This is a genomic window from Pseudomonas sp. YL2 (genome assembly GCF_023063025.1).
Classification (GTDB): Bacteria; Pseudomonadota; Gammaproteobacteria; order Pseudomonadales; family Pseudomonadaceae; genus Aquipseudomonas; species Aquipseudomonas putida_A.
In genome coordinates this window covers 115,344-343,702 of the sequence record NZ_JAJSLU010000001.1, presented here as the reverse complement: position 1 = coordinate 343,702, position 228,359 = coordinate 115,344, and the positions used below count along the sequence as shown (strand labels likewise).

Sequence of the window (228,359 nt, the reverse complement as noted above, 5' to 3'; positions counted from 1 at the left end):
GCCTCCATCCATGCTTCTTCCAGTTCGGCTTCGCGCACTTTCAGCTTGGCCTGCTCTGCCAGCAGATCACGCAACTCGTTCTTGCGCGCCGGCTCGTAGATGTCGCTGTCACCGAGGCTGGCATCGACCTTGGCGAGTTTTTCGTGGAGCTTGCCCAGTTCGGCTTCGAGCTTGTCGGCCTCGCGCTTGTGCGGTGCCAGTTGCTGACGCAATGCAGCAGCGGCCTGGCGCTGGGCCTTTTTGTCGGTCTTGTCCGGGTTCACCGGGGTGTTGCTGACCGGCGCATTGCGTTGACGGTATTCCACCAGCCAGCGCGCGTAGTCTTCGAGGTCGCCATCGAACTCTTCTACCTTGCCGTCCGCGACCAGGTAGAAGTTGTCGGTGGTGCTCTTGAGCAAGTGCCGATCGTGAGACACCACCAATACCGCGCCGCTGAATTCCTGCAGCGCCATGGTCAGCGCCAGGCGCATTTCCAGGTCGAGGTGGTTGGTCGGTTCGTCGAGCAGCAACAGATTCGGCCGTTCCCAGGCGATCAATGCCAGCGCCAGACGCGCTTTCTCGCCACCGGAGAAATTCAGCACTGGCTCGTCAATGCGTGCGCCACGGAAATCGAAACCGCCGAGGAAGTCGCGCAGGGTCTGCTCGCGTTCGGTCGGCGCCAGACGCTGCAAGTGCAGCAGCGGGCTGGCCTTGGCATCCAGCGAGTCGAGCTGATGCTGGGCGAAATAGCCAACCACGGTGTTTTCGCCACGGGTCAGGCGCCCGGCCAGCGGTTCAAGCTCGCCGGCGAGGTTCTTGATCAGGGTCGATTTACCGGCACCGTTCGGCCCGAGCAGACCGATCCGCGCACCCGGGGTCAGTTGCAGCTTGACCTTCTCCAGGATGGTTTTGTCGCCGTAACCCAGGCGCGCATCGGACAGGTCGATCAGTGGACTGGAGATCTTGGTCGATTCGCGGAACACGAAGTCGAACGGTGAATCGACGTGGGCCGCCGACAGCTCTTCCATGCGCTCCAGGGCCTTGATCCGGCTCTGCGCCTGACGGGCCTTGGTGGCCTGGGCCTTGAAGCGGGCGATGTAGCTTTCCATGTGCGCACGTTGCGCCTGCTGCTTCTCGTAGGCCTGTTGCTGCTGGGCCAGACGTTCGGCACGGGCGCGTTCGAACGCGGTGTAGCCGCCACGGTACAGGGTCAGTTTGCGCTGATCGACATGCGCCACGTGATCGACCACTTCATCGAGGAAGTCGCGGTCGTGGGAAATCAACAGCAAGGTGCCCGGATAGCTTTTCAGCCACTCTTCGAGCCAGATGATCGCGTCGAGATCCAGGTGGTTGGTCGGTTCGTCGAGCAGCAACAGGTCCGACGGACACATCAAGGCCTGCGCCAGGTTCAGACGCATCCGCCAGCCACCGGAGAAATCTCCTACCTGACGATCCATCTGCTCGTTGGTGAAACCGAGACCGGCCAGCAACTTGCGTGCCCGCGCATCGGCGGTATAGCCGTCGGCGCTGTCGAGTTCGGCGTGCAGGCGGGCCAGAGCCGTGCCATCGTGGGCCGCTTCGGCGGCGGCGAGGTCACGTTGCACTTCGCGTAGACGCAGGTCGCCATCGAGCACATAGTCGACCGCCAGGCGTTCGAGCGTGTCGACCTCCTGGCGCATGTGCGCGATCCGCCAGTCGGCCGGCAGCAGGCAATCGCCCGAGTCCGGGTGCAACTCGCCGCGCAGCAAGGCAAACAGGCTGGATTTGCCGGCACCGTTGGCACCGATGAGGCCGGCTTTGTGGCCGGCGTGCAGGGTCAGCTCGGCGTCTTCTAGCAGACGTTGCGGGCCACGCTGTAAAGTCAGGTTCTGAAGTCGGATCATAATGGCGGCGGAGTCTACCAGCTTCGCTCACAACTGGCGCGAGTAGCACGATGTCCTCTGACCTGTGGAGCTTTTCCCTTGCCATCTACGCCCGACCGGGCGTGGAACCTGCTTGCCTGCAACTGCAAACGGCGGGGGCCAATGTCTGCCTGCTGCTGTGCGGTTTATGGCTGGAGCGGCGCGGCGCGGCCTGCAACGAACAGCGCGTGCAGCAGCTGAAAACGCTGGTGGGGCCGTGGGATGTGGAGGTGGTGCAGCCACTGCGTGCGTTGCGTACTCAGTGGAAAACCCTGGCCGAGGAAGATCCGGTGCTCAAGGGGCTGCGAGCACAAATGAAGGCGCTGGAGCTGGAAGCCGAACGGCATCTGCTGTGGCAACTGGAACAGGTTGCGCAGGATTGGCCGCGCGATGACGCATCAGCGTCGGGGGAGTGGCTGGAGAGTCTGACGGGATCGGCCGCCAGCCCGAACCGCGACGCGCTGCAAGTGCTGCGCGTCGCGGCAACCGGCACTTAGGAGGCGCTGGTCGGGTTGCTGCTGGCGCTCGACGCGGCGGCTGGCGTTGGCGCAGTCGTGGTGGTCGAGGTGGAAGCGGCTGGAGCAGGCGCGGCGGCGGCCGGCGCCGGAGCGGCTGGCTTGGCGGCAGGTGCAGTCGCCGGCTTGGCGGCAGCTGGTTTGGCAACGGCCGGTTTTTTCGCGGCAGGTTTGGCAGCTGGCTTGGCGGCTGGTTTAGCGGCTGGCTTTGCGGCTACTGGTTTGGCGGCAGGCTTGGCTGCAGCGGTCGCAGGTTTTGCTGCTGCAGGTTTGGCAGCGGTTTTAGCAGCAGGCTTGGCCGCTGGTTTGGCAGCAACCTTGGCAGCAGGTTTTGCCGCGACTGGTTTGGCCGCAGTCTTGACTGCCGGTTTTGCCGCAGCGGTTTTCGCGGCAGGTTTGGCAGCCGGTTTTACCGCTACTTTGGCAGCTGGTTTAGCAGCAGCGGTTTTTGCCGGAGCGACTTTGCGCGCAGCAGGTTTTGCTGCTGGCTTGGCAGCCGGTTTGGCCGCTGCAGGTTTGGCAGCGGCAGTACGTGCGGCCGGTTTCGCAGCGCTCGCCGCAGCCGGTTTTTTCACTGCGGTTTTTGCAGCAGGTTTGGCGGCGGTTTTAGCCGGTGCCTTGGCTGCAGGTTTTGCCGCTGGTTTGGCCGCAGCAGTTTTCGCCGGGGCTTTCGCCGCAGCAGGTTTGGCTGGCGCTTTTTTCGCAGGCGCTGCTGCTGGTTTGGCGGCGCGGGAGGACAGCGCTTTGCCGGCGGCCTCTTGCACCCGGCCGACACCTTGGGCCAGTTTCAGGCTTTCCTGGGCATCGCGCTTGAGTTGCAGAATGTAGCCGCGAGTGTCGGACTGACGATCCTTCAGCGCATCGAGCAGGTCTTCGAGTTCTTTGACGGCAGCCTTGGCCTTGTTCTGCGCCTTGGCTTTACCGGCAGCAGCGGCGTCCTGCAATTTGGTGCGGGATTTGTGCAGTTTTTCTTGCGCCTTGCCGCGTTGCTTTTCCAGTTTGGCGAGCAGTTTTTCAGCATCAGCCAAGGCTTGGGAGCAAGCGTTTTCCAAATGCTCGAGCAGGCTGCCCGAGAGTTGTTGGAGTAAGTGCAACGGAGTGTTTACAGGCTTCTTGGTGGCCGACATGGTTTACCTCCTGGCTGACGTGAGTGCGGCTCATACTAGACCTCTGCAGTTACCGCCGCTAGGTCATCTTGACAGTAACGAAACCGTTGCGTTGCAACGAAGCGAAAATGTTCTTCAACAAGTCAAAAGCAGTTCACCGTTGCAGACGTTCGCGCTGGCATAATCCACCGCAATTCAGGACGGAGAGTGCCCATGTCGCGCTACCTTTTTTTATCCCTCTGGATGATTTTTTCCGTGGCCCACGCCGACGAAAAAACCACCGCGAACGATGCTCACGATCTGGCTTACAGCCTCGGCGCCAGCCTCGGTGAGCGGCTGCGCCAAGAGGTGCCGCAACTGCAGATTCAGGCACTGGTCGATGGTTTGCAGCAGGCCTATCAAGGCAAGCCATTGGCACTGAGCGAAGCACGGATCGAGCAGATCCTCGCCGATCATGAATCGCAAAACGCCGAGCACTCATCGCTGCCGTCGAGCGACGCCGCGATGGAAAACGAACAACGTTTTCTCACCGCCGAAAAAGCCAAACCGGGCGTGAAGGAACTGGCCGACGGCATCCTGCTGACCGAGCTGACACCGGGCACCGGTGCCAAGGCCGGCCCCGATGGAAAAGTCCAGGTGCTGTATGTCGGTCGGCTGCCGGATGGCACGGTGTTCGATCAGAACACCCAGCCGCAATGGTTCAGCCTCGACAGCGTAATTGCCGGGTGGCGTACCGCACTGCAGAACATGCCGGTTGGCGCGAAGTGGCGGCTGGTGATTCCATCGGATCAAGCCTACGGCGCCGACGGGGCTGGAGTTTTGATCGCGCCGTTTACCCCGCTGGTGTTTGAGGCGGAGCTGCGGGGCGCAACGAGCTGATCGCAGCCGATTCGCAGGCACAAAAAAACGCGGTGCGCTTCCGGCGCACCGCGTTTTTTTTATACCTGCGAGAAACCTGTCAGGCCTGAACCGGATCTTCCTGCTTGTGTGCCGTGTGCAGCACTTCAATCAGGCAGTCTTCCAGTTCGAAGCGTTCGTGCAGCAGGCCACCCAGCTCCTTGAACTTCTCGGCGACGCATTTGCCTTCATCGCAGAGGTCATTGAACGCGAGGAGTTTTTCGGTGATAACGTCGATGCGCGGATAGAGGGTTTCGGCAAGTTCGAGGCCGCGCTTGTCGTTGAAGGCCTTGGCTTCACCGGTCAGCTGTTCGTAGATCTCGAAGTGCCCGGCCGAGACGTAATCGACCAGCACGCCGCAGAATTCAAGCAAGGGTTTACGGTTCTCGGACAGAGCCTGTGGTTTGTCACCCAACTTGTCGTAGGCACTGATCAGATCTTCACGCTCTTGCAACCAGCGGTCGATCAGCAGATGAACTCCACCCCAGCGTTCCTGAGCATTCTGACAACTTTCGAGCATGGCGATCTCTCTTCCCTTGTGGGTCATGCTGCTCTACACCCGCGCCCCTCTTCTGGCTGTTATCGCTTGGGGGCCGACCGGGCAGAGCGTCATCGAGCAACATAAATCCAATGACACGTGCGGGCCAGATTATGCCCGCACGCCTATGGCTTCAAGGTACGCAGGAGATAAAGTTCATACAAGTGTTTAATCCCTGACCAGCGTGCGGTGCGACGCTTCGCCGCTGAGCGGTCGCTGCAGAGCGCTCCAGACCAGCCGCAGCAATTGATAGACCGCCAGGATCGACATCGCCACAAAGAACAGCAGGCTCCATTCCGGGATGCTCAAATCGAACAGCGTCCAGGAAATTTCTGCGCAATCTACACCGCCCCTAAGCATCCGCAACGTTGCACACAACCACGGCAGGTTGCTGAACAACGCTTCGGCATCAGGCGCGCACCTCGTCATCTGCATCAACGGGTCACTCTGCAACAACACCTGTCGCCAGGCCGCCGTCGTCCCGCCCAGGCTCAGGCCAAGCGCGGCGACCCAGTACAGCGACAGGCCGACACGCCGTGGGCCGTGGACCGCCGCCAACCCGCAACAGAACGTCAGCAACGCCATGAAAAACCTTTGCGCCAGGCACAGGCTGCAGGGCGTCAGCCCGACCGCATACTCGAGATAATAGGAAGCTCCCAGGGCCATGGCCCCTGCAGTGAAAGCCGTGAAAAACAAGGAGCGTGAACAGGCCAACGACATGGCTTTTCCGTAACAGTGGAGACAGGCAGTTACGGTAGAGGAAAGCTTGTCAGCCTTTCAAGGCGGGGCCTTGGCGACAGTTCACCAGAAGTGTAGGGAAAACCCGACAGGTGCGAGAGGAATAGGTGTAGTCCGTTGTAGGACTTTGCCCAAGACGCCCGCCACAGGTAATTTTTCGCTCACTGAACGTTAACGAGGGAGCATGCTCCCTCGCGATATCAGGCGTGAACCGGCACCGGCAACGGCGCGGCCAGCAGACGCTCATCCAGCAATCCGAGACCTTCCTGGAACAGCTGGTTACTGCGCTCGGTGTCACCCAGTTGCGCAAGCAGACGCGCCAGCTCGGCGCAGGCTTCAGGGTTACGCTGCACTCGCAGACTGCTTTCCAGATAATCCCGTGCCTTGCCCCACAAGCTGGCTTGCAGACAGAGACGACCGAGGGTCAGCAACAGGCTCGGGTCAGCAGGATGTTCCTTGAGCCAACCTTCGGCGGTCTGCAACTGGCGCGCCGGATCGCTGCCGCGCACCAGGCCATACAGACGCGCGAGATGGCTGTCGTACTTGCGCTTGAGGGCACTGCGCAGGATTTCTTCAGCTTCGACCTGAGCACCCAACTGACGCAATTGCTCGGCGTATGCCAGCACCAGCGCCGGCTCCTGACGCTGCGCGGAGGTCAACTGCTCCCAGGCACGGGTGAGTGACTGCAGACCGACCTTGCCGTCCTCGTCCCGATGCGCTGCCAGAGACAGGTTGTTGCCCCAGGCACGCCGCTCCAGTTCAGCCAGTTCGGCCGCAGGCAAAGCCTTGTCCTTGCGCAGCTCCGGCAACAGGCGAATCACCGCCGACCAGTCGCCGCGCTGCTGATGCAGACGCTGCAACTGTCGCAAGGTCTGCACGTTATGCGGATGTCGCTCGTGCATCGCCTGCAGGGTCACCAAGGCGCCGTCGGTATCACCACGATCGGTCTGCAACTGCGCATGACTCAAGGCAATCGCCAATTCGGCCTGCGGCTGGCGCTCCAGCGCACGTTCAAGCAGGTGATCACACTCTTCGTACTTGCCTTGTTCGTTGGCCGCGCGTGCCGCGCCGAGGTAATACAACAGCGGCTGGCGCTCGGCCTCGGCGGCGCGAGACAGATGACGTTGCGCGCTGGCCCAGCGACCTTCGGCCAGATCCAGCTGCCCGTGTTCGATGGCCACCTGCACCCGCCGGCTGCGGTTGCGGCGCGACCACGGATTGACCACGCCACTGGAGGCCATGACCAGCTCGACCAAGGCCTTGATGCCCCAGATCAGCAGCCACAACACCGCGATCAGGCCCAGCGTGGCCCACAGACTGGCCTCGTAGCGGAAGCTCTTGTAGGCAATCAACACGTACCCGGAGTGCTCGGCAATCGCCAGGCCCAGTGCCGCCGTCGCCGCGATCACCAGAAACACGATCACATACAGGCGTTTCATGGCGTGGCCTCCTGCGCGGTGTTGGCGGCAGGTTTGGCGAACGGTTTGACCGACTCCTCAGCGTTGACGTTACGTCGCTCCAGATAAGCCTGCACCGCACTCAGCGTGCCGGTCAGGTCCGGCGTCTTGACCGTGACCGGTTGCTTGCTCAACTCGACAACCTGTTCGAGCATGATTTTGCTCTGCGGATTGTCCGGGTTGAAATTGCCCGTGAGCACGTCCCGCGCTTCGGTCATTGCCTGGGTGTAGACCGGTGCCTGGCCATTGAGCGCCGCCCATTGCGCTTGCTCCAGCGCGAGGCTCAGGGCCAGGCGCACCTGGCTCAGACTTTGCCCGGCCAGCAGCGGCTTCACGTTCTTGTCGGCATTGAAATCGATGCGGATATAACGCGACACCTGATCCCACCACTGCGCCCAGCGACTGGCACCATCGCCATCAGCGGTCAGGCCCAGCAGCGATTCGCCGCGATCCTTGTACTCCGGCGCCAGCTCGGTCAGTTCGATGACCTGATCACGCAAGGCACCAATGCGCAGGAACAAACCGGTGCGATCCGGCTGCTCGGTGCTGCGCAGGGCGACGAGGGTTTTCGCCACTTGCTCACGGGCGGCGAACGAGCCGGGATCGTTCTGCTCACGCAGAATTTCGTCGGCACCCTGCACCAGCGCCTGGGCGCTGCTGATGTCCTGCAAGGCCGACAGACGCAGGCTGGCCAGACGCAGCAGATGCTCGGCCTCGGCCAGACGCCAGTCCTTGCGGCTGGCGCCGAGAACGGTTTCCAGACGCTGGTTGAGGCGCTGCTGATCCCCCTGCAGTTGCGTCACCAGACGCTGGCGCTCGGCGAGTTCATCGGCACCGGGCAGTTGCGCGAGGCGCTCGGTCAGGCGCTGTTCGTTGAGCTTGAGGCTCTGTGCCTGATCGTTCAGTGCCTGCACCTGGCCTGACTGTTGTGCGGTGTTGCTCTGCAGGTGACGCACCTGCCAGACACCCCAGCCACCGATCGCCACGCCGGCAGCGCCGAGCAACAGGGCGACAATGGCCAGTCCGTTGCCTCGGCGCGGCTCTTTGGCCGGCGGTGGAGTTTCAACCTGGGCATCAATCACAGGCTGGACATCATCTTTAGGCAAGGCTGTTTCGCTCACGTATCCATCCTTTGCATTAGAGAACGGGCACGGGATGCTCCCGTAACGCCGTCAGCAAAGCCGCGGCACTCGCGCCGCGGCAATCCACAACTGTTCGGGCCCCGGCGGCACGTGCCAGCTCGGCGACCCTTGGGCTTGGCACAAACAACGGCAACTGCGCAATTGACGGCCAGGCATCGCCGGCCATCTGGCGCAAGTGCTCGAAACCCTGTCCACTGCTGACCACCAGCCCGTTCAAGCGTTCCGCTGCAATCCGCTGCGGCAGCTCTTGCGGCGGGTAGGCTGGCAGGTCACGCCGATACAACTCCAGATACTCGACACTAGCACCAAGCGCGCGCAGGCGCTCGGCGAGCAGCTCGCGGCCACCCTCGCCACGCAGGATCAGCACCTGCGCGCCGGGCTCGGTGACCGCCTCGCGCAGACGCGGCAATTGCAGCAGGGCTTCACTGTCATCGCCGTCGGCGGGACAGTGCACATCGAGACCGTGATCGCGAAGAATCTGCGCAGTCGCCGCACCGACGCTGAACCACGGCATCGACAGCGACTGAAGCCCATGAGCGTCTAGCAGATCAAGCGCAATCCGCGCCGCCGGCTTGCTGACCACGATGACCGCGCTGCAACCCGGCAGTTGCGCCAGCGCCTGACGTATCTTGTCAGAGACCGGCAGCGGCGCGATGTCCAGAAGCGGCAGGCAACTGCTGGAAATCCCCTGCCCGGCCAACACCGCGGCCAGCGCCGCACAGTCATCCGCAGGGCGCGTCAGCAGCAGGCGCCAGCCAGTCACTCGTGACCTGCCTCGCCATACACCGCTTTGAGAATGTCGTCGGCACCCTGGCTGAGCAAGTCTTCGGCAACCTTCACCCCTAGCGTCTCGGCATCGGCACGCGGCGCGCGCGCCTCGGCGCTGAGCAGCTTGCCACCGCTCGGTTCGCCCACCAGACCACGCAACCACAACTGCTCACCTTCAAGCACGGCGTAGCAGGCGATCGGCACCTGGCAGCCGCCATTCAGGTGTTTGTTGAGGGCACGTTCAGCGGTCACGCGCGAAGCGGTGTCGGCGTGATGCAACGGTGCGAGCAAGGCGTGGATTTGCGTGTCGGCGCTGCGGCATTCGATGCCGACGGCGCCCTGACCACCGGCCGGCAGGCTGTCATCGACGCTGATGGCCGAGGTGATGCGGTCTTCAAAACCGAGACGGATCAGCCCGGCCGCCGCGAGGATGATCGCGTCGTACTCGCCGGCATCGAGCTTGGCCAGACGGGTATTGACGTTACCGCGCAGGAAGCGGATTTCCAGATCAGGACGACGGGTCAGCAGTTGCGCCTGACGCCGCAGGCTGGAGGTGCCGACGATGGCGCCGGCAGGCAGCGCATCGAGGCTGGCGTAGGTATTGGAAACGAAAGCATCGCGCGGGTCTTCGCGTTCGCAGATACAGAACAGGCCAAGGCCTTCGGGGAAGTCCATCGGCACGTCTTTCATCGAATGCACGGCGATGTCGGCTTCGTTTTCCAGCAGCGCGGTTTCCAGCTCCTTGACGAACAGGCCCTTGCCGCCGATTTTCGACAGCGGCGAGTCGAGCAGCTTGTCGCCGCGACTGACCATGGGCACCAGCGTCACCAGCAGACCCGGATGGGCCGCTTCCAGACGGGCTTTGACATATTCGGCCTGCCAGAGGGCCAGCGCACTTTTACGGGTGGCGATGCGGATTTCGCGAGAGGACATGGATCAATCCGTACTGAATAGATACGGCGGATAATAACAGCTCAGCCAAATCCACTTTGACTTGAATCAGAAACGGCGTGGCCTCCCTGGCCTGCAATGCCCGGTAGAAGAAAGTGCAACCGCGCGCGAAGGCCGCGTCAGAGGCCCTGCATCATCTTGCGCACACCGGCCACATGTCGACGACTGACGATCAGCGCATCACCATTGAGGCCTTTGAGGAACAGCTGGAAATGCCCCAGCGGCGTGCGTTGCAGACGTTCGATGCGGTCACGGGCGACCAACGCGTTGCGGTGGATACGCACAAAACGCTCGCCGAATTCGTCTTCGAGGGCTTTCAGCGGCTCATCCAGCAGCACCTCGCCGCTTTCATGGCGCAGGGTCACGTATTTGTGATCGGCAATGAAATAGACCACCTGATCCAGCGGGATCAGCTCGATGCCTTTGCGGGTGCGGGCGCTGATGTGACTGCGCGGGCCATTACCGCTTTCGGCGGCGGGACGTGTCAGGGCCGAGAGTTGCGCCCGGTTGGGACGTTCAGCCCGTTTCAGGGCGTCATGCAGATGTTCGGTTCGCACGGGTTTCACCACATAGCCCACGGCGCTGGCCTGCAGGGCTTCCACGGCAAATTCATCGGGGCCGGTGCAAAACACCACGGCCGGTGGCGTTTCGCGTTCGCACAGACGGGCAGCGACCTGCAGGCCATCGAGGCCCGGCATGCGGATATCGAGCAGCACGATATCCGGCTTGTGGCTGTCGATCAGCGCCAACGCCTCTTCGCCATTCGTGGCGCTGGGCTCCAGGACTGTATAACCCTCGAGCTCGCTTACCATTCGGCTTAGGCGCTCGCGAGCCAGTGGTTCGTCATCAACGATCAGGACATTCATATTGCGCTGGATTCCTGCGTGAGTCTCGCACAAGGATAGCGTAGACAGGTGAAGTGACGTCCGTCACCGCGATCCACGCTAAGACTAGCCCGAGCGCCAAAAAGTGCCGTACGTCGGCCAGCAATATTTGCCAGTGTCCGGGTCGTACTGCTCAAAGCCCGCTGTTTCCTGCGTTTTTCACGGGATATGCCAAAGGACAAAACCACCCACCCCCTCTTCTTATAGTCGGCGTCCAGACCTTTGTACGATCCGCAGTCGCGCCGACCCTTATGTCCAACTGTAGACGCTTGCCGGGCCGATATTGCTCAATCGAAAAATATCCTTGCGCAAATCCCCTGCAGACAGCGCCGACTATGAATGAGCAGATGAGAAAAAAACGTATCGACCGGTGTCAGCGACAGGATTGGCAACCCTGTTATTATCCGCGCCAGCGTTTCACGCCTTCTTTCTTCAAGCCGATACGAGCGAATTCATGAGCACTGACAAGACCAATCAGTCCTGGGGCGGCCGCTTCAGTGAACCCGTCGACGCCTTCGTCGCCCGCTTCACCGCCTCCGTCACCTTCGACCAGCGCCTGTATCGCCACGACATCATGGGCTCGATCGCCCACGCCACCATGCTGGCCAAGGTCGGCGTGCTGACCGATGCCGAGCGCGACAGCATCATCGACGGCCTGAAGACCATTCAGGGCGAAATCGAAGCCGGCCAGTTCGACTGGCGCGTCGACCTTGAAGACGTGCACATGAACATCGAAGCACGCCTGACCGATCGCATCGGCATCACCGGCAAGAAACTGCACACCGGGCGCAGCCGCAACGACCAGGTCGCCACCGACATCCGTCTGTGGCTGCGTGACGAGATCGACCTGATCCTGGCCGAAATCACCCGCTTGCAAAAAGGTCTGCTGGAGCAGGCCGAGCGCGAAGCCGCCAGCATCATGCCCGGCTTCACTCACCTGCAAACTGCTCAGCCAGTGACCTTCGGCCACCACATGCTGGCGTGGTTCGAAATGCTCAGCCGCGACTACGAGCGTCTGGTCGACTGCCGCAAGCGCACCAACCGCATGCCACTGGGCAGCGCCGCGCTGGCCGGCACCACCTACCCGATCGATCGCGAATACACCGCGCAACTGCTGGGCTTCGACGCCGTGGGCGGCAACTCGCTGGACAACGTTTCCGATCGCGATTTCGCCATCGAATTCTGCTCGGCCGCGAGCATCGCGATGATGCACCTGTCGCGCTTCTCCGAAGAGCTGGTGCTGTGGACCAGCGCGCAGTTCCAGTTCATCGATCTGCCGGATCGGTTCTGCACCGGCAGCTCGATCATGCCGCAAAAGAAAAACCCGGACGTACCGGAACTGGTTCGCGGCAAGACTGGCCGCGTGTTCGGCGCATTGATGGGCCTGCTGACCCTGATGAAAGGCCAGCCTCTGGCCTACAACAAGGACAACCAGGAAGACAAAGAGCCGCTGTTCGACGCCGCCGACACCCTGCGCGATTCGCTGCGGGCGTTTGCCGACATGATCCCGGCGATCAAACCGAAACACGCGATCATGCGTGAAGCGGCGCTGCGTGGTTTCTCCACCGCCACCGACTTGGCGGACTACCTGGTACGCCGTGGCCTGCCGTTCCGTGACTGCCATGAAATCGTCGGTCACGCGGTGAAATATGGCGTAGACACTGGCAAGGATCTGGCCGAGATGAGCCTGGAGGAACTGCGTCAGTTCAGCGACCAGATCGAGCAGGACGTGTTCGCCGTGCTGACCCTGGAAGGCTCGGTGAATGCCCGTGACCATATCGGCGGGACTGCGCCAGCGCAGGTCAAGGCAGCGGTGGTTCGCGGTCAGGCCCTCATCGCCAGCCGCTAAAGGTCAAAAGCTTCGCGAGCAAGCCCGCTCCCACAGTCTGGATTTGTTAATACAGTCCAAATGTGGGAGCGGGCTTGCTCGCGAATGCTGACTTCAGAACACTGCAAGATCTACTTCTTCGCTGCGATCATCGCCAAAAACGCCGGCATCGCCAATTCTTTGTCCGCCGCAATCTTCCGCACATGCGGATTCTGCTCAAGCCGCTCCAACAGCGCCTTGGCTTTCGGCATCTCTGCCAGCAAATCGATCCCGAACAGTTTCTGCCCGACCGCACACGCCAGCGGCACGCTGTACAGGAAATACAAATCCGCGATGCTCAAACTGTCGCCCGCCACGTACGGGGCGAATTTGCCGTGGCGGCCCAGCGCCGCGAAACCGAGCAACAGCTCGGCTTTGGTTTTCTCCTTGATCGCCTCCGGCACCGGCAAGCCGAAGAACGCTTCGCCATAGCAGGCGCGGCCCGGCAGTTCGATGTACAGCTCGATTTCCTTGGCGATCGCCAGCACCTGCGCCCGCTCGAATGGATCGCTCGGCAGCAGCGGCGTGCCCTTCTGGGTCTGCTCGAGGTATTCAAGGATGATCGCGGTTTCGTTGATGAAACCCGCCTCGACGCCCAGCACCGGCACTTTGCCGCGTGGACTGATCGCCAATGATTCAGGCGTCGGCGTCGGGTAGAAGGTGACTTCTTCGAACGCCAGGCCCTTTTCCAGCAGCGCCAGCTTGACCATGTTGTAGTAGTTGCTGACAGCGAATCCGTAGAGCTTGAACATCACATAGCCTCCAGGCCGTGCGGGGTGGGCAGTCACTGTTTATAGATCGCCGAGCTCGATCCCGCCAGCAGCATCACGCCGCTGAATGCGGGTAAACTGGCGCCTTTCCTTGAGGAGCCTGCCATGAGCGAGCCGACTGACATCGACAATGATGAAGAAGAGTTCACCGAATCGACGCTGATCGAAGCGATCGAGAACCAGATCGAAAGCGACAACCCTCCAGCGTCCAAGGCAACCTTCAACAAGCTGACGCTGGTCGGTTACGAGCGTGATGACATCCTGAATCTGATGGCCCACGTGCTGGCCTACGAAATCGACGCGATGCTCGACGAAGACCGCGCGTTCAATACCGAGTGGTATGAAACCGCGCTGCGTGCATTGCCTGAGCTGCCACCCGAAAAACAGTAACTGCACAATTCCCCTGTGGGAGCGGGCTTGCTCGCGAAGACGGTGGATCAATCGACGAACAGGGCGACTGACCCAACGCCTTCGCGAGCAAGCCCGCTCCCACAAGGTTTGTAACGTATCCATCCAGCCATCTCTCCGGCCCCTACTACACTGGAATTCGCCTCAAGACAAAATCCCTGATCTGAGCACTGGACATGCCGCACAAGCGGGTTCACCTTAGGGGCGCTGTCGTCCAATTCCTAGAAAGTCTGGAGTCCTTATGTCGCTTACCCCTGAGTTGGTTGCCGAACTGGAAGTCCTCGCACTCTTCAACCTGGACAGTTCCCAGGAAGGTTTGAAAATTCATCAGACCGCTGCCCCGAAACATATCGCCGCCGCCAAACGCCTCTTCGAGAAAGAACTCACCGACCAGCCTGATGGCGGGTATCTGACCAGCCTGGGTCGCGATGCCGCGCAAAATGTGCAAACCGTGCTGACCATTCTGAGAGAGCAGGCAACCGCCTGATTTTTCCCGTCTTCGCCCACGGGAACTCCTGCCACGGGATTTCCGCGGGCCCGCTTGATCGCTCATCGCTAAAAATCTGACGTCAAAAACAAATTCAGCTTAAAAGTCCAGCTGCGCAAAGGCTAAACTGCCTCCCATTCCGAGACCCTCTTCGTCCGAGCCTGCGAGCCGGTTTGAGCTGACATGACGCGCACCCATGAAATCCGCCCCGACCTGGACGAAGGCATCGACCGCAAGGTGCTCAGCCAGCTGCGCGCGCGCTTTCTCAAGCTCAATGAGGGTCGCCTTGGCCGGGCGCTCGAAGGTCTGTCGAGCCGCCAGCAAGGCGTACTGACCCTGCTGCCACTGTTCTTCCACGTCAATCACCCGCTGTTGCCGGGCTATGTTTCCGGCAGCACCCCAGCCGGGCTGTCCAACTATGAACCGGACGCCAGCGCCCTCACCGAAGCGCAGCGCCTGACCCGTTCGTTCTCCTACAAGCCGCGCCATGGCAGCAACCCGCCTCGGCCGATTCACGGACTGTTTCTGATGGGCAGCCTCGGCACCCTGGCCCAGGCCGATCAGAGCGACATGGACGTGTGGGTCTGCCATGCGCCGGACCTGAGCGACAACGAACTCGCCGAGCTGCGCAAAAAATGCCAGCTCCTCGAAGCCTGGGCCGCGACCCAAGGCGCCGAAGCGCACTTCTTTCTGATCGACCCGGTACGCTTCGTCAAAGGCGAACGCGACACCCAGCTCAGCTCCGAAAACTGCGGCAGCACGCAGCACTATCTGTTGCTGGACGAGTTTTATCGCACCGCGATCTGGCTGGCCGGGCGCACACCGATCTGGTGGCTGGTGCCGGTCTACGAAGAACGCGCTTACGACCTGTACACCCACACTCTGCTGTCCAAGCGTTTCATTCGCGCCGACGAGACGCTTGATCTCGGGCATCTGGCGACAATTCCGCCGGGCGAGTTCATCGGTGCCGGCCTGTGGCAGTTGTTCAAGGGCATCGAGTCGCCCTACAAGTCAGTGCTAAAGCTGTTGCTGACCGAGGTCTACGCCAGCGAACACCCGCAAGTGCAGTGTCTGAGCCTGCGCTACAAGCAGGCCGTGTTCGCCAATCAGCTGGATCTGGATGAGCTGGATCCGTACATGGTGGTGTACCGACGCATCGAGGAATACCTCTGCGCCCGCAACGAGCCGGAGCGTCTGGAGCTGGTGCGGCGCGCGCTGTACCTCAAGGTCAACCGCAAGCTCACCGGCAACAGCCGCACCCAAAGCTGGCAGCGTTCGCTGCTGGAGCGCCTGGCGCACGAATGGCATTGGGATCAGCGGCAACTGGCCTTGCTCGACAGCCGCAGCCAGTGGAAAGTCCGCCAGGTCAGCGCCGAACGCCGCGCCCTGGTCAATGAGCTGAATTACAGCTACCGCTTCCTGACCCAGTTCGCCCGCAGCGAACAGACCGTCAGCCTGATCAACAAGCGCGACCTGAACGTGCTCGGTCGTCGCCTGTACGCCGCGTTCGAGCGCAAGGCCGACAAGGTCGAATTCATCAATCCCGGCATCGCCCCGGATCTGGCCGAAGACACCCTGACGCTGGTGCAATCGCCGAACAAAAAAGAGCCCGGGCAAACCCAGTGGGGTTTGTACAACGGTAGCCTGAACGCGCTGGAGTGGGAGCACTTCGCGCCGATCAAGCGCAGCCGCGAGTTGCTCGAACTGCTGACCTGGTGCCATCGCAACGGCGTAATCGATAGCAGTACGCGCCTGGCGCTGCACCCCGGCACTAGCGATATGAGCGAGTTCGAGTTGTTCAACCTGCTCGGCAGCCTGCAGCAGTGCATCGCCCTGCCCCTGCCGACCGTTGCCGAAGAACGACTGCTGCGCGCTGCGGTGCCGAGCGAAGTGCTGATGCTGGTCAACGTCGGTATCGATCCGCTCAAGCATCACCGCGACCTGAATATCCTGATGACCACCGAGCGCACCGACTCACTGAGTTACGCCGGGGTGCGCGAAAACCTTGTGCTGACCCTCGATCAGGTCACACTCAACAGCTGGAATGAAGTGCTGGTCAACCGTTTCGACGGCCCCCACGCGCTGCTCGATTGCCTGCGCGACTACCTCAACAATCTGCCGCGCGGCGCGCAGCAGCCGTCATTGAAGGTGCGCTGCTTCTGCCACAACCGCGCGCAGTTCATTGCCCGGCGCGTGGAAGAAGTCATCGACACCGCGCAGACCCTGCTGCTCAGCGAGCTCAATCACCGCTACCTGATTCAGGTGCAACAGCACTATCACGTGCTGGAGCTGGTGCCGGGCCAGGTCAACCATGTCGCACTCGCCACACTGCCGGCGCTGCTCGATTATCTGGGCGAAGAACAGCCGCGCTACAGCCCGCTGCACCTGGACCCGATGGCGCTGGAGGATCACGACCTCGCGTTGATCCTGCCGATGGGTCAGCCGGAATCGATTCAGGTGTTCTACCGGATCAGCGAACAACAGGCCGAGCTGTACGTGCTGGATGAGTTCAACGCGCTGTGGCAACAGCATCTGCCGTATCACGATGAACAGAGCCTGCTGGTACCGCTGCAGCGCTTCCTGCAATCGATCCAGTACCGACGCGAAGCGCTGTTGCCGATGGATGGCAGCCCGGCGGTCGGCCTCGACACCTTGTATTACCAGCTATTGCCTTCCGGCCCCGGGCGGGCGCGCCGGGTCGAACCACGACCGGCGCCGCAGACACCGGTCAACAAACCGTTCTACGACGTGCAGGCGATCGTCGGCAAAGCCGCACCGGGCGAGGTGCAGGTCACCTTGTATTGCAATCAACGGGAATTCAGCGAGCTGGAATATGGCGACCAGCTGTTCCACGTGGTCGCCCGGGAGATCGTCGAGCAGCGCCGCGAGACCGAGCGCTATCGCTGCTACATCACCGACCTGGACCTCTCGGGCCTGCTCGGTGATGGTCAGAGTTCAAGCAATTTGTATCTGCGCTACAAGGCCGACCTGGAGCGCGCCCTGAACGAGGCGCTCGAACAGGTCTGAGGCGGGTTACTCCGGAAAATCTCCACCCTTGATCGGTTGCGATTCGACCTCGAGCAAAATCAGTTTCAGGGTTTTGCCACCTGGAGCCGGCCAGTCGATGTGCTGACCAACCTTCAGGCCCAGTAGCGCGCTGCCGACCGGTGCGAGGATCGAGATCTTGCCTTCGTCGGCGTTAGCGTCCTTGGGATAGACCAATGTCAGGTGATAGTCCTTGCCACTGCCCTCTTCGCGGCAGTGCACACGGGAATTCATCGTCACGACATCGGCGGGCACTTCATCGTGGCCGACCAGTGTATCGGCGCGGTCCAGTTCGGTTTGCAGCGCGATCACGCCCGGCGCAGCCTGGTCTTTCTCATTCAGGTTGTCGATCAAGCGCTCCAGACGTTGCACGTCCAGACGGGTAAGAGTGATGGAAGGTGCGGTCATGATCCGGGCAGACTCCTTTCTTCTGCACACAAAAAAAGCAAAACCCCGCCAAAAAAGACGGGGTTTTCACCAGGCCTCGATGGGTTGAGGCGTGTTCGGACACTATCACAGCTCAAAAAATATACAAGTCACCCACTTTTGATCTGGCAAGAACACCTGTGGCGAGGGGATTTATCCCCGATGGGTCGCGCAGCGGCCCCAAGCTTCTGAGACTGCTGCGCAGTCTATCGGGGATAAATCCCCTCACCACAAGGTCGAGTCAAGTCAGGGCTTTTCGTGCGGCAGCCTGCTGGCAGATGATCCGGCGGCGTTGATCGTCTGCCGAGCGCCATTCGCGAATATCCTCGACATGGCGGAAGCAGCCGAGACAAACCTTCTGTTCATCCAGCCGGCACACGCCGCTGCACGGCGAAGGCACGGCCGGGCTGATGTTGCTGTAAAGCGGCTTTGGCGGACGAACAGATGCGCTATCAGTCACGAAATCACAGACCTTCGAAGTCAAATTCGACGCCGGCCTGCTGCTTGACGATGCGTTCGAGCATTTCGCCCAATTGCTCTTCGCTCTTGTCGCACATCCAGCGCTCGCTCTCTTCGTCGTAGTCGAAGTGGAAACCGCCGGACACCGCCGCCAGCCACAGCTGACGCAGGGGTTCCTGACGACTGAAGATCAGTTGCGAGCCGTTTTCAAACTTCACAGTCAGCACACCGGCCGAGCTCTCCAGGTCGATATCCAGGTCGCTTTCATCAAAGATGTCTTCCAGTTTTTCCTGGGTTTCATCGACCAGATCATGGAAACGCGCTTCGGACAAACTCATTGTGGCAACCTCAAAAATGTCGGCTCAGGCTCAAGCGCCGCAAGATACGGACGCTTCCGGCCGATTGCAAAGATTAACGACCAGGCACCTGCCGGCACATCCAACACAACACTTGTGGGAGCGGGCTTGCTCGCGAAGGGGCCGGCACATCCAGCATTTTTCTCGACTGGACCGACGCCTTCGCGGGCAAGCCCGCTCCCACACGGGTTTGTGTGTATTCACAGAGCCCCGCCGGACGGGAACCCCCTCGCATAGGCAAGCTGCCGGGTGGCCGGTATACTCCGGCGCAATTAACGCATTTTCAAGGATTTCGCCATGAAGCGCCTGATCTCTTCCCTTGCTGCGCTCGTCGCGGTTGCCTGCCTCGTTTCGGCCTGTGGTCAAAAAGGCCCGCTGTACCTGCCGGATGACGATCAGGACCCGGCCGAGCAAGCCCAGTCTTCGCAAAAGCAGCCGTCCAAAGCACACAAGCACGACGTTTACCAATAAGGGATCGCCATGGACGCTTTTAACTACCGTGGCGGGGAGCTGTTCGCGGAAGGTGTGGCGCTGTCCGCCATCGCCGACCGCTTCGGCACGCCCACCTATGTTTATTCGCGCGCGCACATCGAAGCCCAGTATCTGGCCTACGCCGACGCGCTGGCCGGCATGCCGCACCTGGTCTGCTACGCCGTCAAAGCCAACTCCAACCTCGGGGTTCTGAATGTCCTGGCCCGTCTCGGCGCCGGTTTCGACATCGTTTCCCGTGGCGAGCTGGAACGTGTACTCGCCGCTGGCGGCAGCGCCGACAAGATCGTGTTCTCCGGCGTCGGCAAGACCCGTGACGACATGCGTCGCGCGCTGGAAGTCGGCGTGCACTGCTTCAACGTCGAATCCACCGACGAACTCGAGCGCCTGCAAGTCGTGGCTGCCGAGCTGGGTGTTCGCGCCCCGGTCTCGCTGCGCGTGAACCCGGACGTCGACGCCGGCACCCACCCGTACATTTCCACCGGTCTCAAAGAGAACAAGTTCGGCATCGCCATTGCCGACGCCGAAGACGTGTACGTGCGTGCCGCGCACCTGCCGAACCTCGAAGTGATCGGTGTCGACTGCCACATCGGCTCGCAACTGACCACCCTGCCGCCGTTCCTCGATGCCCTCGATCGCTTGCTGGATCTGGTCGACCGCCTCGGCGATTGCGGCATCCACCTGCGCCACATCGATCTCGGTGGTGGCCTGGGCGTGCGGTATCGCGATGAAGAGCCGCCGCTGGCCGGCGACTACATCAAGGCCGTGCGCGAGCGTCTGAACGGTCGTGACCTGGCGCTGGTGTTCGAACCGGGCCGCTTCATCGTCGCCAACGCCGGCGTGCTGCTGACCCAGGTCGAGTACCTCAAGCACACCGAACACAAGGATTTCGCCATCGTCGACGCGGCGATGAACGACCTGATCCGCCCGGCGCTGTATCAGGCCTGGATGGACGTCACCGCGGTCAAACCGCGTGACTCCGCTGCGCGCAAATACGACATCGTCGGCCCGATCTGCGAAACCGGCGATTTCCTCGCCAAGGATCGTGAGCTCGCGCTGGAAGAAGGCGACCTGCTGGCCGTGCATTCGGCCGGGGCCTACGGCTTCGTGATGAGTTCCAACTACAACACCCGTGGCCGTGCCGCTGAAGTGTTGGTAGACGGTGATCAGGTTTTTGAAGTGCGCCGCCGCGAAACCGTGGCCGAGCTGTTTGCCGGCGAAAGCCTGCTGCCGGAGTAACCCATGCTGCTGCGTTTTACCAAAATGCACGGCCTGGGCAATGACTTCATGGTTCTCGACCTGGTCAGCCAGCACGCGCATATTCAGCCCAAGCACGCCAAGCAATGGGGCGACCGGCACACCGGTATCGGTTTCGACCAATTGCTGATCGTCGAAGCGCCGAGCAATCCGGACGTGGATTTCCGTTACCGGATCTTCAACTCCGATGGCTCGGAAGTGGAACAGTGCGGCAACGGTGCACGCTGCTTCGCCCGCTTCGTTCTGGACAAGCGTCTGACGGCCAAGCGGCAGATTCGCGTCGAGACCAAGGGCGGCATCATCGAGCTGGACGTGCGTAACGACGGCCAGATCGGGGTGAACATGGGTGCGCCGCGTCTGGTGCCGGCGGACATTCCGTTCGACGCACCGGCGCAGGCCAGCAGCTATCAGCTGGAAGTCGACGGCACCACGGTCGAACTGGCCGCTGTGTCAATGGGCAACCCCCATGCGGTGCTGCGCGTACAGGACATCAACAATGCACCGGTGCATGAACTGGGGCCGAAAATCGAACACCACCCGCGCTTCCCGGCGCGGGTCAACGTCGGTTTCATCCAGGTCATCGACCGCAACCGCGCGCAGTTGCGCGTCTGGGAACGCGGGGCCGGGGAAACCCAGGCCTGCGGCACCGGCGCTTGTGCCGCTGCAGTTGCGGCCATCAGCCAGGGGTGGATGGATTCGCCGCTGTTGATCGACCTGCCCGGCGGGCGTCTGTCCATTGAATGGGCAGGCCCTGGCCACCCGGTGCTGATGACCGGCCCGGCAGTGCGTGTATACGAAGGACAAGTGCGTCTTTGAGTGAGCAGAAGCCATGACCGATAAGCCTCAGGTACCCGCCCGACAGTCCGACGAATCCGCGTCCGAGAGCCTGGAGGCGGCAGCGGTTGCCGCATACCTGGAGGCTCATCCGGACTTCTTCGTCGAGCACGAAGAACTGCTGCCCGCCATGCGCATTCCCCACCAGCGCGGTGACACCGTTTCGCTGGTCGAGCGGCAGATGAGCATCCTGCGCGACCGCAACATCGAGATGCGCCACCGCCTCTCGCAGTTGATGGACGTCGCCCGCGACAACGACCGGCTGTTCGACAAGACCCGCCGCCTGATCCTGTCGCTGATGGACGCGGCCAGTCTGGAAGACGTGGTGATCAGCGTCGAAGACAGCCTGCGCCAGGACTTTCAGGTGCCCTTTGTCAGCCTGATCCTGCTCGGCGACAACCCGGCACCGGTTGGCCGCTGGGTGACACATGCCGACGCGCAAACCGCGATCGGCGGGCTGCTCACCGAAGGCAAGAGCGTCAGCGGCACTCTGCGCGAACATGAGCTGGACTTCCTGTTCGGCGAAGAACAGCGCAAGCAGATCGGCTCCACCGCGGTAGTCGCGGTCAGCCATCAAGGTATCCACGGCATTCTGGCGATCGCCAGCCGTGATCCGCAGCACTACAAGAGTTCGGTGGGTACGCTGTTCCTCAGCTACATCGCTGAAGTCATGGGTCGCGTGCTGCCACGGGTCAACAGCCCCCTGCGCTCGGTACGCTGAGCATGGAACGACAACTGGACGCTTACTGCGAACACCTGCGCAGTGAGCGACAGGTGTCGCCGCACACCCTGTCGGCCTACCGCCGCGACCTCGATAAAGTCCTCGGCTGGTGCCTCAAGCAGAACATTGGCAGTTGGGCGGCGCTGGATATTCAGCGTCTGCGCAGCCTGATCGCCCGCCTGCATGCGCAGGGTCAGTCGTCACGCAGTCTCGCCCGATTGCTTTCAGCGGTGCGCGGGCTCTATCACTATCTGAATCGCGAAGGTCTGTGCGACCACGACCCGGCGACCGGTCTGGCGCCGCCGAAAGGCGAACGGCGCTTGCCGAAAACCCTCGACACCGACCGTGCATTGCAACTGCTGGAAGGTGCGGTCGAGGACGACTTTCTTGCCCGTCGCGATCAGGCGATTCTCGAATTGTTCTATTCCTCGGGCCTGCGCCTGTCCGAGCTGACCGGGCTCAATCTCGATCAGCTGGATCTGGCCGACGGCATGGTTCAAGTGCTCGGCAAGGGCAGCAAGACCCGCCTGCTGCCGGTCGGCAAAAAGGCGCGCGAAGCACTGGAGCAATGGCTGCCGCTGCGGGCCATGACCAACCCGGCCGACGACACCGTATTCGTCAGCCAACAAGGTCGGCGCCTCGGCCCACGGGCGATTCAGGTGCGAGTAAAACTGGCCGGCGAGCGCGAACTGGGGCAGAACCTGCACCCGCACATGCTGCGGCATTCCTTTGCCAGCCACTTGCTGGAATCCTCGCAGGACCTGCGCGCGGTGCAGGAACTGCTCGGCCACTCGGACATCAAGACCACGCAGATCTACACCCACCTGGACTTCCAGCACCTGGCGGCGGTCTACGACAGCGCCCACCCACGGGCCAAACGCAGCAAAGGCGACGATTCATGAACATCCAGTTGATCACCTTCGACCTCGACGACACCCTGTGGGACACCGCCCCGGTGATCGTCAGCGCCGAAGCGGTATTGCGCCAATGGCTGAGCGAACACGCGCCGAATCTGGGCGCAGTGCCGGTGGAGCATTTGTGGGGGATTCGTGAGCGGGTACTGGCCAGCGAACCGGGCCTCAAGCACCGCATCAGTGCGTTGCGTCGGCGGGTGCTGTTCCACGCACTGGAGGAAGCCGGGTACGCCCACGGCGAAGCTGCGGATCTGGCCGACAAAAGCTTTGAAGTATTCCTGCATGCGCGTCATCAGATCGAGGTGTTCCCGGAGGTCGAACCGACTTTGGAAATCCTCGCCAACCATTACGCACTCGGCGTGGTCACCAACGGCAACGCCGACGTGCGTCGGCTGGGCCTGGCGGATTACTTCAAGTTTGCCTTGTGCGCCGAAGATATCGGTATCACCAAGCCGGATGTGCGGCTGTTTCACGAGGCGTTGCAGCGTGGTGGCGCCACAGCCGAAACCGCCGTACATATCGGCGATCATCCGGGCGATGACATTGCCGGGGCGCAACAAGCGGGCATGCGTGCCGTCTGGTTCAACCCGACGGGCAAGGTTTGGGAAGCCGAGCGACTGCCGGATGCTGAAATCCGCAGCCTGACCGATTTGCCAGCAGTGCTCGCCCGCTGGAATGCCCTCTCGAACTGATCCACTATCCCCTGTGGGAGCGGGCTTGCTCGCGAAGAGGCCGTGTCAGTCGACATACAATTTGAATGACACACCGCCTTCGCGAGCAAGCCCGCTCCCACAGGGGGTTGCGTGTATCCATGACCTCTTTGTTTCAGGCATGAAAAAGCCCGCAGCGACGGCGGGCTTTTTCAGTAAGCAGGTAGCACGCCTCAGATAGGGCGGCTGCCGTACTTGTTGTCCGGCTTCTTGGGCGGATCGGCGACCACGTTGGCCTCCACTTCCTGCACCTTGCCGCCGCGCGCAAGGAATTCTTCCATGGCCTTGGCCAGGGCGTCGCGCTCCTTGTTCTTGGCTTCGATGCTCGGCAACTCGTCGACCGACACCGCAGCCTTGGCTTTGCCTTTGGCAGCCGGGGCCGGCGTATCGTCACCGCCATCGTCTTCAGCAACGTCTTCCGCTGCTGCTTCCAGACCGTCCTCGGCCTCGTCTTCGTCGCCTACTTCGAGGTCGTCGTTTTCCAGATCATCGTCGCTCATGTTCTACCTCATGACTTGCGAAAAGCAGATTAGTTATAGACCAGCTTTGGCGACTGTCGAAAGTCGCCGGAAAAAAATCGGTAACCGCGGGTGACCAACGGTTTACGCCCCTTCACCGTGCAGGGTGGCGAGGACTTTACGGGCACCGCCATGATCACGGTGCTCGCCCAGATAAACACCTTGCCAGGTGCCCAGTGCCAGTCGCCCTGCCGAAACCGGCAGACTGATCTGACAGCCAAGTACGCTGGCCTTGAAGTGCGCCGGGAGGTCGTCCAGGCCTTCGTCGTTATGCTCATAGCCGTCTGTTCCTTGTGGGATCAGACGATTGAAAAATCGTTCGAAGTCGCGACGGACCGCCGGATCGGCGTTCTCGTTGATGGTCAACGACGCCGAGGTGTGCTGCAGCCACAAATGCAACAGACCGACCCGGCACGCCTTGAGTTCAGGCAGGCCGGCGAGTAACTCGTCCGTTACCAGATGAAAGCCCCGGGGCCGTGCCCGCAGGGTTATCAGAGTCTGTTGCCACATACAGTTCTCCGCACGTTCGGGGCGCATTCTAGCGCGCTCTGGGAAAAAACAAAGGCCCTAATATTCCTGCAATGATGTAAGCGATTGGCCGCAGAAACATGCCCGCCGTAAACACGACCAAAGCCGTACGAAAAATCCTTTCAGCCTTCCTTTCAATGACAAATTCCAGACAAAAAAATGCCCGGCGAACCGGGCAAGTTTTTTAATGCGCGTACTTACAGGTTGTAGCCGCGTTCGTTGTGTTGTGCCAGATCCAGACCCACCGACTCTTCTTCCTCAGTCACGCGCAGCCCCATCACGGCGTCCAGGACCTTGAGGATGATGAAGGTGACGATCGCGGTGTAGATCACCGTGAAGCCGACACCTTTGCACTGAATCCACACTTGAGCGGCGATGTCGGTGACGGTGCCGAAGCCACCCAGCGACGGTGCAGCGAATACACCGGTGAGGATCGCACCGAGGATACCGCCGATACCGTGTACGCCGAACGCGTCCAGAGAGTCGTCATAGCCGAGTTTGCGTTTCAGCGTGGTGGCGCAGAAGAAGCACACCACGCCTGCCGCCAGACCGATCACCAGTGCGCCCATCGGGCCAACGGTGCCCGCAGCCGGAGTGATCGCCACCAGACCGGCAACCACACCCGAAGCAATGCCCAGTGCGCTTGGTTTGCCGTGAGTGATCCACTCCGCGAACATCCAGCCCAGAGCCGCTGCAGCGGTTGCAATCTGAGTGACCAGCATCGCCATGCCGGCGGTGCCGTTGGCGGCTGCGGCCGAACCGGCGTTGAAGCCGAACCAGCCAACCCACAACATCGCTGCACCCATCAGGGTGTAACCGAGGTTGTGCGGTGCCATCGGGGTGGTCGGGAAACCTTTGCGCTTGCCCAATACCAGGCAGGCAATCAGACCGGCCACACCGGCGTTGATGTGCACCACGGTGCCGCCCGCGAAGTCGAGTACGCCCCAGTCCCACATCAGGCCGCCGTTACCGGACCAGACCATGTGCGCAATCGGTGCGTAGACGAGGGTGAACCAGATGCCCATGAAAATCAGCATCGCGGAGAATTTCATCCGCTCGGCGAACGCACCGACAATCAGCGCCGGGGTGATGATCGCGAAGGTCATCTGGAAGGTGATGAACACCGCCTCGGGGAACAGCGCCGCAGGGCCGGTAAGGCTCGAAGGCGTGACACCGGCGAGGAACGCCTTGCCCATGCCGCCGAAGAACGAGTTGAAGTTGACGACGCCCTGCTCCATGCCGGTGGTGTCGAACGCAATGCTGTAGCCATAAATGACCCACAGGATGCTGATCAGACCGGTAATGGCGAAGCACTGCATCATCACGGAAAGAATGTTTTTCGAGCGAACCATGCCGCCGTAAAACAGCGCCAGGCCCGGGATGGTCATGAACAGCACGAGGGCTGTCGAGGTGAGCATCCAGGCGGTGTCGCCGGAATTGAGGACCGGGGCCGCCACTTCGTCTGCCGCCATTGCAAGGCCGGGCATTACGATGGACAACAGGGCTCCTAGCCCTGCGAATTTACGCAGAGTCATATTGTTTTCTCCTGGGGCGTTGGGGTTTGTGGCGGCTTAAATCGCGTCGGTATCGGTTTCGCCGGTACGGATGCGGATCGCCTGTTCCAGATTGACCACGAAGATCTTGCCGTCACCGATCTTGCCGGTGTTGGCCGCCTTGGTGATCGCCTCGATCACCCGATCCAGATCCTTGTCGTCGATGGCCACGTCGATTTTCACCTTGGGCAGAAAATCGACCACATATTCCGCGCCGCGATACAGCTCGGTGTGACCCTTCTGCCGGCCGAAGCCTTTGACTTCAGTAACGGTAATGCCCTGCACGCCGATTTCGGACAGCGACTCGCGCACGTCGTCCAACTTGAACGGCTTGATGATGGCAGTGACTAGCTTCATGAAACTCTCTCCCGAATTGGTGGACTTGCCCCAGGAAAACAAACCCGACTCAAGTCTAAGCGCAGTGCCTGGCTTTGTAACGCATCGTCGGCCTTACCTGCCCGACTGACGCCAGCTAACCGCTGCCGGCGAAACTCCCCGTCCCGCCTGCCGCACTGCATTCGTCACAGCGACTGCATCAGTGCATGGGTCACTACCGACTAAGCAGAAAGCTTGCCATCTCGCCAAATTCCTCTGATTTCAAGCCCTTGGCCGCTGCCACAGGCGCCCGTGCAAAAAAGCCCCGACGGTTACGCACAACAACGGTGCGTTGCCGTCCGTCCGCCTGCGCGAAAAGCGTGCATCCGTGCCTGCGTCAATGACTATAGACACTGCGTGATACACTGCCCGCCACTGTTTACAGGACACATTCCATGCTCGCGCCCAAAGACTTCCTCGACGCCCTGAGCGGCACCGCCTCCCGCCTGTTCAGCGGCGACACCCCGCTGCCGAAAGCCGAAATCGAAAGCCAGTTCAAGATGCTGCTGCAGAGTGCGTTCAGCAAACTCGATTTGGTGAGCCGTGAAGAGTTTGATAGTCAGATGGTTGTACTGGCCCGCACTCGTGCCCGCCTCGAGAGCCTCGAAGCGAAAGTTGCCGAGATGGAAGCGAAGCTGACACCGCCCGCTGAATAATCCGCTCCCCCTGTAGGAGCTGCCGAAGGCTGCGATCTTTTGATCTTCAGCCTTTCAATCCTCTCGGCAACGTCCTACAACCTGCACCACCGCCGTCCGATTGCGCCGAAAAGCCCAGGTTTCTAAGCTCACCCCGATGCTGAATGTTCAGCACCGGGTTTGGCGACCTGGACAGCTTAAGGCGCACGACAACCATGATGGCGGCTACATTTACCGCCACATCGTTTCATGGCGGTTGTGCGTGGGAGACCTTCGGGTCTGCCGGGTTCCTTTTGCTCCGGTTCGCCAACCCGCGTACAACTGCCACCCAATCGTTTGGCGACGATTGAGGGCAGCCCCTTAAGCAAGAGGAACTGCTCAATGAATCAAGAAGAGACTTATCTGACCCCGCACATCTTCACCCGCCACAAACTCCCCCTCCACGCCCTCCTCATCCAGAACCAACCCTGGTTCTGCGCCCGAGACCTGAGCCGCCTGCTGCACATCTACCTCAACGAACGCATGCTGCGAAAACTCGACCCCGACCAATACCAAACCCGCAAAACCTTGATCCACAACCAGATCGAAAACACCCTGCTGATCAGCGAATCCGGCATCTACGCCCTCCTCGTCTACCACTACTGCCCCGAATACCGAGCGCTACGCGAATGGCTCACCCACCAGGTCATCCCCACCCTGCGCGACGCCCAACACCCCACCACAAGCGAACGCCCACACCTGAGCCTGCTCAGTTGGCCGGATATGTCATTGAGTTTGTTGCACTGGAATAACCAGCCGTGGATTCGGTTGCAGGATGTGCCGTTGATGATGGTGGAACGGGAACAAACCAAGCGCCCAATGACGGGGCCATGGTGGAAAAGGGCTTCACGGATGCTGCAATCGCTATAAACCCGCATGCCGGAGCTGGGCCCTGCGTAAATCGTAATTCGATTGGAGATTCATCCAGAACTCAGGCGTAGTGTTGAGATGAGTGGCAAGGCTGATTGCCAGATCGGCGCAGATCCTGAGCTGGCATTTCACAAGCTTTTCGATCTCACTTTCGGGCCAGTTCGTGGGCATGGCCAGACCCATGACGGTCATGCCCAACGGCTCCATGAATTCCTTATTCAGAACCTCGCCGGATGAATCGGGCGCATACCATTGCGGTCCATTTTTCGCCTCCAGAAGCTGCATTGAACGGCCAACCTGGAGCATCCGACTCCGCGATACAAGACCGTCGAAACCCTTTCGCCGGCGTCCTACAACTATTAGGGCATGGCCCTACAAAAATCAGCGTCTGCGCCTGATTCCGTGAGTTCTTGGCTGTGATTAGGCTGGTGGCTTTCGCCTGCGCTGGTCGATCCTATTCGTCGAGTTCCAGGCGATACACATTGATCGCCAGACACTCTGGTTCTGGATCCCTCTTGTCTCATTTGCTCAAGCTCAAAGAAAACACGCTGGTTCAGCATCCAGATGGTGGTTACATCTTTGGCACGATCCCCGATATGCCAAAATTCGGCTTGCCAGGCGGGAAGATTTATCTGCGTGTAGGTATTCACCGTCGAGCGAATAGTGGTTTTGGCGTAGTGCACATTTGGGAAGCCCATAGTGCCGATTTGCTCAAGCATGGTTGCCAGACTGCCGATGGGGTAGCAGCGATTGTTGCGAAAATGATCGTCCCGGGAGCACAAATCTATTGTGAGTTCAAAGAACAGCGATGTGGAAACAGGGTCGCGGTACTGAGGACATCTATGGGAACACTGATTCTTGAACCGCGACACGAGCGCGCCACAGGATTTGGTTACTTCGTGGTGACTTGGTACCCGCAAAAACGTGCACATGGCACGTTAGTGGGGCAGATACCACGAGCACCACCAAATCAGAAATAAAAAAGGCGTCCGATGGACGCCTTTCAAGTATTTTTTGAGGAGTAGTCGCAGCGATTCTTTAGCTCCTGGCTTTACGGCCTTGGGTTCAGAATCCGACAGGCTAGCCCGTCGTCACTACTTCAGAGAAACCAGCTTTCTCTGCTGCCAAAAATGCGGGGGAGCTTTTGCTGGTGCCCAGTCCCGACGAATGCGCAGTTGCAGTCCTCGAACGGGATGATCCGTCAATGCCGGTCGAGAGTCAACGGTCCAATTCAGGCAAGCAATGACAGCCCATCGGATCTTGATACGTCTTGTAAACCTCTATTTCAGCACTGAAACCCGGCTCAACTAACCTTCAAAAACCCGCAGGAAGCGGCCCCTCGATTCAACTCAAGGAACGACCATGTCCCTCTCCATCGTCCACAGTCGCGCCCAGATAGGCGTGGATGCTCCCGCCGTCACCGTCGAAGTCCATCTGGCCAACGGTCTGCCGTCGCTGACCATGGTCGGTCTGCCCGAGGCGGCGGTGAAGGAGAGCAAGGACCGGGTGCGCAGCGCGATCATCAATTCCGGGCTGCAGTTTCCGGCGCGGCGGATCACCTTGAATCTGGCGCCGGCGGACTTGCCCAAGGATGGCGGGCGCTTTGATCTGGCGATTGCCCTGGGGATTCTGTCGGCGAGTGTGCAGGTGCCGTGTCTGACGCTGGATGAGGTGGAATGCCTTGGTGAACTGGCGTTGTCCGGCGCTGTGCGGCCGGTGCGCGGGGTGTTGCCGGCGGCACTGGCGGCGCGCAAGGCCGGGCGGGCACTGGTGGTGCCGCGGGCGAATGCCGAGGAGGCTTGCCTGGCGTCGGGGTTGAAAGTGTTTGCGGTGGATCATCTGCTCGAGGCAGTGGCGCATTTCAACGGGCATACGCCGGTCGAGCCTTATGTCTCGGACGGGCTGATCCATGCGGCGAAACCTTATCCCGACCTCAATGAGGTGCAAGGACAGATGGCCGCGAAACGGGCGCTGCTGATTGCGGCGGCGGGCGCGCATAACCTGTTGTTCAGTGGGCCGCCGGGAACGGGCAAGACCTTGTTGGCGAGTCGCTTGCCGGGCCTGCTGCCGCCACTCTCCGAATGCGAGGCGCTGGAAGTGGCGGCGATTCAATCGGTCGCCAGCGGCGTGCCACTGACCCATTGGCCACAACGGCCCTTTCGCCAGCCGCACCACTCGGCCTCCGGGCCGGCACTGGTCGGTGGCAGCTCGAAACCGCAACCCGGCGAGATCACCCTCGCCCACCACGGCGTACTGTTTCTCGATGAGCTGCCGGAGTTCGATCGCAAGGTACTGGAGGTGCTGCGCGAGCCGCTGGAATCCGGGCATATCGTGATTGCCCGAGCCAAGGATCGCGTGCGTTTTCCGGCGCGCTTCCAGTTGGTGGCGGCGATGAATCCCTGCCCTTGTGGATATCTTGGCGAGCCGAGCGGCAAGTGCTCTTGTACACCGGACATGGTGCAGCGCTACCGCAACAAGCTATCGGGGCCGTTGCTGGATCGGATCGATCTGCACCTGACGGTGGCGCGGGAAGCGACGGCGTTGAATCCGGCAGTGAAGCCAGGCGAGGACAGCGCCAGTGCGGCAGCCGTGGTGGCCGAGGCACGCGAACGCCAGCAAAAGCGTCAGCGTTGTGCCAATGCGTTCCTCGATCTGCCAGGCCTGAAGCGGCACTGCCAGTTATCCACAGCCGATGAGAAATGGCTGGAGTCAGCCTGCGAACGGCTGACCTTGTCACTGCGCTCAGCCCATCGTTTGCTCAAGGTCGCCAGAACCCTGGCAGACCTTGAGCAAGTCGATGCAATCAGCCGTGAGCATCTGGCCGAGGCGCTGCAGTACCGTCCGGCGACGCCTTAATGCTCGGTCAGATCCACCAGCGGCGTCTGCCGCACTTCGGTTTCACGCCCGGCCTGGATTTCGCTCACGTGCTTCAACGCATTATCCACAGCGCCTTTGTCTGCCAGCAGGCTGTAGCTGATCTGAAACTGTTGGCTGGCCTTTGGCGCAATGGTCGGCACCAGGTTCAGCGGACGCTGATAGCGGCGGTTGTAGGAAAAGCTGGTGCCTGGCTCAAGGCCCGTGACATAGCCCTGCCCTTGGGTGTCGGTGTTTTTCCACAGGGAAAACACTGGCAGCTGTTGAGTATTGAAGCCAACAGAAACACCGAGGCTGCCAGCCTTGTTGTGCAAAACAGTCAGGGTTTCGCCTTTGGCGTCGGCGTAGGGCACGACGTTATAGACGGTTTCGTCGTAGTCCTTGGTTGGACCGCGATAAGTCTGCCAGTCCGCCAACTCGGCTTTGGCCTTGTCGTTGAACGGCGAGACCTGTTTCACCGGCGCCGCGAACCGTGCACCCTGCTCGAGGAACGGCGTGCTGAAGTTGCTGTGATACAGCGCCTGGTATTCCTTCGGATAATCGCCGTTGTTGGTCAGCGTATCGTTGAGGGCGAAATGCGCAGTGCCCGGCTCGGTGACCAGTTCGGTAACGACCGAGAAGTCGACTTTCTTGAAGGCCTGTTCCTTCAGTTCACCGCGCAGACTGATGGTGTAGGGTGGTTTTTCATCGATGTGCAGCGTGACAGTGCTGGCCGGAATGTTCGCGGCGCGGCCGTGCAGGGTCAGCATCTCGCCATTGTCGATGCCCGGATGGCCGACCCATTCGTAACCGCAGCGGGTTACCAGCTCGTTGAAGCCTTCCAGCCAGCCCAGGCCACCGCGTCCATTGAGTTCGATGAAGGCCGGGTTGACCACTTCCTTGACCGGCGAATCCCAACCCATGCGCACGTTGCCGACAGACGCCTGCAGGACATTCATGCCACGGGTCGGCACCACCGAGAGTTTCATCGTGCCGTTATCGATATTGACGATGCTGACACCTTCCTGTCGTCCGCCGTGCAAGGTTCGCAGACTCACGGAGAAAGGCTTGGCGGTTTTCAACCCGAGCTGCTCACTGGTAATGCTCCAGTTTTGCGCGGGCTTGTTGGTATCGAGGAGTACGTAATCCCAGGCCATGGCGTGGGAAGCAGCAGAGAGTGCGCCGAATGCAACGGCGAGTTTGAACGGGGTCATGGCAGCAGCCTTTATTGGAGTTGTGCCATTTTTATAGCGCTGCGGAAACGTTTCAGCAAGAAAAGATGAGAGACATATAGGATGATTTGCCATGGATCGGCGGCGTTGCATTCGCGAGCAGGCTCGCTCCCACAGAGTATTCGGGTGCTCAAACGATTTATGAGCTACCCCGGAAACTGTGGGAGCGAGCCTGCTCGCGAAAGCGATATCAAGGCTGTATTAACGGAAGCGATCAACCTCGGAACGCAGATCCGCCGCCAGCTTTTCAAGCTCTTTGGCGGTGACCGCGAGGTTCGACACCACCTCACGCTGCTCACTGTTGGCCAGCGCAATGCTCTGCAAATTGCTGCTCAACAATGTCGCGGTGCTGCTCTGCTCCTGAGTCGCGGTGGTAATCGCGGCGAACTGCTGCCCTGCCGAACGGCTCTGCTCATCGATCCGCGCCAGCGCCGATGCCACGTTGGCGTTGCGCGACAGGCCTTCCTGCATCAGCAGGTTGCCCTGCTCCATGGTGCTGATGGCGTTGCCGGTTTCCTGCTGGATGCTGTGAATCATCCCGGAGATTTCATCAGTGGCCTGACGGGTGCGCGACGCCAGGTTACGCACCTCATCGGCGACCACGGCAAAACCACGGCCCTGTTCACCGGCACGGGCCGCTTCGATGGCCGCGTTGAGCGCCAGCAGGTTGGTCTGTTCGGCAATCGAGGTGATCACACTGACAATGCCGCCGATTTCCTGGGAACGCTGGCCAAGGGTGTTGATCACGGTAGCCGTGGTGTTCAACGCACCAGCGATTTGCTCAAGCGACGAAGACGCTTCGTCCATGGAAGTACGACCGATCTGCGTCTGCTGAGCGTTTTCCTGGGCCAGACGCTGGGTGGCCCCCATGTTGTCGGCGATGTTCAGCGAGGTGGCGCTGAACTCTTCCACCGCGCCGGCCATGCTGGTGATTTCGCCGGACTGCTGTTCCATGCCTTCGTACGCACCGCCGGACAAACCGGACAGCGCCTGGGCGCGGCTGTTGACCTCTTCCGAGGAGCGGCGGATGTGTTCGACCATCGTCGATAGCGCCTGGCTCATCTGGTTGAACGCACGGGACAACTGTCCGATCTCGTCGTTGCTCGACACGCTCAGGCGCACGCTCAGATCACCTGCGCCCAGCGCTTCGGCCTGACGCACCAGATCACTCAGCGGCGCCAGTTTGCTGCGCAGCAACCACACCACCGAACCCACCGCCAACAGCATCGCCAGCAGGCTGCCGATGGCCAGTTGCGTGCCGACGCTCCAGGTCACCGCGCGAATCTCGGCTTTCGGCATGCTCGCCACTACCGCCCACGGCCCACCGTCGAACGGTACCGAAACACTGTAGAAATCTTCGTTCTTGTCGCCCCAGAACTGACCTTTGCCAGGGGTCTTGGCCAGAGCGCCAATCACCGTAACCGCCTGATCCAGCGCCTGGACACCCGCCGGGGCCACCAACCATTTGTTCTGCTCATCCAGCAGCGCCAGCGAACCGGTCTGGCCGATGCGGAAGCGTTTGAGGTTGTCGAACTGGGCGTTCTGCGCGTCGGTGTAGTCAAAACCAACGAACAACACCGCAATCACCTTGCCGCTGCTGTCGCGCACCGGGGTGTATTGGGTCATGTAGGAGCGATCAAACAGCAACGCGCGGCCGACGTAGCCTTGCCCGGCCATCAACTTCGCATAAGCCGGGTGCGCATGATCGAGCAAAGTGCCGATAGCGCGCGTGCCGTCCTGTTTGGTCAGCGAGGTGCTGACCCGCACGAAGTCTTCGCCGCTACGCACGAACAGCGTGGCAACGCCGGCGGTCATCTGCTTGAACTCGTCGACTTCCTTGAAGTTGTTGTTCAACACTTCGCTGCCCAGGTGCAGGCCCGGGGTCTGGGTGCCGGCGACGTTCACCGGTTCATCCGGGTGAATGCTCAGGCCCGCGCTGAAGCGCTTCTCGAACAGCCCGCTCAGGCGCTGGGTGCTTTCGCGCAGCGTGCCGTGGAAAGTGCTCAACTGGTCGGCCAGCAGCCGCGCCTCACTGGCGAGGTGCTCTTCACGGGTGGCGAGGTTGGCGGAATCCAGCGAACGCAGGGCGAACACCGTACTGCCGCTGATGACGATCGCCAGTATCACGGCGAGCGCGAGGCCCAGCTGCGAGGCGATCCGAGCGCGAGGTTGAGACATGGACAGCTCCTGGCCGAACTTGCCGATCCTCCTTGATCGCAGCTCGGATAATTTTCTAATGGGGGTGAATCGTGGATACCTGCACGGCGGTTCCACATGCACGTATTCGGCGGTAAAGCCGAATACTTGAGCGAACAGCAGGGTTATGGCACAAGGCCGGCATTGCGGCGGCTCTAACGTTTCAGCTCAAGCGCTTGACCACCGGCAGCGCCATGGCCCGCACTTCGCCTTGCAGGAAGTCGCTGAGACGGCGCAAACGTTCACCTCCCGGACGGGTTTTTGGCCATACCAGGTAATAATTCAGTCCGCTGGCGACCGCGGTCGGCCATGGCAGGCTCAGTCTTCCTTGCGCCACATCTTCGGCGACCATCAGCAGATCGCCCATCGACACCCCATAGCCTCGCGCCGCGGCGATCATCCCAAGTTCGAGGGTATCGAACACCTGTCCGCCCTTGAGCGAAACCTGATCGGACAGCCCCATATGTTCCAGCCAACTGCGCCAGTCGCGCCGATCCGGGGTCGGGTGCAGCAGTTCGGTGGAGGCCAGACGCTCGACATCCCACGGCTGATCATTCAGCAGGTTCGGTGCACCCACCGGTATCAGCTCTTCGGGAAACAGCAGGCTGGCCTCCCAGTCCGGCGGGAAGTGCCCATCGCTCAGCAGCACCGCGCAGTCGAAGGGTTCGTTGTTGAAGTCCACCGAATCCACGTCCATCCACGCACTGGTCAGCTGTACCTCATTGCCCGGTTGTAGATGGCGAAAGCGGCTGAGTCGCGCCAGCAGCCAGCGCATGGTCAGGGTCGAGGGCGCTTTCATGCGCAGGATGTCGTCTTCGGCGCGCAAGGTGTTGCAGGCGCGCTCCAGCGCCGCGAAACCATCGCGAATGCCGGGCAGCAGCAGCCGCGCCGACTCGGTGAGTTGCAGGTTGCGTCCGCTGCGGTGAAACAGCTTGCAGGCGAAATGCTCTTCCAGCGTCTTGATGTGCCGGCTGACTGCACTCTGGGTGATCGACAACTCCTCGGCCGCGCGGGTGAACGAGCTTTGCCGCGCCGCCGCTTCGAATGCGCGCAGGGCATACAAGGGTGGAAGACGACGGGACATACACAAAGCTCCTTTGGCGGCATCCGGCCAACCCGGCGAGTTCTTCTCATGATGAGTTTTAATCATGCCACCCATCCTTTTTATCCTTTTGTGCAAACCCTGCCAAGCGCCGAGAATCGACGGTCTCTTGTTCCCTCTGATTGATGGGTGGTGATGACCATGCAGCATCCTGTGCGTACCGAACTCTGGGCCATCCTGCGGCTGGCGGGGCCGTTGATTGCTTCGCAGTTGGCGCACATGCTGATGGTGCTGACCGACACCCTGATGATGGCGCGCCTCAGCCCCGAAGCCCTGGCCGGCGGCGGACTGGGGGCAGCGAGTTATTCATTCGTGTCGATTTTCTGCATCGGCGTGATTGCAGCGGTCGGCACGCTGGTGGCGATCCGTCAGGGTGCCGGCGACATCATCGGCGCGACCCGCCTGACTCAGGCCGGGTTGTGGCTGGCGTGGCTGATGGCGCTGGGCGCCGGGTTGCTGCTGTGGAATCTGAAACCGGTGTTGCTGCTGTTCGGCCAGACCGAAACCAACGTCAACGCTGCTGGACAATTTTTGATCGCCCTGCCCTTCGCCCTGCCCGGCTACCTGAGCTTCATGGCCCTGCGCGGCTTTACCAGTGCGATCGGCCGGGCAACCCCGGTGATGGTCATCAGCCTCGGCGGCACCGTGGCCAATTTCCTGCTCAATTACGCGCTGATCACCGGCATGTTCGGCCTGCCGAAACTGGGGTTGACCGGCATCGGTCTGGTCACGGCAATCGTTGCCAACTGCATGGCGCTGGCCCTCGCCTGGCACATTCGCCGGCACCCGGCCTACGACGCCTACCCATTGCGCGCCGGCCTGTCACGGCCAAATCGTCAGTATCTGAAAGAACTGTGGCGCCTCGGCCTGCCGATTGGCGGCACCTACGCGGTGGAAGTCGGACTGTTTGCCTTCGCGGCGCTGTGCATGGGCACCATGGGCAGCACGCAACTCGGCGCACACCAGATCGCTCTGCAGATCGTTTCGGTGGCGTTCATGGTGCCGGCGGGGATGTCCTACGCGATCACCATGCGCGTCGGCCAGCACTACGGCGCCGGGCAACTGAGCGATGCGCGAATGTCTGGCCGGGTCGGCATCGTTTTTGGTGCGGTGGTGATGCTGGGTTTTGCGATGGTGTTCTGGCTGCTGCCGAATCAACTTGTCGGGCTGTTCCTCAATCACAACGACCCGGCGTTTGCCGAAGTCATTCGTCTGGCGGTGAGCCTGTTGGCGGTGGCGGCATGGTTCGAATTGTTTGACGGCACGCAGACCATCGCCATGGGCTGCATCCGCGGGCTCAAGGATGCGAAAACCACGTTTCTGGTCGGCCTCGCTTGTTATTGGTTGATTGGCGCACCGGCGGCGTGGTGGATGGCGTTCCATTTGAACTGGGGGCCGACTGGCGTCTGGTGGGGTCTGGCGCTGGGCCTGGCCTGCGCGGCAGTGAGCCTGACCCTGGCGTTTGAATGGAAGATGAAGCGGATGATTCAGCGCGAACCTCTGTCATCAAACCAGTACACAGTCGCTCAGGCAGACTGAGATTCCCTTGTGGGAGCGGGCTTGCTCGCGAAAGCGGTGGGTCAGGCAGCCTATGCTTTGACTGACACGACGCCTTCGCGAGCAAGCCCGCTCCCACAGGGATTCATGCCTAACCCGGAGATTGCGTTCAGCTCACGATTTCGAGGGCTGGCTGCTGGCTAGAGCCGAAGGTCAGGTATTCAACCAGCTCTGCCAACGGCAACGGCCGGCTGATCAGATAACCCTGCACCTGATCACAGCCAAACCCGCGCAATAACTCCAGTTGCTCAGGGGTTTCCACCCCCTCGGCCACCACTTCCAGATGCAGGTTATGCGCGAGGTTGATCATCGCGTGCACCAGTTTGCGGTTCTCTTCGCGCTGCTCCATGCCGCCGACAAAGCTTTTGTCGATCTTCAGCAAGGTGATCGGCAGGCTGTTGAGGTGCACGAACGACGAGAAACCGGTGCCAAAGTCATCCAGTGAGAAACGCACGCCGAGACGGCCGAGGGCGTCCATGGTCTGTTTGACCAGATCGCTGCGGCGCATGACGGCGGTTTCGGTGAGTTCAAATTCCAGCCACTGCGCCTCGACCCCACGCTCGGCAATCAGCCGACTGAGCGTCGGCAGCAACTGGCTGTCCTGAAACTGGCGGAACGACAGGTTGATCGCCATGTGCAGCGCCGGCAGCCCGCGCTCGCGCAGTGCCTGCATGTCGCGCAACGCGCGGGAAATCACCCAGTAGCCCAGCGGCACGATCAGACCGCTCTGCTCGGCCAGCGGCACGAATTCGCTCGGTGGCAGCAGACCGCGCTCGCCATGGCGCCAGCGCACCAGGGCTTCGAGGCCGACGATCTGCCCGTCTGCAAGATTCAGCCGTGGCTGGTAGTGCAACTCCAGCTCATCGCGGCGCAAGGCCCGGCGCAGCTCACTTTCGAGGTCGGCCATGCTCCGTGCGTTGCGGTTGATGCGTTCGTTGAAGATATGGAAGGTGCAGCCCTGCGTGCTCTTGGCCTGCTGCATGGCAATGTGCGCGTGCCACATCAGTGGGTCGGCACCACCCTGTGCACGGGCATGGGCGATGCCGAGGCTGGAGCCGATCAACAGGCTTTCGCCATCGACCCAATACGGTTCGGCCAGGGCTTCGGTAATGCGTTCGGCCATCCACTCGGCGCGTTGCGGCGCGCGGCGGGTGTCGATCAGCAAGGCAAACTCGTCGCTGCCCAGCCGCGCCAGTTGATCCCCGGCCTCAAGCTGACTTTTCAGCCGCGCGACGACTTGCAGGATCAAGCGATCGCCGGCCTGATGACCGAGGGCGTCGTTGGCGTGACGGAAGTTGTCGAGATCGAGATGCCCGAGGGCCAGACCACGGCCGTCGTTTTCCGCCAGGCGCGCCGCGAGCAGGGTCTGGAAGCCCTGGCGGTTGGCGATGCCGGTCAGAGGATCCTGTTCGGCCAGGCGTTGCAGGGTGTTTTCGAGGACGCCGCGTTCACGCACATGGCGCAGACAACGGCGCAGCATGCCGGCGTCGAGGGCGTCGAACACCAGCCAGTCGCTGACACCCACCGGCGCGGTGACCGGCTCGTGATCCAGCAGCAACACCGTCGGCAGGCTGCAACGACCCGGGGCCGGCTGCAACGCGGGGACGGTCAACAGCACCGCGTGGCGATTGTCTTCGAACAGACTGCTGACCGACTCCCAGCTCGGTGCGCTGATCAGCACCGCCGCGCTCCCCATCGGAGCCAGACACTCGCGCAATAACGCTGTCCACGCTGGCTCTTCGGCCAGTAGCAGCAAACGCAAGGGTTCGACAGGCGTAGACAAGCTAGCTCCCTAGACTCTGCAATGATGTGGGCGGGGCATTATGCCGTTGCGATGTTCAATGACAACGATTATCAGAACGTTATTTTGTGTCACGAATGAGAACATTAGCCGCAAAATCACCGTGTATCCTCCGCGAAAGTAACAAAACCGGCAAATTTGAATCGCGTGGTACGTCACAAGTCGGACAGAGCAGCACAAATCGCTGAGCCTGTTAAAATGCCGGCCCATTTCGTCAACGACTCCCGAATTTTCGTATGTCCCGACTCAATCCCCGGCAGCAAGAAGCCGTGAACTACGTCGGCGGCCCTCTATTGGTGCTCGCCGGCGCTGGCTCCGGCAAGACCAGCGTGATTACCCGCAAGATCGCGCACCTGATCCAGAACTGTGGCATCCGCGCCCAGTACATCGTCGCCATGACCTTTACCAACAAGGCTGCGCGCGAGATGAAGGAGCGGGTCGGCACCCTGCTGCGTGCCGGCGAAGGCCGCGGCCTGACGGTCTGCACCTTCCACAACCTGGGCCTGAACATTATCCGCAAGGAGCATGCGCGGCTGGGCTACAAACCCGGCTTCTCGATCTTTGACGAGACCGACGTCAAAGCCCTGATGACCGACATCATGCAGAAGGAATACGCAGGCGACGACGGCGTCGACGAGATCAAGAACATGATCGGCGCCTGGAAAAACGATCTGATCCTGCCGGCCCAGGCGCTGGAAAACGCGCGCAATCCGAAAGAACAGACCGCTGCCATCGTCTACACCCACTACCAGCGCACGCTCAAGGCGTTCAACGCGGTGGACTTCGACGACCTGATCCTGCTGCCGGTAAAGCTCTTCGAAGAGCACGCCGATATTCTCGAAAAGTGGCAGAACAAGGTGCGCTACCTGCTGGTCGACGAATACCAGGACACCAACGCCAGCCAGTACCTGCTGGTGAAGATGCTGATCGGCAAGCGTAACCAGTTCACCGTGGTGGGCGACGACGACCAGTCGATCTATGCCTGGCGTGGTGCACGGCCGGAAAACCTGATGCTGCTCAAGGATGACTACCCGTCGCTGAAAGTGGTGATGCTCGAGCAGAACTACCGCTCCACCAGCCGCATCCTGCGCTGCGCCAACGTGCTGATCTCGAACAACCCGCACGAATTCGAAAAACAGCTGTGGAGTGAGATGGGTCACGGCGACGAGATTCGCGTGATCCGCTGCCGCAACGAGGACGCCGAAGCCGAGCGCGTGGCCATGGAAATCCTCAGCCTGCACTTGCGTACCGACCGCCCGTACAGCGATTTCGCGATCCTCTATCGCGGCAACTACCAGGCCAAGCTGATCGAACTGAAGTTGCAGCACCACCAGGTGCCGTACCGCCTGAGCGGCGGCAACAGCTTCTTTGGCCGTCAGGAAGTGAAGGACCTGATGGCCTACTTCCGCCTGATCGTGAACCCGGACGACGACAACGCCTTCCTGCGCGTGATCAACGTGCCGCGCCGGGAAATCGGCTCGACCACCCTGGAAAAACTCGGCAACTACGCCACCGAACGCAAGATCTCGATGTACGCCGCGACCGACGAAATCGGCCTGGGCGAGCATCTGGACAGCCGCTTCACCGATCGCCTGTCGCGCTTCAAGCGCTTCATGGACAAGGTGCGCGAGCAGTGTGCCGGCGAAGACCCGATCTCGGCGCTGCGCAGCATGGTCATGGACATCGACTATGAGAACTGGCTGCGCACCAACAGCTCCAGCGACAAGGCTGCCGACTACCGGATGAGCAACGTCTGGTTCTTGATCGAGGCGTTGAAAAACACCCTCGAGAAGGACGAAGAAGGTGAGATGACCGTCGAGGACGCCATCGGCAAACTGGTCCTGCGCGACATGCTCGAGCGTCAGCAGGAAGAAGAGGACGGCGCCGAAGGCGTGCAGATGATGACCCTTCATGCCTCCAAGGGCCTGGAATTCCCTTACGTGTTCATCATGGGCATGGAAGAGGAAATCCTCCCGCACCGCTCCAGCATCGAAGCCGACACCATCGAAGAGGAACGCCGCCTGGCCTACGTGGGCATCACCCGCGCGCGCCAGACCCTGGCCTTCACCTTCGCCGCCAAGCGCAAACAGTACGGCGAGATCATCGATTGTGCGCCCAGCCGCTTCCTTGATGAGCTGCCGCCGGACGACCTGGCGTGGGAAGGCAACGACGACACACCGACCGAAGTCAAAGCCGTGCGCGGCAATAGCGCATTGGCTGATATACGCGCGATGTTAAAGCGCTAGAATTGACCACTTTTTTAAAGCTTAGGGCGCACAGGCGCTGAACGAGGACAGCTTCATGGAAGCATTGCAGCAGAAAATCCGCGAACAAGGCATCGTGCTTTCCGACCAGGTCCTGAAGGTCGACGCCTTCCTGAACCACCAGATCGACCCGGCCCTGATGAAGCTGATCGGCGACGAATTCGCCACGCTGTTCAAGGATTCGGGCATCACCAAGATCGTCACCATCGAAGCCTCGGGCATTGCCCCGGCGATCATGACCGGTCTGAACCTCGGCGTGCCGGTGATCTTCGCCCGCAAGCAACAGTCTCTGACCCTGACCGAAAACCTGCTGTCGGCGACCGTTTACTCGTTCACCAAGAAGACCGAAAGCACCGTGGCCATCTCGCCGCGTCATCTGACCAGCAGCGACCGCGTGCTGATCATCGACGACTTCCTGGCCAACGGTAAGGCTTCGCAGGCGCTGATCTCGATCATCAAACAGGCTGGCGCCACCGTCGCCGGTCTGGGCATCGTGATCGAGAAGTCGTTCCAGGGCGGCCGTGCCGAGCTGGATTCCCAGGGCTATCGCGTTGAATCGCTGGCCCGCGTGAAATCGCTGAAGGATGGCGTCGTTACCTTCATCGAATAAACCACACCGCATTACCCCCTGTGGGAGCGGGCTTGCTCGCGAAGGCGTCGTGTCAGTCGACATATTCTTCGACTGATACACCGCCTTCGCGAGCAAGCCCGCTCCCACAGTGGTTTTTGGGGTGAGCCGTCACTGCGCGGTGGCCTTCAGGCCGGTGAGCAGCAGACGCTGGAACAGCTCTTCTTTCAGGCCTTCCGGGTTGGTCAGTTGCATACGTTCAAGGTGTTCGGGGAACGTCGAAGCCTCCGGCGCATCTAGCGCAGCCTTGCCCAGCTCCAATATCTCACTCAGCTTGAACTTGCTCTTCAGCCAGTTCAGCGCCCGCAGCAGATCCCGCTCGATCGCGGTGAAATCACAACCCAGCGGATACTCGGGAAACAGATTCGGATGCTTCGCGGCGATCGCCTGCAAGCGTTGCGGGGTGTTGTCGACAAAGCGCGGATCGAGGCGGAAATCCTTCGGCAGTTTGCCAACCTTCTGTGCCTGCTCGATCAACCCCGGTTGGAAGCGTGAATCGCTGATATTGAGCAACGACTCGATCACCACCGCATCGGACTTGCCTCGCAGATCGGCAATGCCGTATTCGGTGACCACGATGTCGCGCAGGTGCCGTGGAATCGTGCAATGGCCGTACTCCCAGACGATGTTCGAGCTGACCTCGCCGCCGGACTCGCGCCAGCTGCGCAGGATCAGAATCGAGCGCGCATCGTGCAGCGCGTGGCCCTGGGCGACAAAGTTGTATTGCCCGCCGACGCCGCTGAGCACCCGCCCGTCTTCCAGTTGATCGGCCACACCGGCGCCCAACAGCGTCATGGTGAACACGGTGTTGATGAATCGCGCATCAAGGCGCTGCAAGCGCTTGAGCTCTTCCTGCCCGTACAGCTCGTTGATGTAGCTGATGCGGGTCATGTTGAATTCGAGGCACTTGCTCTGCGGCAACTCACGCAGGCGCTCGTAGAAACTGCGCGGGCCGAGGAAGAAGCCGCCGTGCACCGAGATGCCATCGGTCTGCGCCGACTCATCGAGGGTGCCGGCGTTGGCCTGCTCCTGAGTGTGCACGTCGGGGTAGACCTTGCGCCGGATGATCCCGGCATCGGCCAGCACCAGCAGGCCGTTGACGAACATTTCGCTGCAGCCATACAGGCCTTTGGCGAATGGCGCAGTGCCGCCCTCGCGCTCGATCAACTGCGCCCACTGGCTGAGATTGATGTCATTAAGCAGGGCTTGGTAACCGGCGTTGTCTGCCTGCCGCGCAAGCAGTGCGGCGGTCAGTGCATCGCCCATCGAGCCGATGCCGATCTGCAAGGTGCCGCCGTCGCGCACCAGCGTACTGGCGTGCAGGCCGATGAAATGATCCTGAAAGCCCACCGGCATGTTCGGCGTGGAAAACAGCGTGCTGCTGTCCTTCGCGTCGATCAGCAGGTCGAAGGTATCGATATCGACTTCGGCATCGCCGGGCAAGTACGGCAGATCGGTGTGCACTTGACCGACCAGCAAAATGGTCTCCCCGGCGTCGCGACGTTTGGCGATCATTGGCAACAGGTCGAGGGTGATGTCCGGGTTGCAGCTCAGGCTCAGACGATCGGGATGTTCGCTGCTGCTGGCGAGCAATTGCGCCACCAGATTGAGGCCGGCGGCATTGATGTCGCGGGCGGCGTGGCTGTAGTTGCTGCTGACGTAATCCTGCTGGGCCGGCGCGCTGTTGAGCAGGCTGCCGGGCTGCATGAAGAACTGTTCGATACGGATGTTGGCGGGCAGGCTGTCACGCTGCAGATCGGCGAGGAAATCGAATTCGGGGTAATCGCCGAACACGCGCTCGACGAAGGGTTCGATGAAGCGCTTCTGCAGACCGTCGCCCAGCGTCGGCCGCCCCAGGCACAGCGCGGTGTACATTGTCAGTTGTCGCTCGGGCAGATCCTTGATCCGCCGGTACAGCGCGTTGACGAAGTGATTGGGCTTGCCCAGCCCCAGCGGCATGCCCATATGGATATGCGCCGGCAGACGTGCAAGCACCTCGTCCACTGCCTGTTCGATCGAACACAACTGCACCATCTGAAGCCTCCTGCCCGTTCCGTGAATAGAGGTAGACCGAGCTTGCCTCGACTTTGCTGCAAAGGACAGCGAAGCCGTGAATCGCAGGCACAAAAAAACCGTCCGGAGACGGTTTTTTTCGTCAGAAGCGCGGCTTATTTCAGACCGGACATCTTCTGGATCGCACCTTTCAACTCGTCGTCCGAGCAATCGGCACAGGTGCCTTTTGGCGGCATGGAATTGATGCCGGAGATGGCTTTTGCGAGCAGGCCGTCAACGCCACCTTCCTTCTTGGAGCGCTCGCCCCAGGCAGCCGCGTCGCCGATTTTTGGTGCGCCCAGCAGACCCGTGCCGTGGCAAGCGTTGCAATGTTTTGCAATCACTTCATCCGGCGTCTTCGCCCCACCACCGCCGCCAGCGGAGGCAGCGACTTCCATCCCTTTGCATTCCTGCCCCTGAACGCACACCTGGCCGACCGGCTCGAGGCGCTTGGCAATATCGTCATTCGTCGCAGCTTGAGCGCTGACAGCCCAGAGGGCCAGTAGGGTTGCTGGTGCGGCCAGCATTTTCATAATTAGGTTCACGCGTTCACCCTCAATGGTGGCTATTCACGCCTGCGGCCACGGTTCGCAGGCGGGCGCAAGTATAGCGGGTAGCCCGCCACACTGAAACAACCCCATAGTCGAAGGGGTTATACCGCGCGGTGGAAAAACTCTGCGGGCACCTTCGCCGTTATGGCCTGGCGCCTCTATCGTTAAAAATTTGCCGGCGTGGCTGCGCTGATTAGTCGCGCAGGCGCGTCGAACGGATTACGGAAACGATGCGGCTTGGTACTTTCAAAATAGTAGCTGTCGCCGGCTTCGAGAATAAAAGTTTCGAGGCCCACCACCAATTCCAGACGACCTTCCACCAGGATCCCGGTTTCTTCGCCTTCATGGGTGAGCATTTCTTCACCGGTATCGGCGCCCGGCGGGTAAATTTCGTTGAGGAACGCGATGGCCCGGCTCGGGTGCGCGCGGCCGACCAGTTTCATGGTCACGGCGCCGTCGGAGATGTCGATCAGCTCGTTGGCCTTGTAGACGATCTGGGTCGGCACTTCCTGCAGGATTTCTTCGGAAAAGAACTCGACCATGGACATGGGAATCCCGCCCAGAACCTTCCTCAGCGAACTGATCGAAGGGCTGACGCTGTTCTTTTCGATCATCGAAATGGTGCTGTTGGTGACGCCCGCACGTTTTGCGAGTTCACGCTGGGAAAGCCCTTTGAGCTTGCGGATCGATTGCAGTCGTTCACCGACGTCCAAGGCGGGAGCCTCCTGATGTTGTAAGAATATTGAGCGTTATCATGGCGACAGCGTTCAGTATTTACAACACTTGGCCCCCGCAGTGGCCTCAACCCTCGGAATAGAGCCTTGGCACGCGACGCAGGTTGCAGAAGATCTGGTAGGGAATGGTGTCCGCCCACTGCGCCACTTCGCTGGCGAGGATGTTTTTGCCCCACAGTTCGACGGTCGAACCGAGGTCCGCTTCCGGCACATCGGTGAGGTCGATGCAGAGCATGTCCATCGATACGCGGCCAAGCAGCCGGCTGCGTTTGCCGGCCACCAGCACCGGCGTGCCGGTCGGGGCATGACGCGGGTAGCCATCGGCATAGCCCATGGCAACCACACCGATGCGCATCGGCTTGTCGGTGATGAATTTGGCGCCATAGCCGATCGGCTCGCCGGCGGGCAGTTCGCGCACGCAGATGACTTTCGATTCGAGGGTCATCACCGGTTGCAGACGCTCGGCCACGGCGTTGGCTTCTTCGAACGGGGTCGCGCCGTAGAGCATGATGCCCGGGCGCACCCAGTCACTGTGGATCTGCGGCCAACCGAGCACGGCCGGCGAGTTGCGCAGGCTGACTTCGGCAGCCAGACCCTGACGCGCCGCTTCGAACACCGCGACCTGATCGGCGCTGCTCTGCTCATGCAGTTCATCGGCGCGGGCGAAGTGGCTCATCAGCACGATTTTCGCCACTTTGCCGCTGGCCAGCAGGCGCTGGTAGGCCGCCGCGTAGTCCTTCGGATGCAGGCCGACGCGGTGCATGCCGGAATCGAGCTTGAGCCACACGGTGATCGGTTTGCTCAATGCCGTCTGCTCGATGGCTTCGAGTTGCCACAGCGAATGCACCACGGTCCAGAAATCATGCTCGACGATCAGCGCCAACTCATCAGCTTCGAAGATGCCTTCGAGCAACAACACCGGGGCCTTGATGCCGGCCGCGCGCAGCTCCAGCGCTTCTTCGATGCAGGCAACGGCAAACCCGTCGGCCTCGGCTTCCAGCGCCTGGGCGCAACGCACCGCACCATGACCATAGGCATCAGCCTTGATCACCGCCAGCGCCTTGGCGCCGGTGACTTCGCGGGCAATTCGGTAGTTGTGTCGCAGGGCTTCTAGGTCGATCAGGGCACGGGCAGGACGCATGGCGGCAGACTTCTAGGCGGTCATGGAAATAAAAACCGGCGCCGACTGACGACGTGAACCGCCAACAGCGCCGGGAGAGGGATCTTTGAATCGGTTACGGCAACGCGGCGACGATGGAAATCTCGACCAGGATGTTCGGCTTGGCCATCTTCGCTTCGACGGTGGCGCGGGCCGGCGCGGCGCCTTTGGGCAGCCACTGATCCCACACCGAGTTCATCCCGGCAAAGTGCGCCGCGATGTCATTCAGGTAGATCGTTGCCGACAGCAGATGCTGCTTGTCAGTACCGGACAGATCCAGCAAACGCTCGATATTGGCGAGCACCTCGCGGGTCTGCTGTTCGACCCCGGCGTCGAAGTCGTCGCCGACCTGTCCGGCCAGATACACGGTGCCGTTGTGGGTGACGATCTGACTCATGCGCTCATTGGTGAGCTGGCGCTGGATTGCCATGTTTTGCGGACTCCTGAGGCTTGTTGCCGTAACGGGAAATATCGAGGCCTTCGGCGCTGATCTGCGGCTTTTTCTTCGCCATCAGATCGGCCAGCAAACGACCGGAACCGCACGCCATGGTCCAACCCAGGGTGCCGTGACCGGTGTTGAGGAACAGGTTCTTGAACGGCGTGGCGCCCACGATCGGCGTGCCGTCCGGGGTGGTCGGACGCAGACCGGTCCAGAAGCACGCCTCGGCCAGATTGCCGCCCTGAGGATAAAGGTCGTTGACGATCATCTCCAGGGTTTCACGCCGACGCGGGTTCAGCGACAGGTCAAAACCGGCGATTTCCGCCATGCCGCCGACGCGGATGCGGTTATCGAAACGGGTGATCGCGACCTTGTAGGTCTCGTCGAGAATGGTCGAGGTCGGGGCCATGGCCGGGTTGGTGATCGGCACGGTCAGCGAGTAACCCTTGAGCGGATACACCGGCGCCTTGATGCCCAGCGGCTTGAGCAGTTGCGGTGAGTAGCTGCCGAGGGCCAGCACGTAGCGGTCGGCGGTTTCCAGCTTGCCGTCGATCCATACACCGTTGATGCGATCACCGGCGTAGTCGAGGCGCTGGATGTCCTGGCCGAAGCGGAATTCCACACCAAGTTTCACGGCCATTTCCGCCAGGCGCGTAGTGAACATCTGGCAGTCGCCGGTCTGGTCGTTCGGCAGACGCAGAGCACCGGCGAGGATGTCGGTGACATTGGCCAGGGCCGGCTCGACACGGGCAATGCCGGCGCGGTCGAGGACTTCAAACGGCACGCCGGACTCTTTCAGCACGGCGATGTCTTTAGCGGCGCCATCGAGCTGTGCCTGAGTGCGGAATAGCTGGGTGGTACCGAGGCTGCGGCCTTCGTAAGCGATGCCGGTTTCGGCGCGCAGTTCATCGAGGCAGTCGCGACTGTACTCGGACAGACGCACCATGCGCTCCTTGTTCACTGCGTAACGGCTGGCGGTGCAGTTGCGCAGCATCTGCGCCATCCACAGGTACTGGTCGATGTCGGCGGTGGCCTTGATCGCCAGCGGCGCGTGGCGCTGCAGCAACCACTTGATGGCCTTGAGCGGCACACCCGGCGCAGCCCATGGCGAGGCATAACCCGGCGACACCTGGCCGGCGTTGGCGAAACTGGTCTCCATGGCCACGGCTGGCTGCCGGTCGACCACCACCACTTCAAACCCGGCACGGGCCAGATAGTAAGCACTGGCGGTACCGATAACGCCGCTACCCAAGACCATTACGCGCATTTTTGTATCCCTCATCGCGGCAGGGCCGCGTACGTCTGTTGTTAGAGCAATGATGCGCGCAGTGTAAAAAAGAATGGCCAGTGCATTTCACTATATAAGCGCCTATATTTGGCGACAATTCTCGGCAAAAACCCTTTTCACGGAGGCGCATTCCCTATGCGTACCAACACTCAGACCAAACGTGAGCTGGACAAGATCGACCGCAACATCTTGCGGATCCTGCAGGCGGACGGGCGCATATCGTTTACCGAACTCGGGGAAAAGGTCGGCCTGTCCACCACACCGTGCACGGAGCGAGTGCGGCGGCTGGAGCGCGAAGGGATCATCATGGGCTACAACGCCCGCCTGAATCCGCAGCACTTGAAGGGTAGCCTGCTGGTGTTCGTCGAGATCAGCCTCGACTACAAATCCGGCGACACCTTCGAAGAGTTCCGCCGCGCGGTGCTGAAACTGCCGCACGTGCTGGAATGCCATTTGGTGTCAGGGGATTTCGACTATCTGGTGAAGGCGCGGATTTCCGAGATGGCCTCGTACCGCAAGCTGCTCGGCGACATTCTGTTGAAGCTTCCGCATGTGCGTGAGTCCAAAAGCTATATCGTGATGGAAGAGGTGAAAGAGAGCCTGAGCCTGCCGATTCCAGACTGAAGATTGGCATCGCTCCATTCGCGAGCAGGCTCGCTCCCACAGGGGAATGCATTTCAAATGTGGGAGCGAGCCTGCTCGCGAAGGCGTCAGCTCGGTTCCGAGTGAACCCGTTAAACCAACACCTGCCGATTCGCCGCCATGTATTCGAAGATCTGCTTTTCAACCCGTGGATGAATCAACTCCACCGGCCCCCGCCCGTTCGGGCATGGCAGGGTTTTGGTGGTACCGAACAAGCGGCAAATCAGCGGCCGCTCGCCATACACCGTGCAGCCATTCGGCCCCAGGTGTACACAGTTCAGTTCTTCCATCGCCGCATCCTGCTCGGCGCGGGTCTTGCGCGGCAGGCGTGACATTTCTTCCGGCGAGGTGGTCACCGGCCCGCAGCAGTCATGGCAGCCTGGCACACACTCGAACGTGGGGATCTGCTGACGCAGGTCGCGAATGGTCTGGCGGTTGCAACTCATCGAAACGGTAATCCACATGAAATAGGCGGCAATTGTGCCGCAAAAGCCGAGATCCACACAGCAACGGCCGACCAGTGTTGCCGGTCTTCGGCCGTGCGGCTTATGCTCCGTCAAATTTTCTCGACACCCAGCCGTTGGATGATGCCCATGAATGCCCGCGCCCGAACCTTCGCGAGCCAACCCCACGTTGCCTCTTACTATGCCGCCAGCAGCCTGCCGCAGCCTGACCATCCGGCGCTGCAAGGCGAGCTGAGCGCAGACGTGTGCGTGGTCGGCGGCGGCTTCTCCGGGTTGAACACCGCGCTGGAACTGGCCGAGCGCGGCCTCAGTGTGGTGTTGCTGGAAGCGCACCGCATCGGCTGGGGCGCCAGCGGCCGCAACGGCGGGCAGTTGATTCGCGGGGTCGGCCACGGCCTCGATCAGTTCAGCAACGTCATCGGCGCTAACGGCGTTCGCCAGATGAAACTGATGGGCCTGGAAGCGGTGGAAATCGTCCGCCAGCGCGTCGAACGGTTCCAGATCCCGTGCGATCTGACCTGGGGCTACTGCGACCTCGCCAACAAACCGGCCGATCTTGAGGGCTTTGCCGAAGACGCCGAAGAGCTGCGCAGCCTTGGCTATCGCTACGAAACCCGTCTGCTGCAAGCCGATGAAATGCACACCGTGGTCGGCTCCAAACGTTACGTCGGCGGCTTGATCGACATGGGTTCCGGGCATCTGCACCCACTGAACCTGGCGCTGGGCGAAGCCGCTGCTGCGCAACAAATGGGCGTCAAACTGTTTGAACAGTCGGGCGTCACGCGCATCGACTACGGCCCGGAAGTTCGCGTCCACACAGCTCAAGGCTCGGTGCGGGCGAAGACTCTGGTGCTGGGCTGCAACGCTTACCTCAACGACCTCAATCCGCAACTCAGCGGCAAAGTGCTCCCGGCCGGCAGTTACATCATCGCGACCGAACCGCTTTCCACAGAACTGGCGCACAGCCTGCTACCGCAAAACATGGCCGTCTGCGACCAGCGCGTGGCGCTGGACTACTATCGGCTCTCGGCCGATCGGCGCCTGCTGTTCGGCGGTGCCTGCCACTATTCCGGGCGCGACCCGAAGGACATCGGCGCCTACATGCAGCCGAAGATGCTCGAAGTGTTTCCGCAACTGGCGGGCGTGAAGATCGACTATCAATGGGGCGGCATGATCGGCATCGGCGCCAACCGTCTGCCACAGATCGGCAGGCTCAATGATCAACCGAACGTGTATTACGCCCAGGCCTATTCCGGGCACGGAGTGAATGCCACGCACTTGGCGGGCAAGCTGCTCGCCGAGGCGATCAGCGGGCAGCACAGCGGTGGCTTTGATCTGTTTGCCAAGGTGCCGCACATCACCTTCCCCGGCGGCAAGCATTTGCGCTCGCCGTTGCTGGCGTTGGGGATGTTGTGGCATCGGATTAAAGAGTTGGCCTGACGGATATGTGGCGCCTTTGCCGACGCCTTCGCGAGCAGGCTCGCTCCCACACTTGGAATGCATTTCCCTGTAGGAGCGAGCCTGCTCGCGAATGGTCCTCACGATCACTGAAGGTTCAGATCCGCCAGAACGGCTTCAACCCCTCCTCCTGCGCCTGCTCCCGGGTCAACCCGATATCCTTGAGCTGCTCCGGCGTCAGATTCAACAGCGCCTTGCGCGTGTGCAGACGATGCCAGAACAGGCCCCAGCGACTCAGGCCGGACGGCGCGTTACGCATGGCGCTATTCCATGCACTGTCCTCCTGCCCTGCCGCCAGTTCCTGACTGCGTAACGTCAGCCGCACATCGCTCAAGCCGTTCATTTTTGTTGCTCCTGTTTACTTGGGTAGCCAGAGATTCCATGATGCGCGGGTCGGAAAAAGCATTACAGATTCAACGCATCTGTATTAACTCCATACAGATTTGCCGTTTCTGCGTCTGAATCACCGATTTTTGCCGCATCTGTACTGGTTTAACGAATCACCTGCATCGAGGCAGTGCCATGACCCTGTATGTGAACCTCGCCGAACTGCTCGGCACCCGCATCGAACAAGGCTTCTACCGTCCTGGCGATCGCCTGCCTTCGGTGCGCGCCTTGAGCGTAGAACACGGGGTCAGCCTGAGCACGGTGCAACAGGCCTATCGCATGCTCGAAGACAGCGGTCTGGCGACACCGAAACCCAAGTCCGGCTACTTCGTGCCGGTGGGTCGCGAGCTGCCGGAACTGCCCGCAGTCGGGCGTCCGGCGCAGCGACCGGTGGAGATTTCACAATGGGATCAGGTGCTGGAGCTGATTCGCGCGGTGCCGCGCAAGGACGTGGTGCAACTGGGTCGCGGCATGCCCGACGTGACCACGCCCACCATGAAACCGCTGCTGCGCGGACTGGCGCGGATCAGCCGCCGCCAGGACATGCCCGGTCTGTATTACGACAACATCCACGGCACCCTCGAACTGCGCGAACAGATCGCCCGGCTGATGCTCGATTCCGGCTGTCAGTTGAGCGCCAGCGACCTGGTGATCACCACCGGTTGCCACGAAGCGCTGTCCACCAGCATCCACGCCATTTGCGAGCCGGGCGATATCGTCGCGGTGGATTCGCCAAGTTTTCACGGTGCCATGCAAACCCTCAAAGGGCTGGGCATGAAAGCTCTGGAGATCCCCACCGATCCGCTGACCGGCATCAGCCTCGAAGCGCTGGAACTGGCGCTGGAGCAGTGGCCGATCAAGGTCATCCAGATCACCCCCAACTGCAACAACCCGCTCGGCTACATCATGCCGGAGTCACGCAAACGCGCGTTGCTGACGCTGGCGCAGCGTTTCGACGTGGCGATCATCGAGGACGACGTGTATGGCGAACTGGCCTACACCTACCCGCGTCCACGCACGATCAAGTCCTTCGACGAGGACGGTCGCGTGCTGCTGTGCAGTTCGTTTTCCAAGACCCTGGCCCCGGGCCTGCGCATCGGCTGGGTCGCGCCGGGCCGTTATCTGGAGCGGGTGCTGCACATGAAATACATCAGCACCGGTTCCACCGCACCGCAGCCGCAGATCGCCATCGCCGAATTTCTCAAGGGCGGCCATTTCGAACCGCACTTGCGGCGGATGCGCAGCCAATACCAACGCAATCGTGACGCGATGATCGACTGGGTTACTCGCTACTTCCCGGTCGGGACCCGCGCCAGTCGTCCACAGGGCAGCTTCATGTTGTGGGTCGAATTGCCGGAGGGTTTCGATACGCTGAAACTCAATCGCGCGCTGCACGATCAGGGCGTACAGATTGCCGTCGGCAGCATCTTTTCCGCCTCGGGCAAGTACCGCAATTGTCTGCGGATGAACTACGCGGCGAAACCGACACCACAGATCGAAGAGGCGGTTCGCAAGGTTGGCGCGGCGGCGATCAAACTGCTGGCCGAAGCCTGATCATTCCAGCTGAAACGTACCGAATCCCTCAAATCGCTGAAGGTCGGCGACACGACTTGAGGCATCACTGACGCGCGCTTCGATTTCCAGCTCCACCTCCAGATGGCGTCCGGCGGCGATACTGCCTGCGCGCCATGCGGTGATGCGATCGCCAGGCTGCAACAGGCCCGCCTCGCCATCATCGCGCTGCCATTGCACCGGCGCGCCATCCAGACGCGCCGCCACAATGCGTATCTGCAACCGTCCCGGTGTCCAGCGGTAATGCAGCGCATCGCTGCTCGGAGCAGCAAAGTTCCACCTGATGGCGCGCGCAGCCGGACATTGAATCCGTAGATGAACCGTGCGCACACCAAAACTGCCGTCATTGCCCAATGGCCGGGCGAGCAACTCCGCCCGCGTCGAAACGCCGTAGTCCACAGTGCTCGGTGAGAGCGTCATCTGGCAGGCCTCGCTGGCCATGACCGAGGTCGATGCCAACGATGCCAGCGTGATCAGGACAATCCATCGATGCATGCGCAATAACTCGGTCATGTAAGGTTCAAAGGCTGACAGAGCGCGTCGACGGGCTCGATCAATGCTTGCTCGTCCGGCGCTTCAGCCAGATTGAATTGCAGGTCGCAGTGCGCGCTATCCGACAGTTGCACCCGCAGCGACTGACCGGGTTTGATGTCCGGTAGAAAGATCGCCCCGGCCTCAAGCACCGTGGTCACGTATTCGCCTTGCCCGTTGTGTACGGCGAGTCCACTGGGCAGCCATTGCCGGTCAAGCGTCCTGGCCTTCAACAGCACACGCCGCACGCGGGTGATGGAAAAATCCATATGCTGAACCGAGCCACGCCCGGCCTCGACCTCCTGATAACCGTCGAGCACCTCGACGTTGCGCGGCAAACTCAACGGATCGACTTCCAGCCGGGCTGTGGAATAGGCCGGCAAACTGGCCACCACCGCCCGGCCCAATCCATCCGTCCACACCGGGCCTTGCGGCGTGTACAGCTTCAGACCCGCACGGTCGCCAGCCTTGAGCACGGCAAAGGTCTCGCGCAGTGGATACGGCGACAGCGTGACACCGTCGCGATGCAGCGCCATGCCGCCGCGCAGCCCCAGGTCGAATTCGCTTGCCCCGGCTCGCTGGTTCAGGCCCAGATCCAGACTGGTGTAATGCGCCAGTGCGTTGACCCGCAAACCCAGCGATGGCGCCGCAGCTTCACGCTGTTCGGCACTGGCGCTATAGGCCAGGGTTTCACTGAGCACTTCACTCATCGACACGCCACGGCGCATCCCGGATCGTGGATCGCTGCGCAGGTAACTGCGAGCCCTGCGCTGATCGCCCAATGGCATCGCCGCCGTCAGATAGACCGAGGTGCCCCGGTGCCTCGCGTCGGCATCGCCGATCCCCCGCTCCAGACTCAACGACAGGCTGATGCGCGCGGGCAGTGTCTGCGACCAGGACAATCCCAGGCGCATGTCGGGTGGCTCGTCCTCGCTGGTGTAGCGCGACCAGGTCATGCCGAATGCCCCCCAGCGCTCGACAGTACCGTTGAGCGAAAATGTCCAGTGATCTCGCCCGGGGGCGTCGGCCCGTCCCTGCTGCTGGCTCCAGCCGGTGTCCGACAGGCTGCGAAAGCCCTTGCCACGGTGCACCGCAACCACACTGGTGGACAGATTCGGCGACAACACGGCACTGACGGTCATTTGCACCTCATGACCTGCAATGCCTGTGTCTCGATCGCTGGACAACACCTGGCGCACACCGGTGCTCAGATTGCCTGGCCATTGACGCTGCAGCCCCCAGCCTGCCGACAGATAATCCGCCCCACCGAGGAGCCCGCCGCTCACGCGCAACGCTCGTGACAGACTCCACTCTCGGCCAAGGGTGGCAAACGACGGCGCCTGACGATCATCCGAACCCTGGCGTCGCACCGTGCCCAGCGCCAGATTGAAGCCGTCGGCGCGATCGGATTGTGGATCCTGCAGGCTGGCTGCCGGGACGCGAAAACGCCGCACTTGCCCTTCCTGCTCGTGCACGCTGACTTCGAGGTCGAGCTGGTTGCTCAACAACGGCAGCGCGCGCAAGGTGAAGGGGCCGCCGGGAACCAGCGTGGTGTAGATCAGCACGCCGTTCTGCCGGACTTCGATTCGCGATGGCGACCAGGCAATGCCCTCGACCTCGCCACGTGCACCCTCCTGTGCCGCGCGCATTTGCGCGAACGCACCTTCCGGCAGAATCTGCACTCCGTTGAAAGATTCGCCGGCGAACAATGGCGACTGCAGGTTCAACTGGCCGATCTGCACGTTGGCTTCGTAGTCTTCCAGGGTGCGCGTGCCGTAGGCATACAGATGCTCGAAGCGAGTGCTATCGGGCAATTGCGTATAGGACTGGCGACTGCGCAAGACCCAGTTGCCGGCATTCAGGCCGAACTCCGAACCCAGTCTGCGAAAGTCACTACGTTGCCCCTCGTGCTGGCTGCCCATGACCAATACATCGTAATTGAACACGCCCCCCACTCCGCCATTGGCGAAGCTGCGTGGCTGGAATTGCGGCAACGCCAACAGATCCGTCGGCAGCAGCAGGTCGATCTGTTCCTTGCCGGGATGCAATGCAACGGTGGCCGCTGGCAGACCTTCACCCAGCGTCAGGCACTGCTGCGGTTGCGCGCGGGTCAAAGCCGCTTGCGCGCGCACGCCAGCAGCCTTGAGCAAGGCCGGTTGCAGGCACGGCTCGCCCTGTTCATTGAATGTCACGAACACCCGCCCCCGTGGCTGTCCATTGACCTCAAGCGCGACCAGCCATGTGCCTTGGGAGAAACGCGGTGCCTGGCGAAAGTACTCAGCCAATGCGGGGTCGAGCCCGCGCTCGCGAAGCACCTGCGCATCGAATTCCACCCCTTCACTGGCCATCGTCATGCCGATCGCATTCGCCATCAGCAGTGCCAGTCCCTGACGGGCACACGCGCGCATCAGTGCGTAACCGGGGCATCAAAGTGATCGACCGCAAAGCCATATGTGGTCGCCGGAAAGATCCGCACTGCCATGGTTCGCACTGTCACGTTCAACGGCGACCCGACAGACAGGCGCTCCCCTGGCAGGATCCAGGTACGCGGCAGATCCACCGCCTGCGTGCCCGGCAGCGGAACAATCGCTTTGGCCAGGCGCACCACGTAAGGACTGGGATTACTGACCAGCAAACCTTCAGCCGTGGCTGACCAGCTCAGGCGTTTCCATGGCTCGCGCTCCACTGGCAGACCGGCAGGGCGCAGGATCACCGGCAGGTTTTGCCGAACCCCCAGATTGACCCGGGCACCGTCGACACCCGCCACAGGATTGATCCCCTCAAAAATCACCCGTTTCAGACGCTCGGTCTGCAATGGTTCGGCGCTCTGCAACATGAACCGTACCTGCTGCACCGCACCAGGCTCGACACGGGCAATCGGCGGACTGAACAGCAACAGCTGTTGATCGTGCGGCTCGATATTTTCGACCGTGGTGTGCAGCAGGGCCGGACGCGTTTCGGTGTTTCGCACATTCATCGTCGCTTCACCGACACCCTCATCCACCACCAGCACAGGGGTTTGCGGCACCATTCCGGCAGCGTGAACCCCGGGCATCAAAATCAAGACGAGCAGGCACAGTGGCAACGCCCGCAAGCCTGGGCGGCACATTGAAATCGGCATCGGTATTGCTCCGCAGGGGGCAGCGCACCCGGCAAAGGGCGCGCTGAATGAACCTGAAAGAACCCGGTAATGGCCGGGTTCTGACGATCAGAGGTAGAACATCTCGAAGGTCACCGAGCCATCGAGCGGGATCTCGCTGGTGATCGGCAGCGCGTTGCTCGGGCCGATGATCGGCAACAGGCTCATCGGAAACCCGTGGTGACGGGCCGCGACCGGGCCAGCTGCCACGCCGGAACCCCATGAGTAGAGCGCCGGGGCATTGCCCACCAGCGGCGAAGCAGGCAGTTGCCACGCCGGTGCTGCCAGAGTGCGTGTCATCAGAGTCTGCGGCGCACCGTCGGCTTCCGGACGACCGTGACGCAGCGCAAATCCGCCGATACGGATGCCGTTGATTTCACCCAGGCCGTAGAACAAAGCCGGATCGTTATTACCGGCACCATCGTTGATGCCCGGCAATTTGGTGGCTGTACGATTGTCTCTGACCGACACCTCGACCGATGCCTCTGCATCACAGTTGATGTGCAGCGAAATGTCGTGGGTCGGCAGCAGCGTCTGCGTGGTCTTGTTCAGGGTAGCTGCGGATATCTTGCGCAAATCTACCGTGCCGCCACCGGCAAATGCGGGGATGCACGACGTCGGAATAATGGTTCCGACCACACTCAGGTCTACGCTCTCGGCGACCACCAGGGTGGGTAATACTGCAGCCGCGACGGCTACCATCCATGTTGTTTTTTTCATCAGTCCCTACTTCATCGGTTATTGATCAATGGCAGTTGTTGAGCGCATTGCCTTCACAAGACGCTGAACACCGGGGCGATGATTTCGTTTTTTGCAGGAATCGTATGTAGGAATAGGCACCGACCAAGAGCTGAAAAAACAACAAAACAAATAGTCCAAAACCACAGGCGAACTCATTCCTACTTTTGAACGACTAATTGTTTACACAGTGTGGCGAGGATCCGCCGGAAACGGTCTTGGAAATCCTCTGCGTGCCATACTCCATCACCCCCTGCCTCCAGCCGAGAAACCAACGTGCAACCCGGAAAAAAATTGCTCGCTGTCTGTGTGTTGTGTTCGTTGGCCAGTGGTTGCGCCACCCTCGATGCGCCGCGCGAACCCAGCCAGGCGTTGCCGGCCGCGGGCTCCGCATTCGGTCGCTCGATTCAGACCCAGGCAGCGCCCTGGCAGGGCCGTTCCGGCTTCCGCTTGCTGTCCAACAGCACAGAAGCCTTCACCGCCCGCGCCGAGCTGATTCGCAATGCGCAAACCAGCCTCGACTTGCAGTACTACATCGTCCATGACGGCGTCAGCACGCGGATGCTGGTGGAGGAACTGCTCAAGGCCGCCGACCGCGGCGTGCGCGTGCGCATCCTGCTCGACGACACCACCAGCGACGGCCTCGACACGATCATCGCCACGCTGGCGGCGCATCCACAGATCCAGATCCGCCTGTTCAATCCGCTGCACCTGGGCCGCAGCACCGGCGTGACCCGCGCCGCCGGACGCCTGTTCAACCTGTCGCTGCAACACCGGCGCATGCACAACAAACTGTTCCTGGCGGACAACAGCGTGGCCATCGTTGGCGGGCGCAATCTGGGCGACGAGTATTTCGATGCCGAGCCGAATCTGAATTTCACCGACATCGACATGCTCAGTGTCGGCCCGGTGGCAGAGCAGCTCGGGCACAGTTTCGACCAGTACTGGAATAGCGCGCTGAGCAAGCCGATCGACGAATTCCTCTCCAGTAAACCAAGCGCCAAAGACCTGCAGAACACCCGCACGCGTCTGGAAGAGTCGCTGGAGGAAACCCGTAAACAGAATCACGCGCTGTATCAACAGTTGATGACGTTCAAGACCGCGCCACGCATGGACATCTGGCGCAAGGAACTGATCTGGGCCTGGAACCAGGCGCTGTGGGATGCGCCGAGCAAAGTGCTGGCCAAGGACGAACCGGACCCGCAACTGCTGCTGACCACGCAACTGGCGCCGGAGCTGCGCGGCGTCAGCAAAGAGCTGATCATGATCTCGGCGTACTTTGTGCCCGGCCAGCCGGGGCTGGTGTACCTGACCGGGCGCGCCGACGCCGGGGTCTCGGTGAGCCTGCTGACCAACTCGCTGGAAGCCACCGATGTGCCGGCGGTGCACGGCGGTTATGCGCCGTATCGCAAGGCGTTGCTGGAACACGGGGTGAAACTGTATGAGCTGCGCCGTCAGCCTGGGGATAACTATGGCAGCGGCCCACATCTGTTCTACAGCAAGTCTTTCCGTGGTTCGGATTCCAGCCTGCACAGCAAGGCGATGATTTTCGATCGGCAGAAAGCGTTCATCGGCTCGTTCAACTTCGATCCGCGCTCAGTGCTGTGGAACACCGAAGTCGGGGTGCTGGTGGACAGCCCGGAACTGGCCGAACACGTGCGCGAACTGGCGCTGCAAGGCATGGCGCCGGCTCTGAGCTATCAGGCGAAATTGCAGGATGGGAAGATTGTCTGGGTGACCGAGGACAATGGTCAGATGCACACGCTGACCCAGGAACCAGGCAGCTGGTGGCGGCGCTTCAATGCGTGGTTCAGCACCACTGTCGGTCTTGAGCGGATGTTGTAATCGCATTTGTATGCGCTCCCACAGGGAAGTATTCAAGCAGTCTGTGGTTCGGTGCCGAATGCACCTTGGCGCATCAGCAGAATCACCAATCCAAACGCCCCCGCCGCCATCAACAACGGCAACGCATGCCCGCTGATCCACTGACTGCCCGCCCCCGCCAGCAACGGCCCGATCAGACAGCCGACACCCCACAGCTGCGCAATGTGCGCATTGGCCCGCACCAGCGCATCGTCGCGATAACGCTCGCCGATCAGAATCAGTGACAAGGTGAACAGGCCACCGGCACTGGCGCCGAACAACACCCACAACGGCCAGATCAGCAGCGTTTCGATCAACAGCGGAATCGCCAGACTCGACAGCATCAGGATCACTGCGCAACCGGCGAACAACGTGCGCCGCGACAGGTAATCCGCCAGCGCGCCGATCGGCAGTTGCAACAGCGCATCGCCGACCACCACCGTGCTGACCATCGCCAACGCAATCTCGGCGGTGAAGCCCTGTTGCAGGCAATACACCGGCAACAGCGTGAGGATCATCGCTTCGAACGCGGCGAACAGTGACACCGCCCAGGCAATCGCCGGCAGCTCCCGGGCAAACCCCCACAGATCGCTGAACGTAACGCTGCTGGATTCACTGCTCGGCGCACCACTGCGGCCCATCAACAGCAATGGCGAGACTGTCAGCAGCCCGACACCGACCCAGAAACCATAATCATGCTCAGTGCCTAGCGCACCCAGCAGCAGCGGACCAGACAGTTGGCTCAGCGCATAGCTGCTGCCATACAGAGCGACCAGACGACCGCGCCAGTGTTCGACGACCAGTTGATTGATCCAGCTCTCGCCGAGGATGAATACGATGGTCAGGATCACCCCGATCATCAGGCGCAGCACCAGCCAGACCGGATAACTCGGCAACAGCGCGAGCAAGCCGATCGACAACGCCCCGGCCCACAGGCACAGGCGCATCAGGTTGGCGGTGCCGAGACGTGCCGCCAGATGACTGGAAATCTTCGCCCCCAGCAATACGCCAATCGCCGGCATCGCCGCCATCACGCCGATGGCGAAAGAGCCGTAACCCCAGCTCTCCAGACGCAACGACACCAGCGGCATGCTGACCCCCAGGGCCAGGCCGACACTCAAGACAGACGCCAACACGGCGAAATACGTCGCCCAACGCATGGTCCACGCTCCTGTGGATATTCTTATGTGCGCCACAAAATCACTGTGGGAGCGGGCTTGCTCGCGAAAACAATTTCACATTCAGCAGATGTGCTGACTGATACACCGCTTTCGCGAGCAAGCCCGCTCCCACAGGGGATCTCCGTAAGTTCGAAAGCCTGAACGAATCAGGCTCCCGCTAACGGCTTACAGCTTGATCCACGTCGCCTTCAGCTCGGTGTATTTGTCGAACGCGTGCAGCGACTTGTCGCGACCGTTGCCCGACTGCTTGAAGCCGCCGAACGGTGCGGTCATGTCGCCGCCGTCGTACTGGTTGACCCACACGCTGCCGGCGCGTAGCGCCTTGGCGGTCAGGTGCGCCTTGGAGATGTCCTGAGTCCATACCGCAGCGGCCAGACCATACGGCGTGTCGTTGGCGATCTGGATCGCTTCTTCGGCGGTATCGAAGGCGATGACCGACAGCACCGGGCCGAAAATCTCTTCCTGAGCGATCTTCATCGCGTTGCTCACACCGTCGAAAATCGTCGGCTCGACGTAAGTGCCACCGGTTTCCTGGAGGATGCGCTTGCCGCCCGCCACCAGTTTGGCGCCGTCGGTGTGACCGGATTCGATGTACGACAGCACGGTGTTCATCTGCTGGGTATCGACCAGCGCACCGACATTGGTTGCCGGGTCCAGCGGATTGCCCGGCTTCCAGGCTTTCAGCGCCTCGATCACCATTGGCAGGAATTTGTCCTTGATCGAACGCTCGACCAGCAGACGCGAACCGGCGGTGCAGACTTCGCCCTGGTTGAAGGCGATGGCGCTGGCGGCGGATTCGGCAGCGGCTTGCAGGTCCGGCGCATCGGCGAAGACGATATTCGGGCTCTTGCCGCCGGCTTCCAGCCACACGCGCTTCATGTTCGATTCGCCGGAGTAGATCATCAGTTGCTTGGCGATCTTGGTCGAACCGGTGAACACCAGCGTGTCGACGTCATTGTGCAGCGCCAGCGCCTTGCCGACGGTGTGACCATAGCCCGGCAGCACGTTGAGCACGCCTTTCGGGATACCGGCCTCAACCGCCAGCGCAGCGATGCGGATGGCGGTCAGCGGGGATTTTTCCGACGGTTTGAGGATCACCGAGTTACCGGTCGACAGCGCCGGGCCGAGTTTCCAGCAAGCCATCATCAGCGGGAAGTTCCACGGCACGATGGCGCCGACAACGCCCACCGGCTCGCGGGTCACCAGACCCAGTTGATCGTGCGGCGTGGCGGCGACTTCGTCGTAGATCTTGTCGATCGCCTCACCGCTCCAGCTCAGCGCTTGCGCCGCGCCCGGCACGTCGATGTACAGCGAATCGCTGATCGGTTTGCCCATATCGAGGGTTTCGAGCAGCGCCAGCTCTTCAGCGTGCTGCTTGAGCAAGCTGGCGAAACGAATCATGGTGGCTTTGCGTTTGGTCGGCGCCAGGCGCGACCACACGCCGGAATTGAAGGTGGCGCGGGCGTTTTCCACGGCGCGCTGGGCGTCGGCGGCGTCACAGCTGGCGATCTTGCCCAGCAGACGGCCATCGACCGGGCTGATGCACTCGAAAGTCTCGCCGGAGACGGCGTCGGTGTATTCACCGTTGAGGTAGGCGCGGCCTTCGATCTTCAGGTCGCGAGCACGTTGTTCCCAATCGGCACGAGTCAGGGTGGTCATTCGAGTGTCCTCCTCTTGTTGAATAGAGCGCCGCGTTCTTCGCGGACGTCTTCAGGAATGCTGCCCGGCCAGCCTGCTTTTCGGCCCAAGGCACCCGCCACCCTAAACCAGCGGCCGGGGTTGTTTCAATATATTTGACATAAGCGCGCCATACGCCCTTGCGGTGTTCATTTTAATAAACATAGACTTTGGCCCTTTCAAGCCACCGCGCCGTCATCACGGGAGAAAACAACAATGAACATCCAGAACGTCGTCGATATCAGCCTGACCAGCAGCGAAGCCGAACGCTATCACCCGGACCCGGCCAAAGTGCTCAAGGGCGACCCAGAGCAAGCGGTGTTCAATCAGTACGACAGCCCTTGTGGGCAAATGGGTGTTGGCGTGTGGGAAGGTGCGGTCGGGCAGTGGACGGTGAACTACACCGAACATGAATACTGCGAAATCCTGCAAGGGGTTTCGGTGCTGCTTGACAGCGATGGCAATGCCAAGACCTTGCGTGTTGGCGACCGCTTTGTGATTCCGGCCGGTTTCCGTGGTACCTGGGAAGTGCTGGAGGCTTGCCGCAAGATCTATGTGATCTTTGAACAGAAGGCCTGAGTCTTTCGCTGATATTACCGGCCCCTTCGCGAGCAGGCTCGCTCCCACATTCGACCGCATTCCATTGTGGGAGCGAGCCTGCTCGCGAAAGCGTCGCAACAGTCAGCACAAAACTCAAGGCAACAAAAAAGGCCCGCATCTCACGATACGGGCCTTTTTCGTAAGTCGGGAAAAATCAATTACTTGATTTTACCTTCCTTGTAGATCACGTGCTTGCGAACAACCGGATCATATTTCTTGATCTCGATTTTGTCCGGGGTAGTACGCTTGTTCTTGTCGGTAGTGTAGAAGTGACCAGTACCGGCGCTCGAGATCAAACGAATCAATTCACGCATGATTAGCTCCCTTAAATCTTGCCATCGCGGCGAAGTTCGGCGAGCACGACACTGATGCCACGCTTGTCGATGATGCGCATGCCTTTGGCAGATACGCGCAGACGCACAAAACGTTTCTCTTCTTCAACCCAGAAGCGGTGATGCTGCAGGTTCGGCAGGAAACGACGACGGGTTTTGTTGTTTGCGTGGGAAATGTTATTCCCGGTTACCGGACCCTTACCGGTAACTTGACATACTCTCGACATGCCTCAGCCCTCTAAAACCACATGCCCAACCCGGCATGGGTTGGCCGCTTAATCTCTCAGTCATTTGGCGCCAGGCGCCGCGTTTCTTTAGAGGTCTTACCGGCTACACCTACAGTGAAGGAACCGGGCCCCTAGAAAAGAGCGCTGCTTTATACCAGAAAGACCGGGGTGCAACAACAATGGATGTGCAATCGACCGGTAAAAAGGCGCATTTTCCGCCTGCAGACGCTTTGGATAAAGGCTGAGGCGAGTTTTGACCACTCGTCGCAGAAAACCGCTCTAATAGACGTTTTCGACTTTTCCTCGTGCACCGTGGTCTGAAAAACGTCACTGGGCTGCCCCAAAAATACAAAAAGGGGATAGTCATTTGCAATCCAGCCCTCTAGGGTAACCCTTTTCCAGACTGCACCTGCAGATGGCCTTCGATCTGTAAAGGAAGCCGACCATGCGCCTCGCTGCCCTACCCCTGTTGCTCGCCCCGCTTCTGCTGAGCCCCCTGGCCCAGGCTGCCGCCCTGAGCGTTTGCACCGAGGCCAGCCCTGAAGGGTTCGACGTGGTGCAATACAACTCGCTGACCACCACCAATGCCTCGGCCGATGTGCTGATGAATCGCCTGGTCGACTTCGACACCGCCAGCGGCAAAGTCGTGCCGAGCCTGGCCGACAGCTGGGAAGTCAGCACCGACGGCCTGACTTATGTGTTCAAGCTGCACCCGCAGGTGAAGTTTCACAGCACTGACTATTTCAAGCCGACCCGTACCCTGAGCGCCGAAGACGTCAAATTCAGCTTCGACCGCATGCTCGATCCAGCCAACCCATGGCACAAAGTGGCGCAAAGCGGCTTCCCGCACGCCCAGTCCATGCAGTTGCCGGCGCTGATCAAGAAGATCGACGCGCTTGACCCGCTGACCGTGCGCTTTACCCTCGACCACCCGGACTCGACGTTCCTCGCGACCCTGAGCATGGGCTTCGCCTCCATCTATTCCGCCGAGTACGCCGACAAGTTGCTCAAGGCCGACGCGACCGACAAGCTCAACAGCCAGCCGATCGGCACCGGTCCGTTCGTGTTCACGCGCTTCCAGAAAGACGCCTCTGTGCGCTACAAGGCCAACCCGGACTATTTCGGCGGCAAGCCGGCGGTCGACCCGCTGATCTTCGCCATCACCCCGGACGCCAACGTGCGCCTGCAAAAGCTGCGGCGCAACGAGTGCCAGATCGCCCTGTCGCCAAAACCGCTGGACGTGAAGGCTGCGCAGGAAGAGCCGACGCTGAAAGTAGAAAAGACTGACGCGTTCATGACCGCTTTCGTCGGCATCAACAGCCAGCATCCACCGCTGGACAAGCCGGAAGTGCGCCAGGCGATCAACCTCGCCTTCGACAAGGCCAACTACGTCAAAGCCGTGTTCGAAGACACCGCCGAACCCGCCAATGGTCCTTACCCGCCGAACACCTGGAGCTACGCGAAGAACCTGCCGGGCTATCCGCACGACGTGGCCAAAGCCAAGGCGCTGCTGGCCAAGGCCGGACTCAAGGACGGCTTCCAGACCACCATCTGGACGCGTCCGTCCGGCAGTCTGCTTAACCCGAATCCGAGTCTGGGCGCGCAATTGCTGCAATCGGATCTGGCGGAAATCGGCATTCAGGCGGAAATCCGCGTGATCGAGTGGGGCGAACTGATTCGCCGCGCCAAGGCTGGCGAGCATGACCTGCTGTTCATGGGCTGGGCCGGCGACAACGGCGACCCGGATAACTTCCTCACGCCGCAGTTTTCCTGCGCGGCGGTCAAATCCGGCACCAACTTCGCCCGCTACTGCAATGCCGACCTGGACAAGTTGATCAGCGCCGGCAAGACCACCAGTGAGCAAGGCGTGCGCACCAAACTGTACGAACAGGCACAGGCGCAGATTCAGCAGCAGGCGCTGTGGTTGCCGCTGGCACACCCGACCGCTTATGCACTGACGCGCAAGGATGTGCAGGGTTACTCGGTGAGCCCGTTCGGGCGGCAGGACTACTCCAAGGTCAATATTAGATAATAATATAACTGTATTAAGCTCCATAGCTGCAATCGTGGAGCTTGACTAAACAAAGTAGTACCACCCACCTAAATTCCTCATTGGGCTTGAGTTGCATGAAATCAAAACAAAAATTACGCTCCCAGCCAGAGACAAGCACCCAACCGACCACATAAACGATATAAAATAAAACTCTAGAAAACAAATCACTACTCTTGAGCATTCACTCAGAATAAAATAATTTTTAAGCTTTATAAAGACGCACTTATCTTCCCCCACGCCCGACCAGCAACAAAACCACCCTCCACAACAGCTTCACACTAATCTCGCGAGTAAGATTAAACCAACCCATATGCTCTAACTTAAAAACCTCTCCGAAAAATAATAAAATTAATTCTGCATGGAAAAAAATCAACTCCAATGCTAAAATCAAAAAGTCAAACATAGCAAAAAGAACATAAACCATGTAGAATCCGCAATTATCGCAATTTCACTACAGACAGCTTTAAAGAAATTTTGCTAATACCTGGAGGGATGGCAAATGTTAAACACGCATCGGACTCTACTGACCACACTGCAAAGTCGTCAGAAAAGTCATGATGAAAAATCGCACCAAGATATCTTGGCAGAAAATATGTATGTGCGATTGAAACACATGTCCTTACACTTCTACAAATATACGCTGAAAGCTTATGATGCAAAAGCAGAACTCAACACGACCACTCTCAAAGCAACACTTATTGATTCTATTATAATCTGCTTAGCTTCAGCCAATTCGCTGAAGATTTATCTCGATGACTTCTTAGAGATCAAAACTCTAAACATTTCTGACTTATGCAAAAGACTTTCATGCAAACAAGAGCATGAAAATATAGCTTATATTTTTGACGGGATTTTTTATAGCCTACTTTCTCATGGCGCCAAGATGGCAAAAGTTATGGAGTCTACGGATCACATGGAGGCAGGGAATCCTCGAGTAGAAATGTCAAAACTGATACCTGCTCTCACCATTGACCTACTAAAATATATCGACCCCCTTGACATTAATCTAGAGCAAGAAATTGAAAAGCGCTTCGAACTAATAGAAAATTCATTTATTTTGTAGAGAGAGCATAAATTGGCATTTTGGAGCGGGGAAAAATTAGAAGGCGAGCTTCCAAAGCTTATAACACCATTCAAAAAAGAGAATCTCGACTGTGCATCTTACAGGCTGTCTGCAGGCGAACAAGCGTTCGTAACTACGGCAGAATTAGAGTCCCAGAGCTCAAATGTCAACCTTATCAAGAGCTTAGGCCACGGCTCAGACAACGGTGCAATCAGAATTTGTCCCGGGCAGTTTGCGTTTCTGCTTACAGAAGAAGATGTAACCGTTCCAGACAATGCAATAGCAATGATTTCTATCCGCGCAGGATATAAATTTAAAGGGCTAATAAACGTTTCCGGTTTCCATGTGGACCCGGGCTGGGTGGGCAAGCTAATTTTTAGCGTATACAATGCCGGCCCCAAAGTGATAATTATTCGCAGGGGTGAACCACTTTTTCTAATCGTTTACGCTGATCTAGACAGAGTTTCTCAGAAAACATATAGCGGGTCCGCAAAACACCAAAAAGAGATCAGTACAAAATTAGTTGAGGATCTAACAAGCGTCGTATTCAACCCTCAAGCTCTGAAAAATCGCGTGGATGAGATAAATGAAAAACTAAATACTGCCGAAAATTCTCGCAAACACACAAATACTTGGACTACAGTTGCCATAGGCTTATGGGCAATATTTGTTGCTGCATTCGTCGCAGTCCCTAGTTTTATGCCTGGATTTACCGGGGCACTTATAGCCAACGCTTTAAACTCAGCCGGCTATAAATTAGTTGCAGCAAGTGTTCCTCCGCAACCCAACACCCTCCCCCCGCTCTATACCGTCCCTGCTGACGATTTAAAAGAAAAATCTTACAACGATGCTCCAGCGCTTGTCCCTCCTAAAAAACAAACGCATTACACCGAAGTCCATCCTGCACACACGAACAAAAATTCAACATCGCCAAGCACAAAAAATATTACCACACCGACAAAACCAAACTAAAAATCGAACGAATATGTTAAACCAAATCGATTTATTCTCACCAGCCATTATCAAAGATGCAATTTTCTCCGAGAACAGAGAGCACAGGTATTTTCTATCCAGAGTTTGGGATGGCACTTTAAAAAAAATAGCATTCATTGGTTTAAACCCATCTACCGCAGACGAAAGCTTAGATGACCCAACCATACGAAGATGTGTTGGCTTCGCAAAATCGTGGGGAGGTGGAAGTTTATACATGATAAATCTATTTGCGTTTAGATCAACCAACCCAAAGGGCTTGCTTACAGCATCTGATCCAGTAGGCAGCGAGAACGATCACTGGATTTCGCAGATAGTTAACGAGTCAGATATAGTCGTAGCCGCATGGGGAAACCATGGCAACTTTAATAGCCGAGACAGGCAAGTTCTTGGACTGACAAACAAAAAAATTTACGCTCTATCAATAACCAATAAAAACATGCCAGGACACCCCCTCTATCTACCAAAGAACTCGATACTTCTTCCTTTTAACTAAATCTAGCAGACGAGCGTTTTAGAGATAGAACCTAATCACATGCCCTTGAGTAGCTATAGGGGCCAACCCTACCCAATACTCGGAAACAAAAAAAACGCTTGAAGTTCAAGCGCTTACGTTGCTGCGCCAATGACATTTCAAACACTCCTACGCGGAACGAATAGAATCCAGAGCTTCCTGATTTTAAACTGCACCCTGGATAAATTCTCTGCGAGCGAACCAGTTGCCGCATCACAATCTGGCTCACCCGAAGACTTTTTCCGCAACCGGAAAATTTCTAGCAACGGCCCGAATTATAACTTTGACGCCATGATCGCTCAGGCCCCTATTTAAGTTAGTTTGGACTACATCCAGCCAAGTTCCGCCATCGACAACGGCTCACCGTCGCCAATTATGAAATGGTCCAAAACCCGCACATCAATCAGCTCCAATGCTTTTTGCAAACGCTTGGTCAATAGCCGATCAGCATGACTCGGATCGGTATTGCCCGATGGATGGTTGTGGCAAAAGATGATTGCAGCAGCGTTGTGCACCAGTGAGCGTTTGACGACTTCCCGAGGATGCACACTTGTGTTGTCGATGGTTCCGCGAAATAGCGCCTCAAAGGTCAATACCTGATGTTTAGAATCGAGAAACAGGCAACCGAACACTTCGTGAGGTTCGTGACGCAGCATTGACGTCAGATAATCTCGGACTGCTTTCGGGTTTTCCAACGCTGTTTTTTTACACCGTTCGGCTAGATGGCGTCGGCTCATTTCCTGGGCAGCCTGCAACTGTGCAAATTTTGCTGGCCCTAGGCCCACATGTTTGCTAAATGCTTCCAGATCGGCTTCAAGCAACAAACGCAGACTGCCAAACTGATTCAACAGATGCCGTGCCAGATCAACTGCACTTTTCCCCGGCACGCCGGTTCGCAGGAAAATCGCCAGCAGTTCCGCATCCGAAAGGCTCGCAGAGCCCTGTTCCAACAACCTTTCCCGCGGCCTTTCCGCCGCCGGCCAATCGCGAATACTCATACACCTTCCTTGTCTGTGGGCACCGCTGTTCCGTAGCGGTCGCTGTGATATCGTAGCCCATCTTTTTTGCGGGCGAATTCACCCTGGGGAGGGGGTTTCGCCACGTATGTCACCCACGAAATGTAAAGGCAGACCTATGCAGCGGCTGTATCGGAAACGCATCGTTCTGGGCGTCGGCGGCGGCATTGCGGCCTACAAGAGCGCCGATCTGGTTCGTCGCCTGATCGACCAGGGCGCTGAAGTGCGCGTGGTCATGACCCATGGCGGCGCCGAGTTCATCACCCCGCTGACCATGCAGGCCCTGTCCGGGCACCCGGTTCACCTCGACTTGCTCGACCCGGCCGCCGAAGCGGCGATGGGCCACATCGAATTGGCCAAATGGGCCGATCTGGTGCTGATCGCCCCAGCCACTGCCGACCTGATTGCGCGTCTGGCCCAAGGCATCGCCAACGATCTGCTGACCACCCTGGTGCTGGCCACCGACGCCGTGGTGGCCGTCGCGCCAGCAATGAATCAGGCGATGTGGCGCGATCCGGCAACCCAAGCCAACCTGAAAATCCTTGAAAGCCGTGGCCTGAAGACTTTCGGCCCGGCCTCTGGCAGCCAGGCCTGCGGCGACGTCGGCATGGGCCGGATGATGGAAGCCACCGATCTGGCGCAGTGCGCGGCGGACTGCTTCCAGCGTCAGGCGCTGACCGGCAAGCACGTGGTGATCACCGCCGGCCCGACCCAGGAAAACATCGACCCGGTGCGCTACATCACCAACCACAGCTCCGGGAAAATGGGCTTCGCTCTGGCCGAAGCCGCGGTGGAAGCCGGCGCCCGCGTGACCCTGATCAGTGGCCCGGTGCACCTGCCGACGCCGGATCGCGTCACGCGCATCGATGTGGTCAGTGCCCGCGACATGCTTGCAGCGTGCGAATCGGCCATCCCGTGTGATGTGTTCATCGCCTCGGCAGCGGTGGCGGACTACCGTCCGGAAGTGGTTGCCCCGCAAAAACTCAAGAAAGACCCTACAAGCGGCGACGGCTTCGTCCTGCAAATGGTGCGTAACCCGGACATCTTGGCCACCATCGCGACCCGTCCCGACCGTCCGTTCAGTGTCGGCTTCGCCGCCGAGACCGAACACCTGCTCGACTATGCTGCACGCAAGCTGAAAGACAAGAATCTCGATCTGATCGTCGCCAACGACGTCGCCAACCCGAGCATCGGTTTCAACAGCGAAGAAAACGCCTGCAGCGTGATCGACCGTGAGCTTCATGCCACTGTTTTCGCCCAGACCAGCAAGAGCAAGATCGCTCGCCAACTGGTCACTTTTATCGCCGAACGTCTGAACCAGGTTTAATTTACATGCACGCTTTGCAAGCCAAGATCCTCGACCCACGCATCGGTAGCGAATTCCCGCTGCCGCAATACGCCACCCCGGGCTCCGCCGGCCTCGACCTGCGCGCCATGCTGGAACAGGACATCGTAATCAAGCCGGGTGAAACCGTGCTGATCCCTACCGGTCTGTCGGTCTACATAGGCGACCCGAACCTCGCCGCGCTGATCCTGCCGCGCTCGGGCATGGGCCATAAGCACGGCATCGTGCTCGGCAACCTCGTTGGCCTGATCGACTCGGATTACCAGGGCCCGTTGATGGTGTCCTGCTGGAACCGTGGCCAGAGCGACTTCACCATGACCGTCGGCGAGCGTCTGGCGCAACTGGTGTTGGTGCCGGTGGTGCAGGCGCATTTCGAAATGGTTGAAGAGTTCGTCGAAACCGAACGCGGCGCGGGCGGATTTGGCCATACCGGCACTAAATGATCCACGGGTAATTTCTGTGGCGAGGGAGCTTGCTCCCGCTGGGCTGCGCAGCAGACCCGAAATCTTGTGGGCGCAGCGCCCCCAAGCGGGAGCAAGCTCCCTCGCCACAAAATTTGTGCAGCAGGTTTTAGCACCGAAAATCAAGGTTTTGCCGGCTGCAGGCCACGCCAGCCTAGGCGTCATGGCCCTTTCACACCACGAACTCTCTGTGGAAAACGCCGTCATACCCTTCAGTTTGAGCCTGCCGCCGAGTGAATCGTCGGTCTGTCCCGCCACTTTCGAGATGGAGCATTTGTGCAGATGAGCACCCCCGCCAAGATCGCCCCGAAGCTACCCGACAGCATCTTCCGCGCCTATGACATTCGCGGCACTGTGCCGGAATTCCTCAATGCCGAAACCGCCTACTGGATCGGCCGCGCCATCGGCTCGCAGAGCCTGGCCCAAGGTGAACCGAATGTTTCCGTCGGTCGCGACGGTCGCCTGTCCGGCCCGGAGCTGGTTGCCGAGCTGATCCGCGGCATCGCCGAGAGCGGCTGCCATGTCAGCGATGTCGGCTTGGTCCCGACCCCGGCGCTGTACTACGCGGCCAACGTGCTCGCGGGTAAATCCGGGGTGATGCTCACCGGCAGCCACAACCCGTCGAACTACAACGGCTTCAAGATCGTGATCGCCGGCGACACCCTCGCCAACGAGCAGATCCAGGTGCTGCACGAGCGCATCAAGACCAATGACCTGACCAGCGGTCAGGGCAGCGTGACCCAGGTCGAAATCCTCGACCGCTACACCACCGAAATCGTCCAGGACGTCAAACTGGCCCGACGTCTGAAAGTCGTGGTCGACTGCGGCAACGGCGCGGCCGGCGTGATTGCCCCGCAACTGATCGAAGCGCTGAACTGCGAAGTCATCCCGCTGTTCTGCGAAGTCGACGGCAACTTCCCCAACCACCACCCGGATCCGGGCAAGCCCGAGAACCTCGTCGACCTGATCGCCAAGGTCAAGGAAACCAATGCCGACCTCGGTCTGGCCTTCGACGGCGATGGCGACCGCGTCGGCGTGGTGACCAACACCGGCAGCATCGTCTACCCGGACCGCCTGCTGATGCTGTTCGCCCGCGACGTGGTGGCGCGCAATCCGGACGCGGAAATCATCTTCGACGTCAAATGCACCCGCCGCCTGGTGCCGCTGATCAAGGAGTACGGTGGTCGTCCGCTAATGTGGAAGACTGGCCATTCGTTGATCAAAAAGAAAATGAAACAATCCGGTGCTCTATTGGCCGGTGAGATGAGCGGGCACATCTTCTTCAAGGAACGCTGGTTCGGTTTCGACGACGGTATCTACAGCGCCGCACGGCTGCTGGAGATCCTCAGCAAGGAAAAATCCACCGCCGAAGAGCTGTTTGCGACCTTCCCGAACGATATTTCTACGCCGGAAATCAATATCCATGTGACCGAAGAGAGCAAATTCAGCATCATTGATGCACTGCACGACGCACAGTGGGGCGCAGGCGCCGACCTGACCACCATCGACGGCGTGCGAGTCGATTACGCCAAAGGCTGGGGCCTGGTGCGCGCCTCCAACACCACACCGGTGCTGGTGCTGCGCTTCGAGGCCGATGACGAGGCTGAATTGCAGCGCATCAAGGATGTGTTCCACGCCCAATTGAAACGCGTTGCACCTGATCTCCAACTACCGTTCTGATTCACCCGGAGCCCTGAATGACCCTCGAACGCGAAGCCGCCGCCCACACCGCCCAGGTTCTGTCCGAAGCGTTGCCTTACATCCGACGTTATGTCGGCAAGACCCTGGTGATCAAATACGGCGGCAACGCGATGGAAAGCGAGGAGCTGAAAACCGGCTTCGCCCGCGACATCGTCTTGATGAAAGCCGTAGGCATCAACCCGGTGGTGGTTCACGGCGGCGGCCCGCAGATCGGTGATCTGCTCAAGCGTCTGTCGATCGAAAGCCACTTCGTCGATGGCATGCGTGTCACCGACGCCGCGACCATGGACGTGGTGGAAATGGTCCTCGGCGGTCAGGTCAACAAAAGCATCGTCAACCTGATCAACCGTCACGGCGGCAGCGCCATCGGCCTGACCGGTAAAGACGCCGGGCTGATTCGTGCGAAGAAACTGACCGTCACCCGCCAGACCCCGGAGATGACCCAGCCGGAAATCATCGACATCGGTCAGGTGGGCGAAGTGGTCGGGATCAACACCGAGCTGCTGAACCTGCTGGTCAAAGGCAACTTCATCCCGGTGATCGCGCCGATCGGCGTCGGTGAGAACGGCGAGTCGTACAACATCAACGCCGACCTCGTGGCCGGTAAAGTCGCCGAGGCGCTGAAAGCCGAGAAGCTGATGCTGCTGACCAACATCGCCGGCCTGATGGACAAGTCTGGCACCGTGTTGACCGGCCTGAGCACTCAGCAGGTCGACGACCTGATCGCCGACGGCACCATCTACGGCGGCATGCTGCCGAAGATCCGCTGCGCACTGGAAGCGGTTCAGGGCGGTGTTGGCAGCTCGCTGATCATCGACGGTCGCGTACCGAACGCGATCCTGCTGGAAATCTTTACCGACACCGGTGTGGGCACGCTGATCAGCAATCGCAAGCGTCACTGATCGCTGAAACGCAAAAGATCGCCGCCTGCGGCAGCTCCTGCAAAAGCAAATTTCGTGCGTATGAAATTTCTGTAGGAGCTGACGAAGTCTGCGATCTTTTTTATGCCTGCAAGAAGCGTCTGACTCCACTCAGCGAAACGTCCGACATCTCCTCAGAACAAATCGCCCTAGGATCTTCCCTGAACCCACAGGAGATCTTCCCCATGCAAAAAGACCGCGTACCGTACGGCAGCGATGTTTCCGCAGGCACCTATGAATGTGCAGACTGCGGACGCGAGTATTCCAATCAGTCGAAAACTTCACTGCCGCCCTGCCCTGACTACCAACCCGGCACTCATGTGCTCAATGGCTGGAACATCCTGACGGGCCAAGGCGACGCTGCTGCCGATCCCTATCCGGGCCAGCCTTCCAAATAACCAAGGGAGACGAGCCATGCAGATATCTTTCAATATCGACGCGGACGCTTTCGAGCAGGAACAAAAGGAACCGGTCAAAAAGACCCTGCGTATCGGCGACGCGGAAATTGCCAACGCCCTTCAGCGCATCGCCAAGGCCAGTCTGACCGAATACCTGAAAATGCTGGTCGAGGGCGGAATGCCCAGCCGGGCCGACGAGGCCAAGCAGGATCGCCTGCTGTACCTGATTCAAAGCTACTTCGGACAGACTTTACCGACGGAATCGCAAATCTCGACGATCTTTCAGCTGACTCAAAGCCAAAGCAAGACCCTGCTGAAAAACACCGTGTCGCGCTTTCGCAATCAGCTCGACGACATCCTGCAGCACAGCATGCGGGCAGTCGTGGCATCTGCAGAGTATGCGCAAACCGTGTATCTGGTGGTCATCAGCTCGGACGTGATTCGTGATGAGCTGAACATGCTGATCACCCAGAATGAGCCGACGTTCAAACCCATCACCAAACGCAAAGGCAGCGCCGGGCAGTTCGAGATCAGTGAGGACTCTCACGATTTGCTGTGCGCAACGCTGGGCCTCAATGCCGTTCAGTGACATCGTCGCGGTCAGTGGCTTGCTGCTGACCTTGACCACCTTCATGTTCAATCTGGCTTGGCCGACGCTCCATGAGGCGTTGGCGCTGGATGAATACCAAACAGGTCCGCAGATCAAAAAACGCAGCCGCGAGAAGATCAAGAATGCTGTCTATTGGCGTGCGCTGCCGCTGACCGGCGCCTTTGCAGCGCTGTTTTACGTCAACCTGCCAGCCGCCGTGGGCATTATCGGCAGCAGCACACTGGATCTATGGGATTTTGAGGTTGATCGCACGCTATACGTGATGGTGGTTGTAGCGTTGCTGGCATTCGCGCTGATCAACGCGGGATTGACCCTGAAACTGCTGAAGAAATGGCGAAACTTACGTTAACCGTAAACAAAAAGACCCCGTTCATCCTGAATGAACGGGGTCTTCTTATCACCGAACATCCCCTGTGGGAGCGGGCTTGCTCGCGAATGCGTGGTATCAGTCGACATCAATGTTGAATGAACAACTGCATTCGCGAGCAAGCCCGCTCCCACAAAGGCTGACCGCAGTCAGACGCCGAACTGGGCGCGGTACGCTTCCACGGCTGGCAAATGCTGCTTGAGCTGCGGGTCGTCGGCGAGGAATTCCAGCACCTGGTTCAGCGAAACGATGCTGATCACCGGAATACCGAAGTCACGCTCGACTTCCTGGATCGCCGACAATTCACCGTTGCCACGCTCCTGACGGTTCAGGGCAATCAGCACGCCGGCGGCCTTGGCGCCGTCCTGGGACGCGATGATCTGCATCACTTCGCGGATCGCGGTGCCGGCAGTGATCACGTCGTCGATGATCAGCACGTCACCGGTCAGCGGCGCGCCGACCAGGCTGCCGCCTTCGCCGTGGGCCTTGGCTTCCTTGCGGTTGAAGCACCATGGCAGGTCACGGTTGTGGTGTTCGGCCAACGCGACAGCGGTGGTGGCTGCCAGCGGGATGCCTTTGTAGGCCGGGCCAAACAATACGTCGAAAGGAATGCCGCTTTCGGCGATGGCTGCCGCGTAGAAACGCCCCAGCTGCGCCAGGGCCGAACCCGAGTTGAACAGGCCGGCATTGAAGAAGTAAGGACTGGTGCGCCCGGACTTCAGGGTGAACTCACCGAAGCGCAAAACGCCGCGATCGATGGCAAAACGAATGAAATCGCGCTGATACGCTTGCATGAAAAAAACCCCAAATACCACGGATTTAGCTAATTAGCTTGACGCCGTGTATCATACACGCACGCGATTTTTGGGGCCATTTATGCGGATCATCAGTGTGAACGTCAATGGTATTCAGGCTGCAGTCGAGCGTGGTTTGCTCAGTTGGCTGCAAGCACAGAATGCCGACGTCATCTGCCTGCAGGACACCCGTGCCTCCGCCTTTGAACTGGATGACCCAGCCTTCCAACTGGATGGCTACTTCCTTTATGCCTGCGATGCTGAAGTCCCTGCCCAAGGTGGCGTGGCTTTGTATTCGCGGTTGCAACCGAAGGCTGTCATCAGCGGTCTCGGTTTCGAGACGGCCGACCGCTACGGGCGCTACCTGCAAGCAGATTTCGACAAAGTCAGTATTGCCACCTTGCTGCTCCCTTCGGGGATGAACGGCGATGAGGACTTGAACCAGAAGTTCAAGCTCATGGACGACTTCGGCAAGTACCTGGACAAGCAGCGGCGTAAACGTCGCGAGTACATTTATTGTGGCTCGCTGTACGTTGCGCAGCAGAAGCTCGACATCAAGAACTGGCGCGACAGCCAGCAATCCCCGGGCTTCCTGGCGCCAGAACGCGCCTGGATGGACGAGATTGTCGGCAACATGGGCTACGTCGATGCCCTGCGCGAAGTCAGCCGCGAAGGCGACCAATACAGCTGGTGGCCGGACAACGAGCAGGCCGAGATGCTGAATCTGGGCTGGCGCTTCGACTACCAGCTGCTGACCCCGGGCTTGCGCCGTTTCGTACGCAGCGCGCGCTTGCCACGTCAGCCACGGTTCTCGCAGCACGCGCCGCTGATCGTCGACTACGACTGGACGCTGACCATATAAGCGTCGATCCGTCGTTAAAAAATGCCCGTATCGCGAGATACGGGCATTTTTTATGCCGCGCTTGAAGCCGTCCTGACCTCAGACGGCGACAAAAAACGGCAAGGCCAGGTAAAGCTTGATGACGATCACGTTGATGATGTCGATGAAGAATGCACCGACCATCGGCACCACCAGAAACGCAATCTGCGAAGGCCCGAAACGCTGCGTCACCGCCTGCATGTTGGCAATGGCGGTTGGCGTTGCGCCCAAGCCAAAACCGCAATGCCCCGCCGCCAGGACCGCCGCGTCGTAGTTACTGCCCATCACTCTGAATGTCACAAAAATCGCAAACAGCGCCATGACCAACGTTTGCGCAGCCAGGATGATGAATATCGGCAGTGCCAACGCTGCCAGATCCCAGAGTTTGAGAGACATCAAGGCAATTGCCAGAAACAGCGACAGGCTGACATTGCCCAGCACCGACACTTCACGCTCGAATACCTGATACAGGCCCAGCGCCGATAGCCCGTTACGTAGCATCACCCCCACAAACAAAACGCAGACAAACGTTGGCAACTCGAATGCGGTTCCGTGCAGAAAGCCATTCAGAAGATTGCCAGCCAATAAACTGACCGCAATCAATGCCAGTGTCTCGATAAACGAAAAGGGCGTAATCGAGCGCTCTTTGTTCGGCTGCTCAAAACCCTTTGGCATCCGTGGCATTTCTTGAAACTGGCAACCGGGCACTTCAACGCGCTTGATGAGCAGGCGAGCCACCGGCCCACCAATCAAACCACCCAGAACCAGGCCGAAGGTCGCCGACGCAATTGCAAGCTCGGAGGCCGAAGCGAGGCCGTACTTTTCACTGAATACCGTGCCCCACGCCGCCCCCGTACCGTGACCGCCCGCAAGCGTGATCGAACCCGTCAGGAGCCCCATCAACGGATCAAGACCCAACGTTTTGGCAAGGCCAATGCCCAAAGCGTTCTGAACCACCAGAAGCCCGGTAACCGCCAGTAGAAATATGCCGACTACGCGACCACCCTTTTTCAGGCTGGCAAAGTCTGCGCTCAAACCGATTGTGGCAAAGAACGCCAACATCAACGGCGTCTGCAGTGAAGTATCGAATCTGATTTCTATATCAAAAGTTCGCAATATCAATAAACCCAGCGCAACCACCAGTCCACCGGCGACGGGTTCAGGAATATTGTAATTACGCAGAAATCCGACTCGTGCAATAAGTCCGCGCCCCAGTAATAGCACCAGAGAGGCGGCCACGAGCGTTCCATAAAAATCGAGCTGGATCATTGGGGATATTCTTGGCTATTTATTCATCAGGCGCACTTTTACCCGCGCACGCCTATTGAATCGGCTGATTGTCTCAACACTGATTGATGTGGAATTCAAGGGCCTTTGATGGCTTGAATATATCGAGATATTTCTGAAGCAATGTTGCGCGGAGCAACCTTAACAATCGACAAGTCCTGTTGCCAAGGACTGAGATCGCGTTAAAGCATTGCAGTTGTGACTAAAAGTGTAGGCGTTAGATATATAAAAAATATCCACTACCGCTTGTCGCAGATAGAACTGCTCCTACACGAAAGAGTAATTATTCGAGTTGCAAAAAACAAAAATGCCCTGACAAGTCAGGGCATTTAAATAAAAACTTGCGAGTCACGGAGGCTTTGCATTGATCGTTATTTGATCAATCGCCAAGTAAACGGATAACGGTAGGGAAAGCCTTCGTTCGCCTTCACCCCGGCAATGATCGTCAACACCAGCGCCCCGATGGCCAGCAGGCCCAGCAAGAAGAAGCCGATGATCAACACCATCAGCAGCAGACAGATCGCGGCGGCAATCGCCACGGTGATCTGAAAATTCAGCGCCTCCTTGCCCTGAGCGTCGATGAACGGATCGGTCTCGCGCTTCATCTGCCACAGGATCAGCGGCCCGATCAGGTTGCCGAACGGAATCCAGATCCCCAGCAAGGCGGACAAGTGACAAAACATCGCCCATTGGCGAACCTCCTGGCTCGGCTTGGGCAGCAACTCTTGCTCATCACTCATCACGTCCTCCTTGCGGGTTGCGAACCTGCTCAGTCGGCCAGTGCAGCCTTTTGCAGTTCGAAGATTTCGTTCATGCCTTTCTTCGCCAGTTCCAGCATGGCGTTCAGATCTTCAGGCTGGAACGGCGCGCCTTCGGCGGTGCCCTGGACTTCGATGAAGCCACCGGTGCTGGTCATCACCACGTTGAGGTCGGTCTCGGCGGCGGAATCTTCAAGATAGTCCAGATCCAGCACTGGCTCGCCCTGATACATGCCGACCGATACCGCGCCGATCATTTGCTTGAGCGGGTCGCCGCCTTTCAGGCCGCCGCGCTTCTTGATCACTTTCAGTGCATCGACCAGTGCCACCATGGCGCCGGTGATAGAGGCGGTGCGGGTGCCGCCGTCAGCCTGGATCACGTCGCAGTCGACGTACAGGGTCACGTCGCCCAGCTTGGACATGTCCAGCGCAGCGCGCAGGGAACGACCGATCAGACGCTGGATTTCCAGAGTGCGGCCGCCCTGCTTGCCACGGCTCGCTTCACGCTGGTTACGCTCGCCAGTGGCGCGCGGCAGCATGCCGTACTCGGCGGTCAACCAGCCCTGGCCCTGGCCTTTGAGGAAACGCGGCACGCCGTTTTCGACGCTGACGGTGCAGATGACCTTGGTATCACCGAATTCGACCAGTACGGATCCCTCGGCGTGTTTGGTGTAGTTGCGGGTAATGCGGATCGAGCGAAGCTGATCGGCAGCGCGACCACTTGGACGTTTCATAGGGAATACCTGTACTGGGGACGGAAAACTGCCGAGCATTATAGAGCGCTGCACCGCGACTGGGCACGGGTTAAAAATTCCGGCCGTCGACCCAGGGCCCTGAAACGCGCATAACCGACGGCCTGCAGCCCTTTGTCACACCGTGTGTTTGGGCGCATCCGCCGCACTGCGCTACAATCCTGCGCCTTTGCTGCCAGTCGGCTTAAATTCATTGATATCGAGCCTGCGGAACATCCCTTCTGCGCCGATCTGCATTGCGAGGTCACCGCCATGGTGCACAGCATGACCGCCTTCGCCCGCGTCGAGAAAGCCGGCGTCCAGGGCACCCTGAGCTGGGAGCTGCGCTCGGTCAACAGCCGCTATCTGGAACCGCACTTGCGCCTGCCGGAGTCGTTCCGCGACCTCGAGGGCGCCGTGCGTGAAGCCCTGCGTCAGGGCCTGTCGCGGGGCAAACTGGAATGCACCCTGCGCTTCACCGAAGAAAGCACCGGCAAGCCGTTGCAAGTCGACCGCGAGCGCGCCGCGCAACTGGTCGCCGCCGCCGAAACCGTTGCCGGCCTGATCAAGAACCCGGCAGCACTCAACCCGCTGGAAGTGCTGGCCTGGCCCGGCGTGCTGGTGGCCGACGCGACTGATCCACAGGCGCTGAACGCCGATGCGTTGGCGCTGTTCAATCAAGGTCTCAAGGAACTCAAGGCCGGCCGCGAGCGCGAAGGCGCGGAGCTGGCACGCCTGATCAACGAGCGCCTGACTTCCATTGAAGAGGACGTCGTGACCTTGCGTGAGCTGGTGCCGCAGATGCTCGCCACCCAACGTCAGAAAGTCCTCGATCGCTTCACCGACATGAAAGCCGAACTGGACCCGCAGCGTCTGGAACAGGAAATGGTCATCCTCGCGCAAAAGAGCGATGTGGCCGAAGAACTGGATCGCTTGAGCACCCACATCATCGAAGTGCGCCGGGTGCTCAAGTCCGGCGGTGCCGCCGGTCGGCGCCTGGATTTCCTGATGCAGGAACTCAACCGCGAAGCCAACACACTGGGCTCCAAGGCCTTCGACCCGCGCAGCACCCAGGCCGCCGTCAACCTCAAGGTGTTGATCGAGCAGATGCGCGAACAAGTGCAGAATATTGAGTAAGGCAACAGACATGACCCACAGCACCGGCACCCTGTACATCATTTCCGCGCCATCGGGCGCAGGCAAGAGCAGCCTGGTCAAGGCTTTGACCGATGCCAATCCGGAGATCCGCGTCTCGATCTCCCACACCACCCGCGCCATGCGTCCGGGTGAAGTGGACGGCGTGAACTATCACTTCGTGACTCGCGAAGAGTTCGTGAAGATGGGCGAGCACGGCGATTTCCTCGAACGCGCCGAAGTCTTCGGCAACTTCTATGGCACCTCGCAAAGCCGTCTGCAGCAAACGCTGGACGAAGGTCACGATCTGATTCTGGAAATCGACTGGCAAGGCGCCGAACAAGTGCGCAAGCTGATGCCGCAGGCACGCTCGATTTTCATCCTGCCGCCGTCGTTGCAGGCCTTGCACCAGCGTCTGACCAACCGCGGCCAGGACAGTGACGAGATCATTGACGGGCGGATGCGTGAAGCCGTCAGCGAGATGAGCCACTATGTCGAGTACGACTATCTGATCATCAACGACGATTTCGCCCATGCACTGGACGATCTGAAGGCGATTTTCCGCGCCAATCAGCTGCAACAGAAACGCCAGCAGGTACGTTTCGGCAAATTACTGGCCGAACTGCTCGGTTAATCAGCACTTCCCAAAACCGCTGCAAGCGCTTTACATTGGTGCTTGCAGCGCGTTGAAGGGTCTGGTCAAAAAATCAGCGCTTCCCTAATCGCTGGTGATTTTTTAAACTGCTCAGTCCGCTCGCCCAACCGGGCAGCGCGCATATTGCATTCGCTCCGAGGAATACCATGGCCCGCGTAACCGTTGAAGACTGCCTAGAACACGTGGAAAACCGCTTTGAGCTGGTCATGCTCTCTACCAAGCGTGCCCGTCAACTGGCCACCGGCGGCAAAGAGCCACTGGTCCAGTGGGAAAACGACAAGCCGACCGTTGTCGCCCTGCGTGAAATCGCAGAAGGCCTGATGAGCTACGAGTTCATCGCCGAGCAGGAAATCGTCCACGAAGACCCGGTCTTCGCTGCGTTCGAGGACGAGTCCAACGAGGCCGTCTAAGCCTATGCCTGGTCGACGTAGCACGGCGCGGGAACACAGCCTACGGCAGGAGTCATCATGCCGAGCATAGACGCCCTCGCCGATCGCTTATCGACCTACCTCGGCAATGACCAGGTCAACCTGGTCCGCCGAGCGTATTTCTACGCCGAACAAGCCCATGACGGTCAGCGCCGTCGCAGCGGCGAGGCGTACGTCACGCACCCTCTTGCGGTGGCGAATATTCTTGCCGACATGCACATGGACCATCAGAGCCTGATGGCCGCGATGCTGCATGATGTGATCGAAGACACCGGTATCGCCAAAGAAGCGCTGCAAGCGCAGTTTGGTGAAACCGTGGCCGAACTGGTCGACGGGGTCAGCAAACTGACCCAGATGAACTTCGAGACCAAGGCCGAAGCCCAGGCCGAAAACTTCCAGAAAATGGCCATGGCCATGGCGCGCGACATTCGCGTGATCCTGGTCAAACTCGCCGACCGCCTGCACAACATGCGCACGCTGGAAGTGCTGTCCGGGGAAAAGCGCCGCCGAATCGCCAAGGAAACCCTCGAAATCTACGCGCCCATCGCCAACCGGCTGGGCATGCACGCCATTCGTATCGAATTCGAAGACCTCGGCTTCAAGGCGATGCACCCGATGCGTTCCGCGCGGATCTACCAGGCGGTCAAGCGCGCCCGGGGCAACCGCAAGGAAATCGTCAACAAGATCGAAGAGTCCCTCGGCCACTGCCTCGCGATCGACGGCATCCAGGGCGAAGTCAGCGGTCGCCAGAAACACCTCTACGGCATCTACAAGAAAATGCGCGGCAAGCGTCGGGCCTTCAACGAGATCATGGACGTCTATGCGTTCCGGATCATCGTCGACAAGGTTGATACCTGCTACCGCGTGCTGGGTGCTGTGCATAATTTGTACAAACCGTTGCCGGGGCGCTTCAAGGATTACATCGCGATTCCCAAGGCCAACGGCTATCAGTCGCTGCACACCACGCTGTTCGGCATGCACGGCGTACCGATCGAGATCCAGATCCGCACCCGTGAAATGGAAGAGATGGCCAACAACGGCATCGCCGCCCACTGGCTGTACAAATCCAGCGGTGACGAACAGCCGAAAGGCACCCATGCCCGCGCCCGCCAGTGGGTCAAAGGTGTGCTGGAAATGCAGCAACGCGCCGGCAACTCGCTGGAATTCATCGAGAGCGTGAAGATCGACCTGTTCCCGGACGAGGTCTACGTGTTCACGCCCAAAGGCCGGATCATGGAGCTGCCCAAAGGCTCCACGGCGGTCGACTTTGCCTACGCGGTGCACACCGACGTCGGCAACAGCTGCATCGCCTGCCGGATCAACCGCCGTCTCGCACCGCTGTCCGAACCGCTGCAAAGCGGCTCCACGGTCGAGATCGTCAGCGCCCCTGGCGCGCGGCCGAACCCGGCGTGGCTCAACTTCGTGGTCACCGGCAAGGCCCGTACGCACATCCGCCATGCACTGAAACTGCAACGTCGCTCCGAGTCCATCAGCCTCGGCGAACGCCTGCTGAACAAGGTGCTCAACGGTTTCGACAGCTCACTGGAGAAGATCCCGGCCGAGCGCGTCAAGGCGATGCTCACCGAATACCGCCTCGAACTGATTGAAGATTTGCTCGAAGACATTGGCCTGGGCAACCGCATGGCCTATGTCGTGGCACGCCGTCTGCTCGGCGAAGGCGAACAGCTGCCAAGCCCGGAAGGCCCGCTGGCGATTCGCGGTACCGAAGGTCTGGTGCTCAGTTACGCCAAATGCTGCACGCCGATCCCGGGCGACCCGATTGTCGGGCACCTGTCGGCGGGCAAAGGCATGGTCGTGCACCTGGACAACTGCCGCAACATCAGCGAAATCAGGCACAACCCGGAAAAATGCATCCAGCTTTCGTGGGCCAAGGATGTCACCGGCGAATTCAACGTCGAGCTGCGCGTCGAGCTGGAACACCAGCGCGGCCTGATCGCCCTGCTGGCCAGCAGCGTCAACGCGGCCGACGGCAATATCGAGAAAATCAGCATGGACGAGCGCGATGGCCGCATCAGCGTCGTCCAGCTGGTGGTCAGCGTCCACGACCGTGTGCACCTGGCCCGCGTGATCAAGAAACTGCGCGCCCTGACCGGGGTCATCCGCATCACCCGCATGCGTGCCTAATTCACACCTAACAAGGAGTCATACATGACCAAGACCGTAATCACCAGCGACAAGGCCCCAGCCGCCATCGGTACCTACTCCCAGGCGATCAAGGCCGGCAACACTGTCTACATGTCGGGCCAGATTCCTCTGGACCCAAAGACCATGGAACTGGTTGAAGGCTTCGAAGCCCAGACCGTCCAGGTGTTCGAGAACCTCAAAGCCGTGGCTGAAGCCGCTGGCGGTTCGTTCAAGAATATCGTCAAGCTGAACATCTTCCTCACCGACCTGAGCCACTTCGCCAAGGTCAACGAGATCATGGGCAAATACTTCGACCAGCCTTACCCGGCCCGCGCCGCCATCGGCGTTGCTGCCCTGCCGAAGGGTTCGCAAGTCGAAATGGATGCCATCCTGGTCATCGAGTAATGCGCACGGTGCAGCCTTCAAACGCTGCGCCGACTGCTCTGCGGTAAAGAAAAGGTTTTGAAAGGATTCCACCATGCGCAAAGCGCTTGCTCTCTCGCTGCTCGCCATCTTCCTCGGCGGCTGTGCCAGCGACCCCGCCGACCGTGACATCAGCGGCACCTGGATCAACCAGGTGGCGATCGACGCTGCTGCCAAGGGCGGCCCCCTGCGCGAAGCGCTTCAGGCCTATGGCCCGAACCTGGAGTGGGACGTCAACACCAAGGCCGGTCAGGCCCGCTACACCAACGGTTTCGAGAACGTCGAAGGACGGCTGCAGGGCGAACAGTCCGGCGCCTGGAAAGTCGACTTCTATGGCAGCTCAGGCAGCGAGCTGAAGCGCGACGGCGGACGGATGAAACAAGCCGCCACCGAGAACGAGCCGGATCAGTTGTTCGACCGCGCACAAATCCCCGTGCCGGAAGGCGCACCGATTGGCGCCAGTTTCGAACGCGCACTGTATTCGGCCTATCTGGGCGGCAGCTGGAAGATTGCCAGCGGCGACGGCGAAGGCAACACCGTGCAGTTCCAGGCCGATGGCCAGGTCTCCGGCCTGCCCGGCGCCGACCGCTATGCCCTGTGCCTGGCAGGCGACTGCGCCTCGATGAACAGCGACCACGACAGCATGTGGCTGCAACTCAACGGCCAGGGCAACAACTGGATCTTTGCCCGCAAAGGCAAGGCGCTGGAGATTTTCCAGGCGGTGAACAGCGCACTGGCGGATGAAATGCCGCAGTTCACCCCGGGTGAGCGCAAGTGGTTGCTTGAGAAGCAGTAACCACACCTGAGGGCAACACATAGCCCTGTAGGAGTGAGCCTGCTCGCGATGACGGTTTAACAGCCAACATAAGTGTTGAATGTTATGGCCACATCGCGAGCAGGCTCACTCCTACAATTGTTTTTGGGTGTCTGGAAGTCAGCATTTACCTTCAAGAATCGCCGCATAGCCTTCACGGTAACTCGGATACTTCGGCGTCCAGCCCAGCGCCTTCGCCCGGGCATTGCTGCAGCGCTTGCTGCCGGTGCGGCGTACGCTGGCGTCTTCCGCCCAATCGGTGACACCCAGATACTCGCGCAACCAGGCGACCACTTCGGCCAGCGGTGCCGGCGCATCGTCCACACCGATATAAACATCCTGCAACGGCGTGCCCTGATGAGCTGCCTGCAGCAGAAACGCCATCAGCCCCGCCGCGTCATCAGCATGAATGCGATTGCCGTACAGCGGCGGCTCAACCGCCACCCGATAACCGCGGCGCACCTGGGTCAACAGCCATTCACGTCCCGGGCCATAAATACCGGTCAGGCGCACGATGCTCGCCGGGATACCGCTTTTCAGCGCCACTTGCTCAGCCTCAAGCATCACTCGCCCGGAATAGCCGCTGGCGACGGTCGCTGAATGTTCGTCGACCCACTCCCCTTCCTGCTGGCCGTACACGCTGCTGCTGGACACGAACAGCAGTCGCTCAGGCACCTGGCCAAAGTCATTCAGCCAGCTCAGCACATTCTGCAAACCCTGTACGTAGGCAGCGCGATAACCGGCTTCATCGTGATCGGTCGCCGCCGCGCAATACACCAGATAATCCACCGCCCCGAATGGCCAGTTTTCCGGGCAGTCTTCCTTGAACAGGTCACCCGCCACGCCGATGACACCATCCGGCAAACGCGAAATATCACGGCGCAGACCATGCACCTCCCAGCCGGCGGCCAACAATTGCGTAGCCAGACGACTGCCGACGTCACCACAACCGGCAATCAAAACAGAAGGCGCGGACATCAAAAAACTCCCAAACGAAAGGAACAGACTAGCCCTCGCAAAGGACGAACGGCTAGCAATCGTGGAAAAAAAGATACTCTATTACTTCTGTTAACAAGAATTACTTGCAATAATGCACCCCACTTTTGTTCTCGGCCTCACGAGGCCTGGAAGAGCATCACCGTTTTTCTACCTCAGGTCCGGCCAGCATGACACGTAATCAATTCCCCGCTTCGCCAACCACACGACCTCGCGCCTGGAGCGCGGTGGCGGCCCTGCTGCTCAGCCTGATGCTGGCGCCGACCGCTGCTTTCGCTGACGCACAAGCGCCAGCCGCTCCGGCTGCCACCGAACAGCACGCGCCTGCTACCGCCGCGCCAGCCGCCACCGACCCGGTACAGGCTGTAGACGCCAGCGCAGCAGACGCGCCTGAAGTGCTCGAACCTGACAACAGCCTGGGCATGGCCCACGACCTGTCGCCATGGGGCATGTACCAGAACGCCGACATCATCGTGAAAATCGTGATGATCGGTCTGGCCATCGCTTCCATCATCACCTGGACCATCTGGATCGCCAAAGGCTTCGAGCTGATGGGCGCCAAGCGTCGTCTGCGCGGTGAAATCGCTGCGCTGAAAAAAGCCGCTACCCTCAAGGAAGCCAGCGCCACTGCGGCGAAGGAAGGCACCCTCGCCAACCTGCTGGTGCACGACGCGCTCGAAGAGATGCGCCTGTCGGTCAACAGCCGCGAGAAAGAAGGCATCAAGGAGCGCGTCAGCTTCCGTCTTGAGCGCCTCGTCGCAGCCTGTGGCCGCAACATGAGCAGCGGCACCGGCGTCCTCGCCACCATCGGTTCCACCGCGCCGTTCGTCGGCCTGTTCGGTACCGTGTGGGGCATCATGAACAGCTTCATCGGCATCGCCAAGACCCAGACCACCAACCTCGCCGTCGTGGCGCCGGGCATCGCCGAAGCGCTGCTGGCCACCGCGCTGGGTCTGGTTGCTGCGATTCCTGCGGTGGTGATCTACAACGTGTTCGCCCGCTCCATCGCCGGCTACAAGGCGCAGGTGTCCGACGCTTCGGCGCAGGTCCTGTTGCTGGTCAGCCGTGACCTCGATCACCAGCCTGAGCGCAGCAGCTCACAACCACACATGGTGAAAGTGGGGTAATCGGCCATGGGCCTGCATTTGAAAGAAGGCGCAGACGACGATCTGGCCGAGAACCACGAAATCAACGTCACGCCGTTCATCGACGTGATGCTGGTGCTGTTGATCATCTTCATGGTGGCCGCGCCGCTGGCTACGGTGGACATCAAAGTCGACCTGCCGGCCTCGACCGCCAAACCGGCGCCGCGGCCAGAGAAACCGGTGTTCCTCAGCGTTAAAGCTGATCAGCGCCTGTACATCGGCGACGATGAAGTGAAAGCCGAAACCCTTGGCGCCGTGCTCGACGCCAAGACCAAGGGCAAGAAAGACACCACCATCTTCTTCCAGGCCGACAAGGGCGTGGACTACGGCGACCTGATGAGCGTGATGGATAAATTGCGCTCGGCCGGTTACCTGAAGGTCGGTCTGGTGGGCCTTGAGAGCGCAGCCAAGAAATGATCACGACGCGCCATAAGCTGACGCGTTACAGCGGTAGCCTGGCCGTGGTGCTGGGCGTTCACGCGCTGGCCATCGCGCTGGCGCTGAACTGGACCGCCCGCCCGCCCATCGAACTGCCGCCGCAGGCAATGATGGTCGAGCTGGCACCGGTTCCGACCCCGCCACCGCCTGCTCCGCCGAAAGTCGTCACACCGCCGCAGCCACCGGCTCCGGTCGAAGAGTTGCCGATTCCGAAACTGGCTGAAGCACCCAAGGCCGAGATTGCCGTACCGAAGCCCAAACCCAAGCCAAAGCCGAAACCGCAGCCGCCCAAACCGGTGGAGAAAAAACCGGAGCCGGTGAAGGAAAAACCTTCCGAGGAAAAACCGGCGGAGACACAGCCGACCCAGGCCCCGACGGAGAAATCCGCCCAGCCGGCACCGGGACCGTCGCCCGCACAAATGGCCGCCAAGGCCAGCTGGCAAAACACCCTGCTCGCGCACTTGGGCAAGTACAAGAAGTACCCGGCCAGTGCGCAGGCTCGCGGCAAGGAAGGCTTGAACCGTCTGCGTTTCGTCGTCAACGCTGAAGGCAATGTGTTGTCGTTCGAACTGGTGGGCCGCTCAGGCAACGCCGATCTGGACCGGGCCACCCTGGAAATGATCCGCCGCGCACAACCGCTGCCCAAGCCACCGGCCGACATGCTCAACAACGGCTCGATCGAAATTGTCGCGCCGTTTGTGTACTCGCTGGATAAACGCCGCTGATCCATTGTGGGAGCGGGCTTGCTCGCGAAAGCGTCGTGTCAGTCGACATCCATGGATCTGACACACCGCATTCGCGAGCAAGCCCGCTCCCACAGGGTCGACAGTGGGATCGAAAAGGCACCGAAAGGTGCCTTTTGCCTATCTGGCAACGGCAAACTCACATTGCCCGGTGTCGCATTCCTCACTCAGTCTGATAACGTGCGTCTATCGATTGCAGCCGTTATGCTTGGCCCGCAACTTCATGGACGCTTGCTATGACCCTCACAGAATTACGCTACATCGTTACCCTCGCCCAAGAGCAGCACTTCGGCCACGCCGCCGAGCGTTGCCACGTCAGCCAGCCGACCCTGTCGGTGGGCGTGAAAAAACTTGAAGACGAACTCGGTGTGCTGATTTTCGAGCGCAGCAAAAGCGCCGTGCGCCTGACCCCGGTCGGCGAAGGCATCGTCGCCCAGGCGCAGAAAGTCCTGGAGCAGGCGCAAGGCATCCGTGAACTGGCCCAGGCCGGCAAGAATCAGCTGACCGCGCCGCTGAAAGTCGGCGCGATCTACACCGTCGGGCCGTACCTGTTCCCGCACCTGATTCCACAACTGCACCGGGTCGCCCCGCAGATGCCGTTGTACATCGAAGAAAACTTCACCCACGTGCTGCGCGACAAACTGCGCAACGGCGAGCTCGACGCGATCATCATCGCCCTGCCGTTCAACGAAGCCGACGTGCTGACCCTGCCGCTGTACGACGAGCCGTTCTACGTCTTGATGCCAGCCCAGCACCCGTGGACGCAAAAAGAATCCATCGACCCGGGCCTGCTCAACGACAAGAGCCTGCTCCTGCTCGGCGAAGGCCACTGCTTCCGCGATCAGGTGCTTGAGGCCTGCCCGACCCTGACCAAGGGCAACGATGGCGCCAAGCACACCACAGTGGAATCCAGCTCGCTGGAGACCATTCGCCACATGGTCGCCTCCGGCCTGGGGATCTCGATCCTGCCGTTGTCGGCGGTGGACAGCCATCACTACGCCCCGGGCGTGATCGAAGTACGCCCGCTGTCGGCGCCGGTGCCATTCCGCACCGTGGCGATTGCCTGGCGCGCGAGCTTCCCGCGGCCGAAAGCCATCGAGATCCTCGCCGACTCTGTTCGCCTGTGCTCGGTGGCCAAGCCCGCCGCACCGGTCACGGCCGGTTAAGCCAAGGTCATGACCGAGCTGTCGCAAGTGTCGGTGACGGCACTCAAGGGTGTCGGCGAAGCCATGGCCGAGAAACTGGCCAAGGTCGGCCTGGAGAATCTCCAGGACGTGCTGTTTCACCTGCCGCTGCGTTATCAGGATCGCACCCGCGTGGTGCCGATCGGCCACTTGCGACCGGGCCAGGACGCGGTGGTCGAAGGCACCGTTAGCGGTGCCGACGTGGTCATGGGCCGGCGGCGCAGCCTCGTCGTGCGCATGCAGGACGGCACCGGCGGCCTGAGCCTGCGCTTCTACCATTTCAGCAATGCACAGAAAGAAGGCCTCAAGCGCGGCACGCGGATTCGCTGCTACGGCGAAGTCCGGCCCGGCGCTTCGGGGCTGGAAATCTACCACCCGGAATACCGCGCCATCACCGGTGACGAACCGCCGCCGGTGGACGAAACCCTGACCCCGGTTTACCCGCTCACCGAAGGCCTGACCCAACAGCGCCTGCGCCAGTTGTGCATGCAGACCCTGACGCTGCTCAAGCCAAACACCCTGCCAGACTGGCTGCCGACCGAACTGGCCCGCGACTACCAACTGGCGCCGCTGGCCGACGCGATCCGCTACCTGCACAACCCGCCCGCCGATGCCGATGTCGATGAGCTGGCCCTCGGTCATCACTGGGCCCAGCATCGGCTGGCCTTCGAGGAGCTGCTGACCCATCAACTGTCGCAACAGCGTCTGCGCGAAAGCATGCGTTCCCTGCGCGCGCCGGCGATGCCGAAGGCGAAAAAACTGCCACCGAAATACCTGGCCAACCTCGGCTTCAACCCGACCGGCGCGCAACAACGCGTGGGCAACGAAATCGCCTACGACCTCAGCCAGCACGAACCGATGCTGCGGCTGATTCAGGGCGATGTTGGCGCGGGCAAAACCGTGGTCGCCGCCCTCGCGGCACTGCAAGCGCTGGAGGCCGGTTATCAGGTCGCGCTGATGGCGCCGACCGAGATCCTCGCCGAGCAACACTTCATCACCTTCAAGCGCTGGCTCGAACCGCTGGGCATCGACGTCGCGTGGCTGGCCGGCAAGCTCAAGGGCAAGAATCGCGTCACCGCGCTGGAACAGATCGCCAGCGGCACGCCGATGGTGGTCGGCACTCACGCGCTGTTTCAGGATGAAGTGCAGTTCAAGAACCTGGCACTGGTGATCATCGACGAACAACACCGCTTCGGCGTGCAGCAGCGTCTGGCGCTGCGGCAGAAAGGCGTCGGCGGGCGCATGTGTCCGCACCAACTGATCATGACTGCCACGCCGATCCCGCGCACGCTGGCGATGAGCGCCTACGCCGACCTCGACACCTCGATTCTCGACGAACTGCCGCCCGGTCGCACCCCGGTCAACACCGTGCTGGTCACCGACACCCGCCGCGTCGAAGTCATCGAACGGGTGCGCAGCGCCTGCGCCGAAGGGCGTCAGGCCTATTGGGTGTGCACCCTGATCGAAGAGTCGGAAGAGCTGACCTGTCAGGCCGCCGAAACCACCTTCGAAGACCTCACCGCCGCCCTCGGCGAGCTGAAAGTCGGGCTGATCCACGGGCGCATGAAGCCCGCCGAAAAAGCGGCGGTCATGGCCGAATTCAAGGCCGGCAACCTGCAACTGCTGGTTGCCACCACGGTGATCGAAGTCGGCGTCGACGTGCCCAACGCCAGCCTGATGATCATCGAAAACCCCGAGCGCCTCGGCCTCGCGCAGTTGCATCAGTTGCGCGGTCGCGTTGGTCGGGGCAGCGCAGTCAGCCATTGCGTGCTGCTCTACCATCCTCCGTTGTCGCAGATCGGCCGTCAGCGTCTGGGCATCATGCGCGAGACCAACGACGGTTTCGTCATCGCCGAAAAAGACCTCGAACTGCGCGGCCCCGGCGAAATGCTCGGCACCCGTCAGACCGGCCTGCTGCAATTCAAAGTCGCCGACCTGATGCGCGACGCCGATCTGCTGCCCGCCGTGCGCGATGCTGCGCAAGCGCTGCTGGAACGCTGGCCGACTCACGTCAGCCCATTGCTCGACCGTTGGTTGCGCCACGGGCAGCAATACGGCCAAGTGTGAGCACCGTCGCAGTTTGTGCAGGATCGTTCCTACAGAGCTGGTTATACTCCTGCCATTGTTTCAAAAACGGATACAGACCATGACTGACGCAGCTCTCGCCCCTGAACTTCCGCACGCGCCGTCTGTAATTCGGCTGCTGCTCGGCAAGCTGGGGATCGCCTACGAAGAAGTGCTCGACCACCACGGCCTCAATGCTTCGCGCAAGGTACAAGCCGTGTTGCTGGACGATGCCGTCGGCGCGCTGATGGTGCTGTTTCCGCAGAGCCAGTTGCTCGACCTCAACCGCCTCGCCGAACTCACTGGCCGACGCCTGACCGCCGTGTCCACCGAGCGCCTGGAAAAGATGCTCGGCAAACACAGCCTGAGCCTGCTGCCGGGCCTGCCGGCACTGACCAGCTCGCCGTGCCTCTACGAAGAAAGCCTGCTGCGTGAACCGAAGCTGCTGATCAACTCCGGCGAGCCGGGCCTGCTGCTGGAAATCACCAGCGAAGCCTTCAAGAGCATGCTGACCAAGGCCAGCGCCGCCAATTTCGGCGAAGCCCTGAGCAGCATCCGTCCGAACCTTGATCGCCCGGACGATGACCGCGAGGAAATCACCCAGGCCGTGCAGGCATTCACCGCACGCCGGATCCAGCAGCGTCTGGAAGCGACCATCGAAATTCCGCCGCTGGCTGAGACCGCGCAAAAAATCATCAAGCTGCGCGTCGACCCCAACGCCACCATCGACGACATCACCGGCGTGGTCGAAACCGACCCGGCGCTGGCTGCACAAGTGGTGAGCTGGGCGGCGTCGCCGTACTACGCTTCGCCGGGCAAGATCCGCTCGGTGGAAGACGCGATCGTTCGCGTACTGGGCTTCGATCTGGTGATCAACCTGGCGCTGGGTCTGGCCCTCGGCAAGACCCTGAGCCTGCCGAAAGACCACCCGCAACACACCACGCCGTACTGGCAGCAGTCGATCTACACCGCCGCCGTCATCGAAGGCCTGACCCGCGCCATGCCGCGCGCCCAGCGCCCGGAAGCCGGCCTGACCTATCTGGCCGGTCTGCTGCACAACTTTGGCTACCTGCTGCTGGCCCACGTGTTCCCGCCGCACTTCTCGCTGATCTGCCGCCACCTGGAGGTCAACCCGCACCTGTGCCACAGCTACATCGAGCAGCACCTGTTGGGCATCAGCCGCGAACAGATCGGCTCGTGGCTGATGCGCTACTGGGACATGCCCGATGAACTGGCCACCGCCCTGCGCTTCCAGCACGACCCAAGCTACGACGGCGCCTACGCCGAATACCCGAACCTCGTCTGCCTGGCCGTGCGCCTGCTGCGCGGTCGCGGGATTGGCTCCGGCCCGGATGAAGACATTCCGGATGCGTTGCTGGAGCGTGTTGGCCTGACTCGCGACAAGGCCAATGATGTGGTCAGCAAAGTGCTTGAGGCGGAAGTGCTGTTGCGTGAACTGGCTTCGCAATTCAGCCAGGCCTGAAACGCATCGCGGGCAAGTCTTGCTTCTGCAGAACAAGCCTGGCCCGCGACGCAAACTCACTATCAAGCCAGATAACGCAGCACATAACCCGGTTAAGGCGGGGTGCCAAACGCTGTATAAGCGCAAACAACGATCCGGCGGTCGTCCGTTACTGTGCACCCTCTGAATATATCAACCCCGTTTTCATGGTTAAAGACTGCCCATCCTTTGCCCACGAATGCCGTATCAAGAGAGCCGTTCAGGTTATAGCGCGCAGTGACGACGGAACTCTTTTCATCAAGAAACGCCGCCCCTCCCTGTCCACTGACAACCAGCTTGCCATCGGTCTGCCAAACGCAGCGCTCCCAGGCAACTCCGTGCTCCGTGAAACGGGAAAACAGTGGTTTGCCGTTGTTGAAAACAAGATTGAAACTGCCGCTCGAGTTCAGCGCGACAATCAGCCCATCACGACGCGACTCACGACTTGCGGCTCCCGCCGCTAACAGGCCCCCGTCTGGTTTTAACACCATCGAAACAAGGTCAAGCCATTGGCTACTGTCGGTGATGGTTACGAGACCATTCTTGTTGTCGCCATAGCTCGCATCGACCTTGCCATGCTGGTCGTAGCGAATCACATAAGCGTCAGGCGACTCATCGGAAGTCGCTCTGCTGAAATCACCGCAGACCAGCACTTTTCCATCGGGCTGAACAGCCAAACCTGAAGCGTAATTCCAGCGATGAGTGACATCAGGAAGCTCCACCAGCACAAAGCCTTTCTCATTGAAAGTCTTGTCCAGCGAGCCATCCGCATCAAGTCTTAAAACAAGCCCTCTCAAATAGTCAAAAGCGAAAAAGACAGTACTGCTAAGAACAATCTTTCCATCGAACAGCCCTACACCAAGCATTCCAAAGCCACCCGCCTCTGCGGATGACTTCTCAATGTTTTTGTCGTCATGGCGACGGGTGAGAAAATTTGCATCCGGATGGCTGCGTGATTCGATGAGGTCGTACACATTGACAGTGACCATGCCGTCCTTTTCAGGACCGAAGGACGTGTCCATCTGGCCATCAGCCAATTGACGAACGACCGCGAGATCAACGGAACCGTTCGAGTGTTCCACCGTCCCCGTGACCAGCCATCCACCGTTGTCGAGGAGGCGCAAATGACGCGCAGAAAAAACAGCGCCTGCCCGAGAAGGAATCTCGACAATCCCCTGTTTCCCAAAAGTTGAATCTAATGTGCCGTCCTCTAACAACCTTGCAACTTTGGGCAGGGACTTCTCCAAGGATGAAGCGCTGAATAGCAATAGCATTTTCTTGTCAGGTAACGAGGCAACCGATTCAGGGAACCTGCCCACAACGCCTTCAAAAGGCAGTTCAAGCTTGCCGCCTGACGCAAAAGCAGGATCGAGCCCTTCGCTTGCCGTTGTTTTTTCAATATCACTCATGATCGCACTCCTTGTGATTTGCCAATGCTGCCCACCAATCGACACCGCTGACAGTGGAGCACCAATCAGAAATGGGCACACCTGTCAGACCTGACAGGTGCGCAAAGGATTTAAGGAGTGCTATAGAGGACTTGCGAGCTAATCAGTAGAGCGCAAGCTTCGAGGGCGAGGCGTTGTTGCTACGGGATTTTGTGCTGGACCAGGATCGGGTTATCGGCGTTGGAATCTCTGCGGGCGAGGTTCGATGAGTCCGACTCGTTCACTGGCCCCCCAATCAGGCCTTGGGCTTGGCCTTCCTCGGCTTCAAATACTTCATCAACCCCTGAAACCACATCACCAGCGCCGGGTTGCCTTTGAGCTGAATCGACTTGTCCTGAATCCCCTGCATAAACGCCAACTGCTTGTTCTTCGCCTGCATCGTGGCAAAGGCATAACCCGCATCCTTGAACGCAATCGCAAACGCCGGCTCCGCCACCACCCCAGACTTGCTGGTGATGCGCTGATTCTTCACCACGAAATGCCGCGCCACTTTCCCGTCCAGCGTCTGCAACTGAAACACCAGATCCTTGTCACCCAACTGCTGCTGGAACGCAGGATTTGTCCGGCTGGCCTTACCCATCAACAAACCCATCATCCACAGAAGAAAACGAAATTTCATGCGCACAGCCTCAAAAGAAAAATGAACGGCCGGGGCAGTGTAAGGGATTCAGACGATAACGCCACTATCTGCCTCTAATGGAAGATGATGCAGCCCATTTCCCGCACGATGACCGCCAAGTCACAACTCGGCACCCACCGTCCTACACCTGTTGAAACACATTCCTGTAGGAGCTGCCGAAGGCTGCGATCTTTTGATCTTTCAGCCTGCAAACCTATGGGAAATTTCCTTCAAAGCGTGGTGTTGTGCGTGAACTAGGCAGAATGAGGGTTCATCGATAGCCTCAATAGGTCACCACGAATTGGTGATACGGACGTGCAAGTCCGGCGGGAGTCCACATTGGTTATGGCAATTCGCCGAGCGTTTTCCTATGCTCGCGGATCGTTATGGCTGCTGTGTATGGGAGGCCTTAGGGTCTGCCGGGTGACTCCACCGGTCTTGCACACCTATGCACAGCTGCCACCACTTTCGAAGTGCGAGCGAAACGGTGTCGGCTCCTGAAACTGGAGTAAGACCGAATGATCAAACCAACACCCAATCCCCCCGAAACCCCAGACATATCGCCCTACGAATCACTGGAGTCCAAGAAATTCCACGAAGCCGCCGAACGCGCCCTCGACCACCACTTCAAACCGCGCACCGAATCCCAACCCAAACGCGAAACCGGCCTCTTCAGCCTCACCCCCGGCACCGACGCCGAAGCCCTCATGGCCAACGCCTCCGAAGACCTCCTGTCCATCAGCGCCATCGCCTGCGACCTCGCCGACGACCTCCACGGCTCCCGTCGCTCGGTCGCGCTGGCCCTGAGCAGAATGGCGGATGGGGTGCGATTGATGGTGGAAGGGACGCTTGATCATATTGAAGTGCGGAACCTGGCAGCCAAGTCGTAGCGGGATTTGCGGATGAAAAAAGGGGACTTTAAGTCCCCTTTCTCAAGTACGTGAGTCACCACTGACAGCCTGTTTCAGGCAAAGCATTCATGTTGCTATCGTGTTCGAATATGTACTTCTTTCCGGACTTACGGTTTGTGTAAACGATTCCGTAAACGAAGGGATCCTGGCTCGCCATTACATAATCACCAGTCACAAGGCCTCCCGACACCTCCTCCCACTTCGTCGTGATTTCGGGGGGCCGATTAGGGTTCGGAAACTCTTCTTCCGAGCCTCCATAGACGAGAGTAGGCGCCTCTTTCGACTTACTGTACCTAACGCTCGCAACTTGCCATTTGGCGCTCGAGTCGTGATACGTCCGCAATTCAAAATTGCTGCTCTTACCCTCTTGTGAACGGAAGCAATAGATCTCCGTTTTGACCTCGCTGTGAGCCACAAGAGGAAAGAGGAACGACAACGCAACAGATAACATCCGGATTGATTTCAAACCGATCATTCCTTCAACGGTTCAGAGGTAACTGAAAGCGCATCCGCACGCTGCAATTCGCGAAATCCTCACGGAACAAACGCTCGCTCATTTCGCAGTGCCCATCCGCATATTGCTTCCAAAGCGGATCATCGAACTCATCCCCTCCCAGTCGCTCAATGGCGGCCGCTAAATTTCTCTCACGATCCTTCCCCACAATCGCAGATGCCGCTTTGTAAAAGCCATCTAGCGGTAAGCCCGTCTGCAGAGCAACCAACTCCCCCAACCGAGCATTGGTTGTTTGCACGAGACACGCGAGCCTTTCGATGGGTGCCTCTGCACCGGGCAAAGCCGACTGATAGATATCCTCGCAAAACGACTCTTTGAAACGCACCCATTTCTTCTGCACATCGGTCAGCTGATTCTTGTCAGCAGGCGCCAAACTGACCAAAACTTTCTTATATTGCTCATTCAACACTGCATCGACTTTCTCGAAAGTCTGCTGACCACAAATGATCAAATCGGGATTGGAAAAACTGTCGGGATTACAGACTTCCTGGGCATGCGCAGGAATCAGCAAAGCAGCAAAAGAAACACCCGCGACCAGCCTACAGAGCGCCTTGAGTTTGATCATGACCCGGATACTCCGCCACTGCGCTCAGCTACCCGAGCAGGAATTTTCAAAGCCTTTCCCGCGTCCGACATACGCGACGCATATTGCTTGTACGCCGATACCGCTCGCTCTTTATCGTTCATAGCCCAATAGCTATCTGCGAGATTCAGGTAAGCCACCGTCCGCGCTGGGTTGTGTGCAATCACCGCATTCAACAGCTCAATGGACTCTGCGTAGTAACCCGCTTCGCCGAGTAAAAAACCTAAGTCGTTGGACCAGCCGGGACGCTGCGGGTAGTAGTACTTTGCGACGATATAGCTATCGGGGGGACAAGTGTCATGCGAGCCACCGCCCATCAACACGTAGCTCATCGTATCCTTGAGGGAAAACTCATCACCCTTTCTATAGGCTGCCAGCGCCATATCCAGAAGATCAGCCGAATCGACGGTCATCAATTTCTTAACACCCTCAATACGACCAACACGAGCAACCTGCAACTTCTGCAGCACTTCACGCCCATCGAAAGAAGCGAGAGTGATTGGGCCCAATGTCTGCACCGGCAACTCCACTACGCTGACGAGCGATCGATCACATGAGTCGTTATTCGCCACTTCTAGCAGAGCTTTCAGCTCAAACTGCTTCGAGCTTCTATTGAAGGCGAACAACAGGTTGAAGTTATAAACCGCGTTGTCTTCCTCACTGGTTACCAGCGCTATGTAATCCCCAGCCTCAACGAACGGCTGCTTGACGACAGCTTCCTCAGCCTGCGGATCAATGACAGTCATGACGCCAGGGCGACCTTTGAGTACATGGACGCTGAAGACACCCTGAAGCGCAGACGAGTACTGACTCTTGATCAGAGGCAGCGCCTTCGACGTATCGAGCAAGATGTTCTCATCACGTGCCTGTACCGGCGCAATCAACAACCGGTTGGAGACCTCGTCCGCTTCGCCCGCCAGCACAAAGACGTTTTGCCGAGATTCATCGCCTAATAAGTTTTCCGGGATTTCCTTGAGAACTTGGGGCGCAGCAAGCGCGGGAGAACCCGGTACAGCGACACAACAAGTTAGAGCGCAGAGAACGCTCTGCAATACGCGTTTCACTTTCTTCAATCCTTGATTCAATCAAATGATGTCCAAATACGCCCAATAGATCTTGCCCGTTTAAGCACCGGGCTCAAACGAACCGCATTTCAGTTCTTTGATTTGCTCATTCTGAATCGGAATCACACAGGCAAGGCGCCTCTCTCCAAGTCCACGAAGCTCCGTCAAACTGAGCGTCACGTGCAACCCATCTTCGGCAAACGCATGATCCTCAAACCCGGCATCGGCATAGTCCGTCCAAAATGCCTTGCCTTCGAGACTGCAGAACCGCTTGGAGGACAGCACTCTCCAACCGCCATTGGGCGCCAATATCTGGACTGTCAGGCAAGGGCTGCCAAAGGTGCTGACATAGCGCGCGACGACATCCCCAAATCGATGGGCGTCGGTTCTGGACACTTTGTTGAGATCGACCACATTACCCGGCTCATCAGCGACGATCGTGTCCAGATAAGCCGCACGTTCCAGACTCATTCTGGCCACGCAGTTGTTGATAGTCGTGACATGCGCTGCCACCCCAGGCTCGATTTCCGTGGCTTCAAGCGGGCATGTGGTGTCGCGTAGCTTGATCCAGGCGCGCTGGGATTCTCTGGCCATGGCGACCAGCGCCTTACCCTGCTCAGGGTCGCGCCGCTGTTGAGCCTCAAACCGTCCCAGCAGTTTCTTGTAGCTGGCATTGAGTTGCGTGTCGGCTTCCTTGCGGGCTGCCTCCACACACCGATCGACCTGGGCGCTAACGGTGATTTCTTTGCAGTCGTCCTCGGCCATCGCAAAAGAGGCAAACAGGCATCCAAAGGACAACGCGATAAAACGCACAAACATGTTCAGTTTTTCATTCCCTGAATTGCGGATCGCTCAACTACGCGTCGAGGTATTTTCTGCGTTTTGCCGTCGGCGCTCATCGCGTCGCGGTACTGGCTGTAATAGCGCTGCGCTTCGTCTTTGCGATCAAGGCGCCAGAGCGAGTCGGCTATGTTCAACATCAGTACCGTGCGTTTACCAACTGCCTCAACGCCGCGATAAAACTTCAGCGCCAGCTTATCGTTACCGCCCTCGGCCAAGTAGAAAGCCAAGTCGTTAAAAGCTTGAACATTGCGCGCCGGTGGGTGACAAGCCATATAGGACTCTGGACTTATAGTGCGAAGATTGAATGCGAGTTCTTCCACGCGAGATTGCGGCATCTCAATATTTGAGACCTGCTTCAATAAGTCCTTTGGAGACGGCGTCTGCATGACGAGGTCAGGCGCATCCTCTTCCCCAGAATCCACCGATTGCCCTCCCACTTGCCGTCGCAAAACCTGGCTACGTGCTGACTGAGCACGCAACCGGTCTCCATTGAAATGACCCCGCAACCAGTTTCCTCTGTGGAGATTTCTTCACCCTCTTGGCCAATGACAACGCCATACAGAGTCTGAAGGAGGAGCAATGTTTTCTTGTCAGGGCTTAGCCAGACCTGATGCGTTTCAGTGCCCACCTCGGGTACGTAGAGGGGAAACGTTTTTCCATTGGCGGTAAACGAGGCGACCGCCGACTCTGGAGCAGGCCTGCCCCATGTCTTGTCCTTCAGCGTCACTAAATGCTCGCCAACCCCCACGATCTGAATATTTTCAGACAAGGCATTGGCTGAAGCTGACAGGCTCATGACAATCCTCAACCACTTAAGGCTGCCCGCGAGAGGACGGTTCATCCACTCACTCCTCATCCATCGGCGACGATTCCACGTCGGTCATGCTCAGCAGCCGAAATTCATTGTTCACAAATTCGTAGTAACGGTCCCGGTTACCACTTTCCAACGCATTTCCCTGCGCATCTTCTTCGCCGTCGAGCGTGATGCCGGAGACGATGATCAAGCGGCTGTCGGGCTGGTAAACCATGCCGAACGTGCCGCCGTCGTAAGCATTCGGCAGACCGCCAACCACCTCACCGGTCTGGGCGTCCAGCACCTCACCGCAAATGGCACTTCCGCCACAACCGAGTCTGTGCAGGATGTAATGGCCGGCGAAGTTGACCTTGCCTTGCAGGGCTTGTGCCCGCGCTTGGTCCATCATTGGGCTGCTGTTTTCTTGCGGCACCAGCTTATGGTTGGGGCCGGTGAAAACTGGCGTGACGGTGTAATCCTTGAAAGTTGGGTCGGCAGCGAATGCCATGGCGGTTGAAATTACCAAGAGACTGCCCGCTACCAGTGACAGCCAGTTCATACGCAACAATAGTGTTTTCACTTCCTATCCTTCGAATTGATCAATTGCAACTCACCATCTCGATACAACACCTCACACCCCACCCACGCAGGGTCCACCTGCGGCATTACCGCCGACGGCTTGCGCAATTCCCGCAACAACGTCGAGCCATGGGACAACCGCCCGCCCATACGCGCAATCACCGCTCGTGCTGCTTGATAGTGCGCATGACGGCCAGGGTCTAGGGTGTCTTCGAGCAAGATGTCCTCGCCGAGAATGCCTTGCACTTGTCCCGGATAAATCATGAACCCGGTGGCCTGCTCCGCACCTTCGCGACCGTCCTGCCAAAAGCTGCCATCGCGGGTGCGCACATTGGGGTGCGGTGCAAACCAATGTTCGCGGTCCGCCAGTGGCATGGCGTGATGAAGCCGGAAGAAGATGCGCATCAGGTTGTCGCGATACCACTCGCGCACTTGCAGGTAGTAGCCACGCAAGCCCGGCAGGCCGCTCAAATGGGCGAGACGGATCAGACCTGGCCATTGCGGGAATGGCTGTAGCGGCAGATCGCTCGACGCAGGTCGAGGGGTGGCCGGATCGGTTTCCCATGGCAGTCGATGAGGACTGTTTTCCAGATTGTCGTACGCGGTCGGCGGGCGGCCCAGCCAATCGCCGCCGCTGCTGGCCAGTGCCGTGGCGATGCACAGATTGCCTTGCACCACGAACACGTAGAACCGGGTGAACCAGTCCGCCAATTGCTGACCATCGGCAGCTTGGGCGACGAGTTCGGCCAGTTCCCGATCGAAGCGCTGCAAGCCGTTTTCAAGATTCAGCAAATGGCCGCGAGCCTTGCGTTGCATACGTAAAAACAGCGGCAAAGAACGCAGCATCTTCAGCGGTTGCCACGGCAGATGCGGCGTCGCTCCGCCAACTTCACCGGCGTAGTTAGCGGCGCTGATGCCCCAGTCGGCCAACCGGGCAAGAAACAGATCATTGTTGATGTAGGAAGCACCGCCGAACACAGCAGTGAATGGCTCGTTGTCCTGCAAAACTCGCGCATCCCAGCGCGCCATGATCGCCGGGATACTCGCTGCCGCGCGGCGCTGGGCGTACTCGACCAGCACGCTCGGTTGCGGCGGCAGGATCTCGGCGATGTTGGCGGCGGTCAGGTGCCGGCGCCAGCCATAATCGCTGATCGGCCGGTATTGCAGCAGCCATAGTTGCGAGCCGTCCCAGGCCCATTCGACGTCGCCGGGCACGTAGTGGAACACGCGCAACACGTCTTGCAGAAAGCGCCACAGCAGGTCTTCGGTCAAGCCGTGGGACGGCGTGAACGTGCCGCTGCGCCAGGCATCCCCAAGCCGCGAAAGCGTTGCTCGTGAGGGGCTGACGTGACCGTCGGCCAGCGATTCGAGATGACCTTCAACCCATTCGAGTTCTACCGAGAGATGTCGCACGAAAGCGATCCCGGACAATACCGGGGTGATGAAGCGCTGGACCACCACTTCCTCGACACCTTCAGCAGTCAATTCGGCGATGCGTTTCGGCACATTGGCGGTCGGCTCGCGCAGATAGGTTGTGCTCAAACCGGCATTTGCCGAATCGGCCTGATCCTCGCCATAACTGGAGGAGCGCACCGCCCAGGTCACGTCGGGTTGGGCAGCGAGAAATGCTGGCAGACGCGGATCATTGCAATCGTTGAGCGTCAGCGCCGCCGGCACCGCTTGCCGCGCCAGTTCAGCCAGGCGCAAACGCCCGCCCTTGGTGTGCGCGACAAACCCGCGCTCGCCCGACTCCAGCCACTGTGCGAACTGCGCGGGCGAGTCGATCCATGGGTAATGACCCCAACCGGGTTTGAGGCTGATAGTCAGATCAGCGCGAGCGAGAATCGTCGACCACGCCGCCGCTTGCTCGATGCCGAGCACAGCGTCCTGATCGCCCCAGACCAGCTCGACCGGATCGGTGATCCACTCCAGCAGTGGCAGCGCGGTGTCGGCGCGAATCAGGTCCCAATGCGGTACGAACGCACGGCAACGCGCATAGCCGGCGCCCATGCGCTGGTACTGCGCGGGCGTCCAGGTCTGGTTGGAAAACTTGCGCGCGAACAGCGTCGGTTTGTTCGAGAGCAACCAGTGAATGGTCTTGCGAATCGGCAGCGGCGACATCAGTGCAGGCAACCGCCGCTGCCACAGAAACGCACCGACCGGCGCCAACAAAACGCTGCGGGAAAAGTGCCCCGGCCGACGTTGCAACGCATGCAACACCAGCAACGCATTGACCCCGACCGCCATGATCGCGCTGCCCTGCTGTGTCATCGCCAGCAAGGTCTGCGCGTAGTCCGCCAGATCCTCGCAGGGCGGCTGCGGGTTGGCGCCGAAGCCCGGCAGCTCCAGCGGCACCACCTCGTAACGCTGAAAATGCGGCAGCGCGTCATCCCACCAATCGGCGGCGCTGCCGTTGCCGGCCAACAGGTACATCAGGGGCTTGCTCATGGGCGATCCTCAGGCCAGATCGCGCAGCGCGGCGTCAAGAGTCGGATAGCGGAACGTGTAGCCCGCCTCGCTCAAACGCTGCGGCACCACACGCTGACCGTCGAAGAACAATTGCGCCATCTCCCCCGCCAGCGCACGAACTGGCGCGGCGGGAATGTGGAACCACACCGGACGCTTGAGGACCTTGCCGGCCTGCTCGGCGAACGCTGCCTGACTGACCGTTTCCGGCGCCACCATGTTGTAGGTGCCGCGCAGACTGTCGTCATTGAAAGCCCTTGCGATCACCTGAAGCACATCGTCGCGGTGCACCCAGCTCATGATCTGCCGACCATCGCCCATGCGCCCGCCGAAGCCCAGGCGGAACGGCATTAGCAACGGTGTCAGCGCACCACCCGGGCCGAACACCACGCCGAGACGCAGCACCACCTGACGCACTCCAAACTCGGTGGCCGGTTGCGCGGCGGCTTCCCAACGCGCACAGAGTTCGGCCATGAAACCGTCGCCCTTGCTGGCGTGTTCATCGAGGCTTTCGCTGGCATCGCGCACGCCGTAGAAGCCGATGGCCGAAGCTTGAATCCACAGCTTTGGTTTTTGCTCGGTGTTCTTCAACCAAGTCATCAACGCTTCGGAGGTGCCGACTCGGCTGGCGAGCAGTTGCGCCTGACGCTTGGGACTCCAGCGTGGGCCGGCGACGGGTGCTCCGGCGAGATTGATCACTACGTCGAAGGCTTCGTCGCGGCTGAGTTCGCCGAGCGAATGCATACAGCGGACGCGGCCGTTGAACAAGGTGGCGGCGCTCAACGGATCACGCGTTAGAACGCTAATTGAATGACCGGCGTCGAGTAACTGGTGGACTAAAGCTTCACCTATAAACCCTGTGCCGCCGGTGATCAGTGCGCGTTTGAAAGCGCTGCCAACAAACGGGTTGGATGTGCTCGGAGTCTTTACTGAAGGGGATTTTCGGCGGTCATGGCGATATAGCCAAACCAGCGGTGGCAACAACACCAGCAACGCAAAACCGTCGAGCCACAGGTGCGACCAGACCTGCCGTTGCGCTGAAAGCCACATGTCCTGCGGCGCCCATAACAGGATGCCCGCGATCAACCAACCCCAGACTGCCGGGGCTTTCAAGCGATTGCCCAAGTGCACCAGAGCGAGCATGTACAGCGAATAGCTTTGCAGCGTCGCGCCGAAAAGCGCGAGCCACCAGACTTGTTGTTCGTGGCCGGCCGCAGGCACCGCATCGGCGCCCCAGAATGCGAGTTCGAGGGTGTGCAAATAGCCGTCGAGTAAACCGGAGTGACCGGCCCGAGTCAGGGTGAGGCCGGCGAGAATGTGCACGATTGCGGCGGCGTATAGCCAGAGTACTAACGCGGGGCGAAGGGAGATCGAGGGGGCTGGCATTCCGTGTCCTGAGCGCATTCCTTGGGGGTGAGGAGTTTAAAGGAAAATCGCGGTCGTCAGATGCTCAAGTATTAAACGTTTTAGCGTGAGGGATTCAGGCTCAACGCGTGCGAAAGCGCATCAAACATGCCCCCAAAACTCAGATGCAGCGACTAGCCTTGATCGGCGCGGTGCCTGACGATCCCAATCGCCCCACTTGAAGAGACCCAACTGATTACCTTTGTCAGCCGCCATTTGATAACAGGCTAACGCCCGAGACATATCCTTCGTTCTAAGCTCGCCACAACAAACCATTTCACTGTGTTCTTCCTTGAGTCATTCAGGCTTTGCGTTTGGAGAACCGGGTGACGCATTGCTTGGGTATGTTCATTTCCCAGTAGGTGCTGAGCAACGCTTTACGCTTTTTGTCGACGCGCAAATTAACGAAACCATCGCCGCAATCCGGCTGCAATTCTTCGAAGGTGCCGGTTCTGGCTTGGTAAATGAACACCCGGTAGTAGTCGTAAGTACCCATGCCGTCATCAAGCTGCCAGATCGCGAAATCCTGTGCGCCGTCGAAATTGAAATCGTCGAACTGCATGTGGAGTTCGTTTACGGCTTCAAAATCGACCGTCCGCGACTCGTTATGCGTTTCGCCTTTAACCGCGACGTTCAGCGTGGAGCCTTTGAGAACCAGCGTTGCTTCAACGCCTTGGGTTGGGCTGAACGTAGCGGTTTCGGCTAGCGACGGGATCGTCCACAGCAGGCCCAGCAGTGATAACGCTAAAGTTTTGAAATGCATGTACTCGCCCTATTCCCACTTGCATCCGGACTCCGGAGAGGAGTCGATGCTGGTATTGATTCCGAAGCTGTATACCTTGCCGTTGGACTGCTTTGTGTAAGACATCGAGACGATCTGCGAGCCTTGTGTCATCAACTCATAAGTGCCCGTGACCTCGCCGTTGATGACTTCGGACCAAGTTCTGGTGTGCTGCCAAGGCGCGTCCGGATCGAGGATTTCATTCTGAGAATCCGTCAACACAATGGAAATAGGCTCGCTGGATTTGGCGTACTTCACAAAACCACCGGACCATTTGCTGGCTTCGTCATAGTAGGTACGGAGTTCGAACTTTACCGGGCTCGATTGGGATAGTTCGAAGCAAAGTGATTCGGTGGTGACTGCGCTTTGAGCGCCTAAAGGAAATAGCGCAAAAAAGAGAAAGAAAAGTTTATGCATGTTCATCCAAGTCGTCGCTTTCGCGCGAATGCTCTGGCTTGTCCGTTTCAACGTCTGCTCTTGTCCGGTGCCAAAGCCAATTGGCGAGCACGCTCTATCGTCGCGCGAATTAGGCAGGCATCGGACCACTCACCGAAAACAGATTTATGCGATTTCGGGTCGGCCTGGCACTCCGCATCTCGAAATTTCATCCAGGCTCTTTGAGTTTCCCTCAGTGCTTTCTGACCGCTTTCGTCCAGCCGACTCATACGATCCCGATATACAGAGTTCAACAATGCATCCGCGTCAGGAACCATCAGATCAAGAACACCATTTCCCGAGGGAAACCACTCAACGTCCGCCAATGCCTGTTCGCTTTCATTGTTCCAATTGTAGAGGCCGTTTTCTTCGATCTTCATTGTGGCGGATCGCTGATGGTGATTCGTCGGATCACTCTCGCTGACCTCCGAGCGATAAACAATTTCCAAATAGATAGGGTCGGTTGTTCGCTGAGGATCATTCAATAGCGTTTGCCGAACAATGGCCCGTTGCTTTTTGCTCTCAGTGATCTCTATCGAAAAGCACGGATCCGGCCCAGGACGTTCTGCGGACGCCTTCCTCTCCAGGCATTGATTACGAACCGCCATGGAAGGGCTATCCGAACCGCCACCCACATCAACGACTCTGACAAGCAACCGGACTTCCGGATCCTTGGAAAAGTCGGCCTGAAGGATGGTGGCAATCATCGTGCCCTCAGCCATGACCACAGGCGACAGTATTGAAAGTAAAATAATGAGACTGAATCTGAAAATCTGCATTCCTTGGCGTCCGTAAAAAAGTCAGTGACCCGTTCAATTCTGAACGGGTTTGCGACAGAAAATAGAGTCAGAACCGACAAACGGGCCAGATCTATTTAAGTTCTCAACCAAATTCAAAGCAGTCGAGCGCAAAAAATAAATCCGGCTCCTTTACCAGAACAGATCCATTAAAGCCCCGTAGCAAACGTCCCATCAAACAATAAAGTTTCCAAGGCCTAGTCATGACCCGTGAGCCTTAACAGAAGGAGAGTAGTCTGCAACTTCTTCTATTACTGCGTTGTAGCACGCTGCCTAACCCGATCAGGAACCTTGGCTTGCTTGCCATTCTCGCTCATGAGATCGGTATATACCTTATAGTTCTTTCCTGCGGATGCTTTATCACCCGCCTCCCAATAAGCATCTGCGAGATTAAGATAGGCAACTGTCCGCTTCGGATTTTCTGAAATAACTTTTTTCAAGAGCCAAATTGCGTCGGTATTGAAGCCTGCTTGCTGCCAAAAAAATGCTACGTCATTGAAAACTTGTTGGCTGGCAGAAGAGTAACCATACTCACCAATGTAGCGTTCAATAAAATCACGTTTCGGAAAGCTAGAAAATCTTGCTTTATCCTTATAAAGGCGCGACGTGGCGTTTTTGAACTCGACCAAAAGTTCTTCTTTTATATTTTTCTCAACACCAGAGACCATTTCTATCTTACTCAGACATTCAGCGCTTTCACATTTCTGCGCTTCATCATGTTCAAGCACTGAATAGCAATATGGTTGTGGTTGCCCCGCAGAGCTAGGACCTTTCTGTAGATACACCAGACTTTCACCACTTGCATTAATTGGTTGGCAATAAGGAACCACACCGAAAGCGTCAGGTACTCCGGATTTATTCTTGCCAATATCCACGCCACTTACGATCTTGCTCGCATCAAGTGTTTGCACTTTTCCGTCAGCACTCAAAATCCAGAAGGTGTTTTCCTGAGAGCTACAGTCACATTCACAGCTCAATATATAACTCTGGCTCCTGATATCTAACTTCGCCTTTGGAACGCCATCAGAACCACAGAAGTTCTCCGAAATAGCCACTGAACAAACATTGGTATCAGGATCGCACGCCAGCTTTTTTCCTTCACTCCACGCTGGAGACGAAAGCAAAATCAAAGTAATAAACCAACGGAATTTAAAGCTCACAGATGTCACCCTCAACGATCATTCCGAAATTGCCGTTTTCTTTAGTGGCGGTGTTACCACTCATTGTAGCGGTATATTTTTGTCCCTGAATAATCCCCATCCGGCGACTGAACGCGTCTGCCCTGTAGGCCGTCGAAGCTTTTTCGGCTCGCTTCTTACAAACAAAAATAAGTAACTCTTTTTGGGTTGTAATGTTAGCGCTAGGAAATTCATCTCTAATAAGTTGTTCCGCCTTCGCAAGATGGTTTTGCTGAACACACAGGTCGTATAGCGCACAATAAGTCCGCAACTGAATCTTAACCATCAGATTCGGCGCTAACTCTCGCATCAGCTTGATACAAGACGCTATATTATCATTATATTTCGCCGCACAATTCAGCTGAATTTTCTGAAACGCCTCAACTTCACCAAGTTTCTTGAAAGCCGACTTCCACCCTGCATTATTGTTAGCAATTACTCCCAACGCCCAATTTTTCTGGGCAGCGGTATCGGCTGAATTCAACGAATTTATCAGTGTCTGAAAATTCATGTTAGAGCCAAAACATCCATCAAACGTGGTTTGATCTGCTGCACGCATTTCCAGTAGAACCGGTCCCAACGTGCCTTGCCCGAAGTTCCACTGAATAACACCGAAAGACATACCTTGACCATCGAAGTTACCCGCCAGTGCCTCATAATCCAGCTCGCTCTTTCCTTCGTATCCAGAGGAAACCAATAGGGCGATTTCTTTGGCCTTGTTGAGTGGGATACAAGCAGCCGACAGCGCGTTCGCTACAAATGCAATCGAATGAAAATGCCATATCAAATCGGTACTGATGGCAGCCTTTTCTTTCAGATCATCCCAAAACACATAGCTGCTGATCCTCTCCTTTTCATGCTGCAGTGTTTTCGGTGCATGCTTGAGCTCAGTATCAAGCCGACTCCATTTGGGAGCATCTGCTTTCGCTTTCCACTCGGTCGGATGATGGGCCACCAGCCTGGACCACTGCGACCGCGTATCGGGGTTTTTCAAGGCCTCGGCCAGCTCAGCCGGATCGACATCCCCGCTTTCGTCTTTATCAATCTTCGTAAGCATGTCCTGAAAAAACACGGGCATGTCATTAGGATCAAGAAAACCGTCCGCTGTCGCATTGGTTTCTTCGACGATCTGAAACCCCAGCTTTTCCCAATCATGCTGAGTGATGATTTGTGCACCGGCTTTCTTGACTAGGCCGTTGACCGCCTGAGCATTGTCAGTAACGGTCACATCGTAGTAATCGTCGGCGCCCACTTTGACGATTGGAGTCTTGTTCAAATCAACCGCATGTTCCGCTTTCAGTACCGTACTGCCTGTAGCAGGTGCTTTTTTCTTCAGCTCACTTTCGGTCGGCAAATACAGGTATTGCTTGCCGATCTTCAGCCCAGCCGTATTCTTGAGGAAGTCTTTTACGTCTGCTTCAGCAGTGAATATCTCGACGTGCACTTGATACTTACTCGCTACACCGCCATCTTCGCCGGTCAGGTTTTCAGTCAATCCCAGGTAGCCAATCGGATCTCCAGCCTTGATTCCAATGCTTGCGGACTCCACAGAGTCAAAGCTGCTCGGGATTACATCCCAAGCAACAAAGTCGTTTTCCACAATTGCCCAGAAGCTGGGAGGAAGGTTCCCATCCCCAGCCAAGCTACCGCTGCTCGTACATTTCGCCATTCGACGAATTGTCCCTGCAACATTGAGGTTCAGTACCTCTTTGCTTTCAAATTCCACCGAACTTTGAGGGTTAAGTTGCAGCGAGCCAATCTTATCACCGGCATTCTGACCATTTTGAGCAGAGATAGGACCCTGATAAAGATCCAATCTTGTCAACGCGGTTCCTTTCACCTTACCTTGCCAATATTTTGGCTTTAAACGCTCCGGGATCGGGTCTGCCAGCCATATACGTGCGGGTTTGGAGTTTTTGTAGGGTTCTCCGTCTTTCAAGTATGCGAACCAAACCTCTTTGCCAGTCTCGCGAACTTTGTGGCCGCTTTTTTTCACGCTACCTGACAGGATTTTCCCTTTTGCGTAGGTAACTGTGCCTAGGGCCTTTTGATCCAGTATTTCAAGTTTGGTCCCCGCAACGAGCTTGCCGACGTTCTGAACGCTACTGGATTCAGGGAAATCGTCGTAAGCGTTGAAGTCACTTACCTTCATGGTCACCTGAGGCTTCGGAGTTTCTTCCTCAGTCAGCGGATAACGCTTGAAGGGCAGAAGGTGCATGTACAAGCTGTAGAAATTCAGCTTATTTTGCTTGCCTTTATTCGGTCCGTCTTCTGGGTTCGGCGCAGATTTGTACTCATGTCGCACCAAACAAAACGAGTTGGAATACTTCAGTTTTTTCTCATTTTCACCGAACGTAGACTCCAAATAATCTTCGTTAAGTCGGTAGGCCACGACTTCACCGTCGGCCATACACCGAATTGGTTCGTTCAAGATGCACTGAGGAGCGCTGGCATTGCTGATGTGAATGCCGCCATGCCAGAACTTGTTGCTGCCTAGCAAGTAGTGGCCAGCAGTTTCAGCCTCGAGGGCTTTGTAAACCTCCTCAGCATCAGCGAACTGTTTACCGTCAGCTTTTCTGAACGGATATTGAAAGTTCATCAGAGGGGCGGGGCCTGCCGGTGCAGGTGCTGCCGACGGCGCGGGAGCTGGCGTGGCACCTGTCCGATATTCCTCCTTAGCTCTCAGAAATTTTGTTGGAACAGGCCAGTAGTAAGCAGGCGGGTTAGTTCCAAAGAATGCTTCTGAAGGTCCGTTAGTGGTCTGAGCACCAAAAATTTTTCCTTGACGCGTCGCCGCGTTGTACTCCATGACAATGCCAGTATGAAACAGACGACGACTACCTCCCGTTAGAGGAAGTATGTCAATCCAAAGAGCAATGTCCCCTTTCTTGACCTCTGTCGGCGGCACTACGGTGTAAAAGCGAGAGGAGGCGTTCATAGCTCTCGTCTCCTCATACTCAATCTGGTAGCCCGCGCCAGTGAGCAGAAGGTTCACCATATGTGAACAATCGATCAGTTTTTTTCCCGCCGCGTTGGTTTGAGTGCCATTACCTCCCATCAGGTAGACGTAATCACCGCCGGTGTACTGGTTTCTTAAATCGAGTGGTTCGGTCATTTCTGCATCCTGCAAATTAATAGCAATAGCTGGTCTTGGTAGAAGCAGCAGCGTCTTGCGCGTGTAAACGTTTCAGATTTCCGGCAGCGGTGTCGTTACCCTTGTCAGCGGCGAGGCGATAGCAGGCAAGCGCTCTGGACATGTCTTTGGTAACGAGCCTTCCTTCTTCAAACGAGTAACCCAAGTAATTCATCGCATCGACCGAACCCATTGATGCAGCGCGAATAAGCTCTTTTTCGGCTTGCTCTGGATGTCGGCAAGGCCCTTCGGGTACAGGGTTGTTCCCGTAGCAATAGAAAGTCGAAAGAGAGGCTGCACCGTCGGCAAGCGTTGTCGCGGCAGCCTTGAAAAGCGCCTCGACTTTTTCCGTTTCCAACTGTGGTGCCATTCCAGAAAGACTCAGACCCGCAGCACTCAAACTTGCTTGTGGGTCTCCAGAAGCAGCAGCGCACTCATAGTTTTCCAGCGCAGCCACAAACAGTTCACCGGTTAGCCGATACTGCTCTAACCCACCTAACCCAGCGAAGGCTTGCGCGCGCTGATAACAAAAATTCTCGGAGGTGTTCATGGTCGGCGTACTCGCCACTACGAGATTTTTCTCACTAATCGACCAATCCTCAACACCCTCCAAAACCCAACACGCCTGGTGAGAAAAGTTAAAGATCTTGATGTTGCTGTTACCTGCACGCTTATCAACAACGTTAAAGTGACTGTCGTCAACCGCTTCGACTTCGACACCTTCTGTCTTACCTGTGGCTACGGGCGCCATCAGTGGAAAGGCCAATGTTGAGCTTTTGACTCCCGTCGTTTGCGGCTCAAAATTTCCACTCTCCCCAGCAGGTTTCAAAACCAGCGACTTCACCGTCATCGCAGTCAACCGCTGCTGAGTTTCAGCATTCGCAGAGAACGCCGGCAGGAATTGGGAAAAGTCCTCAGACGGACACTCATCCGCATAAGCGCTGCCATTGAACAGGCTCAGCAGCGAGACGGTGAAAGCCGCTACGGCGAAACCATTCCTCTTCTTCAACAAACCATTCATGTCGATCACTCAGAAAACACAAAAAAAGCCTTCGGCTTAACCTTCTCAGGTACCGCATTCCCCAACGCCTGATCCATCAAACTCCCCGCCTTATCCTTATCCGCCGCCCCCGGCAGCACCGGCGGTTTGATCCCGATGCCAGTGCCCGCTCCCGGCGAGCCACCCGCATTGATCTTCACCACCGGCCCAACCACGGTCACACCACCACCATCGAGCTTGATGAAACTGCCGCCGCCGAGAATCGTCAGCTCCGTCCCCGCCTCAATAACAATCTTGTCCCCAGCCTTGAGGTGAATCTCTTTCCCCACGCTGGTGAGCTGCGCCGTACCCAGCTTCACATGCTGGTTCTGCCCAACCGTCAGATGATCATCCAGCTTCGCTTCGATCTTGCGGTCGCTGATGGTGGTGCGGTGTTCTTCAGCCTTCAGCTCGGTGTAGGTGTTCTTCACCACGGTGTCGTGACGTTCATTCCCGACCCGAATCTTCTGGTCGTGCTCGATGTTCTCGTCCCAATCGCGCTGGGCGTGGATGTAGATCTGCTCCGCACCTTTCTTGTCTTCAATGCGCAGTTCGTTGTACCCACCGCCACCCGGGGAGCTGAGGGTTTTGAACACGCTGCGAGTCTTGTTCTCCGGCAGGGCGTACGGCACCGGGTTTTCCTTGTGGTACAGGCAGCCGGTGACGAGGGGTTGGTCGGGGTCGCCTTCGAGGAAGGTGACGAGGACTTCCATGCCGATGCGCGGAATGCTGATCGCGCCGTAGCGGTCGCCGGCCCAGGAGCTGGAGACGCGCAGCCAGCAGCTGGTTTTGTCGTCGGCCAAGCCTTCGCGGTCCCAGTGGAACTGGACTTTGATGCGGCCGTATTGGTCGCAGTGGATTTCTTCGCCTTTGGGGCCGGTGACCATGGCGGTCTGGCTGCCGAGCACGCGCGGTTTCGGGTGTTCGAGGGCCGGGCGGTAGAACACGTCCCACGGGGTGGCGAGGAAGGTGTTGCGGTAGCCCTGGTGGAAGTCGTCCTTGTTGTCGGTGGTGTCGCTGGTCACGCCTTCTTCGAGGACTTGCGGCTGTTTGCCTTCGTGGAAGATTTCGGTGAGCAGCCACAGGTCGTTCCACTCGCTGCGCGGGTGGTCGGACATGGCCATGAAGTGACCGCTGACCAGTTTGGTCTGGTCGCCGCGACCTTCGGCCTGGCGGTAGTCGGCGCGATGGCGTTCGAGGGCGCGCTGGCTGAGGAACTTGCCGCGCGCGCGGTCGATGAAGCGGCCCGGGTAGTCGTAGTCTTCGAGATCCGGTTCAGTGCTCTCGCCATCCGGTTTGTAAGCCGCTTCCATCTGCAGGCGCGGTTTTTCGAAGTCGTAGTCGCGGCGCGTGGTGCGGCTGGTGCGGGTTTCCAGGCGCAGTTTGAAGCCTTTGATCACCGGTTCTTCGGCGACCATGCCGCTGCCCTGTATGTAAGCAGTCGGCTGGCCGAGGTCGGGAAAGACGGTCTGGTCGTCACCGAACACCAGCAGGTGAGCCTTTTCGCTGTGCTGGAAGTGGTAGTGAATACCCTCCTCTTCGCACAGGCGCTGGACGAAGTGCAGGTCGGTTTCGTCGTACTGCACGCAGTAGTCGCGATCCGGGCAAGGCTGGCTCAGCTGGAAGCTGTAGGCGTTGCCCTTGATCCCGTGTTCGTCGAGGATCAGCGCGATGATTTTCGGCGCCGACATCTGCTGGTAGATGCGCTGGTTGGTGCGGTGATGCAGGTATTGCAGTTGCGGCACCAGCGAGACCTTGTAGCGGGTCAGGCGCTTGCCGGCATCGCCCTGGGCGACGCGGTAGATCTGGCCGTGGATGCCCGAGCCCTGTGGATCGAATGCGAGGAACGCCTGCTTGTGCAGGAGCTTTTCCAGGTCCAGATCGGGGTTTTCGCTGACCAGTTCGAGGTCGAAACGAAACGGCTGGCTGATGCCTTCGGTGCCGGTGAACGACAGCACTTGCAGGTCGCCCACGTAGTCTTCGACCTTGAGGCTGAAGTGGGTTTCGTTAGCTGGGTTGAACATAAAGCGCTCCCTGTTCGAATGTCGTCCGTTACGCCCGAAGTCGCAACCGTTGCAGCCAGGACGAAGTGGCGCCCAAGGCGTCACGCAATTGATCGGCAGTGATGGTGCGTTCTGCCGCATTGAAGCTCAGCGCGGTTCGCAGCGCTGGCCAGCCGTGTTTCGGTAAGTTCGCCGGGGCTTGCAGCTCGCGCTCCAGGTGCTCGTCGCGGGCCTGGGTCGAGGGCAAGCGGCGGAACGGGTGTTTGCCGCTCGCCAGTTCATAGATCACGCAAGCCACGCCGTACACGTCCGCGCTGGCCGACAACGGTTGGCCCTCAAGCAGTTCGGGGGCGGCGTAGCCCGGGGTCCAGGCGTTGAAGCGCTCGCGGCTCAGGTGCGGCAGGCCGGGCAACACGCCCTCGTCTGCCTGGCCGAGACCGAAGTCGAACAGGCGCAGGCCGTCTTCGCTGAGCATGACATTGCTCGGTTTCATGTCACCGTGCAGCACGCCGCGACGGTGGGCGTAGGCCAGCGTGTCGAGCAGCGGCAACGCGATGTCGCGCGTTTCTTTCCACGGCAGGCCGAGAGGCCGCTCGCAGAGCAATTTGTCCAGGGTCAGGCCACGCATGTATTCCATGGTGATGAAGGCCCGCTGGCAGTCGGTATCGACTTCAAAAGTGTGCGCACGCACGACGTTGTCGTGGCGCAGGCGTCGGGTCAGGGCGAACTCGCTGTAAAGCAAGGCACTGGCGTCCGGCGATTCGGCAAATTCTTCGCTGAGGATTTTCAGCGCAATGTAAGGGTCGGGATCGCCGAACTGCTCGTGCAGCAGATCTCGCGCCCGGTAGACCGCGCCCATGCCGCCCGCCCCGAGCAGACGCTCGAGGTGGTAGCGGCCGGCGAGTACGTCCGGCAGTGCACCGATGCTGGCCTTGGTCGGCGCCAGCAACGGCTCGGCGTTGTTTGCCTTGGCGAAGGCGAAGTAGGTCAGGTTGCTGGCCTGCTCTTCGCTCATCAGCAAGTCATCGACTGAGGATTCGATTTCAGTCATTGGCGGATCACCACGGCAGTCAGGTTGTCCCGGGCGGCGCCCCGCAGGGCGCCGTCGAACAGACGTTCCAGCGCCACATGCGGCGCGCTGAGGCTGAGGGCGTTGCCGAGGGCATCGCTGCTCAGGCCCTGATACAAACCATCGCTGCACAGCAAAAACGCATCGCCCGGATAGACCTCGAGTTCGAGGACATCCAGGGTCAGCTGTTCGGCCGCACCGACGGCTCGGGTCAAGGCCTGAGCCGCCGGGTGCGCTGCCGCCTGTTCGACGCTCATCTGTTGCTCGTCGATCAGTTGCTGCTGCAGCGAATGGTCCTTGGACAGCTGATACAGCCGCTGCCCGCGCCACATGTAACAACGGCTATCGCCGGCCCAGATGCAGGCCGCGCGATTGCCTTCCACCAGCAGCGCCACGACGGTGCTGCCCATGATGCTGTCGTGGCGTCCGGCGGTGACCGTCAACTCCTGCCCCAAACGCCGATTCAACCAGTGCAGGCACTGGCGGATGGCTTTGAGGCGCTCGTCGAAGTCCTCGTGTTGCGGCAATTCAGCCAGGCTGGCGACGATCAACTGGCTGGCGATGTCGCCACCCTGATGACCGCCCATGCCGTCCGCGACCACCCACAGCCCCTGCTGTGGCGAGTCGAGGAAGGCATCTTCGTTGCGCGCCCGCACCTTGCCCGGGTCGGTACGCGCCGCGCTGCGCCAGGGACTGGCCACCAGCATCAGAGCTGCACCGGCATACGGAAGGTACGCAGCACGCCCATGTCGAACGGGTTCGGCGTGCGCTGGCTGGTCAGCAGGTAGTTGGCACGCAGGCCACCCACGTCGGCTTTCAGCACCAGCACGTCGCGACCGGTCAGGTACTCGGTCTGCATCAGGTCGAACAGACGGAACAGCGACCATGGGCCGGAGTTCTTCTCGATACCGATCGGACGCCCGGCCATCTTGTCCATCACCAGGCTGGTGCGACCGTCTTCAGCGTCGGTCGGCCACTTGAACGTCATTGGCAGGATCGGACCGTGGCGGTACTCCATGGTCTTGTCGCCGAACTTGAACTCGGAACGGCTCACCGCCGGATCGAGGGTGTACGGCTCCAGTTTGAACTGCACGGTCGGCTCGGCCGGGTTGATCGAGAAGAAGCTCTGGCGAATGGTCAGGGCTGCTGCCATCTGGTCGAGGTACATCTTCGACACCGGCAGGCTGTGACCGTCGACGCTGCGCATCCGGTAGTTGCCCGGATCACCGCTGACGAACGGACGCATGTAGCTGTCGAAGAAGCGATCGACGGTGCCTTGAGCGCGGAAGAACTCGCGGAAGTCGCTGATCGCCACGTCGCTGGTGCTGCTGGCGCTGAACGGATAACGCTTGCTGATGGTTTTGCCATACACGCTGTACAGCTCGTTCTGATAACGGCCGTTCAGGTATTGGTAAGCATCGTTGAGCACCAAGCGCCACGAGTCTTCGGCCAGCACGTTGAACCACACGCTCAGCGGACGCGGCAGGCGACCCGAGGCCGCACGCAGGTTGGTCAGCGCATCACGCTGGCCGCTCATGCGGGTTTTCGCCATTTCGAACGCGGCTTGTTCCGGCGTGCTGGAACGGGCCAGACCGGACAGTTGCAGTTGCAGGTCGTTGAGCGCGCTGATGGCCGGGGTGAGGTCTGCGGCCGGGCCGTTGTTGTCATCCAGCAAACGATGCAGCGGCTCGAAGCGACGTTGCAGCGACTTCTTCGCGGTGTCCGGGAGGCTCTTCGCCACGGCCATCGCCGAAGCCTTGTCCGCCACGGCAGACGCCAGTTTGCCGACCTTGCCCAGTTTGCCCTTCTGCCCTGCCAGTGCATCGGCGGCATCACCGGCTTCGTCCACCGGATCGGCAGCAGCCGGGAAGCGCGTGTTCTCGCGCACTTCAGTGAGCAACGCCAGCACCGGCGAGTTGGCCGACGTCAGGCCCGCCAGTTGCTCGGCGCCTTCACCGGCGTCGCTGATCGGCGGCAAGGCCACCTGGCCAACGGCCTCGCTCCAGTAGTTGGCGTAGTCGCGGAAGTACAGCTGCTCCAGTTCGACCATCAGGCGACGCAAGTCCATGTCGCTGATGCCCGCGCCTTCGCCCAGCACCCAGTTGTCACGCAGGATGTCGGTGACCAGCGCCGAACCCTGCACCGAGAAGTACTGCTGATAACCCTGCTGGGTGTAGAAGCCCGGGATCACGTATTCGGTGCCGATGAACAGCGAGCCCTGCGGGCCGAGGTGTTGGCTGAAACGGTATTCCGGCAGGTTGCGCGCCTGCTCGCGGAGCATGCGGTAGACCACGGTGGCCAGCGATTCGGCGCGCAGCACCTGACGAGCCTGAGTCACCAGTTGATCGTTCAGCGGGTAGATGAACGGCTGCTTCAGCAGGCGCTCAAGGTGGGTGTTCAGACCATTCTGCACCGCGGTGTTGCCGGTGTAGCGCTGCGACCAGTCAGTGGCGACCCAGTCCTTGAGCCACACGGCGTCACGACGGTCTTTCATGTTCAGCATCAGGTACGCACGCAGGCTGTTGAGCAGCTTGTCGCGGTCCTTCATGTTGGCGCGGATCTGCCCTTCGAGCATCGTCGCGACCCGTGGCAGCAACTGCGCTTCGAGCTCATGCTCGTAGGCTTGCTTGACCACCGGGTTGACGTCTTCGCCCTGATACAGGCCGCCACGCTCGTGGTACGAGACGTCGCCCTTCTTCGGGAACACCTGAGTCGCGGTGTAGCTGGTGTCGAGGGTTTTCAACACGCCCATCGCGTCATCACGCGGGGTCAGCGCCGAACGCTGCTGAGTCCAGTTCTGCGCCAGCGTGCGCAGGTTTTCCAGACGCTCATAGTTGGCCGAGAAACCACCGGCCCAGAGCATGCCGAACAGCGCCAATGCCGCCAGTGCGCCAACGTACAACGCACGCTGACCCCAATGGATGCGGCTGCGCTCACGCTTGTCGAGGCCGGCCAGATCCGACTCGGGGAAAATCACCCGGCTGAACAGATGATGGATGAAACGCGAACGGCCGCTGCGCAGGGTCGGCAGCACGCCGGCATTCATGCCGAGGTTGGCGCCGATGCCGGCGGTAGTCGCGTCCATTTCCTGCGTCAGGTGCGGAGCACTGGTCAGGTAGAAACCCCGCAGCAGCGACGCGCGCTGATACCGGTTGCCAGTGAACGCCATGTCGACGAACAGGCACAGGCGCTCGCCGATCTGCCCCAGTTGATGCGGGAAGTCGAGGATGCGGCCACGGCGCTGGGTATCGCGCTCGGAGTGCATGCGCATGATCACCTGATTGTTCAGGCGCCGCAGCAACTCTTCGAATTCGCCGCGCAGTACCGCGACGTCGGTACCAACCTGATCCTTGCGGAAACTGGTACCCAGCACCTGATCACTTTCTTCGCGGGTCAGTTGATCGAAGAACTCGTCAAAACCGAGCAGCTTGTCCGCCTTGCTCAGTACCAGATACACCGGCACGTCGACGTGCAGTTTCTGATAGACGTCTTGCAGACGACCGCGCACCTGGCGCGCCAGGGTGTCGATGTCCTGCTCGCTGCCACCGATCAGCGATTCCACCGGAATGGTTACCAGCACACCGTTCAACGGACGCCCGCGACGACGCTTGCGCAGCAGTTCGAGCAAGGTGGTCCAGGCATTGCCGTCGACTTCCGCGTCCGGCTGGGTGGTGTAGCGCCCGGCGGTGTCGATCAGCACACCGTGATCGGCGAAGTACCAGTCGCAATGCCGGGTGCCGAGGGTGTCACGGGTCAGCTTGCGGTCGATCTTGTTGATCGGGAATTCCAGCCCGGAGAAGTCCAGCAGGCTGGTCTTGCCGGAGGCCTGCGGACCGATCAGCAGGTACCACGGCAAGTCGTTGCGCCAGCGTTCGCTGCGGCCGCGATACAGGCTCGAGGTCTTCAGGGTTTTCAGCGCGTCCTTGAAGCGCGCCTTCAACTCTTTCTGCTCTTCTTCGATCAGCTCGTCACGACGGATGCGATCCTGGCCATCTTCGGTTTCTTCGACGGCTTTCTTGCGGATGCCCGCGCGCCAGCTGACGAAGACCATGGTCAGGCCCCAGATCAGGAACAACACGGCGATGGTCAGCAGACGCGAGGTCGCGCTTTCCCAGAACTTGTAGTCATCCACCGCCAACAATGGGCCGACGAACCACACCAGCAGTGCCACGAACAGCACCAGCAGCAGGGTCCAGACCCAGGTCTGGCGCAGGAAGGCGCCGACTTTCTTGAAAAACTTTTTCATCACACGTCCCTGTTTACGGCTGCGACTGCGGTTGCACCGCGGCCGGATCAAGCGGCTGATAAGGTTGCAGAACGGTGTCGCGCTGCTCGCCCAGGACCCAGGCGAAGCCCGAATACATCACCACCAGGCAGACCAACGTGAACAGCACCACCATCCAAGCCGGCACGATGCGCACCAGGTTGCGGCGCTGGTCGTTGAGGCCTTCCCAGTGCGGCGACAATTCACGCGGCACGTCGCCACGCAACTGACGGATCTGCCGGTACAGGGCGTCGCGGATGCCTTCGAGTTCGAGCATGCCACGGGCCTGCACGCGGTACTTGCCCTCGAAACCGAGGGACAGGCACAGGTACATCAGCTCAAGCATCGGCAGGTGCTTGACCGGGTTCTTCGACAGCCGATCAAGCAGCTGAAAGAACTTCTCGCCACCGAACGTCTCGTTGTGGAAGCTGCTGAGCAGGCTCATCTGCGACCACTCGCTTTCGTTGCCCCACGGTGTGGTCACGACGGCCTCGTCGACCACGGTGCAGAGCACGTAACGCGCGGCCATCACCTGGCTGCTTTCGGCGCCGTTGTGCAACGCGCGCACTTCAAACAGCTTGAGCCCGGCGGTCAGGCGCTCGTTGAGCGCGTAGAGGTCTTCGCGGGTTTCGCTGTGCTTGAGGCGTACCACTTCCGAGAGCAGTTCGGACGACGCCGCCACCAGCGAATTGAGGCTGATGTTGAACGCCTCCGCCGGGCGCAGGCGCGCGGCGTAGATCATCCGTTCTTCCAGTTGCTCGAAGCGCGGCGGCGCGGCGAAGTCGGTCAGCGGACTGGCTGCCGGTCCGTGGCCCTGACGATCGAGCAGGACGGTTTTGTCGTCCTGGTTGTAATCCGTTTCCTTGATCATGGCGGTCAGTTCCTGATGGCCCAGAATTTCAGTTCAAGCTCGGCGAATTCGCCGGACACGTGGAACGCGAAGCCGCCGGAGCGCTCGAGTTGCGCCAGGTCTTCGGAACTGAGTTCGAGGATGAAGTAGGTTTTGTTCGAGTGGAACGCGATCTGCCGCGGGGCCACCGGCAACGGTTTGACCTTGATCCCCGGCAGGTGCAGGTTGACCAGTTGGCGGATACGCTCCACCGGGCCGACCTTGAGGTGCGCCGGCAAGCGGTGGCGCAGTTCTTCGGAGTCGCAGTTGGCACTTGCCGCCAGCACGAACGACGCCGAGCCGAGCAGTTTGTGGTCGTGCAACGGCGACACGATGATGCCGTACTGACGCGCTTGCAGGATCAGTTCGATAGCGTGCTGTTCGAGCACCATCGACAGCACCTGACGAATCGCTTCCATCAGTTTGCGGAAGCTCGCGCCCTGATCGGCGTGGGAATAGCGGCTGTCCAGACGCGGGCGCTTGCTGTCGCTGGAGAAGGTCGCCAGATCGCCAAGCATGGTCAGCAGCGTGCGATACAACTCTTCCGGGTGCACCTGCTCCAGACCGAGGTAATGGCGCAGCAGCAGTTCGGTACGGTTGATCAGTTGCAGCATCATGAAGTCGCCGACTTCCGCGCCACCGACCTTGCCGTTGGAGCGAATCCGCTCGGCAATCGTGTCGCCCCGGTGGTTGAGCATGCTGATGACTTCTTTGAGGCACGACAGCAGATAGCTGGACGCATGGGCCTGGATGTAGGTCGGCACGAAATCCGGATCGAGGCTGATCACGCCATCAGGCGTGGTGTCGAGTACGTCGCAGATTTTCAGCTTCACGTAGGCCTGATCGCTCTGCTGCTCGCCGAGCAACAGTTTGAAATCCGGGCGGCCACAGCTGACCTGGCTGGCAGAATCATCGCCGGCGTTGGAGTCGGCCACTTCGGCGTCGTACGCGGTGTAACGTGCGAGCACGTCGGACTGCTCCGGACGGCGCGCCTCGATGTGGTTACCGGTGACCAACGGCAGCGCCAGGTAAATCGGCGTGTTGCCGGTGTTCGGCGGCACGTCCAGCGCCAGCGGCTCGGTGTTGCCGCCGAGCTCGAACAGGCTGCCGTCCGGCAGGATCCCCGAGGCGGCACTGATCACCAGTTTGCCCATGTTGAGGAACTGCAGGTCGATCTCCAGATTGAGGAAACCCCAGGTGTAGCCACCCAGCAACTGGGTGCGGGTTTTCATCTGGTGATCGTAGTAACGATCGTTGTGCTGGAAGTGCTGCGGCCGCAGCAACATGCCTTCCTGCCAAATGACTTTATGGGTATTCATGTTCAGTCATCCGCCTTGGCGAGCGCTTCATGGGTGTTGCGGATACCGGCCTGATCGAGGGTCAGATCGGCCTCGGTCAGCTCCAGCGGGGTGACCTGAACGGTGTAGCGCCACTTGGTTTCCGGCAGATCGCGGTAGGCGGCGAGAACGCCGACGTAGCGGCTGCCCTCCTCCACGCTGAGTTTCATTTCCACGGTTTCACCCGGGCGCAGTTCGAGTTCTTCGCTGGCCACCAGATCCGGGTTGAGGGATTCCTTGGCGCGCTCGTAGAGGCTGAAGAAATCAGCGTTCTCGAAAGTCACCGGGTGCTTGAGTTCGAACAGGCGCACGACGATCGGCGAAGGACGGCCGTTGAGGTCCGGGTTGAGCTGATCGCTGCCGGTCAGTTTCAGGTTGATCTTGGTCACTTTCGAGTACGGCGACAGCGACGAGCAACCGGCGAGCAGCACCAGCACGGTGAGCGCAGTCAGCGTCTTGAAAAAAGCGGTCGAGCGGCGAGACATGCGCATCATCCTTGGTGGTCGGTGTGGAGGGTGGAGATCAGGCGGATCTGTTCTTCGTAGGCCTGGGCGAAATCGCGGGCCAGCAGACGCTCGCTCCAGTCATCGTCCTGACGCAGGGCCTGGTGGTAGCGGCCGAACGCTCTCCAGCGTCCGCCCGAGGTGGCGATCAACGGCTTGTTGTCGCGCTCGAAACGCAGGGTCAACTGCTCTGGCGAGAAGTGCTCCAGCGTGCCGCGCACGGCGGCGCGGCTGGCGGTGAGCAGCGCGACCTGATGCGCTTGCAGATCGCGGAATGCACGGGAGATCGCCTGCTCGGCCGGCAGGTGCCCTGGCTTGTGCGGCTGCAACAGAATCTCCAGCGCTTCGCTCGGATCGACGGCGAATTTCAGCGGGTTCTTGTTGGTGCCTTGCACGGTGGTCTGGGCCAGACGCAGTTCGTTCTTCAGCTCCGAACGAGTGCGCAGGCTCTGCTGCAAACCGCCGATGCTCTGGCGCAGCAGACGCGCGGCATTCAGCGCCAAGGCTTCGCGGGCGTCGTGATCCAGTCCTTTGAGATCCACGCCTAGTGCCGCGCCGAAATGCTCCCAGAATCCTTCGCTCTGCCGCTCGACGACCTTCGGGGCCGGAGCAGGCTCGGGTTCAACCGGGGCGACCAGTTCGGGCACCATCAGGCTTTCCATGTCGATACGTGCATAGTCGGCACGCTGACGGGAGTCCTCGGGCTTGGCGGTCGGTGCCAACAGTTCGTCGATCTCCGAATAGACGCGCTCTTGCTGTTCGATCGCGTTCAGCGGATCAAGATCGAGGAAGGCGTCGTCCGGAATGATGCTGCCGGCGGCACGCGGACGACCGACTTCACCGTCGAAGGTCGCCGGGTCACGCACCAGCCGCGCACGAATCTCGAAGTCACCGAGCACGTAGGTGCTGCCGTGCTCGATGCGCACCGGTTCGCCCTTGTGCAGGCGTGCGCCGCTGCCGCCGTCCTGGACGCCGTTGCTGCTGGTGTCGGTGAGGAAAAACGTGCCCTCGCGGTAGCTGACAATCGCGTGGTGATTGGACAGATGCCGCTTGCGGTCAGGAATGATCCAGTCGCAGTCCTCGCCCCGCCCGATCACGCCGCCGGCCTGTTTGAAGGTCTTCTGGCACAACTCGGTGGGCACGAACTGCTTGGTGTTCAGCATTTCGAAAACCAGTTCCATGTTTGATGCTCCTTGCGGTCACTTGCCGCGATTGACCGCTTGCGGATCACCCAACGGGCGATAGTCGTTGTCGTTGAATTTGTAATTGCCGCTACAGCCGCCAAGGCCGCATAGAACGACGAGGGTCAGCAGGACAGCGTGCCAGTGACGAACAGACATCAGAGGGTCTCCAGGGGTAGACAAAGCACAAAGCGCCGACCCTTGCGGGCGGCGCTGAAATTAATTCTTTGGGTAGTCTCGAAGGCTCTACATCGGGGCCTTCGAGCCATCACAAGGGATATACCGATCCTCTGTGGCGAGGGAGCTTGCTCCCGCCGGGCTGCGAAGCGGCCCCGAAACCAGACGCTGCGCTGCATCAGGGAAACCGGGCTCTGCGGGTCGCGACTGCTGCGCAGCCGAGCGGGAGCAAGCTCCCTCGCCACAGGTAATCTGCAAGCCCCAAGCAAATCATTGGCCACAGGAATACGGCTCGACGCAGCGATCAATTTCACGTCAACCATCGAAGTCACCCAAATTGATATTCAACCGCCCGAGGCGGTACAGCAGGGTGCGGCGTGGCAGGCCCAGTTCGCGGGCGGCGAGGGTCTGGTTGCCGTCGTTCTTGCGCAGGCAGTCGAGCAACAACGTGCGTTCGACTTTTTCCAGGCGTTCGCGCAGATTCAGGCCGGTGTGGTCTTCGGGCATCGGTTCCATGCGCAGGGAGAAATGCTCGGCCAGCAACTCGCCGCCCTCGCACAACAGCACCGCGCGTTCGACCAGTGCCTTGAGTTCGCGCACGTTGCCGGGGAAGGTGTAACCGGACAGGTGCTCCAGCGCCGCGCTCGACCAGCGCACCGGGTCGCGCTGTAAATACGCGCAGGTCTTCTCGGCGAAGTGCTGAGCCAGTTCGAGGATGTCGCCTTCGCGCTGACGCAGGGCCGGCAGCTCGATCGGGAATTGTGCGAGGCGGTAATACAAGTCCTCGCGGAATTTGCCTTCGCTGACCAGCGTCGACAGATCGCGGTGGGTCGCGGCGATGATGCGCACATCGATCTTGTGCGTGTCGTTGGAACCCAGCGGGCGAATCTCGCCCTCCTGCAACACCCGCAGAATCTTCGCTTGCAGCGACAGCGGCATGTCACCGATCTCGTCGAGCAACAGCGTGCCGCCGTTGGCCGCATCGAACAGCCCCGCGCGGTCACGGTCAGCACCGGTGAAAGCACCTTTGCGATAGCCGAACAGTTCGCTTTCCAGCAGGTTTTCCGGGACGGCCGCGCAGTTCTGCACGATGAACGCCTGAGAGCGGCGCGGGCCGCAATCGTGAATCGCTCGGGCCACGACTTCCTTGCCGGTGCCGGTCTCGCCGCGCAGCAGCACGGTGTACGGGCTGTGCAGGACTTTGCTGATCAACGAATGGGTCTGGCGCATGGCGGCGCTTTTGCCGATCAGGCCATAGCCGTTGATGCTCGGCAGACTGCGCGCCACCGTGGCCGATTCGGCCGGCGGCTGGCGCAGACGCTGCAGCAAATGCAATTGACCGAGGACGAACGAGCCGAGCTGGCCGAGCGAATCGGCAAAACCCTGCAGGTCGACGTGACGACGACTGGCGCACAGCAGCAGGCCTTCAACCGCCTTCTGCTGATTGACCAGCGGCACGCAAAGCAGCGATTGCCAGGCACCAGCGGTGGCCGGCAGGAAACTGGTTTCGTGCAGGCTGGCGCCGAGATCATCGAGGCAGACCACGCGGTTCTGGCATAGGGCAAACTGCAGCAGCTGCTCACCGTTGTAGTCCGCCGGCAGGCTGGTGGCGGCGCGCGGTTGCAGCGCGCCGTCGAGGCATTCGGCGTTCATCCCCAGGCAGGTGTGGGTGGCGTCGAGCAGGTACAGCTGGGTCAATTCGCACCCGCTCAGCTCGGCCAGACCACGCACGAAGTCACCTAGCAGCGCAGCACCGTCCGCCGCGCGCGACAGGCTGGCGAACTGCGCCAGCAAGGCTTCGGCATAGACCAGTGGCTGCGGCACTTGAGTGAACATCACACCCACCTCAGGCGAACTCGCACGTCACGCTGGCGTTGCCATCGAGCGTGGCATGCACACGCTTGAGGCTTTCACCGGTGGCCATCGCATCGAGCAGGCGGTCGGCTACCAACGGCAGCACATGCTGATCGAGCAGATGGTCGATCAGGCGCGCGCCGCTTTCGCTTTGCGTGCAGCGCTCGGACAGATGATCGACGAGGTTCTGGCACCAGCTGAAATCCAGCTGACGGCGGTTGAGGCGCTCGCCGAGACGACCGAGTTTGATCTCGATCAGCTCGCGCAGCACCGGGCCGCCCACCGGGTAGTACGGCACCACTTTCATCCGCGCCAGCAGCGCCGGTTTGAAGTGTTTGCTCAGCACCGGGCGAATGGTCTCTTCGAGCAGCTCGGCGGTCGGGCGGGCGCCGTTTTCGCAGAGGTCGCTGATCTTGTCGCTACCGAGGTTCGAGGTCATCAGGATCAAGGTGTTGCGGAAGTCGATCTCGCGACCTTCGCCGTCGTTGGCCACGCCCTTGTCGAAGATTTGGTAGAACAGGTTGAGCACGTCCGGATCGGCCTTCTCGACTTCATCGAGCAGCACCACCGAGTACGGCTTCTGGCGCACTGCTTCGGTGAGCATGCCGCCCTCGCCGTAACCGACGTAGCCCGGTGGCGCACCGATCAGACGCGATACGGTGTGCTTCTCCTGGAATTCGGACATGTTGATGGTAGTGATGAAACGGTCGCCGCCGTACAGCAGGTCAGCCAGGGCCAGCGCGGTTTCGGTCTTGCCGACGCCGCTCGGGCCGACCAGCAGGAACACGCCGACCGGTGCATCAGGTTTGTTCAGACCTGCTGCTGTGGCGCGCATCGAGCGGTCCAGTGCGTGCACGGCTTGTTCCTGACCACGGATGCGCGTGCGCAGGTCGGTGGCGAAACTCGCGACTTTGGCGTTGTGTTCGCGGGCCAGTTGCGCCAGCGGCACACCGGTCCAGGCGCTGATCACTTCGGCCACCAGACGCGGGCAGACTTCGAAGCTGACCAGACGTTCTTTGACTTGAGCAGCGGTCAGGGCGCTGTGGGTCTGGTGCAGTTCGGCTTCCAGCGCTTCGACGCTCTGGCCTTCCTCGACCTCGGCGGCGATGGTTTCGATCACCGTGCCTTCGGCGTCTTCTTCAACGCTGACGGTCGGCTCGACGGCGGCAGCTTCGCGAGCCTTGGCCAGTTGCTGGCGCAGTTCCAGCAGGCGCTCGGCCAGTTGTTTCTGCTCGGTCCACAGACTTTCCAGCGCGACCATTTCGCTTTCGGCTTCGTCCAGTCGCGCTTCCAGTGCATCCAGCGCTTCGTGGTCGATCAGCAGACCGGCCTCGGCATCGCGACGCAAGGCCTGACGCTGACGACCGCCTTCGGCCAGTTCGCCACGCAGGCGTTCGAGACTTTCCGGGGCAGCAGCGAGGCTGATGCGCACGCGGGCACACGCGGTGTCGAGCACGTCGACAGCTTTGTCCGGCAATTGGCGACCGGCCAGATAGCGGGCGGACAACTCGGCAGCGGAAACCACCGCGTCATCGCGCAAGTAGATGCCGTGGCTCTTCTCGTAGACCTGCGCCAGACCACGCAGGATGGTCACCGCTTCGCTGACGGTCGGCTCATGCAACTGCACCGGTTGGAAACGACGGGCCAGCGCCGGGTCTTTCTCGAAGTATTTCTTGTACTCAGCCCAAGTGGTCGCAGCGATGGTGCGCAGTTCACCGCGAGCCAGAGCCGGTTTCAGCAGGTTGGCCGCGTCGGAACCACCAGCATTGCCGCCCGCGCCGATCAGGGTGTGGGCTTCGTCGATGAACAGGATGATCGGTTTCGGCGAGGCTTTGACTTCGTCGATCACGCCTTTGAGGCGACGCTCGAACTCACCTTTGACGCTGGCGCCAGCCTGCAGCAGGCCCATGTCCAGCGACAGCAGCTCGACGCCCTTGAGCACCTGCGGCACTTCACCGGCAGCGATGCGCGAGGCCAGGCCTTCGACGATGGCGGTCTTACCCACGCCAGCCTCGCCGACCACGATCGGGTTGTTCTTGCGGCGACGGGCGAGGATGTCGACCATCTGCCGAATCGCGCCATCGCGGCACAGCACCGGGTCGAGTTTGCCGTCGCGGGCCTGCTGGGTCAGGTTGTGGGTGAAACGCTGCAGCAGCGATTCGCCCTGCGCCGCCGGCTTGCCGTTGGCGGCCGGTTGCTCCTGTTGCGACAGGGCAAATTCCTTCAAGCGATCGATGTTCAGTTTGGCGAGCAACGGCTGATAACGGCTGCCGGCGTAGCGCATCGGGTTGCGCAGCAGCGCGAGGATCAGCGCGGCGTCTTCGACCTGGGTCTGGCCCAGTTCGAGGTTGGCCACCAGCAGCGCGTCTTGCAGCCACTGCACCAGTTCCGGGGCGAACACCGGGTTGCGCGAGGCGCTGTGTTCAACGCGAGATTGCAGTGCGGCGCTCAGTTCACCGGCATCGACATCCGCATCCTGCAAGGCGCGCGACAGCAAGCCGTTTGGTCGTTCCAGCAAACCCAGCAGCAGGTCTTCGACGAGGATCTTGCTGCCGCCACGGGCCACGCAACGTTCGGCCGAACGCTCCAGATCGCGACGGGTTTCGGCGTCCAGCGCCTGGATGAGTTGTTGCAGGTCTACGTTGATCATGGCTCACGTCCTTAATGAATTTTGCTGCCCAGGGTGACCACGCCGTCTGCTTTTTCGCAGCCCAGCCAACTGGTCCATCCCAGGCGACAGTCGTTCTTTTCACCAATGCGCAGTTCGCGGATTTCTTCCGGGCGCAGCACCAGGCGAATGTCGTAATCGAGCGGGTCACGCAAGGTGAACCGCACCAGCGCGCACAGCGGCTGGTAACCGAAACCGATCGGCAGGAATTCGTGGAATCGCTCCCAGTCGAGTTCGGTAATGTGAATGCGGAATTTGCCGCTGCGGTCGCGCACCCGCTCACCCAGCACCAGGTCTTCACCGAGCAGGCTGTTGGCGCGACCGAGGCGGTTGCGCTGCTCGTCGAGAATCTCCACGCGACGCTCGATGCACTGCTCGATGACCAGGTCTTCGTGCTTGAAGTAGTAACGCAGCACGGCTTCGATCAGCGCCGCCGAGTGCGCGCGCAAGCTGAGCAAACCGAGGTACGGCAGCAGGCGTTTCCAGTTCAGTTCCTTGGCCTTGCGGATCTCGTCGCCACCCAGACCGATCAGCGCAAACAGCTGCGACGAGAACGGGTCGATCGCGCCGCTCTGGAAGCTGGCGCGATAGCGGTACTTGCGCCAGATCGGCAGCATCAGCCGTTGCAGGCGATGGTGGAACAGGTCGAGGAAATTGCGCGTCGGGTTGCCGTCCTCGCTGTCGCCCAGCGCTTGTTCGCCATAGAACGCCGGCAGCGGCGAACCCGAGCCGACCAGCCCGATCAGGTTGAACCGCATGCGCGCGCGCATCTGCCCGTGCTCTTCGAAAAACTCCACGCGATCGACGTCGCTGCGCGGAAAGCCCAGGCTCGGGTTGGCCTGAAACTCCACCTGATCGTACAGATCGTCTTCGCTCAGGTACGGGTGCGCCTCGCGCAGCCGGTCGATCACCAGCAGCACGGCCTGAAACAGCGAGTACTCGCGTATTACCTTGGTCAGCCCGCTTAAAGCAGGGGCTGCAGGCCCATACGTGGTGTCCATTGGTACACCTCTCCCTGTGTGCTTTTTACCCGCAGCTCGTGGTACGAATTGAGACTGGCGTAAAGCGCGAAAAACTCGTTAAGAACCGAAGCGAAAACGAACAGGTCGCCTTCGCCGATATACCCTTCCGGGTCGATGGTCAGTTCGGTGCGCAGACCGCGCACCGGCAAGCCACGGTGCAGCCGATCCACATGGTGGTGCTTGATGTGCTTGAGGCCGCCGAGCAGGCGTTTGCTGACCTTCTCCGCGTGCTGGTCGTAGTAGCGCGGCAGGTCGTAGGTTTCGAGAATCACCTTCAACGCGTTGACGTCGGCCAGCGACAGATAGTTGAGCGACATGTTGCTGATCAGCTTCCACAGGAAGTCACGGTTCAGCGGCGGCGCAAAGCTCGACGTGGCCGGGGTGATGTTGCGGAAACTGAGGAACTCCGGGGTCTCTTCACAGGCCATGCAGATGTCGCCGAGCTTGAGCTTGCGCGGCAGGTTCTGGTTGGTGCAGATCAACTCGATCGACAGGGTTTCGTGGGCTTCGGTGTGGCGGATGCCGAAGCTCAGGTAGGTGTCGAGGCCGTCATGCAGCAACGACGAACGCTGGCGGATGCTGTAATGCGGACGGCTGTTGGGCACGTCGAAACTCGGGTCATGCTCGAAGGATTCGAACGGCACGTACTCCTGATAACCGAGGCCGCCGGGCTTCCAGCCGGTCACGGTTTCCACCGAGAACACACCGCAGTTTTCCAGATCGTATTCCGCCGGCAGCAGCAGGTATTCATCCTGTTTGCCATCGAGTCGGATCGGCAGCGCGTCGTGGGCGAACAGGTTGGCAATCGGCGTGCAGAACAGCTTCACGTTATCCAGGGTCGGCCGCATGCGCATGATCCCGCTCTTGCGGATATCAAAACGCAATTCCAGGCCGCGCATCTGCTTGAGGGTGTCTTCCGGCAGCGCCTTGAGGATGTCCAGACCGTTGACGTCGACGAACAGGAACTTGTCCTGGAAGGCGAAGTATTCCTGCAGGTAGCGATAGCCACGGAAGGTGTTCAGCGGATACGGGATCAACGCTTCTTCTTCGGCAAAGCCCACCGGCTTGACCCGGTCACCGGGAATCTTGAACGCCATCGGCTTGCCGGACACGCCATCGATCGGCTTGCCGGCGCCGTCGAGCGGGATCAGCTCAATGCCTTCCAGGTTGCGCAGCAGGCTCAGATACAGCATCTGGCTGATGTAGCGCTCGCCGGCAAAGTGCAGGCGCAGTTTGCTCAGTTCCAGCTCACCGAGGTGACCGTCGGCGCTCATTTCCAGACGCAGGCTGAGCAGCGAGCCGTCGCCCTTCACCGAGTAGTTCAGCGCGGCCAAGTCCAACGGCAGGACTTCCGTCGGGTAGCAGGTGCGGAAGCGGCAACGCACGTCTTCGATCGGTTTGCTTTCGATCGGCGTATCGCGCTCGACCACCAGCGCCGGCCCGGAACGCTTCAGTGGATCAAACTGCAAAATGCTGAACGCCGGCAGCGGGCGCATGTAGTTCGGCCACAGCAGCTGCATCAGCGAATGGCTGAGCTCCGGCAGCTCGTCATCGAGCTTCTGCCGCAGCCGCCCGGTGAGGAACGCAAAGCCTTCCAGCAACCGCTCCACATCCGGATCCCGCCCGGCCTGGCCCAGGAACGGCGCCAACGCGGGACTACGCTCGGCGAAACGGCGGCCCAACTGGCGCAGTGCGGTGAGTTCGCTTTGGTAGTAGTGGTTAAAGGACACGGGTTACCTGCCTGGTAGTGGAACTCATGGAATAACTGTCCTGCGGATTACGCTGGATGTCCGACCTGGTCATTGGATTGCACCTGCAGGCTGACTTGGCTGAATGCGACCTGCGATGTTTCGCAAAGCCCAACGCAACTCGATGACTTGAGTGGTGAGGATCGCCAGCAACGTGACGCAGCCTTGAGCTACGCCGTAAAACAGGGCTCTTAACGGGTTGTCGGGTAGCATCCAGAGCAGGATGAAGCCCACCATCAGAAAAAGGATGGCCAGCTTGGCGACCAGACCTGGAATCAGCGCAACGATCAGGTTGACGCCCAGAAAAATGTAAAACAGTGCGTAACTCGCAATGCCGATGGCGACACCATGGGAGGTAAATCCGCCGTTAAAAAGCCTGTAAGCATGCACAACCGCGTCATTCAAAAATGCATAAGCCACGCATCCGAGGGCGTGGATTAATAAGCATAGGGTGAGACGAACGTAGCTGTTCATACTTCTATCAATTTTCCAGAATCTCGTAGGGTGTATTACTGATGAAAATATTTAGCCAATTTTCTTCCCATTGCGGCATGGAGATTATAAAAGCCTTATCTTTCTTTTCGAAGGCGATCCAAGTAATTCCAACTTCAGTATCATCTTCGAACGTGCGCATATCCAATGACTGAGTATCATACAACGGGGTTCGATATACCTTTCCTGGTTCTTTTGAGTCGACAACTCTTAAATACGCCATACCGCCAAGCATGAAGATCCTGCCGACACGCACATTCTCAATTGTGTAGCGACCCGAGGGGCTAGCTATAGTTGTACTTGCAGGATACCCTAGCATTGCGCTTACGCAATAAACGATCAATGCAATCAACGCCAAGAGCAAACTGATAGGCACTAGCCATTTCTTTTTAAGCGTAGTCATTCTTTCGCCACACCCACTTCGACAGCGATTGTATATGAGCAAAAAATGCGCATCATTTATTCCAAACATTTATAACTGTCACGGGAACATTCTGATATTGAACATCAGACAAAACCTGGAAATCACCGCCTTTTTTAAATTCCGTCCGATATTTTATAAAATGAGAATTCGTAATATAGAAATAACGCGAGTCCTCTATTTCCCGAAACATCGCCTGAGAATCTTCTGCACTGATATAGGGATTTGAAGCGATGTCTGACTTCATCTGCGCCGCACCGGCATTTGCAGTGGCCGCATAGGCCGGGTTGGCTATACCATCGAAGTTCCAGAACCCCAATGGCTGACTGAAATTGTCATCCGGTGCGTCATTGAAGTCATAGGCATCCTCAGCGTAAAACCCAATTCGCTCTACAAACAGTTGAATGCTGTCTACGGAAATAACCAGCTTTCCTTCTGGAAATACGCGGACGTTAAAGTTTGCCAGCGCAGCTCGCAATTCATCAGTCTTCTCTATTAGACCGAATTTAACTGCTCGATTATTACTGTATCCAAACTCTTCAACCTTCCTGGCGCTCGCAAACTTAAAAGGATAGACACCCGGCGCCGAGCCAAGATACTTATCTTTAATCTTCTTGCTTATATTATTGCGGCCTGCAGGATTATCCCAGACTGACTTAAGCTCTTCAATGACAGCTTTCGCAGGTTCAAACTTTTCCAACCAGGCCATTTTTACGATGGTGTCATTTACGTAGGCGATGTCAGCAAGAGCAATATGGTCTTTGACCTCTTTACTCATCGCACCATCGGCAGTTGGCCACGGCTTGCCATCAAACCAATGGCGCATCAGCTTCGCAGCAACTGGCCACTTCATCTTATCCATCGCATCAGGTATATCTGTGATTTTGAATTGACGGACAGCTGCAGACTTACCAGTTTGGTTACTGGCCGGCGTCAGACTTGATGCTATTTTCGTATCCGCCATAACAAAACCCTTTTATCCAATTACGACTTCTGATTGCTGTTCAATAATCAACTCATAGGACTCCGCTACAGAGGACGAGATTTTTTGCGTCTTCCCGTCGGCTCCCGTGACGCCACTGATAACTTTCCCTGAGGCGGTTTTGAAACTGTATGCCACTCCCGCCAGGGGCTTCCCGGAGTCCTGACAATTGATGACGTAGTGCTCGTTAAACGGCCATTTGATCTCCACCGGTAACGGCGGCACAAACGGCGCCGGCGAATGCGAATTACCGATAATCACCGTCCCGGAGCCGGCAGTGACCTTGTTGCCATGGGCCCCGACTGAACCTACGGTGGCGGCAGGTTTGCCATTGATCAAAACAGTGGTCGCCAGATCACCAACCAACGCACCACCACACGCCGAGGCATCGCCTTGGCGGGCGGCCGCGAGGCCGTCGAAGAACACGTCGCCGGAACCGGCGGCGATCGGGTTGGTGCCGTGGCCTGGGAGTGGGCAAGCGGTGGGGTCGGATACGCGTGCTGCGGGTTTGCCAGACATCGGGAATCTCCTTAGGTGACCTTCACTTGACCGCTGCCATCCAGGCGCGCGGAAAAACTGACCTGACGCTTGAAACCCTCGACTTCCAGCAGGCCTTCGATGCTGAAGGCCAGCCGCAACTGGTCGTGGTCACGCGGCAGGGAAATGACACGCACGTTGCTCAGGCGCGGCTCGTAGGCTTCGATGAAGTTTTCGATGGCCAGGCGGGCCTGACTCAGGGAGTCGTGCAGGCTCAGACGCATGTCATTGAGATCGGGCAACCCGTAGTCGGCCAGCGTTTGCACGCTGCCGGCCCGGGTGCTGAGCATTTTGGCCAGATGGGCAGCCACTGACGCCATGGCACAAGCCTCGAGGCTGTTGCCCTTGCGTAGTTGCGCGTCGCCGTTGAGGCGCTCGAACAGGCTGCCGTATCCGTCCATGAGTCGCTCTTACTCTTTGTCCAGCTTGCCAACCAGCGACAGGGTGAAATCGGCGCCCATGTACTTGAAGTGCGGACGCACGTTCAAGCTCACGCGGTACCAGCCCGGCTCGCCTTCAACGTCGCTGACGATCACTTGCGCAGCACGCAGCGGACGACGGCCACGCACTTCGGCGCTCGGGTTTTCCTGGTCGGCGACGTACTGGCGGATCCACTTGTTCAGTTCCAGCTCGAGGTCGGTACGCTCTTTCCACGAACCGAGTTGCTCGCGCTGCAGCACTTTCAAGTAGTGAGCCAGGCGGTTGACGATCATCATGTACGGCAGTTGGGTGCCGAGCTTGTAGTTCAGCTCTGCCGCCTTGCCTTCTGCGCTGATGCCGAAGAACTTCGGCTTCTGCACCGAGCTGGCGGAGAAGAACGCCGCGTTGTCGGAGCCTTTGCGCATGGTCAGGGAGATGAAGCCTTCCTCGGCCAGTTCGTATTCACGACGGTCGGAAACCAGAACCTCGGTCGGGATCTTGGTTTCGATTTCGCCCATGCTTTCGAAGTGGTGCAACGGCAGATCTTCAACCGCGCCACCGCTCTGTGGACCGATGATGTTCGGGCACCAGCGGAATTTGGCGAAGCTGTCGGTCAGCTTGGTGCCGAACGCGAACGCGGTGTTGCCCCACAGGTAGTGCTCGTGGCTGTTGGCAACGGTTTCCTTGTACACGAACGATTTCACCGGGTTTTCTTCCGGATCGTACGGGTTACGCAGCAGGAAACGCGGCACGGTCAGGCCAACGTAGCGGGAGTCTTCCGAAGTACGGAAGCTCTGCCATTTGGCGAATTGCGGGCCTTCGAAGTGGTCTTTCAGATCTTTCAGATCCGGCAGGCCGGTGAAGCTTTCCAGACCGAAGAATTTCGGGCCGGCCGCGGCGATGAACGGCGCGTGAGACATGCAGGAAACGCTGGCCACGTACTGCATCAGTTTCACGTCCGGCGAGCTTGGGGACATGAAGTAGTTGGCGATGATCGCGCCCACCGGCTGACCACCGAACTGGCCGTATTCAGCGGTGTAGATGTGCTTGTACAGGCCCGACTGCATGACTTCCGGCGAATCTTCGAAATCGTCCAGCAGGTCTTCTTTGGAGACGTTGAGGATTTCGATCTTGATGTTTTCGCGGAAGTTGGTGCGGTCGACCAGCAACTGCAGGCCACGCCACGACGATTCCAGAGCCTGGAAGTCCGGATGGTGCAGGATCTCGTCCATCTGACGGCTGAGCTTGGCATCGATCTCGGCGATCATGCGGTCAACCATGGCCTTCTTGACCGGCTCACCGTTGTTCTGCGGCTTGAGCAGTTCTTCGATGAACGCCGACACGCCACGCTTGGCGATGTCGTAGGCTTCGTCGTCCGGAGTCAGACGGGTTTCGGCGATGATGCTGTCGAGAATGCTGTACTCGCCGCTTTCGGCGCTCTTCTCTTGTGCTGCGCTAGTGCTCATTGTGTTGGCTTCCTTGGCTGGAGTCTCAGGCGTCCGGGGCTGCGGCGTTCAGGCCCAGCTCACCGAGTACGCGACCGCGGGATTCGTCGTCGGCGAGCACGCCTTCGATCGCTTTACGGAACGCAGGTGCGTTACCCAGCGGGCCTTTGAGGGCCACCAGCGCATCGCGCAGTTCCATCAGTTTTTTCAGCTCAGGCACTTGCTCGACCAGGCTGGCCGGGTTGAAGTCCTTCATCGAATTGACGCGCAGTTGCACAGCCAGCTCGTCGGCCTCGCCATCTTCCTGCAGACGGTTCGGCACGCTCAGCGTCAGACCCAGCTCTTGCTTGGCCAACACTTCGTCGAAGGTCATCTTGTCGATGCTGATCGGCTTGCGATCTTCGATTTTGCGATCGTCCTTGCGGTGGGTGTAGTCACCGATTGCCAGCAGCTTCAGCGGCAGTTCAATCTCTTCCTGAGCACCGCCGGTGGCGGGTTTGAAGGTGACGTTGATGCGTTCCTTGGGGGCTACCGAGCCTTCTTTGGCCATGGCTTTTCTCCTTGCGGTTGTGGCCCTGGGGCCTATTCGAGTACCACTTCGAGGTCGAGGTGGCACAGCCTGCGATAAATCTCTTCCTTGCGTTCACGCACTGCATGGTTCTGCGGCAACAGCTCGCAGCAACTGTGCAGCAGGTGCAGCACTTCCAATGCAAGATCGGGCTCCCAGGCGTGCAGGCCTGAGTCCTGTAATGTCTGATCGAGGGTTTCGAGCTGGTTCTTGGCCAGTTCGTACTTCTTGGCCATGAAGCACAGCCGGGCGAGGGCGAACTGCCAGAAGAACCGCTCGCGCCCGCCGTGAGCCGTTTGCAGCCCTTGCTTGAGCGTCTGCACGGCAGGCTTGAGGCCTTCCTTGCGCAGCAGCGGCAGCACGTCCTGCAGGGCCTTTTCCCAGGCGGGCTGGGTTTCGACGTCGTCGGTTTCGACCTTGCGCGGCGCGCTGGCGCTCTGCAGGTGCGGCATGACATTGCCGGCGATCCACGCCCGGGTGGACGGATCGGCAAACGGCGCGCCGTCATGGAAACGACATTCGATGATGCCGGGCAGGCGCTGAACCAAAAGCGCGAAGTGGATTTCCACTTCGCGCATTGCCATCTCGGCGTTGAGGTTCTGGAGACATTCCCAGACCATCCTCTGACCATCGAACCAGAACGGTGCCTTCGCCAGGCTCGCCTCCAGTTCCACCAGCAGGTCGGCGTATTTGCCCTGATCGAAGCGATCCTGATACTGCTTGAGTTTGTCCACCGGCAGCCCGCGCAGCACGGTGATCTGCTCGGCGTTGCGTTCGGGCACCGCGTCGATCGGCAGCCAGAGCAAGGTGCGGTTCAGACGCAGGGCGCGCAGGTCGGTGGCCTTCTGCTTGAGCCACCAGGCGCACAACGGGCGCGCGCTTTCCTGCTGCGCGCGCAGGGCCTTGTAAGCGTCTTTTTCGTTATCGATCGGTGCGCCGGGAGTCAGCAACTGGCTCGCGGCCTGCTTGACCTGCGCCACCGCTGCGCCCACCACACCGGGGGCTGGCTGATTGTCGGCGGCACGCTGGATCATGGTTTTCAAGCGACGCGAGAGCGGCAGCAACAGCGGTGCGTCGTCGCCCAGGTGCTCGGTGCACGCGGCATCGAGCCCGGCCAGATGCTCGGACAACTGCCGAAACATCGGCAGCTGTTCCTTGATCGCGATGTTTTCGGTGAGTACCTGCTCCAGGCGCGGCACCAGCCAGCCGATGGCGGCGGCACGGGTGCGCGGTTTGAGCGGGTGAACGTCGGCCCAGTGGTTTTCCGACAGATGGTGCAGCAGACCAAGGCCGGCCAGCAGCCCGGGGAAGGATTCACGCTGGTACAGCGACCAGGTCAGCCAGGCGCCGACACGCAAATCCTTGGATTGGGTACGCAGCAGATTTTCGCTGTTTTCACGGATTTTCAGCCAGTCGATCTGCCCGCTTTCGTGCATCGAAGAGGCTTTGGCCAGCTCGCTTTCCAGCGCCTCGAATTCGCTCGAAAAACGAACGTCTTCGCCCGCGAAATTCTCTTTGGAAACAGAGACTTTTGCGAGTTCGAGGTAATGGGCGGAAAGTTTGCTTGAGTAGGACATCCATGGCCTTTAATGAGGATTACAGTCATGCGCCTATTGGAGTTGCTGCGGCGCGGGACAGTATCGAAGAGCAGTGAAGCGACTCATCCAATTGAGATGTGCTCTTTCAAGTGGGCGCATCGTAATCACTATGATGGCCACTAGCAAGCATCTGGTTAAACAACAAGACGAAGTGTTCATTGGACCGTGTAGGAGATCGCCCTATATGTGGCAGGGGAATCCCTGATGGCGATTTATATTGTGAACATTTGCCCTGCGCCCTCAGAACCCTTGATCCAGAGCGGCCCGATCCCGCCTGCGCGAATCGCGTCGAACATCCGTCCTATTACACGGGGGCCAGCATGACAACTCTCGAAAAAAATAGAAGTAGGATTTTTCCGAGAACCCGCTGGAATTACAAACAATTCAGCGGCGACAACGCTCAACAAAAAAAGTGCCATCAATTTGATGGCAATTCATTTTTCTGAAACTTTATTCATCTCGTGAATGCTGTACTTCAGTGCCAACTCAATAATTATCGAAGTGCGATCCAACAGTCATTTCCACCACTTACGCAACACTTCCACGCCGAAAATACTCTGACAAATGTCAGGGATAATTCTTACATCGTTTTATTTCCCACGCTGCCAGCTTGCCTTGGTAAATTCTTTTCGCCCGGCAATGTCAACCAGACCGGCTGACTGTTGAGCCATGGTCCGAAGCCTGCATCTCAATTCGGCTCCTGAACCTGGAGCCGCCAAGGAGCTTTACCTCATGGAATTGAAACCCCTGTTGTTCGCAGCACTGATGTGGCTTCCCGTCACTCACGCCTCTGCAGATACCCCGCCACTGGACGGTCATTACTATCTGACCGGCGCAATGGAAATGGGCGCCGAATTGCTGCTGCGCAAGGACGGCACGTTTGACGCGGGCGTGGCGTATGGCAGTGCAGACGGCTTTGCCAAAGGCACCTGGCAGATGCAAAACAACACCGTGACGCTGAAGAGCGATACCAAACCGGCGTCGGACAGCGATTTGTCCGGCCTGTTTCAGGATCTGCAACTGGCAATCGAGCCGAACTGCCTGGCCGTGGATTTCGGCAACGGCAAGGCCTGCTTCCGGCGTTAACAAGCCGATTTTCAACCACAAAAAATGGGCACCCGACCGCAATCGGTGTGCCCATTTTTTATTGCAGTTCTCCCCGCTACTCAGGGAGTTCGCCGCAATTTAAGGATTGACGCTGTCTTTCAACGACTTGCCTGGCTTGAATGCCACGGTGTTGCTGGCCTTGATTTTCACCGGTTCACCGGTTTGCGGGTTCTTGCCGGTGCGGGCGCCGCGGTGGCGTTGCAGGAAGGTGCCGAAGCCCACCAGCGTGACGCTGTCCTTGCGGTGCAGAGCGCCGGTGATTTCTTCGAGGACGGCGTTGAGAACGCGGTTGGCCTGTTCTTTGGTCAGATCCGCTTTTTCAGCGATTGCAGCGGCGAGTTCTGGTTTACGCATTAGTGAAGCCCCTTTGACGGTTTTTTGTTGTTATGTCCGTGCTGTTCTCGTTGGAACAGCGCCCAAGGCGCCGCAGGCTCTACTCTGCGGCAGACGGGAGTGAGAATGGCACGCGGATACCGGCGGCGCCAGTCTCCCCGCGACCTTTGTGGGGGCAAAAGCGGGGTGATTCCGACAGAACGACCGGTATTTACGCCAGCAGGGGCGGAAGCTGTTTGTTCAGAGCAAGTTTTTCCATCACCGCCGCACCGGTCAGTGCATAGCCGAGCAACTGACCATCGGCACTGTGGCACAGGGCCTTGATGTCGGCGCCCTGCCCTTCGACGGTCCAGACGCCTTCGCTGCCCCGTGGCGGTGGCGAAACGACCAACGGGCACACCGGAGTTTTCACCGTGATCGGCATCGGGCCGTAACTCACGGCCGTCGGATTGCCCGCCAGGGTTTGTGCCAGCGCACGCGCACAGCTCATGAGGGGCATCACGTACAACAAATTCAGCCCATCGACCTCGGCACAGTCGCCCAGGGCGTAAATATTGGCGTGGGACGTCTTCAGATACCGGTCGACTACGACACCGCGATTGACCTGCACCCCGGCCGCCGCGGCCAGATCGATGCGCGGGCGCAGGCCGATGGCCGATACCACCACATCGCAGGCAATCACCTGCCCGTCGGACAGATGCGCTTCCAGCCCGTCCGCGACTTTTTGCAGGCGAGTCAGCACCGGGCCGAGGTGGAAACGCGCGCCGAGGCTTTCCAGCCCGGCCTGCACGGCTGCTGCAGCGGCCGGGTGCAGCAGCATCGGCATCACTTGCTCGCACGGCGCCACCAGTTGCACCTCGTAGCCGCCGAGGATCAGGTCGTTGGCGAATTCACAGCCGATCAGCCCGGCGCCTAGCAGCAATACGCGGCGCTTGCCCGCAGCGGCTGCACGAAAGCGCGCGTAATCTTCGAGATCGTTGATCGGGAACACCAGATCAGCACCGTCACCTTCGATCGGCACTCGCACGGTTTCCGCACCCCAGGCGAGGATCAGGTCGCGGTAGTACACCGCTTCCTCGCCGATCCACAGGCGCTTGTGGCCGGCGTCGATGCCGCTGATGCGCGTGTGGGTGCGCACTTCGGCCTTCAACTGCTCGGCCATGGCGCCGGGTTCGGCCATGCTCAGGCCATCGGCGTCCTTGTTCTTGCCGAAACCGGTGGAGAGCATCGGCTTGGAGTAAGAGCGCCCGTCATCGGCGGTAATCAGCAGCAGCGGGGTTTCGCCATCGAGTTTGCGAAACTCCCGGGCCAGGTTGTAACCCGCAAGCCCGGTGCCGACGATTACGACAGGTGCGTTCATGCCTTACTCCTTGGTTTTTCTCAGTTGATTTCGATCATTTCGAAGTCCGACTTGCCCACGCCGCAGTCCGGGCACAGCCAGTCTTCCGGCACGTCCTGCCACAGGGTGCCCGGCGCGATGCCGTCATCCGGCCAACCGTCAGCTTCGTTGTAGATCAGGCCGCAGACGATGCATTGCCACTTTTTCATTCAGGTACTTCCTCAGGATTCAGGCTTTTGTCGGCGCGGATGGTCGATGGTGGTTGCGCTGCCATCCGGCTCAGGGCGTTTTGTACTGAGGGTGCCGGGCAGATGCAAGCCTGTTCGGCGCAACGGCGCCCCGGATCCATCAAATTCGCAGCACGCCATGTTAAGCTCGCCGCCTCATTTGCGGCCAATAATGACTCATTGTGCAACATTCAAACGCCTGCCCGGCCCCGCTCTGGCTGACTCAAAGCCGACTGACGCCCCTTCCCGATTCGTTGACCCTGAACTGGTTGTTCGACGAAGGCTCGCTGACCCGCCGCCTGACGCGGCTGTCGAATGACGGCTTCAGCGTCACACCGTTGTTCGAAGGCTGGGACACTTTGCGCAGCGACGAATGCGCGGCGCTGGATCTGGCCGAAGGCAGCGAAGGCTGGGTGCGCGAGGTGTATCTGCGCGGTCACGGCGAGGCCTGGGTGTTCGCCCGTAGCGTGGCGTCACGCGCCGCCCTGCAAGGCGACGGCCTGCACATGGACGAACTGGGCAGCCGCTCGCTGGGCGAACTGCTGTTTTGCGACCACGCCTTCCAGCGCCGCGCCATCGAGGTCTGTCACTACCCGCAAGACTGGCTGCCGCCAGCCTGCCGCGCCCCGGAGCTGTGGGGCCGGCGCTCGCGCTTTGACCGTGGCGCCTTGAGCGTACTGGTGGCGGAGATTTTCCTGCCGCCCCTGTGGAGCGCCACCCGCGCCCATCCGGAGAACTGCTGATGTACCAGAGCCTGCTCAAGTCCCTGAACCGCTTGAACCCGCGCGCCTGGGATTTCATTCAGCTGACGCGCATGGACAAGCCGATCGGCATCTACCTGCTGCTGTGGCCGACCCTGTGGGCGCTATGGATTGCCGGTAAGGGCTCGCCGTCGCTGGCCAACATGGTGATTTTCGTCCTCGGCGTGGTGCTGACCCGTGCCGGTGGCTGTGTGATCAACGACTGGGCCGATCGCAAGGTCGACGGCCACGTTAAACGCACCGCGCAACGACCGCTGGCCAGCGGCAAGATCAGTTCGAAAGAGGCGCTGGTGTTCTTCGCGCTGCTGATGGGCGTGAGTTTCCTGCTGGTGCTGTGCACCAATGCGCCGACCATCTGGCTGTCGCTGGGCGGTCTGGCGCTGGCGTTCACCTACCCGTTCATGAAGCGCTACACCTATTACCCGCAAGTGGTGCTCGGCGCGGCGTTCTCGTGGGGCATGCCGATGGCGTTCACCGCTGAAACCGGTGAACTGCCCGCCGCCGCGTGGCTGCTGTGGATTGCCAACCTGCTGTGGACGGTGGGTTACGACACCTATTACGCGATGACTGATCGTGACGACGACCTGAAGATCGGCGTGAAATCCACGGCGATTCTGTTCGGCGAGGCGGATCGGGTGATCATCCTGACGTTACAGGCGCTGTCGCTGGGCTGCCTGTTGCTGGCCGGGTCGAAGTTCGAGCTGGGCATCGGGTTCCATCTCGGCCTGTTGGTGGCCGCTGGATGCTATGCGTGGGAGTTCTGGTACACCCGTGATCGCGACCGGATGCGTTGCTTCAAGGCGTTTTTGCATAACCACTGGGCCGGGTTGGCGATTTTTGTCGGGATCGTGCTGGATTACGCACTGCGTTGATCCACAAAACCTGTGGGAGCGGGCTTGCTCGCGAAAGCGTTTTGCCAGTGGCCTCTTCGTCAACTGACACACCGCTTTCGCGAGCAAGCCCGCTCCCACAGGGGATTTGCGTTTACTTGGCCTTGGCGACGTGCCAGGCGCCGTCCATTTTGCCCTCACCGGTCATGTCACCAGCCTTCTTGTCCATGACGAAGGTGTACAGCGGTTTGCCCTCGTAGGCCCATTGCATCTTGCCGTCATCGCGCTTGATCACGGTCCAGTCGCCCATGGACTTGTCGCCGGCCGTAGCCATTAGCGGTGGCCAGTTCGCCGCACACTTGTCGTTGCACATGGACTTGCCCGCCGAGTCTTTGGCGAACGTGTACAGGGTCATGCCCTTGTGATCGGTAAACATGCCGTCCTTCTCCATCGCTGGCTCAGCAGCAAACGCCATGGTCGGTAAAGCAACGGCAGCAGCCATCAGCAGAGCTTTGAAAGAAGCAGTCATTTGAGTCATGGAAACCTTCTTTTGTGGTTGTCAGGATTCGGACTTAGAGCTTAGTCCAGGATCACGCCAACCGCCGGGCGACTAAAATACTGTCACACGACTGCAATAATTCCGTTATCTAATGCGGCGCAAGACAGTTAAATGACAAGAGGATTAAGGCATGGTTGGCAGGAGCATTCTGATCGTCGACGACGAAGCGCCCATTCGCGAAATGATCGCCGTTGCGTTGGAAATGGCCGGCTATGACTGCCTCGAGGCGGAGAACTCGCAGCAGGCACACGCTATCATTGTTGACCGTAAACCGGACCTGATCCTGCTCGACTGGATGCTGCCTGGCACCTCCGGCATCGAACTGGCCCGCCGCCTCAAGCGTGACGAGCTGACCGGGGACATCCCGATCATCATGCTCACCGCCAAGGGCGAAGAAGACAACAAGATCCAGGGTCTTGAAGTCGGCGCCGACGACTACATCACCAAACCGTTTTCCCCACGCGAACTGGTCGCCCGCCTCAAGGCTGTGCTGCGCCGCGCCGGCCCGACTGATGGCGAAGCGCCAATCGAAGTCGGCGGCCTGCTGCTCGACCCGATCAGCCACCGCGTGACCATCGACGGCCGTCCGGCCGAGATGGGCCCGACCGAATACCGTCTGCTGCAATTCTTCATGACCCACCAGGAACGCGCCTACACGCGCGGGCAGTTGCTGGATCAGGTCTGGGGCGGCAACGTCTATGTTGAAGAGCGCACCGTCGACGTGCACATCCGCCGCCTGCGCAAGGCCCTCGGCGACGCCTACGAAAATCTGGTACAAACCGTGCGCGGCACCGGCTACCGGTTTTCCACCAAGGCCTGATCCGACCGCCAGACTCGCTGACAAGGACCGTATTTTCCGTGAATCAAAACTGGCATGGCACCCTGATTCGCCACATGCTGTTGCTGGTCACAGCGTGTCTGGTGATCGGCCTGATCACCGGCTATTACGGCTGGAGCCTCGCTGCCGGCCTGGGCATTTACTTGGCCTGGACGCTCAAGCAACTGTTGCGTCTGCACGAATGGCTGCGCCTGCACCAACCCGATGAAGCACCGCCCGACGGCTATGGCCTGTGGGGCGAGGTGTTCGACAGCATCTACCACCTGCAACGCCGCGACCAACGGGTGCGCGGGCGCCTGCAAGCGGTGATCGACCGGGTGCAGGAGTCCACCGCCGCGCTCAAAGACGCGGTGATCATGCTCGACAGCGACGGCAACCTGGAATGGTGGAACCGCGCTGCCGAAACCCTGCTCGGCCTCAAGACCCCGCAGGACAGCGGCCAACCGGTGACCAACCTGGTACGGCATCCGCGCTTCAAGGAATACTTCGAGCAGGAAAGCTACGCCGAACCGCTGGAAATCCCTTCGCCGACCAATGATCGGGTGCGCATTCAGCTGTACCTGACGCGCTACGGCAACAACGAACACCTGATGCTGGTGCGAGACGTCACGCGCATCCATCAGCTGGAACAGATGCGCAAAGACTTCATCGCCAACGTCTCCCACGAACTGCGCACGCCGCTGACGGTGATCTGCGGCTATCTGGAAACCCTGCTCGACAATGTCGAGGAAGTGAACCCGCGCTGGAGCCGCGCGCTGCAGCAGATGCAACAACAGGGCGGGCGCATGCAGACGCTGCTCAACGACCTGCTGCTGTTAGCGAAACTGGAAGCCACCGATTACCCGTCGGACAACCAGCCAGTGCAGATCGACGCCCTGCTGCAGTCAATCAAGAGCGACGCCCAGCAGTTGTCCGGGCAGAAGAACCAGAAAATCACTCTCGAAGCCGATGCGCGCATCCTGCTCAAGGGCAGCGAGGCGGAACTGCGCAGCGCCTTCTCCAACCTGGTGTTCAACGCGGTGAAATACACCCCGGCCGAAGGCAATATCCGCATTCGCTGGTGGGGTGACGAGCAAGGCGCGCACCTGAGCGTGCAGGATTCCGGGATCGGCATCGACAGCAAACACCTGCCGCGCCTGACCGAACGCTTCTACCGCGTCGACTCCAGCCGCAACTCCAACACCGGCGGCACCGGGCTGGGCCTGGCGATCGTCAAACACGTGTTGCTGCGCCACCGCGCGCGGATGGAAATCAGCAGCGTGCCGGGTCATGGCAGCACGTTCACCTGCCATTTCGCCCCGGCCCAGGTGGCCCAGGCTCGGGCCATCAGCGCCGCCGAGTGATACCGGCCAGCACGCGCCACTAGGCAATCGCCATGTCAGCCGCTACATTGGCTGACTTGCGTCTGCCTTTCAGGCGCGATTTCTTCTCTCTTACGAATCACACGGAACCTGCAAAACTCCATCATGGACCCTTCCCCTGGCTTGTCCCTCGCTACGATTTTCGCCGATTTCGGCATGATTCTTTTCGCTCTGATCCTGGTTTTGCTCAACGGCTTCTTCGTTGCGGCGGAATTCGCCATGGTCAAACTGCGCTCGACCCGGGTCGAGGCCATCGCTGACAAGAACGGCTGGCGCGGGCATATCCTGCGCACCGTACACAGTCAGCTCGATGCGTACCTCTCGGCGTGTCAGCTCGGTATCACCCTCGCCTCCCTCGGCCTCGGCTGGGTCGGTGAGCCGGCATTCGCGCACCTTCTCGAACCGCTGCTGAGCGCGGTCGGCGTGCAGTCGCCGGAAGTGGTCAAAGGCATTTCGTTCTTTACCGCGTTCTTCATCATTTCCTACCTGCACATCGTGGTCGGTGAGCTGGCGCCCAAGTCGTGGGCGATCCGCAAACCGGAGCTGCTGTCGCTGTGGACGGCGGTGCCGCTGTACCTGTTCTACTGGGCGATGTACCCGGCGATCTACCTGCTCAATGCCAGCGCCAACGCAATTCTGCGGATTGCCGGCCAGGGCGAACCCGGCCCGCACCACGAACACCATTACAGCCGCGAAGAACTGAAACTGATCCTGCACTCCAGCCGTGGCCAGGACCCGAGCGACCAAGGCATGCGCGTGCTGGCCTCGGCAGTGGAAATGGGCGAGCTGGAAGTGGTCGACTGGGCCAACTCCCGCGAAGACCTGATCACCCTGGAATTCAACGCGCCGCTGAAAGAAATTCTGGCGATGTTCCGTCGCCACAAGTTCAGCCGGTATCCGGTGTACGACAGCGAACGTCAGGAGTTCGTCGGCCTGCTGCACATCAAGGACCTGCTGCTGGAGCTGGCGGCGCTGGACCACATTCCGGAGTCGTTCAACCTGGCTGAACTGACCCGTCCACTGGAGCGCGTGTCGCGGCACATGCCGCTGTCGCAGCTGCTGGAGCAGTTCCGCAAGGGCGGCTCGCACTTCGCCGTGGTGGAAGAAGCCGACGGCAACATCATCGGCTACCTGACCATGGAAGACGTGCTGGAAGTGCTGGTCGGCGACATCCAGGACGAACACCGCAAGGCCGAGCGCGGGATCCTCGCGTATCAGCCGGGCAAGCTGCTGGTGCGTGGTGATACGCCGCTGTTCAAGGTTGAACGCCTGCTCGGAATCGACCTGGATCACATCGAAGCCGAAACCCTCGCCGGTCTGGTCTACGAGACCCTGAAACGAGTGCCGGAAGAGGAAGAAGTGCTGGAAGTCGAAGGCCTGCGGATCATCATCAAGAAGATGAAAGGGCCGAAGATTGTGCTGGCGAAGGTGTTGATGCTGGATTGATGGGCTGATCGGGCACCGCGCCGATTCCTTCGCGAGCAGGCTCGCTCCCACAGTTGAAATGCATTCCAGGGTGGGAGCGAGCCTGCTCGCGAAGGGGCCAACAGATACAACACATCACTGTTTGCCCAACGCAAAGTTGGGCAACGCCCCCAGTGGCTGGTTGAACTGATACGGAATCGACACCAGCCCCTGCCCGGTATTGCGCTGCACCACAAAGTGCAGGTGCGGGCCGCTGCTGTTGCCGGTATTGCCGGATAGCGCCAGCGGGCTGCCAACCGTCACCCGCTGCCCCTCGCGTACGCTCACCGAGCCCTGCTTGAGATGCAGGTACACACCCATCGTGCCGTCGTCGTGCAGCACCCGGACGAAATTGCCGGAGGCATCATTGCCGCGCCCGCTCTGTGAATTTTCGGTTTTCACCACGACCCCGGCCCGTGCGGCAATGATCGGTGTCCCCACCGGCATGGCGATGTCCATCGCATAGCGGTTCTTCGGCCCATAGTGGCTGTACTGACCGTTGGCACCCTGACTGAGACGGAACGGCCCGCCCCGCCACGGCAACGGATAGCGATAGCTCTGCGCAGCGCCTGCGGGGTCACCCAGCGAATACTGGAATTGCGGCGAATACACCAGCGGCTGACCCCGGCTGATCGCCGTCAGCAACGCCAACCGCGTATTGCTGCGCGCTGGCAGCACCCGGCGAATCGTCTGCGCCGGAGCGCCACGCACATTGCTCAGGCCGGTAAACGCCAGTGCAATCTCGACCGGCGCATACAGATCGTTGCGCACGAACACCACGTCGCTGCCCTTCTGTTTCCTGATGTCGAGGTACACCTGACGTTCGAGGTGCTCGACCATGCGGTCCTGAAACACGAACACCTGCGAGCCTTTGCTCGGCCGGTCGCTGTACGAGACCACGCCGTTGGCATCGGTGGATTTGTAGATGGTCATGGCCACAGTCGAGGTGGAGGCCAGGAAAAGACCACAGAAAAACAGCAGGCGCGCGAGCATGGGCAAAGAGTCTGTCGAAGGAAGGCCTGGAAATGAGCCTAGCAGGTGAAGCAGACCAGGCTAGTCGACAGATGTTTCAAATTGGGCGGTCTGGGAAATCGATGTCGTAAGTGATGGCCCCTTCGCGAGCAGGCTCGCTCCCACCTATGAAATGCATTTCAAGGTGAGTGCGGGCTTGCTCGCGAAGGCGGTGTGTCAGGCGACGAGGATCAAGCGCCCGGAACGAAGTGCTTCTGCGCCGTGCCGCGGGCGATCAGGCGGGAGATGTAATCGAGCTTCTGCGCATCCTGGTCGACGAAACGGAAAGTCAGTTGCAGCCAGTCGCTGTCGGCTTTCTGCTCGTGGGCAACGATGGCGTGCAGGTAGCCGTTGAGGCGGGCGATTTCGGCGTTGTCGCCCTGCTCCAGGTCGAGCACGGCGCTGTCGAGGATCTGCGGCAGGGTGTCGGTGCGTTTCACTACCAGCAGCGCTTCCTTGATGCTCAGGGCCTTGATCACGCATTGCTGGGTGCCACTTGGCAGGCGCAACTGGCCCTGGCCACGACCACCGACTGGCGCTTTCGAGGCAGCCGGTGCCTGCACCGGTGGGCTGTTGAGCAAACCGCGCGAGGGCGCAGCAGCTGGCGTTGGCGCGACAACCGCTGGCTTGGCGAACGGATTGACCGCAGCAGCGGCCGCCGGCGCAGCACCGACCACGGCAGGCTTGCCGCCGGTCAATGCGCTCAGGGAATCGTTGCCGAACGCCGAGTTCATCTTGGTCGGCGCGCTGTTCATCAGGGTGTCGAGCTTGCCAACCTTGTTCAGCGCCTGCTTGACCTTGGTCAGCAGTTGTTCGTTGGTGAACGGTTTGCTGACGTAGCCGGAAACCCCGGCCTGGATCGCCTGCACCACGTTCTCTTTATCGCCACGGCTGGTGACCATGACGAACGGCATGGTCTTGAGATTGTCCTGCTCGCGGCACCAGGTCAGCAGCTCGAGGCCGGACATTTCCGGCATTTCCCAGTCGCACAGCACCAGGTCAAACGCTTCCCTGGCCAGCATGGCCTGGGCCTTTTTGCCGTTGACGGCGTCCTCGGTGCGGATCCCCGGGAAGTAATTACGCAGGCACTTTTTCACCAGGTCACGAATGAACGAAGCATCGTCCACGACCAACACACTGATCTTGCTCATCCAACACCCCTATAAAAATCCCGGCAAGCATACCGCTTTTACTGATGGCACATTGCCAACAATCTTCAGTCACGCCGGGACTTTTCGTTCGCGGGTGCTGCTTTTTATTACGATTTCCTGATCCAGGCCCCCAAAACAAAACCGCCCGGCCAAAGGGCCGGGCGCTTTTCTCAGGCAATCTTACTTATCGTCAGCATTGCCCGGAACATTAGCGGTTTCGCCGCTTGTACCTTCAACTTCTTCTTTCATGCGTTTGAGGCCCAGGTGGCGCACATCGGTGCCGCGCACCAGGTAGATCACCAGTTCCGAGATGTTGCGCGCATGATCGCCGATGCGTTCCAGCGAACGCAGGACCCAGATGATGCTCAGAACCCGCGAGATAGAGCGCGGGTCTTCCATCATGTAGGTCGCCAGCTCGCGCAGGGCGGTCTTGTATTCGCGGTCGATGACCTTGTCGTATTGCGCCACCGACAAGGCTAGATCGGCATCGAAGCGGGCAAACGCGTCCAGCGCATCGCGAACCATGTTGCGCACCTGATCGCCGATGTGACGAACCTCGACGTAACCGCGCGGCGCTTCACCTTCTTCGCACAGCTGAATGGCGCGACGGGCGATCTTGGTCGCTTCGTCGCCAATGCGCTCCAGGTCGATCACCGACTTGGAGATGCTGATGATCAGCCGCAGGTCGGACGCCGCCGGCTGACGACGGGCAAGAATGCGCAGGCATTCTTCGTCGATGTTGCGTTCCATCTGGTTGATCTGGTCGTCGATCTCGCGCACCTGCTGGGCCAGACCGGAATCGGCCTCAATCAGCGCGGTGACAGCGTCGTTGACCTGCTTCTCGACCAGCCCGCCCATGGCCAGGAGGTGGCTGCGCACTTCCTCAAGCTCGGCGTTGAACTGCGCGGAGATGTGGTGGGTAAGGCCTTCTTTACTAATCATGGTGGCGTCCTTGGAGCGTCCGGTAAGGTGCGGTGGGCCGCAGCGTCAATTCTGTGAATAACCGCAACTGTCAGCCATAACGACCGGTGATGTAGTCTTCGGTCTGTTTCTTCGCCGGATTGGTGAACAGGGTATCGGTGTCGCCGAATTCCACCAGTTTGCCCATGTACATGAACGCCGTGTAGTCGGAAACCCGCGCGGCCTGCTGCATGTTGTGGGTGACGATGACGATGGTGAACTTGGACTTCAGCTCGTAGATCAGCTCTTCGACTTTCAGGGTCGAGATCGGATCGAGGGCCGAGCACGGTTCGTCGAGCAGCAACACTTCCGGTTCAACGGCGATGGTGCGCGCGATCACCAGACGCTGCTGCTGACCACCGGACAGGCCGAGTGCCGAGTCGTGCAGACGGTCTTTGACTTCGTCCCACAGTGCCGCGCCTTTCAATGCCCACTCGACCGCTTCGTCGAGAATGCGCTTCTTGTTGATGCCCTGGATGCGCAGCCCGTAGACCACGTTTTCGTAGATGGTCTTGGGGAACGGGTTGGGCTTCTGGAACACCATGCCGACGCGGCGACGCAGCTCGGCAACGTCTTCACCTTTGCGGTAGATGTTGTTGCCGTACAGGTTGATCGCACCTTCGACACGGCAACCGTCAACCAGGTCGTTCATACGATTGAAGGTACGCAGCAGCGTGGACTTGCCGCAGCCGGACGGGCCGATAAACGCGGTCACGCGCTGTTTCGGGATGTTCATGCTGACGTCGAACAGCGCCTGCTTCTCGCCGTAGAACAGGCTCAGGCCCGGGACTTCGATGGCCACGGTTTCCTGCTCAAGGCTCAGGCTCTGCTTGTCGCGACCCAGGGCCGACATGTTAATGCCGTGGGTATGTGTTTCGTGCTGCATGGGAGGCTCCCTGTGCTAACAAATTCGGTTCGGTTAGCCGCTTGGTGCGGCTGTACTCAATCTAGGGTGGGAGCGGGCTTGCTCGCGAAGAGGGCGGCACATTCAACATCAATGTCGCCTGACCCACCGCCTTCGCGAGCAAGCCCGCTCCCACAGGAATATCAACTGTCCAAAGCTTTGTATTTTTCGCGCAGGTGATTACGAATCCACACCGCCGACAGGTTCAACGTGGCGATCACCAGCACCAGCAGCAGCGCCGTGGCGTACACCAGTGGTCGTGCTGCTTCGACGTTCGGGCTCTGGAAGCCGACGTCATAAATGTGGAAGCCCAGGTGCATGATCTTCTGGTCCAGGTGCAGGTACGGGTAGTTGCCGTCCACCGGCAGCGACGGCGCCAGCTTCACCACACCCACCAGCATCAGCGGCGCCACTTCACCGGCGGCGCGGGCTACGGCGAGGATCATGCCGGTCATCATTGCCGGGCTGGCCATTGGCAGGACGATCTTCCACAGCGTTTCCGCCTTGGTCGCGCCCAGCGCCAGCGAGCCTTCACGGACGGTGCGCGGGATACGCGCCAGACCTTCCTCGGTCGCCACGATCACCACCGGCACCGCCAGCAGCGCCAGGGTCAGCGAGGCCCAGAGCAGACCCGGAGTACCGAACGTCGGCGCCGGCAGTGCTTCGGGGAAGAACAATCGGTCGACCGAACCACCCAGCACGTAAACGAAGAAGCCCAGACCGAACACGCCGTAGACGATCGCCGGAACGCCGGCGAGGTTGTTCACGGCGATGCGGATGATCCGGGTCAGGGCGTTCTGCTTGGCGTACTCACGCAGGTAGACCGCCGCCAGCACGCCGAACGGGGTGACGATCATCGCCATGATCAAAGTCATCATTACCGTGCCGAAAATCGCCGGGAAGATCCCGCCTTCGGTGTTCGCTTCACGCGGATCGTCGGAAAGGAATTCCCAGACCTTGCTGAAGTAGAAACCGATCTTGGTCATCGTGCCCATGGCATTCGGCTGATAGGCGTGAACCACTTTACCCAGACTGATTTCGATCTCTTTGCCGTTGGCATCGCGGGCAGTCAGCGCGTCGCGGTTGAACTGCGCATGCAGATCGCTCAGACGCGCTTCGATGTCCTGATAACGCGCGTTCAGCTCGGCACGCTCGGCGTCCATGTCCGCTTGCGCGGTGGCGTCGAGCTTGCCGTCGAGTTCCAGTTTGCGCCCGTGCAGACGGATGCGTTCCAGCCCTGCATTGATCGCACCGATGTCGGTCTTTTCCAGCGATTTGAGTTGGGCAGCAAGGCCGTTCACACGGTTGATCCGCGCTTGCAGCTCAGGCCAGGCCGCTTCGCCTTCGGCGATCACCTTGCCGTCCTGTTTAACGTTGACCAAGTAGCCGTAGAAGTTGCCCCACTCGCGACGCTCGATCGCCATCAGTTCCGGCGGCGTGGTCTGCTTGGTCAGCCACTCGCCGACCACCCAGGTGAAGTCGTTGCCGTTCAGGTCACGGTTGCCGACCTTGATCAGCTCGCGGGTCATGAATTCCGGGCCCTGATCAGGCACCGGCAGGCCGGCGCTTTTCAGGCGTGCACGCGGCACCTCTTCTTTCTGTACCACTTCGCCGATGACCAGATGATTGGCCTGGCCAGGTACGTCGTAGCTGGCATGGATCAGGTCCGCCGGCCAGAAGTGACCCAGACCGCGCACGGCAATCACCGCCAGCAGGCCAATGGTCATGATGACCGCGATGGACACCGCGCCACCGCTGATCCAGACGCCCGGGGCGCCGCTCTTGAACCATCCATTCAGGGAGTTCTGTTTCACAGACTTCTACCTTTCTTAAAGCGACGAGTATTTCTTGCGCAGACGCTGACGAATCAGTTCTGCCAGGGTGTTCATGACGAAGGTGAACAACAGCAGCACCAGCGCCGAGAGGAACAGCACGCGGTAGTGGCTGCCGCCGACTTCCGACTCGGGCATTTCCACCGCGACGTTGGCGGCCAGGGTGCGCAGGCCTTCGAACAGGTTCATTTCCATGACCGGGGTATTACCCGTGGCCATCAGCACGATCATGGTTTCGCCGACCGCACGGCCCATGCCGATCATCAGCGCGGAGAAGATCCCCGGGCTGGCGGTGAGGATCACCACGCGGGTCATGGTCTGCCACGGCGTGGCACCGAGCGCCAGGGAACCGAGGGTCAGGCCGCGCGGCACACTGAACACGGCATCTTCGGCAATCGAGTAGATGTTCGGGATCACCGCAAAACCCATCGCCAGACCGACCACCAGAGCGTTGCGCTGGTCGTAGGTGATGCCCAGGTCGTGGGAGATCCACATGCGCATGTCACCGCCGAAGAACCAGTTCTCCATGTACGGACTCATGTACAGCGACAGCCAACCGACAAACAGGATCACCGGAATCAGCAGCGCACTTTCCCAGCCATCCGGGACTTTCAGGCGGATCGACTCAGGCAGACGACTGAAGGTGAAGCCGGCGACCAGAATGCCGATCGGCAACAGCATCAGCAGGCTGAAGATGCCCGGCAGATGTCCTTCCACATACGGGGCGAGAAACAGACCGGCGAAGAACCCGAGGATCACCGTCGGCATCGCCTCCATCAGCTCGATCACCGGTTTGACCTTGCGGCGCATGCCCGGGGCCATGAAGTACGCGGTGTAGATCGCGGCGGCAACCGCCAGCGGCGCGGCCAGCAGCATGGCGTAGAACGCCGCCTTCAGGGTGCCGAAGGTCAGTGGCGACAGGCTCAGTTTCGGTTCGAAATCGGTGTTGGCGGCGGTCGATTGCCAGACGTACTTAGGTTCGTCGTAGTTCTCGTACCAGACCTTGCTCCACAACGCGCTCCACGACACTTCCGGGTGCGGGTTGTCGAGCAGCAGCGGTTGCAGCTTGCCGCCGGCCTCGACGATCACCCGGTTGGCGCGCGGCGACAGACCGAACAGGCCCTGGCCTTCGGCTACCGGCTCGACCAACAGGGTGCGGTGCGCGGTGCTGTGGAACACGCCGAGCTTGCCGCTGGCATCGAGGGCCACGAAACCCTTGCGACGCTCTTCGGCGGTGATTTCAACGATCGGCGTGGTGCCCATCTGGAAGGTACGGATCTGCTTCAGGCGCAGCTCGCCATCGGTATCGCGAGCCATGAACCACTGGGCCAGACCACCCTTGGAATCACCGATGATCAGCGAGATGCCGCCCACCAGTTGCGTGCTCGCGGTGACTTCGGCGTCAGCGTTTTCCAGCAGTTTATAGCGACCGTTGAGGCTCTTGTCGCGCAGGCTGAACACGTCGGCCTGGGCACGCCCGTTGACCACGTACAGCCATTGCTGGCGCGGGTCGACGAAGATGTTCTTCACCGGCTCGGTCATCTGCGGCAGCTCGATACGCTTCTGCTCGTTGGTGACTTCGCCGGTCATCATGTTTTCTTCGCTGGTCAGCGCCAGCACATTGAGCTGCGAACCGGTAGAACCGACCAGCATCAGCGTCGAATCGGTGGCGTTGAGGCTGACGTGCTCCAGTGGCCCGCCGCTTTCGTTCACCGCGATCGGTGTATTGCCGTAAGGAAACTCGATCGCTGGAGTGATGGTTTTCTTGCCATCGGGGTAGCTGACCTTATAGGTGTGACGGAACACCAGCGCCTGGCCGTTGGACAGGCCCACCGCCACCAGCGGATGACCTGGCTGATCTTCGCCAATGGAAGTTACGCTGGCGCCGGCAGGAACCGGCAGATCGACGCGCTTCAATTCAGCGCCACTGTCGATGTCGAAGAACAGCGCCTGGCCCTTGTCGGAAACGCGCATCGCCACCTGATTCTGCTCTTCGAGCGAAATCATCAGCGGCTTGCCGGCGTCCTGCATCCAGGCTGGGGTAATAGCCTCTTTCGCGGTCAGGCTGGCACCCTGGAACAACGGTGCAACGACGTAGGCGAGGAAGAAGAAGATCAGGGTGATGGCTGCCAGCACCGCCAGACCGCCAACGAGGACGTACCAACGGGTGAAGCGATCCTTGAGCGCGCGAATGCGGCGCTTGCGTTGCAGCTCAGGCGTATTGAAATCAATGCGCTTGGGAGGGGAAGTCGTAGTCATTGGGGAATTGGCCAGATCATTCATGCGCTCACCCTAGCGATCCTGTATGACAGAAAGATGACAATGCAGTGACGCACCAAATCCACCGCCAGCGGGTACTGGAGGAGGATCAGAGAATTCGAAGAATCTGTGGGAGCGGGCTTGCTCGCGAAAGCGCTTATTCAGTTAACGAAGATGCCGAATCTGAAGGCCTCTTCGCGAGCAAGCCCGCTCCCACAGTGGAGTCCGAAGGGTATTTACTACGGACTCAGTTTGTTACTTTTTTGCGACTTCAGCGCCGCCTTCCTGCAGACCCAGGTCAGCCAGTGCTTTTGCAGCAACCTTGGCTGGCAGCGGGATGTAGCCGTCTTTCACTACCACTTCCTGACCCTGTTTCGACAGAACCAGTTTCACGAACTCGGCTTCCAGCGGGGCCAGAGGCTTGTTCGGGGCCTTGTTCACGTAAACGTAGAGGAAGCGCGACAGCGGGTACTTGCCGTTCAGGGCGTTTTCTTCGGTGTCTTCGATGAAGTCAGTACTGCCTTTCTTCGACAGAGCAACGGTCTTCACGCTGGCAGTCTTGTAGCCGATGCCCGAGTAACCGATGCCGTTCAGCGAGGAGCTGATCGACTGCACAACCGACGCCGAGCCTGGTTGTTCGTTGACGTTAGGTTTGTAGTCGCCTTTGCACAAGGCTTCTTCTTTGAAGTAGCCGTAGGTGCCGGATACCGAGTTACGACCGAACAGTTGCACTGGCTTGTTGGCCAGGTCGCCGGTCACACCCAGGTCGCCCCAGGTTTTCACGTCGGCTTTGGCGCCGCACAGACGGGTGGACGAGAAGATCGCGTCAACCTGTTCCATGGTCAGGTGCTGGATCGGGTTGTCCTTGTGCACGAACACCGCCAGGGCGTCCACGGCCACCGGGATAGCGGTTGGCTTGTAGCCGTATTTCTGTTCGAAGGCCGCCAGTTCGGTGTCCTTCATCTTGCGGCTCATCGGGCCCAGGTTGGAGGTACCTTCAGTCAGCGCAGGTGGCGCGGTGGCGGAGCCAGCGGCCTGAATCTGGATGTTTACGTTCGGGTATTCTTTCTTGTAGTTCTCAGCCCACAGGGTCATGAGGTTGGCCAGAGTGTCGGAACCAACGCTGGACAAGTTGCCCGATACACCGGTGACCTTGGTGTAAGCCGGAATTGCCGGGTCAACGCCAGCGGCTACCGCGTGGGCAGTCGCAACGCCAGCAGCGACAAAAGTCATTGCCGCCATCAAACGCTTCAGTTTCATGCCTTACTCCTAGCAGATAGGGTGTGTTAAGTCGGGGCCAAGTATCAGCAGGCCGTGTGAACACTCTATGGCTGAAATATGACAATTGGATGAAAGGCCAGCATCGGAGTTTTTACTGGATGATTCGAGTCGTCCCATTCGCGAGCAGGCTCACTCCTACAATTGAAAATACATTCCAACTGTAGGAGTGAGCCTGCTCGCGATGGCGTCAGAACAGCCGATGCGGAACCTGAATTAGCGCCCCTTCTTCCACAGCCACGCCCCCACCAGAATCCCCATCGCGCACAGCACCGCCACATAGTAGGCCGGGCCCATCGCGCTTTCCTTAAGCAGCAGGCTGACCACCATCGGCGTCAGGCCACCGAAGATCGCATACGCCACGTTGTACGAGAACGACAATCCGCTGAAGCGCACCACCGGCGGGAATGCCTTGACCATCACGTATGGCACCGCACCGATGGTGCCGACCAGCAGACCGGTCAACGCATACAGCGGGAACAGCCAGTTCGGGTGATCGGCGAGGCTGTGATAGAAGGTCCAGGAGCTGATCAGCAAGCCCAGGGAACCGAAGACAAACACCCGGCCGGCGCCAAACCGATCCGCCAGGGCACCGGAAATGATGCAACCGACGCTGAGGAACACGATCGCCAGGCTGTTCGATTGCAACGCCACTGTCGGCGAGAAGTGATAGACCGTCTGCAGCACGGTCGGGGTCATCAGGATCACCACGACAATCCCGGCGGACAGCAGCCAGGTCAGCAGCATCGAGACCGCAATCGCCCCGCGATGGTCACGCAGCACCGCACGCAGCGGTACTTCTTCGGCCAGCGCCTTGCGCAGTTGCAGCTCAGCGAACACCGGAGTTTCGTGCAGCCAGCGGCGCAGATAGACCGAGAACAGGCCGAATACGCCGCCGAGCAGGAACGGGATCCGCCAGGCGTAATCCGCGACTTCCCCCGGTGTATAAATGCTGTTGATTGCCGTGGCGACCAGCGAGCCGAGCAAGATGCCGGCGGTCAAACCGCTGGTCAGCGTCCCGCAGGCGTAGCCGATGTGCTTTTGCGGCACGTGTTCGGAAACGAAGACCCACGCTCCCGGCACTTCCCCGCCAATCGCCGCGCCCTGAATCACTCGCATCAGCAACAGCAGGATCGGCGCCCACATACCGATCTGCGCGTAGGTCGGCAGCAGGCCCATGATCAGGGTCGGCACGGCCATCATGAAAATGCTCAGGGTGAACATCTTCTTGCGCCCCAGCAGGTCGCCGAAGTGCGCCATGACAATGCCGCCCAGCGGCCGCGCCAGGTAACCGGCAGCGAAAATGCCGAAGGTCTGCATCAGGCGCAGCCACTCGGGCATGTCGGCCGGGAAGAACAGCTTGCCGACCACGGTGGCGAAGAACACGAAGATGATGAAATCGTAGAACTCCAGCGCACCGCCCAGGGCCGATAGCGACAGAGTCTTGTAGTCATTGCGGGTCAGGGGGCGTGCAGGTTGCTCGGGCTGCGCGAGGCTCGAAGGCGCTGTGGTCATGGCAAGGGCTTCTCTTATAGGCGGATCTACCGCCACAACAACGCTGGCTGTGGCTTGGGCAGGTTCGGCACCATAGCAAATTGTTCGAAAAAGCACATAGAGGCGCGTATTTGACGGTCAAAATCAGAACCCGATGGTCGTCGCGGAGTCTACCGACCGATATACTCGCAACCTTGCTCCGGTTTGTAGGGGGTTGCTGTGCGAAAACGTCGTTGGCCCGGCCTTTGAACGGGATCAGCCGGTTTCGCAGAGTTTCCCTTTAGACGCCTATGGAAAACGTGACGAACGCAGTATGTTCGGTGCTGAATCGTTTTTCCTGAAGACGGCTACCACCAGCAATACCAACGAAGAGTCACGGGTCAGAGGCACCCCCGGCATGATAGAGCTCGAACAAGAAGATCCGATCCCGCAAGGCGACCTGGCCCTGCAAATTACCGCACTCCCGCGCGAAACCAACGGCTTTGGCGATATTTTCGGCGGCTGGCTGGTGGCGCAGATGGATCTGGCGGGTACCGCGATGGCCAGCCGCGTGGCCGGTGGTCGCGTAGCCACTGTCGCCATCGACCGCATGGCCTTTCTGGTGCCGGTCGCGGTGGGCGCGCAATTGTCCTTTTATACCCAGACCCTGGAAATCGGCCGCAGCTCGATCCAGATGATGGTCGAAGTGTGGAGCGACGATCCGCTGTCCAGCGAGTGGCGTAAAGTGACCGAGGCGGTATTCGTCTTCGTCGCCATCGACGGCAGCGGTCGCACCCGCTCGGTGCCACCACGCGCGCGTTAAACATCGCCGCGGTTTTGCGGTCGATAGTCGTCCCAAGTGTCTGATCGAGAGTTGCCCCATGAACACGCCCAACGTTGAAGCCGTGAAACTGGATGAACTGAACTGCTGGCGCATCCGCCACGGTCAGGCCGAAGTGCTGGTGGCCCAGCAAGGCGCGCACATCCTCAGTTATCAAATCGACGGCCAGCCGCCGATCATCTGGCTCAACGACAAGGCTGTGTTCAAGACCGGCAAAAGTATTCGCGCCGGCGTGCCGGTGTGCTGGCCATGGTTCGGCAAGTTCGAACGCAACCCGCAGAGCGTGCAGGCCATGTACACCGGTGAGCAACCGGCACCCGCGCACGGTCTGGTGCGGGCGATGGATTGGGAGCTGGGCGGCATCGAATCAGAGGCTGACGGCGTCAAGGTTGAATTCAAGCTGCCCTACCCCGAAGGTGGCCTGCCGGGCTGGCCGCATCAGGTCGATCTGACCCTGACCCTGCATCTGAGTGATCAGTTGCACATCAGCCTGACCAGCCACAATCGGGGTGTCGAAACCGTCAGCATCAGCCAGGCGCTGCACACTTATTTCGCAGTCAGTGATGTGCGCAACGTGCACGTCGAGGGTGTGGCCGGTCTGGATTACATCGAGACGCTGGATGAGTGGAAAACCCACAGCCAACAAGGTGACCTGCATTTCGCTGGCGAAACCGACCGCATCTACCTCGACGCTCCGCCGCAACTGAGCATTGTCGACCCGACCTGGGAACGGCACATCGTACTGAGCGCCAGCGGCTCACGCACCGCCGTGATCTGGAACCCGTGGATCGACCGCGCGGCAGCACTGGCCGACATGGACAACGATGGCTGGCAGCGCATGCTGTGCATCGAGACGGCGAATGTGATGGGTGATGTGGTCACGCTGGGCTCGGGTGCGAGCCATACCATGGGCGTCAGCATCGGCAGCAAACCGCTTTAACCAGTACCGCAAAACAAAATGTGGGAGCGGGCTTGCTCGCGAAGGCGGAGGGTCAGATACATCAATTTGTCTGACACAGCGCTTTCGCGAGCAAGCCCGCTCCCACAGTTGTTTTGTGGCAGGTGTTAGAGATCGGACTCCTGCACCACCCGCACTTTGTCAGCTTCCAGCGCATACGCCGCATCGGCCAGGTCATTGCTGACTTTCTCGATCTTCAGCGTGCCGGTTACCCACAGCGGCGTGTAGATATCGTCCAGCTTCAAACCTTTGGGATAACGCACCAGCACCAGTTGATTCGGTGGTGGCGGTGGCACGTGGATGCAGGCGCCAGGGTACGGCACGAGGAAGAAGAGCGTGCTGCGGCCCTTGGCGTCGGATTCCAGCGGCACCGGGTAGCCGCCGATGCGGATGTGCTTGTCGTTCATCGACGCCACGGTCTTGGTCGAATACATCACCGCCGGCAGGCCTTTAGCCTGTTTCATCCCGCCCTTCTCGGTGAAGGTGCCGGTGGCTTCCGGGGAGTTGTGGTCGATTTCGGGCATGGCCTCGAGGGCTTTCTGGTCCGACTTGGGCATCAGTTCCAGCCAGTCGGTTTCCGGCAGTTCGCCGGCGTGGGCCAGACCGCTGCCCAGCAAAAGAAGAGTCAACAGAAGACGGCGCATGGAGGTGCTCGGTTAAAAATGCTCGGATAGAGGAAGGACGTTGAATCGCCGAGCATTCTAGCCCTCCCTGCCGCGTTGGCAGAGAGGACTTGGTCGCTTGGATCAGTTCTTTTTGATCAGGCCGTAGATCACCAGCAGCACGATCGCGCCGACCAGTGCACCGATGAAGCCTGCGCCCTGACCTGCCTGATAGATACCCAGGGCCTGGCCGCCGTAAGTGGCCGCCAGCGAACCGCCGATACCGAGCAGGATGGTCATGATCCAGCCCATGCTGTCATCGCCCGGTTTGAGGAAGCGTGCCAGCAGGCCGACGATCAAGCCGATAAAGATGGTTCCGATAATTCCCATGGCATTTCCCTCTGATTTGGTAGATATGCCAAAGCCTAGTCAGACTTTGGCATCCTGCCATGAGAGAACGGCGGCTCCCGAAGGTTCCGCCGTTGCCACATGAAACTGTTTACTCGGCGATAAGCGCTTCGACCTTGACGATCTGTGCTTGCAGCGTGGCCATGTCGGCGCAGCGCAGGTTGGCGTGACCGACCTTGCGCCCGGCCTTGAAGGCTTTGCCGTAGTGGTGCAGATGGCAATCTTCGATGGCGATCACTTTCTCAACCGGCGGAACCACGCCGATGAAGTTGAGCATCGCGCTCTCGCCGACCTTGGCGGTCGAACCCAGCGGCAGGCCGGCCACGGCACGCAGGTGGTTTTCGAACTGGCTGCACTCGGCGCCTTCGGTGGTCCAGTGCCCGGAGTTGTGCACGCGCGGGGCGATCTCGTTGGCCTTGAGGCCACCGTCGACTTCAAAGAACTCGAACGCCATCACGCCGACGTAATCCAGCTGCTTGAGCACACGGCTGGAGTAGTCTTCGGCCAACGCCTGCAGCGGGTGATCGGTGCTGGCCACCGACAGCTTGAGGATGCCGCCGTCGTGGGTGTTGTGTACCAGCGGATAGAACTTGGTTTCACCATCGCGGGCACGCACGGCAATCAGCGAGACTTCGCCGGTGAACGGCACGAAGCCTTCCAGCAGGCAGGCCACGCTGCCCAGCTCGGCGAATGTACCGACCACGTCTTCCGGCTTGCGCAGGACTTTCTGACCCTTGCCGTCGTAACCCAGGGTGCGGGTTTTCAGCACGGCCGGCAGACCGATCGAAGCCACGGCGGCGTCCAGGTCGGCTTGCGATTGAATGTCGGCGAAGGCCGGGGTCGGGATGCCCAGCTCCTTGAACATGCTCTTCTCGAACCAGCGGTCGCGAGCGATGCGCAGGGCTTCGGCGCTCGGATAGACCGGGACGAATTGGGAGAGGAACGCCACGGTTTCAGCCGGGACGCTTTCAAACTCGAACGTCACCAGGTCGACTTCATCCGCCAGTTGGCGCAGGTGATCCTGATCGCCGTAATCGGCCCGCAGGTGTTCGCCCAGTGCTGCGGCGCAAGCGTCCGGCGCCGGGTCGAGGAAAGCGAAGTTCATGCCCAGCGGAGTGCCCGCCAGCGCCAACATGCGGCCCAACTGGCCGCCACCGATTACACCGATCTTCATCTCAACAACCTCAGGCAATACGTGGGTCTGGATTGTCCAGGACGCTGTCTGTCTGCTCGGCACGGAAAGTTTTCAGTACCGCGTGGAACTGTGGATGCTTGGCACCAAGGATGCTCGCCGAGAGCAGCGCGGCGTTGATCGCGCCGGCCTTGCCGATAGCCAGGGTGGCAACCGGAATGCCCGCCGGCATCTGCACGATCGACAGCAGCGAATCGACACCCGAGAGCATCGACGACTGCACCGGAACGCCCAGTACAGGCAGGTGGGTCTTGGCCGCACACATGCCTGGCAAGTGGGCTGCGCCACCGGCACCGGCGATGATCACCTCGATGCCACGGCCCTCAGCCTCTTCGGCGTACTGGAACAGCAGATCCGGGGTGCGGTGGGCGGAAACCACCTTGACCTCGTACGGGATGCCGAGCTTTTCCAGCATATCGGCGGTGTGGCTAAGGGTGGACCAATCGGACTTGGAGCCCATGATCACGCCAACCAGTGCACTCATCGTCGCGCCTCTTCTCTCTGGGCGCCCGCAGGCGCGTCAAAAACAACAAGCCACGCAGGATTGCGTGGCTTGATTGTACGAAAAATGGCCGGACGTACCGGCCGAAGGCCGCGCAGTATACCGCAAAGAAAGCAATAAACAGCCCCCGAAACGACCATCTGTCAAATCAGCCAAAGGCCCGGTTTTATTGACTTTAAGGTCAGCGACAGAACACCGCAAATCCGCCCTGTGGGAGCGGGCTTGCTCGCGAAGGCGTCAGGTCAGATACATGAATCTCGACTGACACACCGTATTCGCGAGCAAGCCCGCTCCCACAATTGGATCTGCGATGGCTCAGGAAGCCTGTGCAGCGCCGCCTTCAAGCTTGCGCCACAGCAACCGCACGTTGGCCTTGCGCACCAGTGCGCAGCGATACAGGCGAATCTCCAGCGGCACGTGCCATTGCGGGCCGCCGCAGACCACCAGTTCGCCGCGAGCCAGCTCTGCCCGCACACTCAACTGCGGCACCCAGGCGATGCCGAGCCCCTCCAGGGCCATGCTCTTGAGGCTGTCGGCCATGGCGGTTTCATAGATGGTGGTGAAACGCAGCTGACGCTGGCGCAACAAACCATTCACCGAACGTCCGAGAAACGCCCCGGCGCTGTACGCCAGCAGCGGTACGCTGGCGTCGCCTTCCAGATCGAACAGCGGTTTGCCATCGGCATCGGCTGCGCACACCGGCAGCATTTCAGTCTGACCCAAGTGCAACGACGGGAAAATTTCCGGGTCCATCTGCATCGCCGCGTCCGGGTCGTAGAACGCCAGCATCAGGTCGCAGCCGCCTTCGCGCAGCGCATGCACCGCGTCGCCGACGTTGGTTGCCACCAATCGCGTGGCGATGTTCAGCCCTTCGTTGCGCAGTTGTGCGATCCAGCGTGGAAAGAAACCCAGCGCCAGCGAGTGCGCCGCCGCGACCTGGATCACTTCGCCCTGCCCGCCTTCCAGGTGATGCAGATGGCGCAGCACTTCGCCGAGCTGTTCGACCACGGTGCGCGCGGTCACCAGAAACAATTGTCCCGCCGCCGTCAGCTCGATCGGCGTGCGCGAGCGATTGACCAGCGTCAGCCCAAGCGCTGCTTCCAGGCTGCGGATCCGCCGACTGAACGCCGGCTGGGTCACGAAGCGTCGTTCGGCCGCCTGCGAGAAGCTGCGGGTGGCGGCCAGAGCACTGAAGTCCTCGAGCCATTTGCTTTCCAGATTCATCACGCCCTCCCGGACACGCACCAAAACAGGTCACACGTCTGCCGCACACGCGGCGTCACACGGGCATTATGCCGAATGTGCATAGGCCAGTGTTTAACAGCATTGGCCCAAAAAATCCCACAAGCCTAGCATTCGCAGCGTTCCGGCACAGACCGGGTCCATATCGAGATGATTTCTATCATGTCCTCCGCTGCATCTTTCCGCACAGAAAACGACCTGCTTGGCGCCCTCGAAGTACCGGCTCAAGCGTATTACGGCATCCAGACCCTGCGAGCGGTGAACAACTTCCGTCTCTCCGGCGTTCCGATTTCGCATTACCCGAAACTGGTTGTCGGTCTGGCGATGGTCAAACAGGCCGCCGCTGACGCCAACCGTGAGTTGGGTCATCTGAGCGAAGCCAAGCACGCTGCCATCAGCGAAGCCTGTGCCCGATTGATCCGCGGTGATTTTCACGAAGAATTCGTGGTCGACATGATTCAAGGTGGCGCCGGTACTTCCACCAACATGAACGCCAACGAAGTGATCGCCAACATTGCGCTCGAAGCAATGGGTCACCAGAAAGGCGAGTACCAGTACCTGCACCCGAACGACGACGTCAACATGGCGCAGTCGACCAACGACGCCTACCCGACCGCGATCCGCCTGGGTCTGCTGCTGGGTCACGACGCGCTGCTGGCCAGCCTCGACAGCCTGATTCAGGCCTTCGCGGCCAAGGGCAAAGAATTCGATCACGTCCTGAAAATGGGCCGTACCCAGCTGCAAGACGCCGTGCCGATGACTTTGGGTCAAGAATTCCGTGCTTTCGCCACCACCATGGGCGAAGACCTGGCCCGTCTGAAGACGCTGGCCCCGGAACTGCTGACTGAAGTGAACCTGGGCGGCACCGCGATCGGCACCGGCATCAACGCCGACCCGCGCTATCAAGCGCTGGCCGTTCAGCGTCTGGCGCTGATCAGCGGTCAACCGCTGGTGCCGGCCGCCGACCTGATCGAAGCCACCTCCGACATGGGCGCCTTCGTGCTGTTCTCCGGCATGCTCAAGCGCACCGCGGTCAAGCTGTCGAAAATCTGCAACGACCTGCGCCTGCTGTCCAGCGGTCCACGCACCGGCATCAACGAGATCAACCTGCCAGCGCGTCAGCCAGGCAGCTCGATCATGCCCGGCAAGGTCAACCCGGTGATTCCGGAAGCCGTTAACCAGGTGGCCTTCCAGGTCATCGGTAACGATCTGGCGCTGACCATGGCAGCCGAAGGCGGCCAACTGCAGCTGAACGTGATGGAGCCGCTGATCGCGTTCAAGATCCTCGACTCGATCCGTCTGCTGCAACGCGCCATGGACATGCTGCGCGAGCACTGCATCGTCGGCATCACCGCCAACGAAGCGCGCTGCCGCGAACTGGTCGAGCACTCGATCGGTCTGGTCACCGCACTGAACCCGTACATCGGCTACAAAAACGCCACCCGCATCGCCCGTATCGCCCTTGAAAGCGGCCGCGGCGTGCTGGAACTGGTGCGCGAAGAAGGCCTGCTCGACGAAGCCATGCTCGCCGACATCCTGCGCCCGGAAAACATGATTGCCCCGCGTCTGGTTCCGCTCAAAGCCTGAGCCGACGCGTTATTTGTAGCACCGCTCACCAGGTCGAGGGACTAGACACCTCTCACCTTTTGAGGGCTTGGGGATTTGTCCCCAAGCCCTTTTTTTTAACTTTCTGATCCTGAGACCCGTATGTCTGGGGACTGAACAATGTAGAGGTGAGTCATTGTGATGAGGGGGGATAAATCCCCTCACCACAGGGTTTGCATCAACAGAAGAGCAGTTCCCGCACAAGCCCGGCGCCGGTAACGCCGGGTGTTTCAACGCTTCGTTTCGTCGCTTGCACCACGAGCGTGCAGACGGGCGCCGCACTGATCGGTATAGTGCCGCCCCTCTTCGCGTGAGCGGTCGTCGGTAACGAGGCCATAACCCATGCGAAACCCGAACTAATAACAAACCCGCGAAATGGATCCGGGACGAAACCTTCGCCTCACCTGTCGTGCCGCGCGCAAACCGGTGTAACGCGATGTTTCTGAACATCCAGCATTTGCTTACACAAAAAACAGCGAGGAAAAATCCATGCTCGAAGTCATCAACGACTTCCTCTCAGGGAAAGTACTGATCGTGCTCATTGTCGGGCTCGGTAGCTACTTCACGATTCGCTCGCGTTTCGTTCAATTGCGCCACTTCTTCCACATGTTCGCGGTATTCCGCGACAGCCTGAAAAGCAGCGGCGGGCAACTCAGCTCGTTCCAGGCCCTGATGCTCAGCCTTGCCGGCCGCGTCGGTGCAGGCAACATCGCCGGTGTCGGCATCGCCGTGACCCTCGGTGGTCCGGGTGCGGTGTTCTGGATGTGGGTGACCGCACTGGTCGGCATGTCCAGCAGCTTCTTCGAATGCACCCTGGCGCAGGTCTACAAGCGCGCCGATGGCGACGGTCTGTACCGTGGCGGCCCGGCCTACTACATCCAGCACGGCCTGAAGTTGAAAGGCATGGCAGTGGTGTTCTCGGTCCTGCTGCTGGTCACCTACGGCTTCGCCTTCATCGGCCTGCAGTCCTACACCGTGACCCACTCGCTGCAAAACGCCTTTGCCTTCGACCCAAGCCACACCGGGATCGTCCTGGCGGTGCTGCTGGCCATCACCTTCATCGGCGGCATCAAGCGCATCGCTGCAGTGTCCGACCTGCTGGTACCGGTCAAGACCCTGGCCTATATCGGCGTGACCCTGTACGTAATCGGCACCCAGATCGAACACGTGCCAGCGATGCTGGAAACCATCTTCAAGAGCGCTTTCGGTCTCGACCCGGCCTTCGGCGGCCTGCTCGGCAGCGCCATCGTCATGGGCGTGAAGCGTGGCGTGTTCGCCAACGAAGCGGGCCTGGGCAGTGCGCCGAACGTCGCCGCCGTGGCCTCGGTGAAACACCCGGGCGCCCAGGGCGTGGTTCAGGCCTTCAGCGTATTCCTCGACACCTTCGTAATCTGCACCTGCACCGCGCTGCTGATCCTGCTGTCGGGCTTCTACACCCCGGGCTTCGAAGGTGACGGCATCGTCCTGACCCAGAACTCGCTGGCCGCCGTGGTCGGTGACTGGGGTCGCATCTTCGTCAGCGTTGCGCTGTCGCTGTTCGTCTTCACCTGCATCCTCTACAACTACTACCTGGGCGAAAACAGCCTGCAGTTCCTCAGCCGCAACCGCGCCTTGCTGATGGTTTTCCGCGGTCTGGTCCTGGCGCTGGTGGTATGGGGTTCGATGCAGGATCTGTCGACCGTGTTCGCCTTCGCCGACATCACCATGACCTGCCTGGCCTTCGTCAACCTGATGGCCCTGGCCATGCTGTTCAAGGTCGGCATGCGCGTGATGCGCGACTACGACGAACAGCGCCGCGCCGGCATCAAGCAGCCCGTGTTCGACTCCAGCAAATTTGCCGATCTGGATCTGGACCTGAAGGCCTGGCCGACCGAGGCGCCAGCCGCCGGCAAGACCGCAGTCGAGCCGCAAGGCGTGCCTGCAGCGCAACGCTGACAGGTGAATGACGGGCGCATCCCCTGCGCCCGTCAGTTATTGTGATGCAATAACTTGTAGGAGCGAGCCTGCTCGCGATAGCTGTCTTTCAGCCAACATCAATGTTGAATGATGAACCGCTATCGCGAGCAGGCTCACTCCTACAATGTCATCTCTTGTGGAGACCCTCAGATGATTGCCAATTCCTTTCCCGCCGCCCAAAACGTCATGGTGCTCTACACCGGTGGCACCATCGGCATGCAGGCCAGTGCCAACGGTCTGGCCCCGGCGTCCGGTTTCGAAGCCCGCATGCGCGACTACCTGCACAGCCAGCCCGAACTGGTGGTGCCGCAGTGGCGCTTCCGGGAAATGTCGCCGCTGATCGACAGCGCCAACATGACCCCGGCCTACTGGCAGCAACTGCGCGAAGCGGTGGTCGATGCGGTGGACGTGCAAGGCTGCGACAGCGTGCTGATCCTGCATGGCACCGACACCCTGGCCTACAGCGCTGCGGCGATGAGTTTCCAGTTGCTCGGCCTGCATGCCCGGGTGTGTTTCACCGGCTCGATGCTGCCGGCCGGCGTCACCGACAGCGATGCCTGGGAAAACCTCGGTGGCGCGCTCGTTGCTCTGGGTCAGGGTCTGGCGCCGGGCGTGCACCTGTATTTCCATGGCGAGCTGCTGGCGCCGACCCGTTGCGCGAAAGTGCGCAGCTTCGGCCGGCATCCGTTCAAGCGCCTGGAGCGTCAGGGCGGCGGGGTGAAAGCGCCGTCGATTCCGGCCGCACTGAACTACAACCAGCCGAAACAACTGGCCAAGGTTGCTGTGCTGCCACTGTTCCCCGGCATCGGCGCCGAGGTGGTTGATGGCCTGCTGGCCAGCGGTATCAAAGGTCTGGTGCTGGAGTGCTACGGCAGCGGCACCGGACCGAGCGACAATCCCGAGTTCCTTGCCAGCCTCGGCCGCGCACGGGACAACGGTGTGGTGGTGGTTGCGGTCACGCAGTGCCATGAAGGCGGGGTCGAGCTGGATGTGTATGAAGCCGGCAGCCGTTTGCGCGGCGTTGGCGTGTTGTCCGGTGGCGGCATGACCCGAGAAGCGGCGTTCGGCAAGCTGCACGGCTTGCTCGGTGCGGGTCTGGACAACGCCGAAGTGCGGCGTCTGATCGAACTCGACCTGTGTGGCGAATTGCGCTGAGCCTGGTCCGGCGCCGGCGATAGTCCGACGCCCTACATATCTACCACCCACGCTGCATCGTGCCTCCCTAGCATGGAGCGATCCCGAGACTTGTCCTCGGGATCGCCTCCATCACCAGAACGCAGGGACGCACGATGAGTTCAGCAACCACAAGCTCCACCCGGCAGACGGCTGCCGGCACCAATCCCACCGAAGCCCTGATCACCCAATTGAGTGTCGGCCCCGACTTGCGCGACGTGGCCGCCGTGCTGTTGCGCGAACATTTGCGCAAGCTGTACCCCACGCTTGATCTGGAGCCGAGCATTACCATGATCGGCACGCCGCAATGGTCCATCGTCGACGAACAGATCGTTGCCGGAAATCCGACCTACCAGGCCTTGACCGAAATCCTCGCCGCCCAGGTCGTGCAGGGCACGCCGACGCTGTATATCGAAGGTGAACACTTTCTGACGCAACAACCGATCAGCGATCCGGCCGTCCACCTGCCGGTACGGATCGACGAAATCGCCAGCCTGCTCAACCTGCTGGCACCGGTCATGCTCACGGCGTTTCAGGAGCAACAGCTGGCGTACTGGAACAACGCCGACGACAGCAACGGCCCGCGTTGGCATACATTGTCGAACACCCTGCGCGAGATCTGGAACGTCAATCAGGTACAAGGCTGGAGCGAGAGTGACTGCGCAATGGCCCGCGCGCTGTATCGCACTGCCGGTCTGGCCGGCAGGAAAATCGATGACCAGAACAGCGCCTGCCTGATCGCCATTGATCTGATCGATGGCACAACCGTAAAGCATCTGAACGAAGTATCGATGGCCGTGCTGATCGGCACACAACAGGGAAAGACGGTCATCCTCGCCCATTCACTGCTCAAGGGTTATCAGAAGTTCGACTCTCTTGATGACCTGGGCAAATCCTTGCCTGCGCACGTGGGCAATCTTCAGCCGTACCAGCAGTTGAACTGGCGATTGCTGGAACCCTCGGGCAGCATCTTCGATTATCAGGCGTGTGCACTGGTCTCGATTCAGATCGATGTGATCGGCGCGCTGGATTTTTCTCCTGCCACACCTGCCCCGCTCGACAAGCCATTGTCCACGGCCACCCCCGAAGTCGACGCCACGGCGAAAAAGCCCGGCCCGCCATTGAGCTGGTTTCAGAATGCCTTGCCTGACTGGCTCATTGCTGCATCACTGCCGGATCTGAACAACTATTCCCGGCACTTGAAGGATCTGGCTGCACTGCATAACCAGAACACCGGCAAGTCCTATCTGGATGGCATCCTGCCAATCAGCGAATACGCGCTGAGCGAAATGAACGCCTTGCATGCCGAGACCCTTCGCGCGCACGCCGATGCGCAGCGTACCGACCTTGAAACAGCCTTGGAGTCGATCCAGTTGCGGGTCAAAAGTCCGGTGATCTGGGGCACCTTTACTGTTCCGGGAAAAATCGAGACTTACAATTTCAGCGTCACCGATCTGGCCTTGCAGAATCTGATTGCAGTGCCGGTAGGCAACAAGACCCTGCACTCCACCCATGGCAAGCCATTGCCCACATGGCTGACCGTAAGCTATCTGGAAGACCTGGTAACCCGCGCGGATATCGGTACGACCTACCCGGCGCTGATCAAGCGTCAGTTGGTCGACACCACGCCAGCTTCCGCCGGGCGACAGGCACTGTTCACTCAACACTTGCGCATCCAGTTGCCGCTGCTGGCCCTGCAATCGAAAATTCGCGGCAAGGCCGGTATCGACGCACGCGGTTACCGCTATGTCGTCGCGGTGCTGGATCCCGACAGCAACCATCGCACGGTCGAGGACCAGACCATCGTCATGCGGCCTCTGGCTTTCGTTCCTCAACGCAGAACAGAGGGCAGCCATGACGAAGTCGCCAACATGTTCGTGATCGGTCCTGAGGACCCGAGCGCCGGGCCGTGCCTGCTGTATCGGCCGATGCTTGATCAGCCGTTGACCCAATACCCTTCCCCCAGCAACTTGCTGTACGCCATCCAGCAATCCGCCAGTCTGCGTGACTCGGTGCTCGCCTGGCTCCCGGACCGCGTGCGCAGCGACTACGCCAACTATGTGTTTCCAGGCACGTTGCCCTCCCCCTGGGCCGTCACCGAGTTTCTGGTGGATGCGGAAAAAATGAGGGTCATGAGTGGGCCGATCAGCCTCGGTAGAAAGACCGTGGAGGGCGATCTGCCAGGCGCTCTGTACAAAGCCAACGCGTCGGCGCTGGTCGAGCTGGCCGACCGCCAGTCGGTGTCAAATGCGGAAAGTCGCTGGGCCAGTTTCAAACAGGCCGGATGGACCCTGTTCAATGCCGTCTTGCCGTTCCTCGGACGCACGGTGGGTGTCGCGACGTGGATCTGGCAGGTGATGGAGCAACTGCAAGCCCTGAAGGAAGCCCGGGAGCAGGATGACTCTTCCGCGCAATGGTCAGCGTTCACCGAGGTGTTGCTCAATCTGGGGATGGCGATCACGTTGCACATCGCAGGTCGCTCCCGACCACGGCTGGCCCATGAGACAGCGGCACGCGAAACACCGAAAAACCCTGACCCCACGACCACTGAAATCACCGTGCAACAACTGGAAAAAAGTGCTCCCCATGAAACCGCTGACCTGCAGCAGACCCTTAATATCAGCGGCGCCGCGAATCGCACGCCCGCAAGTCTGGGCACCGTGCTGTCCCACTTCAAAATCCTTCGCCCGCAACGTCTGGGTAGCGCCAACACCACGCCAGGGCTCTATCGCAATCTCTACAGCTACAACAGCAAATGGTACGCCCCGGTGGGCCATAACTGGTTCGAGGTCGCGGTGGACGAAAACGGTACCGTCATGATCATCGATCCGCAGGATCCAACCCGTACCGGCCCAGCCTTGATCGGCAATCTGCGTGGCGATTGGTTCGTCGATACCCGACTGCGTCTGCGCGGTGGCGGCTCGGCCGGCCTGACACAGCTGGCTGAAGCACAACGCCGCATCGAAGCGGAAAAACTGCGCACCCGCCTGACCGCCTTCGAAAGCCGTAAGGCGGCAGCGCAAGGCGAGCTGGAACAGGTCCGCCAGGCAATGAACGCTGCCACCGCTCAGACCGCTGCGGCCCACCGCCAGCTCTTTCTACAGTCTCTGGACAGGCAACGCGTCGCTTATGCCCAGGCGTTGAGCGATCTCAAGGCGTTGCATGTATTCTCGCCAACGGCTGACTACCAACAGAGATCCCTGGGCTATCTCAAGGCGCAGCTCGAACTCATCCATGCAGGGATTCGCGAAGCGCTGACCCTGTTCACGCCGACATTGCGCAGCGTACTCAATCATCTCGAAGAACAGGCTGAACAGCCCCAGAACCGGCATATTGCCGAAACGCGGCAGATGCTTGAGCTCAATCTGGACATGATCACGCGTCTGGAGCAGATCCAGGCACAATTGGTGCAACTCAAAGAGTTCGAGAGAGACGGCTTGCGCTTGATTCAACTGACCCGCAAGGCACTCCCGGCGTACTCGATCGAGGATCTCAAGGCACTGCAGGTGACACTGGCGCGCAATGTCTGCCTGCCCGAACACTCGGTAGCGACCGCCGCGGATGCCTGGCTCAGTCTCGACCAGATTGTCGATACCGCCGATATCGCCGTTCAAGCGCTGCGCGACACCCTTGAGGAGCGCAGCGTTTCCCGGCTCGACGAACGCATCGACTGCCTCAACGATCTGATCGAACAATTCAACGTACTCGACGAGCGCCTGGCAGACTTCAAGTCCGCGTTCGCTGACAGTGTGCAAGAGGCACCGCTGACAAACCTTCGCCAACAGCTCGAGCAATTCAACCGCAGCGCCCGCCACAACCTGGTGCTGTTGCTCGAAGAGCGCGGCACCCTGCGCAGCCGCCCGGCGCTCCCCGTGCAACCGCCAAGGCCGAAAAAGAAGTTCATCCGCACCCGCTACAACGGCGTGCTGATCGGCGAGCCGCGCCTGACGGCACAGGGCCTGGAAACCGACCTGGTCGACATCAAGTCACCGCTCACGGACAAGGTCATCTCGACCTTTCATCAAAAAACTCCCGGGGTGTGGGTCGAACGTATCAGCACTGCCTTGCCGACGCCGACGCCAGCGCTCGAAACCAGCCTGAACAAGGGGCAGGACCTGCTCGACGGCCTGCCGGCGTTCACCCTGCGCATGAACGAACTCATGAAGCAGGCCGGACGCTCGGCGGTCGGTATCGAGTACCTGTTTCACCAGCACGCCCTGCAACTGGAACACGTCAGCGCGGCCATTGAACAGGCCCTGACCGACAGCAACGCCACGGACAGCAGCCAGCGCTCGGCTGCGGTGCTGAACAAGGCGCTGAGCGATGCCGTCGACAGCCTATATCAGCAGGCCAAAACCGCCATGTCGATGATGACCAGGGCACAATCACCCACACCATCAGGTGTCGCCTGGCTTCAGACCAATGACAGCATCCGTATTGCAAAAACTGTCAGTCGACGCCGCCTCAAGGGCGGCAAGGCGCTCTACCTGGACGAATACAGCATCACTGACCAGACCACGCGCAAGGTGCTGTGGTACGCGCATTTTCTGTACTCCACCTCATGGGTGCCGGACAAGGCCTTCCTCTCTGCACGTTTGAAAACCCCCGCGGAGCGGCAACTGGGATCCGATGCCGACAGCACTCGCGGGTTGAGCCGGGCCGAACGGCTGGCGTACTACCGCAGCATGATCGGCGTGGAGCAGGCCCGACAGCTGTTTTTCAGCGCGAGCTAAGGCATACGCTGATGACCGTGCACGACGTCGCCCCTGCCTGTGGGCGTCGTGCACGGCACGCTACTTGCTGCCTCTTTTGCCAAAAACCAGCGGATGCCGCCTCATGCTCCACTCCCACCTCACGACGCTCAATGCCGTCTCACTGGTACTCAACACCTTCAAGACCGAAGGCCTGTCGAGCGAAGCGCTGCTGGCCGGCAGCGGCATCAGTGCGGCGGATCTGGCCCGTGCCGACACACGCATCACCACCAATCAGGAAATGCAGGTCTGCGCCAATGCGGTCGCGCTCAAGCATGACATCGGCCTGGAACTGGGCCGGCGGATGCACGTGTCCTGCTACGGCATCCTCGGTTACGCGCTGCTCACCAGTGCCACCTTAGGTGACGCTTTGCGCCTGGCGATTCGCTATCCGGCGCTGCTGGGAACACTTTTCGAACTGAGCCTGGAAGACGACGGCGAGCGGGTCTGGTTTGTCGCTGCCGATTACCGCGAGAGCCCGGAGATGGCGGTGTTCAACGCGGAATTCTGCCTGGTGTCATTGAAGGTCATCTGCGACGATTTGCTTGGGCATCCGCTGCCGCTGCTGGCGACACGCTTTGAACATGCCGCGCCGGATTACCGCGACAGCTACGCCGAGCACTTCAACAGCCCGCTGCATTTCGCCGCCAAGGACAACGCCTTCGCCTTCGACCGGCGCTGGCTCGATCAACCGTTGCCGTTGGCCGACAGCATCACCCATCAGGCCATGGCCGACCGCTGCCGCAAACAGAACATCGAGTTCACCGGACGTCAGGCGTGGCTGGGGCGGATTCGCCAGTTGCTCAGTGCCCAGCTCAATGCAGCACCGGGGCTGGAGGGGCTGGCCCAGCAAATGAAGTGCTCGCCGCGCACCTTGCGCCGGCATCTCAAGGACATGGGCAGCAGTTATCAGGAACTGCTCGACGAACTGCGCTTCGAGCGGGCCAAGCAGATGCTGTGTGAGGATCAACTGCCGATCTACCGCATCGCCGAGACCCTGGGTTTCAGCGAGACCGCGAGTTTCCGCCATGCGTTCGTGCGCTGGAGCGGTGTTGCGCCGAGCCAGTTTCGCCCTCATTGATGTTCCAATGTGGGAGCGGGCTTGCTCGCGAATGCGCAGTGTCAGTCGCGATCAATTTATCTGACCTACCGTATTCGCGAGCAAGCCCGCTCCCACCGGGACGCATTTCATGCCTGAATCGAAGCAAGGCTGTACTGAAAAGAGGGGCGAATTGCGGTCAGAGTTTTTGGCCATATCGATCCCCTTTTGGCCTTTCCTGCCGTTCTCCGATTCGCCGCGCGCCGCAACACTGGGGGCAACCGAATCAGCCCCCTGCGGAGAACAACAAATGCTGACGATCTACTCGGACGATCACCACCTGCACCACGGCCGCTGCGAACTCATCGACGGCCAGCTCAAGCCGTGTTTCGAAATGCCGTCGCGCGCCGACCACGTGCTGCAACGGGTACAACACCAGAACCTCGGACCGGTAGAAGCGCCAAAGGATTTTGGCCTCGAACCGATCGCGCGCATCCACAGCCGCGATTACCTCGACTTCTTCAAAGGTGCATGGGCACGCTGGACCGAATTCAACACCGACGGCGACTTGCTGCCCTACACCTGGCCCGCCCGCACTCTGCGGCAGATCAAACCGACCAGCCTGCACGGCCAGCTCGGTTACTACAGCTTCGACGGCGGCGCGCCAATCACCGCCGGCACTTGGCAAGCAGCCTACAGTGCAGCGCAAGTGGCGCTGACTGCCCAGGCGCAAATCCAGCGCGGCGCGCACAGTGCCTTCGCCCTGTGCCGACCACCGGGACACCACGCCGCCAGCGACTTGATGGGCGGTTATTGCTACCTCAACAACGCCGCCATTGCCGCTCAGGCATTCCTTGATGCCGGCCACAAGAAGGTCGCGATCCTCGACGTCGACTATCACCACGGCAACGGCACCCAGTCGATTTTCTACGCGCGCAGCGACGTGCTGTTCACCTCGATCCACGGCCATCCGGAAGCCGAGTTTCCATTCTTCCTCGGCTATGACGATGAACGCGGTGAAGGGGCCGGTGAAGGTTTCAACTTCAACTATCCGCTGCCGGCCGGTTCCGGCTGGGATGTGTGGAGCGCGGCACTGGAACAGGCCTGCAACGAGATCGACAGCTATGGCGCCGACGTCATCGTCGTGTCGCTGGGCGTCGACACCTTCAAGGACGATCCGATCTCGCAGTTCAAGCTCGACAGCCCAGATTACCTGGCCATGGGCAAACGCATCGCCGCCCTCGGCAAACCAACCCTGTTCGTCATGGAAGGGGGTTACGCGGTGGAAGAAATCGGCATCAACGCGGTGAACGTGCTGGAAGGTTTTGAACAATGAACCGACTCAAGCACTGCATTGCGCCAGCCCTGTGCGCCGCGCTGCTCAGCGTCGGCGCCCACGCCGAAGAACGTACCCTGCGCGTCTACAACTGGTTCGACTACATCACGCCCAAGGCGTTGGAAGACTTCAAGGCACAGAACACCCAGACCAGACTGGTCTACGACATCTTCGACACCAACGAAGCACTGGAAGCCAAACTGCTGACCGGCAACTCCGGCTATGACGTGGTGGTGCCGTCCAACGTGTTCCTCGCCAAGCAGATTGAAGCCGGGGTGTTCCAGCCGCTGGATCGCAGCAAGCTGCCGAACTGGAATCATCTCGATCCGAAACTGATGAAGCTGATCGAAGCCAACGACCCGGGCAACAAATTCGCCGTGCCGTACATGTACGGCACCATCCTGATCGGCTTCAACCCGGCCAAGGTCAAAGCCGCGCTGGGCGATAACGCGCCGGTGGACAGCTGGGACCTGATCTTCAAGGAAGAGAATCTCAGCAAGCTCAAGCAGTGCGGCGTCGCCCTGCTCGACTCGCCGTCGGAGATTCTGCCGCTGGCCCTGCAACACCTGGGTCTGGATCCCAACAGCAAAAATCCGGCGGACTATGCCAAGGCCGAAGCGCTGCTGATGAAGATCCGGCCGTACGTGACCTACTTCCATTCGTCCAAGTACATGGCCGACATCGCCAACGGTGACATCTGCGTCGCGGTCGGTTATTCCGGCAGCTTCTCGCAAGCGGCCAATCGCGCCAAAGAAGCGAAGAACGGTGTAGTGGTCGACATGCGCCTGCCCAAGGAAGGCGCACCGATCTGGTTCGACATGCTCGCTATTCCCAAGGGCGCGAAGAACCCGGAGGACGCCTACACCTTCATCAACTACCTGCTGCAACCGACGGTGATCGCGCCGGTCAGCGACTTCGTCGGGTATCCGAACCCGAACAAGGACGCCACCCAACTGGTCGACCCGGCGATCCGCAACAACCCCAACCTGTACCCGACCGATGCGGCGATGGGCACGCTTTACACCCTGCAACCGCTGCCGCGGGATGCCGAGCGGGCACGCACCCGGGCCTGGACCAAGATCAAGTCCGGCACCTGAGCCGACGCTGACGACAAGACCCGCCGCCGTGCGGGTCTTTTTTTGTCTGCGATATTTATCTACCACCTTCGGTGCTCGGCCCGTCACTACCTTGCAACGCATCGCTCGCCGCCTCTTTCGCGGTGTCTGCTGTTCTGACCAAGGATGTGACCATGCCAGAAACCCTCAACTCTCCCGCCGACCACAAGCTGCCGGACGATCAAGACGCCCTGCTTACCCAACTGGTCGCCGGCCCCTCAATCAGGGAAGTCGCCACCCGCGCCCTGCAACCGGCACTGAAGACGCTATACCCCAAGTTACAGATCGACCCGCGACTGGCAATGGTGGTGACACCTGGCTGGACCTTGCGTGACCAGCGTGTCGTCCCCGGGCCGCGACACTTCGAATCGCTGACCGATGCGCTGGTGCGTCATGGCGTCGCCAACAAGCCAGTGATCTACCTGGATGGCGAGCACTACCTCACTTTGCATCCTGCGCACGAGACGCCGGTACAACTGCCCGTCAACATCGAGGCCATCGCCAGACTCCTCAATGAACTGGCGCCGCTGCTGTTTGTTGCCTTCGAGGAACAACAGGTCGATTACTGGAACCAGTTCACCCGCGCCTCCACCCCGCGCTGGCAGGGATTGTCCAGGTCCCTGCGCGAACTGTGGAACGTCGGGACGAACCCGGCGTGGGACGACGACCAGCGCGCCATGGCCCGGAGTCTTTTCGACCATCCGCAAAAAACTGCCCGCAGTACCGATGATCGCTATCAGTCCCGCGCCTGCCTGATCGATCTGGACACCACGCGCGATGGTACTTCCAGTCACCTGCACGTCCTCGACATGGCCGTACTGATCGGCACGCTCGGCAGCCGCACGCTGATTCTCACCCACACCATCACTCGTGGTTTCCAGGCCTTCGATACCCTGCAGGAACTGGGTGCCTCACTGCAGACCCAGACGGACGGACCGCCGCCTGCAACCCTGCAATGGCGGCTGATCGAACCTGACGGTGACTACTTCGATCATCTGGCGTGCAATCTGATCGCCCTGCAGGCCGACGCGATTGGCGAGCTGGCAAACGAACCGGCGACAACCAACCTGACGCCCCACGTCAGCCGCACGACCAACGAACTCGATCCCACGGACAAGCAGTCGTCTTCACGCTTCAACCTGGTCGAGCAAGCGTTGCCAGAGTGGATGGTCGACGCCTCGCCCAGCGACCTGACTGCCTACAGCCGTCATCTGATGGATCTGGCGCAGGTGCAAAGTCAGAACGCCGAGCAGTCCTTTGACGACGGCATTAAACCGATTCGCGAGTTCGCGCTGGAGCAACTGCAGGCGGCCCTGCTCAAGGAGCATCCCGAAGCCACTGAACTGAATCTGGCCGAGATTCGCATCGTGGTCGACAGCGTGGTGGTGTGGGGCAGTTTCACACCGTTGCTGGAGCCCGAACGCAGCACCTTCAGCCTGGTCGATCTGGCGTTGCAGAATCTGATTGCCTTGCCGCTGGGCAACAAGACCGTGAGCAATATCGGCAGCACTGCGGTGCCGGCATGGATGACGGCCGATTATCTGGAGAGATTGATCGTCAGTGTCGACATCGGCCAGACCTATCCTGCGCTGATCAGGCAAAAACTGCGCGATGACCCGCTGGAAAGCCTGCGGCGACAGAACCTGTTCACCAGCCGGCTGCGTGTCGAATTGCCGTTACTGGCCTTGCAGCAGAAGATTCGCGCACAGGGCGGGGTCGACGAGGCGGGCTATCGCTATGTCGCGGCCGTGGTTCAATTGCTGGATGACAATCGCCGGGTGGACGGTCAGGAGATCGTCATTCGACCGCTGGCCTTCAATCCCGCGTGGCGCCCGGGGACAACCACCGATGAAGTGGCCAACATGTTCGTGATCGGCCCCCGACAGATGGACAAGGGACCCTGCCTGCTGTACCGGCCCCTGTCCGATCATGCCTTGCTCCAGTACCCGTCGCCGGCCAACCTGGTGTACGCCATCAAGCATTCACCGACATTGCGTCAGTCGGTCCTCGCCTGGTTGCCGGACAGTGCGCGCGCCAACTATGCCAATTACGTGTTCTGCGATGATCGACCCTCGGTATGGTCGCTCTCACAACTGCTCGCCGATCCACTGACTTCCTTGCAGATGAGCGGCACGCTGACCTTGGGAACAGCAGTCATCGCTACCAATTACCTGGCTTTTCTGTTCAACGCCAACGTCAGTGCAATGGTCGAACTGGCGAATCGGCAATCGGTGTCCAATAGCGAAAGTCGCTGGGAGAGCTTCAAGCATGCGAGCTGGATGATCCTCAGCGCCGCGCTGCCGTTTTTCGGTCGAACCGTCGGTACCGCCGCCTGGATCTGGCAAGTGCTGGACGATCTGCAACAAACCTTCGACGCCGCTGCCACAGGCGACACCGGGCAGCAGAAAACCGCGATGACCGATCTGTTGCTGACCCTGGCCATGGTGCTCGCCCATCACGCCAGCACCCGTAACGCGACGCCTCGGGACATCACTGAAAAGAAGCCGGTGACCGTCGAGACCGAGCCCAGGGAGCCGGTGCCACCAACGCCGGTGAACATCGTGCAACGCCCTGATGTGATCGGTGAGTATCCGGCGCAACATCAGACTTCGCTGATGACCGACACCGCCCTGAGCCTGACCCAAACCCTGGATCGGTTTGCCGTTACGCGCCCCGAAGCGCTCACCCCGACCGCCAGCGACGCCGGCCTTTATCGTCACCTCTATCGGCATGCCAACGGGTACTACGCACCCGTGGGTGAGCGCTGGTTCGAAGTGGCAGTCGCCGACACCGGTGAGGTATCGATCATCAATTCGCAGCGACAGCCCGGACATCAGGGCCCCGGGTTGATCCGCAATCGACGGGGCGAGTGGTTCGTCGACACTCGCCTGCGTCTGCGCGGCGGTGGTCTGTCGAGTCGGCGCAAGGCCAAACGACGGGAAAACAATGAACGCATCGCCGAACTCAAGAAACAACTGACCGAGTTCGATAACACCCGCGAGCAGGCCCGCGCAGAGCTGACAGCCGCCCACACCGCCATGACCACGGCCAGCGATGACACTCTGGTGGCGCAGCAGACCACGTTTCTTGCAGCACTTGAACGCCGCACCGGGGAATACGCGGCTCCCATCGACCAGCTGAAATCGCTGAACCTGCTTGAGACCGTACCCCATTTCCGCACCGCCATGACCGAGATGCTCGGTACCCAGTTGTTCTTCAACCAGACATGGCTCACTCAACGTGACCCCCTCTTCGCCAGAACCCTCAAGGAAACCCTGGTGCTGCTCGAGGCCGAGGAAACGGCTGCGGGCACCGGTGATCCCGTCACCTACCGCAGAATGTACGATTTGACCGAGGACATGATCAGCAAGATCGAGTTTGCCCAGTCACGTTTTCAGGAGTTGAGCCGACTGGGCAAACGTGCCGCTGAAGTCGCCAATACCTATCGCGCAAAGCTGCCTGTGTTCAGTCTCAATGATCTCAAGGCGCTTCAGGTGTCGCTGGCTCGCGACATCTGCCTGCAAGAGCAGGCTTCGCCAACGCTGACTCAGGCACAAGGCGATCTGGTACGCCTGCTCGACACAACCAACCTGGTGATTCAGACCTCCCAGGAACTGCTGCTCGACCAGACCAGCCTGGGGGCCAACGAGCGGATCGAAGGCCTCAACGGCATGCTCGAACAGTTTGCCGCCATCGATCAGTCGTTCGAGGATTTCGCCCTCAACCACAAGGATGTGCTGCTCGACGAGCCCTTCAGCCATACGCGTAAACGAATCAACGAGTTTCAGCACCAGACCGAAGAGCACCTGGCGCAATTGCTCCTCGAACACCGGCCGGTGGAGCCTCGGCCCGGTCCTTCAAGGCCAGCGCCAGCCTCACGTAAACGGATTATCAAAACCCGCTTCAAGGGCACAGTGGTCGGCGAGTTGCGTTCCTCGGCGCCAGGGCAACCAGTCCTGCTGGACGTGAAAGCGCCCATGACCGGGAACGTCATCGCCACTTTTCACGAGAAAACGCCCGGTGTCTGGGTCGAACGCATTCAGCCCGGACGGCGCCGCCCGCCTGCTCCGGTAGCGGATCTCGCCACCCAGATCAGCCAGGGCCAGGCGCTGCTCGATGGCGTAGAAAGCTTCATCCGGCAAACCGAAGCCCATGCCAAAAAACCCGGCCGGATTCCGGTGGAGATCGAAGAGCAGTTCCAGCGCAAGGCCGAACAGCTCGACGAAAGCGCGAAAAGCCTTGAACAGGCCCGGCTGCGGGCAAACAGCACCGAGGAGCCGCCAGCCCTGATTGCCCAATTGAACCAGGCGGGTGAACGCCTGTACGCCGAGGGCTACCGGATACGGGTCGAGATGACCAAGCAACAACCGCCAACCGCCGCCCGGGTCGAATGGTTATTGCACAAGGATGAGATCGACATTGTGTCTGGCGGTGCCCGGCGTCGCCTCAAAGGCCCGCGCAGGGATTATCTGCAGGAGTACGAAATTCGCGAGCGGCGCACCGGCAAGACGTTGTGGTACGCGCACTTCCATTACAACAGCCCCGATGCACCGGCCGACGCCTTCACCGCCGCCCATTTGAAACTGCAGGAGCAACGGCGGATGGCCGGCGCCTTCGACCTGGACTCAGCCACCAGCAGCCCGCAAATCATCGCTATCTATCGCAGCGCGATCAGCCCGCAGCTGGCGCGTTCGCTGTTTTTCTCATAAGCCCCAAACGTCAAAAAGGACAATGACAATGACTGAGCATTCAGCGAACACCGAAACCCATGCATTGCTGCAAAAGAGCCAGATCGTCCATCAGACCAGTCGCGGACCCACAGTCGATGAAGTCGCCAGCGCAGTGCTGCGCCAGGCGCTCGAAGCGCTGTATCCACAACGCAAGATCGATCCCGAGCAGGCCATGATCGGCACGCCACAATGGCAATGGCTGAACGCGGAACGAGTGGCCCTGCCGACCCGATTTGAATCACTGACAGAGGCACTCGTCCGGCAATTTTTCAACGGCTCCAGCGCCAACTATCTGGAGGGTGAACACTTTCTGACCTTGAACCGCCAGGCCATGCCAGTGGTGCATATGGATGTCGATATCGAGGCCATTGCCGATCTGCTCAACGATTATGCGCCCCTGTTGTTTGTCGCCTTCGCCGAGCGACAGCTGGATTACTGGAACAGCACCCGACGCCAATTGCCGCGCTGGCAAGAACTCTCCGATGCCCTGCGCGAAGCCCTGAACGTCCATAACACCGAGGGCTGGGACGATGAACAGTGCCTGGTCGCCCGGGCGATTTCGCGGCGCCCGGACAAACAGGAGCGCCAGCGTCACGACATAACACTGTCGGACATCCGCGTGTGCCTGATCGACATCGACTCGGTCGATGCTCAAGGCGCTGCCCGACACCTGATTCTGGGCGGCGCCGTGGTGATTTTCGGACGCTATGGCCTGCGCGATCTGGTCATGATGTACACCGTGGAAGATGGTTACGAGACATTCGACTCTCTGCAGCAACTGGGTGAATCACTGCCGCAGCGTATCGAACTGTTGCCGGCCGGACAGAATCTGCAGTGGCAGTTGTTCGAACCCGAGGGCAATTTTTTCGACCACATGGCGTGGGTCCTGATTGCCAACCAGCTCGATGCCATCCGGGCAATCACCCGACAAAGTCTCGACGAGGAAAGCGAGGACGGCTCCTCCCTTCTGCCCCTGATCGAGCAAGCCAGCGAACCGCAGAAAAACACCCTCATCGACCTCGATGATTCGATACCCGACTGGTTGCTCGACGCTTCGGCTTCCGAGCTCGATCAATACAGCCAATCGATCAATGCGCTGGGCCAGTTGTACCGGCAGGCAGACAAGGCGCTGTTGCCAATCCCGCCGATCGATACCTATGCACGCAATTGCATGCGTGAGGCGATCATTGCCGATCAGCCATCGGCGGCCGGGCTGCCTTTGGACAAATTGCAAATCCGCATCACCAACAGCTTCGAATCGGGAGGCGTGACACTGCCCGATCCGCATGACACCCATGTCGAAACCCTGGGCGAGTACGCCTTGCAAAACCGCACGCCGTATCTGGCGACTCTGCAATTCGACCCGCCACAAGCGCTGCCGCAGTGGCTGACTGTCGCCTACCTGACGAAGATGGCAAACAAGATCGACATGGGTGAGGTATACCCCGGCTTGATCAGGGACAGACTGATCAACGATCCGCAGCAGGCCCCCCTGCAGCAGCGCTTTTACATCCGCCAGTTGCACGCACTGCTGCCGCTGATTGCACTGGAATCCAAGCTGCGTCGCCTCGGCGGCGTGGATGAGCAGGGTTATCGCTGTGTCCAGGAGTGGCTCAAACCGATACCCGGTCATCCACACACTGTGGTCATTCGTCCGCTGACGTTTATCCATGCCGGGGAGACTGTTGGCGATGTTGTCACCAACATGTTCATCATTGCTCCGCGTCTGCCTGGAGCCGGGCCATGCCTGCTGTATCGTCCGTTGCTTGAGCAGCCATTGCTGCAATTCCCTTCAACGCAAAACCTGCTGTACGCCGTCCATCAGCCAGGCGAACTGAGAGATTCGGTGCTGGCGTGGCTGGCGGATTCGCAAACCAGTTTCAAATATGCCCAATACACCTTCCCCATCGGTCTGCCCAGTCCGTGGCTGGGCGCGCAGTTGCTCGCCGAACCCTGGACCAGCGTCAAGTGGGCCGGGCCGGTCGGGCTTGCCTCCACGGCGCTGACTGGCGAGGTGTTCCCGGTGCTGTTCAAGACCCATGCACTGGCGATGGCCGAACTCGCCGACCGACAGTCGTTGTCCAATGCGCAACGCCGCTGGGCCTTGCTGCGAGACAGCGGGTGGGCGTTGTTCAACGTTGCCGCGAACTTTCTCTGCGGCCCGGCAGGCGCGGCGATCTGGGTCTGGCAAAGCATCAGCGAAATCGATCAGGTCGTGGATGCCCACAACCGTGGCGATACCCACGCCCAGTGGAGCGCGGTTGCCGATATGTTGCTGAACCTGGGCATGATCCTGGCCCATCATGCGGCCACCCAACGCACAACCGGCCCCCGCACAGCGTTGCGCAGCGAAGGCGCAAGCGATATCGAAAGCGAAGGACTGCCCCGGATCCAGACCGCCCCTGCACAAGCGCCTGTCCCGCCCACGGTTACACACGTCACCACGCTGCTGAAGGACCAACTCCCGGCCAGCCATTACTCCTCGCTTGAAGCCTACGGCTCGGTGCCCCGGCGTTCGCCCGGTGCCTTGGCAACGTTTCTGAATACTCTGGCCGTGCCGGCGCCCGACCTCACGGCAGCCGCTGTGGAAACCCTGCTGCGCGGCAAGGCGACCCTGTATCGCCTCGCTACCAGCACCTATGCGCAGGCGGGCGATCGCTGGTTCCGCGTGATTGAAAACGATGACCAGCAAGTGCAAATCGTTGATCCGCAGACACCGTCAAAAACCGGTCCGCTGCTGATTCACAACCAGCAAGGCCAATGGTTCGTGGATACCCGACTGCGTCTGCGCGGGGGCGCCGGGGGCACCAGCCTGCAAAGTCAGCTCAAGGCCCAGCGCAAGGAAAAGGAAACCCAGAGGAACCAGCTCGGAGCGGCTCTGGAGGCATTCAGAAGTCAGGAAGCCGTCGGCAACGCTGCTCTGGAACAAGCCCAGTCAGCCATGCTTGGCGCCTCCGGACAAGCCCATGAAGAGGCGACCCGGCGTTACCTTGAACACGTCGAAAAGCTGATCGGGGATTACGACGAGGCCTTGAAAATACTCGGCCAATGGCGCCTCAAAGGGGGGAGCGATGGCTATTTCGTCGAATTGCAGCGCATGACCACTTTGCTGCAAAAAAACCTCAGCCTCTGGTTCGTTCTCAAACGCAACGCTTACGCGGTATTGACCCGTAAATTGGCTCGACACACGGTCATCGATACACCGCAAGCGCTGCAAAGTTACAACGATGAGCTGCGCCAGGCCCTGGCGTTGAGCCAGGACATGATCGCCCGCCTGCAGCTGTCCCGTACCTCCTTGGAAACCCTCGACACCATCGGCAGTGCAGGCATGACCACCGCACAACGCTTGCGCCAACTGCTCCCGGCGTTTAACCAGTGGGACCTGAAGTCCAATGCCATCGGCATGTCTCACGAGTTGTGCATGCAGGAAACTGCCACCGAACCGGCGCGGGAAGCCACCGGTTGGCTGATAATCGAAGCCGCCACCGCCACACATCGCCACGCTGCCCTGATCAGGAAACCCGACAACGGCGACAGCACTGCGCTGCGCATTGATCGTCTGAGCCGACTGATTGATGTCTATGTCGATGCCGATCAGCGTCTGGGGGACTTGCCAGGCGAATACCCGGGCATGGTGGTCGCGGCAGAACTGGCGCGGCTAAGGAGCCTGCTCGGCGAATTCAGACAACTGGCGCAGGAGCAACTGAGCGAACTGCTGCCGGAAACCGGAGCAAGCAGCACGCCGGTCACACCAGGCCCCTCTGTCGCAGGACCGTCCCGGCCGGTTGGCAAGGTCACCAAGAGCCGGCCTCGTGACCCTGCGCCCGCCAAACCTGCAGCCGCCAGCGAATCGCCTCTGGAAGAAATGCTTCCCGTCAGACCCTCCGCCTCCCCGACGACGCACGTGGGCGACATCGAGTTCATTGCCGATGCCCTGACCCAGAATGAGCGAGTGCAGGCGTTCATTGACCGAACCCGTCGTGACGCTCTGAAGCCCAACCGTATACCGGCAGACATGCAGGATCTGTTCGATCAGCAGGCGCGGCGACTGGAGCAGATTGCGGTCAGCGTCGAACAGGCGCAGGCCCGCATTGTCGCCTCCGGCGGCACGCGGTTGCCGGTGGGCAATTTGAGTGCGGAACTCAACAGTGCGGCGATCCGGTTACGCGCTCAAGGCATCGCCGTGCGCGCCAGTCTGCTCAAGGATCGCCAGCCTCGACAAGCCTATTTGCAATGGTTGCTGGACAATCATCAGGTACGGATCGTCAGGAACACCAAAGGCCGGATCAAGACCAAAAAGCGCCAGGATTACTTTCAGGAGTATCAGATACTCGACAGCACCCAGAATGATCAGCCGTTATGGCTCGCGCATTTTCACTACGACTCGCCCGAAGCCGCGCCGGAACAATTCACCGCGGCGCACCTGAAAATCGCCGATGCGCATTTGAAGACCCTCAGCGCAGAACGTCGACAAGCCCTGACTGCTCTGACACCCATCGACTACGTGCTGCGGCGGATTGGCGATCCGAGCCTGTTCCTGCAGCTCGAAGCATAACCGTGATACCACCGTCGGGCGCATCGATCTGCGCCCGCTTCAGAGGGTGTGCCACACGGTTCGCAAACGCTCGAGCGCCGCTTCGATTGCGCGCTCAGGCACCGCGGCAAAGCCCAGCACCAGTCCGGCGCGCTGGTCGACCGGGGTCGTGGAATCAGGCAGCCAATAACTGCTCAGACCATTGATCTCGACGTCGACGCTACGCGCCAGTTCGATCAGTTGGCTTTCACGCGCCACACTGGCGACCGGCACGGACAGGTGCAGCCCGGCGGCAACGCCGGGCAACTGGCCGACGCCCGCAATATTCTGCGGCCAGCCGCCGAGCAGGACATTGCGTCGGCTCAGCGCCGCGCGGCGCATGCGTCGGATGTGCCGCTGGAAATGCCCGGCGGCCATGAACTCGGCCATCACCGCCTGGGTACTGACTTCGGAATGACGCACATCTACCGCACGCCTTCGGGCAAAAGCCTCCACCAGCCCCGGCGGCAGCACCAGATACCCCAGGCGCAATGCCGGGAACGCGACCTTGCCAAACGTGCCGACATACAGCACTCGCCCCTGTCGATCGAGAGCGGCCAAAGGCGCCAGCGGCGCGCCGCTGTAACGATACTCGCCATCGTAATCATCCTCGACGATCCAGCCCTGCGTGCGCTCGGCCCAGGCCAGCAATTCGAGGCGGCGGGCCAGACTCATTACCACCCCCGTGGGGTACTGGTGGGATGGCGTGACATAGATAAGGCGGCAATCGGTCAGTCCTGCCAGTTGCTGACAGTCGATTCCCTCGCTGTCCACCGCCACCCCGTGCAACCGGGCACCGGCCACGGCGAAGGCATGACCGGCCGCTCGATACCCGGGATTTTCAATCGCTACGCCGTCGCCCGGCGCTACCAGCAACTGTGCACAAAGGCTTATGCCCTGCTGTGCGCCACTGGTGATCACAATTTGCTCAGCCGTGCACTGCATGCCCCGTGAGCTGCGCAAATAGGCCGCGATCATCCCGCGCAACCGCGCATCGCCCGCCGGATCGCCATAACACAACTGCTGCAAATCCGGCTTGCGCCAGAAAGCCGCGTTCAGCTTGGCCCAGACGTCAAACGGGAACAGATCGAAGGCTGGAACGCCGACCCGAAAAGCACGCGGCGGACCACTGGGTGGCAGGGCCAGATGATTGTTTTCAACCCGCCGCAATGCATCGCTGTGGATAACTTTACTGGATGGAACCACAGGTAAATCCAGCCAATTTGTGGATAAGGCTGTGGGTAAGCTTGTTGAAAACCCTGTGGATACTTTTGTGGATAGTTTTTTTGTGGGCAATGCGCTTTGCGGCAATTGCGCCACATACGTGCCGTCCCCGACGCGGCCCTCGATGAAGCCTTCGGCGTACAACTGATCGTAGGCGCGCACCACGCTGTTGCGGGAAATCGCCAATGCCGCCGCCAGATCACGGCTGGCCGGCAGCCGCGTGCCACTGGCCAGACGCCCGTCCAGCACCCGCAGGCGCAGCGCCTGATAGAGCTGGCGGCTCAAACCCTGACGGCGGTCGAGCTCGATACCGGCCGGATTAAACGGCATGGACAGCGTGGGCGATTCGGGCATGACAATGGACCTATGAAATTGGTCATCAATGGCTCTTACAACAGACCAATAGCCTGCCTAGGATGCAGGCATTCGCCAAGGAAAATCTATCCATGTACACGCCCCGCGCCTTTGCCATCGACGAACTGTCGCAACTGCACGAACTGATCCTCGCCACTCGCCTCGCGATTCTGGTGAGCCACGGTGAAAACGGCCTTCAAGCCAGCCACGTGCCAGTGCTGCTGCACCGCGAACAGGGTCCGAACGGCACGCTGTACGGGCACCTGGCCAAAGCCAATCCGCAATGGAAAGACCTGCGCGACGGCGCTGAAGCGATGCTGATTTTTGCCGGCCCCGACGCCTACGTCAGCCCGGGGTTTTACCCGAGCAAGGCCGAGCACGGCAAAGTCGTGCCGACCTGGAACTACGTCGCCGTGCACGCCTACGGCCACGCCGAAACCTTCAGCGACGGCGGGCGCCTGCTCGACATCGTCAGCACGCTGACTGATCGCCATGAAGCCGGTCGCGCACAACCGTGGAAGGTCGACGATGCGCCGGCCGACTACATCGACGGCATGCTCAAGGCCATCGTCGGTTTCGCCATTCCCATCGACCGCCTCGAAGGCAAGCGCAAGCTCAGCCAGAACCGCAGCGCCGAAGACATTGCCGGCGTGCGCGAAGGCCTGGCTGCCAGCCCCGACATCGCCGACCGAACCCTCGCCCACTTGATGCGTTAAGGAAATCAGCATGAGTCAGATCCAGATCCGCCCGGTGACCGCCGGTGATCACGCCGCCTGGTTGCCGCTGTGGCAGGCCTACCTGCGCTTCTACAATACCGAGTTGCCGGACGCCGTCACGCACAGCACCTGGCAGCGTTTCCTCGACGCGAGTGAGCCAACCCACGCCGCCCTCGCCTGGGCTGACGGCAAAGCAGTGGGCATGGTGCATTTCATTTATCACCGCTCCAATTGGAGCATCGAAAACTCCTGCTACTTGCAGGATCTGTTGGTGGCACCGGAGACTCGTGGCACCGGCGTCGGTCGCTTGCTGATCGAACACGTCTACGCCACTGCCAAGGCCGACGGTTGCTGCAAAGTGCATTGGCTGACCCACGAAACCAATGCCACCGCGATTCAGCTCTACGAGCGCATCGCCGAGCGCCCGGGATTCATCCAGTTTCGCAAAGCCATTTAAGGAGCCGCGTACATGACCACTGCACTTGCCGACTGGAAAGGCGTCCCCGCCCCCACCGCCACCTTGCTCGAAGGCCGGTTCATCCGCCTGGAACGCCTCGACCCGGCGCGCCACGGCGACGAGTTGTTCAACGCGCTCGAAGGCCCCGGCGCCGACCCGAAGCTGTGGGATTACTTGCCCTATGGGCCGTTCCCGCAACGCAGCGTTTTCAATGACTGGCTGAACAACCATGCGGCCAGCAGCGATCCGTATTTCTTCAGCGTGATCGACCGCGTCACGGGCCAGGTGCAAGGCATTCTGAGCCTGATGTCGATCGTCCCGGCGCAGGGGCGCATCGAGATCGGCCACGTCACCTTCGGTGCGCCAATGCAACGTTCACCGAAGAGTACCGAAGCGGTTTACCTGTTGGCCAAATACGCCTTCGAACAGGGCTATCGTCGCCTGGAGTGGAAGTGCAACAACGGCAACGCCCGCTCCAAATACGCCGCCGAACGCCTGGGCTTCAGCTTCGAAGGCGTGTTCCGCCAGCACATGGTGGTCAAGGGCCAGAACCGCGATACCGCGTGGTATTCGATTGTGGATTCGGAGTGGCCGGCGATTGCGACAGGGTTCGAGCAGTGGTTGAGCGATGCCAACCAGACGCCGACCGGGCAGCTCAAAGGGTTGGTCGAGTGCCGTAGTTAAATCGTCAAAGCAAAAGATCGTCCGATCGCGGCCCGAACCTTCGGCAGCTCCTACAGGGTGAACGTCAATCCCATGTAGGAGCTGCCGCAGGCTGCGATCTTTTGATCTGTTGTTTACCCCAACTTTTGCGCCAGCACCGCGATGTGTTCCGGGCCGATCCCGCAGCAACCGCCCAGGTGACTGGCACCACGCTGCTGCCAATCCTTCGCCCAGTGCAGATACCCTGGCGGATCCAGATCGTCGCGCAGCGGGTCGAGACCGTCGTTAGCGGTCGCCTCTTTCGGTTGCGGTGGAAACGCATTGGCATACGCGCCGATATGAATCTGCACACCCAGGCGTTCGAAGGTATCGCGCGCCGCATCAATCGCCGCACCGATCACTTCCGGCTGGCTGCAGTTGAACAGCAGCGTCTCGACGCCCAATTCCGCCGCCACCGCCGCTGCTTCGGCCACCGGTTCGCCGGAACGCAGACGCGGCACCTCATCGGTGTCTTCATCCTTCAAAGTAAACGACAGCCAGAACGGTTTGCCGTCCTGCGGCAGACCGGCGCGAATGGAACGCGCCTCGATGATCGAGCTCTGGGTTTCCGCGAGCCACAGGTCGACATGTGGCGCCAGGCCGGTCACCAGTGGCGTCAGCAATTCGTTCACCCGCGCCGCTTCGAACAGATCCGGGCGATAGGAGCCGAACAGCGGCGGCAACGAACCGGCCACTCGCACCGCTTTGCCCGAGGCCTGCACCGCACGCTGCGCCAGCTCTCCGGCCAACGCCGCCAGTGCCTGACCTTCAGCGGCAAACCGCGCCTCGCCGATGTGAAACGGCACGACCGCATAGCTGTTGCTGGTGATCACATTGGCGCCGCTGGCGATGTAGGCGGCGTGCACCGCTTCGACAGCTTGCGGTGCTTCGATCAGGGCCAGCGCCGACCACTCGGGCTGCCGAAACGGCGCCCCGGCGCGTTGCAACTCACGGCCCATGCCGCCATCGAGAATTACCGTGCTTGCTGTGCCCATATGCTTTTCGCTCATATGCTTATGAAAATTACTCACTACCAGAGTAGTTCTTATAACTATTTAATACGCACCATTCGGTTAATAACAACCCCTTTTTTTCAGGTGTCGACTGTGAAACTTCAACCGCTACTGGCCTTGGGCCTGACGATTCTGGCCGCGTCCACTCAAGCCTTCGGCGGCGCCACACTCGATCGCGTCGAACAGAAAAAACAACTGGTCGGCGTGCTGATGGAAAGCTACCCACCCTTCTCGTTTCTCAATGAGCAGAATCAGCTCGACGGCTTCGACGTGGACGTCGCCAAAGCCGTTGCGGACAAGCTGGGGGTCAAGCTGCGCCTCGAAACACCATCCTGGGACGTGATCGCTGCCGGCCGCTGGAGCGGGCGCTATGACATCTGCATCTGCTCCATGACCCCGAGCAAGGCGCGCGCCGAAGTGTTCGATTTCCCGGTCGAGTACTACGCCTCGCCCGCCGTGATCGTGGTCAACGCCAAGGACGATCGCATCCACGGCGCCAAAGACTTGAGCGGCAAGAAAGTCGGCCTGACCAGCGCCTCCAGCTACGAAAGCTATCTGAACAAGAATCTGGTCATCGAAGGCGCCGAAGACACGCGTCTGGAGTACCCGTTCGAGGATGTGCAGATCGCTCCGTACGATACCGACAACGTTGCCTTCCAGGACCTGGGCCTGGGCGCCGGTGTGCGCCTGGACGCCATCCTCACCAACCTGGTGACCGCGCAGCCGCGCCTGAATCAGGACCAGCGCTTCAAACTGGCCGGCGCGCCGCTGTACTCGGAACCTAACTCGGTGGCCATCGAAAAGGGTGATGCCGAGTGGGACGCCAAAGTGCGCGAGGTGTTTGCGCAACTCAAGCAGGACGGCACGCTGAGCAAGCTGTCGCAGAAATGGATCGGCGCCGATATCAGCCAATGACTGCCTTCCCGACACCTCCACAGCCGCCGCAACCGGTGGCTGAATCGCGCCTGCAACGGCTGCTTGGTTTCCGCACGCGCCTGTACCTGACCTGGGCGGCGATGTTCAGCCTGTTTGCCGGTTTTTTCCTCAGCTTCGACCTGAAGCTCTCGATCATCCTCGACAAGCTGCCGAATCTGCTCGGCGTGCACCTGGCGCCCAACGGCTTTCTGCAGGGCGCGGCACTGACCCTGTTTCTCTGCGCCTGCGCGATCGTCGCCTCGTCCTTGCTGGGCTTCGTCACCGCTCTGGCGCGCCTGTCGAAAAGCGCCGTGGCATTCGGGATCGCCAGTTTCTACACCTCGTTCTTTCGCGGCACGCCGCTGCTGATCCAGATCCTGCTGATCTACCTCGGCCTGCCGCAACTGGGTGTGGTGCCCGGCGCGGTGGTGGCGGGGATCATTGCCCTGTCACTTAACTACGGCGCCTACCTCAGCGAAATTTTCCGCGCCGGTATCCTCGGCGTGCCCTACGGCCAACGCGAAGCTTCGCTGGCGCTGGGCATGCGCGAGAGCGTGATCTTCTGGCGCATCACCCTGCCCCAGGCGATGCGCACGATCATCCCGCCGACCACCAACCAGTTCATCTCGATGCTCAAGGACTCGTCACTGATCTCGGTGATGGGCGTCTGGGAAGTGATGTTTCTGGCGCAGTCTTACGGACGCTCGAGCTACCGCTATATCGAGATGCTGACCACGGCGGCGATCATTTACTGGCTGATGTCGATCTGCCTGGAGCTGATCCAGGCGCGCATGGAGCGGTATTACGGCAAGGCTTATGTGCGGCGTAGCTAGGTTAATCAGCACCTTGCGCCAGCGTCGGTTTTTAATTGATCTCTCGTCGGATCCGCACCACGCCCATTTTCAGTCCAAACGGACGAAACACCGCATTCAACGATTTCAATGTCTGATTGCCCTCGCCATGCTCGATATGCACCAGCGTGCGAACCGATATTTTGCACATCCTGGCAAACTGGGTTTGATGCAGACCGGTCACTTCCACGCGTAGACGACGAACCGCTTCACCGATCTCCAGTGTCCCTTGGGCCAGCGCCTCTTGAATGTTTTCGATGAGCACCGTGCGCTCGGCTACTGTCATGCTCATTTCAGATCCCACTCTTTCAAGCGTTGCTCCAGATTTTTCAGATGGATTCCCGGGTGGTTCATCGTTCTGTCGGGCAAACCACTCGCCGTCAATATGTCGGGGAGCGCCGACAGACGCTGGGCATCTTCACGCAAGCGTTCGAAAGGATCTGATGCGTCGGTCAAACCTGCCAAAGGGTCTTTGGGATCGGTGATATCAGCCAATGCGCGGCACACTCCCCGCCAATCGACCTCTCCCGCCCTCTCCAGATCTTTTGGCCATTTGGTTGTACGGGTCACACCCTCGTCATCCATGACCATCGGGGCCAAGTCATAGATCGGCGCCAGACGAAACGAACTTTCCTGGCGAATTATCGCGGTGTTACGACCATGGTTATCCGAGTTACCGAGGATCTTGTTGATCAGGTCCCGACGTAAGTAATCCGTCACCAGTGCGGGAATCTGACTGGCCTGTCCTGCTTTTCGCCAGAGCCCGGCGAGCATGCGGATGACATCCATATGGTTCATTGCACTTCCCGGCGCCGTTACTTGAGCCAGTGAATAAATCGACTCGACAGCAAAACGACTGACTTCACCGTTCGTTACTTCTCGATCAAAGCGCTGCATCCACAAGCTCGGCTTACTCGCCTCTTCTAGTGCCAAACCTTCTACCGCGATCGTTTCAATGCCGAGTTTCTGAAGCGCCTTGTAGTAATGGAACTCGCTGCGCAGGATATCTTGATCGACCAGACTTCCTTTGTTTCTGGCAAATTTTATAAACCAATGCTGCCTGACCTCTTCATCGCCCAATACCGCATCGGGGTACAAAAGGCCGGCCTTGTTTTCAGTCAACAATAGCTTCGGTGCTTCACCGCCTGCCCCTGTAGCACCACCAATTGCCGCACCTTGCTCATAGGCATATTCCAGAAAGCGACTGTCGCGGTGAACAACATCCTCACGCTTGAATCCGATGGGCTCACGCTCATCGACAGCCTCGGCCGACTCTTTTATGCGCATATTGCCAATGGGAGCTGGAGTGCTCTGGCCGAGCAGATACAGATCGGCACCGATATGCGCCGGTTTCTCCTGCCCCAGACGCGCAAGCAGAAATCTTTTTGCCGCTCCTGCGGGGGCAATGTCATAGACAAATGCGGGCGTACTGGAGCGTCGCCCTTCCCAATCCAATGGATACAACGCACTGACGGCCTTGGAAACGGAGAGCCTGTGGCTTCAATATTTTCGACAAGGTATGGCGTCTCGTAGCCGAAGCTGCAGCGACTTTCGAACCCCTTTTCAGGATTGTCGAACCTGAGAATCATTGCGTCGTGCCATTTTCCAGCACTGAATATCTGTAATGTCAGGTCGTACATGTCTCGACACCTGCATTTAATTGCATTCAAACAGGCGATTTATTGCCCGCAGATGCAATATAGTGCATTTCGACGGATGATGGGGCGTTACAATCTGCAACAAAATGCAGATACGACTGAGCTTAAGATCATCTGAACGCAAAATAATGCAGGTCATCCTCCGACTTCATTCTGTAAGAACCCCTCGATTTACGGACCGCCCGCTAGTAACAAAAGGCCCTCCATCCATGCCTTTCTCGCCCTGCAGCGGCGAGATTGGAAGCAACAGTCGCAACCACGGGTTGATCGGCACTGGCAAATGAATTTCTGATCATCACAAGCGGCTAATGGCAATTCAATTTGTAGGAAAAGACAACGCGACGGCACGACGTAATCCGCCAATTTTTGTCGAGCCGCTCTTTTCCGAAGATCAAACAGACGCAGCCCGCAGCACCGAGCGATCCGGCTGACATCGGCGCCTGCCGGCTCCAACTTAGAGTTTGGCCTCCTTCCACGAGAGGCTGAACTCGATGCCCGTTCAATTCCACTTTCGACCAAAACACCTGACATTAGCCATTGCTTTGGCCATGGGATGTACCGATCTGTCCATGGCTCAGGATGCACCGCCTGACACTCAAGGCATCTCTCCCGCATCCCCTGAAGCATTCAAATCAGCGATCACCGCTTTCACCAATCATCCGGAAACCGTCCACCTGAAGGTCAGCAAAGCCTATCCGGCACAGGAGGGTGTGGCGCTGGCGCTCGATGAGCGCAATGACCTTGTCACAGTGCAATCTCGGGGCGGTTTCGCCGGCCTGGTCGACGGTGGCGGGGGCGACAACCTGCTGCAACTCGACGCGAACAGGAAAGGCGTGCTGGGTGAAACCCGTAACTTCAGTGGGCTGGAGGTCAGGCGCGGGAGCTGGACCCGTAGCGGACCGGGTGATTTCAGCCTCGGTGTACTGGTTCATCCGAAGGCTCTGCTGGTCAACGACGGGCAAATTCTGGGCTCGGCAGTGACCGAGGGCATTTTGATCAACAAAGGGGCGATCAATGGCGGCGCCACTGTCGCGTCTGGCGGTGACCTGACCAACCAGGGCCTGATTGACGGCATGGTGGAGGTTCGGGAAAGCGGCCATATAGCCGGGAATGGTGCGGTTAATCATTTGAATGTTTACGGACGCATGACCGTCGACGATGTCTACGGCGCACCCAAGGTCGCGGGAGATCTGCGCCTGACCCGTTCTGCCGTGCTGGCCTATGCCGTGGATGCCTCCGGTAACAGTCCGACCGTGATCGTCAAGGGAACTGCTCATTTGGGTGACGCCACCCTGAAACTCGTCACCGCCGGCGACTACCCGCAAAGCAGTCAGCACACCGTTCTGGAAGCGGGAAAGATTGAGGGACAGTTCGGCACCATTGAAAACGATCTGGCATACATGACCCCGACGCTGCACTACGAAACACAACGAGTGGGCTTGCTCTATGCCCGTAACGATGTGCCGCTCGAAAACCTTGCGACCACGCAGAATAGTCAGGCGCTCGCGCAAAGCATTGACGAGACACCCTCCACCCCTCAGCAACCTCAGCAACCTCAGCAACCTCAAGAACCTGCGGTATCTCGCCAACCAAGCACAGCCATGGGCGCGGCCACACCTCAAAATACTGCCGTCACGGCCCTGCTCGGCGCCAGCAAGCCAACGGCCAGCGTGGCTCTCGAACAACTCGCCGCCGGCAGCAACGCCAACCTCGCCAAAGCCACACTGAGCAGCGTCAATCCGCTCAGCGCCAGCATGCTTTCGGCCATGCATCAACTGGACAGCGCCAATGGAGCGCGGAGCTCAGGGAATGCACCACGTCTGGCTGCTTCCGACGAAGGCAATGGACGGGTCTGGCTGCAAGCTCTGGGACATGGCGGCAAGGTCGACCGGGACGCCGACAGTGTCCTGAAGCATTCCACTCAAGGTCTGATCATGGGGGCCGACTGGCGAATCGACGAGCAATGGCATGTCGGCCTGATGGGCGCAAAAGCGCAAACCCGCTTCGATGCCCGGCAGTTCGATGGCGATCTCGACAGCTGGCACCTCGGAGCCTACGCGCTGCGTCAGGACGGCCCGTTCGCCCTGCGCCTGGGCGCCTCGTACGGTAGTCATGACGGCAGTGGCAAACGTCGCGTTGCCTTCAATGGTTTCAGTGATCGCCTCAAGAGCAGCTATGACGCCAGCACCCAGCAGGTGTTTGCCGAAGTCGGCTACAACCTGGGACGTGGCAACGTCAGCTTCGAACCGTTCGCCAGTGTCGGTTATCAACGCTACCAGCGTGATGGTTACACCGAGAAAGGTGGCAATGCGGCGCTCAAGGTTCAGGGGCAGACCCGGGCGAACCCGAGCAGCACCGTCGGCCTGCGCCTGGCGAAAACCAGTCACCTGGCCAACGGCATGCAGTTGACGCCACGTCTCAGCGCCAGCGTGAAACATACCTACGGCGAGCTCAATAACGAAACGCGCCAGCAACTGGTCAAGGGTGGCAGAAGCTTTGCAGTCGCCGGGGCCGAGATGGATCGCAACAGCTTCACGCTGGACGCCGGTCTGGATCTGACCCTGTCCGCCCGTAACACTCTGGGCGTTGGGCTCACTGGCGAGGCCGGTAGCGACAGCCGCAGTTACGGCGTGATGGGCCAGTGGCGCATGGCGTTCTGACACAAAGCGACGTGTAGCTGCCGCAGGCCCGAACCTTCGGCAGCTCCTACAGAGAACGGCATATTGCAGGCGAAAAAAAAGGGGAGCACATGCCCCCCCGAGGTTTAAAACGTTGAATCGCGGCAGTTATCTCAGCCTTCGATCTCGATCAGGATTTCGCCAGGATTCACCCGGTCGCCCTTGGCCACATGGATGGCGGTGACCTTGCCGGCAATCGCTGCCTGAACTTCGGTTTCCATCTTCATCGCTTCGGTGATCAGCACCGCCTGACCGGCCTTGACGGTGTCGCCTTCCTTGACCAGCACATCGACGATGTTGCCCGGCATGGTGGTGCTGACGTGGCCCGGTGCCGATGCTTGTTTGCGTTTGCTGCTGCCACCGCCGACGAATTCGTTGAGCGGTTCGAACACCACTTCTTCCGGCATGCCGTCGATGGACAGGTAGAAGTGACGCTTGCCTTCGGCCTTCACGCCGACACCGGTGATGTCGACGCGGTAGGTTTCGCCGTGGACGTCGATGACAAACTCGGTCGGCACGCCTTCGCCACCGGCCTTCGCCACACCACCGGCCTCAGGGATCGGCAACAGCACTTCCGGAACGAGGGTGCCGGCGGCACGCTCTTCGAGGAACTTGCGCCCGATGTCCGGGAACATGGCGAAAGTCAGCACGTCTTCTTCGGACTTGGCCAGCGCACCGATGTCGGCACGCAGCTTGGTCATTTCCGGCTTGAGCAGATCGGCCGGACGCACGTCGATCACTTCCTCGCTGCCGATGGCCTGGCGACGCAGTTTTTCATTCACCACGCCCGGCGCCTTGCCGTAACCGCCCTGCAGGTACAGCTTCACTTCGTTGGTGATGGTTTTGTAGCGCTCGCCGGCCAGCACGTTGAAGAACGCCTGGGTGCCGACGATCTGCGAAGTCGGGGTCACCAGTGGCGGGAAACCGAGGTCTTCACGCACCCGCGGGATTTCCGCCAGCACTTCGGCCATGCGGTTCAGTGCGCCCTGCTCTTTCAGCTGGTTGGCGAGGTTGGAGATCATCCCGCCGGGTACCTGGTTGACTTGCACGCGGGTATCGACCGCGGTGAACTCGCTTTCGAACTGGTGGTACTTCTTGCGCACGGCGTAAAAGTACAGACCGATTTCCTGCAGCAGCTCCAGGTTCAGACCGGTGTCGTACTCGGTGCCTTTGAGCGCAGCAACCATCGACTCGGTGCCCGGATGGCTGGTGCCCGAGGCGAAGCTGGAGATCGCGGTATCAATGTGATCGGCACCGTTTTCGATGGCTTTCAATTGGCACATCGCCGCCAGACCCGCCGTGTCATGCGAGTGGATAAACACTGGCAGCGACTGCTCGGCTTTCAACGCACGGACCAGTTCACCGGTGGCGTATGGCGTGAGCAGACCGGCCATGTCTTTGATCGCCACCGAGTCGCAACCCATGGCTTCCATCTGCTTGGCCTGCGCCACGAACGCGTCGATGGTGTGCACCGGGCTGGTGGTGTAAGCGATGGTGCCCTGGGCGTGTTTGCCGGCAGCCTTCACCGCTTCGATCGCTACGCGCAGGTTACGCACGTCGTTCATTGCGTCGAAGATGCGGAACACGTCGATGCCGTTGACCGCTGCCTTGGCAACGAAAGCTTTGACCACGTCGTCGCTGTAGTGGCGGTAGCCCAGCAGGTTCTGCCCGCGCAGAAGCATTTGCAGACGGGTCTTGGGCAGCGCGGCGCGCAGTTGGCGCAGGCGCTCCCACGGGTCTTCTTTCAGAAAGCGCACGCAGGCGTCGAACGTCGCGCCGCCCCAGCACTCCAGCGACCAGTAGCCGACCTTATCGAGCTTGTCGCAGATCGGCAGCATGTCTTCAGTGCGCATGCGGGTGGCGAGCAGCGATTGGTGAGCGTCGCGCAGGATGGTGTCGGTTACGAAAATTTTCTTGGACATTGTTGTATTCCTCACAGGCCTGCGTGGGCGGCGATGGCGGCGGCGATGGCCAGGGCCAGCTCTTCGGGTTTGCGCTTGATCGAGTAGTTGGTCAGTTCAGGGTGGCTTTCAACGAAGCTGGTATTGAACTGGCCGCTACGGAATTCCGGATTGCGCAGGATTTCCTGGTAGTACGCGGCGGTGGTTTTCACGCCTTGCAGGCGCATGTCGTCCAGCGCCCGCAAGCCACGGTCCATTGCCTCTTCCCAGGTCAGCGCCCAGACCACCAGTTTCAGGCACATCGAGTCGTAGAACGGCGGAATGGTGTAGCCGGTGTAGATCGCCGTGTCGGTGCGCACGCCCGGGCCGCCAGGGGCGTAGTAACGAGTGATCTTGCCGAAGCTCGGCAGGAAGTTGTTTTTCGGGTCTTCGGCGTTGATGCGGAACTGCAACGCGAAACCACGATGCTGAATGTCTTCCTGCTTCACCGACAGCGGCAGGCCGGAGGCGATGCGGATCTGTTCGCGGACGATATCGATCCCGGTGATTTCTTCGGTGATGGTGTGTTCCACCTGCACCCGGGTGTTCATCTCCATGAAGTACACCTCGCCCTCGGCGAGCAGGAACTCCACGGTGCCGGCATTCTCGTAGCCCACAGCCTTGGCCGCACGCACCGACAGGTCGCCGATGTAGGCGCGCTGTTCCGGGGTCAGTTGCGGGCTCGGGGCGATTTCGATCAGCTTCTGGTTGCGGCGCTGGATCGAGCAGTCGCGTTCGAACAGGTGCACGACGTTGCCGAAGCTGTCGCCGAGGATCTGCGCTTCGATGTGCTTGGGATTGACGATGCATTTTTCCAGGAACACTTCTGCCGAACCGAAGGCCTTGGTCGCTTCGGAGATCACCCGAGGGAAGTTCTGCTCGAGTTCTTCGCGGCTGTTGCAGCGACGAATGCCGCGCCCGCCACCACCGGAGGTGGCCTTGAGCATCACCGGGTAACCGATTCGGTCGCCCTCGGTCAGGGCTTCTTCGATACCCGACACGTTGCCTTCGGTGCCCGGGGTGACCGGCACACCGGCCTTGATCATGCTGCGCCGGGCTTCGGTCTTGTCGCCCATGCGGCGAATGACTTCTGCCGACGGGCCGATGAATTTGATTCCGCGTTCGGCGCAGATGTCTGCCAGCTCAGCGTTTTCCGACAGGAAGCCGTAACCGGGGTGCAATGCATCGCAACCGGTTTCCACCGCCAGATTCACCAGCTTGCGCGGGTTGAGGTAACCGGCCAGTGGCTCGGCACCGATGCTGTGGGCTTCGTCCGCACGCTTCACATGCAAGGCATGGCGGTCGGCGTCGGAAAAAATCGCAACCGAGCGGATGCCCATCTCGGCGCAGGCTCGCACGATTCGTACGGCAATCTCACCACGGTTGGCGATCAGGATCTTTTTTATCACTTGGAAATTCCCTTGAGCCGGTGGCACCACGACCTGCTAGACCCAGGTCGACGCGTGACCAAATGTTTCAATCTGGTCGCGCCCCCACACTAGCCCTCGCAAGGGATTAACAAAAATGAATAAAAATTGGGTCAGGCATAAGCAAAGACTTATAGTTAAACCATCAGCCTGCAGTCAGAGCCTATAAAAATGCGTAAGTCCTTGATGCGTATGACATTACGCCAATTGCAGATCTTCAACGAAGTGTGTGATTTACGTTCCTACAGCCGCGCCGCCGATGAAATGTCTCTGACACAACCGGCCGTCAGCCTACAGATTCGTCAGCTTGAAGAGCTGATCGGCCAGCCATTATTCGATTACGTCGGCAAAAAACTCTACATGACCGAGGCTGCCGAAGCCCTGCAACGCGCCAGCCGGGACATCTTCGGCCGTCTGGAAAACCTCGACATGCAGCTGTCGGACATGCAGGGTTCGCTGCAGGGCCAGTTGAAACTGGCAGTGGAATCCAGCGCCAAATACTTCGTGCCGCATCTGTTCGCCGCCTTCAAGCGCCAGCACCCGGAAGTGAACCTGCAATTGACCGTGGTCAACCGCGGCCAGGTGATTCGTCGCCTCTCGGACAACCGCGATGATCTGGTGATCATGTCGATGGTGCCGCAGGACATGGGCCTGGAATTTCTGCCGTTTCTGAACAATCCGATTGTTGCCGTGGCGCGCCCGGACCATCCGTTGGCACACATGGGGCCGCTGCGTTTGCAGGATCTCGAGCCTTACACGCTGCTGATCCGCGAACCGGGTTCGGGCACGCGACTGGCCTGTGAAGAGTATTTCAAAGAGAAACGCGTGCACTTCACCCAGACCCAGGAAGTGGCGTCGGCCGAAGCCCAGCGTGAATGCGTGGTGGCGGGCCTGGGCCTGGCACTGTTGACGCGCCACGCCCTGAACCTGGAGCTGGCGACCGGCGGCCTGGTCGAGCTGCCGGTCGAAGAGTTGCCGCTGTTTCGCAGCTGGTGCCTGGTGCAAGCCAAGGCCAAACGGCTGTCACCGGTGGCGCACGCCTTCCTGGCGTTTATCCGCAGCGAACGGGTGCAGATCAGCGCGCTGGTTGAACGCTTCGACGGGAAGCTGCGGGCGCTGCCTGCCAGTGATTAAGTTCGAGCTCCTCGGGAAAACCACCGATTTCAGCTTGAAGCTGACGGAGTTCGAAGCGATCTTCGATCGCACGACGGAATTCCATGCGACGCTGGTCTTCCTGCTGACGACGGGTTTTCGCGGCGCTGTTGCGTTCTTCGTAGGGCTGAGCCATTTCGAGTCTCCCAAGGCGAGTACGGGAGTTTCACGATAGGCGGGAGGGATGACGGTTTGGCTGCGCGGGGATGACAGTGCGATGAAACTTTTGAAAAGTGCGGTGCTATTGAGGACGCTTTCGCGAGCAGGCTCGCTCCCACAGTGGATCTTCTGTGAGCACAAATTTTGTGTCACACCGAGATCAAATGTGGGAGCGAGCCTGCTCGCGATTAAGGTCGGAACGACCTTAGATGACTTCAGTCATCCAGCGCTTTCACGGCCTTGGGGGATAGCCGCAAGCTGCGCAGGCTGCGCTTCACGCTCTTCAGGTGGTTGACCAGACTCGGCCCGCGCGCCATGGCCACGCCCATCGCCAGCACGTCGATTACCACCAGATGCGCGATTCGCGAGGTCAGTGGCGTATAGATTTCGGTGTCTTCGTGCACATCGATCGCCAGGTTGACGGTCGACAGCTCAGCCAGCGGTGTCTGGCTCGGGCACAAGGTGATCAGCGAAGCGCCGCTCTCGCGAACGAGGTTGGCGGTGATCAGCAGATCCTTGGAGCGCCCGGACTGGGAAATGCAGATCGCCACGTCGGTCGGCTTCAAGGTCACTGCAGACATCGCCTGCATGTGCGGGTCGGAATACGCCGCCGCCGTCAGCAGCAGACGGAAGAACTTGTGCTGCGCATCCGCCGCCACCGCGCCTGACGCACCAAAGCCATAGAACTCGACACGCTGGGCCTGGGACATCAACGTCACCGCACGCTGCAATTCCACCGGATCGAGCTTCTCGCGAACCTCCATCAGAGTGTGCAGGGTAGTGTCGAAAATTTTCAGGCTGTAGTCGGCGACCGAGTCGTCCTCATGGATCGCGAACTGACCGAAGCTGGCACCAGCGGCCAGGCTTTGCGCCAGTTTGAGCTTGAGATCCTGAAACCCGGAGCAGCCAATGGCCCGGCAGAAACGCACGATGGTCGGTTCGCTGATGCCGACGCTGTGGGCCAGGTCGGCCATGGAACTGTGCATCACGGCCGCAGGGTCAAGCAGCACGTGGTCGGCGACCTTGAGCTCCGACTTGCGTAACAGGTGACGTGACTGGGCGATGTGTTGCAGCAGATTCAAGGGCCTGGACTCTTCTTATGGGCAAGGATGTAGCACGCTTGTAGTTATACTACATGAATTGGCTTTTTGCCTGCTCAATGCGTAACTCCATGTCCCCATATCAGGCGCGATGGAGTGCATGTAGCCCTTAAAGCGGATTTCCCTGTTCGCGCAAAAGCCCAGCCAGACGCTCAGCCTCCACCGGGCGACTGATCAGATACCCCTGCACTTCGTCGCAGCGTTCAGCACGTAAAAATTCCAGCTGTTCTTGCCGCTCGACGCCTTCAGCCACCACTTTCAACGACAGCCCGTGAGCCATGGCGATGATCGCCCGGGTGATCGCCGCATCCTCACTGCCCTGCCCCAGCCCGCGAATGAATGCCTGATCGATCTTCACGTAATCCACCGGAATCCGTTTGAGGTAACTCAGCGACGAATAGCCGGTGCCGAAGTCATCGATCGCCAGCTTCACACCCAGATCACGCAACTGCTGGAAGGTCGCGATAATGTGTTCGACGCTGTCGAGCAACTGGCTTTCGGTAAGTTCCAGTTCGAGGTAATGCGGCGCCAGCCCGGTTTCTTCCAGCACCTGGCGCACCAGACTGACCAGTTTGCCCTGACGCAGTTGATGCACCGACAGGTTCACCGATACCCGAATCGGCTCCAGCCCTTGCCGCTGCCACTCGCACGCCTGCCAGCAGGCCTGGCGCAGCACGAATTCGCCGATCGGGCCGATCAGTCCGGTTTCCTCGGCCAAACCAATGAAGTCCCCCGGCGGCACCCGGCCCATGCTTGGATGATCCCAGCGCACCAGCGCTTCCGCCGCATTCAGGCGCCCGGTTTGCAGGCACAGCTTCGGCTGGTAGAACACCTTGAGCTGCTTGTCTTCGATGGCTTTGCGCAGCTGGTTTTCCAGTTGCAGGCGCTCAAGGGTACTGGCCTGCAGGCTGTCGGTGTAGAACTGGAAATTGTTGCCGCCCAGATGCTTGGCGTGTTGCATGGCCATGTTCGACTGACTGACCAGCGCAGAGATTTCCCGGGCGTTGTCCGGCAGCATGCTGATGCCCATCGAGGCACTGACCACCAGTTCATGCCCTTCGACCGTCAGCGGCAGACGCAGCTTGCTCGACAGCCGCGTAGCGACCCGCGCCAGGCTCGACAGGTTGCCGTAGGCATCGAACAGCACGGCAAATTCATCACCGGACAGTCGGGCGATGGTGTCGGCCTCCGGCAAGGCGTTGACCAGGCGTCGAGCCATTTTCTGCAACAGCTGATCCGCCACCTCGTGGCCGAGGCTGTCGTTGAGCAGCTTGAAGCGATCGAGATTGATGTGCAGCAGCGCCAGACTGCGGCGCCCGCCCTGACGCACGCGCTGATGGGCTTCGTGCAGGCGTTCGCGGAACAGCGAGCGGTTGGCCAGCCCGGTCAGCTCATCGTAGTGCGTCAGGAAGCGCATGCGCTCCTCGGATTCGCGCCGCGCCGATAGATCGGCGAAGAAGCCGACGATATGGCTGACATTTCCTCGACTGTCGCGCACCGCGTTGAGCTGCAGCCACTGCGGATACAGCTCGCCGTTCTTGCGGGTTTCCACCAGTTCGCCCTGCCAACTGCCGTGCTGCTCCAGCGCGTGGCGGATCGCAACGTAATGCCGGCGGGCATCACGACTGCACGGCAGTTCGACGACGTTGCGCCCGAGCATGTCTTCGATGTCATAACCGGTGACGCGGCTGAACGCCTGATTGATCGCGATCAAGGCGTAGTTCGGGTCGAGAATGACGATGCCTTCGCTGGCCGCTTCGAACACCGTGGCCGCCAGTCGCTGCTGTTCTTCGAGGCTTTTGCTCGCGCTGATGTCGCGCCGGGTGCCGACCATGCGGATCACCCGCCCACTGTCACTGCGCTCCACGGCGCGACCTCGGTCTTCGATCCACACCCAATGACCGTCGCCGTGACGTACGCGGTATTCAATCTGATAGTCCTCGGTGCGCCCTTTCAGGTGTTCGATCAGCGCCTGCTTGAGCCCTGGCACATCCTCCGGGTGCAGGCGTGGCTTGAGGTCGCGCAGGATCGCCGTGACGTATTCCGGCGCGAGGCCGAACAACTCCTGAATCTGCGTGTGATGGACTTCGTCGGTTTGCAGGTTCCAGTCCCACAGCCCCAGCTCACTGGCCTTCAACGCCAGGGCCAGACGGGCTTCGCTTTTGCTCAACGCCTGATTGGCTACGTCCAGTTCGCGACTGCGCTGCGCCACGCGATCTTCCAGCTCGATCTGTGCTTCACGCAATTGGCCCTCGGCACAGCGCCGCTGTTCGATCTCCTTGGCCAGCGCCTGATTGAGCTGCTCGCTGCGGTTCTGCGCTTGCTGCAGGTGTTCGATCAGGTGCTGATTCTGAAACCGTCGCAGCAAGCCACGATCAATCAGCCGATTGACCTGCCAGGCGACCACGCTCAGCGAACCGAGCAGAATCAGCCCGAGCCAGCCCCAACCGCGCGCCTGCTCATCACCGCCCCAGAACAGGTAGCCGATCGCCGGCAGCAGGCACGGCAAGGTAAAGGACAGAAACGCCGGCAGGCTGACGGCGTAGGCAACGCTGGCCGATAACGTCGCGGCACCGATCAGGCCGAACACCCAGGCTTGCTGCATGAAGTTGTCGGCAGGCACCAGGGCGATGCCGGCACCGGCCAGGGTCAGACCGGTCATGGTCGAGCCGAGCAGGAACATGCGAAACCAGATCGGCTGAGCCTGACGGTCCGGGATCGCCGAATCGAACGCGGCGACCTGAATCACCCGCAGTGCCACCAGCGACAACAACCAGACCAGCCAGATGCTGACCACGAAATAGCGCTGCGGGCTCCAGAGCAAAGCGGCGCAGACCAGACCATTGAGTAACATGAACATCGTCGGCAGCAGCGAGCCCTGATACAGCAGGCGCGTGCGTTCGACCGCCATTTCGACGGCGTAATGCTTGCGGATGACCCGGGGTTCCACAGAGGGGCCCGACAGGTCTGAGCTGAGGGTCTTGTGCAATGTTGTTGTTCTTATAAGAGTGAGCATGGGCCCGAAACGTGGACGGAGCATACACAAGCCAACCCCGTTGCCAAACTGCTCCAGATCATAATTTGCCGGAAACTTTCCGCCGTCCGATCACTGGCAAAACCCGCAGAGTGAGGCGGGCCGAAGCCTGTAGCCAGTGACCGACCGGTCGTCATTGGCGGCACTTTCATCGGCTAATGCAAAGCTCGGTTTGCCCGGGCCTGCGGCGCACCCTAGAATGCCCCGATGCGCGATGATCTCTCCCTTCTGCTGAACTCCCTCAACGATGCCCAACGCCAGGCCGTAGCAGCCCCCGTTGGCCGTCAGTTGGTCCTGGCCGGTGCCGGTTCCGGTAAAACCCGAGTGCTGGTGCACCGTATCGCCTGGTTGATCCAGGTCGAAAACGCCTCGCCCCACTCCATTCTGTCGGTGACCTTCACCAACAAGGCCGCTGCCGAGATGCGTCATCGCATCGAGCAGTTGCTGGGTATCAACCCGGCCGGCATGTGGGTCGGCACCTTCCACGGCCTGGCGCACCGTTTGCTGCGGGCGCACTGGCAGGAAGCCGGTTTGAGCCAGACTTTCCAGATTCTCGACAGCGACGACCAGCAGCGGCTGGTCAAGCGGGTGATCCGCGAGCTGGGGCTCGACGAGCAACGCTGGCCGGCCCGGCAGGCCCAGTGGTTCATCAACGGGCAGAAAGACGAAGGTCTGCGTCCGCAACACATTCAGGCCAGCGGCGACTTGTACCTGGCGACCATGCGCGGCATTTACGAAGCTTACGAGGCGGCCTGCCAGCGCGCCGGCGTCATCGACTTCTCCGAACTGCTGCTGCGCGCCCTCGACCTGTGGCGCGATCACCCGGGTCTGCTGGCGCACTATCAGAAGCGCTTCCGCCACATCCTCGTCGACGAATTCCAGGACACCAACGCCGTGCAGTACGCCTGGTTGCGCCTGCTCGGCAAGGGCGGCGACAGCCTGATGGTGGTCGGCGACGACGACCAGTCGATCTACGGCTGGCGCGGGGCGAAAATCGAGAACATTCATCAGTACTCGTCCGACTTCCCGGATTCGGTGACCATTCGTCTGGAGCAGAACTACCGCTCCACCGCCGGCATCCTCAAGGCGGCCAACGCCCTGATCGCCAACAACACCGGACGTCTCGGCAAAGAGCTGTGGACCGACGGTGGCGATGGTGAAGCGATCAACCTGTACGCCGCGTTCAACGAACACGACGAAGCACGCTACGTTGTCGAAACCATCGAAAGCGCGCTGAAAACCGGCCTGGCTCGGAGCGATATCGCGATTCTCTACCGCTCCAACGCCCAATCGCGCGTTCTCGAAGAAGCCTTGCTCCGTGAGCGCATTCCGTACCGCATCTATGGCGGCCAGCGCTTCTTCGAGCGCGCGGAAATCAAGAACGCCATGGCTTACCTGCGCTTGCTCGAAGGCCGTGGCAACGACGCCGCGCTGGAGCGGGTGATCAACGTCCCGGCCCGTGGCATTGGCGAGAAAACCGTCGAAGCGATCCGCGACCATGCACGTCACAGCGATGTGTCGATGTGGGAAGCGATGCGCCAACTGGTCGCCAATAAAGGCCTGACCGGTCGTGCTGCCGGCGCCTTGGGTGCGTTTATCGAGCTGATCGAGAACCTTGCCGCCAAGTGCATGGAGATGCCGCTGCACTTGATGACCCAGACCGTCATCGAGCAATCGGGACTGATCGCCTATCACGAAGCGGAAAAAGGCGAGAAAGGCCAGGCCCGGGTGGAAAACCTTGAGGAACTGGTCAGCGCCGCGCGCAACTTCGAAACCACCGAAGAAGACGAAGAGCTGACGCCACTGGCGGCATTCCTCGGCCACGCATCGCTGGAAGCCGGCGACACTCAAGCCGACGAGCACGAAGACAGCATTCAGCTGATGACCCTGCACAGCGCCAAAGGCCTGGAATTCCCTTACGTGTTCCTGGTGGGCATGGAAGAAGGCCTGTTCCCGCACAAGATGAGCCTGGAAGAACCGGGTCGCCTTGAAGAAGAGCGCCGCCTGGCCTATGTGGGCATCACCCGTGCCATGCAGAATCTGGTGATGACCTATGCTGAAACCCGGCGCCTGTACGGCAGCGAAACCTACAACAAGGTCTCGCGTTTCGTCCGTGAAGTGCCGAAGGGTCTGATTCAGGAAGTGCGGCTGTCGAACAGCGTCAGCCGACCGTTCGGCGGCAACCAGTCGATGAGCGGCAGCAACCTGTTCAGCGGTAGCGAGATCCCGGAAACCGGCTTCAGCCTCGGTCAGGCGGTACGACATTCGATCTTCGGCGACGGCGTGATCCTCAACTTCGAAGGTTCCGGCGCGCAGGCGCGGGTGCAGGTGAACTTCAGCGAAGGCAGCAAGTGGCTGATGCTGGGATACGCCAAGCTGGAAGCCATTTAACGCAGGACCAATGTGGGAGCGGGCTTGCTCGCGAAGGCGTCGTGCCAGTTGGCTTAAATGCCACTGAAATAGCGCATTCGCGAGCAAGCCCGCTCCCACAGGATTGTGTCGGCTGGTTGATCAAAGGACATTGCCATGGGCTCAGGCTTCTTCTCTTCCTGGACATTCTGGGCCCTGCTCTCGGCAACTTTTGCCGCGCTGACGGCGATCTTCGCCAAGATCGGCATCGAAAACGTCAATTCCGACTTCGCTACCCTGCTGCGCACCATCGTGGTCCTGATCAGCCTGGCCTTGATTTTGTACGCGACGGGCCAATATCAGTCATTGGGATCAATTTCCGCCAAGAGCTACTTGTTCCTGCTGTTATCTGGCCTGGGTACCGGCGCATCGTGGTTGTGTTACTTCCGCGCGCTGAAAGTCGGCCCGGCTTCGCTGGTCGCGCCAGTTGACAAGCTCAGCGTGGTGCTGGTGGCGGTGCTCGGCGTGATCCTGCTGGGCGAGAAACTCGACCTGCGCCAATGGGGCGGCATCGGCCTGATCACCGCCGGTGTGGTAATGCTGGTGTTGCGTCGATAAGCAGGTTTCCCGCTGAACCTATCCCATTTTCCTACAGACAAAAGTACATGGCCTTATTGCTTCGATGGAGCTGAACCTAAGCTGTCAGGCAAAAGCCCGAAACACTCTCTCGCTAGCCAGTAACACTTCAGCTGTGCAACATGGCGCGCGTGTCTCCACAAACGGGAATTCCCTTTATGAAACGTTTTCTTAGCATCGCCATGGCGTTGTGCATCGGCCTGACGATGAGCCTCGACGCCAACGCCAAGCGCTTTGGTGGTGGCAAAAGCGCCGGCGCTGCGCCGACGCACCAGACCAGCCAGATGGCTCCTTCTTCCCCAGGCATGGGCGGCGCAGCAGCGACCGCTGGTGCTGCCGGCGCTGCCGGTGCCGCGGCCAAGGCTGGCGGCGCTTCGAAATGGCTTGGCCCTCTGGCCGGTATCGCCGCCGGTGGCCTGCTCGCGTCCATGTTCATGGGCGGCGGTTTCCAGGGCATGCAGATCTTCGACATCCTGATCATGGCCGTGATCGCGTTCGTGATCTTCCGCTTCATCGCTGCGCGTCGACGCAAGCAGCAGGAGCACCTGGCTCCGGCCGGCGCGCCGATGCAGCGTGAAGTGTTCGAGCAGAAGCCTGCCGCCATGGGTTCGATCTTCGGTGGTTCGGCCGCGCCGGTTGCCGCTCGTCCGGTGATCAACGCACCGGCCTGGTTCAACGAGCAGAACTTCCTTGCCGCCGCGCGCAGCCACTTCCAGTCGCTGCAGCAGCACTGGGACGCCAACGAAATGGACAAGATCGCCGAGTTCGTGACCCCGCAGATGCTCGAGTTCCTCAAGCGTGAGCGTGCGGACCTGGGCGACGGCTTCCAGTCGACCTACATCGACAACTTGCAGGTACAGCTGGACGGCGTGGATGATCGTGCCGACAAGACCATCGCCACCCTGACCTTCAGCGGCGTGTCGAAGACCTCGCGTTTCGATCAGGGCGAAGTGTTCAGCGAAAGCTGGAACATGGAACGTCCACAGGGCGACAACCAGCCTTGGCTGGTGGCCGGTATCCGCCAGAACGGCTGATCCCTCGGCGTTACGCATGCGGTAATAAAAACCCCGGCCTCGGCCGGGGTTTTCTATTTCGCGGTTGCATCTATAGCGAGCTACTGTATAAACCGGCCCATATAAACCGCGCCATTCAAGCAAGAGGATCCCGGACGTGGAAGAAATCATCGAACAACTGCGCGAAGCCAACGAACCCGTACCGGTTCCCCTGGAATTGCCCGACGAAGACCAGCTGGTAGAAATCGAAGAAGAACTCTTCATCAACATCCCGTTCGTCTTCAAAGAGTTTCTGCTGACCGTCAGCGACGTGGTGTACGGCAGCCTCGAGCCGGTGACCGTCACCGACCCGCAATCACACACCTACTTGCCGGATGTCGCGGCCAATGCCTGGGACGCTGGCGTACCGCGCGACCTGATCCCGATCTGCCAGGACGGCGACAACTACTACTGCGTCGAAGAAGACGGCACCGTGGTGCTGTGGTCCGGCGAAGAAGAGCTGATCACCGAAGAGTCCTGGGAATCGGTGTGGCACTGGGCGCGGGACGTCTGGCTGGAAAGCTGATTCGCCAGACGCCCGGGTCGGTCAGTGCCCCGACGACTCCTTGTGGTTGTCGAGGGTTTCCAGCAGGGCCACCTGCATCCGCGTGTGCACGCGGATGAACCAGCGCCAGAGCAGCGCCGCCACGGCGGCCGCGACCACGGCGACCAGCACCAGCAACTTGTTGGTCGGCAGGATACTGGCCGACAAGGCTGCCAACAGCAGGAAGATCACCAGCAGCGAGAGGATCGGGATCACTTCGGAGATCACCCGCCGCACTCGCTGCGTGTGACGCCCGGCCATCTCCGGCTTCACACCCATCTCCGCCAACAGCATCGACAACGCCTTGAGCTTGCGATACGCCGCAATCAGGAACGGCAGCGACAGCAGCAGCGCTCCGCCCCAGATCAACGCCTTCTGCCAGCTCGGGTCAGCGATCCAGTCCTGCATCCACACCGACAGCCGTCCGGCAAAGAACGCGCCGCTGAAGAAGATCGCGATCACCAGCGCCAGATTGACCCCGACCTGCAACAGGATCCGCCGGATCATCGCCGCCAGCATCGCGCCCTCACCTTGCGGCTGAATGCTGCGCAGCCATTCGCCATACATACTGAATACCCGGCCCAGACGCTTGGGCACCGCTGCCGAGAGCTTGATCGACAGCGGATCGGCCGCACGGATCAGATACGGCGTCAGCAGCGTGGTGATCACCGACACCGCCACCGCAACGGGATACAGAAAGTTGCTGGTGACCTGCAGCGTCATCCCGAGCGCGGCGATGATGAAGGAAAATTCGCCAATCTGTGACAGCCCCATCCCCACACGCAGTGAGGTGCGTCCGTCATTGCCGGCGATAAACGCCCCGAGGCCGCAGGACAACATCTTGCCGAGCACCACCGCCACGGTAATGACTGCAATCGGCCACGCGTATTGCAGCAGGATCATCGGATCGAGCATCAGGCCGATGGCGACGAAGAAGATTGCACTGAACAGGTCGCGAACCGGCTCGATCAGCCGTTCGATCTTCAGCAGCTGCCGCGACTCGGCCATGATCGCGCCGATCAGGAAGGCGCCGAGCACCATGCTGTATTCGAGCTTGACCACCAATAGGCAGAAACCGAAACACAAGCCCAGCACGGTAATCAGCAGCATCTCGTTGCTTTCGAATTTGGCGACATACGCCAGCAGACGCGGCACCAGCAGAATGCCGACCACCAGCGCGACGATCATGAACAGCGACAGTTTGCCGACCGTGGAGAACACTTCGCCGGAGCTAACCGTGCCGCTGACGGCGATGCTCGACAGCAAGGCGATGATGCCAATGCCGAGGATGTCCTCGACGATCAGTACGCCGAAGATCAGCTGCGCAAAGCGCTCGTTCTTCATCTTCAGGTCGTTGAGCGCCTTGACGATGATGGTGGTTGAGGAGATGGCGAGGATTGCGCCGAGGAACAGCGAGTCCATGGTGTTCCAGTCGAACCAGCGACCGATCTCGTAGCCGATCCAGATCATCAGGACGATTTCGAGGAATGCCGCGATAAACGCCGTGGCCCCGACCTTGAACAACTTGCGCAGACTGAATTCCAGGCCGAGGCAGAACATCAGGAAGATCACCCCCAGCTCGGCGAGGGTCTTGATGGTTTCTTCGTCGTGGATCAGGCCGAACGGCGGCGTGTGCGGGCCGATGATGAAACCGGCGACGATGTAGCCGAGCACCACCGGCTGCTTGAAGCGGTGAAACAGTACGGTGACCACACCTGCGACCAACATGATCACTGCCAGGTCCTGAATAAAGCTGATGGCATGCATGGTGTGGGCTCCTTGTATGACGTGACCCGCCGTCAGACATCAGAAAGGTCTGAGCGAGTTGGGTAAAAATCCGCTTTTCGTGTAGGAATTGCCCTTGGGCAGGGCCTTTTGCAGGTTAACACCGCGACTTCCGGCTGGAAGGCGGTGCAATATAAGGAAACAGATCGGTCGCGGCGTGACGGCAGCCAGTCGTCTGGCGTCCCGATAACGGTGCTTTTGAAAAAGCCACCAGGCACCCGCAGAGGTGCGTCCAGCCATCCAGCCTTGATCCGTGAGAACGTTATGGAACCCGGAAACGCCCAACTGTCGATGACGGTATTGATGACCCCCGACATGGCCAACTTCTCTGGCAATGTCCACGGCGGTACCCTGCTCAAATACCTCGACGAAGTGGCCTACGCCTGTGCGAGCCGCTATGCCGGCCGCTACGTGGTAACGCTGTCGGTGGATCAGGTGATTTTCCGCGAGCCGATCCATGTCGGCGAACTGGTGACCTTCCTCGCGTCGGTCAACTACACCGGCAACACCTCGATGGAAGTCGGCATCAAAGTGGTGACCGAGAACATCCGCGAGCGCTCGGTGCGCCACACCAACAGCTGCTTCTTCACCATGGTTGCGGTGGATGACCAGCGCAAACCGGCCGCCGTGCCGCCGCTGCAACCGCAGAACAGCGAAGACAAGCGTCGCTACATGCAGGCGCAGCAGCGTCGGCAGATTCGGCAGGAGCTGGAAAAGCGTTATCAGGAGATCAAGGGCGACGCCTGATCAGCCCTTTGGAATGATGTCGCTTTACAGATCGCCTTCGCGAGCAAGCCCGCTCCCACATTGAATCGCAGTCCTCCCATGGGAATGCAGTCGAACGTGGGAGCGGGCTTGCTCGCGAATGGGTGTAACGCGGTCTTACAGGCTGATCGCCGTCGCCTCGAACTTCACCCGCGGATGCGCAATCCGGTCCTGCGCTCGCACCAGTTGCAGCTCGTAACTGGCACACGCCTGGGTTTCCAGCAGCACCTCATGCACCGCCGCTGCGGTGAACTCAAACGCCGCCACCAGACTGTCGCCGAGCAGTACCCGCGCGAGGAACAGCCCAGACGTCAGATCGCCGACACCCACTGGCTGACGCGGAAACGCCAGCAGCGGACGGCGCAGGTGCCAGCTTTCGTCTGCGGTCACCAACAACATCTCGAAACCGTCCGCCGGCTTGCCCGGATAATCCAGATGCTTGACCAGCACCGCTTTCGGCCCACGTGCCAGCAACGCCCGAGCCATCGCCAGGCAATCGAACAGCGACTGCGGCTTGCGCCCGGAGAAGCTGTCCAGCTCCAGTTGGTTCGGGCACATGATGTCCGCCACCGCAGCGGCTTCCTCCAGCAGGAAATCGCTGACTTCGGCCGGCACACTGCAGCCCTTCTCCGGATGGCCCATCACCGGGTCGCACAGGTACAACGCCTTCGGATTGACCGACTTGATGCGCTCGACGCCACTGAGAATCGCCCGGCCCTGCGCCGCGCTGCCCAGATAACCGGAAAGCACGGCGTCGCAGTTGCCCAGCTCGCCAATGGCGGCAATGCCTTCGACCAGTTCGGGGATCTGGTGCGGCGCCAGCACTTCACCGGCCCACTGCCCGTACTGGGTGTGATTGGAAAACTGCACGGTGTTGAGCGGCCAGACATTCACCCCGACCCGCTGCATCGGAAACACGGCGGCGCTGTTGCCGGCGTGGCCGAAGACCACATGGGACTGAATGGCGAGTAGATGAGGCGTACGTTTCATTCGGGTTATTCCGTAAAACGATTGAAATTCAAGCCGCGCAGTATGCGATGAAACACAGCCTGTACGACAGACCGGCGACGCAGTTAAGCTGAGCTTATCTTTTGGAGTTTCCTGTTGATGCTGACCCTCGAAAACATCTTCGTGCTGATGCTGTTCGCCGCTGCCGGCGCATGGTTATGGCACAACCACGGCTTGCGCGAGCGGGCGCTGGAGCGGGTCAAGCAGCATTGCATCAACGTCGGCGTCGAACTGCTGGACGGTAACGTCGCGTTGAAAAAAATCGGTTTGATCAAGGATGCCAGCGGGCGGCGGCGCCTGGCCCGGGTCTATAACTTCGAGTTCACCGTGACCGGCGAAACCCGGCACAACGGCACCATCACCCAGTTTGGCGCGCACAGTGCACAGATCGAACTGGCGCCCTACCCGGCACCGTTCGACGATACGCCGCCGGTGGTCGAAGTTACCCGCCCAAGGGCAGAAGTGATCGAACTGAGCCAGTGGCGTCAGGAACACAACAAGTGGAAGCCTTGAGCTAACTCGCCTGCACCCGGCATTGCGCCATGCCAGACTGCAAAGCATCGATACGTTGTGCATCGGCAAAGATCAGCTCCATACGTGAATCCCGTCGCCACTCACTCGGTTGCCAATCCAGTTCGGCGTTATCCACCGCATTCGCCGACACCCAGCCCTCGGCGCTGTGGATAACCAGTTTGGCCCGCCGCCAGTCCAGGCTCTGCAGCCATTGGCTCAGACGTTGCGTATCGAACGTCTGTCCAGGGTGCCAACGCCAGCCGATGCTCCAACCGCCCTCCTGTGCCTGACTCAGGCAGATCGGCGATGCCGGGTCGCTCCAGATCGCAGGAATCGGTCCCGATCCCTGCGGCACGACGAGGTTATCCACCGCAGCCCCCGCTTGCGCAGCCACACCCGGCAGCTCGCTCAACGGCAGTTGCGCCTGCTGCGTCCAGGTCATTTTGACTGCCGGCAAACGCTCGACGATGGTCTGCCGTGCAGCCTCATCCAGACTTTCTGCCTTGTTCAGCAACAGCAGGCCGGCGCTGGCCAAAGCCTCCTGCTGAGCGGGCGGCAAGGCTTTCCCGGCGGCCAGCGCCTGGGCATCCAGCACTAACACACAGGGCTGCAGCGCCAGTACACCCAACCACGGTGCTTCGCTTAACTGCTTGAGCAACTGCGCCGGATGGCCCAGCCCGGACGGCTCGATGAACAGCCGATCCGGCCTGGCTTTGCGCAGCAAACGGCCGAGGCCGATTTGAAACGGCGCACCATTCACGCAGCACAGACACCCTCCGGCGACTTCGCCCAGTGCGATACCATCGGCGTCGCGTGTCAGCAACGCGGCATCGAGGCCGATCTGACCGAACTCGTTGATCAGCACCGCCCAGCGCTCGCCTTCCGGCCGCTGGGCCATGAGCTGGCGAATCAGGCTGGTCTTGCCGGCGCCCAAAGGGCCGGCGATGACATGGGTAGGAATGTTCTGCAACATGACTGGGCGTTTTCTGAGGGGATTGGACATGCGTTGGATGGGATGGTCGTTGCTGTTGATGCTGCTGTCGAGCGAAGCATGGGCCCAGGCTTGCGTGGTAAACAGCCAGGGCGAGCGACTCGACGTCAAAGTCTGCCAGCAGAACCGTAATATTCCCGAGAAGCTGTTCAGCGACGGCTTCTGCCAACCGACCCTGGCCGGGCAGAAAGTCGAGGTGCAGTACGTCGATCAATGCCCGAGCGGCGCGTTCGGCGTGTGCAGCAACGCGCAAGTCGCCAATATGCCCTATCGCCAGGATATCCACTATTACGGCGTCGCCTCCGACGCGGCGTATTTGCAGCCGTACTGCGAAGGCCAGAGCCAGGGCAAGTGGCTCAAGCCTTGAGCCGTCAGCCGAGCCAATCGAGGGTGAGCAGCAGACGTCGCTCACCCGGCGCCGGTTGCGGGGAGCGATGAATCAAGCCATAGCCTTCATTGCCGTGCCACTTCTCGCCTTTCAATAACGCCACGTCACCGCTCTGCAGTTGCTGGATGTTCGCGATGTCCCGTGGTTCGGCGTTTGCCTGGCCCAATTGCTCGCGATCCATCACGCCTTCCTTGAGCCACTGACTGCCGATCCCGCCGTAGGTTGTAATCAAGCGCACCGGCACATGATCGACATGGAAGCGTGGGCACATGGCTTTGTCCAACACCTGCAGGCGCAAACCGATGCGGCGAGCGCCCAGCAGACAGGCGAAGGCACTCACCAGCCATTGCAGGTCCGCGATGAAGCCCTCGTAGCCTTGCAGATCACGGAACCCGGCGGCCAGTCCTTGCAGATCAGGGTCGGCGTCTTCATTCGGCAATTCGATGCACAGTGATTCCGCCAAAGGCTCGTTGAGCGACAGCAGCAACTCTGCGAAATCGGCGATGTGCAGCGGCAGTTGGCGCTGCCAGACCGCGAGATTGACGTCGTCTTCGAGGATTCGCGTCAGCGTTTTCGGCGTCACCCCCTGATGCTGATGGCGCGCCCGGTTTTGCTGCAGTTTGAGCGCAAGCATCAGGCGGCCTCTTCGTGCCAAGGGCCGAACGGGTCCGGCAGCCTGCGCCAACCATCTGCGCCAATGGCCATTTCTTCATCAGTCAGCAGGCAGGCGTCGAGCTCCGACTTGAGCTGTACGAAGTCGATGTTCTGGCCGATGAATACCAGCTCCTGACGACAATCTCCAACGCTCGGTGTCCAGTTCTCCATGATCGCTGCGGTACTTTCCTGATCCTGCGGCCATTGGTTTTTCGGCACGAAACGCCACCAGCGACCGGCGAAACCATGGCGCATCAAACCACCGGCCTGCGACCAACTGCCCGCGTCGCTGGGTTTGCTGGCGAGCCAGAAGAAGCCTTTGGAGCGCAGCAGTTTGCCGTTCGGCCATGGGCGATCGATGAAGTCGAAAAAGCGCTGCGGATGGAACGGACGGCGTGCGCGGTAGGCTGTCGAGGCGATGCCGTATTCCGTGGTTTCCGGCACGTGCTCACCGCGCAATTCCTGCAACCAGCCTGGGGCCTGAGCGGCTTTCTCGAAATCGAAACGCCCGGTGTTGAGGATCTGCTCCAGCGGCACCTCGCCCATCACCATCGGGATGATTTCCGCCTCGGCGTTGAGGCGTTTGAGGATGGCCATCAGCTCTTCGCGCTCCTGGCGGCTGATGAGGTCGATCTTGCTGATCAGCAGTACATCGGCGAACTCGATTTGTTCGATCAGCAGATCGGTGATCGAGCGTTCATCTTCATCGCCCAGGGCCTCGCCTCGGGACGCGAGGCTCTCGGCAGCCTGATAGTCGAGGAGGAAATTCACGCCGTCGACTACCGTCACCATGGTGTCGAGCCGCGCGACATCGCCGAGGCTCCGGCCCTGCTCGTCACGAAAGGTGAACGTTTCGGCGACCGGTAGCGGCTCGGAAATACCGGTAGATTCGATGAGCAAGTAATCGAATCTTCCTTCGCGGGCGAGTTTGCTGACTTCTTCGAGCAGGTCCTCGCGTAACGTACAGCAGATACAACCGTTGCTCATCTCCACCAGTTTTTCTTCCGCACGGTTAAGGCTGACATCGCGCTGGACTTCGCTGCCATCAATGTTGATCTCGCTCATATCATTAACGATGACCGCAACGCGCAAACCCTCTCGATTACGTAGTACGTAATTCAAAAGTGTACTTTTTCCGGCACCGAGAAAGCCCGATAGAACGGTCACAGGAAGTGGGGATGACATTGGATAATCCTCATCAGGTGGTGGCCGATGTGCGTTTTGGCCTGTTTTGGCGTAGCTCACCGCGTACTTGAGCTTCAAAACAGCGCTTTGGCAGAAGCAGACGCTTGCAATCGGCGAGCTCAAGCTCAATTCAAACTTATGTTATAGTATAACAATATAAATAAGCCAGCTCCGCTCTTGCCCAAACCGATAAAGCGCTGGAAGCTGCACGCAAACTGCCCATCGGATACCGAGATGAAAATTGCCCTGAAATGCTCGCTGCTGAGTCTCGTATTGCTGTCGATGGCCAATGCCTGGGGGCGAATTCCACCGCTCGCCAACTGTACACGCAGCGCCAATCTGCTGGCCTGCATAGATGCGCAGGGCAATACCTACAGCGTAAACACGGTGGGCAGCACGATTTACCTGCGTGGCTTTGAAAAGGACGGCAATCGCTACTGGGCACAGACCAACAGTCGCTTCGGCCAGCTGACGTTCTTCACCGGGATCGCCTCTGACGGCGAAGCCTGGGTTGGCTACACCCGTCGCGTTGGCTGGACGACGATCAATCGCTTTTCCAGCTCTGGCGGCAGCAGCGCCAAGTTCACCTGCAGTCGGATCACCGGCTGCTAAACCTGCGCTTCTTGCTGCTCCTGCTGCCAGGCGATGTAGCTATCTACTGGCGGATTCTTCTGGAAGTAACGCTGCAGCCCTTCGAATAAACCATCCGCCACGGCCTGCTGATGTCGAGGCGTGACCAAGCGCTGGCTGTCACGGGCGTTGGAAATGAAGCCGGTTTCCACCAGAATCGACGGCACGTCCGGCGACTTCAGCACGGCAAACCCTGCCTGCTCCACGCGCTTCTGATGCAGCGTGGTAATGCCCGCCAGACTGCCGAGAACGGTGCTGCCGAGTTGCAAACTGGCGGCAATGGTGGCGTTCATCGACATGTCGAGAATCACGCCGGCGAGCATCGGATCTTTGTCCTTAAGGTTGAGCAGACTGGTCGCGCCCAGCAGATCCGCGCCGTTCTCTCGCTGTGCCATGAAGCGTGCAGTTGCTGACGTCGCACCACCTTCAGACAAGCAATATACAGATGCTCCCGACGCGGTAAGACGCGGCGCCGCATCGGCGTGCACCGAAATAAACATGTCGGCCTTGTGCTGACGTGCGATGTCCACACGCTTGCGCAGCGGCACGAAGAAGTCGTCATTGCGCACCAGTTTTACGTCGAAGCCTTTCTCCCTTTTCAGGCGTTTGGCGAGCAACTGAGCGATGGCAAGAACCACATCTTTTTCTCGCTCACCCTTGGCGCCAACCGCACCTGGGTCTTTCCCGCCGTGCCCGGGATCAACGACAACGATGATGTCGCGCTTGGGGTGAGCCTGATTCGAGGGTGTTTCACGTGGAACCATCGCCGGACTTGATGCCCGTTTGGCGTTTACCAGATCAAGCACCAAGCGGTGCCCTTGACCATCTTGAGGCGCCAAAAGGAAGCTGTTCAATAGCACCGGATGGTGCAGGTCGAGAACGATCCGTGTATCACCTTGACCAAAGTGCCCTGTTCGAATCGAACGAATCGCAGTATCGGCAAGCTTCAATTGACTGAGATCGCTACTCAAACTCGCCCCGGAAAGGTCGATGATCAAGCGTTCTGGAGCGCTCAGCGAAAAGGTTTTGTAGCGCACCGGACCGCTCAGATCGAACACCAATCTGAGCTTGTCATCCGAACGCCAGAGGCGTGCATTGCGAATTTGCGTAGCCGAAACGGTGAAGGGAAAAGCCAAAGCCGTGCTGGCCACAAGCAGGTTGAGCAGATGACGTCGGTGCATATGAAAGCCTGTTCATGAAAAAGGCATCGTGATTTGAATTGTTATAATGTAACATCTAATTCAATCAACACGATGGTTCCGAACATGAATTCGCTGACACTTCCGGATATTGCGACTCAAGCCGCTCGACAGGCGTTACCGCTTGATTGGGTGGGAATGTGCGGCATTGCTCTGCCTGTTTTATTGCAAGGCCAACGTCTGAGCGCAAAAGCTGATGCAGGCGTGAGTCTCGATAATGGCGAGGCGCGCGGCATTCACATGTCGCGGCTATATCTCGCATTGGCGGCACTTGAGCGGCAGGACCTCTCTCCCTCCCTATTGCGCCAGGTTCTCGAGGAATTTCTGGTCAGCCATGACGGTTTATCCAACAGCGCCTACCTGAAAATCCACTGCGAAGTGCTGCTGAAAAGGCCTTCGTTAGTCAGCCCTCTAGCGGGTTGGAAGAGCTACCCAGTGAGCATTTCAGCGAGTCTGAAAAACCAAGTGTTCCACGTGGAACTGAAAATCGAGGTGCCCTACTCCTCAACTTGCCCCTGCTCAGCAGCGCTGGCGCGACAGTTGATTCAGCAGCAATTCATCGATGATTTCGCCAACAAGCCACTGCAACATGCCGAAGTTTTGGCCTGGTTAGGATCAAGCCAAGGCATTGTCGCCACCCCGCACAGCCAACGCAGCACCGCGCAATTGCATATGCACCTCGACGAGTTCATCGACGAGCTTCCCCTGAGTGTGATCATCAATGACGCCGAAGCGGCGCTCGGCACCGCCGTGCAAACTGCCGTGAAGCGCGCCGACGAGCAAGCCTTCGCGTTGGCCAATGGGCAGAACCTGATGTTTTGCGAAGACGCCGCGCGACGACTCAATCTGGCTCTGCGTCGCTCCCCCGGGGTCAGTGGCTTCCACCTGCGGGTGATCCACGCCGAAAGCCTGCACGCCCACGACGCGGTCGCCGAAAGCCACTGGCATCGAGAACTCCAATGATCCGTTGCCACACCCTGAGTTGGGGCGCACCCGGCCAACCACTGACTTCGCCACTGACCCTCTCGCTGGAACGCGGCAGCCTCTGCGCCATCATCGGCGCCAACGGCTGCGGTAAAAGCTGCCTGCTGAAAGTCATCGCCGGATTGCAGAAGCCGTTATCAGGAAAGGTCGCACTGGGTGTTCCACGTCAGGGCGGTTTGGCGTTCCTGCCGCAACAGCAACACCTCGACCGACAGTTCCCCATCAGCCTCGAAGAGCTGGTGGCCGCGGGTTTCTGGGGGCGTCGATTGTCGACGCAACTGCGCGCACAACGACTCGTCAACGCCCTGGAAAATTGGCACTTGAGCGGATTGGAAAAACGTCCGCTGATGGCCCTTTCCGGTGGCGAGTTGCAGCGCGCCCTGCTCGCCCGCTTGAGTCTGACCGACGCCCCATTGCTGCTCCTTGACGAACCCCACGCCGCACTCGATGAACTGGGCCAACAATTGCTCTGGCAACACATCCACGCCTGGCATTCCGAAGGACGAACACTGCTGATGGTCTGCCATGACCTCGCCGCCGTCCGCCAACACATCCCGCAGACACTGCTGATCAAAAACCGCGAATGCCTGTTCGGACCCAGTGCCGAACTGATCCAGCAAACACCCAATATGCAGGTGGCCTGATGCTCACCGTCGCCCACCTCTGGCAACCGTTCAGCGAGTTCGTGTTCATGCGCCGAGCGCTGCTCGGCGGACTGGTATTGGCCTGTAGCACGGCGCCGCTCGGCGTGTTTCTGATCCTGCGGCGTATGAGCCTGATCGGTGACGCCGTTGCCCACGGCATCCTTCCCGGCGCGGCATTGGGCTTCTGGTTCGCCGGTCTGAGTCTGCCCGCGCTGACCTTCGGTGGTCTGGGCGCCGGCCTGGGCATGGCCGGTCTCGCCGCCTGGATTACCCGTTGCACCGGCCTGCGCGAAGACGCCAGCCTCGCCGCGATCTACCCGATCTCGCTCGCCAGTGGCGTGCTGATTCTTGGCATCGCCGGCAAGCGTCTCGACTTGCTGCACCTGTTGTTCGGCTCGGCACTGGCGGTCGACGGCCCTACTCTCCACGGCATGTTATGGGTCTCGACCTTTAGCCTGATTGCCATGGCGCTCATCTACAAACCGCTGCTGCTCGACACCCTCGACCCGTTATTCATGCAAACCGTCAGCCGCCTCGGCCCCCTCGCCCACGGCGTGTTCCTGACCTTGGTGGTGCTCAATCTGGTGATCGGTTTCCAGGCCATCGGCGCCTTGATGGTGGTGGGTCTGATGATGCTGCCCGCCGCCGCTTCACGGTTCTGGAGTCGTCGCCTGCCGAGCCTGATTGCCATCTCGGCGCTTATCGGCTGCCTCTCGGTGTGGTGCGGATTGTTGATCTCGTTCTACTACTCGCTGCCGAGCGGCCCGGCGATCGTGCTGGTCGCGGGTATCGGTTATCTGCTGTCCGTGGTGCTTGGACCGGTACACGGCTTGTAGCGCCGCCCGCCTTTGCTCACATCCCAATGAGGTGTTTCCCGATGCGCGCTCTACTCGTGTTGTTCAGCTTGCTGCTATCGATGTCGTTGTCGGCGGCGGAAAAATTACCGGTGGTCACCAGCTTCAGCATCCTCGCCGACATGGTTCACCAGGTGGGTGGCGAGCATATCCAGATCACCAACATGGTCGGCCCGGACGCCGATGCACACACTTACGAACCGACACCCGATGACGCCAAAGCGTTGCTTAAGGCCAAATTGATCATCAAGAACGGATTGGGTTTCGAGCCTTGGCTTGATCGTCTGGTGACCAGCACCGAGACCAGAGCCCCCGTCATCAGTGCCAGTCATGGCGTGATTCCACGCTCGCTGGAGGAAGACGGCGAGACCATTCCCGACCCGCACGCTTGGCACAACCTGGCCAACACCGAGCTGTACATCGCCAACATCACCAAGGCGCTGATCGCTGCCGACCCGGCGAACAAGGCCGACTACCAACGCAACAGCCAGACCTACCTGAAACAGATCTACGCCCTGCTCGCTGAAGCCAAGGCCAAGCTCGGCTCGCTGCCACCGGGCAATCGCAAGATCGTCACAAGCCACGACGCCTTCGGTTATCTCGGTCAGGCCTACGGCATCGACTTCATGGCGCCGCAAGGTCTGTCCACCGAGCGCGAGCCATCGGCCGCCGAAGTCGCCGCACTGATCACCCAGATTCGTCAGGCCAAGGTCAAAGCGGTGTTCATGGAAAACATCAAGGACGCGCGCCTGCTCAAGCAGATCGCCGAGGAAAGCGGCGCGCACATCGGCGGCACGTTGTACTCCGATGCCCTCGCCGCTAGCGGCCCGGCCAGCACCTTTACCGGACTGTTCGAATACAACCTCAACACCCTTTACGACGCACTGAGCCAACCATGATCCGTAAAAATCCTTCCGGCGATCTTCCGCAAATTGCTGAGTCGGCCTACGTCGACAAAACCGCGATCATCTGCGGCAAGGTGGTCATTGGCGAGAACGTGTTCGTCGGTCCCTACGCCGTGATTCGCGCGGATGAGGTGGACGCCTCCGGTGCGATGGAGCCGATCACCATCGGCGCCAATTCGAACATCCAGGACGGCGTGGTGATCCATTCCAAATCCGGCGCCGCGGTGACCATCGGCGAATTCACCTCGATCGCTCACCGCTCGATCGTGCACGGCCCGTGCGTAGTCGGCGACCGGGTGTTCATCGGTTTCAACAGTGTGCTGTTCAATTGCGTGGTCGGTGACGGCTGTGTGGTGCGGCACAACTCGGTGGTCGATGGCCGCGATTTGCCGGATGCGTTCTACGTGCCCTCCACCACCCGCATCGGCCCCAATACCGACCTCTCGCAGTTCCCGCCGGTGAGTGTCAGCGCCTCGGAGTTTTCCGAAGACGTGGCGCGCACCAATGTCGATCTGGTACGCGGCTACAAAGCCTTGCAGAACGAGTTCTGAATCATGAGCAGCGTGCTGATTCGCAACGCCAGACTGGTCAATGAAGGACGCGAGTTCGACGGTGATCTGCTGGTCAGCCATGGCCGCATCGTCAAGATCGCGCGCAGCATCGACGGTGAAAATGCCCGTGTGGAAATCGACGCCAACGGTCAATGGTTGTTACCGGGGATGATTGATGACCAGGTGCATTTTCGCGAGCCGGGGGCGCCGGCCAAGGGCTGCATCCACACCGAGTCGCGCGCAGCGGTGGCGGGCGGCATCACCAGTTTCATGGACATGCCCAACACCCGACCGGCCACCCTCACCCTCGAATCACTGGCGGATAAAAAGCGTCGGGCGGCAATTAACTCCGTGGCCAACTACGGCTTTCACTTTGGCGTGAGCCAGGACAACCTCGACACCGTCGCCGCGCTCAACCCCTGCGAAGTGGCCGGGGTCAAAGTGTTCATGGGCGCGTCCACCGGCAACATGTTGGTGGACGAGCCGAGGACTCTCGAGCGTTTATTCGCCGAAGTGCCGACGATACTGCTGGCGCATTGCGAACACACGCCGAGCATCGAGGCCAATGCAGCACGTCTGCGCGAACGCCTCGGCGAACACCTGCCAGCGAATATCCATGCACTGATTCGCGATGCCGAGGCTTGCTACCGCTCCTCTTCGCTGGCGGTGGAACTGGCCAGACGTCACGGCACCCGCCTGCACGTTTTGCATCTGACCACCGCTCGCGAACTCGAGTTGTTCGAGGACAAGCCGCTCGCACAGAAACACATCACGGCCGAAGTCTGCCTGCATCATCTGCTATTCGATGACCGCGACTATCCGGCCCTCGGCAACCTGATCAAGTGCAATCCGGCGATCAAGACCCAAGCCGACCGCGATGCTTTGCGCGCGGCGCTGCTGAGCAATCGACTGGATGTGATCGGCAGCGATCACGCGCCACATACCTGGGCGGAAAAACAGCGCCCGTATGCCGAAGCGCCGTCCGGTTTGCCACTGGTGCAACATGCGTTGCCAGCGCTACTTGAGCTGGTGGCCGATGGCGTGCTGCCGATCACCACGTTGGTGGCGAAGACCAGCCATCGGGTGGCGGATCTGTTTGCGATTCCGGATCGGGGTTATTTGCGCGAGGGGTATTGGGCGGATCTGGTGCTGGTTGAGCCTGTGGCTCTTGAAGTGTCGCGGCAACCGATTCTGTCGCAGTGCGGATGGACGCCGTTCGCTGACAAGACTTTTCGCTATCGGGTGAATACCACGTTGGTGTCGGGGCAGATTGCCTGGCGGGAGCAGCGCATCAACGAAGGATGTCAGGGGCTGCCGCTACGGTTCATGCGCTGAATGATCAGGTGTCTGACAGGACGCCTTCGCGAGCAAGCCCGCTCCCACAAGGATTGTGCTGTCCCCTGTGGGAGCGGGCTTGCTCGCGAAGCTTTTAAGCTCTTGGCTTCACGGTGCCGCAATCCTGACCCAACCACACCGCACGGGTTTCCAGACTGCCCTTCTGGTTGATGCCGATGGCGTTGAACGTGCCATTGGCCACGGTGGTGAACTCACGATCACTGAGGAACGTGGCAACCCCGGTGCCTTGCGCTTTCGGGCAGCTGAAGCGGAATTTCCACTGGTTGCCGGTGCGCTCGGTGATCTGCTGTTTGCAGCCCGACTGCGGATCGGCCAAGGGAATATCGTTGGTCGCCACTTGCTGCGGCGTCAGGCAGGCACGAATGCCCTTGCCGCCGATGTTGATTCCGTTCTTTTCCAGCGCCGCACGCTGCTGCGGGGTCATCTGGCCTTGCAACTGGCCAAGGATCGATTGCACATCCATGGGCTGGTCATCGACCTTGACGTTGCTCGAGGTCATTTCCCACAGCCCCGGCTGCAGCATTTGCGCCTGCGCTACCACCGGCATTGCCAAACCCAGGCCCAGCGCCAAACCCAGCAGACGAATGTTCATCGAAAAACTCCTGATCAGTAGTGGCCGTTAGACGTCGGCCGATTGCTTCGGTTCATGCACCAATTAAATAGCGACATTCGCCTCGGAACATGGTCTGTTACGCATTGAGTCTTCAGGAGCAAGGCTGCCCCATGGATTATTTTGGACCGCACATTTTCGGTTATCTGATCGCCCTGATACATAGCCTCGGCTTGATCGCCGCCATCCATGCGGTGCTGACCGTACGCACCGCCCAAGGCTCGATCGCCTGGGCATTGTCGCTTATTTTCATTCCCTACCTGACGCTCATCCCTTATCTGGTTTTCGGTCGCAGCACCTTCGACGGCTATATCAAGGCGCGGCGTCAAGCCAACGAGCAGATGCGTCAGGCGATCTCCGAGTTGAACTGGCGCCCGTGGGTTGAAGAAGCCCTCACCGCCCGCGCCTCGAAGGCCTACGCCTCGCTGCGCGCCATGCCCAAACTGGGACGCATGCCGTGCCTGGCGAACAACCAGGTGCAACTGCTGGTGAATGGCCACGCGACCTTCGAGGCGATCTTCCACGCCATCGATCAAGCGCGCGAAGCCGTACTGGTACAGTTTTTCATCATCCATGACGACCGCATCGGTCAGCGCCTGCGCGATCTGTTGCTGAAGAAAGCGGCTGAGGGCGTGGCGATTCATCTGCTCTACGACCGCATCGGCAGCCACGCCCTGCCCCACAGTTATGTGCAGGCGCTGCGCGATGGCGGTGTCGAGGTCAAAGCCTTCGCCACACGCAGCGGCTGGCTCAATCGCTTCCAGGTGAATTTCCGCAACCACCGCAAAATCGTCGTGGTCGATGGCGTCCTCGGCTTCGTCGGCGGGCATAACGTCGGCGATGAATACATGGGCGAGAAACCGCCCCTGGCGCCGTGGCGCGATACCCATGTTCAGGTGCGCGGGCCGGTGGTGGCCTGCATGCAGGAGTCGTTTGCCGAGGACTGGTTCTGGGCAGCACGGACGTTGCCACCGCTGATCCTGCCGGATGTCTACCCGGAAGATGGCGTGCTCTGCCAATTGCTGGCGAGCGGCCCGGCGGATGCCTACGAAACCTGTTCACTGTTCTTCGTCGAAGCCATCCACGCGGCGACGGAACGAGTGTGGATCACCAGCCCCTACTTCATTCCCGATGAAGCCGTGTTCGCCGCGTTGCGCCTGGCGGTGCTGCGCGGCGTCGACGTGCGCCTGCTGCTACCCTCGCGTCCCGATCACCGCATCGTCTACGCCGCGTCCAGCCTGTATGCATTCGAAGCGGTGCGCGCTGGCGTGCGGGTGTTCCGCTACGAGCCGGGGTTCCTGCATCAGAAAGTGGTACTGATCGACAGCGAAATCAGCGCCATCGGCAGCGCCAATCTGGACAACCGTTCGTTCCGGCTGAATTTCGAAGTGATGCTGCTGACCGTCGACAGCGAATTCGCCGCCCACGTGAAACGCATGCTCAACGATGATTTCGAGCAGGCTTATGAAGTCGCCAAAGAAGAAAGCCGGGAGATCCACCGCCTGCAACAGCTCGGCATGCGGATCGCCCGGCTTATTTCACCGATTCTTTAACCGGCCGCTCGCTCGAACGAGCGAACGGTCGTCAGGCCTCAGGGGTGATAAATGTCGTCGCGGGTCCAGGGCAGTTCATGGCTGCCATCCGGATGCGCCTTCACCGCAAGAATCTGGTGCAGGTTGATCCAGCCACGGGCGAACGCATAGGCACACCCGGCCAGATACAGCCGCCAGATGCGCAACGCCTGATCCGGCACCAGTTTCCCGGCGGCTTCGAGGTTGTCCTCCAGCCGCTCGCTCCAATGGTCGAGTGTGCGCGCGTAGTGCAAACGCAGGCTTTCCACGTCGACGATCTCCAGTCCGGCTTCGCTGATCTCGGCCGAGATCATCGCCAGGTGCGGCAGCTCGCCGTTGGGGAACACGTATTTCTCGATGAAGTCGCCAGCGCCGCGTCCTACCGGACGGCCGTCGGTGTGTTTGGCGGTGATGCCGTGGTTCATCACCAGACCGCCCTCCTTCACCGCGCCGAACAGGACCTTGCAGTACTCGGCGAGGTTGGCGTGGCCGACGTGTTCGAACATGCCGACGCTGACTACCTTGTCGAAACGCCCGTCCTGCGGCAGATCGCGGTAGTCGAGCAATTGCAGCTCAACCTGATCTTCCAGGCCCTCGGCCTTGACCCGCTCTCGGGCCAGTTCCAGCTGTTCCTTGCTCAAGGTGATGCCGAACACTTTGGCGCCGAATTCACGTGCCGCGTAACGCGCCAAACCACCCCAGCCGCAACCGACATCCAGCAGATAATCACCGGGCTGCAAACGCAGTTTGCGACACAGATGTCGGAACTTGGCCTGCTGTGCCTGTTCCAGAGTTTCGCTGCCGGTTTCGAAATAAGCGCAGGAATACGCCATGTCGCTGTCCAGCCACAGCTGATAGAACGCGTTGGACAGGTCATAGTGATAGGAAATGGCTTTGGCGTCGGTTTCCTTGTCGTGCACCGCACGCACTGGCTGAGCGCCTTCGTCTTCATCGAGCAAGGCGCTGCTCAATTCGTCGCAGACCCGGATGACCTCGCTGATCGAGCCCTCCAGTTCCAGCCTGCCTTCGACAAACGCCGCCCCCAGCGCGTCGAGACTCGGATGGGTGAACTGGGTGACCATCGTCGGGTCCTTGACCACAATGGTGACACTGGGCGTCGGCCCCAGGTTGAACTCATGGCCATCCCAGAGTCGCAAGCGAAGCGGAAGCTGCAGATTCTGTAAGGCCGGTGGAAGTTGCGCGAGCATGGAAAATCCCCCTTGTTTCAGACGTCAGATCTGAGGGTAGACCATCCTTGAAAAATAGCAGGCTATCGATTTAATTAGCCGAGACTATCGTTCCAGGCGCTCCTGCATGCCGTCATGCACCCACTACTGCTTTAGCCCAGGTAACGGCGTGAAGTGTGCGCCCTCTCCATAGATGACTGCCTATTCGGCGCACAGTTCGCTGAAACTCACTTCAGTGATCATCCTTGAGCTTGAGCAATGGCTCCTGAAACCGCAGCAGCCGTCCGGCATTGCCCAACACCAGCAGCGTGCTGAGGTTGTGCAGCAGCGCGGCGATCATCGCTCCGGCCGCGCCGAGCCAGCCGAATGCCGCAAACACCACGATCGCCAGGGTCCAGCCTAGACCGATGATCACGTTGACCTGCAAGGTTCGACGGCACTGACGACTCAACCGCACACAGGTGCCCAGACGGCGCAGATCGCTGCCGATCAACACGATATCCGCCGAGGCCAGCGCGATGTCGGCACCGCCGGCGCCCATCGCCACACCCACCACCCCGGCCTTGAGCGCCAGCGAATCATTGATGCCGTCACCCACCACCATCGGCCGGAAACCGTTGTCGATTTCCTTGAGCACGCGGTTGAGCTTGTCCTCAGGCAGCGCCTGCGCTTCCACCTCTGGCAGGCCGACCTCGCGGGCCAGGGTCTGCGCAACACTCTGGCGGTCGCCGGTCAGCAGCAACTGGCGACCCAGCCCCAGTTCGCGCAATTCAGCGAGGGCAAAGCGCGCTTCTGGTTTGACGCTGTCGGCCAGCAACAGCCAGGCGACAAACTCGCCGTTCAGTGCCAATCCGGCAATCGGCCCGTCGTGCTCGGGAACGATGGTAGTGACGATGCCCAGTTGCGCGAACAGTTCGGGACGTCCCAGCGCCGCCTCGCCTTGCGCGGTCATGGCCACGACCCCGAGGCCCTGACGCTCGTGAATGTCCGTCAGCGGCAGGCTCTGCTCCTGACTGACCAGCCCCGCCAACGCCCGGCTGACAGGATGACTGCTGGCCGCACCGAGACTGGCGGCCAGCGCCATCACCGAGGCCTGATCCAGACGCGGGCTGCTGATCGATTGCAAACGCAAGGTGCCGTAAGTCAGCGTGCCAGTCTTGTCGACCACCAGTGATGTGAGGTCTGCCAACTCCTCAAGGAACGCCGAGCTGCGAATCAGAATGCCGTGGCGCGCCGCCACCGCAACCCCGGCAATCGCTGTAGCCGGTGCCGACAGCACCAAGGCGCAAGGACATGCGGCTACCAGCACCGCGAGCATCGCTTGCGCGTCATGGGTGACAAACCAGGTCACCGCCGCCAACAGCAATACCAGCACCATGTAGCTGCCAGCATAGCGTTCAAGCAGACGGGTGATCGGCGGCTTCGAACGCTCGGCGTTCTGAATCAGCGCGATGACTTTGCCCAGCGTCGATTGATCACCGGTGCGGGTCACCTCAATGCGCAGCAAGCCATCGAGGTTGATCGCGCCGCCAAACACCGTCATGCCCACTGCCGTTTCCACTGGCACCGACTCGCCGGTAATCGACGCCGTGTCGAGGCTGGCTTGGCCGAACAACACCCGACCATCCGCGGGCACACGATCCCCGGCGCGCACCTCGACCGTGTCACCGGGTTGGAGGGTGCCGTTGTCGACTTCAATGATCGAGCCGTCCGCTTGAATCTTGCGGGCGTGGCTGCGGGTCAATTGGCCGAGAGCGTGAATCGCTTCCTGCGAACCGATCACGCTGCGCTCTTCCAGCACGTGGCCGAAGATCATGATGATCGGCAGCAACGCGGCGGTCAGCAGATCGCCAGTCGCCCACGCACCGAGCATCGCCAAAGCAATCAGTTGATCGGTGATGCCGTGCAGGCTCGGATAACGCAAGCTGTACCACGCCGAGCGCATCACCGGCACCGCCACCAATAGAGAAGCGAAACCCAGCAGCAACTGACTGACACCGGTTTGCTCCGGTAACAGCCAGCGCCAGAGCAGACCGAGGCCGAGCAAGCCAAGGGCGAGCATCGCCAGGGTCAATTGCCGCGCGGCGCGGCGCTGTTCGGCCGAGGACAACAGGCTCGGTGCAGCGGTGGTCGCAGTCATTTACTGGCTCCCTGAATGATCAGGCGGGAATCGTCTTTCGGATCGACCGTGGTCACTGACCCGGCCTGACCAAGAATTTTCGGCATGCGTTCGCGGTACAGACGCAGAAGCATCTGCGGGTCGGTGCCCTGTTGTTGCGCCTTGGCCAGGCTCATTACCGTGGCAGTGTCGGCAGAGGCTTTTGCCAGCCGTTCGCCGGCCTGAGCATGGGCCACTTGCAGAGTACGGTCGGCTTGTTCGTTGGCGGTTTGGGTGAGTTTTTCCGCCTCGGTGCGTGCATTGGCGACGGCTTTGTCGGCCTGCTGACTGGCGGTCAACACCGCGTTAAAGGCACTGACCGCCGGATCCGGCAGACTCGACTGCACGTCGACCCGCGCCACTTCGATGCCGATGCCCTGCCCACTCGCCTTCAACTCAGCCAGACGCTGGTTGATGCCTTGCACCAGATCACCGCGCAGACGCTCGCGTCGTTCGGCGGCCTGATTATCGGCACCGATCAACTCGGGCCGAGCGACCAGAATCGTATCCAGATCCCGAGCAGCGGTCAGGGCCACAGCGCTGCGGGTGACCAGCCGATCCAGTGCTGGCAGCACATGATCACCCTGCAGCACGAAGTCATAGGGATCGCTGACTTTGTAAAA

Annotated in this window: 204 protein-coding genes and 3 pseudogenes (2 of these 207 cut by a window edge); 88 read left to right on the top strand and 119 right to left on the bottom strand. The window is 60.0% G+C overall.

From position 1 onward, the window contains the following. Nucleotides 1–1,862 carry the 5' portion of an ATP-binding cassette domain-containing protein gene (locus LVD08_RS01555; protein ID WP_003229372.1) on the bottom strand. It extends 49 nt beyond the left edge of the window, so only the first 1,862 of its 1,911 coding nucleotides appear in the window; its start codon is at nt 1,860–1,862; its stop codon lies off the left edge, out of view. Between the two features lie 50 nt (nt 1,863–1,912). Between LVD08_RS01555 and LVD08_RS01550 the strand changes: the two genes are divergently transcribed. Then, nucleotides 1,913–2,377, top strand: a complete 465-nt coding sequence (locus LVD08_RS01550; protein WP_247267228.1) for a TIGR02444 family protein — start codon at nt 1,913–1,915, stop codon at nt 2,375–2,377. Here LVD08_RS01550 and LVD08_RS01545 read toward each other — a convergent pair. Then, nucleotides 2,374–3,522 (bottom strand): AlgP family protein, encoded by a 1,149-nt coding sequence (locus LVD08_RS01545; RefSeq protein ID WP_247267227.1) that lies wholly within the window; start codon nt 3,520–3,522, stop codon nt 2,374–2,376. The two genes, LVD08_RS01550 and LVD08_RS01545, sit on opposite strands and share 4 nt — an antisense overlap. Nucleotides 3,523–3,714: 192 nt before the next feature. Here LVD08_RS01545 and LVD08_RS01540 point away from each other — a divergent pair, with 192 nt between their 5' ends. Then, nucleotides 3,715–4,380, top strand: a complete 666-nt coding sequence (locus LVD08_RS01540; RefSeq protein WP_247267226.1) for an FKBP-type peptidyl-prolyl cis-trans isomerase — start codon at nt 3,715–3,717, stop codon at nt 4,378–4,380. Between the two features lie 79 nt (nt 4,381–4,459). Here LVD08_RS01540 and rsd read toward each other — a convergent pair whose 3' ends face one another. The 8 genes and pseudogenes from rsd to LVD08_RS28180 form a co-directional block, all read right to left on the bottom strand. After that, nucleotides 4,460–4,918 (bottom strand): sigma D regulator, encoded by a 459-nt coding sequence (gene rsd / locus LVD08_RS01535; RefSeq protein WP_247267225.1) that lies wholly within the window; start codon nt 4,916–4,918, stop codon nt 4,460–4,462. A 186-nt stretch (nt 4,919–5,104) separates the two neighbouring features. Then, complete coding sequence (locus tag LVD08_RS01530) at nt 5,105–5,656, bottom strand: disulfide bond formation protein B (RefSeq protein WP_095137655.1); 552 nt, start codon at nt 5,654–5,656, stop codon at nt 5,105–5,107. A 218-nt stretch (nt 5,657–5,874) separates the two neighbouring features. Beyond that, entirely contained in the window at nt 5,875–7,113 is a 1,239-nt protein-coding gene (locus LVD08_RS01525; protein ID WP_150370095.1) for a heme biosynthesis protein HemY, read from the bottom strand. Beyond that, complete coding sequence (locus LVD08_RS01520) at nt 7,110–8,252, bottom strand: uroporphyrinogen-III C-methyltransferase (protein WP_247267224.1); 1,143 nt, start codon at nt 8,250–8,252, stop codon at nt 7,110–7,112. Before LVD08_RS01520 ends, LVD08_RS01525 begins: the two co-directional genes overlap by 4 nt. 16 nt (nt 8,253–8,268) lie before the next feature. After that, complete coding sequence (locus tag LVD08_RS01515) at nt 8,269–9,036, bottom strand: uroporphyrinogen-III synthase (protein ID WP_247267223.1); 768 nt, start codon at nt 9,034–9,036, stop codon at nt 8,269–8,271. After that, the gene (hemC, locus tag LVD08_RS01510) at nt 9,033–9,974 is read right to left on the bottom strand and encodes a hydroxymethylbilane synthase (RefSeq protein WP_103483673.1); all 942 of its coding nucleotides are present in this window, start codon (nt 9,972–9,974) and stop codon (nt 9,033–9,035) included. Before hemC ends, LVD08_RS01515 begins: the two co-directional genes overlap by 4 nt. A 137-nt stretch (nt 9,975–10,111) precedes the next feature. Continuing rightward, nucleotides 10,112–10,858, bottom strand: coding sequence for a LytR/AlgR family response regulator transcription factor (locus LVD08_RS01505; RefSeq protein WP_003229385.1), 747 nt, complete (start codon nt 10,856–10,858; stop codon nt 10,112–10,114). Then, nucleotides 10,855–10,995, bottom strand: a pseudogene (locus LVD08_RS28180) (sensor histidine kinase); the annotation flags it as partial. The pseudogene LVD08_RS28180 and the gene LVD08_RS01505, both read right to left, overlap by 4 nt. A 335-nt stretch (nt 10,996–11,330) precedes the next feature. On the opposite strand from LVD08_RS28180, the gene argH reads away from it, so the two are divergent. After that, a complete protein-coding gene (argH, locus tag LVD08_RS01495) occupies nt 11,331–12,725 on the top strand; it encodes an argininosuccinate lyase (RefSeq protein WP_027610449.1) in 1,395 nt (464 codons plus the stop codon). Nucleotides 12,726–12,835: 110 nt separating this feature from the next. Here argH and LVD08_RS01490 read toward each other — a convergent pair whose 3' ends face one another. Then, nucleotides 12,836–13,495 carry a glutathione S-transferase family protein gene (locus tag LVD08_RS01490; RefSeq protein WP_247267222.1) on the bottom strand — a complete coding sequence of 220 codons (660 nt, stop codon included), beginning with the start codon at nt 13,493–13,495 and terminating at the stop codon, nt 12,836–12,838. A gap of 123 nt (nt 13,496–13,618) precedes the next feature. Here LVD08_RS01490 and LVD08_RS01485 point away from each other — a divergent pair, with 123 nt between their 5' ends. From LVD08_RS01485 to LVD08_RS01475, 3 genes are all read left to right on the top strand, one after another. Next, on the top strand, nt 13,619–13,903 hold the full coding sequence (locus tag LVD08_RS01485) for a hypothetical protein (RefSeq protein ID WP_247267221.1): 285 nt from the start codon (nt 13,619–13,621) through the stop codon (nt 13,901–13,903). A gap of 259 nt (nt 13,904–14,162) precedes the next feature. Beyond that, nucleotides 14,163–14,408 (top strand): TIGR02647 family protein, encoded by a 246-nt coding sequence (locus LVD08_RS01480; RefSeq protein ID WP_007964531.1) that lies wholly within the window; start codon nt 14,163–14,165, stop codon nt 14,406–14,408. A gap of 183 nt (nt 14,409–14,591) precedes the next feature. Continuing rightward, a complete protein-coding gene (locus LVD08_RS01475; RefSeq protein WP_247267220.1) occupies nt 14,592–17,435 on the top strand; it encodes a class I adenylate cyclase in 2,844 nt (947 codons plus the stop codon). Nucleotides 17,436–17,441: 6 nt separating this feature from the next. On the opposite strand, the gene rnk is transcribed toward LVD08_RS01475, so the two are convergent. The 3 genes from rnk to cyaY all read right to left on the bottom strand — a co-directional run bounded on the left by rnk (nt 17,442) and on the right by cyaY (nt 18,676). Beyond that, on the bottom strand, nt 17,442–17,861 hold the full coding sequence (rnk, locus tag LVD08_RS01470; RefSeq protein ID WP_115988639.1) for a nucleoside diphosphate kinase regulator: 420 nt from the start codon (nt 17,859–17,861) through the stop codon (nt 17,442–17,444). A 259-nt stretch (nt 17,862–18,120) separates the two neighbouring features. After that, a complete protein-coding gene (locus LVD08_RS01465; protein ID WP_096796106.1) occupies nt 18,121–18,339 on the bottom strand; it encodes a DUF1289 domain-containing protein in 219 nt (72 codons plus the stop codon). Nucleotides 18,340–18,343: 4 nt separating this feature from the next. After that, nucleotides 18,344–18,676 (bottom strand): iron donor protein CyaY, encoded by a 333-nt coding sequence (gene cyaY / locus LVD08_RS01460; RefSeq protein WP_047596732.1) that lies wholly within the window; start codon nt 18,674–18,676, stop codon nt 18,344–18,346. A gap of 315 nt (nt 18,677–18,991) precedes the next feature. On the opposite strand from cyaY, the gene lptM reads away from it, so the two are divergent. From lptM to LVD08_RS01430, 6 genes are read left to right on the top strand one after another with little or no spacing between them, the layout of a single operon-like run. After that, nucleotides 18,992–19,165, top strand: coding sequence for an LPS translocon maturation chaperone LptM (lptM, locus tag LVD08_RS01455; RefSeq protein ID WP_007911098.1), 174 nt, complete (start codon nt 18,992–18,994; stop codon nt 19,163–19,165). A gap of 9 nt (nt 19,166–19,174) precedes the next feature. Beyond that, a complete protein-coding gene (lysA, locus tag LVD08_RS01450; protein WP_027610442.1) occupies nt 19,175–20,422 on the top strand; it encodes a diaminopimelate decarboxylase in 1,248 nt (415 codons plus the stop codon). Between the two features lie 3 nt (nt 20,423–20,425). Continuing rightward, nucleotides 20,426–21,256, top strand: coding sequence for a diaminopimelate epimerase (gene dapF / locus LVD08_RS01445; protein ID WP_027610441.1), 831 nt, complete (start codon nt 20,426–20,428; stop codon nt 21,254–21,256). A gap of 13 nt (nt 21,257–21,269) precedes the next feature. Continuing rightward, nucleotides 21,270–21,995, top strand: a complete 726-nt coding sequence (locus tag LVD08_RS01440; RefSeq protein ID WP_096796105.1) for a DUF484 family protein — start codon at nt 21,270–21,272, stop codon at nt 21,993–21,995. A 2-nt stretch (nt 21,996–21,997) separates the two neighbouring features. Further along, on the top strand, nt 21,998–22,897 hold the full coding sequence (gene xerC / locus LVD08_RS01435) for a tyrosine recombinase XerC (protein ID WP_247267219.1): 900 nt from the start codon (nt 21,998–22,000) through the stop codon (nt 22,895–22,897). Further along, on the top strand, nt 22,894–23,601 hold the full coding sequence (locus LVD08_RS01430) for an HAD family hydrolase (RefSeq protein WP_247267218.1): 708 nt from the start codon (nt 22,894–22,896) through the stop codon (nt 23,599–23,601). The genes xerC and LVD08_RS01430 overlap by 4 nt, the downstream gene beginning before the upstream one ends. 191 nt (nt 23,602–23,792) lie before the next feature. Here the strand turns inward: LVD08_RS01430 and sutA are convergent, their stop codons facing one another. The 4 genes from sutA to glnK all read right to left on the bottom strand — a co-directional run bounded on the left by sutA (nt 23,793) and on the right by glnK (nt 26,575). Continuing rightward, nucleotides 23,793–24,119 carry a transcriptional regulator SutA gene (gene sutA, locus LVD08_RS01425; protein WP_007951900.1) on the bottom strand — a complete coding sequence of 109 codons (327 nt, stop codon included), beginning with the start codon at nt 24,117–24,119 and terminating at the stop codon, nt 23,793–23,795. 102 nt (nt 24,120–24,221) lie between these two features. Then, nucleotides 24,222–24,647, bottom strand: a complete 426-nt coding sequence (locus LVD08_RS01420; protein WP_003229414.1) for a secondary thiamine-phosphate synthase enzyme YjbQ — start codon at nt 24,645–24,647, stop codon at nt 24,222–24,224. Between the two features lie 215 nt (nt 24,648–24,862). Beyond that, entirely contained in the window at nt 24,863–26,200 is a 1,338-nt protein-coding gene (locus LVD08_RS01415; RefSeq protein ID WP_027610437.1) for an ammonium transporter, read from the bottom strand. A gap of 36 nt (nt 26,201–26,236) precedes the next feature. Further along, on the bottom strand, nt 26,237–26,575 hold the full coding sequence (glnK, locus tag LVD08_RS01410; RefSeq protein ID WP_002555808.1) for a P-II family nitrogen regulator: 339 nt from the start codon (nt 26,573–26,575) through the stop codon (nt 26,237–26,239). A gap of 413 nt (nt 26,576–26,988) precedes the next feature. Here glnK and LVD08_RS01405 point away from each other — a divergent pair, with 413 nt between their 5' ends. Both LVD08_RS01405 and LVD08_RS01400 read left to right on the top strand, forming a co-directional pair. Then, entirely contained in the window at nt 26,989–27,249 is a 261-nt protein-coding gene (locus LVD08_RS01405; protein WP_007920416.1) for an accessory factor UbiK family protein, read from the top strand. A 360-nt stretch (nt 27,250–27,609) separates the two neighbouring features. Further along, nucleotides 27,610–28,137, top strand: a complete 528-nt coding sequence (locus tag LVD08_RS01400; protein ID WP_247267217.1) for a BRO-N domain-containing protein — start codon at nt 27,610–27,612, stop codon at nt 28,135–28,137. Here LVD08_RS01400 and LVD08_RS01395 read toward each other — a convergent pair. Next, complete coding sequence (locus LVD08_RS01395) at nt 28,132–28,422, bottom strand: HigA family addiction module antitoxin (RefSeq protein WP_247267216.1); 291 nt, start codon at nt 28,420–28,422, stop codon at nt 28,132–28,134. The two genes, LVD08_RS01400 and LVD08_RS01395, sit on opposite strands and share 6 nt — an antisense overlap. 230 nt (nt 28,423–28,652) lie before the next feature. Between LVD08_RS01395 and LVD08_RS01390 the strand changes: the two genes are divergently transcribed. Next, the gene (locus tag LVD08_RS01390; protein WP_073470953.1) at nt 28,653–29,117 is read left to right on the top strand and encodes a hypothetical protein; all 465 of its coding nucleotides are present in this window, start codon (nt 28,653–28,655) and stop codon (nt 29,115–29,117) included. A gap of 382 nt (nt 29,118–29,499) precedes the next feature. Further along, complete coding sequence (locus tag LVD08_RS01385; RefSeq protein WP_097089516.1) at nt 29,500–30,993, top strand: YifB family Mg chelatase-like AAA ATPase; 1,494 nt, start codon at nt 29,500–29,502, stop codon at nt 30,991–30,993. On the opposite strand, the gene LVD08_RS01380 is transcribed toward LVD08_RS01385, so the two are convergent. The 3 genes from LVD08_RS01380 to LVD08_RS01370 all read right to left on the bottom strand — a co-directional run bounded on the left by LVD08_RS01380 (nt 30,990) and on the right by LVD08_RS01370 (nt 35,502). Beyond that, nucleotides 30,990–32,204: an aldose 1-epimerase family protein gene (locus LVD08_RS01380; RefSeq protein WP_247267215.1), complete on the bottom strand. Its 1,215-nt coding sequence runs from the start codon at nt 32,202–32,204 to the stop codon at nt 30,990–30,992. The two genes, LVD08_RS01385 and LVD08_RS01380, sit on opposite strands and share 4 nt — an antisense overlap. Before the next feature lie 219 nt (nt 32,205–32,423). Continuing rightward, nucleotides 32,424–34,400, bottom strand: a complete 1,977-nt coding sequence (locus LVD08_RS01375; RefSeq protein ID WP_247267214.1) for a methyl-accepting chemotaxis protein — start codon at nt 34,398–34,400, stop codon at nt 32,424–32,426. 181 nt (nt 34,401–34,581) lie between these two features. Further along, entirely contained in the window at nt 34,582–35,502 is a 921-nt protein-coding gene (locus tag LVD08_RS01370) for a LysR substrate-binding domain-containing protein (protein ID WP_247267213.1), read from the bottom strand. A gap of 159 nt (nt 35,503–35,661) precedes the next feature. On the opposite strand from LVD08_RS01370, the gene LVD08_RS01365 reads away from it, so the two are divergent. After that, nucleotides 35,662–37,059 (top strand): NorM family multidrug efflux MATE transporter, encoded by a 1,398-nt coding sequence (locus LVD08_RS01365; RefSeq protein WP_247267212.1) that lies wholly within the window; start codon nt 35,662–35,664, stop codon nt 37,057–37,059. Between the two features lie 127 nt (nt 37,060–37,186). On the opposite strand, the gene LVD08_RS01360 is transcribed toward LVD08_RS01365, so the two are convergent. Next, nucleotides 37,187–38,860, bottom strand: a complete 1,674-nt coding sequence (locus LVD08_RS01360) for a putative bifunctional diguanylate cyclase/phosphodiesterase (RefSeq protein WP_097089513.1) — start codon at nt 38,858–38,860, stop codon at nt 37,187–37,189. A gap of 254 nt (nt 38,861–39,114) precedes the next feature. On the opposite strand from LVD08_RS01360, the gene rep reads away from it, so the two are divergent. Further along, entirely contained in the window at nt 39,115–41,124 is a 2,010-nt protein-coding gene (gene rep, locus LVD08_RS01355) for a DNA helicase Rep (protein ID WP_247267211.1), read from the top strand. Nucleotides 41,125–41,179: 55 nt separating this feature from the next. Next, a complete protein-coding gene (locus LVD08_RS01350; RefSeq protein WP_007962388.1) occupies nt 41,180–41,752 on the top strand; it encodes a xanthine phosphoribosyltransferase in 573 nt (190 codons plus the stop codon). Between the two features lie 129 nt (nt 41,753–41,881). Here the strand turns inward: LVD08_RS01350 and LVD08_RS01345 are convergent, their stop codons facing one another. From LVD08_RS01345 to dadA, 6 genes are all read right to left on the bottom strand, one after another. Next, nucleotides 41,882–43,804 (bottom strand): acetyl-CoA hydrolase/transferase C-terminal domain-containing protein, encoded by a 1,923-nt coding sequence (locus LVD08_RS01345; protein ID WP_247267210.1) that lies wholly within the window; start codon nt 43,802–43,804, stop codon nt 41,882–41,884. Nucleotides 43,805–43,938: 134 nt separating this feature from the next. Further along, nucleotides 43,939–44,355: a c-type cytochrome gene (locus tag LVD08_RS01340; protein ID WP_247267209.1), complete on the bottom strand. Its 417-nt coding sequence runs from the start codon at nt 44,353–44,355 to the stop codon at nt 43,939–43,941. A gap of 182 nt (nt 44,356–44,537) precedes the next feature. Then, complete coding sequence (locus LVD08_RS01335; protein WP_007920393.1) at nt 44,538–45,086, bottom strand: cupin domain-containing protein; 549 nt, start codon at nt 45,084–45,086, stop codon at nt 44,538–44,540. Between the two features lie 88 nt (nt 45,087–45,174). After that, nucleotides 45,175–46,248, bottom strand: coding sequence for an alanine racemase (gene alr, locus LVD08_RS01330; protein ID WP_247267208.1), 1,074 nt, complete (start codon nt 46,246–46,248; stop codon nt 45,175–45,177). Nucleotides 46,249–46,342: 94 nt separating this feature from the next. Further along, nucleotides 46,343–46,696: a RidA family protein gene (locus LVD08_RS01325; RefSeq protein ID WP_115988632.1), complete on the bottom strand. Its 354-nt coding sequence runs from the start codon at nt 46,694–46,696 to the stop codon at nt 46,343–46,345. Further along, entirely contained in the window at nt 46,668–47,972 is a 1,305-nt protein-coding gene (gene dadA, locus LVD08_RS01320; RefSeq protein ID WP_247267207.1) for a D-amino acid dehydrogenase, read from the bottom strand. Before dadA ends, LVD08_RS01325 begins: the two co-directional genes overlap by 29 nt. A 156-nt stretch (nt 47,973–48,128) precedes the next feature. Here dadA and LVD08_RS01315 point away from each other — a divergent pair, with 156 nt between their 5' ends. Then, nucleotides 48,129–48,617, top strand: coding sequence for an Lrp/AsnC ligand binding domain-containing protein (locus tag LVD08_RS01315; protein WP_003177284.1), 489 nt, complete (start codon nt 48,129–48,131; stop codon nt 48,615–48,617). A gap of 110 nt (nt 48,618–48,727) precedes the next feature. On the opposite strand, the gene LVD08_RS01310 is transcribed toward LVD08_RS01315, so the two are convergent. Next, complete coding sequence (locus LVD08_RS01310) at nt 48,728–49,081, bottom strand: YkgJ family cysteine cluster protein (RefSeq protein ID WP_027610425.1); 354 nt, start codon at nt 49,079–49,081, stop codon at nt 48,728–48,730. Between the two features lie 147 nt (nt 49,082–49,228). Here LVD08_RS01310 and LVD08_RS01305 point away from each other — a divergent pair, with 147 nt between their 5' ends. Next, nucleotides 49,229–50,539: an NAD(P)/FAD-dependent oxidoreductase gene (locus LVD08_RS01305; RefSeq protein ID WP_247267206.1), complete on the top strand. Its 1,311-nt coding sequence runs from the start codon at nt 49,229–49,231 to the stop codon at nt 50,537–50,539. A gap of 115 nt (nt 50,540–50,654) precedes the next feature. On the opposite strand, the gene LVD08_RS01300 is transcribed toward LVD08_RS01305, so the two are convergent. Then, nucleotides 50,655–50,900, bottom strand: coding sequence for a DUF1127 domain-containing protein (locus LVD08_RS01300; RefSeq protein WP_247267205.1), 246 nt, complete (start codon nt 50,898–50,900; stop codon nt 50,655–50,657). Between the two features lie 179 nt (nt 50,901–51,079). On the opposite strand from LVD08_RS01300, the gene LVD08_RS01295 reads away from it, so the two are divergent. Then, complete coding sequence (locus LVD08_RS01295; RefSeq protein ID WP_103368154.1) at nt 51,080–52,498, top strand: aminotransferase-like domain-containing protein; 1,419 nt, start codon at nt 51,080–51,082, stop codon at nt 52,496–52,498. Here LVD08_RS01295 and LVD08_RS01290 read toward each other — a convergent pair whose 3' ends face one another. From LVD08_RS01290 to LVD08_RS01275, 4 genes are all read right to left on the bottom strand, one after another. After that, nucleotides 52,499–53,029 carry a hypothetical protein gene (locus LVD08_RS01290; RefSeq protein WP_247267204.1) on the bottom strand — a complete coding sequence of 177 codons (531 nt, stop codon included), beginning with the start codon at nt 53,027–53,029 and terminating at the stop codon, nt 52,499–52,501. Continuing rightward, nucleotides 53,026–55,455, bottom strand: a complete 2,430-nt coding sequence (locus tag LVD08_RS01285; RefSeq protein WP_247267203.1) for a fimbria/pilus outer membrane usher protein — start codon at nt 55,453–55,455, stop codon at nt 53,026–53,028. Before LVD08_RS01285 ends, LVD08_RS01290 begins: the two co-directional genes overlap by 4 nt. Next, a complete protein-coding gene (locus LVD08_RS01280) occupies nt 55,455–56,168 on the bottom strand; it encodes a fimbria/pilus chaperone family protein (protein WP_247267202.1) in 714 nt (237 codons plus the stop codon). The genes LVD08_RS01285 and LVD08_RS01280 overlap by 1 nt, the downstream gene beginning before the upstream one ends. An 87-nt stretch (nt 56,169–56,255) precedes the next feature. Continuing rightward, nucleotides 56,256–56,906: a DUF1120 domain-containing protein gene (locus tag LVD08_RS01275; RefSeq protein ID WP_097089501.1), complete on the bottom strand. Its 651-nt coding sequence runs from the start codon at nt 56,904–56,906 to the stop codon at nt 56,256–56,258. A gap of 312 nt (nt 56,907–57,218) precedes the next feature. On the opposite strand from LVD08_RS01275, the gene LVD08_RS01270 reads away from it, so the two are divergent. After that, the gene (locus tag LVD08_RS01270) at nt 57,219–58,769 is read left to right on the top strand and encodes a phospholipase D family protein (RefSeq protein ID WP_274621092.1); all 1,551 of its coding nucleotides are present in this window, start codon (nt 57,219–57,221) and stop codon (nt 58,767–58,769) included. Nucleotides 58,770–58,801: 32 nt separating this feature from the next. Here LVD08_RS01270 and LVD08_RS01265 read toward each other — a convergent pair whose 3' ends face one another. Beyond that, nucleotides 58,802–59,947, bottom strand: coding sequence for an MFS transporter (locus LVD08_RS01265; protein ID WP_247267200.1), 1,146 nt, complete (start codon nt 59,945–59,947; stop codon nt 58,802–58,804). A 186-nt stretch (nt 59,948–60,133) separates the two neighbouring features. Continuing rightward, entirely contained in the window at nt 60,134–61,627 is a 1,494-nt protein-coding gene (locus tag LVD08_RS01260) for an aldehyde dehydrogenase (RefSeq protein ID WP_047596781.1), read from the bottom strand. Between the two features lie 234 nt (nt 61,628–61,861). Between LVD08_RS01260 and LVD08_RS01255 the strand changes: the two genes are divergently transcribed. Beyond that, nucleotides 61,862–62,224: a cupin domain-containing protein gene (locus LVD08_RS01255; RefSeq protein WP_247267199.1), complete on the top strand. Its 363-nt coding sequence runs from the start codon at nt 61,862–61,864 to the stop codon at nt 62,222–62,224. Nucleotides 62,225–62,403: 179 nt separating this feature from the next. Here LVD08_RS01255 and rpmG read toward each other — a convergent pair whose 3' ends face one another. Further along, entirely contained in the window at nt 62,404–62,559 is a 156-nt protein-coding gene (rpmG, locus tag LVD08_RS01250) for a 50S ribosomal protein L33 (RefSeq protein ID WP_003177274.1), read from the bottom strand. An 11-nt stretch (nt 62,560–62,570) separates the two neighbouring features. Then, nucleotides 62,571–62,804, bottom strand: coding sequence for a 50S ribosomal protein L28 (gene rpmB, locus LVD08_RS01245; RefSeq protein WP_003229474.1), 234 nt, complete (start codon nt 62,802–62,804; stop codon nt 62,571–62,573). Between the two features lie 445 nt (nt 62,805–63,249). Between rpmB and LVD08_RS01240 the strand changes: the two genes are divergently transcribed. Beyond that, nucleotides 63,250–64,836: an ABC transporter substrate-binding protein gene (locus LVD08_RS01240; RefSeq protein ID WP_247267198.1), complete on the top strand. Its 1,587-nt coding sequence runs from the start codon at nt 63,250–63,252 to the stop codon at nt 64,834–64,836. Between the two features lie 244 nt (nt 64,837–65,080). Here the strand turns inward: LVD08_RS01240 and LVD08_RS01235 are convergent, their stop codons facing one another. Continuing rightward, nucleotides 65,081–65,281, bottom strand: coding sequence for a hypothetical protein (locus LVD08_RS01235; protein WP_247267197.1), 201 nt, complete (start codon nt 65,279–65,281; stop codon nt 65,081–65,083). Nucleotides 65,282–65,356: 75 nt separating this feature from the next. Here LVD08_RS01235 and LVD08_RS01230 point away from each other — a divergent pair, with 75 nt between their 5' ends. From LVD08_RS01230 to LVD08_RS01220, 3 genes are read left to right on the top strand one after another with little or no spacing between them, the layout of a single operon-like run. Continuing rightward, nucleotides 65,357–65,920, top strand: a complete 564-nt coding sequence (locus LVD08_RS01230) for a hypothetical protein (protein ID WP_247267196.1) — start codon at nt 65,357–65,359, stop codon at nt 65,918–65,920. Nucleotides 65,921–65,932: 12 nt separating this feature from the next. Continuing rightward, nucleotides 65,933–66,892, top strand: a complete 960-nt coding sequence (locus LVD08_RS01225; RefSeq protein WP_247267195.1) for a dCTP deaminase domain-containing protein — start codon at nt 65,933–65,935, stop codon at nt 66,890–66,892. Nucleotides 66,893–66,905: 13 nt separating this feature from the next. Next, on the top strand, nt 66,906–67,406 hold the full coding sequence (locus LVD08_RS01220; RefSeq protein ID WP_247267194.1) for a DUF1643 domain-containing protein: 501 nt from the start codon (nt 66,906–66,908) through the stop codon (nt 67,404–67,406). Nucleotides 67,407–67,750: 344 nt separating this feature from the next. Here LVD08_RS01220 and radC read toward each other — a convergent pair whose 3' ends face one another. Continuing rightward, nucleotides 67,751–68,422, bottom strand: a complete 672-nt coding sequence (radC, locus tag LVD08_RS01215) for a RadC family protein (RefSeq protein WP_247267193.1) — start codon at nt 68,420–68,422, stop codon at nt 67,751–67,753. Between the two features lie 136 nt (nt 68,423–68,558). On the opposite strand from radC, the gene coaBC reads away from it, so the two are divergent. The 7 genes and pseudogenes from coaBC (at nt 68,559) to LVD08_RS01180 (ending at nt 74,224) form a co-directional block, all read left to right on the top strand. After that, entirely contained in the window at nt 68,559–69,767 is a 1,209-nt protein-coding gene (coaBC, locus tag LVD08_RS01210; RefSeq protein ID WP_103369705.1) for a bifunctional phosphopantothenoylcysteine decarboxylase/phosphopantothenate--cysteine ligase CoaBC, read from the top strand. Between the two features lie 5 nt (nt 69,768–69,772). Then, the gene (dut, locus tag LVD08_RS01205; protein ID WP_123585864.1) at nt 69,773–70,228 is read left to right on the top strand and encodes a dUTP diphosphatase; all 456 of its coding nucleotides are present in this window, start codon (nt 69,773–69,775) and stop codon (nt 70,226–70,228) included. A gap of 321 nt (nt 70,229–70,549) precedes the next feature. Further along, a pseudogene (locus LVD08_RS01200) lies at nt 70,550–71,926 on the top strand (phosphomannomutase/phosphoglucomutase); the annotation flags it as partial. Nucleotides 71,927–71,943: 17 nt separating this feature from the next. Continuing rightward, a complete protein-coding gene (gene argB, locus LVD08_RS01195) occupies nt 71,944–72,849 on the top strand; it encodes an acetylglutamate kinase (protein WP_007962366.1) in 906 nt (301 codons plus the stop codon). Nucleotides 72,850–73,052: 203 nt separating this feature from the next. Beyond that, nucleotides 73,053–73,265, top strand: coding sequence for a hypothetical protein (locus tag LVD08_RS01190; RefSeq protein ID WP_247267192.1), 213 nt, complete (start codon nt 73,053–73,055; stop codon nt 73,263–73,265). A 16-nt stretch (nt 73,266–73,281) separates the two neighbouring features. Beyond that, on the top strand, nt 73,282–73,854 hold the full coding sequence (locus tag LVD08_RS01185) for a hypothetical protein (protein ID WP_095137700.1): 573 nt from the start codon (nt 73,282–73,284) through the stop codon (nt 73,852–73,854). After that, nucleotides 73,841–74,224 (top strand): hypothetical protein, encoded by a 384-nt coding sequence (locus LVD08_RS01180; RefSeq protein ID WP_095137701.1) that lies wholly within the window; start codon nt 73,841–73,843, stop codon nt 74,222–74,224. Before LVD08_RS01185 ends, LVD08_RS01180 begins: the two co-directional genes overlap by 14 nt. Nucleotides 74,225–74,391: 167 nt before the next feature. Here the strand turns inward: LVD08_RS01180 and pyrE are convergent, their stop codons facing one another. After that, complete coding sequence (pyrE, locus tag LVD08_RS01175; protein WP_011336558.1) at nt 74,392–75,036, bottom strand: orotate phosphoribosyltransferase; 645 nt, start codon at nt 75,034–75,036, stop codon at nt 74,392–74,394. 82 nt (nt 75,037–75,118) lie between these two features. On the opposite strand from pyrE, the gene LVD08_RS01170 reads away from it, so the two are divergent. Beyond that, the gene (locus tag LVD08_RS01170; RefSeq protein WP_003229491.1) at nt 75,119–75,898 is read left to right on the top strand and encodes an exodeoxyribonuclease III; all 780 of its coding nucleotides are present in this window, start codon (nt 75,119–75,121) and stop codon (nt 75,896–75,898) included. 78 nt (nt 75,899–75,976) lie between these two features. On the opposite strand, the gene gltS is transcribed toward LVD08_RS01170, so the two are convergent. The 3 genes from gltS to rph all read right to left on the bottom strand — a co-directional run bounded on the left by gltS (nt 75,977) and on the right by rph (nt 78,695). After that, a complete protein-coding gene (gene gltS / locus LVD08_RS01165) occupies nt 75,977–77,185 on the bottom strand; it encodes a sodium/glutamate symporter (RefSeq protein ID WP_247267191.1) in 1,209 nt (402 codons plus the stop codon). A gap of 389 nt (nt 77,186–77,574) precedes the next feature. Then, nucleotides 77,575–77,943: a DUF4870 domain-containing protein gene (locus tag LVD08_RS01160; protein WP_003229492.1), complete on the bottom strand. Its 369-nt coding sequence runs from the start codon at nt 77,941–77,943 to the stop codon at nt 77,575–77,577. A 29-nt stretch (nt 77,944–77,972) separates the two neighbouring features. After that, nucleotides 77,973–78,695 (bottom strand): ribonuclease PH, encoded by a 723-nt coding sequence (gene rph / locus LVD08_RS01155; RefSeq protein WP_027610407.1) that lies wholly within the window; start codon nt 78,693–78,695, stop codon nt 77,973–77,975. A gap of 270 nt (nt 78,696–78,965) precedes the next feature. On the opposite strand from rph, the gene LVD08_RS01150 reads away from it, so the two are divergent. The 6 genes from LVD08_RS01150 (at nt 78,966) to LVD08_RS01125 (ending at nt 84,273) form a co-directional block, all read left to right on the top strand. Then, a complete protein-coding gene (locus tag LVD08_RS01150) occupies nt 78,966–79,829 on the top strand; it encodes a YicC/YloC family endoribonuclease (RefSeq protein ID WP_247267190.1) in 864 nt (287 codons plus the stop codon). A 10-nt stretch (nt 79,830–79,839) separates the two neighbouring features. Continuing rightward, nucleotides 79,840–80,460 (top strand): guanylate kinase, encoded by a 621-nt coding sequence (gene gmk, locus LVD08_RS01145; protein WP_003229498.1) that lies wholly within the window; start codon nt 79,840–79,842, stop codon nt 80,458–80,460. Between the two features lie 167 nt (nt 80,461–80,627). Then, nucleotides 80,628–80,891, top strand: a complete 264-nt coding sequence (gene rpoZ / locus LVD08_RS01140; RefSeq protein WP_003229503.1) for a DNA-directed RNA polymerase subunit omega — start codon at nt 80,628–80,630, stop codon at nt 80,889–80,891. 57 nt (nt 80,892–80,948) lie between these two features. Continuing rightward, nucleotides 80,949–83,054 carry a bifunctional GTP diphosphokinase/guanosine-3',5'-bis pyrophosphate 3'-pyrophosphohydrolase gene (gene spoT, locus LVD08_RS01135; RefSeq protein ID WP_007920338.1) on the top strand — a complete coding sequence of 702 codons (2,106 nt, stop codon included), beginning with the start codon at nt 80,949–80,951 and terminating at the stop codon, nt 83,052–83,054. A 24-nt stretch (nt 83,055–83,078) separates the two neighbouring features. Next, complete coding sequence (locus LVD08_RS01130) at nt 83,079–83,459, top strand: RidA family protein (RefSeq protein WP_247267189.1); 381 nt, start codon at nt 83,079–83,081, stop codon at nt 83,457–83,459. A gap of 73 nt (nt 83,460–83,532) precedes the next feature. Continuing rightward, nucleotides 83,533–84,273, top strand: coding sequence for a hypothetical protein (locus tag LVD08_RS01125; RefSeq protein WP_007962358.1), 741 nt, complete (start codon nt 83,533–83,535; stop codon nt 84,271–84,273). Nucleotides 84,274–84,411: 138 nt separating this feature from the next. Here LVD08_RS01125 and LVD08_RS01120 read toward each other — a convergent pair whose 3' ends face one another. Then, nucleotides 84,412–85,269 carry an SDR family oxidoreductase gene (locus tag LVD08_RS01120; protein WP_247267188.1) on the bottom strand — a complete coding sequence of 286 codons (858 nt, stop codon included), beginning with the start codon at nt 85,267–85,269 and terminating at the stop codon, nt 84,412–84,414. Nucleotides 85,270–85,457: 188 nt separating this feature from the next. Between LVD08_RS01120 and exbB the strand changes: the two genes are divergently transcribed. The 6 genes from exbB to LVD08_RS01090 all read left to right on the top strand — a co-directional run bounded on the left by exbB (nt 85,458) and on the right by LVD08_RS01090 (nt 92,344). After that, nucleotides 85,458–86,414, top strand: a complete 957-nt coding sequence (exbB, locus tag LVD08_RS01115) for a tonB-system energizer ExbB (protein ID WP_098966280.1) — start codon at nt 85,458–85,460, stop codon at nt 86,412–86,414. A gap of 6 nt (nt 86,415–86,420) precedes the next feature. Continuing rightward, nucleotides 86,421–86,849: a TonB system transport protein ExbD gene (gene exbD / locus LVD08_RS01110; RefSeq protein ID WP_247267187.1), complete on the top strand. Its 429-nt coding sequence runs from the start codon at nt 86,421–86,423 to the stop codon at nt 86,847–86,849. Then, on the top strand, nt 86,846–87,595 hold the full coding sequence (locus LVD08_RS01105; protein WP_247267186.1) for an energy transducer TonB family protein: 750 nt from the start codon (nt 86,846–86,848) through the stop codon (nt 87,593–87,595). The genes exbD and LVD08_RS01105 overlap by 4 nt, the downstream gene beginning before the upstream one ends. Before the next feature lie 254 nt (nt 87,596–87,849). Further along, a complete protein-coding gene (locus LVD08_RS01100) occupies nt 87,850–88,779 on the top strand; it encodes a hydrogen peroxide-inducible genes activator (RefSeq protein ID WP_007962352.1) in 930 nt (309 codons plus the stop codon). A 9-nt stretch (nt 88,780–88,788) separates the two neighbouring features. Further along, nucleotides 88,789–90,864 carry an ATP-dependent DNA helicase RecG gene (gene recG, locus LVD08_RS01095; RefSeq protein ID WP_103369795.1) on the top strand — a complete coding sequence of 692 codons (2,076 nt, stop codon included), beginning with the start codon at nt 88,789–88,791 and terminating at the stop codon, nt 90,862–90,864. Between the two features lie 79 nt (nt 90,865–90,943). Then, nucleotides 90,944–92,344: an aminoacyl-tRNA deacylase and HDOD domain-containing protein gene (locus LVD08_RS01090; RefSeq protein WP_097089483.1), complete on the top strand. Its 1,401-nt coding sequence runs from the start codon at nt 90,944–90,946 to the stop codon at nt 92,342–92,344. A gap of 92 nt (nt 92,345–92,436) precedes the next feature. Here LVD08_RS01090 and LVD08_RS01085 read toward each other — a convergent pair whose 3' ends face one another. After that, entirely contained in the window at nt 92,437–93,771 is a 1,335-nt protein-coding gene (locus LVD08_RS01085; RefSeq protein WP_247267185.1) for a hypothetical protein, read from the bottom strand. 274 nt (nt 93,772–94,045) lie between these two features. Continuing rightward, nucleotides 94,046–94,429 carry a helicase gene (locus tag LVD08_RS01080; protein ID WP_047596805.1) on the bottom strand — a complete coding sequence of 128 codons (384 nt, stop codon included), beginning with the start codon at nt 94,427–94,429 and terminating at the stop codon, nt 94,046–94,048. 518 nt (nt 94,430–94,947) lie between these two features. Between LVD08_RS01080 and LVD08_RS01075 the strand changes: the two genes are divergently transcribed. Next, nucleotides 94,948–95,319 (top strand): DUF6124 family protein, encoded by a 372-nt coding sequence (locus tag LVD08_RS01075; RefSeq protein WP_027610398.1) that lies wholly within the window; start codon nt 94,948–94,950, stop codon nt 95,317–95,319. Nucleotides 95,320–95,819: 500 nt separating this feature from the next. On the opposite strand, the gene LVD08_RS01070 is transcribed toward LVD08_RS01075, so the two are convergent. From LVD08_RS01070 to tssA, 35 genes are all read right to left on the bottom strand, one after another. Continuing rightward, nucleotides 95,820–96,419 (bottom strand): lysozyme inhibitor LprI family protein, encoded by a 600-nt coding sequence (locus LVD08_RS01070; RefSeq protein WP_134784993.1) that lies wholly within the window; start codon nt 96,417–96,419, stop codon nt 95,820–95,822. Beyond that, complete coding sequence (locus LVD08_RS01065; protein ID WP_247267184.1) at nt 96,416–97,501, bottom strand: tetratricopeptide repeat protein; 1,086 nt, start codon at nt 97,499–97,501, stop codon at nt 96,416–96,418. The genes LVD08_RS01070 and LVD08_RS01065 overlap by 4 nt, the downstream gene beginning before the upstream one ends. A gap of 60 nt (nt 97,502–97,561) precedes the next feature. Beyond that, complete coding sequence (locus tag LVD08_RS01060) at nt 97,562–98,320, bottom strand: lysozyme inhibitor LprI family protein (protein WP_183783257.1); 759 nt, start codon at nt 98,318–98,320, stop codon at nt 97,562–97,564. Nucleotides 98,321–98,322: 2 nt separating this feature from the next. After that, nucleotides 98,323–98,730 (bottom strand): tetratricopeptide repeat protein, encoded by a 408-nt coding sequence (locus LVD08_RS01055; protein ID WP_247267183.1) that lies wholly within the window; start codon nt 98,728–98,730, stop codon nt 98,323–98,325. Next, the gene (locus LVD08_RS01050; protein WP_247267182.1) at nt 98,700–99,185 is read right to left on the bottom strand and encodes a hypothetical protein; all 486 of its coding nucleotides are present in this window, start codon (nt 99,183–99,185) and stop codon (nt 98,700–98,702) included. The genes LVD08_RS01055 and LVD08_RS01050 overlap by 31 nt, the downstream gene beginning before the upstream one ends. A 4-nt stretch (nt 99,186–99,189) precedes the next feature. Continuing rightward, on the bottom strand, nt 99,190–99,645 hold the full coding sequence (locus LVD08_RS01045; RefSeq protein ID WP_409077733.1) for a hypothetical protein: 456 nt from the start codon (nt 99,643–99,645) through the stop codon (nt 99,190–99,192). A gap of 68 nt (nt 99,646–99,713) precedes the next feature. After that, nucleotides 99,714–102,164 (bottom strand): alpha/beta fold hydrolase, encoded by a 2,451-nt coding sequence (locus tag LVD08_RS01040; RefSeq protein WP_247267181.1) that lies wholly within the window; start codon nt 102,162–102,164, stop codon nt 99,714–99,716. Between the two features lie 9 nt (nt 102,165–102,173). Continuing rightward, entirely contained in the window at nt 102,174–103,568 is a 1,395-nt protein-coding gene (locus LVD08_RS01035) for a TIGR01777 family oxidoreductase (RefSeq protein ID WP_247267180.1), read from the bottom strand. A 319-nt stretch (nt 103,569–103,887) separates the two neighbouring features. After that, nucleotides 103,888–104,349, bottom strand: a complete 462-nt coding sequence (locus LVD08_RS01030) for an XAC2610-related protein (RefSeq protein WP_247267179.1) — start codon at nt 104,347–104,349, stop codon at nt 103,888–103,890. Between the two features lie 9 nt (nt 104,350–104,358). Beyond that, the gene (locus LVD08_RS01025; protein ID WP_247267178.1) at nt 104,359–104,835 is read right to left on the bottom strand and encodes a hypothetical protein; all 477 of its coding nucleotides are present in this window, start codon (nt 104,833–104,835) and stop codon (nt 104,359–104,361) included. Continuing rightward, a complete protein-coding gene (locus LVD08_RS01020; protein WP_247267177.1) occupies nt 104,832–105,581 on the bottom strand; it encodes a lysozyme inhibitor LprI family protein in 750 nt (249 codons plus the stop codon). The genes LVD08_RS01025 and LVD08_RS01020 overlap by 4 nt, the downstream gene beginning before the upstream one ends. 269 nt (nt 105,582–105,850) lie before the next feature. Continuing rightward, nucleotides 105,851–106,759, bottom strand: coding sequence for a tetratricopeptide repeat protein (locus LVD08_RS01015; protein ID WP_247267176.1), 909 nt, complete (start codon nt 106,757–106,759; stop codon nt 105,851–105,853). Next, complete coding sequence (locus tag LVD08_RS01010) at nt 106,749–109,892, bottom strand: calcium-binding protein (protein ID WP_247267175.1); 3,144 nt, start codon at nt 109,890–109,892, stop codon at nt 106,749–106,751. The genes LVD08_RS01015 and LVD08_RS01010 overlap by 11 nt, the downstream gene beginning before the upstream one ends. A 16-nt stretch (nt 109,893–109,908) precedes the next feature. Continuing rightward, entirely contained in the window at nt 109,909–110,931 is a 1,023-nt protein-coding gene (locus LVD08_RS01005) for a tetratricopeptide repeat protein (RefSeq protein ID WP_247267174.1), read from the bottom strand. Nucleotides 110,932–110,936: 5 nt separating this feature from the next. Next, a complete protein-coding gene (locus LVD08_RS01000) occupies nt 110,937–112,973 on the bottom strand; it encodes a type VI secretion system Vgr family protein (protein ID WP_247267173.1) in 2,037 nt (678 codons plus the stop codon). 28 nt (nt 112,974–113,001) lie between these two features. Continuing rightward, a complete protein-coding gene (locus LVD08_RS00995; protein ID WP_027610390.1) occupies nt 113,002–114,003 on the bottom strand; it encodes a serine/threonine-protein kinase in 1,002 nt (333 codons plus the stop codon). Further along, nucleotides 114,000–114,728 carry a PP2C family protein-serine/threonine phosphatase gene (locus tag LVD08_RS00990; protein ID WP_027610389.1) on the bottom strand — a complete coding sequence of 243 codons (729 nt, stop codon included), beginning with the start codon at nt 114,726–114,728 and terminating at the stop codon, nt 114,000–114,002. The genes LVD08_RS00995 and LVD08_RS00990 overlap by 4 nt, the downstream gene beginning before the upstream one ends. Beyond that, a complete protein-coding gene (gene tssM / locus LVD08_RS00985; RefSeq protein WP_247267172.1) occupies nt 114,728–118,267 on the bottom strand; it encodes a type VI secretion system membrane subunit TssM in 3,540 nt (1,179 codons plus the stop codon). Before tssM ends, LVD08_RS00990 begins: the two co-directional genes overlap by 1 nt. A gap of 13 nt (nt 118,268–118,280) precedes the next feature. Further along, on the bottom strand, nt 118,281–119,156 hold the full coding sequence (icmH, locus tag LVD08_RS00980; RefSeq protein WP_003229559.1) for a type IVB secretion system protein IcmH/DotU: 876 nt from the start codon (nt 119,154–119,156) through the stop codon (nt 118,281–118,283). A 5-nt stretch (nt 119,157–119,161) separates the two neighbouring features. Continuing rightward, entirely contained in the window at nt 119,162–120,493 is a 1,332-nt protein-coding gene (gene tssK, locus LVD08_RS00975; RefSeq protein WP_007962327.1) for a type VI secretion system baseplate subunit TssK, read from the bottom strand. Nucleotides 120,494–120,495: 2 nt separating this feature from the next. Further along, entirely contained in the window at nt 120,496–120,996 is a 501-nt protein-coding gene (gene tssJ / locus LVD08_RS00970) for a type VI secretion system lipoprotein TssJ (RefSeq protein ID WP_007962325.1), read from the bottom strand. 5 nt (nt 120,997–121,001) lie between these two features. Continuing rightward, the gene (gene tagH / locus LVD08_RS00965; protein WP_247267171.1) at nt 121,002–122,195 is read right to left on the bottom strand and encodes a type VI secretion system-associated FHA domain protein TagH; all 1,194 of its coding nucleotides are present in this window, start codon (nt 122,193–122,195) and stop codon (nt 121,002–121,004) included. A gap of 18 nt (nt 122,196–122,213) precedes the next feature. Beyond that, nucleotides 122,214–122,354 (bottom strand): hypothetical protein, encoded by a 141-nt coding sequence (locus tag LVD08_RS00960; RefSeq protein WP_003229566.1) that lies wholly within the window; start codon nt 122,352–122,354, stop codon nt 122,214–122,216. Nucleotides 122,355–122,687: 333 nt separating this feature from the next. Next, on the bottom strand, nt 122,688–124,208 hold the full coding sequence (locus tag LVD08_RS00955) for a sigma-54 interaction domain-containing protein (protein ID WP_247267170.1): 1,521 nt from the start codon (nt 124,206–124,208) through the stop codon (nt 122,688–122,690). Nucleotides 124,209–124,218: 10 nt separating this feature from the next. After that, complete coding sequence (tssH, locus tag LVD08_RS00950) at nt 124,219–126,876, bottom strand: type VI secretion system ATPase TssH (protein ID WP_247267169.1); 2,658 nt, start codon at nt 126,874–126,876, stop codon at nt 124,219–124,221. An 11-nt stretch (nt 126,877–126,887) separates the two neighbouring features. Then, on the bottom strand, nt 126,888–127,895 hold the full coding sequence (tssG, locus tag LVD08_RS00945) for a type VI secretion system baseplate subunit TssG (protein WP_041071592.1): 1,008 nt from the start codon (nt 127,893–127,895) through the stop codon (nt 126,888–126,890). Further along, nucleotides 127,859–129,646, bottom strand: a complete 1,788-nt coding sequence (tssF, locus tag LVD08_RS00940) for a type VI secretion system baseplate subunit TssF (protein ID WP_115988606.1) — start codon at nt 129,644–129,646, stop codon at nt 127,859–127,861. Before tssF ends, tssG begins: the two co-directional genes overlap by 37 nt. 69 nt (nt 129,647–129,715) lie before the next feature. Next, a complete protein-coding gene (locus LVD08_RS00935) occupies nt 129,716–130,138 on the bottom strand; it encodes a hypothetical protein (protein ID WP_115988605.1) in 423 nt (140 codons plus the stop codon). 7 nt (nt 130,139–130,145) lie between these two features. Beyond that, nucleotides 130,146–130,559 (bottom strand): hypothetical protein, encoded by a 414-nt coding sequence (locus tag LVD08_RS00930; protein WP_247267168.1) that lies wholly within the window; start codon nt 130,557–130,559, stop codon nt 130,146–130,148. Between the two features lie 52 nt (nt 130,560–130,611). Continuing rightward, nucleotides 130,612–131,541: a DUF6402 family protein gene (locus LVD08_RS00925; RefSeq protein ID WP_247267167.1), complete on the bottom strand. Its 930-nt coding sequence runs from the start codon at nt 131,539–131,541 to the stop codon at nt 130,612–130,614. A 12-nt stretch (nt 131,542–131,553) separates the two neighbouring features. Beyond that, on the bottom strand, nt 131,554–132,078 hold the full coding sequence (locus LVD08_RS00920; protein ID WP_247267166.1) for a PAAR domain-containing protein: 525 nt from the start codon (nt 132,076–132,078) through the stop codon (nt 131,554–131,556). 11 nt (nt 132,079–132,089) lie between these two features. Further along, complete coding sequence (tssE, locus tag LVD08_RS00915; RefSeq protein ID WP_007920274.1) at nt 132,090–132,497, bottom strand: type VI secretion system baseplate subunit TssE; 408 nt, start codon at nt 132,495–132,497, stop codon at nt 132,090–132,092. A 9-nt stretch (nt 132,498–132,506) separates the two neighbouring features. Continuing rightward, the gene (tssC, locus tag LVD08_RS00910) at nt 132,507–133,982 is read right to left on the bottom strand and encodes a type VI secretion system contractile sheath large subunit (RefSeq protein WP_003229584.1); all 1,476 of its coding nucleotides are present in this window, start codon (nt 133,980–133,982) and stop codon (nt 132,507–132,509) included. A 25-nt stretch (nt 133,983–134,007) separates the two neighbouring features. Beyond that, nucleotides 134,008–134,511 carry a type VI secretion system contractile sheath small subunit gene (tssB, locus tag LVD08_RS00905; protein ID WP_003229587.1) on the bottom strand — a complete coding sequence of 168 codons (504 nt, stop codon included), beginning with the start codon at nt 134,509–134,511 and terminating at the stop codon, nt 134,008–134,010. A 32-nt stretch (nt 134,512–134,543) separates the two neighbouring features. Further along, nucleotides 134,544–136,106, bottom strand: a complete 1,563-nt coding sequence (gene tssA, locus LVD08_RS00900) for a type VI secretion system protein TssA (RefSeq protein WP_247267165.1) — start codon at nt 136,104–136,106, stop codon at nt 134,544–134,546. Between the two features lie 753 nt (nt 136,107–136,859). On the opposite strand from tssA, the gene LVD08_RS00895 reads away from it, so the two are divergent. Further along, nucleotides 136,860–137,213 carry a hypothetical protein gene (locus LVD08_RS00895; protein WP_247267164.1) on the top strand — a complete coding sequence of 118 codons (354 nt, stop codon included), beginning with the start codon at nt 136,860–136,862 and terminating at the stop codon, nt 137,211–137,213. Nucleotides 137,214–137,312: 99 nt separating this feature from the next. Here the strand turns inward: LVD08_RS00895 and LVD08_RS00890 are convergent, their stop codons facing one another. The 3 genes from LVD08_RS00890 to LVD08_RS00880 form a co-directional block, all read right to left on the bottom strand. After that, a complete protein-coding gene (locus tag LVD08_RS00890; protein ID WP_003213368.1) occupies nt 137,313–137,588 on the bottom strand; it encodes an HU family DNA-binding protein in 276 nt (91 codons plus the stop codon). A 190-nt stretch (nt 137,589–137,778) separates the two neighbouring features. Further along, nucleotides 137,779–138,927: an NAD(P)/FAD-dependent oxidoreductase gene (locus LVD08_RS00885; RefSeq protein WP_027610377.1), complete on the bottom strand. Its 1,149-nt coding sequence runs from the start codon at nt 138,925–138,927 to the stop codon at nt 137,779–137,781. A gap of 20 nt (nt 138,928–138,947) precedes the next feature. Then, a complete protein-coding gene (locus LVD08_RS00880) occupies nt 138,948–139,115 on the bottom strand; it encodes a rubredoxin (protein ID WP_003229600.1) in 168 nt (55 codons plus the stop codon). 200 nt (nt 139,116–139,315) lie between these two features. Between LVD08_RS00880 and LVD08_RS00875 the strand changes: the two genes are divergently transcribed. Together LVD08_RS00875 and ubiA are read left to right on the top strand one after the other, a co-directional pair. Beyond that, nucleotides 139,316–139,876 carry a chorismate--pyruvate lyase family protein gene (locus LVD08_RS00875; protein WP_247267163.1) on the top strand — a complete coding sequence of 187 codons (561 nt, stop codon included), beginning with the start codon at nt 139,316–139,318 and terminating at the stop codon, nt 139,874–139,876. Further along, complete coding sequence (gene ubiA / locus LVD08_RS00870) at nt 139,876–140,766, top strand: 4-hydroxybenzoate octaprenyltransferase (RefSeq protein WP_027610375.1); 891 nt, start codon at nt 139,876–139,878, stop codon at nt 140,764–140,766. Before LVD08_RS00875 ends, ubiA begins: the two co-directional genes overlap by 1 nt. A gap of 112 nt (nt 140,767–140,878) precedes the next feature. On the opposite strand, the gene LVD08_RS00865 is transcribed toward ubiA, so the two are convergent. Continuing rightward, nucleotides 140,879–141,262: a COG4315 family predicted lipoprotein gene (locus LVD08_RS00865; RefSeq protein WP_027610374.1), complete on the bottom strand. Its 384-nt coding sequence runs from the start codon at nt 141,260–141,262 to the stop codon at nt 140,879–140,881. 151 nt (nt 141,263–141,413) lie between these two features. Here LVD08_RS00865 and phoB point away from each other — a divergent pair, with 151 nt between their 5' ends. The 3 genes from phoB to LVD08_RS00850 all read left to right on the top strand — a co-directional run bounded on the left by phoB (nt 141,414) and on the right by LVD08_RS00850 (nt 144,928). After that, a complete protein-coding gene (phoB, locus tag LVD08_RS00860) occupies nt 141,414–142,103 on the top strand; it encodes a phosphate regulon transcriptional regulator PhoB (RefSeq protein WP_003229608.1) in 690 nt (229 codons plus the stop codon). A gap of 74 nt (nt 142,104–142,177) precedes the next feature. Beyond that, entirely contained in the window at nt 142,178–143,464 is a 1,287-nt protein-coding gene (gene phoR, locus LVD08_RS00855; RefSeq protein ID WP_207199136.1) for a phosphate regulon sensor histidine kinase PhoR, read from the top strand. Between the two features lie 123 nt (nt 143,465–143,587). After that, on the top strand, nt 143,588–144,928 hold the full coding sequence (locus LVD08_RS00850; protein WP_007962298.1) for a hemolysin family protein: 1,341 nt from the start codon (nt 143,588–143,590) through the stop codon (nt 144,926–144,928). 114 nt (nt 144,929–145,042) lie between these two features. On the opposite strand, the gene LVD08_RS00845 is transcribed toward LVD08_RS00850, so the two are convergent. The 8 genes from LVD08_RS00845 to LVD08_RS00810 all read right to left on the bottom strand — a co-directional run bounded on the left by LVD08_RS00845 (nt 145,043) and on the right by LVD08_RS00810 (nt 155,856). Continuing rightward, a complete protein-coding gene (locus tag LVD08_RS00845) occupies nt 145,043–145,939 on the bottom strand; it encodes a peptidoglycan DD-metalloendopeptidase family protein (protein WP_247267162.1) in 897 nt (298 codons plus the stop codon). Nucleotides 145,940–146,148: 209 nt separating this feature from the next. Then, nucleotides 146,149–147,108 carry a response regulator gene (locus tag LVD08_RS00840; protein WP_027610371.1) on the bottom strand — a complete coding sequence of 320 codons (960 nt, stop codon included), beginning with the start codon at nt 147,106–147,108 and terminating at the stop codon, nt 146,149–146,151. 180 nt (nt 147,109–147,288) lie between these two features. Further along, on the bottom strand, nt 147,289–148,050 hold the full coding sequence (gene phoU, locus LVD08_RS00835; RefSeq protein WP_003229617.1) for a phosphate signaling complex protein PhoU: 762 nt from the start codon (nt 148,048–148,050) through the stop codon (nt 147,289–147,291). Between the two features lie 70 nt (nt 148,051–148,120). Beyond that, nucleotides 148,121–148,954 (bottom strand): phosphate ABC transporter ATP-binding protein PstB, encoded by an 834-nt coding sequence (gene pstB / locus LVD08_RS00830; protein ID WP_007962289.1) that lies wholly within the window; start codon nt 148,952–148,954, stop codon nt 148,121–148,123. A 161-nt stretch (nt 148,955–149,115) separates the two neighbouring features. After that, complete coding sequence (pstA, locus tag LVD08_RS00825; protein WP_007962288.1) at nt 149,116–150,786, bottom strand: phosphate ABC transporter permease PstA; 1,671 nt, start codon at nt 150,784–150,786, stop codon at nt 149,116–149,118. Between the two features lie 15 nt (nt 150,787–150,801). Continuing rightward, entirely contained in the window at nt 150,802–152,835 is a 2,034-nt protein-coding gene (locus LVD08_RS00820; RefSeq protein ID WP_225138952.1) for an ABC transporter permease subunit, read from the bottom strand. 483 nt (nt 152,836–153,318) lie between these two features. Beyond that, nucleotides 153,319–154,323 carry a phosphate ABC transporter substrate-binding protein PstS gene (locus LVD08_RS00815; protein WP_086792482.1) on the bottom strand — a complete coding sequence of 335 codons (1,005 nt, stop codon included), beginning with the start codon at nt 154,321–154,323 and terminating at the stop codon, nt 153,319–153,321. Between the two features lie 234 nt (nt 154,324–154,557). After that, nucleotides 154,558–155,856, bottom strand: coding sequence for an MFS transporter (locus tag LVD08_RS00810; RefSeq protein WP_247267161.1), 1,299 nt, complete (start codon nt 155,854–155,856; stop codon nt 154,558–154,560). A 376-nt stretch (nt 155,857–156,232) separates the two neighbouring features. On the opposite strand from LVD08_RS00810, the gene LVD08_RS00805 reads away from it, so the two are divergent. Both LVD08_RS00805 and LVD08_RS00800 read left to right on the top strand, forming a co-directional pair. Continuing rightward, nucleotides 156,233–156,637 (top strand): acyl-CoA thioesterase, encoded by a 405-nt coding sequence (locus LVD08_RS00805; RefSeq protein ID WP_003229628.1) that lies wholly within the window; start codon nt 156,233–156,235, stop codon nt 156,635–156,637. 58 nt (nt 156,638–156,695) lie between these two features. Continuing rightward, on the top strand, nt 156,696–157,595 hold the full coding sequence (locus tag LVD08_RS00800; protein WP_247267160.1) for a D-hexose-6-phosphate mutarotase: 900 nt from the start codon (nt 156,696–156,698) through the stop codon (nt 157,593–157,595). Between the two features lie 125 nt (nt 157,596–157,720). Here the strand turns inward: LVD08_RS00800 and LVD08_RS00795 are convergent, their stop codons facing one another. The 5 genes from LVD08_RS00795 to LVD08_RS00775 all read right to left on the bottom strand — a co-directional run bounded on the left by LVD08_RS00795 (nt 157,721) and on the right by LVD08_RS00775 (nt 161,541). Next, nucleotides 157,721–158,257: a DUF3299 domain-containing protein gene (locus LVD08_RS00795; protein ID WP_027610367.1), complete on the bottom strand. Its 537-nt coding sequence runs from the start codon at nt 158,255–158,257 to the stop codon at nt 157,721–157,723. 102 nt (nt 158,258–158,359) lie between these two features. After that, nucleotides 158,360–158,605 carry a GlsB/YeaQ/YmgE family stress response membrane protein gene (locus LVD08_RS00790; RefSeq protein WP_003229635.1) on the bottom strand — a complete coding sequence of 82 codons (246 nt, stop codon included), beginning with the start codon at nt 158,603–158,605 and terminating at the stop codon, nt 158,360–158,362. Nucleotides 158,606–158,714: 109 nt separating this feature from the next. Continuing rightward, nucleotides 158,715–159,797: a 5-(carboxyamino)imidazole ribonucleotide synthase gene (locus tag LVD08_RS00785; RefSeq protein WP_247267159.1), complete on the bottom strand. Its 1,083-nt coding sequence runs from the start codon at nt 159,795–159,797 to the stop codon at nt 158,715–158,717. Between the two features lie 10 nt (nt 159,798–159,807). Beyond that, complete coding sequence (gene purE / locus LVD08_RS00780) at nt 159,808–160,299, bottom strand: 5-(carboxyamino)imidazole ribonucleotide mutase (RefSeq protein WP_003229641.1); 492 nt, start codon at nt 160,297–160,299, stop codon at nt 159,808–159,810. 333 nt (nt 160,300–160,632) lie between these two features. Beyond that, complete coding sequence (locus tag LVD08_RS00775; RefSeq protein ID WP_027610365.1) at nt 160,633–161,541, bottom strand: LysR substrate-binding domain-containing protein; 909 nt, start codon at nt 161,539–161,541, stop codon at nt 160,633–160,635. A gap of 180 nt (nt 161,542–161,721) precedes the next feature. On the opposite strand from LVD08_RS00775, the gene aspA reads away from it, so the two are divergent. The 9 genes from aspA (at nt 161,722) to LVD08_RS00730 (ending at nt 183,819) form a co-directional block, all read left to right on the top strand. Further along, on the top strand, nt 161,722–163,146 hold the full coding sequence (gene aspA, locus LVD08_RS00770; protein WP_027610364.1) for an aspartate ammonia-lyase: 1,425 nt from the start codon (nt 161,722–161,724) through the stop codon (nt 163,144–163,146). Nucleotides 163,147–163,653: 507 nt separating this feature from the next. Further along, nucleotides 163,654–165,099 carry an alanine/glycine:cation symporter family protein gene (locus LVD08_RS00765; protein ID WP_097089448.1) on the top strand — a complete coding sequence of 482 codons (1,446 nt, stop codon included), beginning with the start codon at nt 163,654–163,656 and terminating at the stop codon, nt 165,097–165,099. A gap of 171 nt (nt 165,100–165,270) precedes the next feature. Further along, the gene (locus LVD08_RS00760) at nt 165,271–166,275 is read left to right on the top strand and encodes an asparaginase (RefSeq protein ID WP_096795417.1); all 1,005 of its coding nucleotides are present in this window, start codon (nt 165,271–165,273) and stop codon (nt 166,273–166,275) included. A gap of 134 nt (nt 166,276–166,409) precedes the next feature. Beyond that, complete coding sequence (locus LVD08_RS00755) at nt 166,410–171,026, top strand: hypothetical protein (RefSeq protein ID WP_247267158.1); 4,617 nt, start codon at nt 166,410–166,412, stop codon at nt 171,024–171,026. Nucleotides 171,027–171,129: 103 nt separating this feature from the next. Further along, entirely contained in the window at nt 171,130–172,125 is a 996-nt protein-coding gene (locus LVD08_RS00750) for an AraC family transcriptional regulator (protein ID WP_247267157.1), read from the top strand. A gap of 268 nt (nt 172,126–172,393) precedes the next feature. Next, entirely contained in the window at nt 172,394–173,419 is a 1,026-nt protein-coding gene (locus LVD08_RS00745) for a histone deacetylase family protein (RefSeq protein WP_247267156.1), read from the top strand. After that, the gene (locus LVD08_RS00740) at nt 173,416–174,516 is read left to right on the top strand and encodes a polyamine ABC transporter substrate-binding protein (RefSeq protein WP_096795420.1); all 1,101 of its coding nucleotides are present in this window, start codon (nt 173,416–173,418) and stop codon (nt 174,514–174,516) included. Before LVD08_RS00745 ends, LVD08_RS00740 begins: the two co-directional genes overlap by 4 nt. 152 nt (nt 174,517–174,668) lie before the next feature. Further along, complete coding sequence (locus LVD08_RS00735; protein WP_247267155.1) at nt 174,669–179,243, top strand: hypothetical protein; 4,575 nt, start codon at nt 174,669–174,671, stop codon at nt 179,241–179,243. A gap of 28 nt (nt 179,244–179,271) precedes the next feature. Next, on the top strand, nt 179,272–183,819 hold the full coding sequence (locus LVD08_RS00730) for a hypothetical protein (protein WP_247267154.1): 4,548 nt from the start codon (nt 179,272–179,274) through the stop codon (nt 183,817–183,819). A 39-nt stretch (nt 183,820–183,858) separates the two neighbouring features. On the opposite strand, the gene pdxR is transcribed toward LVD08_RS00730, so the two are convergent. Then, a complete protein-coding gene (gene pdxR, locus LVD08_RS00725; protein WP_247267153.1) occupies nt 183,859–185,415 on the bottom strand; it encodes a MocR-like pyridoxine biosynthesis transcription factor PdxR in 1,557 nt (518 codons plus the stop codon). Between the two features lie 92 nt (nt 185,416–185,507). Here pdxR and LVD08_RS00720 point away from each other — a divergent pair, with 92 nt between their 5' ends. The 3 genes from LVD08_RS00720 to LVD08_RS00710 are packed head-to-tail and all read left to right on the top strand — an operon-like array spanning nt 185,508 to nt 187,272. Continuing rightward, on the top strand, nt 185,508–186,131 hold the full coding sequence (locus LVD08_RS00720; protein WP_027610354.1) for an FMN-binding negative transcriptional regulator: 624 nt from the start codon (nt 185,508–185,510) through the stop codon (nt 186,129–186,131). A 10-nt stretch (nt 186,132–186,141) separates the two neighbouring features. Beyond that, nucleotides 186,142–186,588 (top strand): GNAT family N-acetyltransferase, encoded by a 447-nt coding sequence (locus tag LVD08_RS00715; protein ID WP_027610353.1) that lies wholly within the window; start codon nt 186,142–186,144, stop codon nt 186,586–186,588. 12 nt (nt 186,589–186,600) lie between these two features. After that, entirely contained in the window at nt 186,601–187,272 is a 672-nt protein-coding gene (locus LVD08_RS00710) for a GNAT family N-acetyltransferase (RefSeq protein ID WP_183783301.1), read from the top strand. 113 nt (nt 187,273–187,385) lie between these two features. On the opposite strand, the gene LVD08_RS00705 is transcribed toward LVD08_RS00710, so the two are convergent. Next, nucleotides 187,386–188,285, bottom strand: coding sequence for a homocysteine S-methyltransferase family protein (locus LVD08_RS00705; RefSeq protein WP_027610351.1), 900 nt, complete (start codon nt 188,283–188,285; stop codon nt 187,386–187,388). A 111-nt stretch (nt 188,286–188,396) separates the two neighbouring features. On the opposite strand from LVD08_RS00705, the gene LVD08_RS00700 reads away from it, so the two are divergent. Further along, nucleotides 188,397–189,218, top strand: coding sequence for an ABC transporter substrate-binding protein (locus LVD08_RS00700; RefSeq protein ID WP_027610350.1), 822 nt, complete (start codon nt 188,397–188,399; stop codon nt 189,216–189,218). Continuing rightward, complete coding sequence (locus tag LVD08_RS00695; protein WP_247267152.1) at nt 189,215–190,051, top strand: amino acid ABC transporter permease; 837 nt, start codon at nt 189,215–189,217, stop codon at nt 190,049–190,051. Before LVD08_RS00700 ends, LVD08_RS00695 begins: the two co-directional genes overlap by 4 nt. 31 nt (nt 190,052–190,082) lie before the next feature. Here the strand turns inward: LVD08_RS00695 and LVD08_RS00690 are convergent, their stop codons facing one another. Both LVD08_RS00690 and LVD08_RS00685 read right to left on the bottom strand, forming a co-directional pair. Continuing rightward, complete coding sequence (locus tag LVD08_RS00690) at nt 190,083–190,361, bottom strand: helix-turn-helix domain-containing protein (RefSeq protein WP_027610348.1); 279 nt, start codon at nt 190,359–190,361, stop codon at nt 190,083–190,085. Beyond that, a pseudogene (locus LVD08_RS00685) lies at nt 190,358–191,709 on the bottom strand (HipA domain-containing protein). The gene LVD08_RS00690 and the pseudogene LVD08_RS00685 overlap by 4 nt, the downstream one beginning before the upstream one ends. 509 nt (nt 191,710–192,218) lie before the next feature. Between LVD08_RS00685 and LVD08_RS00680 the strand changes: the two are divergent. Then, on the top strand, nt 192,219–194,387 hold the full coding sequence (locus LVD08_RS00680) for an autotransporter outer membrane beta-barrel domain-containing protein (protein ID WP_247267151.1): 2,169 nt from the start codon (nt 192,219–192,221) through the stop codon (nt 194,385–194,387). 131 nt (nt 194,388–194,518) lie between these two features. Here the strand turns inward: LVD08_RS00680 and oadA are convergent, their stop codons facing one another. Together oadA and LVD08_RS00670 are read right to left on the bottom strand one after the other, a co-directional pair. Next, nucleotides 194,519–196,327 carry a sodium-extruding oxaloacetate decarboxylase subunit alpha gene (gene oadA / locus LVD08_RS00675; protein WP_247267150.1) on the bottom strand — a complete coding sequence of 603 codons (1,809 nt, stop codon included), beginning with the start codon at nt 196,325–196,327 and terminating at the stop codon, nt 194,519–194,521. Between the two features lie 11 nt (nt 196,328–196,338). Continuing rightward, a complete protein-coding gene (locus LVD08_RS00670) occupies nt 196,339–197,754 on the bottom strand; it encodes an acetyl-CoA carboxylase biotin carboxylase subunit (protein ID WP_027610345.1) in 1,416 nt (471 codons plus the stop codon). A gap of 189 nt (nt 197,755–197,943) precedes the next feature. Here LVD08_RS00670 and LVD08_RS00665 point away from each other — a divergent pair, with 189 nt between their 5' ends. After that, nucleotides 197,944–198,906, top strand: a complete 963-nt coding sequence (locus tag LVD08_RS00665; RefSeq protein ID WP_097089426.1) for a LysR family transcriptional regulator — start codon at nt 197,944–197,946, stop codon at nt 198,904–198,906. Here LVD08_RS00665 and LVD08_RS00660 read toward each other — a convergent pair. The 3 genes from LVD08_RS00660 to LVD08_RS00650 all read right to left on the bottom strand — a co-directional run bounded on the left by LVD08_RS00660 (nt 198,848) and on the right by LVD08_RS00650 (nt 203,223). Next, a complete protein-coding gene (locus LVD08_RS00660; protein ID WP_095137820.1) occupies nt 198,848–199,060 on the bottom strand; it encodes a PA3496 family putative envelope integrity protein in 213 nt (70 codons plus the stop codon). The genes LVD08_RS00665 and LVD08_RS00660 overlap by 59 nt on opposite strands. Nucleotides 199,061–199,298: 238 nt before the next feature. Next, nucleotides 199,299–200,165: a transcriptional regulator HexR gene (hexR, locus tag LVD08_RS00655; protein ID WP_007962240.1), complete on the bottom strand. Its 867-nt coding sequence runs from the start codon at nt 200,163–200,165 to the stop codon at nt 199,299–199,301. A gap of 127 nt (nt 200,166–200,292) precedes the next feature. Beyond that, entirely contained in the window at nt 200,293–203,223 is a 2,931-nt protein-coding gene (locus tag LVD08_RS00650; RefSeq protein ID WP_209318220.1) for a GGDEF domain-containing phosphodiesterase, read from the bottom strand. 201 nt (nt 203,224–203,424) lie between these two features. Between LVD08_RS00650 and uvrD the strand changes: the two genes are divergently transcribed. From uvrD to LVD08_RS00630, 4 genes are all read left to right on the top strand, one after another. After that, nucleotides 203,425–205,608, top strand: coding sequence for a DNA helicase II (gene uvrD, locus LVD08_RS00645; protein ID WP_095137765.1), 2,184 nt, complete (start codon nt 203,425–203,427; stop codon nt 205,606–205,608). 135 nt (nt 205,609–205,743) lie between these two features. After that, nucleotides 205,744–206,184 (top strand): EamA family transporter, encoded by a 441-nt coding sequence (locus LVD08_RS00640; RefSeq protein WP_247267149.1) that lies wholly within the window; start codon nt 205,744–205,746, stop codon nt 206,182–206,184. Nucleotides 206,185–206,360: 176 nt separating this feature from the next. Further along, nucleotides 206,361–207,236 carry a Tim44 domain-containing protein gene (locus LVD08_RS00635; protein WP_247267148.1) on the top strand — a complete coding sequence of 292 codons (876 nt, stop codon included), beginning with the start codon at nt 206,361–206,363 and terminating at the stop codon, nt 207,234–207,236. Between the two features lie 136 nt (nt 207,237–207,372). After that, nucleotides 207,373–207,780 (top strand): SMI1/KNR4 family protein, encoded by a 408-nt coding sequence (locus LVD08_RS00630; protein ID WP_024164487.1) that lies wholly within the window; start codon nt 207,373–207,375, stop codon nt 207,778–207,780. Between the two features lie 21 nt (nt 207,781–207,801). Here the strand turns inward: LVD08_RS00630 and LVD08_RS00625 are convergent, their stop codons facing one another. Beyond that, the gene (locus LVD08_RS00625; RefSeq protein ID WP_202369242.1) at nt 207,802–209,565 is read right to left on the bottom strand and encodes a cation:proton antiporter; all 1,764 of its coding nucleotides are present in this window, start codon (nt 209,563–209,565) and stop codon (nt 207,802–207,804) included. Nucleotides 209,566–209,847: 282 nt separating this feature from the next. Here LVD08_RS00625 and LVD08_RS00620 point away from each other — a divergent pair, with 282 nt between their 5' ends. Next, a complete protein-coding gene (locus tag LVD08_RS00620) occupies nt 209,848–210,330 on the top strand; it encodes an acyl-CoA thioesterase (RefSeq protein WP_003229693.1) in 483 nt (160 codons plus the stop codon). A 135-nt stretch (nt 210,331–210,465) separates the two neighbouring features. On the opposite strand, the gene pdxY is transcribed toward LVD08_RS00620, so the two are convergent. Continuing rightward, nucleotides 210,466–211,338, bottom strand: coding sequence for a pyridoxal kinase PdxY (pdxY, locus tag LVD08_RS00615; RefSeq protein WP_027610337.1), 873 nt, complete (start codon nt 211,336–211,338; stop codon nt 210,466–210,468). A 117-nt stretch (nt 211,339–211,455) separates the two neighbouring features. Between pdxY and LVD08_RS00610 the strand changes: the two genes are divergently transcribed. Beyond that, nucleotides 211,456–211,869, top strand: coding sequence for a DUF3301 domain-containing protein (locus LVD08_RS00610; protein ID WP_025112628.1), 414 nt, complete (start codon nt 211,456–211,458; stop codon nt 211,867–211,869). A 1-nt stretch (nt 211,870) separates the two neighbouring features. Here LVD08_RS00610 and LVD08_RS00605 read toward each other — a convergent pair whose 3' ends face one another. Next, nucleotides 211,871–212,842, bottom strand: coding sequence for a CobW family GTP-binding protein (locus LVD08_RS00605; RefSeq protein WP_247267147.1), 972 nt, complete (start codon nt 212,840–212,842; stop codon nt 211,871–211,873). A gap of 28 nt (nt 212,843–212,870) precedes the next feature. On the opposite strand from LVD08_RS00605, the gene LVD08_RS00600 reads away from it, so the two are divergent. Beyond that, on the top strand, nt 212,871–213,227 hold the full coding sequence (locus LVD08_RS00600; RefSeq protein ID WP_247267146.1) for an NADH:ubiquinone oxidoreductase: 357 nt from the start codon (nt 212,871–212,873) through the stop codon (nt 213,225–213,227). Between the two features lie 4 nt (nt 213,228–213,231). On the opposite strand, the gene LVD08_RS00595 is transcribed toward LVD08_RS00600, so the two are convergent. After that, complete coding sequence (locus LVD08_RS00595; protein ID WP_027610334.1) at nt 213,232–213,882, bottom strand: DUF1826 domain-containing protein; 651 nt, start codon at nt 213,880–213,882, stop codon at nt 213,232–213,234. After that, complete coding sequence (zigA, locus tag LVD08_RS00590; RefSeq protein WP_247267145.1) at nt 213,882–215,087, bottom strand: zinc metallochaperone GTPase ZigA; 1,206 nt, start codon at nt 215,085–215,087, stop codon at nt 213,882–213,884. Before zigA ends, LVD08_RS00595 begins: the two co-directional genes overlap by 1 nt. A 234-nt stretch (nt 215,088–215,321) precedes the next feature. Between zigA and LVD08_RS00585 the strand changes: the two genes are divergently transcribed. Further along, on the top strand, nt 215,322–215,699 hold the full coding sequence (locus LVD08_RS00585; RefSeq protein WP_247267144.1) for a glutamine synthetase: 378 nt from the start codon (nt 215,322–215,324) through the stop codon (nt 215,697–215,699). On the opposite strand, the gene LVD08_RS00580 is transcribed toward LVD08_RS00585, so the two are convergent. After that, the gene (locus LVD08_RS00580; RefSeq protein WP_247267143.1) at nt 215,696–216,898 is read right to left on the bottom strand and encodes an N-acetylmuramoyl-L-alanine amidase; all 1,203 of its coding nucleotides are present in this window, start codon (nt 216,896–216,898) and stop codon (nt 215,696–215,698) included. The two genes, LVD08_RS00585 and LVD08_RS00580, sit on opposite strands and share 4 nt — an antisense overlap. An 84-nt stretch (nt 216,899–216,982) precedes the next feature. Between LVD08_RS00580 and folE2 the strand changes: the two genes are divergently transcribed. From folE2 to LVD08_RS00550, 6 genes are read left to right on the top strand one after another with little or no spacing between them, the layout of a single operon-like run. Continuing rightward, complete coding sequence (gene folE2, locus LVD08_RS00575) at nt 216,983–217,879, top strand: GTP cyclohydrolase FolE2 (RefSeq protein ID WP_247267142.1); 897 nt, start codon at nt 216,983–216,985, stop codon at nt 217,877–217,879. Next, nucleotides 217,876–218,544: a metal ABC transporter ATP-binding protein gene (locus LVD08_RS00570; RefSeq protein WP_247267141.1), complete on the top strand. Its 669-nt coding sequence runs from the start codon at nt 217,876–217,878 to the stop codon at nt 218,542–218,544. Before folE2 ends, LVD08_RS00570 begins: the two co-directional genes overlap by 4 nt. Beyond that, on the top strand, nt 218,544–219,380 hold the full coding sequence (locus LVD08_RS00565) for a metal ABC transporter permease (RefSeq protein ID WP_247267140.1): 837 nt from the start codon (nt 218,544–218,546) through the stop codon (nt 219,378–219,380). The genes LVD08_RS00570 and LVD08_RS00565 overlap by 1 nt, the downstream gene beginning before the upstream one ends. Nucleotides 219,381–219,421: 41 nt before the next feature. Beyond that, nucleotides 219,422–220,297: a metal ABC transporter substrate-binding protein gene (locus LVD08_RS00560; protein WP_247267139.1), complete on the top strand. Its 876-nt coding sequence runs from the start codon at nt 219,422–219,424 to the stop codon at nt 220,295–220,297. Then, nucleotides 220,294–220,854 carry a gamma carbonic anhydrase family protein gene (locus tag LVD08_RS00555; RefSeq protein ID WP_025112617.1) on the top strand — a complete coding sequence of 187 codons (561 nt, stop codon included), beginning with the start codon at nt 220,294–220,296 and terminating at the stop codon, nt 220,852–220,854. Before LVD08_RS00560 ends, LVD08_RS00555 begins: the two co-directional genes overlap by 4 nt. 3 nt (nt 220,855–220,857) lie before the next feature. Continuing rightward, nucleotides 220,858–222,189 (top strand): dihydroorotase, encoded by a 1,332-nt coding sequence (locus LVD08_RS00550; protein ID WP_247267138.1) that lies wholly within the window; start codon nt 220,858–220,860, stop codon nt 222,187–222,189. Nucleotides 222,190–222,283: 94 nt separating this feature from the next. On the opposite strand, the gene LVD08_RS00545 is transcribed toward LVD08_RS00550, so the two are convergent. Continuing rightward, a complete protein-coding gene (locus LVD08_RS00545; protein WP_097090252.1) occupies nt 222,284–222,802 on the bottom strand; it encodes a DUF3617 domain-containing protein in 519 nt (172 codons plus the stop codon). A 131-nt stretch (nt 222,803–222,933) separates the two neighbouring features. Here LVD08_RS00545 and cls point away from each other — a divergent pair, with 131 nt between their 5' ends. Then, nucleotides 222,934–224,373: a cardiolipin synthase gene (gene cls / locus LVD08_RS00540; protein WP_247267137.1), complete on the top strand. Its 1,440-nt coding sequence runs from the start codon at nt 222,934–222,936 to the stop codon at nt 224,371–224,373. 38 nt (nt 224,374–224,411) lie between these two features. Here cls and cfaB read toward each other — a convergent pair whose 3' ends face one another. From cfaB to hflK, 3 genes are all read right to left on the bottom strand, one after another. Then, on the bottom strand, nt 224,412–225,599 hold the full coding sequence (cfaB, locus tag LVD08_RS00535) for a C17 cyclopropane fatty acid synthase CfaB (RefSeq protein ID WP_183783342.1): 1,188 nt from the start codon (nt 225,597–225,599) through the stop codon (nt 224,412–224,414). Between the two features lie 211 nt (nt 225,600–225,810). Then, the gene (locus tag LVD08_RS00530) at nt 225,811–227,718 is read right to left on the bottom strand and encodes a heavy metal translocating P-type ATPase (protein WP_247267136.1); all 1,908 of its coding nucleotides are present in this window, start codon (nt 227,716–227,718) and stop codon (nt 225,811–225,813) included. Beyond that, nucleotides 227,715–228,359, bottom strand: partial view of a protease modulator HflK gene (hflK, locus tag LVD08_RS00525; RefSeq protein ID WP_027610320.1) — the 3' portion only. The gene runs 417 nt beyond the window's last position; 645 of the gene's 1,062 nt are visible here — the last part of the coding sequence; its start codon lies beyond the right edge, outside the window; the stop codon is at nt 227,715–227,717. Before hflK ends, LVD08_RS00530 begins: the two co-directional genes overlap by 4 nt.

Excerpts from the sequence above, each read along its gene's own strand:
- LVD08_RS01310 (WP_027610425.1), bottom strand. The coding sequence starts at position 49,081 with ATGAGTTGCAACCGCCAGACCATTCGCGACCTGCGTCAGCAGATCCCC.
- LVD08_RS01485 (WP_247267221.1), top strand. The coding sequence starts at position 13,619 with ATGAGCGAGCCGACTGACATCGACAATGATGAAGAAGAGTTCACCGAA.
- LVD08_RS01440 (WP_096796105.1), top strand. The coding sequence starts at position 21,270 with ATGACCGATAAGCCTCAGGTACCCGCCCGACAGTCCGACGAATCCGCG.
- rpoZ (WP_003229503.1), top strand. The coding sequence starts at position 80,628 with ATGGCCCGCGTAACCGTTGAAGACTGCCTAGAACACGTGGAAAACCGC.
- LVD08_RS01275 (WP_097089501.1), bottom strand. The coding sequence starts at position 56,906 with ATGAAAAAAACAACATGGATGGTAGCCGTCGCGGCTGCAGTATTACCC.
- LVD08_RS00680 (WP_247267151.1), top strand. The coding sequence starts at position 192,219 with ATGCCCGTTCAATTCCACTTTCGACCAAAACACCTGACATTAGCCATT.
- LVD08_RS01010 (WP_247267175.1), bottom strand. The coding sequence starts at position 109,892 with ATGACCGAACCACTCGATTTAAGAAACCAGTACACCGGCGGTGATTAC.
- LVD08_RS01000 (WP_247267173.1), bottom strand. The coding sequence starts at position 112,973 with ATGTTCAACCCAGCTAACGAAACCCACTTCAGCCTCAAGGTCGAAGAC.
- LVD08_RS01150 (WP_247267190.1), top strand. The coding sequence starts at position 78,966 with ATGGTGCACAGCATGACCGCCTTCGCCCGCGTCGAGAAAGCCGGCGTC.
- spoT (WP_007920338.1), top strand. The coding sequence starts at position 80,949 with ATGCCGAGCATAGACGCCCTCGCCGATCGCTTATCGACCTACCTCGGC.
- dut (WP_123585864.1), top strand. The coding sequence starts at position 69,773 with ATGCACGCTTTGCAAGCCAAGATCCTCGACCCACGCATCGGTAGCGAA.
- pyrE (WP_011336558.1), bottom strand. The coding sequence starts at position 75,036 with ATGCAAGCGTATCAGCGCGATTTCATTCGTTTTGCCATCGATCGCGGC.
- LVD08_RS00730 (WP_247267154.1), top strand. The coding sequence starts at position 179,272 with ATGACTGAGCATTCAGCGAACACCGAAACCCATGCATTGCTGCAAAAG.
- argH (WP_027610449.1), top strand. The coding sequence starts at position 11,331 with ATGAGCACTGACAAGACCAATCAGTCCTGGGGCGGCCGCTTCAGTGAA.
- recG (WP_103369795.1), top strand. The coding sequence starts at position 88,789 with ATGACCGAGCTGTCGCAAGTGTCGGTGACGGCACTCAAGGGTGTCGGC.
- LVD08_RS01090 (WP_097089483.1), top strand. The coding sequence starts at position 90,944 with ATGACTGACGCAGCTCTCGCCCCTGAACTTCCGCACGCGCCGTCTGTA.
- LVD08_RS00745 (WP_247267156.1), top strand. The coding sequence starts at position 172,394 with ATGCTGACGATCTACTCGGACGATCACCACCTGCACCACGGCCGCTGC.
- tssM (WP_247267172.1), bottom strand. The coding sequence starts at position 118,267 with ATGAAAAAGTTTTTCAAGAAAGTCGGCGCCTTCCTGCGCCAGACCTGG.
- gmk (WP_003229498.1), top strand. The coding sequence starts at position 79,840 with ATGACCCACAGCACCGGCACCCTGTACATCATTTCCGCGCCATCGGGC.
- xerC (WP_247267219.1), top strand. The coding sequence starts at position 21,998 with ATGGAACGACAACTGGACGCTTACTGCGAACACCTGCGCAGTGAGCGA.
- LVD08_RS00955 (WP_247267170.1), bottom strand. The coding sequence starts at position 124,208 with ATGTTCACTCAAGTGCCGCAGCCACTGGTCTATGCCGAAGCCTTGCTG.
- rpmG (WP_003177274.1), bottom strand. The coding sequence starts at position 62,559 with ATGCGTGAATTGATTCGTTTGATCTCGAGCGCCGGTACTGGTCACTTC.
- tagH (WP_247267171.1), bottom strand. The coding sequence starts at position 122,195 with ATGGAACTGGTTTTCGAAATGCTGAACACCAAGCAGTTCGTGCCCACC.
- LVD08_RS01290 (WP_247267204.1), bottom strand. The coding sequence starts at position 53,029 with ATGACCGAGTTATTGCGCATGCATCGATGGATTGTCCTGATCACGCTG.
- LVD08_RS01255 (WP_247267199.1), top strand. The coding sequence starts at position 61,862 with ATGAACATCCAGAACGTCGTCGATATCAGCCTGACCAGCAGCGAAGCC.
- LVD08_RS01170 (WP_003229491.1), top strand. The coding sequence starts at position 75,119 with ATGCGGATCATCAGTGTGAACGTCAATGGTATTCAGGCTGCAGTCGAG.
- LVD08_RS00800 (WP_247267160.1), top strand. The coding sequence starts at position 156,696 with ATGAACACGCCCAACGTTGAAGCCGTGAAACTGGATGAACTGAACTGC.
- phoR (WP_207199136.1), top strand. The coding sequence starts at position 142,178 with ATGCTGTTGCTGGTCACAGCGTGTCTGGTGATCGGCCTGATCACCGGC.
- LVD08_RS00990 (WP_027610389.1), bottom strand. The coding sequence starts at position 114,728 with ATGCTGGTGGCCAGTCCCTGGCGCAGCGCGGCGCGTACCGACCCGGGC.
- LVD08_RS01415 (WP_027610437.1), bottom strand. The coding sequence starts at position 26,200 with ATGACTCTGCGTAAATTCGCAGGGCTAGGAGCCCTGTTGTCCATCGTA.
- LVD08_RS00555 (WP_025112617.1), top strand. The coding sequence starts at position 220,294 with ATGATCCGTAAAAATCCTTCCGGCGATCTTCCGCAAATTGCTGAGTCG.
- LVD08_RS00620 (WP_003229693.1), top strand. The coding sequence starts at position 209,848 with ATGGAACCCGGAAACGCCCAACTGTCGATGACGGTATTGATGACCCCC.
- LVD08_RS01230 (WP_247267196.1), top strand. The coding sequence starts at position 65,357 with ATGTTAAACACGCATCGGACTCTACTGACCACACTGCAAAGTCGTCAG.
- LVD08_RS01315 (WP_003177284.1), top strand. The coding sequence starts at position 48,129 with ATGCGTACCAACACTCAGACCAAACGTGAGCTGGACAAGATCGACCGC.
- LVD08_RS01220 (WP_247267194.1), top strand. The coding sequence starts at position 66,906 with ATGTTAAACCAAATCGATTTATTCTCACCAGCCATTATCAAAGATGCA.
- dapF (WP_027610441.1), top strand. The coding sequence starts at position 20,426 with ATGCTGCTGCGTTTTACCAAAATGCACGGCCTGGGCAATGACTTCATG.
- LVD08_RS00595 (WP_027610334.1), bottom strand. The coding sequence starts at position 213,882 with ATGCTTGCGCTCAAACTGCAGCAAAACCGGGCGCGCCATCAGCATCAG.
- LVD08_RS01130 (WP_247267189.1), top strand. The coding sequence starts at position 83,079 with ATGACCAAGACCGTAATCACCAGCGACAAGGCCCCAGCCGCCATCGGT.
- LVD08_RS00665 (WP_097089426.1), top strand. The coding sequence starts at position 197,944 with ATGCGTAAGTCCTTGATGCGTATGACATTACGCCAATTGCAGATCTTC.
- LVD08_RS01365 (WP_247267212.1), top strand. The coding sequence starts at position 35,662 with ATGCAGCATCCTGTGCGTACCGAACTCTGGGCCATCCTGCGGCTGGCG.
- LVD08_RS01295 (WP_103368154.1), top strand. The coding sequence starts at position 51,080 with ATGACCCTGTATGTGAACCTCGCCGAACTGCTCGGCACCCGCATCGAA.
- LVD08_RS00775 (WP_027610365.1), bottom strand. The coding sequence starts at position 161,541 with ATGAATCTGGAAAGCAAATGGCTCGAGGACTTCAGTGCTCTGGCCGCC.
- LVD08_RS01505 (WP_003229385.1), bottom strand. The coding sequence starts at position 10,858 with ATGAATGTCCTGATCGTTGATGACGAACCACTGGCTCGCGAGCGCCTA.
- pstB (WP_007962289.1), bottom strand. The coding sequence starts at position 148,954 with ATGCAGCACGAAACACATACCCACGGCATTAACATGTCGGCCCTGGGT.
- LVD08_RS01085 (WP_247267185.1), bottom strand. The coding sequence starts at position 93,771 with ATGAGTGATATTGAAAAAACAACGGCAAGCGAAGGGCTCGATCCTGCT.
- LVD08_RS00865 (WP_027610374.1), bottom strand. The coding sequence starts at position 141,262 with ATGACTCAAATGACTGCTTCTTTCAAAGCTCTGCTGATGGCTGCTGCC.
- LVD08_RS00795 (WP_027610367.1), bottom strand. The coding sequence starts at position 158,257 with ATGCGCCGTCTTCTGTTGACTCTTCTTTTGCTGGGCAGCGGTCTGGCC.
- LVD08_RS00880 (WP_003229600.1), bottom strand. The coding sequence starts at position 139,115 with ATGAAAAAGTGGCAATGCATCGTCTGCGGCCTGATCTACAACGAAGCT.
- LVD08_RS01035 (WP_247267180.1), bottom strand. The coding sequence starts at position 103,568 with ATGCCAGCCCCCTCGATCTCCCTTCGCCCCGCGTTAGTACTCTGGCTA.
- lysA (WP_027610442.1), top strand. The coding sequence starts at position 19,175 with ATGGACGCTTTTAACTACCGTGGCGGGGAGCTGTTCGCGGAAGGTGTG.
- coaBC (WP_103369705.1), top strand. The coding sequence starts at position 68,559 with ATGCAGCGGCTGTATCGGAAACGCATCGTTCTGGGCGTCGGCGGCGGC.
- LVD08_RS00565 (WP_247267140.1), top strand. The coding sequence starts at position 218,544 with ATGCTCACCGTCGCCCACCTCTGGCAACCGTTCAGCGAGTTCGTGTTC.
- LVD08_RS01060 (WP_183783257.1), bottom strand. The coding sequence starts at position 98,320 with ATGTTTGTGCGTTTTATCGCGTTGTCCTTTGGATGCCTGTTTGCCTCT.
- LVD08_RS00790 (WP_003229635.1), bottom strand. The coding sequence starts at position 158,605 with ATGGGAATTATCGGAACCATCTTTATCGGCTTGATCGTCGGCCTGCTG.
- gltS (WP_247267191.1), bottom strand. The coding sequence starts at position 77,185 with ATGATCCAGCTCGATTTTTATGGAACGCTCGTGGCCGCCTCTCTGGTG.
- LVD08_RS00625 (WP_202369242.1), bottom strand. The coding sequence starts at position 209,565 with ATGCATGCCATCAGCTTTATTCAGGACCTGGCAGTGATCATGTTGGTC.
- LVD08_RS01050 (WP_247267182.1), bottom strand. The coding sequence starts at position 99,185 with ATGAACCGTCCTCTCGCGGGCAGCCTTAAGTGGTTGAGGATTGTCATG.
- LVD08_RS00820 (WP_225138952.1), bottom strand. The coding sequence starts at position 152,835 with ATGCAGGACGCCGGCAAGCCGCTGATGATTTCGCTCGAAGAGCAGAAT.
- LVD08_RS01540 (WP_247267226.1), top strand. The coding sequence starts at position 3,715 with ATGTCGCGCTACCTTTTTTTATCCCTCTGGATGATTTTTTCCGTGGCC.
- lptM (WP_007911098.1), top strand. The coding sequence starts at position 18,992 with ATGAAGCGCCTGATCTCTTCCCTTGCTGCGCTCGTCGCGGTTGCCTGC.
- tssJ (WP_007962325.1), bottom strand. The coding sequence starts at position 120,996 with ATGTCTCGCCGCTCGACCGCTTTTTTCAAGACGCTGACTGCGCTCACC.
- LVD08_RS01190 (WP_247267192.1), top strand. The coding sequence starts at position 73,053 with ATGCAAAAAGACCGCGTACCGTACGGCAGCGATGTTTCCGCAGGCACC.
- LVD08_RS01400 (WP_247267217.1), top strand. The coding sequence starts at position 27,610 with ATGAATCAAGAAGAGACTTATCTGACCCCGCACATCTTCACCCGCCAC.
- argB (WP_007962366.1), top strand. The coding sequence starts at position 71,944 with ATGACCCTCGAACGCGAAGCCGCCGCCCACACCGCCCAGGTTCTGTCC.
- tssC (WP_003229584.1), bottom strand. The coding sequence starts at position 133,982 with ATGAGCACTAGCGCAGCACAAGAGAAGAGCGCCGAAAGCGGCGAGTAC.
- LVD08_RS01160 (WP_003229492.1), bottom strand. The coding sequence starts at position 77,943 with ATGAGTGATGAGCAAGAGTTGCTGCCCAAGCCGAGCCAGGAGGTTCGC.
- icmH (WP_003229559.1), bottom strand. The coding sequence starts at position 119,156 with ATGATCAAGGAAACGGATTACAACCAGGACGACAAAACCGTCCTGCTC.
- oadA (WP_247267150.1), bottom strand. The coding sequence starts at position 196,327 with ATGTCCAAGAAAATTTTCGTAACCGACACCATCCTGCGCGACGCTCAC.
- cls (WP_247267137.1), top strand. The coding sequence starts at position 222,934 with ATGGATTATTTTGGACCGCACATTTTCGGTTATCTGATCGCCCTGATA.
- phoU (WP_003229617.1), bottom strand. The coding sequence starts at position 148,050 with ATGATTAGTAAAGAAGGCCTTACCCACCACATCTCCGCGCAGTTCAAC.
- LVD08_RS00660 (WP_095137820.1), bottom strand. The coding sequence starts at position 199,060 with ATGGCTCAGCCCTACGAAGAACGCAACAGCGCCGCGAAAACCCGTCGT.
- LVD08_RS00890 (WP_003213368.1), bottom strand. The coding sequence starts at position 137,588 with ATGCGTAAACCAGAACTCGCCGCTGCAATCGCTGAAAAAGCGGATCTG.
- LVD08_RS00610 (WP_025112628.1), top strand. The coding sequence starts at position 211,456 with ATGCTGACCCTCGAAAACATCTTCGTGCTGATGCTGTTCGCCGCTGCC.
- rph (WP_027610407.1), bottom strand. The coding sequence starts at position 78,695 with ATGAAACGTCCAAGTGGTCGCGCTGCCGATCAGCTTCGCTCGATCCGC.
- LVD08_RS00885 (WP_027610377.1), bottom strand. The coding sequence starts at position 138,927 with ATGAACGCACCTGTCGTAATCGTCGGCACCGGGCTTGCGGGTTACAAC.
- tssB (WP_003229587.1), bottom strand. The coding sequence starts at position 134,511 with ATGGCCAAAGAAGGCTCGGTAGCCCCCAAGGAACGCATCAACGTCACC.
- LVD08_RS00695 (WP_247267152.1), top strand. The coding sequence starts at position 189,215 with ATGACTGCCTTCCCGACACCTCCACAGCCGCCGCAACCGGTGGCTGAA.
- LVD08_RS01430 (WP_247267218.1), top strand. The coding sequence starts at position 22,894 with ATGAACATCCAGTTGATCACCTTCGACCTCGACGACACCCTGTGGGAC.
- LVD08_RS01005 (WP_247267174.1), bottom strand. The coding sequence starts at position 110,931 with ATGAATGGTTTGTTGAAGAAGAGGAATGGTTTCGCCGTAGCGGCTTTC.
- uvrD (WP_095137765.1), top strand. The coding sequence starts at position 203,425 with ATGCGCGATGATCTCTCCCTTCTGCTGAACTCCCTCAACGATGCCCAA.
- tssA (WP_247267165.1), bottom strand. The coding sequence starts at position 136,106 with ATGTCCTACTCAAGCAAACTTTCCGCCCATTACCTCGAACTCGCAAAA.
- LVD08_RS01070 (WP_134784993.1), bottom strand. The coding sequence starts at position 96,419 with ATGATCAAACTCAAGGCGCTCTGTAGGCTGGTCGCGGGTGTTTCTTTT.
- LVD08_RS00650 (WP_209318220.1), bottom strand. The coding sequence starts at position 203,223 with ATGCTCCGTCCACGTTTCGGGCCCATGCTCACTCTTATAAGAACAACA.
- LVD08_RS00690 (WP_027610348.1), bottom strand. The coding sequence starts at position 190,361 with ATGAGCATGACAGTAGCCGAGCGCACGGTGCTCATCGAAAACATTCAA.
- LVD08_RS00930 (WP_247267168.1), bottom strand. The coding sequence starts at position 130,559 with ATGACTACGCTTAAAAAGAAATGGCTAGTGCCTATCAGTTTGCTCTTG.
- LVD08_RS01185 (WP_095137700.1), top strand. The coding sequence starts at position 73,282 with ATGCAGATATCTTTCAATATCGACGCGGACGCTTTCGAGCAGGAACAA.
- LVD08_RS01345 (WP_247267210.1), bottom strand. The coding sequence starts at position 43,804 with ATGGTGCAGTTGTGTTCGATCGAACAGGCAGTGGACGAGGTGCTTGCA.
- LVD08_RS01125 (WP_007962358.1), top strand. The coding sequence starts at position 83,533 with ATGCGCAAAGCGCTTGCTCTCTCGCTGCTCGCCATCTTCCTCGGCGGC.
- LVD08_RS01375 (WP_247267214.1), bottom strand. The coding sequence starts at position 34,400 with ATGTCTCAACCTCGCGCTCGGATCGCCTCGCAGCTGGGCCTCGCGCTC.
- LVD08_RS00545 (WP_097090252.1), bottom strand. The coding sequence starts at position 222,802 with ATGAACATTCGTCTGCTGGGTTTGGCGCTGGGCCTGGGTTTGGCAATG.
- LVD08_RS01055 (WP_247267183.1), bottom strand. The coding sequence starts at position 98,730 with ATGCAGACGCCGTCTCCAAAGGACTTATTGAAGCAGGTCTCAAATATT.
- LVD08_RS00815 (WP_086792482.1), bottom strand. The coding sequence starts at position 154,323 with ATGAAACTGAAGCGTTTGATGGCGGCAATGACTTTTGTCGCTGCTGGC.
- alr (WP_247267208.1), bottom strand. The coding sequence starts at position 46,248 with ATGCGTCCTGCCCGTGCCCTGATCGACCTAGAAGCCCTGCGACACAAC.
- LVD08_RS00635 (WP_247267148.1), top strand. The coding sequence starts at position 206,361 with ATGAAACGTTTTCTTAGCATCGCCATGGCGTTGTGCATCGGCCTGACG.
- LVD08_RS00580 (WP_247267143.1), bottom strand. The coding sequence starts at position 216,898 with ATGCACCGACGTCATCTGCTCAACCTGCTTGTGGCCAGCACGGCTTTG.
- LVD08_RS00530 (WP_247267136.1), bottom strand. The coding sequence starts at position 227,718 with ATGACTGCGACCACCGCTGCACCGAGCCTGTTGTCCTCGGCCGAACAG.
- LVD08_RS00810 (WP_247267161.1), bottom strand. The coding sequence starts at position 155,856 with ATGACCACAGCGCCTTCGAGCCTCGCGCAGCCCGAGCAACCTGCACGC.
- LVD08_RS00570 (WP_247267141.1), top strand. The coding sequence starts at position 217,876 with ATGATCCGTTGCCACACCCTGAGTTGGGGCGCACCCGGCCAACCACTG.
- aspA (WP_027610364.1), top strand. The coding sequence starts at position 161,722 with ATGTCCTCCGCTGCATCTTTCCGCACAGAAAACGACCTGCTTGGCGCC.
- LVD08_RS00805 (WP_003229628.1), top strand. The coding sequence starts at position 156,233 with ATGATAGAGCTCGAACAAGAAGATCCGATCCCGCAAGGCGACCTGGCC.
- LVD08_RS01180 (WP_095137701.1), top strand. The coding sequence starts at position 73,841 with ATGCCGTTCAGTGACATCGTCGCGGTCAGTGGCTTGCTGCTGACCTTG.
- LVD08_RS01550 (WP_247267228.1), top strand. The coding sequence starts at position 1,913 with ATGTCCTCTGACCTGTGGAGCTTTTCCCTTGCCATCTACGCCCGACCG.
- LVD08_RS00850 (WP_007962298.1), top strand. The coding sequence starts at position 143,588 with ATGGACCCTTCCCCTGGCTTGTCCCTCGCTACGATTTTCGCCGATTTC.
- LVD08_RS00920 (WP_247267166.1), bottom strand. The coding sequence starts at position 132,078 with ATGTCTGGCAAACCCGCAGCACGCGTATCCGACCCCACCGCTTGCCCA.
- LVD08_RS00760 (WP_096795417.1), top strand. The coding sequence starts at position 165,271 with ATGATTGCCAATTCCTTTCCCGCCGCCCAAAACGTCATGGTGCTCTAC.
- dadA (WP_247267207.1), bottom strand. The coding sequence starts at position 47,972 with ATGCGCGTAATGGTCTTGGGTAGCGGCGTTATCGGTACCGCCAGTGCT.
- sutA (WP_007951900.1), bottom strand. The coding sequence starts at position 24,119 with ATGAGCGACGATGATCTGGAAAACGACGACCTCGAAGTAGGCGACGAA.
- LVD08_RS00740 (WP_096795420.1), top strand. The coding sequence starts at position 173,416 with ATGAACCGACTCAAGCACTGCATTGCGCCAGCCCTGTGCGCCGCGCTG.
- LVD08_RS00840 (WP_027610371.1), bottom strand. The coding sequence starts at position 147,108 with ATGAGCAAGATCAGTGTGTTGGTCGTGGACGATGCTTCGTTCATTCGT.
- ubiA (WP_027610375.1), top strand. The coding sequence starts at position 139,876 with ATGTACCAGAGCCTGCTCAAGTCCCTGAACCGCTTGAACCCGCGCGCC.
- LVD08_RS01325 (WP_115988632.1), bottom strand. The coding sequence starts at position 46,696 with ATGGCAATCCAGCGCCAGCTCACCAATGAGCGCATGAGTCAGATCGTC.
- LVD08_RS01480 (WP_007964531.1), top strand. The coding sequence starts at position 14,163 with ATGTCGCTTACCCCTGAGTTGGTTGCCGAACTGGAAGTCCTCGCACTC.
- rnk (WP_115988639.1), bottom strand. The coding sequence starts at position 17,861 with ATGACCGCACCTTCCATCACTCTTACCCGTCTGGACGTGCAACGTCTG.
- LVD08_RS01545 (WP_247267227.1), bottom strand. The coding sequence starts at position 3,522 with ATGTCGGCCACCAAGAAGCCTGTAAACACTCCGTTGCACTTACTCCAA.
- radC (WP_247267193.1), bottom strand. The coding sequence starts at position 68,422 with ATGAGTATTCGCGATTGGCCGGCGGCGGAAAGGCCGCGGGAAAGGTTG.
- LVD08_RS00995 (WP_027610390.1), bottom strand. The coding sequence starts at position 114,003 with ATGACTGAAATCGAATCCTCAGTCGATGACTTGCTGATGAGCGAAGAG.
- LVD08_RS01120 (WP_247267188.1), bottom strand. The coding sequence starts at position 85,269 with ATGTCCGCGCCTTCTGTTTTGATTGCCGGTTGTGGTGACGTCGGCAGT.
- LVD08_RS01490 (WP_247267222.1), bottom strand. The coding sequence starts at position 13,495 with ATGTTCAAGCTCTACGGATTCGCTGTCAGCAACTACTACAACATGGTC.
- LVD08_RS01340 (WP_247267209.1), bottom strand. The coding sequence starts at position 44,355 with ATGAAAATGCTGGCCGCACCAGCAACCCTACTGGCCCTCTGGGCTGTC.
- LVD08_RS00925 (WP_247267167.1), bottom strand. The coding sequence starts at position 131,541 with ATGGCGGATACGAAAATAGCATCAAGTCTGACGCCGGCCAGTAACCAA.
- LVD08_RS01040 (WP_247267181.1), bottom strand. The coding sequence starts at position 102,164 with ATGAGCAAGCCCCTGATGTACCTGTTGGCCGGCAACGGCAGCGCCGCC.
- rpmB (WP_003229474.1), bottom strand. The coding sequence starts at position 62,804 with ATGTCGAGAGTATGTCAAGTTACCGGTAAGGGTCCGGTAACCGGGAAT.
- LVD08_RS01045 (WP_409077733.1), bottom strand. The coding sequence starts at position 99,645 with ATGGCATTCGCTGCCGACCCAACTTTCAAGGATTACACCGTCACGCCA.
- LVD08_RS00605 (WP_247267147.1), bottom strand. The coding sequence starts at position 212,842 with ATGTTGCAGAACATTCCTACCCATGTCATCGCCGGCCCTTTGGGCGCC.
- LVD08_RS00935 (WP_115988605.1), bottom strand. The coding sequence starts at position 130,138 with ATGAACAGCTACGTTCGTCTCACCCTATGCTTATTAATCCACGCCCTC.
- folE2 (WP_247267142.1), top strand. The coding sequence starts at position 216,983 with ATGAATTCGCTGACACTTCCGGATATTGCGACTCAAGCCGCTCGACAG.
- LVD08_RS00845 (WP_247267162.1), bottom strand. The coding sequence starts at position 145,939 with ATGCTCGCGCGCCTGCTGTTTTTCTGTGGTCTTTTCCTGGCCTCCACC.
- phoB (WP_003229608.1), top strand. The coding sequence starts at position 141,414 with ATGGTTGGCAGGAGCATTCTGATCGTCGACGACGAAGCGCCCATTCGC.
- LVD08_RS01385 (WP_097089516.1), top strand. The coding sequence starts at position 29,500 with ATGTCCCTCTCCATCGTCCACAGTCGCGCCCAGATAGGCGTGGATGCT.
- LVD08_RS00705 (WP_027610351.1), bottom strand. The coding sequence starts at position 188,285 with ATGGGCACAGCAAGCACGGTAATTCTCGATGGCGGCATGGGCCGTGAG.
- LVD08_RS01030 (WP_247267179.1), bottom strand. The coding sequence starts at position 104,349 with ATGCATTTCAAAACTTTAGCGTTATCACTGCTGGGCCTGCTGTGGACG.
- LVD08_RS01075 (WP_027610398.1), top strand. The coding sequence starts at position 94,948 with ATGATCAAACCAACACCCAATCCCCCCGAAACCCCAGACATATCGCCC.
- LVD08_RS01525 (WP_150370095.1), bottom strand. The coding sequence starts at position 7,113 with ATGAAACGCCTGTATGTGATCGTGTTTCTGGTGATCGCGGCGACGGCG.
- LVD08_RS01105 (WP_247267186.1), top strand. The coding sequence starts at position 86,846 with ATGATCACGACGCGCCATAAGCTGACGCGTTACAGCGGTAGCCTGGCC.
- glnK (WP_002555808.1), bottom strand. The coding sequence starts at position 26,575 with ATGAAGCTAGTCACTGCCATCATCAAGCCGTTCAAGTTGGACGACGTG.
- pdxY (WP_027610337.1), bottom strand. The coding sequence starts at position 211,338 with ATGAAACGTACGCCTCATCTACTCGCCATTCAGTCCCATGTGGTCTTC.
- LVD08_RS01350 (WP_007962388.1), top strand. The coding sequence starts at position 41,180 with ATGGAAGCATTGCAGCAGAAAATCCGCGAACAAGGCATCGTGCTTTCC.
- hemC (WP_103483673.1), bottom strand. The coding sequence starts at position 9,974 with ATGTCCTCTCGCGAAATCCGCATCGCCACCCGTAAAAGTGCGCTGGCC.
- pdxR (WP_247267153.1), bottom strand. The coding sequence starts at position 185,415 with ATGCCCGAATCGCCCACGCTGTCCATGCCGTTTAATCCGGCCGGTATC.
- LVD08_RS01260 (WP_047596781.1), bottom strand. The coding sequence starts at position 61,627 with ATGACCACCCTGACTCGTGCCGATTGGGAACAACGTGCTCGCGACCTG.
- LVD08_RS00715 (WP_027610353.1), top strand. The coding sequence starts at position 186,142 with ATGAGTCAGATCCAGATCCGCCCGGTGACCGCCGGTGATCACGCCGCC.
- cfaB (WP_183783342.1), bottom strand. The coding sequence starts at position 225,599 with ATGCTCGCGCAACTTCCACCGGCCTTACAGAATCTGCAGCTTCCGCTT.
- LVD08_RS01235 (WP_247267197.1), bottom strand. The coding sequence starts at position 65,281 with ATGGTTTATGTTCTTTTTGCTATGTTTGACTTTTTGATTTTAGCATTG.
- LVD08_RS01395 (WP_247267216.1), bottom strand. The coding sequence starts at position 28,422 with ATGCAGCTTCTGGAGGCGAAAAATGGACCGCAATGGTATGCGCCCGAT.
- LVD08_RS01420 (WP_003229414.1), bottom strand. The coding sequence starts at position 24,647 with ATGTGGCAACAGACTCTGATAACCCTGCGGGCACGGCCCCGGGGCTTT.
- LVD08_RS00710 (WP_183783301.1), top strand. The coding sequence starts at position 186,601 with ATGACCACTGCACTTGCCGACTGGAAAGGCGTCCCCGCCCCCACCGCC.
- exbD (WP_247267187.1), top strand. The coding sequence starts at position 86,421 with ATGGGCCTGCATTTGAAAGAAGGCGCAGACGACGATCTGGCCGAGAAC.
- zigA (WP_247267145.1), bottom strand. The coding sequence starts at position 215,087 with ATGTCATCCCCACTTCCTGTGACCGTTCTATCGGGCTTTCTCGGTGCC.
- LVD08_RS00960 (WP_003229566.1), bottom strand. The coding sequence starts at position 122,354 with ATGTCTGTTCGTCACTGGCACGCTGTCCTGCTGACCCTCGTCGTTCTA.
- LVD08_RS00585 (WP_247267144.1), top strand. The coding sequence starts at position 215,322 with ATGAAAATTGCCCTGAAATGCTCGCTGCTGAGTCTCGTATTGCTGTCG.
- LVD08_RS00600 (WP_247267146.1), top strand. The coding sequence starts at position 212,871 with ATGCGTTGGATGGGATGGTCGTTGCTGTTGATGCTGCTGTCGAGCGAA.
- LVD08_RS00640 (WP_247267149.1), top strand. The coding sequence starts at position 205,744 with ATGGGCTCAGGCTTCTTCTCTTCCTGGACATTCTGGGCCCTGCTCTCG.
- LVD08_RS00550 (WP_247267138.1), top strand. The coding sequence starts at position 220,858 with ATGAGCAGCGTGCTGATTCGCAACGCCAGACTGGTCAATGAAGGACGC.
- LVD08_RS01405 (WP_007920416.1), top strand. The coding sequence starts at position 26,989 with ATGCTCGCGCCCAAAGACTTCCTCGACGCCCTGAGCGGCACCGCCTCC.
- exbB (WP_098966280.1), top strand. The coding sequence starts at position 85,458 with ATGACACGTAATCAATTCCCCGCTTCGCCAACCACACGACCTCGCGCC.
- LVD08_RS01370 (WP_247267213.1), bottom strand. The coding sequence starts at position 35,502 with ATGTCCCGTCGTCTTCCACCCTTGTATGCCCTGCGCGCATTCGAAGCG.
- LVD08_RS01530 (WP_095137655.1), bottom strand. The coding sequence starts at position 5,656 with ATGTCGTTGGCCTGTTCACGCTCCTTGTTTTTCACGGCTTTCACTGCA.
- tssH (WP_247267169.1), bottom strand. The coding sequence starts at position 126,876 with ATGATCAACGTAGACCTGCAACAACTCATCCAGGCGCTGGACGCCGAA.
- LVD08_RS01020 (WP_247267177.1), bottom strand. The coding sequence starts at position 105,581 with ATGCAGATTTTCAGATTCAGTCTCATTATTTTACTTTCAATACTGTCG.
- LVD08_RS01080 (WP_047596805.1), bottom strand. The coding sequence starts at position 94,429 with ATGAAATTTCGTTTTCTTCTGTGGATGATGGGTTTGTTGATGGGTAAG.
- LVD08_RS01475 (WP_247267220.1), top strand. The coding sequence starts at position 14,592 with ATGACGCGCACCCATGAAATCCGCCCCGACCTGGACGAAGGCATCGAC.
- tssG (WP_041071592.1), bottom strand. The coding sequence starts at position 127,895 with ATGGACACCACGTATGGGCCTGCAGCCCCTGCTTTAAGCGGGCTGACC.
- tssK (WP_007962327.1), bottom strand. The coding sequence starts at position 120,493 with ATGAATACCCATAAAGTCATTTGGCAGGAAGGCATGTTGCTGCGGCCG.
- LVD08_RS00750 (WP_247267157.1), top strand. The coding sequence starts at position 171,130 with ATGCTCCACTCCCACCTCACGACGCTCAATGCCGTCTCACTGGTACTC.
- cyaY (WP_047596732.1), bottom strand. The coding sequence starts at position 18,676 with ATGAGTTTGTCCGAAGCGCGTTTCCATGATCTGGTCGATGAAACCCAG.
- LVD08_RS01265 (WP_247267200.1), bottom strand. The coding sequence starts at position 59,947 with ATGCGTTGGGCGACGTATTTCGCCGTGTTGGCGTCTGTCTTGAGTGTC.
- LVD08_RS00755 (WP_247267158.1), top strand. The coding sequence starts at position 166,410 with ATGAGTTCAGCAACCACAAGCTCCACCCGGCAGACGGCTGCCGGCACC.
- LVD08_RS00895 (WP_247267164.1), top strand. The coding sequence starts at position 136,860 with ATGGAATTGAAACCCCTGTTGTTCGCAGCACTGATGTGGCTTCCCGTC.
- LVD08_RS00765 (WP_097089448.1), top strand. The coding sequence starts at position 163,654 with ATGCTCGAAGTCATCAACGACTTCCTCTCAGGGAAAGTACTGATCGTG.
- LVD08_RS00720 (WP_027610354.1), top strand. The coding sequence starts at position 185,508 with ATGTACACGCCCCGCGCCTTTGCCATCGACGAACTGTCGCAACTGCAC.
- purE (WP_003229641.1), bottom strand. The coding sequence starts at position 160,299 with ATGAGTGCACTGGTTGGCGTGATCATGGGCTCCAAGTCCGATTGGTCC.
- LVD08_RS01380 (WP_247267215.1), bottom strand. The coding sequence starts at position 32,204 with ATGACCCCGTTCAAACTCGCCGTTGCATTCGGCGCACTCTCTGCTGCT.
- LVD08_RS01300 (WP_247267205.1), bottom strand. The coding sequence starts at position 50,900 with ATGAACGGCTTGAGCGATGTGCGGCTGACGTTACGCAGTCAGGAACTG.
- LVD08_RS01305 (WP_247267206.1), top strand. The coding sequence starts at position 49,229 with ATGAATGCCCGCGCCCGAACCTTCGCGAGCCAACCCCACGTTGCCTCT.
- LVD08_RS00785 (WP_247267159.1), bottom strand. The coding sequence starts at position 159,797 with ATGAAGATCGGTGTAATCGGTGGCGGCCAGTTGGGCCGCATGTTGGCG.
- LVD08_RS00560 (WP_247267139.1), top strand. The coding sequence starts at position 219,422 with ATGCGCGCTCTACTCGTGTTGTTCAGCTTGCTGCTATCGATGTCGTTG.
- tssE (WP_007920274.1), bottom strand. The coding sequence starts at position 132,497 with ATGGACGGATACGGCAGCCTGTTCGAGCGCCTCAACGGCGACGCGCAA.
- LVD08_RS00735 (WP_247267155.1), top strand. The coding sequence starts at position 174,669 with ATGCCAGAAACCCTCAACTCTCCCGCCGACCACAAGCTGCCGGACGAT.
- LVD08_RS01240 (WP_247267198.1), top strand. The coding sequence starts at position 63,250 with ATGCGCCTCGCTGCCCTACCCCTGTTGCTCGCCCCGCTTCTGCTGAGC.
- LVD08_RS01100 (WP_007962352.1), top strand. The coding sequence starts at position 87,850 with ATGACCCTCACAGAATTACGCTACATCGTTACCCTCGCCCAAGAGCAG.
- LVD08_RS01280 (WP_247267202.1), bottom strand. The coding sequence starts at position 56,168 with ATGCCGATTTCAATGTGCCGCCCAGGCTTGCGGGCGTTGCCACTGTGC.
- LVD08_RS01285 (WP_247267203.1), bottom strand. The coding sequence starts at position 55,455 with ATGCGCGCGTGTGCCCGTCAGGGACTGGCACTGCTGATGGCGAATGCG.
- rep (WP_247267211.1), top strand. The coding sequence starts at position 39,115 with ATGTCCCGACTCAATCCCCGGCAGCAAGAAGCCGTGAACTACGTCGGC.
- rsd (WP_247267225.1), bottom strand. The coding sequence starts at position 4,918 with ATGCTCGAAAGTTGTCAGAATGCTCAGGAACGCTGGGGTGGAGTTCAT.